The sequence below is a fragment of the Roseateles aquatilis genome (genome assembly GCF_002205645.1).
Lineage (GTDB): Bacteria > Pseudomonadota > Gammaproteobacteria > Burkholderiales > Burkholderiaceae_C > Roseateles > Roseateles aquatilis.
This window is the reverse complement of sequence record NZ_NIOF01000009.1, coordinates 1-225,714: the sequence shown is the minus strand read 5'-3', so window position 1 is coordinate 225,714 and position 225,714 is coordinate 1. Positions and strand designations below refer to the sequence as shown.

The window sequence follows — 225,714 nt, the reverse complement described above, 5'->3', positions numbered from 1 at the left end:
ACCCGCCAGGGTGCCGACCGCGGCAGCGCCGGTCAGCGCGTCTGGCGCCTGTTGAACTTCTGAACGACCGCGCCGCGCGCGCCGTCCGTCAGCCGGATCTCCATTTCTTCATGGCCGTTTTCACCGACGTCTCGCCCGAGCAGGCGCAAGCCTTGCTCGACCAGTTGAACCTGGGCGAACTGCAGTCGCTCCAGGGCATTTCCGCCGGCATCGAGAACACCAACTACTTCGTCACCACACCGCGCGGCGAGTACGTGCTGACGATCTTCGAGCGCCTGAGCTTCGAGCAACTGCCGTTCTACCTGGAGCTGATGCGCCACCTCGCCCGCCAGGGCGTGCCGGTGCCCGCGCCGCAGCCCGACGCGCAGGACCGCATCCTGCACCGCGTGGCGGGCAAGCCGGCGGCCGTGGTCGACAAGCTGCGCGGCGGCCATCAACTCGCGCCCGACCAGTTCCACTGCGAGCAGGTCGGCGCCGGCCTGGCCCGCATGCACCTGGCCGGTCAGGACTTCCCTCTGCATCAGGACAACCTGCGCGGCCTGGCCTGGTGGCGCGAGACGGTGCCCGTCGTCCTGCCGCACCTGGCGCCGGAGCAGGCCGCGCTGCTGAGCGCCGAGCTCGCCTTCCAGGAACAGCTGGCGCCCGGCGCGGCGCAGTTGCCGCGCGGCCCGATCCATGCCGACCTGTTCCGCGACAACGTCATGTTCGAGGGGCTGCCCGGCCGCGAGCGGCTGAGCGGCTTCTTCGACTTCTACTTCGCCGGTGTCGACAGCTTCCTGTTCGACCTCTGCGTCTGCCTGAACGACTGGTGCATCGACCTCGACAGCGGCCGCCTGGACGAGCAACGCGCCGCCGCGTTCGTGAAGGCCTATGAATCGATCCGTCCGATGACCGGCGCCGAGCACCGCCTGCTGCCCGGCCTGCTGCGCGCCGCCGCGCTGCGCTTCTGGATCTCGCGCCTGTGGGACTTCCATCTGCCGCGCGAGGCCAGCCTGCTCAAACCCCACGATCCCACCCATTTCGAGCGCGTCCTGCGCGAGCGCATCGCCAATCCGTGGCATGCGCTGGAGTCCTTGCCATGATCCTGCACCTGCAAACGGTCCCGCCGCGCAACGGCCTGCTCTGGGTCCGCCACGGGCTGAAGGTGCTGCGGCGCAAGCCGATCGCGCTGATCGGCCTGTTCGCGGTGTTCCTGCTGATCTCGTCGGTGCTGCAGTTGGTGCCGCTGCTGGGCCAGTTGGTGGTGCTGAGCGCGCTGCCGCTGGTGTCGCTGGCGTTCATGCTGGCCTCGCACCAGGTGCTGCAATCGCATACGCCGACGGCCGCGGTCTTCGCGCAGCCGCTGCAGTTGACCAAGGAGCGGCGCCGCGCGCAACTGCTGCTGGGGCTGCTGTACGCGGCATCGACGATCGCCGTGATGTTCATCGCCCACTGGCTGGACGGCGGCGCGCTGGTGCGCGCGGTGGAGCAGATCGCCAACGCCAGCAACAAGGGCGACACCAAGGCGATGGAGGCCACCATGGGCGATCCGTCGCTGACCTCCGGCCTGGCGCTGCGACTGGCGCTGACGGGCCTGATCTCCATCCCCTTCTGGCATGCGCCGGCGCTGATCCACTGGGGCGGCCAGGGCGTGCTGCAGGCGCTGTTCTCGAGCACGCTGGGCGTGTGGCGCAACAAGGGCGCGTTCGCGCTGTCTGGGCTGGCCTGGGTGGGACTGACCCTGGGCACGACGATGGTGCTGACGGTGGTCGGCCTGCTGCTGGGCCTGGCCGGTCTGCTGCCCTATCTGCTGGTGCCGCTGGGCATGATCCTGACGACGGCGTTCTACTGCTCGCTGTACTTCACGTTCATCGACTGCTTCATGTTCGGCGCCCCGCGCGACCTGCCGCTGCCGGTGTACCCGGCCGCGCCCGCCAACGAGCCGCCACGCGATCCACCGCAGGACCCGCCCGCGCCGTCGGCCGGCGCCTGATCGCCATGGCGTGGCCTCGCGCGGCGGCGGTCAGCCGCGGTCGCCATCGGCCCGCGCGAAGGCTGCGTCGGCGGTGAGCCCTGGGAACTCGATGCTGTTCGCACAAACGGAATCTTGACAAGTTCATAACGACTTTTTCACGACCTCGTCACCTGCCGTTCGCAGAATCCGCCCGCCTTTTCTTAGCGGAGCCTTCACGAATGAGCAAGCAGCACGACACCGTTGCCAGCCAGGTCAACGAGTATGACGAAGACGCAGTCGTCAACCCCTCCAGCAACGCGCACTTCGACGACATCCTGGCCGCGCGCCTGTCGCGCCGCGTGGCCCTGAAGGGCGGCATCAGCACCACCGCCGCCGCGCTGCTCGGCGGCTCGATCCTGAGCGCCTGCGGCGGCAACGACGATCCCGCGCCGGCCCCCGCGCCGGCCCCGGCTCCCGCGGCGCTGAAGATCGGCTTCAACGCCGTCGCCAAGAACAAGAACGACCTGGTCACCGTGCCGGACGGCTACAACGTCAGCATCCTGCACGCGCTGGGCGACCCGATGCATTACGGCGACGCCTCCTGGCAGGACGACGGTTCCGAGACCGCCGACTCCTACAACCGCCGCATCGGCGACGGCCATGACGGCATGTACTACTTCGGTCTGTCCGACGCCGGCGCCTTCCAGGTCGACCGCTCGGAGCGCGGCCTGCTGGCCGTCAACCACGAATACGTCGTCGCGCCCTACGCCATGCACCCGACCGGCCGCACCGCCGGCGCCGCGCGCGTGGCCAGCGAGGTGGACAAGGAGATTTACGCCCACGGCGTCAGCGTCGTCGAAGTCAAGAAGGACACGGCCGGCGTGTCGATGGTCCGCGGCTCGCGCTACAACCGTCGCGTGACCTCGGCCACCACGATGGACTTCACCGGCCCGGCGCGCGGCAATGCGCAACTGGCGACGCTGTTCAGCCCGACCGCCGTGCAGACCCGCGGCACCAACAACAACTGCGCCAACGGCTATACGCCGTGGGGCACCTACCTGACCTGCGAGGAGAACTTCCTCAACGTGATCAGCCGCGCCGCCGGCGACGATGCCGCCCGCAGCGCCAAGGAAGTCGCCAGCCTGGGCCGCTACGGCCTGCCGCAGAACCGCAAGAGCCCCTACCTCTGGGAAACCGCCGGCACCGCCGACCTGTACGCGCGCTGGAACTCGTCCGTCACCGGCGCCGCCGCGACGGCCGACTACCGCAACACGATCAACACCTTCGGCTGGGTGGTGGAGATCGACCCGTTCGCGCCCGATTCGACGCCCGCCAAGCGCACCGCGCTGGGCCGCTTCAACCATGAAGGCGCGTGGCCCGCGCCGGCCGTCGTCGGCAAGCCGATCGTCTTCTACATGGGCGACGACGCACGCAACGAGTACATCTTCAAGTTCGTCTCCAAGGCCAACTGGGATGCCGCCGATGTCGGCAAGGGCATGGCCGCCGGCGCCAAGTACCTGGACGAAGGCACGCTCTACGTGGCCCGCTTCAACGCCGACGGCAGCGGCGACTGGATGGAGCTGACCTACGGCAAGAACGGCCTGGACGCGACCAATGCGGCCTACCCGTTCGCCGACCAGGGCGACGTGCTCATCAACGCCCGCCTGGCCGGCGACAAGCTCGGCGCGACCAAGATGGACCGTCCCGAGTGGGGCGCGGTGCACCCGACCAGCGCCGAGGTCTACATGACCTTGACGAACAACAGCAACCGCGTGCCGGCCACCACCGCGTCGCTGATCGGCAGCCAGCTCAAGACTGACGCCGCGAACCCGCGCGCCTACGAAGACATCAAGGGCGGCACGACCTCGCAGAAGGGCAACCCCAACGGCCACATCATCCGCTGGCGCGAGAGCGCCACCGACGTGACCAAGCTGACCTGGGACATCTACCTGTTCGGCGCGCAGGCCGACGCGGCCTCCGACGTGAACCTGTCGGGACTGACGGACGTCAACGACTTCTCGAGCCCCGACGGCCTGTTCTTCGACAAGCGCGGCATGCTGTGGATCCAGACCGACGACGGCGCCTACACCGACGTCACCAACTGCATGATGCTGGCGGCGGTGCCGGGCAAGGTCGGCGACGGCGCGGTCGCAACGGCGGCCGGCGGCACGCAGACCCGCCCAGGCGCCAAGGCGTCGGCCGACACGGTGCGCCGCTTCCTGGTCGGACCGAAGGAATGCGAGATCACCGGCATCGCGCTGACCCCGGACAACAAGGCGCTGTTCTTCAACGTGCAGCACCCGGGCGAGGACACCAACCCGGACTTCGCGGCCAAGACCTTCGGCAGCTACTGGCCGGCCAACCAGGCCGACGCCAACGTCAAGAAGCGCCCGCGCTCGGCGACGGTGGTGATCACGCGCAAGGACGGCGGCGAGATCGGCGTCTGACGCTGTTCCGGCGCTGATGCGAAAGCCCGCCGCGAGGCGGGCTTTTTCGTTGCCGCCAGCCGCTGCCGGCTACCAGTCGAGTGTCAACCGATAGTCCACGTCGCCACGGCTGCAACTGCTCAGCGTCAGCCTGAGGTCCTGAGCATGATCACCCCAGTTGAGCCAGTCGACTCGCTGTTGGCCGTCGCTCACCACACGATTGGCCGGCACCGGCTCCAAGCCACCCGGCCGCGCGGGGCCGACGCCCTTGAGCATGACCAGAGGGGAGGACGCGACGGTGGCGGCGGCGCGTTGTCCGGGCCTGACGGTCACCGACATCGTCTGCTCCGCGCAGCCCGACAGCCTTCCGAGCGTGGTTCCAGGTGGCAGGCGAAGCAGCTTGCCCGCAAACGCTTGGAGAGGCGGCCCGTCCGGGGCGGCCAGGCGTCGGACCCTTTCGATCGACTCGTGTGCATCGAGGCGCCCCGCACCGCATTCCGGACAATCCGGCATCGGTGATGCGCCTTGACGCAACGCCTCACCGATCTGAGCCGGCGTGGCGTCAGGCGCCGCGTGCAGCATCAGCGCCGCGACACCCGACACCTGGGCCGCGGCGATCGAGGTGCCCATGACCGGCCGATACGCGGGATGTTCGCCGTTGAAGGCGATTGCGCGCGGCCGGTCCTGATAAGCGTCTTTGGTGCTGCCGCCCGGCGCCACCAGATCCAGCCAGGCGCCGCGATTGGACAGCGGCGATAGCTGACCGTCGCGGCCGACGGAACCGACCGCCAGGACCCCCGGGCAGTTCGCGGGCGCGAACCCGCGGACGTCTTCCCCCCCATTGCCCGCCGCGGCGACGATCACCGCGCCCCGCCTGCGGGCGGCTTCCACGGCAAGCGACTCTCCATACGAGCATTGCGAACGGCCGGCCATGGAGATGTTGACCACCCGCGCCGGCGTCGGTGTGTCCGGCACGCCCGGCAGCTTGCCGCCAGTGGCCCAGGTCATTCCATCGACGAGATCGGACACGCGGGCCGCGCAAGCCGAGGCCACGCGCACGGGCAGCACCCGAGCCGCGGGCGCGATACCAAGGGGATGCTTGGCCGCGATCAAACCCGCCATGGCCGTGCCATGCCATGGGAAGGGAGGTGCGGTCATCGCCGCGCAGGCAGGATCGGGATCCGGACCGCCGGGACCCGGGTCCGTCGGATCGTCGTCCGCCCCGTCGCGATCCCCGGCGGCTCGCGGATCCGCAACCAGGTCGCGCCCAGGCAGCCACCGCCCGCTCAAGCTGAAATTGTCACGACGCCCGCTGTCGAGCACCGCCACCACGACACCGGCACCGCTGGACTGATGCCACGCGAAGGGCGCGCGAATGCCGGGGGGCGTCAGGCCTAGCGGCCAGTCGATATCCGCGCTAGCCGCCAACCAGCGCAAGCTGTCGGGCTCGGCGTGCAACACCCCGGGCATGCCCCTCACCGTTTCAGCGAGCGCGAGCATGGTGGCCCAGGCCAGCGGCCTGTCGACCTGCAGCAGATACCCGCCAGTCCCCAGCTGACGCACCACCGCCACCGAGCGGGCGCCGAGGGCGCTCGCCGCTCGTTCAATCTCCATGCGCCTGACTTCAAGCGTGGTGGTGTCCAGCGGGGTTCTCGCCCCGCCTTGCAAATAAACGATCAACCCGCTGAGCGGCGGATGTTCGGGGGCAGCCGCGGCAGGATTGCTCCTGGCATGGGCGACGTCTTGGGGGCTCAATGCCTCGGCGTTGAACACCGATACGCATAACGCCAGGGGCAGAACATGGAGCAGTCGATGGGAGAAACGGGACATGAGCCATTCCGGAGCGCAAGGAAAGGCGTTCAGTGAGCCGCCCCTGCACGCCGAGCAGCGTGTTATCGCCCGATGCGACCGATGTCGAGAGCCGTCGACGCTTGCCGGGCGCTCTCGCTGCGGATCACTGACAGGATGCCGTCACCCACCGAACCTGGCACCTCGTCGGCCAACTCGGCGGCGAGTCGCTCCGCCGCCGTCGGCAGCTCCTCGCACAGGCGGCGTAGCTCCTGAATCAGACTGCGCGGTGCGATGCCGCATCGCTCCGCGAAGCTGGCCCATGCGAGCGGCGTCACCTCGTTCGGAACAAAGGCATCGCCAATGGCCATCGCGAGTCCTGGCGTCTTCCCGAAGCCTGGGCGTGACCCGCAGATCAGGTCATAGGCCGGCGCCACCCGCAAGCCGCCGTGATCGACGAAAAACGACAGGTTCTTCGCATGCGCGTCGCTGTTGCCGATCAGCAATTGAAAGATCGTCCAGCGCAGCAGCGCGCGACGATCGATCAGCGGCGCGGCGCTCTGCGTCAACAGACCGAAGATCCGCGGCATCGAGACACCGTCGCGCGATGGCGCGCGGCCGGCCACGTCCTCACCGGTGCGCTCGCGCTTGAGCGCGCCCGGCACGCCCAGCGCCTGGCACGCGTCGATCACATGCCGGCGTCGTACGCGGCCATCGTCGAGCCGCTGTCGATCGAAGCGCTCCACCAGCAGCACCGGTTCCGGCACGTGGTGCAGTTGCACCTTCGCGACGTCCAGGCCCACGCGCGCCGCCAGCCGCATGCAGAAGTACTCGTTGTACGGAAGGTCGCGCAGCGCGTCCGCCTCGGGCGCTGGCTTGATCAGGTGGGTCGACGCGATCTGCGGGCCATCGACGAGGTACCACTCGCCACGATCGACATACACGCCGATCTTGTCCTGACTTCCCGCCAACGCATGGCGCATCTGGCCGTCCCAGACGGCAAAGGGTTGAGCAGTGCGGTGGCGGATCCGCTCGGACAACTCCTCACGCGGGACACGTCGCGGCATGGAGCCCGTCGGCCGTCCATGACTGTCGCCCGGCAGCAGGCGCACCGCACCGGCCGCGTCGCGGCCCATGTGCGCCAACGCCCGGAAGGTGTCGTCCATCGGCACGCCGAGCGCGGCGAACGCGCGCCGACGCGCGTCGCCTTCGGGCAGCAGATTGTCGAAGTACCAGCGCACCGCCTCGCCGTCCAGCGGCGCCTGGCCCCCACCGCGCTCGGGCAATGGCAGCGACGGCGCCAGCGGATAGGCGGGCGCCTCGGCGATCCAGGATTCGAGGTATCGCATGGACAGGGCGCGTGACGGCCGACTGTCCTCGTGCCGCCGGAGCCATCCGGCCTCGCGATCGTCCAGCCAGACCTCCAGACCGCTCATCGGCTGTCGTCGAAGTCGGAGAACTGCGAGTCGCGGGCCGACCGGATCGCGCGCCGCACGACTTCACGGTCCCGCGCGGGCACGGCGAACAGGCTGACCCCGAGCGCCCGTGCCGCCTTCAGCACCGTGGACAGGCTGACGCCGCCCTGCCCCGTCTCGATGTTGATCAGCGTCTGGCGCGACATGCCCAGCGCCTCGGCCGCCTCGACCAGCGGCAGCCGCGAGGTGGTCCGCGCGGCGCGCACGGCGGCGCCCAGCGCCACCGCGTCTTCGATCATGGGATCGTCGGGCGGATCGATCGGTACAACTGTGCGCATGGAGATTCCAGAATCAAAAACGTCTTCATGAACCTCCCTCCCGGTCATCGTGATTCCTGTTTGCCAGAATCTTTGATGCCTGCGCAGTCTAGCGAGCCCGCCGGCCGCTCGCCACGGGCGCGGTGCGTTCCACGCTCAATCGATCGGCGTCAGCTTGGCCACGCTCAGCGCCAGCCACTTCGTACCGTGCCGGCCGAAGTTGACCTGCGCGCGCGCATCCGGCCCGCTGCCTTCGAGCGTCAACAGCACGCCCTCGCCGAACTTGTTGTGGAACACGCCCTTGCCGACACGCAGGCCGCCATGCTCGTCGCCGGTCTTCTGCGCCGCCGACTGCTTCATGGCCTTCGGCACCGGCGCCTGCGGGAAACCCGCCGGATCGACGCGCCCGGCGCCGACCATCGACTTCAGTCCCGAGCCTCGCTGCCAGGCCTGCTGGTAGTCCCGCGCGAACCCCGAGCCGAAGCCCTGGTTGCGCGGCGTCAGCCACTTCAGCGTCTCTTCCGGCAGTTCCTCCATGAAGCGGCTCTTGATGTTGTAGCGCGTCTGGCCGTGCAGCATGCGCGTCTGGCAGAAGCTGATGTACAGCCGCTGCCGCGCGCGCGTGATCGCCACGTACATCAGCCGGCGCTCCTCCTCCAGGCCGTCGGCGTCGGACAGCGAGTTCTCGTGCGGGAACAACCCCTCCTCCAGCCCGGTGATGAACACCGCATCGAACTCCAGCCCCTTGGCCGAGTGCACCGTCATCAGCTGGATCGCGTCCTGCCCGGCCTGCGCCTGGTTGTCGCCGGCCTCCAGCGAGGCATGCGTCAGGAACGCGGCCAGCGGCGACATGATCTCGCCCGTCTCCGCGTCCGGCGTCGCGGGCGCGGCGGACGCCACCGCCGCCGGCAGCCCGTCGGCGATCGCGCCGGGCGAGTGCTCGTCCACCGGCAGCGCCACCGCGTCCTTGCCGAAGCCCTCCTGCGTGACGAAGGCCTCGGCCGCGTTGACCAGTTCGCCCAGGTTTTCCAGCCGGTCCTCGCCTTCCCGTTCGGCGCGATAGAAGGTGGTCAGGCCCGAGGACTCGATGACGTGCTCGATGATCTCGCGCAGCGTCAGGCCGGCCGTGGCCTCGCGCATCGCGTCGATCATCGCGACGAAGCTGCCCAGGCTGGCGCCGCCGCGGCCGCCGACCGCGCCGGTGCTCTGGTAGAGCGCCCGTCCGCTCGCGCGCGCCGCGTCCTGCAACAGCTCGACGGTGCGGGCGCCGATGCCGCGCGCCGGGAAGTTGACGACGCGCAGGAAGCTGGTGTCGTCGTTGGGGTTCTCGATCAGGCGCAGGTAGGCCAGCGCGTGCTTCACCTCGGCGCGCTCGAAGAAGCGCAGCCCCCCGTAGACGCGGTACGGAATGCCGGCGTTGAACAGCGCCGATTCGATCACCCGCGACTGCGCGTTGCTGCGGTAGAGCACCGCGATCTCGCTGCGCGGCAGGCCCTGGCGGTGCAGCGCCTGCGCCTCCTCCAGCAGCCACTGCGCCTCGGCGAAGTCGCTGGCGGACTCGTTGACCCGCACCGGCTCGCCGGGGCCGGCCTCGGTGCGCAGGTTCTTGCCCAGGCGCCGGCTGTTGTTGCTGATCAGCGCGTTGGCCGCGTCCAGGATGTTGCCGAAGCTGCGGTAGTTCTGCTCCAGCTTGACGACCTGGCGCACGCGGTACTCGCGCTCGAAGTCGCTCATGTTGCCCACGCGCGCGCCGCGGAAGGCATAGATGCTCTGGTCGTCGTCGCCGACCGCGAACACGCCCTGGCCGTTGCCGGGTGGCGCGAACATCTTCAGCCAGGCGTATTGCAGCTTGTTCGTGTCCTGGAACTCGTCGACGAGCACGTACTGGAAGCGGCGCTGGTAATGGTCGCGCACCGCCGCGTTGTCGCGCATCAGCTCGTACGAGCGCAGCATCAGCTCGGCGAAGTCGACGACACCTTCGCGCGCGCACTGGTCTTCGTAGGCCTGGTAGATCTCGACCAGCTTGCGGGTCTGCTCGTCGCGCAGGTCGATGCCGCCGGGGCGCAGGCCGTCTTCCTTCGCGCCGGCGATGAACCACGACACCTGCTTGGGAACGAAGCGCTCCTCGTCCAGCTTCATCGCCTTGATGACGCGCTTGACGGCCGACACGGTGTCACCCGCATCCAGGATCTGGAACCCCTGCGGCAGCCCGGCCAGCTTCCAGTGCGCGCGCAGGAAGCGGTTGCACAGGCCGTGAAAGGTGCCGATCCACATGCCGCGCACGTTCACCGGCAGCATCGCGGACAGGCGCGTGACCATCTCCTTGGAGGCCTTGTTGGTGAAGGTCACCGCCATGACGCTGGCCGGCGTGGCCAGGCCCTGGCTCATCAGCCAGGCGATGCGGGTGGTCAGCACGCGGGTCTTGCCGGACCCGGCGCCGGCCAGGATCAGCGCCGGCTCCTGGCCGAGCGTCACGGCGGCGTATTGCTCGGGGTTCAGGTTGTCCAGCAGGCCACGCGACGCGCGCGGGCTGAACAGGTCGTCTTGCGGGGCGGAGCGATCGCCGAAATCCTGGGAATTCATCCAGCCATTCTAGAGAGGCTGGCATGATGCCGCCCTCATGAAGCCAGAAAAAGCTCGCGCCGTCTCGAACGGGAAGACGGCCCCCGCGCCCACGGACTGCCCGTGCGGCAGCGCCCGCCCCTATGGCGCCTGCTGCGGTGCCCTGCATCGCGCCTTCGACGAGAGCGGCGTGCTCGCCGCCCCGGACGCGCTGGCACTGATGCGGTCGAGGTACAGCGCCTACACGATGGACCTCATCCCCTACCTGCTCGCCTCCTGGCATCCGAGCACCCGTCCCGAATCCCTGGAGCGCGGCGACCCGGACCTGCGCTGGCTCGGCCTGGACGTGCGCCGGCACCTGCGCCAGGACGCCGATCACGAGACGGTGGAGTTCGTCGCCCGCAGCAAGGCCGGCGGCCGCGCGCAGCGCATGCACGAGACCAGCCGCTTCGTGCGCGAGCACGGCGTCTGGCTGTATGTGGACGGGGAGATAGGCTGAGCCGGCGGCCGAATGTCAGCCGATGGGGATAGGGGCGGTGACGGCGATGTCGGGGCCGGTTGGTGCGGTCAGACGAATTCCTGACGCACGCCGCGCGAGTTCAACCGGTTCAGCGCCCACGACAGCAGCAACGCGACCGCGCCGCTCGCGGGCACCAGCGCGAGCTGGGGCAGGTCCGCGTCGCTCACCCAATACCCCAGCAGCAGCACCGGCAACAGGCTGGCCAGCAGCCAGGCCGCGCCGCGCCGCGCCCATTCGAGCCGGCGCCAGAGCGCAAAACCGAGCACCATCGCCAGCACCGCCCACGCCACCGCCAGCAAGGCCGCCATCGGCACCAGCCGCTGGGCGACCAGCAAGGCGCCCAGACCCAGCGCCATCAGCAGCCATCCCAGGATCGAAACAAGGGAGGAACGATGACCGACGTGAAATTCCTGGGGCATGGCGAACTCCTGCTGATTGCCGTTGTCGAGCGCTCGCCGTGAAAAACCGCGGGGCGAGCGCCGTTCGATGACTGGTGACCTGAATGCTGGATGCCTGCTGCGATGATGAGCAGGCTAGATGACAGGATTTTGGCGAACAGCACTGTTCGCCGTCCCACCCCCGAAACGGGGAAATGCGGCGTGAATGCCGCGCAACGGTGCGTTTGCCGTCCCTTCCAACGATGACAAGTCCCTCGTCCGTGGCCGCCGGCCCCGCCAGCCCTTTCGCAAGTGACGCGCCGTCGGATGCGGCCACGCGTCCGTCGTGCGCGGCGCCGTCTCCCTCGCTACCCGAATCGTCGTCCGCGTCGCCCGCCGCGCCGTGCTCGGCCCCGTCGTCACGCGCGCTGCGATTGATCCACCTCGATGACGATCTGGCCGTCGTCGACAAGCCCGCGGGCCTGCTGGTCCATCGCACCGCGATCGACGCCCACGAGGAAGACGCCGCGCTGCAGCGCCTGCGCGATCAGCTCGGCCGCCCGGTGTGGCCGGCGCATCGGCTCGATCGCGGGACCTCGGGCGTGCTGGTCTTCGCGCTGAGCGCCGCGGTGGCCAGCCTGCTCGGCCACGCGCTGGCCGAGCGCCGCACCCACAAGCGCTACCTCGCGCTGGTGCGCGGCTGGCCGATGACGGAGGCGGGCGTCGTCGACCACCCGCTGGCGCGCGACCCCGAACTGCCGTCCGCGGGCCAGCCACGGCTGGAGGCCCAGACCGAGTGGGCCTGCCTGCGCCGCATCGAGCTGCCGGTGGTGACCGATCCGCGCTTCCCGACGACGCGGCTGTCGGCGCTGGCCTGCGAGCCGGTGCAGGGTCGACGCCATCAGATCCGGCGACACCTCAAGCACATCGCCCATCCGATCGTCGGCGACGCGAATCACGGCAAGGGTCCGCTGAACCGGACGCTCGCGGCCCATCTGGGTCTGCAGCGGCTGTGGCTGCACGCGCAGCAGCTGACGCTGACGCACCCCATCAGCGGCGTGACGCTGACGCTGGAAGCGTCGCCTGGTCCGGAGTGGCGACGCTTCCTCGGTCCAGTCGCCGATTGAGCGACGACCGAGCGTTCGACTGCACCTCGGACGAGCTCCCACCGAGAGGCGAGAGGCGGGAGGCGGGAGGCGGGAGGCGGGAGGCAATCATCCGATCAACCGGCCGGTCAACCGAACCGCAACGCGTAGATCGGCGGCAGGTGGCCCGAGACCAGTTGCCAGTGATCGCCGGCATCGTCGGTGGCCCACAGATTGCCGGTCGTGCTGCCCATCAGGAGCCGGCGCCCGTCGGCATGGGCGGCCAGGCCGTGGCGATACACGAGGTCGTAGCAATGCGACTGGGGCAGCCCCACCCGCAGCGTCTCGAAACTGCGTCCGCCGTCGCGTGTGCGGTTCACCACGAGCGCGCCATCGACCGGCAGCCGCTTCTCGTCCTTCACCCCCGGCACGAACCACGCCGTGCCCGGATCGCCGGCATGCGCCGCGACCGCGAAACCGAATCCGGACAGGGGCGGCTTGATTTCCGTCCAGTTCGCGCCGCCGTCGACCGAGCGCCAGACGCCGTTGTGGTGCTGGCACCAGAGCACGTCCGGATCGGCCTCGCTGGCGACGATGCGATGCGGGTCCTGCGTGTTTTCCTCGCCGGCCTGTTCCGGCGGCATGAAGTCGGCGCGCATGCCCCTGGCGCTGATGCGCCATGTCGCGCCGCCGTCCTCGCTGCGCCAGGCGCCGCCGCAGGACACGCCCAGCAGCAGCCGCCGCGGATCGCGCGGATCGACGTTGACGGAGTGGATGCCCGGCGCGTCGTAGCCGCCGCCGAACCAGCCCAGGCGCTCGGGGCGCTGCCACAGCGATTCGACCAGTTGCCAGGACTCGCCCTCGTCCTCGCTGACGAACAGCGCGCCGGGGATGGTGCCCGCCCACAAGCGGCCGTCGCCGCCGCGCTCCAGCGCCCAGACCTGCTGAAGTTTCCAGGCCGGCCCCTCCGCGCCGTCGGGCTGCGGCGGGAACCCGGGGGCGGGCAGCTCGCGCCAGGTGGCGCCGCCGTCGTCCGACGCCTGGACCTTGCAGCCGAAGTGGCCCAGGTTCAGCGCGGCGAACATCCGGCCGCCGCCCGCCGGCGCCGGCAGCAGCATGCTCACCGGATCGCCGACGAAACTGTGGCGGCCGATCGCCCAGCCGCCCTGCGCGGGATCGTGGCGAAGCTCGAAGAGGCCCTTGCGGGTGGCGGCCCAGGCGGCGGTGGTCATGGCGTCTCCTTGAAGGGGTGGCCTTGCTCGACGTTCGTCGGATCACGATTTCGACACGCGGCCGGCCCATCGTGTCCGCTCAATTGCCGTTCAGCCGACGCTCAACCGCCGCTCAACCGCCGGATAGCGCCTGCAGCACGTAAACCTTGGACTGCGCGCTCAGCGGGTCGGCCAGGCCCTGTCGGTCCTGCACGCGATGCCCGTCGATGAACACCGTGACGTGCGTGCGCAGATGGCCCTGATCGTCCAGGATGTAGCCGCGAAGCCGTGGGTTCCTGTCGAACGCGACCGTCAGCGCCTCGCCGAGCGTGCGGGCGTCGCAGTCGAGCTTGGGCGTGTCGACGAAACGGTGCAGTTGCGCGGTGAATTCGACGTGGGCCATGGAGCGGCATGCTGCACCCAAGGCCGCCGGCTGAAAAGAGGGTCGACAGCAAGGTCGGCGGGGCGCAGGCAGAATCGCCAGCCCTTCGCAGAGCCGAAGCCGATTCCCTTGCCGCGCCACCCATGACCAACGACACCCGCACGCCCTCGGCCGCCGATGATCCGCACGCCCATGCCCGCACCGGCATGGTCTACGCCGCGCTGGCCTACATCGCGTGGGGCCTGTTCCCGCTCTACTTCAAGCGGCTGGTGGGCGTCGACGCGCTGGAGGTGATCGCGCACCGGACCTTGTGGTCGCTGGTCTTCGTCGCGCTGGTGCTGGCGGGGCTGCGGCGCTGGGCCTGGCTGGGACCGGTGCTGCGGTCGCCCAAGCTGCTCGCCACCTGCGCGCTGTCGGCGCTGCTGCTGTCGACCAACTGGCTGATCTACGTCTGGGCCGTGCAGCACGGCCACATCGTCGAGGCCAGTCTGGGCTACTTCATCAATCCGCTGGTCAACGTGATGCTGGGGTTCCTGTTCCTGCGCGAGCGGCTGCGGCCGGTGCAGTGGCTGGCGATCGGGCTGGCCGCGGCGGGCGTGCTGTGGCTGACGGTCACCGCCGGACAGTTGCCGTGGATCGCGCTGATGCTGGCGCTGAGCTTCGGCTTCTACGGCCTGATGCGCAAGACCGCGCATCTGGGCGCGCTGGAAGGTCTGACACTGGAGACGCTGATCCTCTCCCCGATCGCCGCCGGCGCGTTGATCTGGTGGAGCGTCCACGGCACCAGCGCCTTCGCGCAGGGCGACGTGGGCCAGATCGGCTGGCTGCTGCTGGCCGGGCCGCTGACGGCGGTGCCACTGCTGCTGTTCGCGGCGGGCGCCCGTCGCATCACGCTGACGACGCTCGGGCTGGTGCAATACCTGTCCCCGACGCTGCAATTCCTGCTCGGCGTCTGGCTGTACGGCGAGCCGCTGGCGGGCGCGCGCTTGATCGGCTTCGTGCTGATCTGGTCGGCTCTGGCCGTCTACAGCCTGGAAGGCGTCTGGCGCAGCCGCGCCCGGAAGGGTTGATCACAAGCGGTTGACGCCGCGGGCGCGGCGTCAGTTCCGGTCCGAAAGCCTCCGAAGGAGGCCCCGGCGTCAGTTGCGGATCAGGTGGTCGAACGCGCTCAGCGCCGCCTTCGCGCCGTCGCCGGCCGCGATGATGATCTGCTTGTACGGCACCGTCGTCGCGTCGCCGGCCGCGAACACGCCCGGCACCGACGTCTGCCCCTTGGCGTCGACGATGATCTCGCCGTGCCTGGACAGCTCGACCACGCCGCGCAGCCACTCGGTGTTGGGCACCAGGCCGATCTGCACGAAAACGCCTTCGAGCTCGATGCGCCGGGCCTCGCCGGAGGCGCGGTCGGTGTAGTTCAGGCCGTTCAACTTGCCGGCGGCGCCGGTGAACTCGGTCGTCTGCGCCTGCGTCAGGATGGTCACGTTGGGCAGGCTCTGCAGCTTCTTCACCAGCACGGCATCGGCCCGCAACTGGTCGCCGAACTCCAGCAGCGTGACGTGCTGCACCAGGCCGGCCAGGTCGATCGCCGCCTCGACGCCGGAGTTGCCGCCACCGATCACCGCGACGCGCTTGCCCTTGAACAGCGGACCGTCGCAATGCGGGCAGTAGGCGACACCCTTGTTCTTGTACTCCTGCTCGCCCGGCACGTTGACATTGCGCCAGCGCGCGCCGGTCGACAGGATCACCGTCCGGCTCTTGAGCGTGCCGCCGTTGGCAAGCTGGATCTCGACCAAGCCGCCCGGGGTCGTGGCGGGGACGAGCTTGTCGGCGCGCTGCAGGTTCATGACGTCCACGCCGTAATCCTTGACGTGCGATTCCATCGCCATCGAGAACTTCGGGCCGTCGGTCGACAGCACGGAGATGTAGTTCTCGATCGCCAGCGTGTCGTTGACCTGGCCGCCGAAACGCTCGGCCGCCACGCCGGTGCGGATGCCCTTGCGGGCCGCGTACACCGCCGCCGCCGCGCCGGCCGGGCCGCCGCCGACCACGAGCACCTCGTAGGGCTCCTTGGCGGACAGCTTGGCGGCATCCTTGGACGCGGCGTTGGTGTCCAGCTTCGCGGCGATTTCCTCGACCGTCATGCGACCGGAGCCGAACTCCTGACCGTTCAGGTAGACCGTCGGCACGGCCATGATCTCGCGGGCATTGACCTCGTCCTGGAACAGCGCGCCGTCGACGATCACCGTCTTGACGCGCGGGTTCAGCACCGACATCAGCGACAGCGCCTGCACGACGTCCGGGCAGTTGTGGCAGGACAGGGACATGTAGACCTCGAAGGCGTAGTCGCCGTCCAGGCCCTTGATCTGGTCGATCGTCGACTGCTCCACCTTGGGCGGATGGCCGCCGGTCCACAACAGGGCCAGCACCAGCGAGGTGAACTCATGGCCCAGCGGGATGCCGGCGAAGCGCAGGCTCTGGTCCGAGCCCGTGCGCTTGAGGCTGAACGAGGGGCGGCGCGCATCGTCGCCGTCCAGGCTCAGCGTGATCTTGTCGGACATCGCGGCGATGTCCTGCAGCAGCTGCTTGAGCTCCGCGGAGCTTTCGGAGTCGCTCAATGAAGCCTCGATCTCGAACGGCAGCGTCACCCGCTCCAGGTAGGCCTTGAGCTGCGCCTTCAGGTTGTCGTCCAACATCGTTACTTCCTTTCAATTTCAAGCGACTTCGAAAACCGGCCTCCCTGGATCGCGTCGATCCCTCCGATCGGACTCGGGGCGGCCAGCATCCCGCCCGCGGGCCGAGAAGGCCCGCGAGCGCTGCATTGGCAGTGTGGGGGTGAGGGGCAGCCTCATCCGCGTCACCGGTCGAGGGGCCCGGGCCGTTGCCGGCCCGAGGCGCCCTCGCGCGCGGATCCTCAGATCTTGCCGACCAGGTCCAGCGACGGGGCGATGGTCTTCTGGCCTTCCTTCCACTTGGCCGGGCAGACTTGACCGGGGTGGCTGGCGACGTATTGAGCGGCCTTCAGCTTGCGCAGGGTTTCCTGCACGTCGCGGGCGATCGCGTTGTCGTGGATTTCCAGCGTCTTGATGACGCCGTCCGGGTTGATGACGAAGGTCCCGCGCAGCGCCAGGCCTTCTTCAGGGATGTGCACGCCGAAAGCGTTGGTCAGCGCGTGGGTCGGGTCGCCGACCAGCGGGAACTTGGCCTTGCCGACGGCCGGCGAGGTTTCGTGCCACACCTTGTGCGAGAAATGCGTGTCGGTGGTGACGATGTAGACCTCGGCTTCCAGCTTCTGGAACTCCGCGTAGTTGTCAGCCGCGTCTTCGACTTCGGTGGGGCAGTTGAAGGTGAAGGCCGCCGGCATGAAGATCAGGACGGACCACTTGCCCTTGAGCGACTCTTCCGTGACGTCGATGAACTTGCCGTTGTGGAACGCTTGCGTCTTGAAGGGTTGGACTTGGGTGTTGATCAGGGACATGCTCTGCTCTCGAAGTGAGGGTTGATGGGATGGGCTGAATGATAGGGGTCCACCCTATCGGCTGGGGTTGAATTCCCCAATGAAGCCTATTGCCTATCCCTATTGAGCATGACTATTAGATGACAATCATTTAATAGATGGAGTTCATGGAATTCGCGGCCGTGGGCGGCTTTGCCTGCCCTGCAGGGGCGGCCCTTCCCTTCTTTCCCCCTCCTCCCTCCATCACCGAGCACGATCAGGCCAACCGAGGCCCCTTTCCCTCCATGTCCCTCCTTTGACTGCCTCCCGGCAGTCAAATTCCCTCCTTGACTTACGGGAAAGGGGCCCCGGTCGGCCTGATCCGATCGTCCCAATCCGATAGACCTGATTCGATGGAGCGGGTGGATGCTCAGAGTTCCAGGGCCAGCAGTTCGTCGACCGTCTGCCGGCGGCGGATCTGGCGCTCGGTGGGGCCGTCGACCAGCACTTCCGCAATCAGCGGGCGGCTGTTGTAGTTGCTGGACATGGACGCGCCGTAGGCACCCGTGTCGTGGATGACGAGTAGATCGCCCACGCGCGCGCGCGGTAAGTCGCGCGTCAGCACGACACCACCATCCTCCTGCGTGAAGACGTCGCCCGACTCGCACAACGGGCCCGCGACCACCGTGGCCTGCGTCGGCCGCGTCTGGCCGTCGGCGGGAATCAGGCTCATCGCATGGAAGCTGCCGTACATCGCGGGACGCATCAGCTCGTTGAAGCCGGCGTCGACCAGCAGGAAATGCTGGCTGCCCTGCGTCTTCACCGCCCGGACCTCCGCCAGCAGCACGCCCGATTCGGCGACCAGGTAACGCCCCGGCTCCAGTTCGAGCGCCAGCGGGTGCCCGATGACGGCTTGCGCGTCCTGGCGCGCCGCATCCCACAGGCTGAAGTAGTGCGCCGTGTCGATGCCCGCGTCGCCGTCGCGATAAGGGATCGATAGACCGCCGCCCGCCGAGATCGCCTGCAGGTCCAGCCCCTGCGCCTTTACCACGCGCACCAGGTCCACCATCGCGCCGCAAACCTGCGCCAGGTGCCCGTAGTCGACGCCCGAGCCGATGTGCATGTGCAGCCCGATCAGCGTCAGCCCGCGGCGGGCGATCACGGCCAGCGCGTCCGGCAGTTGCGTGTGCCAGATGCCGTGCTTGCTGTGCTCGCCGCCGGTGTTGGTCTTGTTGCTGTGTCCATGGCCGAAACCCGGATTCAGGCGCAGCCACACCGGGTGACCGGGCGACGCCTCGCCCAGTTGCTCCAGCATGTCGATCGAACCCGCGTTCACCGGCACCCGGTGCTCGACGACGGTTTTCAGCGTCTCGCGATCCAGCAGGTCCGCGGTGAAGACGATGTCCGAATGCACCGCGTCCGCGTCGGTCCCCACCGTGTAGCCAGCCGCCAGCGCCCGCAGCACCTCGCCGCGCGACACCGAGTCGACCTTCACACCCTGCTCCCGCATCAACCGCAGGATGTGCGTGTTCGAGCACGCCTTCTGCGCGAAGCGGACCGTGTCGAAGCCACGCAAAGCGGCGATGCGCTCGCGGATGACGGCCGCGTCGTAAACCCACAGCGGGGTGCCGTACTGGGCGGCGAGGGCCTGCAGACGTTGTTCGCGGGCGGGGGTAAGCGCTTGAGGCATGGGCGGGAGCCGCTGGGGCTGTTTATCTGAAGTTGATGCAAGCATCGCTGCTCGCTGTCATTCAATCAAATGCTTTGTTTTGCCGACTGAATTCATTCTCGATATGCCGACTGCTATGCTGAACGCATGCCCGCCGCCGCGCCGTCCCTGCCTTCATCCGGCGCCTCGATGCCAGCCGCCGCGCCCATCACGCATCGCCACATCGAGGTGTTCCGTGCGGTGATGACCGCCGGCAGCGTGACCGGTGCGGCGCAACTGCTGTTCACGTCGCAGCCGACCGTCAGCCGGGAGTTGGCCCGCCTGGAATCGCTGCTCGGCTACACGCTGTTCGATCGCGCACCGGGTCGCCTGCGTCCGACGCACCGCGCGCTCGCGCTGTTCGACGAGGTCCAGCGCGCCTACCAGGGTCTCGACCAGGTGGTCGCCCGCGCTCAGGCGCTGGGCCGCGCCGAGGACGAAGGCCTGCGCGTGCTGACGCTGCCGGCGCTCGCGCATGCGCTGCTGCCGGCTGCCAGCGCCGACTGGCTGGGCGCCCATCCCCAGGCGCAGTTGACGCTGACACCGCAGGAGTCCCCGCTGCTGGAGGAATGGATGGCGGCGCAGCGTTTCGACATCGGCCTGAGCGAAGTCACCGGCGCGGTCCCCGGCACGCACAGCGAGACGCTGGCCGAGCTGGACGAGGTTTGCGTGCTTCCCGCCAGCCACCCGCTGCTGGCGCGGCAAGTGCTCGCGCCGCTCGACTTCGAGGGGGAGCGTTTCGTCAGCCTCTCCGCCGAGGACCCGTACCGCCGCCAGTTCGACGCGATCTTCGGGAATGCCGGCGTGCACCGCCGCCTGCAAGTGGAAACGCACAGCGCCATCGCCGTGTGCTCGCTGGTCGAGCAGGGCCTGGGCATCGCGCTGGTCAATCCGCTCACCGCGCGCGCCTGCGCCGGGCCGGGGCTGCACATCCGGCCGTTCTCGGTGTCGGTGCCCTTCCGCATCCAGGCGCTGCGCCCGCTGCACCGGCCCGCGCACGCGCTGACCGACGACTTCATCGCGGCGGTCAAGCGCGCGCTGGCCCCGGCCATCGCCGATCAGATCGGAAAGAAAAAACGGCGCTGACCGGGAGGACAGCGCCGCGTTTTGGCGATGCGATCGCGTTGCCCGGCCTTGGCGCCGAGCGGCGAGCGATCAGGTGTTGGCCACCGAGCGCAGCACCGGCGCGACCGGCGCAGCCGTCGTGAGGAAACGATCACGCACCGACCGCTCGATGCCGGCCGCGTCCAGCCCGCACTGGGCCATCAGCTTGCCGGGCTCGCCGTGCTCGATGTACTCGTCGGGCAGGCCCAGTTGCAGCACCGGCACCGTGAAGCCCTGCGCCTGCAGCGATTCGATGACCGCGCTGCCGGCGCCGCCCATCACGCAACCGTCCTCGACGGTCACCAGCGCGTCGTGCGTGCGGGCCAGTTCAGCCACCAGCTCCGCATCCAACGGCTTCACGAAGCGCATGTTGGCCACGCTCGCGTCGAGCGCCTCGGCCGCCTTCAGCGCCGGATACAGCAACGTGCCGAACGCCAGGATCGCGATGCGCGGCGCGCCGCGGCCGTTCGCCTGGCTCGCCGAGGAGCGCCGGCGGACCTCGCCCTTGCCCCACGGCAGCGCGACCATCGCCTTCTTGATCTCCGCCCCGACACCCGCGCCGCGCGGGTAGCGCACCGTCACCGGGCCGTCGTGCAGATGGCCGGTGTAGAGCGCCTGACGGCATTCGTTCTCGTCGGCCGGCGTCAACACGCTCATGTTGGGAATGCAGCGCGTGAAGGCGATGTCGTAGTTGCCGGCGTGCGTCGCGCCGTCGGCGCCGACCAGGCCCGCCCGGTCCAGCGCGAACAGCACCGGCAGGTTCTGCAGCGCCACGTCGTGGATCACCTGGTCATAGGCGCGCTGCAGGAAGGTCGAATAGATCGCCACCACCGGCTTCATGCCCTCGCAGGCCAGACCGCCGGCGAAGGTCACCGCGTGCTGCTCGGCGATGCCCACGTCGTAATAGCGGGTCGGGAAGCGCTTGTGGAACTCCACCATGCCGGAGCCCTCGCGCATCGCGGGCGTGATGGCGACGAGCTTGGCATCGGCCTCGGCCATGTCGCACAGCCAGTCCCCGAAGACCTGTGTGAAGGTCTTCTTCGCGGGCGCGGTCGACGGCTTGATGCCTTCGGCCGGATTGAACGGCGTGGGGCCGTGGTACTTCACCGGATCGGCCTCGGCCAGCTTGTAGCCCTGGCCCTTGCGGGTCACCAGATGCAGGAACTGCGGCCCCTTGCGGTCGCGCAGGTTCTCCAGCGTCGGGATCAGCGCGTCCAGGTCGTGGCCGTCGATCGGCCCGACGTAGTTGAAGCCGAACTCCTCGAAGATCGTCCCGGGCACGAACATGCCCTTGGTGTGCTCCTCGAAACGTCGCGCGAATTCATACAGCGGCGTGTTCTTCAGCACCGACTTGGCGCCCTCACGCGCGGCGGCGTAGAACTTGCCGCTCATCAGCCGCGTGAAGTACTTGTTCAGCGCGCCGACGGGCGGGCTGATCGACATGTCGTTGTCGTTCAGGATCACCAGCACGTCGCCAAGCAGGCCGCCGTGCGCGACACCGGCATTGTTCAGCGCCTCGAAGGCCATGCCGGCGGTCATCGCGCCGTCGCCGATGATCGCCACCGCGCGCCGGGACTCGCCCTTGAGCTTGGCGGCCATCGCCATGCCGTGCGCGGCGGAGATCGAGGTGCTGGAATGCGCCGTGCCGAAGGTGTCGTACTCGCTCTCGTCGCGGCGCGGGAAGCCGGAGATGCCGCCCTGCTGGCGCAGCGTCGGCATCGCGTCGCGGCGGCCGGTCAGGATCTTGTGCGGGTAGGTCTGGTGGCCCACGTCCCACACCAGCCGGTCCCGCGGGGTGTCGTAGACGTAGTGCAGCGCGATCGTCAGCTCCACCGTGCCCAGGTTGGACGACAGATGGCCGCCCGTCTTGGACACGCTGTTGAGCACGTGCGCGCGGACCTCGTCCGCCAGTTGCGGCAACTGGCTGCGCGACAGGCGGCGCAGATCCGCCGGGCTGTCGATGGCGTTCAGCAGCGTCTGGGAGGCCGGCGTGTTCTGATTTGTTTCGCTCATGACCTGACCCTGTGTTCAGTTGTCTCGCTCGACGACCTTGTCAGCCAACAGGCTGAGCCAGGCGGTATCGGCCAGCGCGCTGGCGGCCAGCGCCTGGTGCGCCTCGTCGCGCAGTCGCAGCGCATACGCGCGGGCGGGCTCCAGGCCCAGCACGCTGACGTAGGTCGGCTTGTTGTTGTCCTGGTCCTTGCCGGCCGTCTTGCCCAGCACGTCGGAGTCCTGCGTGACATCCAGGATGTCGTCGACGACCTGGAAGGCCAGGCCGATCGCCGCGCCATAACGGCTCAAGGCCGCCAGCGCAGCGGCCGGGATGTCGCCGCACGCGGCGCCCATCAGCACGCTGGCCTGCAGCAGAACGCCGGTCTTGCGGCGGTGCATGTCGCGCAGCGACGCCTCGTCCAGCGGCTTGCCGATGCTGGCCAGGTCGATCGCCTGACCGCCGGCCATGCCGTCATAGCCGCTGGCGCGCGCCAGCAGCTTGCACAGCTGCGCCTGCAGCACCGGCGCCACCCCCACGTCCGGCGTGAGCACGTCGAAGGCCAGCGCCTGCATCGCGTCGCCGGCCAGCATCGCCCGGGCTTCGCCGTACTGCACATGCAGCGTCGGCTTGCCGCGGCGCAACACGTCGTTGTCCATGCAGGGCATGTCGTCGTGCGCCAGCGAATAGGCGTGGATCAACTCCACCGCGCACGCCGCGCGCATCGCGGCCTCGCCCTGGCCGCCGGCCGCCTCTGCCGCGGCCAGCACCAGCAGCGGACGCAGCCGCTTGCCGGCGCCCAGCACCGCATAACGCATCGCCTCGCCGATCCCCGCGGGCGCGTTTTCGGGCACCCAGGTCTCCAAGGACCGCTCGACGTCCAGCAGGGATTGCTTCACCCACCGATCGAACACACCTTCATCCACCTATTCTTCTCCCCAAGCCTGTGCGCCGCCACCTTCGATGACCTGTACTTGTTGTTCTACGGCCTGAAGCCGCACACGGCAAAACTTGAGCAACACCGCCCCGCGCTGGTAACTCGCCAGTAACTGGTCAAGTGGCAACTGCCCGGCTTCCATCGACTGGACCAGGCGTTCCAACTCCTCCACCGCGAGCTCATAGCTGGCGGGCTCCGATTCCTGGACTGTCGATGGCACCGATTTGGCGCTGGCGGAAGGCTTGCTCATTTCAAAACGCGAAAAGGCCGATTGTAAGCACCGGGATTCCCCCGATCGCCTTCCGACTCTCGGGGGATGTGAATCGAACGCCACAGCGGTCAGCGTGTGTTACTTGGGCGACGCACACCCGCAACCGCCCGGAACCCATCTCGGAACGACCTCGTAACGGGCGGCCCGGGTACAATCACCGGTTCCCTCGCCCGCATCGATGCCCTAAAAGGCCCCGGCGGTCGTCGGTCGACATCCGCGGCACGCCCCCACCGGGCGCTCGGCACCATCGCGGCGGATGATGGCGACGGCTTCCGGCACGCGGCATTTGTTTCACGTTCAGTCCAACATGCCGGTCCGTCCAATCTGGGGGGCGGCCGGCGACGGTTGACATTGGTTTCTTGGAGACCCTCTTGGATCATGTCCGACCTGAGCATCCCTCTCAGCGCCCTTGAAAGCAGCACGGCCCCCAGCCACCTCCAGCTGCCCGTCACCTCCTACTTCGATGAGGACCTGTTCCGCCGGGAACAGGAACTGATCTTCCAGCACGGTCCCCGCTACCTCGGGCACGCGCTCGCCGTGCCGGAGGTCGGCGACTATTACGCGCTCCCGCAGGAAGGCGAGGGCCGTGCCATCGTGCGCGGCGCGCAGGGCCTGGAGCTGATCTCCAACGTCTGCCGCCACCGGCAGGCCGTGATGCTGCGCGGCCGCGGCAACACGAACAGCAACATCGTCTGCCCGCTGCACCGCTGGACCTACAGCCTGAAGGGCGAGCTCGTCGGCGCGCCGCACTTCAAGCAGGACCCCTGCCTGCACCTGAACCGCTACAAGATCCGGGAGTGGAACGGCCTGCTGTTCGAGGACAACGGCCGCGACATCGCGGGCGACCTGGCCCGGCTCGGCCCGCGCGGCGCGCTGGACTTCAGCGGTTACCAGCTCGACAAGGTCCATGTCCACGAGTGCGACTACAACTGGAAGACCTTCATCGAGGTCTACCTGGAGGACTACCACGTCGGCCCGTTCCATCCGGGCCTGGGCCAGTTCGTCACCTGCGACGACCTGGCGTGGGAGTTCGGCCGCGACTACTCGGTGCAGACGGTCGGCGTGAACAAGGCGCTGGCCAAGCCCGGCTCCGAGGTCTACGGCAAGTGGCACGAGCAGGTGCTGGGCTTCGCCGACGGCCAGGCGCCCGATCAGGGCGCGATCTGGCTGACCTACTACCCCAACATCATGGTGGAGTGGTATCCCAACGTGCTGGTGGTGTCGACGCTGTTCCCCAAGGGGCCGCAGAAGACAACCAACATCGTCGAGTTCTACTACCCGGAAGAAATCGTCGCCTTCGAGCGCGACTTCGTCGACGCCCAGCAGGCCGCCTACATGGAGACCTGCATCGAGGACGACGAGATCGCCCTGCGCATGGATGCCGGCCGCAAGGCGCTGATGGAGCGCGGTGACAACGAAGTCGGCCCGTACCAGACGCCGATGGAAGACGGCATGAAGCACTTCCACGAGTGGTATCGCGGGCTGATGAAACGCTGACACCCGCGCGTCATCGCCCGCCCAGTGCGCACAACGCCCCGCTCATGCGGGGCGTTCGTTTTTGGGGCTCCCCACGACAGGTGGATCGAGGGATAGGCGCGAGAATCCGCCGCATGTCTGCTCCCCTCCTGATGGTGCTGGCGACGCTGCTGTTCGCCACCATGGGCGTCTGCGTCAAGCTGGCCTCGGCCTACTACGGCGCCGGCGAGATCGTCATGTACCGCGGCCTGGTCGGCACGCTGTTCCTCTTCGCGATGGCGCGCACGCGGGGGCTGACGCTCAAGACCACCGTGCCGGCGATGCATTTCTGGCGCAGCCTGTCGGGCGTGATCGCGCTGTCGCTGTGGTTCTTCGCGATCAGCAAGCTGCCGCTGGCCACCGCGATGACGCTCAACTACATGTCCTCGGTCTGGATGGCGCTGTTCCTGATCGGCGGCGCGGTGCTGATGGGCGCCGCGCGGGTCGATCCGCGGCTGGTCGTGACGGTGCTGCTGGGGTTCCTGGGTGTCGGGCTGGTGCTGCAGCCGGCCATGCAGGACCAGCAGGTCTGGCACGCGCTGGCCGGACTGGCCTCCGGCATGCTGTCGGCGATGGCCTATCTGCAGGTCACGTCGCTGGGCCGCGTCGGCGAGCCCGAGTACCGCATCGTCTTCTACTTCTCGATGGGCGGCGTGGTCGCCGGCGCGGTGACGACGATCGCCTCGCACGGCGGCTGGCATGCCCACACCTGGACCGGCGCGGCGCTGCTGCTGGCGGTGGGCGTGCTGGCCACCGGCGCGCAGCTCATGATGACCCGCGCCTACGGCACCGGCAAGCCGCTGGTGAACGCGTCGCTGCAGTACCTGGGCATCGTGTTCTCGGCGTTGTATGGTGTGCTGATCTTCGGCGACCGGCTGGGCCTGGCCTCCTGGGGCGGCATCGTGCTGATCGTCGCCGCCGGCCTGGGGGCGACTCTGCTGCGCGCCCGCAGCACACCCAAGGATGCGCAGCACTCCGTCAGCGAATCATGAGCGGCAAGACATGAACGGCACGATCAACGGCACGACGACCCCTTCGACTTCCGCTGCCACGGCGCCGTCCGCGGCCACGCGCCATGACGGCCTGATCGCCGTCGAGGCCCTGCGGGCGCTGATCGCCTCGGGCGCCCCGCCGCTGATCGTCGACGCCCGCTTCGACCTCGCCGACCCCTCGGCGGGGGAGAAGGCCCATGCCGCGGGCCACCTCCCCGGCGCGTTCTACCTGCACCTGGACCGCGACCTGAGCGGTCCGAAGCAGGACGCCTTCGGCGCCTTCCGCGGCCGCCATCCACTGCCCGAGCGCGAGGCCTTCGCCGCCCGGCTGCGCGAGCTCGGCATGACCCCCGGCCGTCAGGTCGTCGCCTACGACGCGGCCGACGGCATGTATGCCGCGCGTGTCTGGTGGATGCTGCGCTGGCTGGGCCACGACGCGGTGGCGGTGCTGGACGGCGGCCTGACCGCCTGGCGGCAGGCCGGCGGCGAGCTTTCGACCGACACGCCGATCGCCGCGCCCGCCGCGGAATCGCCCGCGTTCCAGCCCGGCTCGCCGCTGGAGGAACCGATGAGCGCCCAGGATCTGTTCGCGCGGCTGGGGCAGGTCCGACTGATCGACGCCCGCGCGGGTGAGCGCTTCCGCGGCGACGTCGAGCCGCTCGACGCGCAGGCCGGCCACATTCCGGGCGCGGTCAACCGATTCTTCAAGACCAATCTGCGCGCCGACGGCCGTTTCAAGGCGCCCGCCGAGCTGCGCGACGAATTCCTGGCGCTGCTCTCCCCCCTGCCGGCCGGCCAGACCGTGCACCAATGCGGCTCGGGCGTGACCGCGTGCCACAACCTGCTGGCGATGCATCACGCCGGCCTGCCCGGCAGCCGTCTTTACGCGGGCTCCTGGAGCGAATGGAGCGCGAACCCGCGCCTGCCGCTGGCCAAGGGCTGACCGCAGCCCGGGAGAGCCCGGGAGAGCCCGGGTGGGCCCGGGGCGCCGCCCCGTATTGACATTGCGCATGGGGCGAGCACCATGGAGGCGTCAGACTGCGAAGGCAAGTCCTGACCCCGGCGCGGCGATTGCCTGTCGGGGCCCAGGTCCACCCCACGCCACTCGCCCGCTCGAAGGAGGCTCGCCATGTTCAAGCGCATCCTGATTCCCACCGACGGTTCCGACATCACCGCCAAGGCGATCGATACCGCCGTCAAGCTCGCCCGCTTCCACGGCGCCAAGCTGTTCGCCATCAGCGTCAAGGAGCCCTTCCCCTACAGCGCTGTCTCGGAGATGCAGCCGAGCCCGCCGCAGGAGTTCTTCGACGCCCAGGAGCGCATCGCTCAGGAGCGGCTCAGCCATGTGCTGGCGGCCGCGCGCGCCGAGGGCCTGGAGGTGGAGGCGCACAGCGTCGAGGCGCTGCACGCCTGGGAGGCGATCATCGAGCACGCCAGGCGCGTCGACGCCGACCTGCTCGTGATGGCGACCCACGGCCGTCGCGGCCTGCAGGCGCTGCTGCTGGGCAGCGAGACGCAAAAGGTGCTCACGCACTGCGCGTTCCCGGTGCTGGTGGTGCACGGCGAGCACGCGGCGACCTAGTCGCCCGGCGGCCCGGTCGCGCCCGGCGGGCATGGCGGCGCGCGAGGCGGCCGCCCGTCGTCAGTGCGAGTGCTTGCCGCCGACGACCATCAGCACGAAGACGATGCCCACGCCCAGCCACAGCAGCTGCAGCGCGGTGTCCTTCCACGGCAGCCGGCGTTGCAGCTGCGGGATCAGGTCGGCCACGGCGACGTAGACGAAGCTGCTCGACGCGGCCACCAGCAGGTAGGGAAACAGCTGCTGCCACGGCCCCACGAGGAAGTAGCCCACCAGCCCGCCCAGCACCGCCGCCATGCCTGACACGGCGTTGAAGAACAGCGCCTTGCGGCGCGAGAAGCCGGCGTTCAGCAGCACGATGTAGTCGCCGACCTCCTGCGGGATCTCGTGCGCCACGATCGCCATCGCGGTCACCCAACCCAGGTGGTGATCGGCCAGGAACGCGGCGGCGATGATGATGCCGTCGCAGAAGTTGTGGATCGAATCGCCGACCAGCACCGACAGGCCGCCGCGCCCCGCCTGCTCGCGATCGAAGTGGTGATGGTGGTGGTGCCCGTCCCCCTCGTGATGGTGGGTGTGGCGGTAGAGCTCGGCCTTCTCCAGCAGGAAGAAGAACATCAGCCCGCCCAGCAGCGCCAGGAACAGGTTGTGCGGATCGGCCCCGGACTCGAAGGCCTCGGGCAGCACGTGCAGCAGCGCGGTGGACAGCAGCACGCCGGCCGACAGGCTCACCAGGTGCTTGACGATGCGGCTCAGCAGGCCGACCGTCAGCATCGCGGCGATCGTCACCGAGGCAAGACCGCCGGCGAAGGTCACCAGCAGGATATAGAACAGGGTCATGGACAAAAAAGGCGCACCTGGTGGGGTGCGCCGGGATGGGTCTCGAAAAATTGTCTCAGAGTCGTCAAGCCCCCTGCCCGCGTCCGGTCGCCCTCATGCGGGCGAAGGGCGCGTGGGCGACGGCGGACGCCGGGCGGAACGTCAGACCCCGTGCTGCTTGAACCAGGCCTGGCAGCGCGCCCAGCCGTCCTTGGCGGCATCGGCGCGGAAGCTGGGGCGGTAGTCGGCATGGAAGGCGTGGCCGGCGTCCGCATAGACGACGAACTCGCTGGCCTTGGCGGCGGCGCTGCCCTGCTTGAGCGCCTCCTGCATCGCCGCCACGCTGGCGACCGGGATACCGCCGTCCTGCCCCCCATAGAGGCCCAGCACCGGGGCCTTCAACTGGCCGACGAGGTCGATCGGGTGCTTGGGCGTCATCGCGTTGGACTGGCCCTGCAGCCGGCCGTACCAGGCCACGCCGGCCTTGACCGCCTTGCTGTGCGCGGCGTAGAGCCAGGTGATGCGGCCACCCCAGCAAAAGCCGGTGATGCCCAGCCGGCCGGTGTCGCCGCCTTGCGCCTTGGCCCAGGCGACCGTGGCGTCCAGGTCGCGCAGCACCTGCTCGTCCGGCGTCTTGCTGATGATCTCGGCCTGCAGCTTGGCGATGTCGGTGTAGACCTTCGCGTCACCCTGCCGGGCAAACAGGTCCGGCGCGATCGCCAGGTACCCCAGCTTCGCGAAGCGGCGCGCCACGTCGGCGATGTGCTCGTGTACACCGAAGATCTCGCTGATGACGAGGATCACCGGCGCATGTTTCTTGCCCGCCGGCTGCGCGACGTAGGCCGGCACCTTGAAGTCGCCGACGTCGATGGCCACCGGGCCGGCATCCAGGCCCTGTGTGTCGGTAGTGACGATGGTCTGCGCGGTGACCGGCATCACCGCCGCCGCGAAGCCGCTGCCCACCGCGGTGCCGACGAAGGCCCGGCGGCTGAACGCGCGGCCGGGCGCCAGGCTGTCGATGTCGGCGCGGATCGCGTCGGTGGCGCCGGTGTCCGACGGCATGCCGTCGACATCGGTGGCGTGAGGGGCGCTGGCGAGGTCGGCTTTCGTCATCTGCTTCTCCTTGAACGATCGAGGTTCCGAGGCGTGGGCCGTCAAGCGGCGGTCGGGATGAGACGCTGTCCTGGCGGGCCGTGGGCCGACCGAACGGGCACGAACACGTTCGAGACGACAGGGGCGGGCTGGGGCGCGGGCCATTCTAGGGTCAGGTCCGTCGCAGCGCTTGGGCACGCCTCGGGGCGAGGTCGACAAACCACCCCAAGCTGTCGGCACGATGAAATCACTTCGTGCCCGAGGGACACGTCAAACACCCCGACAATCGCCCCCCATGAATCAAGCGCTCGTCCCCACCATCCTGGCCGCCATCGACATGGGCTCCAACAGCTTCCGGCTGGAGATCGCCCAGCTGCAGGATGGGCAGTACCGGCGTCAGGACTATCTGAAGGAAACCGTGCGCCTGGGCGCCGGCCTGGACGCGCAAAGCATGCTCACCGAAGAGGCGGCCCAGCGCGGTCTCGATTGCCTGCGCCGCTTCGCCGACCGGTTGGCCGACCTGCCCACGCGCCAGGTGCGCGCGGTGGCGACGCAGACGCTGCGTGAAGCACGCAACCGCAACGCGTTCCTGGCCCGGGCCGAAGAAGTGCTGCGCCATCCGATCGAAGTCATCTCCGGCCGCGAGGAAGCCCGCCTGATCTACGCCGGCGTCGCGCGCCTGCAGACCGCGGAAGACCCCCGGCTGGTGATCGATATCGGCGGCCGCTCGACCGAGACCATCCTGGGCCGCGGGCCGCAGCCGCTGCGGGCGGAGTCCTTCCAGATCGGCAGCGTCAGCCTGTCGATGCGCTTCTTCCCCGACGGCCGCTTCACCGCCGAGGCGTTCCGCGCCGCGCAAGTGGCCGCGGGCGCGGAGCTGGAGGACGCGATGACGCAGTTCGCCCGCTCGACGTCGCAGCCGCGCTGGCGTCAGGCGCTGGGGTCGTCGGGCACCGTCGGCGCGGTAGCGCAGATCCTGGCCGCCAACGGCATCAGCCCCGACGGCAGCATCACGCTCGACGGGCTGCGCTGGTGCATCGAGCAATGCCTGTCCGCGGGGCGGATGGACGCGCTCAAGCTCGCCGGCCTGAAGGAAGACCGCCGCGCGGTGGTCGGCGGCGGTCTGTGCATCCTGTACACGCTGCTCACGCATTTCGACATCGACCGGCTTTATCCCGCCCGCGGGGCATTGCGTCAGGGCGTGATCTTCGATCTCGCGGAACGGCTGGATCCCCAGTTGCTCGGCGGCTCGCGCGACATGCGCGAGCAGTCGGTGTCGGAGCTGCAGCGACGTTTCGCCGTCGATCGCGCGCAAGCCCAGCGGGTGCAGGAGGTCGCGCAGCGACTGCACACGCAGCTGTCGCCGAAGGCGGACGAGGAGCATTGCCGCGAACTCGGCTGGGCCGCCGCGCTGCACGAGATCGGCATGATGGTCTCCCATCACGATCACCATCGGCACAGCGCCTATCTGCTGTCCCACGTCGACGCGCCAGGGTTCTCGCAGAACCAGTTGCGTCGGCTGGGGGATCTCGCGCTCGGGCAGCGGGGGGGGCTGCGCAAGCTCGAGGAACAGCTTCAGGAAGAGTCCGTTGTCTGGCAGTTGCTGGCGCTTCGGCTGGCGGCAATCCAGTCCCATGCGCGAGGAAGCGTCGACGCGAGCGCGATGAGGCTGCGGCGCGAAGGGATGACCGTCACCATCGAGATGCGCAAGGGATGGGCAGAGAGCCATCCGCGGGCTCACTACCTGCTGCGGGAGGAGCTCGACGCGTGGGGCAAGCTGGGGCGGGTGCAGTTGGCGCTGGAGGCTTGAGCGGGTCCGGCTGGGCCTTCTCCGCGTGCGGGGACCGCGCGTGCCAGCTCGGCGCGCGTGGTGTTGGTATTCGGCGCCTTCTCCGCGTGGGGGGACCGAGCCCGACCGGCATGGCCGGGGCCGGCGCCGGGGCCCTCGCGAGGGGGCGCCCAACTCGGGCCGCTCACCTTCGGCTCGCTACCCTCAGACAGACGGCGCCCAGTCAGTTCTTGAAGCCCGCTCCGCGGGCCCTCGCTTCAACCCCGGCGCCGGCCCCGGCCATGCCCGTCCCGCGAAACACCGCAGGTCTTCAAGGTCTGCGTGGCTTCGGGGCCTCGGGCGCCAGGGCGTGAGGCCCTGGGGTCGAACGGGGGGGCGCTCGGCTTCAGGCATTGGGCGCACCGGGATCACTCGTCGTGGTACATCCGGGCGAGTGCCTGTTGGGCGCTGATGCTGGCGGGGTCGTCCTCGGATCCGATGCGCTGCGAGGTGCCGTCCGGGCCCAGTTGCCACGCATCGCGCGTGTCGTGCAGGTAGGGCACCAGGCCCTCGTCGACGACACGCTGGCGCAGCTTGGGGTCGGTGACCGGCCAGGCCACTTCGATGCGGCGCAGCATGTTGCGGCTCATCCAGTCGGCGCTCGACAGGTACAGCGCCTCTTGATCCTCGGCCTTGCCCCAGCGGAAGTAGAAGATCCGCGAGTGCTCCAGGAAACGGCCCACGACCGAGCGCACCAGGATGTTGTCCGAAACGCCCGGCAGGCCCGGCGGCAGCATGCAGGCGCCACGCACGATCAGGTCGATGCGCGCGCCGGCCTGCGCGGCCCGGATCAGGCCGGCGATCAGCTCCGCGTCGGTCAACGCGTTGATCTTCAGCACGACCCGCGCGGGCTCGCCACGCTGGGCCGATTCCTCGACCTGCGTCAGCAGCTCGCACATCGTCCGGTGCAGGTTGAACGGCGCGAGCAGCAGCTTCTTGGGCGCCTTGAACTTCGACAGCGACGCAAGCTGCCGGAAGATCAGGTCCATGTCCGCCGTCATTTCCGGGTCCGCCGTCAGGTAGCCCAGGTCGGTGTAGAAACGCGCGGTCTTCGGGTTGTAGTTGCCCGTGGAAAGGTGGCCGTAACGGCGCAGCTTGCCGCCCTCGCGACGCGTGATCAGCATCAGCTTGGCATGCGTCTTCAAGCCGACGATGCCGTACACCACCTGAGCGCCCACGGCCTCCAGCCGCTCCGCCCAGTTGATGTTGGCCTCTTCGTCGAAGCGCGCCTTCAGCTCCACCACCGCCAGCACTTCCTTGCCGCGCCGCGCCGCGTCGATCAGCAGGTCGGCCAGCACCGACTGGCTGCCGGTGCGGTAGATCGTCTGCTTGATCGCCAGCACGTCCGGGTCCTCGACCGCCTCGCGCAGCATCTGCACCACCGGGTCGAAGCTCTCGAACGGGTGATGCAGCATCACGTCACCCTTGTTCTTCAGCTTCTCCAGGATGGACTTGCCGCGTGGCAATCGACCCGAGGGCCAGCTCGGCTCGTAGGGCTGGAAGCGCAGTTCGTCGGCGTCGGTCTGGTCGATCAGCTCGTTCAGGCGCACCAGGTTGACCGGGCCGTTGACGCGATACAGCGCCGCCTCGGGCAGGTCGAATTGCTCCAGCAGGAAGCGGGAGAGCTCCTCCGGGCAGGTGTTGACCACCTCCAGCCGCACCGCTCGGCCGAAGTGACGCGTCGTCAGGCCCGAGCGCAGCGCGTGGCGCAGGTTGGCGATCTCTTCCTCGTCGACCTCCAGGTCGGAGTCGCGCGTGACGCGGAACTGCGAGAACGCCTCGACATGCCGGCCCGGGAACAGCTCGTCCAGGTGGGCGCGGATGACGCTGGTCAGCAGCACGAAGCTCTGCTTGCCGCCGCTGATCGCCGCCGGCACCTTGATCACGCGCGGCAGCACGCGCGGCACCTTGACGATCGCGATGCGGTTGTCCCGGCCCAGCGCGTCCTTGCCGGACAGGCGCGCGATGAAGTGCAGCGACTTGTTGGCGACCTGCGGGAACGGGTGGGCCGGGTCCAGGCCCACCGGCACCAGCAGCGGACGCACCTCGCGCTCGAAGAACTTGGCCACCCAGGCACGGATCTCGTCGGTGCGGTCGGCGTGGTTGAGGATCTGGATGTTGTGGTCGCGCAGCGCCGGCATGACCTGGTCGTTGAAGATCCCGTACTGCAGGTCGATCAGGTCGTGGGCGGCGCGGCCGACACGCTCGACGTCGCGCGGCGTGACCAGCCCGCTGCCGTCGCGCTGCACGTCCAGCATGTCGGCGAAACGCACCTCGAAGAACTCGTCGAGGTTGCTCGACACGATGCAGATGTAGCGCAGCCGCTCCAGCAACGGGACGTCGGTGCGCTGGGCCTGGGCCAGGACACGTCGGTTGAACTCGAGGATCGCGTTCTCGCGGTTGAGCAGCTGGACGTCGGGCAAGGTCATGAAATCATTCTATGAAGCTATCGTGACAGCGGGGTGACCCTCTTTCGGGCCAGCCCCGTCCCCTGCCGGACGACGGTGCGAGGAAACTCCGCGCGACACCTGCCAGTGGGGGGGGCGCACGCAAGCGTCGGAGATGTCTGAGGAAATGTCGGAGCGGACGGGCGGCGAGCGCGCGGCCGCCGGCGGCGCCTCAGGCCGGCGCGCGCATCGCCGCGGCCACCGCGTCGGCGGCGCTGCGCACGTCCGAGCGTTGGCGCTCGCCCCAGTCGATGATCTCGAGGTGGCCGTCGGCGTGCTCGACCAACGCCGTCAGGCTCTCGACCCAGTCACCGTCGTTGGCGTAGAGGATGCCGTCGATGTCCCGCAGCTCGGCATGGTGGATGTGGCCGCAGACGACCCCCTGCACGCCGCGCTTGCGGGCCTCGCGGGCCAGCGCCTCCTCGAAGTCGCTGACGTAGGAGACCGCGCGCTTGACCTTGAGCTTCAGGTACTTGCTCAGGCTCCAGTACGGCAGGCCGATGCGCGCCCGCAGCGAGTTGAGGTGGCGATTCAGCTTCAGCGTGAATTCATAGAGGCTGTCGCCGACGTAGGCCAGCCACTTGGCGCACTGGATCACGCCGTCGAAAAGGTCGCCGTGGGTGACCCAGAGCTTGCGGCCGTCGGCCGTCTCGTGGATCCACTCGTGCGCGATCTCGATGCCGCCGAAGCTGTGGTTGAGGTACTTGCGGGCGAATTCGTCGTGGTTGCCCGGCACGTAGATGACGCGGCAACCCTTGCGCGCCTTGCGCAGCAGCTTCTGCACGACGTCGTTGTGCGCCTGCGGCCAGTACCAGCTGCGTCGCAACTGCCAGCCGTCGACGATGTCGCCGACGAGGAACAGTTGCTCGCATTCCACCTCGCGGAGGAACTCCAGCAACGCCCTCGCCTGGCACCCTGGCGTGCCCAGGTGCAGATCGGAGATCCACACCGTGCGCACGCGCAGCGAGCCTCCCTCGTCCGCCTCGGCCCCAGGCGGTTCGTTGGACACTGCGGCGGCCATGAGCTTGTCGGTCAGCATGGCCCCACAGGTTGCCCGCGACCCGTGAAACCTTGATGACCGAGGGTTGCGGAGCATGCCGGACCCTGTCAGGGCCGCCCGCCGATAATCGCGCCCCATATGCATCTGATGATTCCCCACGCCGGTTCGCAGGACCCTCACTTCGAGGCCGCCCTGCGCGAGCTGGAACTGCCGGCCCTGAGCCGCCTGCTGGGGCTGCTCGCCCCGCTGCCGGACGACGTCGGCGGCCACGCGGGCGACGGCGACGACCAGGCCCCGCTGACCCCGCACGAGCTCTACCTGGCGCGCCGCCGCGGCATCGCCGACGACCGCCCCCCGATCGCCGCCTGGCAGGTACGCGACGCCGGTCAGGCGCCCGGCGACGCCGCCTGGGCGCTGCTGACCCCCGTGCACTTCGCGGTCGGCACCGACGGGGTGACGGCGATGGACCCGTCCACGCTCGACCTGACCGAGAGCGAGTCCCGCGCGTTCTTCGACGCGCTGACCGCCTCGCTCTTTCCTGCCGGCGAGGGCTGGCGCGGCGCCTGGCTGTCGACGGCCGCGTGGGCCGTCGCCCATGAATCGCTCGACGGCCTGGAAGCGGCCAGCATCGACCGCGTGCTCAACCGCGGCGTCGAGACCTGGATGCCGCAGGCGCGCCGCCTGCGCACGCTGCTCAACGAGATGCAGATGCTGCTGCACGATCACCCGCTCAATCAGGCGCGCGAGTCGCGCGGCCTGCGTCCGCTCAACGCGGTGTGGATCAGCGGCTGCGGTCGCGATCGCGGCACCGCGCTGCCCGCCGACCTGAACGTCGACGAGCGCTTGCGCGCGCCGATGCTGGCCGGCGACCTCTACGCCTGGAGCGAGGCGTGGAAGGCGCTCGACCACGGCCCCGTCGCGCAGGCGCTGCGCCTGGCGCAGGATGGCGCCCCGCTCGCGCTGACGCTCAGCGGCGAGCGCCTCGCCCGCACCTGGGAGCGGCGCGCGCCGGGCGGCTGGCAGCGGTTGAAGGAGCGCTTCGCGCCGACCCACGTGGCCGTCGCCACCGCGCTGGAGGCCCTGTGAGCGGCCCCCGCATCCTCGTCCGCGACGTGCCGCCCGACCAGGCCTTCGCGCTGGAGCAGGCCGGCTTCTCGCCATTGCTGTCGCGCCTGTTCGCCGCGCGCGGCGTGCTGACGCAGGACGAGCTCGACCCCGACCTGAAGCACCTGCTGCCGCCCGAGGGCGCAGCCGGTCTGCTGGGCATCGCCCGGGCCGCCGAACTGCTGGCCGACAGCATCACCGCCGGCGAGCGCATCTGCATCGTCGCCGACTACGACTGCGACGGCGCCACCGCCTGTGCCGTGATGCTGCGCGGCCTGAGCCAGCTCGGCGCGCGGCCCGGCAGCGTCCACTACGTCGTGCCCGACCGCGCGGTGCACGGCTACGGCCTGACACCGACCATCGTCGAACTCGCGCTCAAGCACGAGCCGCGGTTGCTGGTCACCGTGGACAACGGCATCGCCAGCCATGCGGGCGTCGCCTTCGCGCGCCAGCTCGGCCTGAAGGTGCTGGTCACCGACCACCACTTGCCGGCCGTCACCGCCGACGGCCAGCCCACCGTGCCCGAGGCCGACGCATTGGTGAATCCCAATCAGCCCGGTTGCCCCTTCCCGAGCAAGAGCCTGGCCGGCGTCGGCGTCGCGTTCTACGTGCTGACGGTGCTGCGCGGCGAGCTGCGCCGGCGCGGCGCCTTCGGCGACGGCCCGCCGCCGCGGCTGGACGGCCTGCTGGACCTGGTGGCGCTGGGCACCGTCGCGGACGTGGTGCGCCTGGACGCCAACAACCGCCGCCTGGTCGCGCAGGGCCTGCGCCGCATGCGCGCGGGCCGCATGCAGCCCGGCGTGCAGGCGCTGTTCACCGCCGCCGGCCGAGACGCGTCGCGGGCCAACAGCTTCGACCTGGGTTTCGCGCTCGGGCCGCGCATCAACGCCGCGGGCCGCCTCGACGACATGACGCTGGGCATCACCTGCCTCACGACCGAGGACACCGGGCAGGCGCTGGAGCTCGCGCGCGAGCTCGACCGCATCAACCGCGAGCGCCGCGAGATCGAGGCCGGCATGCAGGAGCAGGCGCTGGCGCTGCTCGACCGCCTGATGGCCGATCCGCGCCTGAACGGCGCACCGCCGCCCGCGCTGGCGTTGTTCGACGCCGATTTCCATGAGGGCGTCGTCGGCATCGTCGCCTCGCGCATCAAGGACCGGCTGCATCGCCCGGTCTTCGTCTTCGCCGAGGGCGCCGACGGTCAGCTCAAGGGCTCCGGCCGCTCGATCGCCGGCTTTCACTTGCGCGACGCGCTGGACCTGATCTCGAAGCGCCATCCGGACCTGCTGCGCAAGTTCGGCGGCCACGCGATGGCGGCGGGCTGCACGCTGGCGCCGGGCGGCGTCGACGCGTTCAGCGATGCCTTCGAGCGCGTCGCCCGCGAATGGCTGGACGACGCCGCGCTGACGCGAACGCTGCGCACCGATGGCCCGCTGCCGCCCGAGGCCTTCTGTGCCGAGACGGTGCGGGAGCTGGACGCGCAAGTCTGGGGCCAGGCCTTCGAGGCGCCGCTGTTCTGCGACCGCGTGCAGGTCGTCCATCAGCGGCTGGTCGGCGAGAAGCACTTGAAGCTGCGCCTGCGCCAGGGCGCGCTGCTGCGTGACGCGATCTGGTTCGGCCGCACCGAGCAGTTGCCGGAGCAGGTCACCCTGGCCTATCGCCTCACGCTGAACGAGTACCAGGGCCAACAGCGCGTGCAGATGGTGGTCGAGGCGATGGCGGACTGATCGGCCCTCGTCGGTTCCCCGGCGGGCGCGGCGCGCGCGCCGGGCGAGGCGGTCAAGTTGGGAGGTACGGCGATTGCCGCCGACTGAGCAACACGACTCATCGATGAAGGAACCAAGATGGCTGCATACAAGGACGACGGCAAGCTGTGGGTGCTGGTGGCGGACGAAGGCGTGGCCCGCCTGCTGCGCCTGCCCGAGGAAGGCGGCGACCTGGAGGACGTGACGACGCTGACCGATGCCGCCGCGCATGCCGACAAGGCCGACCTGCGCCGCGACGCGGAGGGGCGCCGCGGCAACAGCACCACCTCGTCGGCCGGCATGGACGAGTCCCACCAGGAGGCGATCAGCTTCTCCGCGCGCGTCGCCCGCACCCTGGACGACGGCTTCAACAACGGCGAGGTCACCGCGCTGCGCATCGTTGCGGCGCCGCGTTTCCTGGGCCTGCTGCGCAAGGCGATCAGCCCGCAGGTCGCGCGGCTGGTCATCGACGAGATCAACGTCGACGTCGTGCACGAGAGCCTGGGCGCGCTGACCACGCGCCTCTTCCCCGAGCGCGACTTCAGCAAGCAAAGACCCTGATCGCGCGGGCCGCGGCCGCCCTCGATTGCCGAAGACGCGTCATTTTTCACAGGCGGGCCATGCTGTAACTGTTTGTCAAATTGATGACATGGAGGCCGCCCAGAATGGGGACACCACTGCGACGTTCCGGACCGCGGTGGCCTGCTACCCCATGCCGACGACCCATCTGCAACCGCCCGATCCCTTGAGCATCGCCCTGTCCGCCATCATCCGCGACGGGTCGCTCGACATCCATTTCCAGCCGCTGGTCGAGGTCGAGCGCGCGCGCATCCTCGGGTACGAGGCCCTCACGCGCGGCCCGGCCGATACCCCGCTGCACTCGCCGCTGGTGCTGTTCGAGACGGCCGCGCGCCTGGGCCGACTGGTCGAGCTGGAGCGCATCGTCGTGCGCCGCGCGCTGCGCCGCTTCAAGGAGCTGAACCTGCCCGGTCAGCTGTTCCTCAACCTGACGGCGGACACGCTGCTGGCCACCAGCGATCGCGGCGCGCTCATCGCGCGCGAGTTCGCGCAGCTCGACCTGCCGGCGTCGCGCGTCGTCATCGAGCTCACCGAGACCCGCCCCATCCTGGAGCCGGAGCGTCTGCAGGACAGCATGCACAGCCTGCGGGAGCTGGGCTTCGTGGTCGCGCTGGACGATCTGGGCGAAGGCTTCGCCAGCCTCAAGCGCTGGATGGACATCCGCCCGGATTTCGTCAAGATCGACCGCCACTTCATCGACGGCATCGCGCAGGATCCCCTCAAGCAGCAGTTCGTGCGCTCGATCCTGGAGATGGCCGCGACGTCCGGCTGCACGGTCGTCGCCGAGGGCCTGGAGCAGCTGGCCGACCTCACCGTGCTGCGCCGCCTGGGCGTGCCGGTGTGCCAGGGCTACCTGCTCGCGCGGCCCAGCCCGACGCCGCGCGCCGCGCTGCGGGCCGAGGTCGACGCGCTGCTCGCCCCCGAGCACCGCCGCCGCAACGCCGACTGGATGCGCCTGCCGCCGGACGCCATCACCACGGCCGCGCAACTGGCCCGCCGCAGCCACACCGTCACGCCCAAGCTCAGCTGCCAGACCGTCGCCGACATGTTCCAGCGCGACGAGCAGCTGTTCTCGATGCCGGTGCTCGACGAGCACAACCGGCCGATCGGCATCCTGCGCTCGCTGCAGGTCCTCAAGCGCAGCGCCGAGCGCTACTTCATGGACATCCACGAGAAGCGCCCCTGCACCGCGCTGATGGACCCGCACCCGCTGATCTTCGACGCCGGCATCTCGCTGCGCGACATGAGCGAGGCCATCTCCAGCCTGGACGACCGGCTGATGGTCGACGGCTTCATCGTCACCCGCGACGGCGAATACTTCGGCACCGGCCGCAGCACCGACCTGCTCAAGGCCGTGTCCGACCTGCAGGTCCACAGCGCCCGCTATGCCAACCCGCTGACGCTGCTGCCGGGCAACGTGCCGACCGACCAGCACCTGGACGCGCTGCTGCACGAGGGCCGCGAGTTCGTCGTCGTCGCCTGGGACATCGACCACTTCAAGCCCTTCAACGACGTGTATGGCTACGCCGCCGGCGACGACATCATCAAGCTCTGCGCGCAGATCCTGCAGACCGCGGCCGATCCGGCGCTGGACTTCGTCGGCCACATCGGCGGCGACGACTTCGTGATGGTGCTCGGCTCGGCCGACTGGACCGCCCGCATCGCCCGCGTCTGCCGCGAGTTCGACCGGCAGATGCGCCCCTTCTTCTCCGCGGAACACCTGGCGCTGGGCGGCTACGTCACGCTGAACCGGCAGAACCAGGAGTCCTTCAACCCGCTGCCCACGCTCAGCGCCGGCGTGATCCAGGTGCTGCCGGGCGCGTTCGACAGCGTCCGCGCGCTGTCGGCCGCGCTGGCCGAGCCCAAGCACGTCGCCAAGTGCGGCACCGGGCCGAGCCGCTACTTCGTCGACCGCCGCCGCGGTCCGACCGGTGACACCGTCGCCGGCACGCTGACGAGCCCGACGGCCGACGACCTGCTGGACGGCGCCGCGATCGCCTCGGCGGCCTGAGGCGCCCAAGGGCGCGCGCCGACGCGCCCCCCGCCATCCCGGCCCCCGGCCCCCGGCTCGCGCCTGCGCCTCGCGCTCGCGGCCGGCGCCCGTCATCACTGCTGACAGGATGGATCACTGCGCTGCCGTCGCGGGCATGGCCGCGCTCCTAGAATCGACGGGTGAATACCGCCCTCTCGTCCGCCCCGCTGCCGGCCTTTCCCCGCGTCGTGCTGCATCCGCAGATCAACGCGGACCTGCACTGCCATTCCACGGTGTCCGACGGCACGCTCACGCCCGAGGCCGTGGCCGAACGGGCCAAGGCCAACGGCGTCGAGCTCTGGGCGCTGACGGATCATGACGAGGTCGGCGGCCAGCAACGCGCGCTGGAGGCCGCCCGGGCGATCGGGCTGGCCTACCTGACGGGGGTGGAGATCTCGGTGACCTTCGCCGGCAAGGTGGTGCACATCGTCGGGCTGGGCTTCGACCACCACGACCCGCGCATCGTCGCCGGCCTGCGGGCCACGCGCGGCGGACGCGGCGCGCGGGCGAAGGAGATGTCCGAGGGCCTGGCCAGGGTCGGCATCCCCGGCGCCTATGAAGGCGCGCTGCGCCACGCCGGCAATCCCGAGCTGATCTCGCGCACGCACTTCGCGCGTTTTCTGGTCGAGTCCGGCCATTGCAACGACGTGCCCGAGGTCTTCCGTCGCTTCCTCACCGAAGGCAAGCCCGGTTATGTGCCGCACCGCTGGGCGGCGCTGGGCGACGCGATCTCCTGGATCGTCGATGCCGGCGGCCTCGCCGTCATCGCCCACCCGGGCCGCTACGGCTTCACGCCGACCGAGGAATACGCGCTGATCACCGAGTTCATCGCCCATGGCGGCCGCGGCATCGAGGTGGTGACCGGCAGCCACACCGCGGCCGACATGATCCAGTACACCGACACCGCGCTCGAATTCGACCTGCTGGCCTCGCGCGGCTCGGACTTCCACAGCCCGGCGGAAAGCCGCATCGACATCGGCAAGCTCGAAGAGCACTTGTCCGGCCGGCTGAAACCGGTGTGGAATGCGCTGGAGCACCGCATCCACTGGCCGGCCTGACGCACCGCGGAGAACGCCTGCCGGGCCTTTCGTCCGCGCCGCCGCGCTTGCCCCGTCGATGCCGCCGTTCACGCCGCCGACCACCGCGCACACCGATTGCCCTGAGCGACCACCATGGCCCAGATCTTCGAAGTCCATCCCGACAATCCGCAGGCCCGATTCCTGCGCCAGGCGGCGCAGATCCTGAGCCAGGGCGGCATCGGCGCGATCCCCACCGACTCCAGCTACGCGCTGGTCTGCCAGCTCGACGACAAGGCCGCCGCCGAGGCGCTGCGCCGCATCCGCGGCGTCGACGAGAAGCACCACATGACGCTGCTGTGCCGCGACCTCAGTGAGCTCGGCGCCTATGCGCGCGTGGACAACAAGCAGTACCGGATGATCAAGACGGCCACGCCGGGGCCGTTCACCTTCATCCTGGAGGCGACGAAGGAGGTGCCGCGGCGCCTGTCGCACCCGTCGCGTCGCACCATCGGCCTGCGCGTGCCGGACCACCGCGTCACGCAGGACCTGCTGGCGATCGTCGGCCAGCCGCTGCTGGCCACCACGTTGATCCCGCCCGGCGAGCACGAGCCGATCAACGACCCCGAAAACATCGCCGCCCGCTACGACAAGCTGATCCAGCTGATCATCGACGCGGGCGCCTGCCCGATGAAGCCGACCACCGTCGTCGACCTCACGGCCGAGCCGCCCGTGCTGGTGCGCCGCGGTTGCGGCGATCCGGCGTGCCTGGGTCTGACGCTGGAGGAGTCCACGGACTGACGCGGCGACGCCCCGCGCCGCCGGCGCCGATCACCGCAGTTGCCGCGGCAACTGCGCCGCTGATCAACCGCAGGTGCGCCACGCCGTCTCGCGTGTATCTCGACAGATCCATCCGCGTGTCATCCGCGCGCACGCTGACATCCCGAGCAGGGAAACGACGAAACGCATGGAACGGACGATGTCGAGGGTCGGTCGAAGGATCCGCTCGCGGGTCGCGGGATGCGCGGCGAGCCATGAAAAAACGCCGGCGCTGCCGGCGTGCTTCGTGGTGCGCGACGCGGCGCGGCGATCAGACCGCGGCGGTGATCACGATCTCGATCTTCCACTCCGGCTTGGCCAGCTTGGCCTCGACGGTGGCGCGCGGCGGCGTGTGGCCGGCCGGTACCCAGGCGTCCCAGGCGGCGTTCATGCCGGCCAGGTCCGCCACGTCGGCGATGTAGAGCTGCGCGCGCAGGATCTTGGTCTTGTCGCTGCCGGCGCGGGCCAGCAGCTTGTCGATCATGGCCAGCACCTGTTCGGTCTGGCCCTTGACGTCGGCCGTGGCGTCGTCCGGCACCTGGCCGGCCAGGTAGACCACGCCGTTGTGCACGGCCATCTCGGACAGGCGGGGTCCGACGTCGAAGCGTTCGATCTTGCTCATTTGCTGTGATGTTTGGGTTTGTTGGATTGCGAGGTTCCGTGCGCGGTCTTGGGCGCGTGCTTGTGGGCGCCCTTGCCGTGCCTGCCGCCGGCTGCCGCGGTGGCGGCGGGCTTGGCGGCCGCGGCCTTCTGACCGAGCTTGCTCTCGGTGCCGGCCATCAGTTTGCGAATGTTGGGCGCGTGGCGCCAGATCAGCAGCAGGCTCATCAGCGCGATGGCCGGCAGCTCGGGGCCGACACCCCAGATCAGCATCTGCAGCAGCGGCGCCGCGACCGCGGCCGTCAGCGAGGCCAGCGACGAATAGCGGAACACGACCGCCATCGCGACCCACACGGCCAGCACCGCCAGCCCCAGCCAGGGGTTGATCGCGAGCAGCACGCCGGCCGCCGTCGCCACGCCCTTGCCGCCCTGGAAGCGGAAGAACACCGGCCACAGATGGCCGATGAACGCGGCCAGCCCGACCAGCGCGGCCACGCCCTCCTCCATGCCGTAAGGCGCGCCGTACTTCAGCACCAGCGCCACCGGCACGTAGCCCTTGAGCGCGTCGAAGACCAGGGTCAGGATCGCCGCGGCCTTGTTGCCGGATCGCAGCACGTTGGTCGCACCCGGGTTGCCGGAGCCGTAGCTGCGCGGATCGGACAGGCCCATCACGCGGCTGACGATGACCGCGAACGAGAGCGAGCCGATCAGATACCCGGCCAACAGGGCCAGGACGGAGAACAGGGTGTCTTGCATGGGGCGCTATTCTGCCCCGGTCTTCAGCGCGCACTCGACCGGGCGGGCCGCCAGCAGCTCCGTCAAAACCCGGGGTTCGATGCCGACCAGATACCCGCGCCGGCCGCCGTTGATGAGGATGCGCGGCAGCGCCAGCACCGTCGCCTCGACGAACACCGGCATGGCCTTGCGCGTCCCGAACGGCGAGGTGCCGCCGACCAGGTAGCCGCTGTGGCGCTGCGCCACATCGGGCTTGCAGGGCTCGACCTTCTTGCAGGGAATCTGCCGCGCCAGCTCCTTCAGGCTGACCGTGCAGTCGCCATGCATCAGCACGATCAGCGGCTGCGCCTTCTCGTCCTGCATCACCAAAGTCTTGACGACCTCGTGCTCGGGCACGCCCAGTTGCTTGGAAGACTCGCCGGTGCCACCGTGCTCGACGTAGTCGTAGACATGCTCGCCGAAGGCGACCTTGTGCAGGCGCAGGAACTGGGTGGCGAGGGTCTCGCTGACATGGGCGGTTTTCTTGCTCATGCGGCGGATTGTCGGCGTCCGGCACCACCGCGCGCTTGTACGAGCTTGCGCCGCCCCTGCTGACAGCGGGTGGCAGGCGGCGCCCGTACGCTGCCCTCCTTCCCCTCGCCGGCCCGCGCCCACCCCCGAACGCCATGACGACCGACACCGCCGCCGCTCCCGCCCTGAAAGACCTGATCGACACGGCCGCGCTGCGCGCGTTGGCCGACGTCTTCGCCGATGCCTCGCCCGGTTTCCAGCACAAGCGCTTCCTCGCCGTCGCGACGGACGGGCTGGACGCGCTGTCGATCATGCAGCGCGTGCACCGCATCGCGGAGGCGCTCGGGGCCGCGTTGCCCGGCGGCTTCGCCGACCAGCTCGACGCGGTCTGCGCCGCCGCGCCCCGCGCGTCGGGCGCCTTCATCAACATGGGGCTGTGCGACTTCGTCGCCACGCACGGGCTGCACGACGCCGACGCCTCGCTGAGGGCGCTCAAGCGCCTCACGCCTCACGGCACCGCGGAATTCGCGATCCGCCCCTTCCTGCGCCAGGACCTGCCCGGCACGCTCAAGACCATGGAGCGCTGGACCACCGACCGTAGCGAGCATGTGCGCCGCCTCGCCAGCGAGGGCTGCCGCACGCGGCTGCCCTGGTCCTTCCGGCTGGACGCGCTGGTCGCCGACCCGGCGCCGCTCGCGCCCATCCTGCGGGCGCTGCGCGCGGACGACAGCCTGTACGTGCGCCGCTCGGTGGCCAACAGCCTGAACGACGTCACCAAGGACCATCCGGACTGGGTCTTCGACCACATCGCCGATTGGGACCTGACGGACCCGCGCGGCGCCTGGATCGTCAAGCACGCGCTGCGCAACCGCATCAAGCAGGGCGACACGCGCGCGCTGAAGCTGATCGGCGCCAGCGACGGTGCCCGGGCCACGATCGCCCGGCTGTCCGTGCACCCGCCGCGCGTGGCCATCGGCGGGGAGATCGAGATCGCCTTCGACCTGCGCTCGACCGCCGACGCCGACCAGCGTCTGGTCGTCGACTATGTCGTCCATTACGTGAAGAAGAACGGCAGCGCCTCGCCCAAGGTCTTCAAGCTGAAGACGGTCGAGCTCGCCGCCGGCGACTCCGCGGCGATCCGCATCCGTCGCGCGCTGCGCAACTTCACGACCCGCACGCATTACGCCGGCACGCACCGGGTGGAAGTGCTCGTGAACGGCCAGCGACTGGCCGACGGCGCCTTCGAGCTTCTGGAGGCCTGACGCCGCCCGCGTCGGGCTCGGGCTCGGGCTCGGGCTCGAGTTCATCCCACCAGACCGTCAGTGGGTGGTTGCGTCATGATAATTATTGTTTTACAGTAATTTCTTACCACTCGACGGTAAGACGTAAAACGACGCTCACGCCATGGCGATCCACCCCGCTTCCCCGCTGCCGGACGGCCTGAAACGCATCCTCTGGATCTCGCGTTGCGTGCGTGCGCTGAGCCTCGTCGGCATGGCGACGGTGGCCCTCTTCTTCGCCCGGTTCTGGAGCGACGCCGACTGGATCCGCAAGTCGGTGGACAGCGACTGGTGCAACAGCTGCAAGACGCTGAGCCTGGACGCCGCCAGCCGCGCGCTGGCGGCGCTGGGCACCTCGCCCGCGCTGGTGCTGACGCTCGTCGCCTTCTGGCAGCTGTGGCGGCTCTTCGGCCACTTCCAGCGCGGCAACGTCTTCACGACGGCCGCGATCGCGCACCTGCGGCGCTTGAGCCAGGCCCTGATCGCGATGGCCGCGGTGATGCCGCTCAGCTCCACGCTGGCGATCCTGGCGCTCACCATGCGCAACCCGCCGGGCCAGCGCGTGCTGGTCTTCCAGATCGGCTCGCAGCATTACCTGCAGTTGCTGGTCGGCCTGGTGCTGCTGGCGATGGCGCTGGTGATGCAGGAAGCGCGGCGCATGGCGCAGGAGAACGCCGAGTTCGTCTGAACGGACCGGCGCAGGACGTCCCCACCATGCCCATCGTCGTCCGACTCGACGTCATGCTCGCGCAGCGCAAGATGCGCTCCAAGGAGCTGGCCGAGGCCATCGGCATCACCGAGGCCAATCTGTCGCTGCTCAAGTCCGGCAAGGTGCGCGGCGTGCGCTTCGACACGTTGTCCCGGATCTGCGCGGTGCTGCAGTGCCAGCCGGGCGACCTGCTGGCCCACGAGCCTGGCGACGAATCCCCTTCCGGAGATGGCGATGACCGTGCCTGACCCGATGCCCGCCTCCCGCCGTCGCATCCTGCCGATCGTGGCGGTGCTCGCGCTGCACGTGGTGCTGCTGGCGGTGCTGCAGCATGCGTGGCGCCGGCCGGACGCACGGCAGGCGCAGCACAGCTCGTCGGTGCGCATGATCACGATCGCGTTGCCGCCGCTGCCCCGGCAGGACCTGAAGCCGGCGCCGCGTCGGGAGAAGGCCGAGGCAAGACCTGCCCCCCGGCGCCCGGATGAACGGGAGGCGGCCCAGGCGCCGCGGGCGCCCATCGCCGTGCCGACAGAGACCGCTCCCCCCGAACCGCGCACCACCGTCGTGCTCACGTCGCCGGCGCCCCCCGCCTCCGCGGCGTCCGGGCCGAGCGCCCGCGACCTGATGTACGGCGCCGCGACGCAACGCGCGCTCAGACAGTCGACGCAAGGCCAGCCGCTGCTCTCGGAGCGCGCCGACCAGGCCAGCCAGGCGCCGGAGCGCGCGGAGGCATCGGCGCGGCTGGGACAGGAAATCATGAAGGGCGCCACCACCGACTGCCTCAAGGGCGAGTACGCCGGGGCCGGCATGGGGCTGCTCAGCGCGCCCTTCCTGCTGCTCGCCGAGGCGCGCGGCAAGTGTCGTCGCTGAGCCGTCAACCCGAAGGGCGGCCGCGCCGTTCTGCCCCGAGGCCGACCACGGCCTCACGATCCGCCAACCGGCCACCCGGCCACCAGGAAGAGACCTCGAAGTGATGCCATCGAAGCCAGCCGCCATCCCCTCGACGACGGCCTCGCCGCGCGCCGCGAGACCCGTGCCCATGCCTTTCCTGCTGCCGCTGCTGCTGAACGCGGCGTCCGGCGCCTTCGCGGCGACGGCCGTCGAGCCGCCACCCGCGCCGGTGGCGGCGAGCGCCCCGGCCGACGCGACGCTGCCCACGGTCAAGACCGACATGAAGCGCGGTACCTTCATGCCTTACAAGCAGCTCAACGAGCTGCTCACCAAGCTGCGTGTCCATGGCGAAGGCCTGTTCGTGCCGCACTTCGTGCTGACCGACGCCAAGGACCGCACGCGCCCCCCGGCCGGCGTGAAGCTCGCGCTGATGAGCGACGAGGAGTACATCCCCATCCCCGTCGACGACAAGGGCGCGTTCGACTTGCCGGTCTTCACCGCGCAGCAGGCCAAGGACATGGAGCTGGGCTCCAACCTGCCCAAGGACTCGACCGCGATCCGGCTCAGCATCGACCTGAGCACGTCGCCCGAGATGCTGGACATGGCCACCGTGCGCCGCGTCGTGACGCTCGGCCAGAAGCTGCGCGGCGAGCTGCTGCCCTGGTACGCGCGCTGGCTGTTCCCGCAGATCGACGGCGTGATCGCGTGCAGCGACCAGCCCCTGTGGGCGCTGGACTGGACCGAGGGCGGGCAGCGCCTGCGCCTGGCCCTGCCCGCGGACACGCAGCAGCGCGAGCCCTACATCGCCAAGGACAAGCCGTCGCGCGCCTGCACGGTGCTGACCGGCCAGGAGCAGTGGCCCGACTCGGCCCTGCTGCAGCCGCCCGCCGGCGGCAATACGAAGCTGTACGTGAAGCTGCGCATCAACCGCCCGAGCTGAGCGGCCCCGCGCGGCCCTCGCCGGACGACCGCGACGGCGACCACCACCGCGACGGCAGCGGCGGGTTCGGCTCCGGCGGCGCGGGCACGAGCCGCGGCGCGGTCGCCGCCCGCCCTCAGGTCGATCGACCCGCCGCGCGGTCGGCTTCCAATTGCCGCAGCACGCGGCGCTGCAGCTTGCCGGTGGTCGTCATCGGCAGGCTGTCGAGGAACTCGATCTCCTTCGGATACTCGTACGGCGCGAGCCGCTCCCGCACGAAGGCCTGCAACTCGCTCGTCAGCGCCGCCGACGGCTGCCGCCCCGGTGCCAGCACGACGAAGGCCTTGACCAGCGCGCCGCGCTCCGCATCGGGCTTGGGCACCACGGCCGCGTTGGCGACGGCCTCGTGCTTGACCAGGCAGTTCTCGATCTCCCCCGGCCCGATGCGGTAGCCGGCGACCTTGAACTGATCGTCGGAGCGGCCCTCGTACCAGAGGTAGCCGTCGGCGTCGGCGCGCGCGAGGTCGCCGGTGCGGCACCAGCTGTCCATCGGGTCGCCGGTGAACTTGGCCGCGGTCGCCGCCTCGTTGCGCCAGTAGCCGAGGAAGAAGATCGGATCGAGGTCCCCGTGCACGTCGCGCCGATGGACCGCCACCTCGCCGACCTGTCCGGGCGGACAGACGCGGCCCTCGTCATCGATGACCGCCACGCGATGGCCCGGGTAGGCCCGCCCCATGCTGCCCGGCCGCGCCGGCCACAGGCGCGCGCAGTTGCCGACGACGTAGTTGATCTCGGTCTGGCCGAACATCTCGTTGACGGTCACGCCGAGCTCGCGGCCCACCCAGTCGAAGACCGCGTCGCCGACGGCCTCCCCGGCGCTCATGATCGCCTGCAGGTGCAGCGCGTGGCGCTCGCGCGGATGCGGGCAGGCCTTCATCATGGCCTTGAGCGCGGTCGGGAACAGGAAGGTGTGGGTGACGCGGTACCGCGCCATCAGCTCCAGGGCCTTCTCCGGCGCGAAGCGGCCCTGGTAGCCGAGGATCGGCCGGCCGAAGCACAGCGACGGCAGCAGGCCGTCCATCAGGCCGCCGGTCCAGGCCCAGTCGGCGGGGGTCCAGAAAACCGCCTCGCTGCGCGCGGTGGGGTTGTTGGGATCGAAGCCGAACCAGTTCTGGCTGGCGATGAAACCGGTCAGGTTGCCCAGCAGCGCGCGCTGCGGGATCAGCGCGCCCTTGGGCGCACCGGTGGTGCCGCTGGTGTAGATCAACACCGCCGGATCGTCGGCCGCGTTGTCGCGGGCCGTGAAGCGCGCATCCTCGGCCTGCAGCGCGGCCATCCAGCCGGACTCGCCCTCGCCCGGCGCGGCCGCGCCGACGACCAGCACATGGCGCAGCGCCGGGCATTGCCCGCGCACGCCGCGCACGGCCTCGAGCGCGCCCGCCTCGACGATGGCGACGCTGGCCTCGCTGTCCTTCAGGCGGTACTCGAGCGCATCGGGCCCGAAGAGCATGGACAGCGGCATTGCCACCGCGCCCAACTGGTTCAGCGCGATGTGCGCCGCGGCGGTCTCGAAGCGCTGCGGCAGCACCAGCGCGACGCGATCGCCGGCCTGCACGCCGAGCCGCTTCAGCGCGTTGGACAGGCGGTTGGCCGCGCGCTGCAACTGGCCGAAGCTGTACTGGGCGCGGCAATCGCTGTCGCTGTCGAAGAGGATGGCGGGCGCCTCGGGCGTCTCGCGGGCCCAGCGGCCGCAGCAGAGCTCGGCGATGCTGAGCCGCTCCGGCACCTGCCAGCGAAAGGCGCCGTGGATCAACGCGTAGGGATCGAGACCGCCACCGGCCGCGCCGGCGGCCGCGTTGGCGGCGGCCGCTTCGGGGGGAAGCGTGGTGCCGGCGGTCGTGCCGGCGTCCGTGGCCGTCGTGCCGGTCATGAGCGTCTCTCCATCCTGGACTGGAACAAGAGCGTGGATGCTAGCGAGGCGCCCCGTGCCGGTCGTCATGGAAACCCCGTAGCCATCGAAGGGTGCGCCGGGGCTGGCGGACGCACCGTCACGGGGCGAGGTCTACACTGACCCGCATGAAGATCCTGCACAACCCCCTCTGCTCCAAGTCCCGCGAGGCGCTCGCGTTGCTGGAGTCGCGCGGCCCGAAGCCCCGGATCATCGAATACCTCGTGCATCCGCTGTCGCTGCGCGACCTGCAGGCGCTGCGCCGCCGGCTCGGCCAGCCGGTGCGCGCGATGTTGCGCGACAACGAGGATCTCTATCGCGAGCTGAACCTCGCCGACCCGACGCTGACCGACACGCAGTTGCTGCAGGCGATCGCCGACCATCCGAAGCTGCTCCAGCGCCCGATCGTCATCGACGGCGAGCGCGCGCTGATCGCCCGGCCGCCGGAGCTGTTGAACGACTGGCCGCGCTGACCGGTCGCCCGACGGCCGCGAGCGGTCAACGCCGCCGGCCGCGGATCGGCGTCCGTCGCCACGCCGCCCGCACGGTGCCGATCGGCCCGTCGCAGGCGATGACGCCGCCGATCACGCCTTGAATCGGGCCAGTGCGTCGCCGGCCAATCGGCACAGCCGCCAGTCGGGCATGACGGTCGCGCCCATCTTCTCGTAGAAGCGGATGGCGTTCTCGTTCCAGTCCAGCACGCACCACTCGAAACGCCCGTAGCCCCGGTCGATCGCGACCTGCGCCAGATGCGTCAGCATCCGCTTGCCCAGGCCGCCGCCGCGATGCGCGGGCTGCACGTACAGGTCCTCCAGGTACAGGCCCGGCTTGGCCAGGAAGGTCGAGAAGTTGACGAAGGTCAGCGCGAAGGCGACGACCGCGCCGCTGGCGTGCTCTGCCACCAGCGCCTCGGCGACGGGGCGCTCGCCGAAGAGATGCGGCAGGAGCTTCTCCGGGGTGACCTCCAGCAGATGGGTCAGGCTCTCGAATTCGGCCAGCTCGGTGATCAGTCCGACGATGGCGGGGACGTCGTCGGCGCGCGCGGGGCGGAGGGTGTAGTCGGAGGAGGAAACGGCGGCAGCGTCGGTCATGGAAAGGGTCTCGGGCTCGTCGAGGAATGCGGATCGCGTCGGCTCGGGCGCATGGATACCGCGCCCGGCGACGCGCCATTGTCTCCATGGCGAAAGCGCGCCCGCCGGCATCGCTCTACAGTGCCGCTCCATGAGCACCGCACCGAGCCACGCCTACGACGTCCGCCGCCCGCATCGCAGCGAGTTCCTGACCCTGCGCGGCCTGCGCCACCACCTGCTGCGCTGGGGTCCGCCGCCCGACGGGCAACGCCCGCTGCTGGTGATGGTGCATGGCTGGATGGACGTCGGCGCGTCGTTCCAGTTCATGGTCGACGCCTTCCGCGAGGACCGCAGCGTGGTCGCGATCGACTGGCGCGGCTTCGGGCTCACCGACAGCAACGGCGGCGACTCGTACTGGTTCCCGGACTACCTCGGCGACCTCGACGCGCTGCTGGACATCGTCAGCCCCGACGCGCCGGTCGATCTGCTCGGCCACAGCATGGGCGGCAACATCGTGATGACCTATGCCGGCGTGCGGCCCGGGCGGCTGCGCAAGCTGGTCAACCTGGAAGGCTTCGGCCTGCCGGAGACCACGCCCGACATGGCGCCCGCGCGCCTCGCCGACTGGCTCGACGAGCTGAAGACATCGCCCAGCCTGAAGACCTACGACAGTGTCGAGGGTGTCGCCCGACGGCTGATGAAGACCAATCCGCGCCTGACCGAGGACAAGGCCGACTGGCTGGCGCCGCACTGGTCCCGCCAGGGCGAGGACGGCCGCTGGCATATCCTCGGCGACCCCGCCCACAAGCGGACCAACCCGGTGCTGTACCGTCGCGCGGAGGCGCTGGCCTGCTGGTCGCGCATCGAGGCGCCGACGCTGTGGGTCGAGGGCAGCGAGACCCAGCTCTCGCAGTGGTGGGGCGACCGTTATCCGCGCGAGGACTTCGAGACGCGGATCGGCGTCGTCAAGGACCTGCGACGCGTGACGCTGCAACAGGCCGCGCACATGATGCATCACGACCAGCCCGAGGCGCTGGCGCGCGAGGTGCAGGAGTTTCTCGGCTGATCAGCCCTTGATCGCGGGATCGCGCGACTCGTCGTCGGCCCCATCGTTCGACGGATCCGCGGACACCACCACCGCCGCCTGATACGCCGCGACGAACTCCGGCGGCATGCGCTTGGGCCGGCCGTCGGCGATGGCGATGCAGACCAGGTCCCAGCGACCGCGCATCAGCGTCTGGCCGTCGCCGGCACGCCGCAGCTGGAAACGCCGCTCCATCGCCAGCCTGCCGTCGCCGGCCGTCAGCCAGGTGCCGAGCACCAGCGGCTCGCCCTCGAAGGACGGCAGCAGGTAGTCGTAGCCGCCATGACGGATCGCCATCGCGCGATCGAGCCGGCGATAGTCCTCCAGGGTCAGCCCCAGCGCCTCCGAGTGCGCCCACGCCACCTGCTCGCACCACCGCACGTAGACCGCGTTGTTGGTGTGATTGAGGCCGTCGATGTCCTGCGGCTGCGGACGGACGTCCATGCGGTGCGGCGATGGGTAGTCCCAGCCGGCGCGCAGCGGATCGCCGCCGGCGTCGTCGTCGGTCTGATTCATCGCTTCATGCGTCGCCTGGTTCATCGCCTCGTTCATCGCCTCGTTCATCGCATCGCCCACCGCTTCGCTCATCGAGCGGCCCGCCGCCTCACCCATCCCCTCGCCCATCGCCGCGTTCCATGCAAGCCGGCGCGGGATTTCCGACCTCGGCGGTCGGGGTGCGTCAGCTTAGCGCCGGGAGGCAGGCAGAATGCCGCCCTTCTCCGCGACCGTCCTTCGTGACCGATCTCCGCGCGCTTCCTCCGCGATCTTCTCTCGCGGCCGTCGTTCGCGATCGTCCGTCGGCCGCGCGACCCTCGCCCTTCCGCATTCCTCCCGCTGCGCCGTCCCTGTTGCCCGTCGTCATGAACATCATCGTCACCGAAGAACTCAAGGCCTACATCGATCCCCTCACCGAGGACGAGTACGCCGCCCTCGAACGCAGCATCCTCGCCGAGGGCTGCCGCGACGCGCTGGTGCTGTGGGGCGACATCCTGGTCGACGGCCACAACCGCCACGGCATCTGCACCAAGCACGGGCTGCCGTTCCAGACGGTGCAGAACACGCGCTTCAAGTCGATGGAGGACGTTCACCTGTGGATGATCGACCAGCATCTGGGCCGCCGCAGCGTGTCCGACTTCCAGCGCGGCGTGCTGGCGCTGCGCAAGAAGGAAATCATGGAGGCGCGCCGGCTCGCAGTGCTGGACGATCCGACGCCGGACGCGACCGCCGCCGCCGCGGCCGCCGCTGAATCACTGGCCGCCGCCGAGGCCGGCGTGCCCGCCGCGCCGCCGCTCAAGAGCCGCGAGGCCATCGCCCGCGCCGCGCGCATCAGCAGCGCCACCGTCGGGCAGATCGAAAAAATCCAGAAGGCCGCCGCGCCGGAACTGGTCGCCGCGGTGCGCTCGGGCGAGGTCTCCATCAGCGCCGCCGCCGTCATCGCCGATCTGCCCGCCGAGGAACAGGCCGCCGCCGCCGCCGGGGGCAAGAAGGAACTGCGTCAGGCCGCCAAGCGGGTGCGCGAATCCAAGGTCGGCAAGAAGGCCGCCGGCGACGCGATCGCCGAAGCGGCAGTGCAGGTGCTGGGCGTGCCCGTCAACGACGAGGGCGAGCTGGAGGCCGATCCGGCCGTGGCGCTGCTGCGGGCGCAGGTGTCGGCGCTGCAGGACGAGAACGTCCGGCTGCGGGCCGAGGTCACCGAGCTGCAGGCGCAGTTGGCGGCGGCCAAGCCTGTGGCTTGAAGGGGATTGAGGAGACTCCAGGAGATCGGAGCCCCCGGCGTTCCCGACCTCCTCGATCCAATGAGACGTGCGGCAGAAATCCAATGCGCGCGCGTCTCAGAAGCCGGTGATCGGGTCGGTGCGGTGGGGGCTCGATGGCGAAGCTTCCTGGTCCTGCGGTGGATCGCCGGCTTCGATCGCCTCGGCCTCGCGTCGGTTCATGACCCGCGCGTAGACGACGACGATGGCCACGTACACGATCAACGCCCCCTGCGAGCCGACCCAGAAGCTGAACGGCCAGCCGAAGAAGTCGAAGCTCAGCGCGCGAGCGAAATAGGCCACCCCGAAAGTCACCAGCGCCCACACCGTCAACAAGGCCAAGGTCAGCCGCCAGGTGCCGCGCCAGAAGCGCCGACGCCCGTCCACGCGGCGCTCCGAGGGGTCTTCCGGGTAGCCCGCTTGGGGGACAGGTTGAACGTGTTTGCGGACCATCCCTTCATCTTAGGGAGCCCAGCCGCGGCAGCATGAGAAAATACCCGGCTCAGGGCCCCCTTCCAGGGGCCTTTCTCCTGGCCCGTTCTCCCGGCCCGGCCTCGATCCCACGGATCGGCCGCGGGATACCGGTCCCAATGAACGCTTCGAAAGCACCATGGACATCGAGCAAATCAATGCGATCGGCACCCAGCTGACCGATCTGCAAGCGCGTACCGACGCGCTAAGGGGGTACCTTTGACTACGACCGCAAAGCGCTGCGGTTGAATGAGGTCAATGCCGCGTTGGAGAACCCCAACGTCTGGAACGAGCCCAAACGCGCCCAGGAACTGGGCAAGGAAAAGCGCACGCTGGAACAGGTCGTCGAGACGATCAACCACCTGACCGGCAACCTCGCGGACAACCTCGAACTCTTCGAGATGTCCAAGGACGACAACGACATCACCGGCCTGCAGACCATCCAGGCCGACGCGGCCAAGCTGGCCGAAAGCGTCGAGACGCTCGAGTTCCGCCGGATGTTCAACAACCCGGCCGATCCGATGAACTGCTTCATCGACATCCAGGCCGGCGCCGGCGGCACCGAGGCCTGCGACTGGGCCGGCATGCTGCTGCGCCAGTACCTGAAGTACTGCGAGCGCAAGGGCTTCAAGGCCGACGTCGAGGAACAGACCGACGACGAAGTGGCCGGCATCAAGAGCGCCACCATCAAGGTCGAGGGCGAGTACGCCTTCGGCCTGCTGCGCACCGAGTCCGGCGTGCACCGCCTGGTGCGCAAGAGCCCGTTCGACTCCTCCGGCGGCCGCCACACCAGCTTCGCGTCGCTGTTCGTCTACCCCGAGATCGACGACTCGATCGAGATCGACATCAACCCCGCGGACGTGCGCACCGACACCTACCGCGCCAGCGGCGCGGGCGGCCAGCACATCAACAAGACCGACTCCGCGGTGCGGCTGACCCACATCCCGACCGGCATCGTCGTCCAGTGCCAGGACAGCCGCAGCCAGCACAGCAACCGCGACGTCGCCTGGCGCCGCCTGCGCTCGCGGCTGTACGACCATGAGATGAAGAAGCGCATGGCCGAGCAGCAGAAGCTCGAGGACAGCAAGACCGACGTGGGCTGGGGCCACCAGATCCGCTCGTACGTGCTGGACCAGAGCCGCATCAAGGACCTGCGCACCAACGTCGAGATCTCCAACACGCAGAAGGTGCTGGACGGAGATCTGGACGCATTCATCACCGCCTCGCTCAAGCAAGGCGTCTAAGAACGACTCCGAGACAAATGCCCCGGCGCAGCATCCACCGCCCGGGGCTTTCACATTCCTACGAGGAAGCCCGCCATGCGTGAAGGCACCGCCACCCTGATCCGCCGCGAAGACTACGTCGCGCCGGTCTTCTGGATCCGCACCGTCGACCTGTGCTTCGACCTGGAGCCGGCCAAGACCCTGGTCACCAGCAAGATGCGCCTGGAGCGCAACGCCGGCGTGCCGCACGGCCCGCTGCGCCTGCATGGCGAGGAACTCAACCTGCTGCGCGTGCTGATCGACGGCGAGAGCGTCTCCTTCCGCCAGGAAGGCCACGAGCTGATCATCGACAACGTGCCGGACGCGGACTTCAACCTGGAGATCCGCAACACCTGCGCGCCGGAGAAGAACACCGCGCTGTCGGGCCTGTACACCTCGGGCGGCGGCTTCTTCACGCAGTGCGAGGCCGAGGGCTTCCGCCGCATCACCTACTTCCTGGACCGCCCGGACGTGATGGCCGTGTACACGGTGACGCTGCGCGCCGACAAGGCCAGGTACCCGATGCTGCTCTCCAACGGCAACCTGCTGGAGACCGCCACGCTGGACAACGGCCGCCACCTGGCCAAATGGCACGACCCCTTCCCCAAGCCCAGCTACCTCTTCGCGCTGGTGGCCGCCGACCTGGTCGCGCGCGAGCAGCGCATCCGCACCCGCGCCGGCAAGGACCACCTGCTGCAGGTCTACGTCCGCCGGGGCGACCTGGAGAAGACCGAGCACGCGATGAACTCGCTGATCGCGTCGGTGGTGTGGGACGAGGCGCGCTTCAAGCTGCCGCTGGACCTGGAACGCTTCATGGTCGTCGGCGTGTCCGACTTCAACATGGGCGCGATGGAGAACAAGGGCCTGAACATCTTCAACACCGCGGCGCTGCTGGCCTCCCCGGCCATCTCGACCGACGCGGACTTCCATCGCATCGAGTCGATCGTCGCGCACGAGTACTTCCACAACTGGACCGGCAACCGCGTTACCTGCCGCGACTGGTTCCAGCTGTCGCTCAAGGAGGGCCTGACGGTCTTCCGCGACCAGGAGTTCAGCCAGGACATGGCCGCCACGCCGAGCGCGCGCGCGGTCTGCCGCATCCAGGACGTGCGCGCGCTGCGCGCCATGCAGTTCCCGGAGGACGCCGGCTCGATGGCGCACGCCGTGCGCCCGGACCAGTACGTCGAGATCAACAACTTCTACACCGCCACCGTCTACAACAAGGGCGCCGAAGTCGTCCGCATGTACCAGACGCTGGTGGGCCGCGAGGGCTTCGCCAAGGGCATGTCGCTGTACTTCGAGCGCCATGACGGCCAGGCCGTGACCTGCGACGACTTCGCGCAGGCGATCGCCGACGCCAACCCGGGCTCGCCGCTGTCGACGCGCCTGGACACCTTCCGCCGCTGGTACTCGCAGGCCGGCACGCCGCGCCTGCAGGCGCGCGGCGCCTACGACGCCGACGCCCGGACCTACACGCTGACGCTGAGCCAGGCCAACCCGGCCACGCCGGGCCAGGACGGCAAGCAGCCGCAGGTGATCCCGGTGGCGCTGGGCCTGCTGTCGCGCGAGGGCCGGCCCCTGCCGCTGACGCTGCAAGGCGAGGATGGCGGCACCGTCGCCACCGAGCGCGTGTTGGTGCTGGACCAGGCCGAGCAGTCCTTCGTCTTCGTCGACGTGGCCGGCGAGCCCGTGCCGTCGCTGCTGCGCGGCTTCTCCGCGCCGGTGGTGCTGGACGACGGCCTGGGCGATGCCGAGCTGCTGGTGCTGCTCAAGCACGACAGCGACGCGTTCAACCGCTGGGAAGCCAGCCAGCGCCTGGCGCTGGCGCGCATCCTGGGCGCCGTGCGCTCGGGCGAGCCGCTGACGCTGGACGCCGCCTACCTGGACGCGATGCGCGCCGTGCTGCGCCATGCGGACCTGGATCCGGCCTTCAAGGCGCTGGCGCTGCAACTGCCCGACGAGGCCTACATCGCCGAGCAACTGACCGAGGTCGATCCGCAGGCGGTGCACGCGGCCGTCGCGGCGGCGCAAGAGCAGCTCGCCACGGCGCTGCAGGCCGATTGGGCCTGGGCCTTCGAGACGCATCAGGTCAGCGCGGGTTACTCGCCCGATCCGGTGCAGAGCGGCAAGCGCGCGCTGGTGAACCTGTCGCTGGCGATGCTGGTGCTGAACGCCACGCGCGGCGGTGACGGCGTCTGGCCGGGCCGCGCGTACCAGCGCATCAAGGACGCGACCAACATGACGGACCGGCTGGGCGCGCTGTCCGCGCTGGTCAACGCGCATGCCGAGCTGGCCGACAGCGCGCTGGCGCGTTTCCACGCCCAGTTCAAGGGCGAGGCGCTGGTCATCGACAAGTGGTTCGCGATGCAGGGCCGCGCCGCCGAGCAGGACGGCAAGACCTTCGCCCGCGTGAAGCAGCTGATGAAGCACGCCGACTTCACGCTGAAGAATCCCAACCGCGCGCGCAGCCTGATCTTCTCGCTGTGCATGTTCAACCCGGCGGCATTCCACCGGGCGGACGCGGCCGGTTATGTCTTCTGGGCCGAGCAGGTGCTGGCGCTGGACGCGATCAATCCGCAGGTGGCGGGCCGCCTGGCGCGCGTGATGGACCGCTGGACCGCGCTGGCCGAGCCGTACCGCGGCGCCGCGCGCGAAGCGATCGTGCGCGTGGCCGCCAAGCCGGACCTGTCCAACGACGTGCGCGAGATCGTCGAGCGCGCGCTCGCGCTGGACCCGCGGCCGGCCGCCGCGGCGCCGGCCGAGGCCGTCCAGGGCTGACGACCAGTTTTTCAACCATCCGGAGTCGTTTCATGAGTCAACGCGTCAGCCTGACCCAATACCTCGTCGAGCAGCAGCGACTGCACGGCCACATCCCGCAGCAGCTGCGTCTGCTGATCGAGGTGGTGGCCCGGGCCTGCAAGCGCATCGCCATCAGCGTCAACAAGGGCGCGCTGGGCGACGTGCTGGGCACGGCCGGATCCGAGAACGTGCAGGGCGAGGTCCAGAAGAAGCTGGACATCATCGCCAACGAGGTGCTGATCGAAGCCAACGAGTGGGGCGGCCACCTGGCCGCGATGGCGTCGGAGGAAATGGAGAGCATCCACCTGGTGCCCAACCGTTTCCCGCAGGGCGAGTACCTGCTGATGTTCGATCCGCTGGACGGCTCCAGCAACATCGACGTCAACGTGTCGATCGGCACCATCTTCTCGGTGCTGAAGAAGCTCGACGGCAGCAAGGGCGTGAGCGAGGACGACTTCCTGCAGCCCGGCTCGGCGCAGGCCGCGGCGGGTTACTGCGTCTACGGACCGCAGACGACGCTGGTGCTGACGGTGGGCGACGGCGTGGCGATGTTCACGCTGGACCGCGAGCAAGGCTCGTGGGTGCTGACGGCCGACGACGTGAAGATCCCGACGGACACGAAGGAGTTCGCGATCAACATGTCCAACAAGCGCCATTGGGACGAGCCGGTGACGCGCTATATCGACGAATGCCTGGCCGGCGTGGAGGGTCCGCGCGGCAAGGACTTCAACATGCGCTGGATCGCGTCGATGGTGGCGGACGTGCATCGCATCCTGACGCGCGGCGGCATCTTCATGTACCCGTGGGACAAGCGCGAGCCCAACAAGGCCGGCAAGCTGCGCCTGATGTACGAGGCCAACCCGATGGCCTTCCTCGTCGAGCAGGCCGGCGGCGCCGCCACCAACGCCCGCCAACGCATCCTCGACCTGCAGCCGACCAAGCTGCATGAGCGCGTGTCGGTGGTGCTCGGCTCGAAGAACGAGGTCGAGCGCGTGACGCGATACCACGTGGAGTCCGACGCCGCGAAGTGACCGCGATCCGGCGCGGGCCGGGTCAGTAAAGAAGGCCGCTCGATGAGCGGCCTTCTGCGTTTTGGCCGGCCTCCGGAGTCGATGTCGCGTTCAGAAGAACGTCCTGACCCCGCCCAGCACGCGGTACTCGTCGTCGACGCGGTAGAGCAGCGGCCACTTGTCGAAGGTCGTGCATGGATGACCGACACCGAAGCCGATCAGATCGCCGACCCGCAGCGGCAGCACACCGCTGGAAGCGTCGACATACGCATGTTGATCGTTGAGCTTCACGACCTGCCAGTCGGTCGGCGCGGGCTGCGGCACATCGTGCTCGCCGCGGCGGTACCACCACAGCGGTTGCGGCAGGCAGGCGTCATATCCGAGGTCGCGCTTGCCGGCCGTGCAGATCGCGCGGCCTGGCTCGGGCACCGATTGAACGTGCGCCCAGACTTCGATCGCATTGCGCAGGCCAGGGCCGGCGCCCCACATCGCACCAGCGCGTTGCCGCATGCGCGCCTGCATGCGCTCGTACTGCAGGCTGTCGTGGGAGAGATAGCAGCCGCTGCGCAGCACCACGCGCAAGGCGCACCCGGTGCCCGCCGATTCGACCGCCGCCAGCGTGCGCGCCGCCATGTCGAAGAAAGCCGAGCCGCCGGCGCTGAGCAGCACCTCGCCGGGGGCGAACCAGTCCTCTTCGCAACCCGCGCGCGTGAGCGAGGCCACGGTCTCGATCATCGACAGCGCGCCGAGCTCCACGCGCGCCGTGTCGTCGCCGCTGTACACGCCCTCGAAGGCCTCGACACCGCGCAGCGCGATCGCCGGCCCGGCGTCGCGGATCAGGCGCCCCAGCGCCAGCCCATCCGCCAGGCTGCGCGCACCGGTCCGGCCACCCGGCGTGCCGACTTCGAGCAGCACCTGCAGCGGCCTCGTCAGTCCATGCGCAGCCACGGCCTCGCGCAACAGATCCAGGCCCGCGGCGGAGTCGACCAGCAGGTAGAAATCGAAATCCGCATCGGCCTCCAGCTCCCGGAACACCAGCTCGATGTCGGCCCGCCCCACCAGTTGATTGGCCAGCAGCACGCGCGGCACACCGAAGCGTCGATAGCTGCGCACATGCGCCGCGGTCGCCGCCGTCATCCCCCAGGCGCCTTCGTCGAGCTGGCGCTGGAACAACTGCGGCGCCATCGTCGTCTTGCCATGCGGGCACAGGCTCACGCCGGCGCGGTTCACGAAGTCGCGCATCCACGCGGCGTTGTGGATGATGGCAGCGTCCTTCAGCACCGCGGCCGGCAGCGGCAGGTCGCCGTCCAGCAGGGACAGGCCCAGCGTGCCGAGGTCGCGCAGCGGCAAGCCCTCGGCTGAAACGGGCAGTCCTTTCAGCGTGCTGGGCAAGGGCGCGGACTCGAGATCGTCCAGCTTCAGTCGCACGGGCGTGGTCGACGTCGCGCGGGTGGCGTCATGGGCGGATGCAGTCATGCCGGGCAATATAGCCCTCGACCGATCGGCTGATCAGCCAGCTGGCAAGACGCTTGTCAGTGCCACGGCAGCCCGGATGCAAGACCTGCTCCGGAGCGACCGGGAGGTAGCCGACCAAAACCTGGCGGCATCCCGCGAACCCTCGCGACCAAAGAAAAAGCCGCTTGGAGATCCAAGCGGCTTTTCAGGATTGGTGCCGGTGAAGAGAGTCGAACTCCCGACCTTCGCATTACGAATGCGCTGCTCTACCAACTGAGCTACACCGGCGCTGTCGCGAACAACAGAGCCGCACAGTATAGGCCAACTTTCAGAGGTCGACAAGTTTCGGGCTCGCCGAATTTCGCTGGATTCACTCCTCGCCCAGATTGGCCTGCACGCGCTTGAGCAGCGCCATCAGCTGCTGCTGCTCCGCCGCGTTCAATCCCGTCACCGCGTGCGCCGACAGTTGCCGCGCCTGCCGCTTCAACTCGCGTTGCACCGCCTCGCCCGCGGCGCTCAGGCGCAGCCGCACCTGGCGGCGATCGGCCGCGTCGGTCTCGGCGTCGAGCAGCCCCTTGTCCCGCAACCCCTTGATCAGGCGCGCGAGCTGCGCCTTGTCCCGCCCGCTGTGCTGCGCCAGGTCGCTTTGCGTGCCGTCGGGATGGCGCTCGAAGAAACCGAGCACCTTGCCCTCCATGTGCGTGATGTCCTGCGGACCGTCGCGCAGGAAACGGTACTGCCGGGCGCGGTACTGATGCATGACCGTGTGGATCAGCTCCAGCACGTCGTCGTCCTTGCCCCTGCGACCGGTAGTGTTAGTTGACATTGTCAATCGATATTCGGAAGATGGATGACATTGTCAACGAACCAGAATCCAACGGCAATGAAGCCTGAATCGAATCCCCTCCCCTCCGCCCTCGCGCCCTCTGTCGCGCCCTCCGGCGCATCCGGTGGGCAACAGGCCGCGCCAGCCGGCGGCAGCCGCGTGCAGCGGGTCCGCCATGAGCTCAAGCGTCGCGAGCTGACCGTGCTCGGCGTCGACGACGTCACGCCCAACTTCCGCCGCGTGACACTGGGCGGCGAGTCGCTCGCCGACTTTGTCAGCGCGTCCTTCGACGATCACGTGAAGCTGATCTTCGACGCCAGCGGCGATGCGCCGGTGATGCGCGACTACACCCCGCGCCGCCATGACGCCGCCGCGCGCGAGCTGGTGATCGAGTTCGCGCAGCACGGCGACGGCCCGGCCGCCGCGTGGGCCGCGCAAGCGGTGCCCGGCCAGTCGTTGACCGTGGGCGGACCGCGTGGGTCCTTCATCGTCCCGGTCGACTACGACTGGCATCTGCTGGCCGGCGACGAAACCGCCCTGCCCGCCGTCGCCCGCCGCCTCGAGGAACTGCCGCCCGGCACGCGCGTGATCGCGCTGCTCAACGTGCCCGAGAGCGACCGCCGCCACTTCCAGACGACGGCCGACGTGGACCTGCGCTGGGTCGACGGGGACGAGGCGCTGCTGGCCGCCGCCCGCGCGCTGACGTTGCCGGATGGCGAGGGCTACGCGTGGTGCGCCGGCGAAGCCGCCGCGATGACCGCGCTGCGCCGGGTGCTCGTCGAGGAGAAGGGCCACGACCGCCACGCGATCCGCGCCTCCGCCTATTGGAAGCGCGGCGCCAGCCATCATCACGAGCACCTGGAGTGAGGCGACGCCGCGCGGCACGCGACCGTCGCGATCGCCCGGCCCATGCGGCGCGGCGCGGCGCAGCGCCGCGCGCCCAGGAGCCGCGGCCGCGCGGCCCGCCGCCGCGGTCATCTCATCATGGCAAACTGCGCCCCGCCCGGAACGGAGGCGGGCCCCCGTGATCGCTGCTGTCCTGCATGACCCGCGCTGGCGCGCCGCCTGGCGCCTGCTGTTCCTGGCGCTCGTGACCGTCATCAGTTGGCTGGCCTTCAGCCCGCACCCGCCGCCCGAGGCCGACCTGGGCTGGGACAAGGCCAATCACTTCGCCGCGTTCGCGAGCCTGGCCGTGGTGGGCATGCAATGCCTGCGGGCGGGCGCGCGGCGCCGCTGGATCGTGCTGGCCTGGCTGCTGGCCTTCGGCATCCTGATCGAGCTGGTGCAATCCCAGATCCCCGGCCGCGATGCCGAGCTGCAGGATGTGATCGCCGACATGATCGGCGCCGCGATCGGCCTCGCGGCGCACGCGCTGCTCATGCGCCTCGTGGAAGACCGCTCGCCTCCGGCTCGCTGAACTCGCGCCGCGACATCGCGATCGCCACCGCCTGCGCGCGGTTGTTGGCGCCGAGCTTGCGCAGGATCTTGCGTACGTGGTTCTTCACCGTGAACATGCTGATGCCCAGCTGGATCGCGATGCCCTCATTGCTCAGCCCGGCGCGCAACCCTTCGACGATCTGCTGCTCGCGCGGCGTCACCAGCATGCCGACGCGACGCGGCAAGGCCTGCCCCCGCGGCTGCAGCCGCGAGCGGCGCCATGCCGCATGCAAGGCCGGCGTGAGCAGCTCGAAGCGCTGCAGGTGCTCGTCGTCCCAGCCGTCGCCGGCCAGCAGGAACAACCCCTGCGGCCGCTCGCCGTCCCCGGCCACGCCGTGCAGCACCAGGCTGCGCAGGCCGGCTTCCAGCAGCGGCTGGAACAGCGCGGACGGTTCCTCCCGCGCCACGTCGATGCGCAACGCGCGGCGCCCCTCGCCCCAGCGGCGGATCAGGTGCAGCCACAGGCCGTGCTCCGGCGATTCGAGCTGGGCCTGCAGCCCATCCCCGATCGGCTTGAGGTGAAACAGCTGCGCGGTCAAGCGCGGCGACGGCGGCACGTCGGAGGCGCAGACCAGCAGGCGGTGCGGCAGCAGCGGCTGCAGGCGGCTCTGGCTCCAGACGAAGAACTGAGCCGGGGTCGCGGGCTGGCCGGCGCTCCACAGCGCCTCCAGCAGGCGCTCGCCCAGTTGCCGGTCCTGCAGCCAGGGCAAGGGTAGCCCGTCGGTGGTATCGACGACGCGGTCCGGACGATCGGTGGGGTGCGCGCGGTCGGCACGGTCCACACGGTCCGTGAATCCGGCCGGCATCGGCGAGTGGGGCTGCGTCATGGACATGTATCGATACGTGAGCCGAGGCCATCGCAGACTGCCGCCCCGCGATGACGCAGCGATGAATGATTCGCGAAGAGTTGGAGGCCGTGGCGCGCGCGGGTACCCGCCTTGCCCCTGCTGACATCGGGTGGCAGCTTGACCGGCCTTCCGGCCCGTGGCGAGAGGCGCGGACCGGGCAAGGGCCGGCCAAATCAGCTACCGTTGACGAGCGGTCCGCCCCCTCGGGCCGCAGGAGTTGCTTGCATGTCGGATCACGATCTGCCGCTCGCCCGGCGCGATCTCGCGCGCCGCTACGAGGCGGTCCGGCGTCACACGCTGACGCTGGCCGAGGGCCTGTCCATCGAGGATCAGGCCGCCCAGTCGATGCCGGACGCCAGTCCCGCCAAATGGCATCAGGCCCACACCAGCTGGTTCTTCGAGGCGCTGCTGCTGCGCCCTTTTCTCGACGGCTACCGGCCGATCGACGAGTCGTACCACGTCCTCTTCAACTCGTATTACGAGGGCCTCGGCCCGCGCCATCCGCGCCCCCAGCGCGGCCTGCTGACGCGGCCGTCGCTCGAGGAGGTGCGGGCCTACCGGCGCCACGTCGACGAGCACATGGCCCGGTTGATCGCGGGTACCGACGAGGCGCGCTGGGCCGCGATCGCGCCGACGCTGGAACTCGGGCTGAACCACGAGCAGCAGCACCAGGAACTGCTGCTGACCGACGCGCTGCACCTGCTGTCCTGTCACCCGTGGCGGCCGGCGCTGTCGGCGGACGCGCCCGCGCGCTGGCCAACGGGGCGGGTGAGCGAGTGGATCTCGCATGACGGCGGGCTGGTCGAGATCGGCCACGACGCCGCCGCCCCGGGCGCGGGTTTCGCCTTCGACAACGAGGGGCCGCGTCACCGCGTCTGGCTGGAGCCGTTCCAGATCGCCAGCCGGCTCGTCACCTGCGGCGAGTTCCTGCGCTTCATCGAGGCCGGTGGTTATCGCGAGCCGCGCTGGTGGCTGTCCGACGGCTGGGCCACGGTCCAGGCGCAGGGATGGAAGGCGCCGCTCTACTGGATCGAGCACGAGCGCGCGGACGATCCGGCGCGGACCGGCGACGGCGGCTGGTCGATCTTCGGCCCGCATGGCATGCGGCCGCTGGATGCGGCGGCGCCGGTGATGCAACTCAGCTTCTACGAGGCCGCCGCCTATGCCGAGTGGGCCGGCGCCCGCCTGCCCAGCGAGCCGGAATGGGAAGCCGCCGCGGCGTTGCCCGGCATGGCGCAGTTGCACGATCAAGCCTGGCAGTGGACGCGCTCGGCCTATCACCCGTATCCGGGCTTCCGACCGCTGGACGGCGCCGCCTCCGAATACAACGGCAAGTTCATGGTCGGCCAGCTGGTGCTGCGCGGCGGCAGCCTGGCGACACCGCCCGGCCACACGCGACCGACCTACCGCAACTTCTTCCCGCCGGCCGCGCGCTGGCAGTTCACCGGGCTGCGACTCGCCCGCGATGCGCGCCCGCGCGCGGAGACCCCCGCATGAGTTCCTTCGCCGAAGACCTGCACGCCGCGCTGGCGGGCCCGGACCGTTCCATCTCCCCCAAGTATTTCTACGACACGCAGGGCTCCGCGCTCTTCGAGCAGATCTGCGAATTGCCCGAGTACTACCCCACCCGCACCGAGCTCGCGCTGCTGCGGCGCCATGCCGGCGACTTCGCCGAGCGCATGGGCCACGGCGCGCAGTTGATCGAATACGGCGCCGGCGCGCTGGTGAAGGTGCGCCTGTTGCTGGAACGCGCCCGGCACCTGCACAGCTTCGTGCCGGTGGACATCTCCGGCCCGCACCTGCTGGCCGCCTGCGAGGCGCTGCAGCGGGAGCAACCGGCGCTGCGCATCCTGCCGGTGGTGGCCGACTTCACCCGCATGCATGTGCTGCCCGATCCGCCTGCGGACGGGCGGCGGATCGGCTTTTTTCCCGGCTCCAGCATCGGCAATTTCGAGCCCGACGAGGCGCTGCAGTTCCTGCGGCTGCTGCGGGAAGAGCTGGACGGCGGCGCGCTGCTCATCGGCGTCGACCTGATCAAGGACCCGGCGCTGCTGCACGCGGCCTACAACGACGCGCAGGGTGTGACGGCGCGCTTCAACCAGAACCTGCTGCGCCACGCGCAGCGCGCGCTGGGGCTGGAATGCGATCCCGACGCCTTCGACCATTACGCGTTCTACGACCCGCGCCGGCACCGCATCGAGATGCATCTGTTGCCGCGCGGACCGCAGATGCTGCAGCTGCAAGGCCGGCAGTACCTGCTGTCGCCGGGCGACAGCCTGCATACCGAGAACTCGCACAAGTACAGCGTCGAGAGCTTTCAGGCGCTGGCCCGCGAGGCGGGCTTCCGACCCGCGGCGCATTGGACCGACGCGCGCGACTGGTTCAGCCTCCATTGGCTGGAGGCGTGAGATCGGGGACGGAGGGGGTGGGCGGCCGGCGGCGCCGTGAAGGCGAGGGAAGCGGAGGAGGCGGGAAGCGGCGAGGAAAGGCGGGAGGGCCGGGAGGCCCGGAAGGCCCGGCCTCAGGCGTCGTAGCCGTAGACGTCCGCCAGCTTGCTCAGCAACTCGGGCTCGGCCTCGGGCGAGAAGAAGTACGGGAACAGCGTGCGCGAGCGGCCATCCTCGTTCAGCGTGCCGCCGTGCTTGCGCACCTGCGTCGAGCCGTACGCCAGCGACAGGCTCATCAGCACCGCCGGCGCACCGACGCTGCGGTGCAGGCGCTGCTCGCCGTGCGGCTGGAAGTCCAGCATGCGGCGATAGAAGGCCTTGTGGCGGGGATTGACCTCGATCACCAGGAACTCGGCGCCCCAGTGATTCACCGCGTGCAGGTAGGCCAGGTGGAACAGGCTGGCCAGCACCAGCTTGGACGGACCGTCCGGATCGGCCGCCAGCCGGGTGAATTCGCACAGCTGCCAGCCCTGGCGGCGCATGTCGGCCATCTCTTCCGGGAAGCTCTGGTCGGCCGCCAGGTTGCCGCCGTCGCGGCGCAAACCCAGCGTCGACACCAGCCGGCCTTCCCAGTAGGCGCCCAGCGTGACGTCGGCGGAGCGGCTCAGCTTGTAACCCCGTGACGCATAACGACGCTCCAGCAAGGCGCTGCTGCCGCTTTCCATCAACGCGCGGATCTCGATGCGGCCGAACTCCGTGTCGCGGCAAACGAGCTCCACCGAGTCAGAGCGAACAAACGGAATATCCGACGGGATCGACTGGAGCGCCTGCAAGGGGCTTGCATGCGGTTCCAGCTCGATGCCAGACAGATGTGATTCGTCGCTCATTCCCAACTCCAGACTGCTTGGTTATGGGGGGCGAGTCTATGCCCCACCTAAAGTAATTACTCCGGGTCGCTACGATAGTTAACAAATGCGACCTCGACCTTACGGGTCTGTACCGGGTAGCGACGCCGGTCAATCCCCCGGAGGCCGGAAACCCCGCATTTGAGGGAACTCCGTTACATAGCCCCCACCCACCGGGAATGCCGCGCCAAGCCGCGCTCTGATTCGAGAACATCGAATCTCGAGGAATCCCGCGCGGCGATTTCCGACATGCTGGTTGTTGCAGATGTAACTACTTGTCCGAAGTTCAAATACCGAAATGAGGGGACAGCTGCGTCCCGCGTTTTTACGGAAATCCGTACAAGAAATAGGGATATTTGACGTCGAACCGCCCACGACGGCGTCAGGCGCACGGTTGGGCGGCCATCGCATCGAGGCGGGCACGCGCCTGGACGATCAAGGTGGCGACGCGACCGTCGGCCTGGGCGGCGATGGCCTCCAGGTCGAACAATCCGGCCAGTTCTTCGGCGGACAGCGCCGTGGGCGGCAGGTCGCCGACGTCGATCGCGGCATGCAGCAATTGCTCCAGCGTGCCCTGCCCGTGGCGGACGCGGTAGATCAGGTCACGCACGAACGCGCCGGTGCGCTGCCGTCCCAGACGCGGCAGCAGCAGCAACTCCAGATGCTCGCTGGCCACCAGCCCCTGGCGACCCAGGACGTGATCGCGCATCCGATCGACACGGATCACCGGCTCAGCAAGCGCACGGGTGAGCGCCTGCACCGCGCTGTGGGCGCCCCCCATCAGGCCGCTCCATTCAGCCAGTTCCGCCTGCTGCTGGCCCAGGCCGCGCTCATGCTCCTGCGCCATGCAGGCGAGCAGGCCGGCGACGCGTTGCGGCGCTCGCTGCACGGCCGATAGCGCCTGCAGCGCCGCGACCGGATTCTTCTTGTGCGGCATCGAGGTGCAGGAGCCGAAGCCCTCGCCGGGCGGCTCGTTGAGCTCGTCGATCTCCGCCTGCGCCATCAGCGCGAAGTCCTGCGCCAGCTTGCCCAGATTGCCGCAGAGCAGCCCCACCTCCATGCCCAGCCGCAGCCAGCGGTCCCGCTGGGTGTGCCAGCACATGTCCGGCAGCGGCAGGCCCAGTTCGCCGGCCACCGCCGCGAGCAACTCGTCCGCCCGCCCGCCGATCGCGTCCAGGGTGCCCACGGCGCCGCCCAGTTGCAGCAGCAGCGAGGCCCGGCCCTGCTCGCGCAGCCGCTCGGCGCTACGCAGCAGCGGCATCAGCCAGTTCATCAGCTTGAAGCGCAGGCTGATCACCTGCGCGGGCTGCATCATCGTGCGGCCCAGCATCGGCACGGCGACGTGCCTCTCGGCCAGATCGAGCAACTGGCCGCACAGCCGCTGGAGGTCGTCGTCGATCAGGCGCAGGGCCTCGCGGGTGCGCAGCACCATCGCCGTGTCGACCAGATCCTGCGCCGAGGCGCCTCGGTGCACGTAGACCGCCGCGGCCGGATCGAACAGCGCCACCGTCTCGCGCAGCCGCTGCACCACCGGCAGCGCCAGGTTGCCGGCTCGCGGCGCGGCGGCGATCAGCGCCTGCACGTCGTAGAGCTCGGCCCGGCACAGGCTCGCGATCGCCTGCGCGGCGGGCGCGGGGATCAAGCCGACCTTGGCCGCAGCCCGCGCCAGCGCAGCTTCCATGTCCATCATCGACTGCACCACCGCGGCAGGGGAGAACACCGTCTCCATCGCGGCAGAAGACAAAAAAGCCTCGAACAGCATCCAACATCCTTGTGAGGGGAGTGGATGCTATCGAGGCTTTTCCGTACGCCGTACTCAAGCAAACCCGCTTGGGGTTTGTCTGGGACGGCTGTCGCCCCGGCATGGGCCGGGATGTCGCATGCCGGACTGCGGTCCGGCCGGGCCGTCAGGCGGCCGGCGGCACGTACAGCTGGGCCAGGCGGCTCATGTGGCGCAGCGACAGGCGGTGCATGGTGATCAGCTCCAGCAGGCCGTTGCGGTGCAGTTCCAGGACCTTCTCATCCGGCAGTTCGGCCAGGGCCTTCTCGTTGACGGTCATGAAGCCGTCCACGTCCAGCTTCTCGCCGCTGGGCAGTTGCGCCTCGAAGCGCATGTCCTGCAGCAGGTTCAGGTCCTGCAGCACTTCGCAGGCCTGGCGCGTGCGCTCGGCCTCGCGCTCGAAGTCCTCGCAGAATTGCTTGGCGTTGAGCAGCAGGTCGCTGGCTTCGCCGTCTTCCTTGAACAGGGGCTCGCCCTCGGTCTCGGAGAACGCGCCGGAGCCGGTGTCCAGGCACAGCGCCATTTCGTCGCCGCTGTCGCTCAGGCGCGCCATGGCGAAGGGATAACGGCGCACATACGCCGGCAGGTAGCGGGCGGTCCACAAGTCGTCCTTGATGAACACGTTGCTGCCCTGCTTCAGGCCGAACACGGCCAGCGGCGCGATCGGCGGGCGCTGGCCTTCCGGGGCCTGGCCCACGCGCACGAACACCACCGGGTATTCGAGGCTCGCGTCGGCGAATTCGGCCACGGCGATGAACAGCGAGTTCAGGCCGCGCAGGCGATCCAGGGACGACACGCCGCCTTTCATGCGGGTGTTCTTGTGCTGCACCCGGTCCACCGGCACCAGGTTGTCATACATCGGGGGGTTGCTCATACAGTCACTCCATCGTCGGCCAGTCTCGAGACCAGCACCTTGTCCACACGCTTGCCGTCGAGGTCAACCACCTCGAATCTCCACGCGTCCCACTCCACCACGTCGGCCGTGCGCGGCAAACGCCCCAGCAGCAGCATCACCATGCCGGCCAGGGTGTTGTAGCGCCCACGATCCTCCTCGGGCAGTTCCTTCAATTCCAGGCGGTCCTTCAGCTCGGTGACCGGGATCAGGCCGTCCATCAGCCAGCTGCCGTCCTCGCGTTGCACCGCCCAGGCATCCTCGCCATCGGACGAGTTGAACTCGCCCGCGATGGCCTCCAGCACGTCGCGCATCGCGACGACGCCCTGCACTTCGCCGTACTCGTCGACGACGAACACCAGCGGCGTCTCCGCCCGCCGCATGTGGGCCAGCAGCTCCATGCCGGACAGCGTCTCGGGCACGAACACCGGCGCTTCCAGACCGGTCGACAGGTCCAGCGGCTCCCCGGCCAGCGCGCGCGCGAGCAGGTTCTGGGCGCTCACCACGCCGACCACGTCGTGCAGGCCGCCGCGGCAGACCGGGTAACGGCTATAGCCGTGCGCGCGCAGGATCTGCAGCACCTGATCGGGACGGTCGGTGGCGTCGAGCCAGGCGATTTCCGCGCGCGGAATCATCATCGAGCCGATCTGGCGCTCGTCCAGCCGGAACACGTTGCGCACCATCTGGTGCTCGTGTTCCTCGATCACGCCGGCATCGCGACCTTCGTCGAGGCTGGCGGCGATCTCTTCTTCCGTCACCGCGCGGTTCGCGCGGCCGCCCATGCCGAGCAGCTTCAGCGTGAACTCGGTGCAGAAGCTCAGCAGCTTGACGAAGGGCCGCGTCACCAGCGACATGATCTCCATCGGCGGCGCGACCAGGCGGGCGACGTTCTCGGGGTACATCTGGCCCAGGCGCTTGGGCACCAGCTCGCCGAAGATGATGGTCACGAAGGTCAGCACCATGACGACCAGGCCGATGGCGGTGATCTCCGCGGCGCGTTCGGTCATCGGCGTGTGGGCGCGCAGCAGTTCCGCGACCGGACCGGAGAACGCGGCCTCGCCGACGATGCCGTTGAGCACGCCGATGGAGGTGATGCCGATCTGCACGGTGGAGAGGAACTTCGTGGGGTTCTCGTGCAGGTCCATCGCGGCCTGCGCGCCGCCCTCGCCGCTCTCCACCATGACTTGCAAGCGTGCCTTGCGGGAGGCCGTGAGGGCCATCTCCGACATGGCGAACAATCCGTTGAGCAGTATCAGGAAGAGAACTAGGGCGGTATCCATTGACAGCGCGGACCCGGTGGTAACCCGTAGTCGCGCCCAAAACACAAGGTCGGCAAGGTTAGCAGAGCCTGTGTGACGTCGACACCGCAAAATCCCCCTATGCATTACCTCATCGGCGATCTCCAGGGCTGCTGCGACGCGCTCGCCCGGCTGCTGGAAAAGATCGATTTCTCCCCCTCCCGCGACCGTCTCTATCTGCTGGGCGACCTCGTCAACCGAGGGCCCGACTCCCTCACCACGCTGCGCCGCCTGCAATCGCTGGGCGACGCGGCGCAATGCCTGCTCGGCAACCACGACCTGCACCTGCTGGCCACCGCCGCGGGGGTGCGTGCCCCGCACAAGGGGGACACCCTGGACGCGATCCTGAACGCGTCGGACCGGGAGCCGCTGCTGGAGTGGCTGCGACGGCAGCGGCTGGCGATGCGGTCGCAGGGCTGGCTGATGGTGCACGCCGGCGTGGTGCCGCAATGGGACGCCGACCAGACGCTGGCGCTGGCGGACGAGGTCCACGCGCTGCTGGCCGGGCCGGACCTGGCGGACTTCCTGCCGCAGATGTACGGCAACGAGCCAGACCGCTGGCAGGACGATCTGAGCGGCGTGCCGCGGCTGCGTTTCATCATCAACGTGCTGACCCGGATCCGCTTCTGCAATGCCAAGGGCAAGCTGGACTTCAAGACGAAGGAAGGCCTGGGCACGGCGCCGCCCGGATTCATGCCGTGGTTCGACGTGCCGGGCCGCCGCACGGCGGGGCACCCGACGGCGTTCGGTCACTGGTCGACGCTGGGGCTGGTCCAGCGCCCCGATCTACTGGCGCTGGACACGGGCTGCGTCTGGGGGGGCGAACTCACGGCGGCCCGCGTCGCGGACGGGCAGGTGCAGGAGATCATCCAGGTCGGCTGCGTGCAGGCGAAGAAGCCCGGCGAGGATTGAGACGCCCAGCCGGCGCTTACAATGCGCCCCTTCTCTTCCGGGAGACGTGGCCGAGTGGTTTAAGGCAGCGGTCTTGAAAACCGCCGAGGGTTCGCGCCCTCCGTGAGTTCGAATCTCACCGTCTCCGCCAGCGATGCGCTCCCCGACTCACTTCCCCCTCCCCGCCCCGCTCGCCCTGATCGGCGGCAACGAGGACCGTCTCGATCGACGGGAAGTCCTGCGGGCATTGGTCGCCGAGCTGCACGTCGGCGGTGCCTCGCCACCGGACATCGCGGTCCTCAGCACCGCCAGCGGCGAGCCTGAACTCCTCTGGTCCTACTACGAACCCGCCTTCCGTGAACTGGGCGCGCGGCCGCATTGGCTGGACGTGCGCGACCGCGAGGCCGCCGCCGACCCGGCCACGCTCGATCGCGTGCGCGGCGCGCGCCTGCTGTTCATGACGGGCGGCGATCAGGAACGCCTCGTCGAGGTCGTCGGCGGCACGCCGCTCCACGCGCTGATCCGCGAGCGCCATGCCGGTGGCGAGCTGCTCATCGCCGGCACCAGCGCGGGCGCATCGGCGCTGGGAACGCACATGCCGGTCGGCGACCTGGATGATCAATTCGCCGGGCCGGACGACGCCTATCCGCTGCATCCGGGGCTCGATCTGCTGCCGAGGCTGGTGATCGATCAGCACTTCGCCCAACGCAAGCGCCATGCGCGGCTGCTGCATCTGGTGACGCTGGACCCGCGCCGCATCGGCGTGGGCATCGACGAGGACACCATGCTGCTCCTTCGACCCGGAGAAGGGCTCCGCGTGGTCGGCGCTGGCGCGGTCACGGTGATCGACGGCACGCGGATGTCCGATCGGCGGGGGCCCGCGTCCGCGGCCGGCGATGTCGTGGCGCTGGAGAACGTCGGCTTCTATTTGCTGCCCGCCGGCACGTCACTCGACCTGGACAACGCGCGCTCGCCCGTGGCGCCGCATTTGCGCCGGGTGCTGGAGACGCTGGTGTCGCCCCCCACGCTGGGCAACGCCTGACCCCCTTTCCTTCTTCTCGGAACAATCGTCCTGGTGGCAGTCGCGCCGGTGCCGGAACGTCTGGTCAAGGGCCGCGCCGCCGGGCTGCAGATGCTGGAGCCGCCGTTCCCCATCGACGGCTTCGAGCTCGCGATGGTCTGGCACGAGCGCAATCACGGTCACGCGGCACAGCGATGGCTGCGCGAGCAGGTCTCACGGGTCGTGGCGTGAGGTCGATCTCGCCCGTGTTCATGAGCCCTTTACGACTCCTGAACGACTTCTTGACTTGAATCTGTCGGCAACCTGTCCGACGTCTCGAGCACCCGCGGTTTTGCGGGAAACGCGTATGACATCGGGGCGGCGCGCCGGAACCATGGCGGCATGTCAGTTCCCCCTCCCCTGGTGTGCAAATGATCAACCGCTCTCTTGCGCGAGGCTTCTTCCTCGCCGCGGTCGCCCTGTTCTTCGGACTCGGCGCGCTGCGTTACCCCATCGGCCGCATGGACCATGCCGGCGCTGGCATGTTCCCGCTGATGATCAGCGTCCTGCTGGGCATCGTGGCGCTCGCCACCATCGTGCGGGGCATCGTCGCCGGCGGCCCGCCGATGACCTTCACCATCAAGAACATCGGCCTGATCATCGCCGCGCTGTGCGCCTTCTCGCTGGTGTCCCGCTTCGTCAACATGTCGGTCGGCATCGTGGTGATGGTCTTCATCTCGACGGCCGCGGGCAGCTCGTACTCCTGGAAGCGCAACCTGGCGATCTCCGCCGGACTGCTGGCGATCGCCTTCGCCTTCCAGAAGTTCCTCGGTCTCAACCTGCCGCTGCTCTGACATGGAAATCCTCCACAACCTCGCGTTCGGGTTCGAGCACGCGCTGACCTGGCAGAACCTGATGTTCTGCGCCATCGGCTGCGTCGTCGGCACCCTCGTCGGCCTGCTGCCGGGCCTGGGCCCGCTGGCCACGATCAGCGTGCTGCTGCCGCTGACCTACTCCATCCCCGTCAACGGCGCGCTGATCATGCTCGCCGGCATCTACTACGGCGCGCAGTACGGCGACAGCGTCAGCGCCATCACGATGAAGATCCCGCATGCCAGCTCCATCGTGGCCTGCATCGACGGGTACCAGATGACGCTCAAGGGGAAGACGGGGCTGGCGCTGTTCACCGCCGGCATCTCGAGCTTCATCGGCGGCACCGTCGCCATCGTCGTGCTGTCCTGCCTGGCGCCGACGCTGGGTGAGGTGGCCTTCCTGTTCGGGCCGGCCGACTACTGCGCGCTGATGCTGCTGGGCTTCCTGTGCGTGAGCTTCGTGACCACGGGCAGCCTGCTCAACGGCCTGGCGATGTGCCTGATCGGCGTGCTCTTCGGCCAGATCGGCACCGACGTCAACAGCGGCCTGGAGCGCTACACCTTCGACATGCCCTTCCTGGCGGAAGGCGTCGGCCTGGTGAGCATCGCGCTGGGTTGCTTCGGCATCGCCGAGATCTCCAAGAACCTGGACGCGAAGAACGAGCGCACGCCCTTCAACGGCAAGATCCACCTGATGCCGACCTGGCCCGAGTTCAAGCGCATCATCCCGAGCGCGCTGCGCGGCAGCGTGGTGGGCTCGGTCCTGGGCATCCTGCCCGGCGGCGGCCCGACGATCGCACAGTTCGCGGCCTACGCGCTGGACAAGAAGGTCAGCAAGTACCGCGACGAGATCGGCGACGGCGCCATCGAGGGCGTGGCCGGCCAGGCCGCGGCCGACGAGGCGGCCGCCCGCACCAGCTTCATCCCGCTGATGAGCATCGGCATCCCGGAGAACCCGGTGATGGCGCTGATGATGGCGGCCTTCATCATCAAGGGCATCCAGCCGGGTCCCAACATGATCGGCGGCCACCCGGACATCTTCTGGGGCCTGGTCGCGAGCATGTGGATCGGCAACGTGTTCCTGGTGGTGCTGAATGTGCCGCTGGTGCGCTACTGGCTGTCGGTCTTCAAGATCCCGTACAACGTGCTGTTCCCGTCGATCCTGTTCTTCTGCTGCATCGGCACCTACAGCGTCAACAACAACCTCGACGACATCTTCGTCACCGCGGTGTTCGGCCTGGCGGGCTACATCTTCATGCGCCTGGACATGGACCCCGCGCCGCTGATGCTGGGCTTCATCCTGGGCCCGATGCTGGAAGAGAACTTCCGGCGCGCGATGCTGATCAGCCGCGGCCACTTCGATGTCTTCGTGACCCGTCCGATCAGCGCGACGCTGCTGGGCGTGATGGCGCTGTTCATCGGCTGGCAGTTGATCGCATTCATCCTGAACGCCAGGAAGAACCCAGGCAAAGGCAAAGGCAAGGACGGCGGGGTGACGCCGCAGGCGGCCTGAGGTCCCCCCTCGATCAGGCGCCTTCGCGCCGCCGTCCGCGCCCGCGGGCGGCGGCGCTTTTTCATTCGACGCACGAGCGAGGCGCCTCGCCTGCGCCCCGGCCGGATCACGCGCGCGCGACGCGGCGGTCCGCCGCGTCGCGATAGGCCACGAGCTCCACGGTCCCCATGCCCAACCCCGCCACGGCCGGCTCGGCGCGATTGCCGGCGTACTGCCGCGGCGCGCGCTCGCCGCGGTGGGCTTCATCCAGCGTCTGCAACGTCGCGCCCCGCGCGTGCAGCGGGTCGGTCCAGAAGCCGTAGGTCAACACGGTGAGTCCGCCGACGATGCCCTCGGTCGTCCAGTCCGCCGCCTGGAACGCCCGCGCATCGCCGACGCTCGGACGCCATGCGCGGGTCAGCGTGTTCTCCGCGAGCAGCGAGTCATAGAGCTGATTGAAGCCCGCGACGAAGGCACCGCGCGCGGCCATCGTGTCCCAGTGCCTCATGGTCGTCATCGCCTGCGTCGCGCTGCCGGTGCCCACGCGCGTCCGTGGCTGCGTGCCCAGGCCGTGGCGGCAGGCGTGATGCAGCATCAGCAGGGACCACAGGTCCACCGCCTCGCCGGCCCAGTTGGCCACACCGCGCGCCACGACGCCCTGGGTCAGCACCGCCCCCGCGGCAAGGTCGACATCCGGCGCGACGGCGAAGGCCCGACTCACCGCCAGTTGATTGATCGCGTAGCCCAGGCTGGTGAGCGCCAGCGAGCCTCGCGTCGGCCCGCTGTCGGGCTGCGTGGCCATCGGCCATCTCGCCTGCACGGCGTCGCGCATCAGCGGGTAGAGCACGACCTCGGCGAATCGGGTGCCGGCGTTCAACAACGTGCCGCTGGCCAGCCCCAGCGCGCCTGCCGCGGTCGGTAGCGCCATCAGCACGACGCGCGTGGCGCGCGAGTACCCGGTCGCCTCGCCGCGCCGCTCGTCACGCACCAGCAGCACGGCCTGCCCGACCGCGGGCACGGCCAGGCAGGCGCAGGACATCACCGTTCGTGCCGTCTCCGACAGGCCTTCGCTCATGGCGAGGTCCAGCGCGCGTCCGATGCCCTGGCGCGCCATCGTCGGCAACGCGACCGAGCCGACACTGCGCACCGCGCAGTGCGCGAGGTTCAGGACCGTCCGTCCGACCGGCCGCGCGTCCAGCCACTGCGAGGCGCCGCCGAACGCGGACACCAGCGTGGTGATCAGCGCACGCAGGCGCCCGCAAGGTCGGTCGCGATCAGGATCTCCGTCCAGTGCGTCGGTCGCGCGTTGGCGCAGGTCTGCCGGCAAGCCCTCTGGATCACCGTCGACGATGAACCGGTCCGCCTGCGCGGCCGGCGAGCCCGGCGCCGCCAGCAGATCGAGTCCCCGCGTCAGGTGCCGCGCGCAGGCACCGGTCTGCTCGCGCGCGTCCACGCTCAGCGCGTCCGCGATTTCGTCGATGAGCGCGGCATCCGATGGCGGCGAAGGCGTCGCGGGTGCTGTCGATGTCGCGCCATCCGCGCACGCGCCGAATCCGCTGGTCGAAGGCGGATCGACGACACCCTTCGACGACGGACCATCGTCGATCAGCGGATCGGCGACGAAATGGCTGGAGAACGGCGTGGCGAGCGGATGCATCGCCGCTCAGTCCGGCATGCCGAAGCAGGGTTCTTCCCCCCTCCGGGCGTAGGCACCGGACAAGCATCCGCCGCGGCGAACGATGCCGATGCGGGCCCGCGACGCGACGCGACGTGACGCGAGGGCGAGGGCGACGGCGTGCACACGTGCCCGCGTCGCCACCGCTCACGCAGACCGCGGACCACGGTCATGCGGTCATGCGGTCATGCGGTCATGCGGTCATGCGGTCATGCGGTCATGCGGTCACGAGCATGCCCTTGCGCTCGATGAACGCCACCACCTCGTCCAGGCCGCTGAGCGTCTTGAGGTTGGTCATCACGAAGGGCCGCGTCGGGCGCATGCGTTTCGTGTCCGCTTCCATCACGTCGAGGTTGGCGCCGACGTGCGGCGCGAGGTCGGTCTTGTTGATGACGAACAGGTCGCTCTTCGTGATGCCGGGCCCGCCCTTGCGCGGGATCTTCTCGCCGGCGGCGACGTCGATGACGTAGAGGGTCAGGTCGCTCAGCTCCGGGCTGAAGGTCGCGGCGAGGTTGTCGCCGCCGGACTCGATGAACACGACGTCGGCGTCGGGGAACTGCGCCAGCATGCGATCGATCGCCTCCAGGTTGATCGACGCGTCCTCGCGGATGGCGGTGTGTGGGCAGCCGCCGGTCTCCACGCCCATGATGCGTTCCGCCGGCAGCGCGCCGCTGACCGTCAGCAGGCGCTGGTCTTCCTTCGTGTAGATGTCGTTGGTGATCGCGACCAGGTCCCACTTGCCGCGCATCGCCTTGCAGAGCATCTCCAGCAAGGTCGTCTTGCCCGAGCCCACCGGACCACCGATGCCCACGCGCAGCGGCGGCAGCGTCTTGGTCCGGCCGGGAATGTGGTGCAGCGCGGTGCCGGCCGCGGACGAGGGGGCGGTGGGGGTGCTCATGATCGGAACAGTCGGGAGTACTGGGTTTCGTGGCGCGCCGCGAGGATGGACAGCATCGGCGCGAAGAGCTGGCGCCGCGCGGGCGGCGTGGCGATGGCCTCGGCCACCGCGCGGGGAATCTCCGCCGCCAGGCGCTGCAGCACGCGCTGGCCGGCGGTCTGGCCCAGCGGCACCGCCTTGAGCGCGGCCTGCACCTGGTTCTCGGCCCAGCCGAAGGCCTGCGTCTGCAGGGCTTGCTCGACGCTCACCGCGATCGTCGCGAGCGCAAGCGACAGCACGAAGGCGTGCGGCGCCGGCCCGTCGCAGCAACGGGCGAGGAACGCGAGCTGCCCTGGCGTCGCCATCGGCTGACCACGCAACCAGGCCAGCAGCGATTGGCCCATCTGCTCGCTCTGCAATCGGGCCTCGGCGCCGTCGCGGCTCATGCGCAGCCAGGCGACGAGCTCGATCAGCGCCGCCTCGTCGCCCGACCGCCAGGCCGCGATGCCCTGCGCGATCGCGGCCAGATCGCCGCGCGCCAGCAGGCGCAGCTGCTGGCTCAGCCACTCGCCCGCGGACGCATCGTCGCGCACCAGACCGTGCTCGACCGCCGACTCCAGCCCCTCCGAGTAGGAGAACGCCCCGATCGGCAACGCCGGCGACGCCAGCCAGACCAGCCGCAACAGCGGCGGGACCGGATCAGCGGCCGTGCTGGTGATCGTGGGCGTGGCCGTCGCCGTGCGCGTGATCGTGTCCGTGTTCATGTCCGTGGTCGTGTCCGCAGCCCGGGCCGTGCACATGCGGCGCGGCCGTGGCCTGGATGGCGATGGTCTTGCGGCCCGTGGGCGAGCGGCCATGCTCGCGTCCATGCGCGTGCGTCTCGGCATGCCCATGCCCATGCCCATGGCCGTGGCCGTGGCCGTCACCATGTCCGTGGTCCCCGCCGTTCGGATGCGCGTGGCCGCCCGCCGCATACGCGCCGCCCTCGGGCTCGAAGCCCTCCTGGACGTCGCTCACGATCAGGTGCATCGCGCGCAGCATGTCGGCCAGGACATGGTCCGGCTCGATCTTCAGATGGTCTGGCTTGAGCTCGATCTGCACGTGCCGATTGCCCAGGTGATACGCGGCGCGCAGCAGGTCGAAGGGCGTGCCGTGCGCCGTGCAGGGGGTGATGCGCAGCAGCGGCTGCGGCGCCGCGACGACGCGCACCAGCGAGCCGTCCTCCGCCACCAGCACGTCGCCGCCGCGTACCGCGGTGCCGCGCGCGAGGAAGACGCCGAGCTCGCGGCCCAGGCTGTCGGTGGCCTGGAAACGGCTCTTCTGGCGCGTGTCCCAATCGAGCGTGACGGTGCACGCGCGCTTGAGCAGCACCGGGGCCAGGCCGGCGCCCTGGGCCAGCAGTTTGGAAACTTGGATCATTCAGAACAGGAAGTAGCGCTGCGCCATCGGAAGCACGACGGCGGGCTCGCAGTGCAGCAACAGGCCATCGGCGCGCACCGCATAGGTCTGGGGATCGACCTCCATCCGCGGGGCGTAGGCATTGTGGATCATGTCCTTCTTGCCCACGCCGCGTATGCCCTTCACCGCGACCGTGGTCTTGGCCAGGCCGTAGCGCCGCGCGACGCCCGCCGCCTGCGCCGACTGCGACACGAAGCTCAGCGACGCGCGCGCCAGCGACCCGCCGAAGCTGCCGAACATCGGCCGGTAATGCACCGGCTGCGGCGTCGGGATGGACGCGTTCGGATCGCCCATCGCGGCCATCGCGATCACGCCGCCCTTCAGGATCAGGGACGGCTTGACGCCGAAGAACGCGGGTTTCCAGATCACCAGGTCGGCCCACTTGCCGACCTCGATGCTGCCCACCTCATGGCTGATGCCGTGCGCGATGGCCGGATTGATCGCCAGCTTGGCGACGTAGCGCTTCACGCGGGCATTGTCGTGACGCTCGCCGTCGCCGGGCAGCGGGCCGCGCTGCTGCTTCATCTTGTGCGCTGTCTGCCAGCAGCGGATCACGACCTCGCCGACGCGGCCCATCGCCTGCGAGTCGGAGCTGAACATGCTGATCGCGCCCAGGTCGTGCAGGATGTCCTCGGCCGCGATGGTCTCCTTGCGAATGCGGCTCTCGGCGAAGGCCAGGTCCTCCGCGATGGCCGGGTCCAGGTGGTGGCACACCATCAGCATGTCGACGTGCTCGTCCAGCGTGTTGATCGTGTACGGACGCGTCGGGTTGGTGGAGCTGGGCAGCACGTTGGCCTCGCCCACCACCTTCAGGATGTCGGGGGCATGGCCGCCGCCGGCGCCCTCGGTGTGGAAGGTGTGGATGGTGCGACCCTCGAAGGCGGCGACGGTGTCCTCGACGAATCCGCTCTCGTTGAGCGTGTCGGTGTGGATCGCGACCTGCGTGTCGGTCGCCTCGGCCACGTCCAGGCAGTTGCGGATCGCGGCCGGCGTGGTGCCCCAGTCCTCGTGCAGCTTGAGGCCGATCGCGCCGGCCTCGATCTGCTCGGTCAGGCCCTCGGGCCGGCTGGCGTTGCCCTTGCCGAGGAAGCCCAGGTTCATCGGGAACGCATCGGCCGCCTGCAACATGCGCTCGATGTGCCAAGGGCCTGGCGTGCAGGTCGTGGCGAAGGTGCCGGTGGCGGGGCCGGTGCCGCCGCCCAGCATCGTCGTCACGCCGCTGGCCAGCGCCTCCTCGATCTGCTGCGGGCAGATGAAGTGGATGTGCGAGTCGACCGCGCCGGCGGTGACGATCTTGCCCTCGCAGGCGATGACCTCGGTGCCGGGGCCGATGACGATGTCCACGCCCGGCTGCGTGTCCGGATTGCCGGCCTTGCCGATGGCGACGATGCGGTGGTCCTTCAAGCCGATGTCGGCCTTGACGATGCCCCAGTGGTCCAGGATCAGCGCGTTGGTCAGCACCGTGTCGACGGCGCCCTGCGCGCGGGTGAGCTGCGATTGCGCCATGCCGTCGCGGATGGTCTTGCCGCCGCCGAACTTCACTTCCTCGCCGTAGCCGCCGGCGCGCAGCGTCAGGTCGTCCTCGACCTCGATCACCAGCGCGGTGTCGGCCAGGCGCAGGCGGTCGCCGACGGTGGGGCCGAACATCTCGGCGTAGGCGCGTTTGCCGATGCGTGCCATCACAAAGCTCCCTGGATCAGGCCGCGGAATCCCCAGATCTCCCGGGTGCCGGCGAAGTCGACCAGCTCGACGGTGCGTTGCTGGCCGGGCTCGAAGCGCACGGCGGTGCCGGACGCGATGTTGAGCCGCATGCCGCGCGCGGCCTCGCGATCGAATTGCAGCGCCGCGTTGGTCTCGGCGAAGTGGTAGTGCGAACCCACCTGGATGGGCCGGTCCGCCCCGTTGGTCACCGTCACCACCAGCGTGCGGCGGCCGGGGTTGAGGGCCAGCTCGCCGGCGTCGGTCAGCAGCTCGCCGGGGATCATGCGATCACCATGCGGCCGAGCAGGCCCAGACCCAGCAGCGCGATCGCACCGCCGGCCGCGCGCGACCACGCCGGCGCCAGCGCGCGCAGCCTCAGCCCGACGCCCAGCCCCAGCGCATGCAGCAGCGCCGTCGCCACGACCATGCCCAGCAAGGCCGGCACGCCCTGAAGTTCCGAGCCATGGGCCAGCCCATGAAACACCGCGAAGGCGCCGACCAGCAGCGCCGATGCCGCGGCGCCGAGATGCCAGCGCGCCGCGGCGACCAGGCCCAGCACCAGCACCGACGCGGCCACCATCGGCTCCACGCCCGGCAAGGACAGGCCCGCGGCGCCGAGCAACGCGCCGATCAGCAGCAGTCCGGCGAAGGCGAACGGCGCGGCGAGCATGCGCCGGCCGGTCTGCGTGAGCGCGCTCCACAGCCCGACGGCGAGCATCGCGGCGAGATGGTCGAGACCGGTGAACGGATGCGTGAAGCCGGCGGCAAGGCCGTGTTCATGGACGCCGCCGTCGCCGGCGTGGGCCAGCGCCAGGGCCGGCAACAGCAGGGCGAGCGCGGCGGCGGGCATCGCGAGGAGGGAACGCGGGTGGGTCATCTCGGGTCCTCGGAGATCAAGGGGATCGGAGGGATCAAGGCCATGGAGGCCATCGGGGGAAGACGGTCAGGGGATCGGCTGATGGACGGTGACGAGCTTGGTGCCGTCGGGGAAGGTGGCTTCGACCTGGATGTCGGGGATCAGCTCGGGCACGCCGTCCATGACGTCGTCGCGGGTGAGGAGCTCGCGGCCCGCCTTCATCATTTGCGCGACGGTCCTGCCCTCGCGCGCGCCCTCCATCACGGCGGCGGAAATGAAGGCCACGGCCTCGGGATAGTTGAGCTTCAGGCCCTTGGCCTTGCGGCGCTCGGCGAGCAGCGCGGCGGTGAAGATCAGGAGCTTGTCTTTTTCTCTTGGCGTGAGTTCCATGGCCTGCACCGAAGGTGTCTGTGTGTGCCCACGTAGCAAGCCCCATGCCGAAGAAGAAGAAGAAGAAGAACGCAAACAGCGAGCGGTGGGGATCAGGGGACCGGGGGGCCGTTTGCGCAAGTATTAGGAGGAATTCGACGGCCGGTCAGGCCGGCGAAGGGGGACATGGAGCAAACGGCCCCCCGGTCTCCTGATCGCGCTCGATCGCGGCCGGCACGGAACCTGCATTTCCACGAAGGCCCGAAGCCCCCGATGGACACGCCCCTCCCCACCCAGGACGCCCCGCAGCACATCATCAAGCTGCGGCGGGACTACAACGCCTGGGTCGCGCGGGAAACGCTGGAGGACTACGCGCTGCGCTACACGCCGCATCGCTTCCGCCGCTGGTCGACCTGGCGGGTGGCCAACACCGCCTTCGGGGCCGCGTCGTTCCTGATCCTGGAGGCCGTGGGCGCCACGCTGCTGCTGCACTACGGCTGGACCAACGCCGCGCTGGCGATCCTGGCGACGGGGCTGATCATCTTCCTGGCGGGCCTGCCGATCAGCGTCTACGCGGCGCGGCACGGCGTCGACATGGACCTGCTGACGCGTGGCGCCGGCTTCGGCTACATCGGCTCGACGCTGACCTCGCTGATCTACGCCAGCTTCACCTTCATCTTCTTCGCCCTGGAAGCGGCCGTGATGGCCTACGCGCTGGAGCTGGCGCTGGACATCCCACCGCACTGGGGCTACCTGATCTGCGCCCTGGTGGTGATCCCGCTGGTGACACACGGTATCTCGGCGATCAGCCGGCTGCAGCTGTGGACGCAGCCGCTGTGGCTGGCGCTGCTGGTGCTGCCCTTCGCCTGGGTGGGATGGCGCCATCCTGGTGCGTTCGACGGCATCACGACCCAAGTTGGGTCGCAGTCCGGGACGGCCGCCTTCGACATGCACGCCTTCGGTGCGGCGCTGACCGTGGGCGTGGCGCTGATCACGCAGATGGGCGAGCAGGCCGATTACCTGCGCTTCATGCCGCGCCAGACCGCGGCCAACCGTCGCCGCTGGTGGGCGGCCGTGCTGCTGGGCGGGCCCGGTTGGGTGGTGCTGGGCGTGCTCAAGATGCTGGGCGGCGCGCTGCTCGCCTACCTGGCCGTGAGCCACGCCGTGCCGCCGGAGCGCGCCGTCGATCCCAACCAGATGTACCTGGCCGCCTACGAGTACGTCTTCCCGCAGTACGGCTGGGCGGTCGCCGTCACCGCGCTGTTCGTCGTCGTCTCGCAGCTCAAGATCAACGTCACCAACGCCTATGCCGGCTCGCTGGCGTGGAGCAACTTCTTCTCGCGCCTGACCCACAGCCATCCGGGCCGGGTCGTGTGGGTCGTCTTCAACACGCTGATCGCCTTCATGCTGATGGCGATGAACGTGTTCGAGGCTCTCGGCCACGTGCTGGGCCTGTACGCCAACGTCGCCATCGCCTGGATCATGGCCGTCGTCGCGGACCTGGTGATCAACAAGCCGCTGGGGCTGTCCCCGCCGGGCATCGAGTTCAAGCGCGCCCATCTCTACGACGTCAACCCGGTGGGCGTGGGCGCGATGGCGCTGGCGTCGCTGCTGTCGGTGGCGGCCCACCTGGGCGTGATGGGCTCGCTGGCGCAGGCATGGTCCGCCGCGATCGCGATGGTCACGGCGCTGGCCGCCGCGCCGCTGATCGCCTGGGCGACGAAGGGGCGCTACTACCTCGCGCGCCCGGCGCTGGAGATCGCCGCCGCCGAGACCCGCGCCGCGCGCCGCTGCGTGATCTGCGAGCGCGACTACGAAGCGCCCGACATGGCTCACTGCCCGGCCTATCGCGGCTCGATCTGCTCCTTGTGCTGCACGCTGGACGCGCGCTGCGGCGATCTGTGCAAGCCGCACGCCAGCCTCTCCGCGCAGTGGTCCGCGCTGCTGCGCCGCCTGCTGCCACGCGCGACCTGGCCCTACCTCGACACGGGCCTGGGCCACTACCTGCTGCTGATGGGCGTCATCACGCCGCTGCTGGCGACGCTCTTCGGCCTGCTCTACCACCAGCAGCTGCAACAGCTCCCCCTGGTGGACGCGGCGGCGCAGCGGGCACTGGAGGACAGCCTGCGCGCCGGCCTGCTGAAGGCCTTCTTCGCGCTGCTGCTGGTCGCCGGCACGGTCGCGTGGTGGCTGGTGCTGGCGCATCAAAGTCGCGAGGTCGCGCAGGAGGAGTCGAAACGGCAGACGCAGGCGCTGCGACGCGAGATCGACTCCCACCGCCGCACCGACGAGGCGCTCCAGGGCGCGCGCCTGCAGGCCGAGCGCGCGCAAGCCGCCGCCGAGGCGGCCAACCAGGCCAAGAGCCGCTACATCAGCACCATCAGCCACGAGCTGCGCACGCCACTCAACAGCATCCTCGGCTACGCGCAGTTGATGGCCGCGGATGCTTCGCTGCCACCGCAGCGCCGCCAGGCGGTGCAGGTGATCAAGCGCGGCGGCGAGCATCTGATGCAGCTGATCGACGGCACGCTGGACATCGCGCGCATCGAGGCCGGCCGCCTCAGCCTGGAACCCGCCCCGGTGCGATTCGCCGAATTGCTGCGGGAGCTGGCCGACATGTTCGAGCCGCAAGCCGCGGCCAAGGGCCTCGACTTCTCCTTCGAGCCGCTGGGCATGCTGCCCGAATGGGTGCGCGCCGACGAGCAGCGGCTGCGACAGATCCTCATCAACCTGCTGGGCAACGCCATCAAGTTCACCGCCGACGGCGCCGTCACGCTGCGCGTGCGCCATGGCCGCGAGATGGCGACGCTGGAGATCCAGGACACCGGTCCCGGCATGGACGAGGCCGAGCTGGCGCGCATCTTCGAGCCCTTCGCGCGCGGCGCCAGCGGCGCCGGCGGCGCGCCCGGCGCCGGGCTGGGCCTGACGATCGCCAAGATGCTCACCGAGCTGATGGGCGGCGAGATGTCGGCGACCAGCACGCCAGGCGAGGGCTCGACCTTCCGGGTGCGACTGTTCCTGCCGGAGTTGCACGGTCGCATTCCCGACTCACCCCGCGCGCGGGCCGCTGCGAAGGAGCGACTGGGACTGGACGGCGCGTCGCCGCGAGTGCTCGTCGTCGACAACGAGTCCGACGACCGGCAACTGCTGATCGAGCTGCTGGCGCCGCTGGGCTTCACCGTGCGCGAGGCGTCGAGCGGCCACGACGCGCTGGACCTCGTCGCCGCCGGCTGGGTGCCGGACGTGGTGCTGATGGACCTGGCCATGCCGGGCATCGACGGTTGGGAAACGATACGGCGGCTGCGGCGGATGCTGGAGGATCTCAGCCTCGACGCACCCGCCGTCGCGGTGGTCTCGGCCAACGCGTTCGAGCGCGGCCAGGACAACGACGTCGGCATCGCGGCCCGGGACTTCATCCTCAAGCCGGTGCGGCACGAGCTGCTGCTGGACTGGCTCACCGAGCGGCTGTCGCTGCGATGGCGCGTGGCGCCCGCGGCGCCGATGTCGCCGGCGGCGTCCACGTCGTCCATGCCCTCCGAGTCCCCCGGGGCGGGCACCGGCAAGACCCCGCCCCCCGACGCCGCGCCGATCGCGCAACCGCCGCCCGCGTTGCTCGCCGGCCTGCGGGAGGCGCTGGAGCTGGGCTACTACCGGGGCGTGCTGCGGCAGCTCGACGACATCGAAGCCGCCGACGCCGGCTGGCGCCCCTTCTGCGAATCCCAGCGCGCGCTGGCCCGCCAGTTCCAGTTCGAAGCGATGCTGCGCGCGCTGGCACGCGTCCAGAACCCTGCCTGAGCCCGACCGAGATGAGCCCTCCCCTGCCCTCCGCCGTCGCCGCGCTGCTCGATCAGCAGGAGGGCGACCGTGTCCTGTTGGTCGACGACGTCCCGGACAACCTGTCGCTGCTGCATGACGCGCTCGACGAGCACGGCTACACGGTGCTCGCGGCCACCAGCGGCGAGGCGGCGCTGGCGCGCGCGGCGCAGGGCCAGCCCGACATCGTGCTGCTGGACGCGATGATGCCGGGCATGGACGGCTTCGAGGTGGCGCGACGGCTGAAGGCCAATCCGGCGACAGCCCACATCCCGATCGTCTTCATGACCGGCCTGACGGAGACCGAGCACCTGGTGGCGGCGCTGCAGGCCGGCGGCGTCGACTACGTCACCAAGCCGCTCGATCCGCGCGCGGTGCTGGCGCGCATGCAGGTCCACCTGCAGGGTGCGCGGCAGGCGCGCCAGACCCGGCAGGCGCTGGACGCCTTCGGCTACGCCAGCATCGCGGTGCGCGCGTCGTCGGGTCGCCTGCTCTGGCAGACGCCGCTGGCCAGGGAGCTCCTGCAGCTCTACTTCGGCACGGTGGCACCCCAGACCCCCGCGCCGGTGCTCGCGTGGTTGCGGCGCTGCCTGGCGGAGATGGACGACGGCACGCCGCCCCAGGAGCCGCAGCGGCTCAGCGCCGAGCTGGGCGCGCGGCGGCTGAGCTTCCGTCTGCATCACTGCATCGGCGGCGACGACACGCCCGGTCCGAACGGCTCATCGGCCGCCGCCAGCGGCGACTGGCTGATCGTGATGCGCGAGGTCTCGGACGCGGCGGTGATCCGCTCGCTGGGGCTGGCGTTCAGCCTGACGGCGCGCGAGGCCGAGGTGCTGTACTGGGTCGTCAAGGGCAAGATCAACCGCGACATCGGAGACATCCTCGGCGCCAGCCCGGCGACGGTGAAGAAGCACCTGGAGCGCATCCACGCCAAGCTCGGCGTGGAGACGCGGACCGCGGCCGCCTCGATGGCGCTGACGCGGGTGAGAGAGATGCATCCGCAGTGGGAGGTGTGAGCGTCGGATCGAGCGGCGCGCACATTTCTCCGCCCGCATCTGCTGGGGATCAACGATCTCCACGATGCCGCAGTTCTTCAGCTTTCGACTTTTCCTCATTCGCCGTTTTCCTTTGAGCGCTGCACAAGGCGGGGGAGATGGCCCCATCAAGGAAATCAGAACGCAGAACGGAACAGCAGATGAGTGAACCTCGCGAGCACCGATGCCGGCCGCATTCCCGGATGGCGACATGGTCTTCATCATGCAACTCATAATGTTCCATGAAACAAAACAGCCAGCTCTCCGACGTCCTCCACGTGCTGCTGCACATGGCCGAGGGCGAAGGCCCTTCCACCTCGGAAGCGCTCGCCGCGGCGATGCGGACCAACCCCGTGGTGCTGCGGCGCCTGATGGCGGGCCTGCGGGCCGCCGGCTTCGTCTCGTCGGCCAAGGGTCACGGCGGCGGGTGGGTGCTGTCGTGCCCGCTCGAACGCATCACCCTGCGGGACATCCATGAGGCGTTGGGCGCCCCCGCGATCGTGTCGCTCGGCTTCCGCGAGGACCGCCCCGAGTGCCTCGTCGCGCAGGCCGTCAACGAGTCGCTCGGCGCCGCCGTGCAGGAGGCCGAGGCGGCGTTGCTGAAGCGGCTGGGCTCGGTGACGCTGGCGGCGCTGTCCCAGGACTTCCACCGCCGCATGGTGCGCCACCGGGCAAACGGTGGCCATGGACACCATCGTCTCGAGGAGCATCTGCATGAGGATTGATTTCGCCGTCATCGGCGGCAGCTTCGCCGGCTTGTCCGCCGCGCTGCAACTGGCGCGAGCGCGTCGCGACGTCCTCGTCGTCGATGCCGGCTTGCGACGCAACCGCTTCGTCGACGAAGCGGGCGGGACCTCGCACGGTTTTCTGACCCAGGACGACCGCGCACCCGCCGCGATCGCCGCCGAGGGTCGCCAGCAACTGCTGCGTTATCCAGGCGTGCGGTGGCGGGAGGGCCTGGCCGAGGACGCGCGTGTCACGCCCGACGGCCGCTTCGAGTTCCGCGTCGGCGACCTCGTCGTCAGCGCCGGTCGACTGATCCTCGCCACCGGCGTCCGCGACGAGCTCCCCCCGGTGCCGGGTCTTGCCGAGCGCTGGGGCCGGAGCGTCTTCCATTGCCCGTACTGCCATGGCTTTGAAATGAACGCGGGTCGGATCGGCATCATCGCCGCCTCGCCGATGGCGCAGCATCACGGGATCATGCTGCCGGACTGGGGCACGACCACGCTGTTCCTCGGCGGCGTCTACACGCCGAGCGAGGAGGAACGGGCCGCCCTCGCCCAACGCGGCACGGTGATCGAGACCACGCCGGTCGAGCGCATCGACGGCATCGCCGATGTCGTGCTGAGGGACGGTCGCGTGCTGACGATGGACGGGCTCTTCACGCAGCCCCGCACGCACATGAGCAGCCCGATCGCGCAACAGCTCGGCTGCGCGATGGAGGACGGACCGATGGGACCGTTCATCCGCGTCCATGCGTTCCAGGAAACTAGTGTGCCCAATGTCTTCGCATGCGGCGACGCGGCACGCGCGGCCGGCAGCGTCACCCTGGCGGCGGGCGATGGGGCGTTGGCGGGGTTCGGGGCGCATCGGTCGACGATGGTGTGATGCGCAAGCCCTCGGCGGCACGTCAGAAAGACAGAAGCCCAGTCATTGACTGGGCTTCTGCAGGCCTCAAGGGCGGGAAAAACACAAAGGCCTCGGTGGGCAACGGAACGCATTCTGCATGCGGAGGCGCATCAGATCAAGCTGCTGGTTTAAGTAGTCGTTGCACGTCAACAAGGGTGGCGAACTGAGACTCTCCAGGGATCAACAACCCACCTGCATTGATCGCCTTGACTGCAGCCCTCTGCACACGTTCCACGATCGAACGGCTGAGTAGAAACTGCACGGGTCCATTGAAATCGCGAGGCAGGCGCAATCGCCTCGAACTCACCGGTTGCACGATGTCCGCCTTCGCCCATCGGACGCAACGCGTGAAATGGCTGAGTTCGCATATGGCGTCCTCCACGATTTCAACGTGAATGCCGCTGCTCGACTTGGCTACGTCCTGAGTTCGCGATAGCGGAACCACGATGCACGACTGTCGGTTGAGGCGCCCGTTCAGCACGACAACGAGCCTGTTCTTGATCATCTCAGGCGGAATCCGGACATTGAAATCCGTATGGCCCTGATCATCAGGCTGGATCGTGAACTGACCGAAATTGCATTCGAGGACTTGCCCGACCTTTGGCGTAAAACTAATTGCCATGACACCACTCTTTCGACCCGAAGGTCGAGCAGTGTTCCAAAGGTTCTGGCCGAATGACAGCGCCACTGAATAGCCCGCGATGCAGCCGTAAATCAGTTGACTTCGCGTCGAAGCCTACAGCCGACCATTCGGATCCACGGTCATCAAGCCCGATGCCCAGTCTTGATCAAGGCAACCGCACCCGATCCCCTTCCCTCGCCTCGACCATCTGCTCCTGCCCACGCCCGAGGGTGAAGTACACCCGCAGCGTCTTCGTCTCGCCATACGCCGGATCGCGATCCGCCAGGTCGTTGTCGACCCGCACGTCGAGGCGTCCACCGCGGCTGATGTTGCGCAGGCGCTGGGTCACGTCGACGTAGCGCGTGCCGCTGCCGTAGGTGGCGCGGACGATGTTCAGGCGGTTGTCCGCGCCCGGGCCGTAGCCGCCCGGGTTGTAGCCGCCCGGATTGCTGTTGCCCGGCCGGCCGTCCCAGCCGCCGTTCCAGCCGCCCTGGCCCCAGTCGCCACGGCCCCAGCCGGTGAACTGGCTGCCGTCGATCCAGGCGCCCTCGCGATAGTCGAAGGTGCGCATCTGGCCGTCGCGGCCGCGGGTGAAGATGCGCAGCACCTTCGTGCGACCCGGCGCCGGGTCGTCGCGGAACAGGTCGTTGGTGATGCGCACGCGCGCATCGCGGCGGGCCAGCTCGCGCAGGCGGCCGGTGACGTCGATGTGCGCGTCGGGCAGGCCGTAGCGGGCACCGAGGATCTGATAGGCGCCGTCGTCACCACCGGGGCGGGAGCCGTCCCAGCCACCATTCCACCCGCCCTGGCCCCAGTCGCCGCGACGCCAGCCGGTGAAGTTGTCGCCGTCGATCACGTTGCCCTCGCGGTACTCGAAGGTCCGCGTCTCGCCGCCGCGGTTGCGGGCGTAGATGCGCAGCGTCTTGGTCCGGCCGTAGTCGGGGTCGTTGCCGAACAGCTCGTTGGTGACGCGCACGCGGACATCGCGGCGGGCCATGTCGCGCAACTGATCGGTCACGTCCATGTTGCGCTGCGCCGTGCCGTAGCGCGCCTGCAGGATCTGCCAGTCGCCCTCGTCGCGCGCCCACGCCGAGGTGCCGGCCAGCAGCGCGGCCATCGCGGCGAGGGCCAGCAGCAACCGGCGCGCCAGCCGCATGAAGGGATCCGCCCACGGGGACGGCGTCGAAAGGGAAATCGCTGAAGTCATCAAGGACATGACACCTCCTGGTTCGTCGATGTTGTTCGGGTTCTGTCGGTCGTGCCCGGCCGGTCACGTGCCGCCGAAGGAGCAGGACCGGAAGGGATATTGCCTCAACGACGAGGCGCCCACGCCGGTGCACGGGATCTTCGTCGAGGTGTTACAGCAGGTCACCGGTACCTCGCCGCGGCCTGCTCGATCATCGCGATGATCGCCTCCCGCAGCGCCGCCGGTTCCAGCACCTCCACCTCCGGCGCCAGCGGCATCAACTGCCGCGCGGCCTGCGCGGTGGCCTCGGCGGGGATGCGCAGGCGCGCGCGGCCGTCCGCCCGGCGGGCCGGCCTGGCCGCCGCCACCGCGTCGGCCACCGCGCGACCCAGATCCGACAGCGCCGCGAGCCCTTGCGGCGTGGCCAGCACCACCACTTCCTGCACGCGCAGCGATCGCTCGAAGCGCGCCTGCGATTCCCGCCAGTAGGTCGCCAGATCGAAACCGGCCGGCCGTTCGACCAATCTCTCGGTCAGGCTCGCGGCGAGGATCTTCGAGACCCGCAGCGTGCTGGCCTTGCCTCTCAGCAAGCCGACCAGATACCAGACGCCGGCCTTGATCACCAACCCCAACGGCGCCACCACATGCATCGACCTGGCGCGCCAGCTCTCGTACTCCAGCACCAGCACCCGCCCCTGCCAAACGCCTTGCGCGACCGTGCCGAGCGCCGGCACCGCGTCCGCGTCTCGATACCAATCCACCGGATCCAGATGCAGCCGCGCGCTGACCTGCTGCGCCTGCGCGCGCAGATCGGCCGGCAAGGCCGCGAGCAGCTTCAGTTGGGACTGCCGCACCTGAGGCCCCAGGCCGAGCTGCTCGGCCGGACCGCTCAGGCCGCCCAGCAGCACCGCCTGAGACTCCTCCGGCGTCAGCCCGGTCAGCGTCGTCTTCCAGCCGGCGAGCAGCGAGAACCCGCCGTTGCGCCCCCGCTCCGCATAGACCGGCACGCCGGCCGCGGACAGGTCCTCGACATCGCGATGGACGGTGCGCACCGACACCTCCAGCGCTTGCGCCAGCGCCGTCGCGCTCATCGTCCCGCGGGACTGCAACAGCATCTGCAGGGTCAGGAGCCGGCTGGCGCGCATCGATACTTCTCACCCTTTCCGCGCGCTCTCGCGCTCTCTCGGGAATACATGACAGTGGATGGCAGATATTGTGGCGCAGAGTGCTCACCAGTCCCGACGCCGTCGAGACATCCCGCTTCAGGAGCCCTTCATGACCACGACCTCTCCCGACTCGATCCGCGCCGTCGACATGCGCCCCGGCCACGAATTCGACTTCCTGCGCGGCCAGTGGGTCATCCGCCACCGCCGCCTCAAGCTCCGCCTGCAGGACTGCACCACGTGGGAAGACTTCGGAGGCACGCTGCAGGCCTGGTCGCTGCTGGGCGGACTCGGCAACGTCGACGACAACTGGCTGGCGCAGCCCTCCGGCGCCTATCGCGCCGTCACCATGCGCACCTTCGACCCCGTCACCGGCCAGTGGGCGATCTGGTGGCTGGACGGCCGCGCGCCGGGCCAGCTCGACACGCCGGTGCGGGGCAGCTTCGTCGACGGCGTCGGTGAATTCTTCGCCGACGATCAACTCGACGGCCGCGCTATCCGCGTGCGCTTCCGCTGGAGCGACATCAGCGCCACCGGCGCCCGCTGGGAGCAGGCGTTCTCGCCCGACGCCGGCGCCACCTGGGAAATCAACTGGGTCATGGACATGCGGCGCACCGACGAACCCGCCGCCTGATCCGCGCGGCCGGATGGCCATACGCCATCCGCCGTATATGCCGGGTCGGACCCGCTCCCTAGCATCGGTCTCCATCAACCACCCCGCCGGCCGCGATGCCGCTGGTTTCCTGGAGCTGAGCCATGTCCGACCGCACCTCGTCCCCCCGCCGCCGCACGCTCAAGACCCTGGCCGTCGCCAGCGCGCTGGCCGGCCTGAACCTCGCCGCGCTGCCCGCCTTCGCCGCCGACACGATCAAGGTGGGCGTGCTGCACAGCCTGTCCGGCACGATGGCGATCTCCGAGACCGTGCTCAAGGACACCGTCCTGATGGCCATCGACGAGATCAACGCCAAGGGCGGCGTGCTGGGCAAGAAGCTGGAGCCGGTGGTCGTGGACCCGGCCTCCAACTGGCCGCTCTTCGCCGAGAAGACCCGCCAGTTGCTCACGCAGGACAAGGTCGCGGTGATCTTCGGCTGCTGGACCTCCGTGTCGCGCAAGTCGGTGTTGCCCGTGGTCGAGGAGCTCAACGGCCTGCTCTTCTACCCGGTCCAGTACGAGGGCGAGGAGCTCAGCAAGAACGTCTTCTACACCGGCGCCGCGCCCAACCAGCAGGCCATCCCGGCGGTCGACTACCTGATGTCCAAGGACGGCGGCGGCGCCAAGCGCTGGGTGCTGCTGGGCACGGACTACGTCTACCCGCGCACCACCAACAAGATCCTGCGCGCCTACCTCAAGAGCAAGGGCGTCAAGGACAGCGACATCGACGAGAAGTACACCCCCTTCGGCCACAGCGATTACCAGACCATCGTGGCCGACATCAAGAAGTTCTCGGCCGGCGGCAAGACGGCGGTGGTCTCGACCATCAACGGCGACTCCAACGTGCCCTTCTACAAGGAGCTGGGCAACGCCGGCCTGAAGGCCAAGGACGTGCCGGTGGTGGCGTTCTCCGTGGGCGAGGAAGAACTGCGCGGCGTCGACACCAAGCCGCTGGTGGGCCACCTGGCGGCGTGGAATTACTTCATGTCCCTCAAGAACCCGACCAACGAGGCCTTCATCAAGAAGTGGACCGCCTACGCCAAGGCCAAGAACCTGCCGGGCCACAAGGACAAGCCGCTGACCAACGATCCGATGGAGGCCACCTACATCGGCATCAACATGTGGAAGCAGGCCGTCGAGAAGGCCAAGTCCACCGACGTCGACAAAGTCATCGCCGCCATGGCCGGCCAGACCTTCAGCGCACCGTCCGGTATCACGTCCAAGATGGACGAGAAGAACCATCACCTGCACAAGTCCGTGTTCATCGGCGAGATCCGCGCCGACGGCCAGTTCAACGTGGTGTGGAAGACGCCCGCCCCGGTGAAGGCCAAGCCCTGGAGCCCCTACATCGCGGGCAACGAAGGCAAGCCCGACGAACCGGTGAAGAAGTGATGCGCGCCCTGCCCGCGGTCCTGGCGCTCGCGGCGCTGCTCGGCCTCGCGCCGGCGGTCCGGGCCTTGACGCAGCCGCAAGCGCTGGCCGTGGCGCAGGGCGACACCGACGAGCGGATCGCCGCGCTCGGCCGGCTCGTCGCGTCCCCCGACGCGCGCACCGCGCCGCTGCTGCAGGCGCTGGCGGACGAACGTCTCAAGCTCGGCGCCGACCGGCGCGTGCTGATCGCCACCGACGCCGGCCTCGTCGACGCGGCCACCGGCGCGCCGGTCACGCTGGCGCCGGAGGCGGCGTCGGCGCTGTCGGACGTGATGCTCAACAACCGACTGCGCGGCGAGCTCGACGGCGCGCTCGCGAGCTTGAAGCTCTCCAGCGACGACAGGAAGGAACGCCTGGCCGCCGCGAAGGCCTTGCTGGACGCAGGCGGCGACGACGCCCGCGTCGCCTTGCTGGAATCGGCGATCGCCAGGGAGAAGGATGCCGTCGTCCTCGACGCCTTGAAGCTGGCCCGCGCCGCCGCGCTGGCCGCCAGCCCCGACACGACGAAACGCCTCGCGGCCGCCAGGCTGCTGGGCGAGTCGCGCAGCCCCGAAACACGCCTGCTGCTCAACCAACGCCTGGCCGACGAGCAGGACGCCGACGTGAAGCGCGCGCTGCAGCGCTCCTTGCGCGAGGTCGAGGACACACTGGCCTGGGGCGAGCGCCTGGGCGCGCTGTTCACCGGCATCAGCCTGGCGAGCATCCTGCTGCTGGTGGCGCTGGGCCTGGCGATCACCTACGGCCTGATGGGCGTCATCAACATGGCGCACGGCGAGTTGATGATGATCGGCGCCTACGCGACTTACCTGGTGCAGGTCGCCTTCCGCCAATGGCTGCCGGGCGGCTTCGACGCCTACCTGGTGGTGGCCATGCCGGCGTCGTTCCTGGCCTCGGCGCTGGTGGGGGCCGCGCTGGAGCGCACCGTGATCCGGTGGCTGTACGGGCGCCCGCTGGAAACGCTGCTCGCCACCTGGGGCCTGAGCCTGGTGCTGATGCAGGCGGTGCGCTCCCTCTTCGGCGCGCAGAACGTGGCGGTCGAAAGTCCCGCCTGGATGGGCGGATCGCTGGCGTTGCTGCCCGGCCTGGCGCTGCCCACGAACCGGCTGGTCATCATCGTGTTCTCGCTGGCGGTGCTGGGCGGCATGGCGCTGCTCATCGCCCGCACGCGGCTGGGCCTGTTCGTGCGCGCCGTCACGCAGAACCGTCCGATCGCGTCCTGCATGGGCGTGCCCACCGCCCGCGTCGACACCTACGCCTTCGCGCTCGGCTCCGGCCTGGCGGGCCTGGCCGGCTGCGCGCTGAGCCAGGTCGGCAACGTCGGGCCCGACCTGGGCCAGAGCTACATCGTCGACGCCTTCATGGTCGTGGTGCTGGGCGGCGTGGGCCAGCTCGCCGGCACGGTGCTGGCGGCGCTGGGCCTGGGGCTGGCCAACAAGGCGCTGGAAGGCGTCGTGGGCGCGGTGCTCGCGAAGATCGCCGTGCTGCTCTTCATCATCGTCTTCATCCAGAAACGTCCCCAAGGCCTCTTCGCGGTCAAGGGCCGCGCCCAGGAGTCCTGACATGCACTCCGCCAACGACGTCGCCCCGGGCGCGCCCGCCATGACCGTCCCCTCGCCCGCCAGCCCGCATCCCGTGTCGGCGTCCATGTCACCGTCATCGCCGTCATCGCCGTCACCGGCCCCTCCCCCCCCATCACCGTCCGCGGCGCCCGCGCCATTGGCGCTGGCGCTGCCGGGACGCCCCGCCCTGCTGGGCCGCGCCGGCTGGCTGGCGATCCTGGCGGCGTTGCTGGCGGCCTGCATCGTCGTGCCGGCGCTCAACCTGCTGGTGCCGCCCTCGCATCCGCTGCACCTGGACGGGTACTGGGTCGGCCTGCTGGGCAAGTTCTGCTGCTACGCGATGTGCGCGCTGGCGATGGACCTGATCTGGGGCTTCGCGGGCATCCTGTCGCTGGGCCACGGCCTGTACTTCGCGCTGGGCGGCTACGCGATGGGCATGTACCTGATGCGCCAGATCGGCGGCGACGGCCAGTACCGCAGCGCCTTGCCCGACTTCATGGTCTTCCTCGACTGGAAGGAGCTGCCCTGGCACTGGGCGCTCAGCGACAGCTTCGCCGCGACGCTGCTGCTGGTGCTGCTGGTGCCCGGCGGCATCGCCTTCGTCTTCGGCTTCTTCGCCTTCCGATCGCGCATCAAGGGCGTGTACTTCTCGATCATCACGCAGGCGATGACCTACGCCGCGATGCTGCTGTTCTTCCGCAACGAGACCGGCTTCGGCGGCAACAACGGCTTCACCGACTTCAAGCGCATCCTGGGCGTCTCCATCACCACGCCGGGCATGCGCATGGTGCTGTTCGTGCTGAGCGCGCTGGCGCTGGTGAGCTGCTACCTCGGGTTGCGCTGGCTGACGCGCGCCAAGTTCGGCCGCGTGCTGAGCGCGGTCCGCGACGCGGAGTCGCGGCTGATGTTCTGCGGCTACTCGCCGCTGCCTTACAAGCTGACGGCCTGGGTGCTGTCGGCGCTGATCTGCGGCCTGGCCGGCGCCTTGTACGTGCCGCAGGTCGGCATCATCAATCCCGGCGAAATGAGCGTGGCCAACTCCATCGAGATCGCCGTGTGGACCGCCGTGGGCGGACGCGGCACCCTGGCGGGCCCGATCGTCGGCGCCTTCGCGGTCAACGGCGCGAAGAGCTGGCTAACGCAGGTGGCGCCGGAGTACTGGCTGTACCTGCTGGGCGCGCTGTTCGTCGCGGTCACGCTGTTCATGCCGGACGGCATCGCGGGCCTGCTCAAGCGCAAGTTCGGCGCGAAGGCCGGCAACCCCGGTGGTGACGGCGAGGCCAAGGCATGAGCCCCGACCTGCTCGAACAAGGCGGCGAGCGCCTGCGCTCCGCCAGCGGCCCCGGCTACGGCCGCGTCGTGCGTCCGGGCCAGCTGGACCTGACGCACGGCCGCATCCTGTACCTGGAGGACGTGCACGTCAGCTTCGACGGCTTCCGCGCCATCAACGGCCTGTCCATCGACATCGCGCCCGGCGAGCTGCGCTGCATCATTGGCCCGAACGGCGCCGGCAAGACCACGATGATGGACATCATCACGGGCAAGACCCGGCCCCAGCGCGGCACCGTCTTCTTCGGCGGCACCATCGACCTGCTGCGGCATGGCGAGGCGGAGATCGCCCAGCTCGGCATCGGTCGCAAGTTCCAGCGGCCGACGGTCTTCGAGGCGCTCAGCGTCCATGAGAACCTGGAGCTGGCGCTGCAGGGCTCGCGCGCGCTGCGGGCGTCGCTGTGGGGCCGCCTGAGCGGCGCGCAGCGTGACCGGCTGGCCGAGGTGCTGACGCTGATCCGCCTGCAGGACCGGATGACGCGCAGCGCGGGGCTGCTGAGCCACGGGCAGAAGCAATGGCTGGAGATCGGCATGCTGCTGGTGCAGGACCCGAAGCTGCTGCTGCTGGACGAGCCCGTGGCCGGCATGACCGATCAGGAGACCGAGCGCACGGCGGAACTGATCCTGACGCTCAAGGGCAGGCACAGCATCGTCGTCGTCGAGCACGACATGGGCTTCGTCGACCGCATCGCCGAGAAGGTGACCGTGCTGGCGGAAGGCGCGGTGCTGGCCGAGGGCACGCTGGCGCAGGTGCAGGCGGACGAACGCGTGATCGAGGTGTACCTTGGACGTTGAACTGCAAGACCGGACCTCGACGGTCCCCGCGCTCGCGCCGCTGCTCGACGCGCGCGGCCTGCACCAGTACTACGGCGGCTCGCACATCCTGCGCGACGTGTCGGTCACCGCCACGCCGGGCCGCGTCACCGTGCTGCTGGGCCGCAACGGCGTCGGCAAGACCAGCCTGCTGAAGAGCCTGATGGGGCTGGTGCCGGTGCGCGGCGGCAGCGTGCATCTGGACGGCAGGGACATCACCCGCGCCACACCCTACCAGCGCGCCCGCGCCGGCATCGGCTACGTGCCGCAGGGGCGGGAGATCTTCGCGCGGCTGAGCGTCGAGGACAACCTGCGCATGGGCCTCGCCAGCAAGCCCGGCGGCACGCCCGTGCCGGAGCACCTGTACACGCTCTTCCCGGTGCTGAAGCAGATGCTGCGCCGACGCGGCGGCGACCTGTCGGGCGGCCAGCAGCAGCAGCTCGCGATCGCGCGGGCGCTGGCGGCGGCGCCGCGTCTGCTGATCCTGGACGAACCCACCGAAGGCATCCAGCCCAGCATCATCAAGGACATCGGCCGCGTCATCCGCCGCCTGGCCGACGAGGGCATCGCCGGCCACCCGGTCGCGATCCTGCTGTGCGAGCAGTACTACGACTTCGCCGCGGAACTGGCCGACGAATTCATGGTGCTGGAGCGCGGCAGCGTCATCGCGCGCGGCGACAACGCCGACATGCGGACGCCGGCGATCCGCGGCCTGGTCGCGATCTGACGGCACGCGTCAGACATCGCCGCCGCATGACGTGGCGGCCATGCCATGCACGGGCCCGGCGGATCAGGTCGGGTCGGGCCATGCCGGGCGCGCCCCCCCGTCATGCCCTCATCGCGCCGGCGCGCTGGCCGGCTGAGGCGCCACCGGCACCGGGGTGCTGACCTCGACGCTGGCCTTGCCGCGCACCGACTGGAAGGCGGAGCGTTCCGCCAACGCCAGCAGCTTCTCTTCCAGCAGCTCGTTGCCGATCTCCACGCCCTGGCCGTTGTACCGGGTCGCGTCGAACTGCGTCTTGCGCGCGGTGACGGCCAGCGTCTTCGCATCGAGCGTGACGCGCTCGAAGTACATGTACGGGGCGATGTAGGTGGTCGCCCGGACGACCGTGCCGTCATGCGGGTTGACGACCTTCTCGCCGCTGGTGCCCTCCGGAGCGCCGGCCCAATCGCCGCTCATCTCGTCGAGCGCGTCGCTGCCGCGCGCCAGGCCCTGCACGTACAGGCCGATGCCCTGCAGCTTGCCGACCATGCCGGGACGCTCGAACGGGCTGTAGCGCGGCAGGATCACCTCGACGCGGTCCCAGCGCGCGCGGTCCGGCGAGGCGCGCAGCACCTCGATCACCGCGCCCAGCAGTTCCTCGTCGCGCTCGCGGCCCTTGACCTGCTCCAGCGCGTCGGCCAGCGCCTTCGACGGCGACCACCGCAGCAGCACGCGTTCCGCCAGCGGTTCTTCCTGCTCGATGCCGCGATCCAGGCCGCGCAGCACGGCGACGTTCAACGCGTCGTCCGGCACGGCGACGAGGGTCCGCCGGTGGGGATCGATGTTGCTGCCGACGGTCCGCCGCTGGCTCACGAAGGTGAAGCGGTCGCCGACGGCGGCCATCAACGCGATGACCCTCGGCGTCCCGGCGGCGGCCGCGACCGCCGCCGCGCTGGACGCGGCGGTGGAGGGGGCGACCAAGGAGGCAGGCGATATGGCAGGTGAAGTGGCAGCCGATGTGGCAGCCGATGCGGCAGCCATCGCCGTGACGGCCGGCGCCGATGCGATCTTCCCGGTATCGGTCGCGGCCGCGGCCGCGGCCGCGGCGCCCATCGACATCAGTCCCGCCAGCACGAGCGCGGCGGCAATGCCTGTCCTCATCGCGCGGTACCGCTGGCGGCCGGCATCGCCTGGACCGGCACTGGCGTCGTGACATCGACCGTGCCGCCCTTGCCGCGGATGGCCTGGTAGGCGGAGCGCTCGACCAGATAGTTCAGTTTCTCGGCCATCTGCGCCGGGGTCAGGTGTTGCGAGACGTCGCGCTCGTCGGACATCGGATCGTTGTACTTGGTCGCGTCGAACTGCTGCTTGCGCGCCAGCACATGGAGCGTGCGCGCGTCCAGCGTCACGCGCTCGAAGAAGATGAACGGCGCCACGAAGGTGCTCTTGCGCACCACCTCGCCTGTGGTCGGATTGACGACGCGTTGCGTGCCGTTGTCGTCCCCGGGACCCATGCTGTCGTCGATCAGGTCGATGTTGCGCGCCAGCGGCTGCGTGTAGATGCCGATGCCCTGCAGCTTGGTGCCCATGCCATTGGCCTCGTAGCGGCGGTACTTGGGCACGATGATCTCGATGCGGTCCCAGCGCTGGCGATCCGCGACCGGGCGCAGGTGCTCGATGATCGCGTCCAGCAGCATCGTGTCGCGCTCGTTGCCGCGGGCCTCCTCCAGGCGCTGCATCAGCTCGTCGTTCGCCGTCCAGCGCAGCAGCACCTGCTCGGCCTCGGGCGATTCCTGCGAGACGCCCAGCGCCAGGCCGCGCAGCGCGGCGTCGTTGAGCGCCTGGCCCGCCACCTTCAAGGTGCGGCGCGTGTACGGCTCCAGCAGCGTGCCCACCGAGGGCTTCTGGCGCACCACCGTGATGCGGTCGCCGACGGCGGCCATCAGCGCGATCACCGGCGGACGCTCGCCCGGTGTCGTGGCGGACGCGCCGGTCGAGGTGGCGGCGGCCGCGGTGGCGGCCAGCGCCCCGCTCATCGTGATCGAGGCCAGGCCTCCCAATGCCAGCACGGCGGCGGCGACAACACGCATGCGATTCACTCCCTGAACGGGCCGCGCGTCGGATTCGAAGGGAAGAGGAAAAGGGTCGCGCGGCGTGGCGCGAATTATGGTGTGCCGAGGCGCATGACCGACCCACCCCTCGGGGGGATGGCTTCAGTCATGGTCCATCGGAGGCAGGCGCTCAGTCCGCCTGGATCTTCGCCGCCGTGATCACCTTGCCCCAGCGCAGGAACTCGGCGGCACTGTGGGCCTCGAGCTGCTGCGGGGTCATGTAGTCGGCGACGGCGCCGAGCTCCGACGCTTTCTTCTTGAATTCCGGCGTGGCCATGATCTTGGCGATCTCGGCCGTCAGCCGATCCACCACCGCCTGCGGCGTCTTCACCGGCGCGAAGACGGCGAACCACGAGCCCGCGTCCAGATCCGGCAGCCCCGCCTGCGCGGCCGTCGGCACGTTGGGCAGCGACGGCAGGCGCTCCTTGCCGGTCACCGCGACCGCGCGCAGCTTGCCCGACGCGATGAAGGGCATGAACGGCGGCGGCGTGCCGAAGGTCAGGTCGACCTGACCGCCCAGCAGATCCTGCAGCGCCGGGCCGGTGCCCTTGTAGGGCACGTGGATCATCTCGATGCCGGCCTGCTGCTCCAGCATCACGCCGGTGACGTGCTGCAGCGAGCCGTTGCCCGAGGACGCGAAGGACAGCTTGCCCGGATGCTTCTTGGCATAGGCGATCAGCTCGGCGGTCGTCTTCACCGGCAGGCCCTCGCGCACCACGATCAACTGCGGCGCGGTCAGCACGTTGGCCACGGGGCGCAGGTCCTTCAGGTCCCACGCCGCCTTCTGGATGTGCGGCGTGATCACGTGATAGCCGGAGTACTGCATCAGGATCGTGTAGCCGTCCGGCTCCGCCCGCTTGACCGCCACCGCGGCCAGCGCGCCGCTGGCGCCGGAGCGGTTGTCCACCACCACGGTCTGCCCCAGCGCCTTGCCCAGCGGCTCGGCCAGCAGGCGCGCGGCGATGTCGGTCGTGCCGCCGGGCGCGGCCCCGACGATCATCGTGATGGGCTTGTTCGGATACGCCTGCGCGTGGGCGGCGATCGTCGTGCCGAGGCCGACGACCGCGACGGCAACGGTCGCGGCGGCTTGCGCGGTGCGCGCCAGAAGTCGGCGGCGGGTCTGATGCATGGCTTGTCTCCAGGATGAGCCGCTCGGGGCGGCGTTGTTGTGTCTGTCGGGGAAGCAGGAAGCGGAAAGCAGGAACGGGGAACGAAACCGGGGGTCGATGTCGATGTCGATGTCGATGTCGATGTCGAGATCGGGGTCGGCGAATCAGGCGTTCCGGGCCAGCGCGCGATCGCGGATCGCGTCGAAGTCGCGCGGCCTCGGATGCAGGTCGAGGCGACGGCCGGCGCTGACGATCTGGCTCGGCACCGGATGGCCGATCAGGCCGGGCAGGCGCTTCGCGGCGGCGATCAACCGCGCCAGGTCCACGCCGGTGTCCAGGCCCATGCACTGCAGCGCGTGCACGATCTCCTCGGTGCAGACATTGCCGGTCGCGCCGGGCGCATAGGGACAGCCTCCCAGCCCGCCGAGCGAGGCGTCGAATCGGTCCGCGCCCGCGTCGAGCGCCGCGATCACGTTGGCCAGGCCCATGCCGCGCGTGTTGTGGAAGTGCAGCGTGAGTTCCGCGTCGGGCCAGCGCTCGCGGAAGGCGCGCACCAGGGCCACGACCTGCGTCGGATAGGCCATGCCGGTCGTGTCGCACAGCGTCACGCCACGCGCGCCGAGTTCCTCCAGGAACCGCTCGCACCAACCCAGCACCGTCGCCACTGGAACGTCGCCCTCCATCGGGCAGCCGAACGAGCAGGACAGCGACACGTTCAGCGGCACTCCGGCGCCCCGTGCAACTCCGCCCTCGCCCTCGCCGGCGTCATCGGCATCGCCGACGCCGTCGGCCTGGCGCGCCATCGCCGCCACCTCGGCCAGCCCGGCGAAGGACTGCGCGCGCGTCATCCGCAGGTTGGCCAGGTTGTGGGTCTCGCTGGCGGACATGACGAGGTTCAATTCGTCGGCCCGGGCCTCGATGGCACGCTCGGCGCCGCGCACGTTGGGCACCAGCACCGTGTAGATCACGCCGGGCTGGCGGCGTATGCCCAGCATCACCTCGGACGCGTCGGCCAGCACCGGGATCGCCTGGGGGGAGACGAAGGCCGTCACCTCGATCTTGGCGAGCCCGGCCTCGGACAGCGCGTCGACCAGCGCGATCTTGTCGGCGGTGGGCACGAAGACGGTCTCGGCCTGCAGGCCGTCGCGGGTGCCGACGTCCTGCATGAAGACACGGCGGCCGGCGCCGGTCCACACGTCCGAGGGGACGCGCGATGCGTGGGGGGTAGGAGAAGTCATCGCGGCTCCGCTCAGGAAACGATCTTGCGGGCGCGCAGCGCGGCGACGGCGTCCGCGTCCAGGCCCAGTTCACGCAACACCTCGTCGGTGTCGTCGCCCAGCCGCGGCGCGCTGCGGCGCACCGCGCCCGGCGTGCCCAGCAGCTTGGGCACGATGCCCGGCACCTGCAGCGCATGCCCGTCGCGCGTCTCCTGCCGCAGGATCATGTCGCGGGCGCGGAAGTGCGGGTCCTCGACGATGTCCTTGGCGGTGTAGACCCGACCGGCCGGCACGCTGGCCTCGGCCAAGCGCGCCAGCGCCTCGTCGACGGAACGCGTGGCGGTCCAGGCGCCGACGGCGGCGTCGATCTCCTCGACACGCGCGACGCGGCCCGCGTTGTTGCCCAGCGCCTCGTCGGCGCCGAGATCGTCACGGCCGATCACCTGCATCAGCCGCTTGAAGATCGAATCGCCGTTGCCGGCCACCAGCACCACGCCGTCGGTGCACCGATAGGCGTTGGACGGCGCGATGCCCGGCAGCGCCGAGCCCGCCGGGCCGCGCACCGCCCCGAAGGCGCTGTACTCGGGGATCAGGCTCTCCATCACGTTGAGCACCGCCTCGCTGAGCGCCACGTCGATGACCTGGCCGCGACCGCCGTTGACCTTGCGGTGATACAGCGCGGTCAACACGCCGATCGTGCCGTGCAACGCCGCCAGCGTGTCGCCGATGGAGATGCCGCATCGCACCGGCACGCGGTCCGCCTCGCCGGTCAGGTGACGCAACCCGCCCATCGCCTCGCCGATGACGCCGAAACCGGGCAGGTCGCGGTACGGGCCGGTCTGGCCGTAGCCGCTGATGCGCAGCATGATCAGGCCGGGGTTCGCGGCGGCGAGCTCCTCATACGACATGCCCCAGCCTTCGAGCGTGCCGGGGCGGAAGTTTTCGATCAGCACGTCCGCTTCGCCGATCAGACGTCGGGCGATGTCCTGGCCCTCGTGCTGACGCAGGTCCAGCGCGATCGAGCGCTTGTTGCGGGACTGCACCTGCCACCACACCGACGTGCCGTCCTGCAGCATGCGCCAGTTGCGCAGCGGGTCACCGCTGCCGGGGGCCTCGATCTTGATCACGTCGGCGCCGAAATCGCCGAGCGTCTTGCCCGCGAAGGGGCCCGCGATCAACTGGCCCATCTCCACGACGCGCAGCCCCTGCAGGGCTTGCAGTCCTTCCATGATCCGTGTCTCCTGTCTTCCCGCGCCTCGCGATGAACGCGAGCACGGTGAGTGCGATGGAGCGGATTCTGAAAAGATCGGACGAGAAGCGGAATGCCCGAGGCGCGGCGCCAGCTTTCACGGATCGCGAAAGCGACTCAGGGTTGCCACCGACACTCCCATGCCGAGACCCCACGGCCACGCCAATCAGTCAGAACGGCGCAGTCCCTCGACGACGTCAGCGATGCAGGAGGCCTCGGAATCCTAGGGGGGCGGCGCCAACCAGTCAGAACGAGGCAGTCCCTCGACGAAGTCAGCCATGCGGGAGGCCTCGGAATCCGGGGGGCCGGCGGCGATTTTGGGACGTATGAGCCGACGGCACCCCGGATTTCGAGGCCGGGCGAGGGGCACCCGGGGCAGCGCACGAGCAAGGCCCTAGCGAGGCGATGCCACCTCCTGCATCACCTGCGCCACCACCGCCAGCGCTACCATCTCCGGCTGCTTGCCGGGAATCCCCGGCACTCCGATCGGGCAAGTCACATGGGCCAGTTCGTCCGCGGAGAAACCGCGCGCCTCCAGCCGATGGCGAAACGTCGCCCACTTGCTCTTGCTGCCGATGAGCCCGATGTACGGCAGATCGCGGGCCTCCCTTTGCCGCTTCAGGCAAGCGGCCAGGACATCCAGATCCTCGGCGTGGCTGAAGCTCATGATGAGCACATGCGAGCCGGGCGCCAGCGTCATCACCGCGCCCTGCACGGGCTCCGACTGCTCGGCGCGGACGTTGTCCGGCAGCGGCTCGGGGAACATGCCATCGCGGCTGTCGATCCAGTGCACCCGCGCCGGCAGCCTGCCCAGCAGGTCCACGATCGCGCGGCCCACATGGCCGCCGCCGAACAGCGCGACGCGCCGCCAGTCCCGCTGATCCCCGAGCCGATCGGCGAGCCCGGCGATCGCCGTCGCGTCCAGCCAGTCGAAGCTCAACCACACCACCCCGCCGCAGCATTGGCCCAGCGACGGGCCCAGCGCGAAGCGCTGGCGCGGATCGAGGACGCGACCGGCCGCCAACGCCGCGCGGGCGCGCGCCATCGCGTCGAACTCCAGTTGCCCGCCGCCGATCGTGCCCACCGCATCCGACGCCGTGACCGCCATCCAGGCGCCCACCTCACGCGGCCCGCTGCCCTGCACCTCGTCCACGCGCACCAGCACCGCCGGCTCTCGGGCCAGTCGCAGGGCGAGGGTCTGCCAGGGGCGCATGACGTGGGGGCTGCTATCGGCCGGCCGAGCGCGCGCTCAGCTGCCGCGGTAGGTGGCGTAGGACCACGGGCTCGCCAGCAGCGGCACGTGGTAGTGCGCGGCGGGATCGGCGATGCCGAAGTCGATCGGCACCTCGTCCAGGAAGGCGGGCTCGGGCAACGACACCCGACGGTGGCGGAAGTAGTCCGCCACCTCGAAGACCAGCCGGTAGCGGCCCACCAGCAGCATCGCGCCTTCGAGCAGCGGCGCGTCGGCGCGCCCGTCGGCGTTGAGCGTCAGCATCTGCAGCAGGCGCGGCTCGCCGGCCTCCAGGCGATACAGCCGCACCGCCATGCCGCCGGCCGGGCTGCCGTGCATCGTGTCCAGGACGTGGGTCGTGAGCTTGCCCATCGGGTGACCGGCGCGGACCGCGCCGCGGTGGATTGAAAGGGCAAAGTGTATACACTCGCGAACACAAAGGAAGGTCCGCATGGCTCGCGGCGGCTGTGGCCAGTCATGCAGACCGTCCCAAGAACCTCTTGCCTCCATCTTTCCGGAAACCCGATGAACGCCCGCGACCACGTCCGCGAGTCCGATGTCCGTGACGATGCCCGCGGCGATGCCGGGGCGTCGGTCACCGAGCGCATCACCGCCGCCATCACGCAGGCGATCGTCGAGCGGCGTCTGATGCCCGGCACCAAGCTCGTCGAGCAGCAACTGGCGGACATCTTCGAGTGCTCGCGCACGCTGGTGCGCCAGGCGCTGAACCAGCTCAGCCGCGATCGCCTGGTGCGCCTGGAGCCCGCCCGCGGCGCCTTCGTCGCGCAGCCCAGCGTGGAGGAAGCGCGGCAGGTCTTCGAAGTGCGCAAGATGCTGGAGGCGGCGATGCTCGCCGACCTCTGCCAGCACATCACCACCGCGCAGATCCGGCAGTTGCGCGCCCACCTGAAGCAGGAGCGCGAGGCGGTCTCCCGCACCGACGTCACCGGCCGCACGCGCCTGCTGGCCGACTTCCACGTCGTGCTGGCCCGCATGCAGGGCAACGAGGTGCTGGCGCAACTGCTGACCGACCTGCTGTCCCGCAGCTCGTTGATCGCGCTGATGTACCAGAGTTCCCATTCGGCCGCCGAATCGCAGGCCGAGCATGAAGCGATCGTCGACGCGCTCGAAGCCCGCGACAAGCGGGCCGTGCTGAAGCTGCTCGACGCGCACCTGGGCAACGTCGAGGCCAACCTCCGTCTCAACCCGCGCGTGCAGGACCTCAAGTCCATGCTGCGGACCTGACCTTCATCACCGTCCCATGAAGCCTGTCGTCTCCCCCGGCTACCCCCGCGACCTGATCGGCTACGGCGAGCACCCGCCGCACGCCCAGTGGCCCGGCCAGGCGCGCATCGCCGTGCAATTCGTCCTCAACTACGAAGAGGGCGGCGAGAACTCGGTGCTGCACGGCGACGCGGGCAGCGAGCAGTTCCTGTCGGAGATGTTCAACCCCGCCTCGTATCCGGCGCGCCATCTGAGCATGGAGGGCATCTACGAATACGGCTCCCGCGCCGGCGTGTGGCGCCTGCTGCGGGAATTCGAGAAACGCGCGCTGCCGCTGACCGTCTTCGGCGTCTCGATGGCGCTGGAGCGGCATCCGGAGTTGACCCGCGCCTTCGTCGAGCTCAACCACGAGATCGCCTGCCACGGCTGGCGCTGGATCCACTACCAGGGCATGGACGAGGCCACCGAGCGCCAGCACATGGACATCGGCATGGACATCATTCAGCGCATGACCGGGGAGCGGCCGTCGGGTTGGTACACCGGCCGCGACAGCCCCCACACGCGCCGCCTGGTCGCCGACTTCGGCGGCTTCGAATACGACAGCGACTACTACGGCGACGACCTGCCCTTCTGGATGAACGTCCGCAAGACCGACGGCGCGTTGGCGCCGCACCTGGTCGTGCCCTACACGCTGGACTGCAACGACATGCGCTTCGCGCTGCCGCAGGGCTTCAGCCATGGCGACGAGTTCTTCGAGTACCTGCGGGACAGCTTCGACGTGCTCTACGCCGAGGGCGCCGAATCGCCCCGGATGATGAGCATCGGCATGCACTGCCGGCTGCTGGGCCGTCCGGGCCGCATGCGCGCGCTGCAGCGCTTCCTGGACCACGTCGAGAAACACGACCGCGTCTGGGTCGCCCGCCGCGTCGACATCGCCCGCCACTGGCGGGCCACGCATCCGTTCGATGCGGACCAGGCCTTCGTCTGGGGCTGACCACCATGACCGCATCCCTCCTCACCCTCGACGCCCTGAACGCCGCCGACGAAACCGACTTCGTCGCGCTGCTCGAAGGCATCTACGAACACTCGCCCTGGATCGCCCGGCGGGCCTTCGCGGCAAGACCCGCGGGCGGCTTCGCCAGCCTGCCGGCGCTCAAGCTGGCCCTGGCCACCGCCGTGCGCGATGCCACGACCGGCGAGCAGCTCGGCCTGATCCGCGCGCACCCGGAGCTCGCCGGCAAGGCGATGGTCAGCCGGTCGCTGACGGCCGAATCCACCCACGAGCAGAACAAGGCCGGCCTCACCGACTGCACGCCGGAGGAGTTCTCCCGCCTGCAGCAACTGAACGCCGAGTACAACGCCCGCTTCGGCTGGCCCTTCATCCTGGCGGTGCGCGGCCCCCGCGGCGACGGCCTGAGCCGCCAGCAGATCATCGACACCTTCGCGCGGCGTCTGAACGCCCATCCGGACATCGAGCGCGCCGAGTGCCTGCGCAGCATCCACCGCATCGCCGAGATCCGCCTGAACGACAAGTTCTGCGTCACGCCGACGCTGGGCAACCAGGTGTGGGACTGGGCGGAATCGCTGGCGCGTTTCTCCGATCCGGGCTTCGCCGAGCAAGGGCAACTGACCGTCACCTACCTCACCGAGGCGCACCGCGCCGCCGCGGACCAGCTCGCGGCGTGGATGCGTGAGGCCGGCTTCGACGAGATCGGCATCGACGCGGTGGGCAACGTCGTCGGCGTCTATCACGGCGAGGGTCGCGAGGCCGATCGCTCGACGGATCGCGAGGCGCCGCGGCTGCTCACCGGCAGTCACTACGACACGGTCCGCAACGGCGGCAAGTACGACGGCCGCCTCGGCATCCTGGTGCCGCTGATCTGCGTGCGGGAGCTGCATCAGCAAGGTCGGCGCCTCAAGCATGGCATCGAGGTGATCGGTTTCGCCGAAGAGGAAGGCCAGCGCTACAAGGCCACCTTCCTCGGCTCCAGCGCGTTGGTGGGGCGCTTCGACGCGGCCTGGCTGGACCAGGCCGACGCCGACGGCGTCGTGATGCGCGACCTGATGGCGCAGGCGGGGCTGGCCGCGACGCTGGACGCCATCCGCGGCCTGGCGCGCGATCCCGCACGCTACCTGGGATTCGTCGAGGTCCACATCGAGCAGGGACCGGTGCTCAACGAGCTCGACCTGCCGCTGGGCGTGGTGACCTCGATCAACGGCAGCATCCGCTACCTCGGCGAGGTCCGCGGCCTGGCCTCCCATGCTGGCACGACGCCGATGGGCCGGCGCCGCGACGCCGCCGCGGCGGTCGCCGAGCTGATCCTGTACGTCGAGGAGCGCGCCAGCGCGGTACCCGAGGTCGTCGGCACCGTCGGCCAGTTGCAGGTGCCGGCCGGCTCGATCAACGTCATCCCGGGCCGCTGCCGCTTCAGCCTCGACCTGCGCGCCACCACCGACGCGGCGCGCGACGCGCTCGATGCCGACGTGCGGCAACGGCTGGCCGTGATCTGCGAACGCCGCGGCCTGAGCTTCACACTCGAACGCACCGAGACCGCCGCCGCCGCGCCCAGCGACCCGGCGTGGCAACAGCGCTGGGAGGCCGCCGTGACCTCGCTGGGCCTGCCCGTGCACCGGTTGCCCTCCGGCGCCGGCCACGACGCGATGAAGCTGCACCAGGCCATGCCCCAGGCGATGCTGTTCCAGCGCGGCCTGAACCTGGGCATCAGCCACAACCCGCTGGAGTCGATCAGCAACGACGACACCGAGCTCTGCGTGTGGGCCTTCCAGGCGCTGCTGAACGCGCTTTGACCGCGCGTTCGTCCTCGCTTCCGACCTTGCTTCCGACCGCACCCTGCTCGCGACGTGACCGCTTTCTGATCGCGCGCCGACCATCCTCCGACCCGGACCTTCCATGACCGCTTCCGCTTCTTCCCCGCCCACCGGCGCGTCGGCCTCCGACGTGTCCTCGACCGCGCCGGCGGCCCGTCACGCCGCGCTGGACGCCTGGATCGACGCCCACTTCGACGAGCAGGTGCGTTATCTGCAGGCGCTGGTGCGCGTGCCGACGGACACGCCGCCCGGCAACAACGCGCCGCATGCCGAGCGCACGGCCGAGCTGCTGGCCGCGATGGGCCTGACCGCCGAGCAGCACCCGGTGCCACCCGCCGAGGTGCGCGGGTACGGCCTGGAGTCGCTGACCAACCTGATCGTCCGCCGCCGCTTCGCCGAGGGCGGACCGGTGATCGCGCTGAACGCGCATGGCGACGTCGTCCCGCCCGGCGACGGCTGGACGCACGACCCGTACGGTGGCGAAGTCGTCGACGGCCGCCTGTACGGGCGCGCCTCGGCCGTCAGCAAGAGCGACTTCTCGACCTACACCTTCGCGCTGCGCGCGCTGGAAGCGCTGGGCGCGCCGCTGAAGGGTGGCGTCGAGCTGCACTTCACCTACGACGAGGAATTCGGGGGCGAGCTCGGCCCCGGCTGGCTGCTGAGGCAAGGGCTGACCAAGCCCGACTACCTGCTCGCCGCGGGCTTCAGTTATCAGGTCGTGACGGCGCACAACGGCTGCCTGCAGATGGAGGTCACCGTGCACGGCAAGATGGCGCACGCCGCGATTCCGGACACCGGCGTCGACGCGCTGCACGGCGCGGTCACCATCCTGAACGCGCTGTACGCGCGCAACATCGAGTACCGCAAGGTGACGTCGAAGGTCGAAGGCATCAAGCATCCCTACCTGAACGTCGGCCGCATCGAGGGCGGCACCAACACCAACGTCGTGCCGGGCAAGGTCACCCTGAAGCTGGACCGGCGCATGATCCCGGAAGAAGATCCCGTCGTCGTCGAGGCCGAGATCCGCGCGGTCATCGCCGACGCGGCGGCCTCGTTCCCCGGCATCACGGTGGACATCAAGCGCCTGCTGCTGGCACGGTCCCTGCAGCCGCTGCCGACCAACGGGCCGCTGGTGGACGCCTTGCAGCGTCACGGCGAGGCGGTCTTCGGCGAGCCGATCCCGACCTCCGGCACGCCGCTGTACACCGACGTGCGCCTGTACGGCGAGCATGGCATTCCCGCCGCCATCTACGGCGCGGGGCCGCGCACCGTGCTGGAGTCCCACGCCAAGCGCGCCGACGAGCGCGTCGAGCTCCAGGACCTGCGACGGGCGACGAAGGTCGTCGCGCGGACGCTGTTCGATCTTCTGAGCGCCGATTGAACGCCGGCTGAACGCCGGCTGAGCGTGGATCGAGCCGGGCGCGACGTCGCCTTGCCCGACCACCATCGGCGCTACCGGCGTCGGCCGACGACGGGCGCGAGTCGCCGCGCCGCCGCGACGGCGCGCCTAGAATCCGCGCCGTGCCGCGCCTGAAGTCCCCCACCGCCCTTGCCCGCTGGATGGTCGCCCTGACCTTCTGGCTGGCGGCGCTGCTGCCCGCGGCGTCGATGGCGGCGCAGGCATTGGGCGGCGAGCTGGCGCCCTGGACGCAGATCTGCCGGTCCAGCGTCGTGGGCCCGCGCGCCGCCGAGTTGAGCGACAGCCTCGCCAACAGCGGCAACACGGACCAGGACCACGCGCTCTTCCAGCACTGCGCGTTCTGCCACCTGCATCAGGACGCGATGCCGCTGCCGCCGGTGCCCGCCGTGGCGCCACTGCGCCCGGAGCTGCGTTTCGGGCTTCCCGAACGCTTCTACAGCGCGCCTGTCACGGCTCACGCGTGGCGCATCGCGCTCGCCCGCGCGCCGCCTCCGAAGGTCTGAAGCCCCGTCCGCTTCCTGCCCGGCCTCGACCTGCCCGGTCCGGCCCGGCTCATTGACCTGTCTCCGGGGCCCGGTCGCCTTCGCGCGACGCGCCCCGGATCGTCGGAGTTTCCTTTCATGCACAGCTTTCCCCGTGCGCGCCTGAGCGCGCTGACGGTCATGGCGTCGCTCGTCGCCGCCGCCCACGCGGCCGACAAGGCCGGCACGACCGATACCGCCGGATCGACCTCGACCCCGGCCTCCACAGCCAGCTCCAGCTCCGGCACCGGCACCGGCATCAACACGCCGCCCGAGCCCCTTTCCACCGCGACCCAGACCACGTCCTCGACACCGGCCCGCACGCTGGGCATCGTCCGCGTCGACGGCACGTCGCCGACCTCGCTGCCCAGCCGCATTCCCACGACGATGGAGGGCCTGACCGGCGACGCCATCGCGCGCGACATCAACGCCACCGACGCCGAGGACGCGCTGAAGTACCTGCCCAGCCTGCTGGTGCGCAAGCGCTACATCGGCGACTACAACCACGCGGTGCTGTCGACGCGTGCCTCGGGCACCGGCAACAGCGCCCGCTCGCTGGTCTACGCAGACGGCATCCTGCTGTCCAACCTGCTGGGCAACGGCGCCACCTTCGCGCCCCGCTGGGGGTTGGTCTCGCCGGAGGAGATCAGCCGCGTCGACGTGATGTACGGGCCGTTCTCCGCCGCCTACTCGGGCAACGCGGTCGGCGCCGTCGTCGACTACCAGACGCGCATGCCGACGCGTTTCGAGGCCCATGCGCGGGTCGGCTTCAGCCATCAGCCCAACGCGCTCTACGGCCGCGATCGCAGCCACGACGCGACGCAGGCCAGCGCCTCGGTCGGCAGTGCCGACGGGGCCTTCTCATGGTGGCTGCACGCCGGCCGCACCGACAGCGAGGGCCAGCCGCAGACCTTCGCGACGCGGCTGCTCGGCGCCGGCATGCCCGTGGTCGGCGGCACCGTCGGCGGCGTGCCGGCGATCCCCGTGACCGGCGCGGTCCAGGCCCTCAATCGCGCCAACCAGGATTGGTTGATCCTCGGCAGCGGCACGCAGTACGACACGGTGCAGGACCAGGCCAAGGTGAAGCTCGCCTACGACTTCGACCCAGGCTTGCGGGCCATGTATGTCTTCGGACTCTGGAGCAATCGATCCGACGGTCGCTCGCAGAGCTTCCTGACGGATGCCGGCGGCGCCAGCGTCGACCACCGATCCGGTGGCGGTGTCAGCCAGCCGGTCATCATCGGCGGCAAGGGCTACACGCTGGCCGCCGCCGACTTCCCGCAGACGCGCGACGAGCTGGAGCACCGCATGCACGCCGTCTCGCTGAAGCAGCGCCTGCGCGACGGCCTCGGCTGGGAGCTGTCGGGCAGCGTCTACGACTACGTCGCCGACCGCTCGCGCGCCTATGCGCCGACGACGGGCCGGACGCAGGCCGGACGCCTCACCGATCAAGGCGGCACCGGCTGGACGACCGTCGCGGCCAAGGCGACCTGGGCCCCGGCCGACAGCACCCATGCGGTCGACGCCGGCGTATCGCAGGAGCGGTATCAGCTGCGCACCCGCGTCTACGGCCTCGACGACTGGCGCGGCGGCGCCGCGGGCATGCAGACGTCGCGCTTCGACGGCGACACGCGGATCCAGGCCCTGTTCGCGCAGGACGCCTGGGCCTTCGCGCCGGACTGGACGGCGGTGCTCGGCCTGCGGGGCGAGCGCTGGTCAGCCTTCGACGGCCTGACCCAGTCAGGGGCCAACACCCTGTCCCACCCGCGGCGCGCGGAGACCGCCTGGTCCCCCAAGGCGGCCCTGTCGTACGGCCTGAGCGATCACTGGGTGCTCAAGGCCAGCACCGGACGCGCGGTGCGTTTCCCGACGGTCAGCGAGCTGTTCCAGGGCGGATTCAACGCGGCCGGTCAGGCCATCAACAACAACCCCGACCTGAAGGCCGAGCGCAGCTGGACGAGCGAGCTCAGCGCCGAATGGACCGGCGCCGGGCGCGACAGCCTGCGGGTCACGGTGTTCCATGAGGACAGCCGGGATGCGCTGTATTCGCAGCTCAACGTCGCGACCAACGCCAACACCGTGCAGAACATCGATCACATCCGCACGCGCGGCATCGAGCTCAGCGGCACGGCGACGGTGCGCCCGCGCCTGACGCTGACGGGCAGCGTGACCTTCGCCGATTCGGTCATCCTGGCCAACACCGGGTATGCGACCGTGCCCGGCGACACCCTCGGCAAGTGGCAGCCGCGCGTGCCGCGCTGGCGCGCCTCGCTGCTGGCGCAATGGCAGGCGACCGAGGACGTGAGCCTGACGCTTGGCGCGCGCTACAGCGGGCGCCAGTACAGCACGCTGGACAACAGCGACCCGAACGGCTTCGCCTACATGGGCGCCAGCAAGTACTTCACCGTCGACGCGCGCGCGCAATGGAAGATCGACCGTCGCTGGACCCTCGCCGCCGGCATCGACAACCTCAACAACTACCAGTACTGGAACTTCCATCCGTATCCGCAACGGACGTTCCATGCGGAGTTGCGCTGGGACTACTAGAAAGGTCTCGGTGCGGCTCCCCGCGGCCGCGATGGCTGCCGAGGTCGCGGCCGAGGTTGAGGTTGAGGTTGAGGCTGAGGCTGAGGCTGAGGCTGAGGCTGAGGCTGAGGCTGAGGCTGAGGCTGAGGCTGAGGCTGAGGTCGAGGTCGAGGTCGAGGTCGAGGTCGAGGTCGAGGCCGAGGCCGAGGTCGGGGCCGAGGTTGGGGCCGGGGCAGCGGGGAGGCGTGAGGGGCCCGCCGTGCGTCTTGCGGTAACCATGCGTAAGCGGCGCCGCGCGGACGCGACATTCGGCGGCGCGCCACCCATCGGTGGGGAGCACACCGACACGCATCTGCGCTATGGTCGCGGCCGTTTCTGGCACATCGGCGAAGGAGATCGGCATGGCGCACTCGGGCACCCACGCATTCATCGGCAAGCACCTCGCGCTGCGCGGCGCGGCGCTCATCGCCTGCGCCGCGCTCGCCGCGGGTCTGGCCGGCTGCGGCAAGCAGGGCGCGACGCTCGGCGACGGCAGCTCGGAGATCACCGGCTCCGCCGGTCCCGCGGGCGCCAGCAAGGCCAACCGCGAACTGATGAAGTGCGACGCGCCGGTGGCGACGCTGGCGCTCGTCGAGAACCCCAACGGCTACGCGGTGACCGGCGCCAACGGCCTGCCCAACACGCCGCTGCCGCTGGTGCGCCTGCTGGCGCAGCAAAGCGGCTGCTTCCGCGTCGTCGACCGCAATTCCGGGCTGAAGGCGACGATCAAGGAGCAGGAGCTGAAGGATGCCGGCGTGCTGCGCAAGGAAGGCAGCACGGTGCACAAGGGCAAGGGTTACGAGGCCCAGTACACGCTGGTGCCCAGCCTGACCTTCAGCGAGCAGGACGCCGGCCGCCAGGTCGGCGGCATCCTGGGCATGATCCCGGTGCTCAACAAGTTCGTCGGCGCGGCCGAGCAGATCAAGCTCAAGGAAGCGCAGGTCGCGCTGCTGCTCACCGACAACGAGACCACCGAGCAGGTCGCCGCCGCCACCGGCTCGGTGCGCGTCACCGACCTGGGCATGGGCGGGCTGGTGCTGGGCAAGCTCGGCGGCGCGGCGGGCGCCGGCTGGTCCAACAGCAACGAGGGCAAGGTCATCGCCGCCGCGTTCCTCGACGCGCACAACCAGTTGGTCGTGCAGGCGCGGATGCTCGCGGCGAAGGAACTGCCGGAGCCGGTGCCGATGAAGAAGGCCGGAGACACCGGCGCCAAGAAGGGCGCCGGCGCCTGATCAGCCGCGTTCCAGCCGCAGGTGGCCGAAGGCGGCCGGCACATGGAAGTTGGCCACCGCGCTGTTCGTCGGACTCCACGCCGAGAACTGCCGCGACGCCTGCTCCCCCTCGATGCGGAACAGATTGATCCGCCACCCATCGAGCGCCTGCGCCTGACGCGCCATCGGCACCACCAGCTCCGCCGTCCACATCCGATGGGTCGCGTCGATCGCCGTGCGCGCCTTGCTTTCTCCGACGAAGCGCTTGCGGCCCTGCCCTCGCACCTCCAGGTCCATGACCAGGCCGTTCGGCGACACCTCGACCTCGCGATAACGGTCGGTGCCCGCATCCTGCGGCGCCTGCAGGAAGACTTCCACCACGTCGCGCTCCCACAGCGGCCAGATCGCCGTCGAGGACACCTCGCGCTCGTAGGTCGTGATCGCGTTGTAGCGACTGTTGAAGCGCAGGAACAACGCGCCGTCGCCATGCATCAGCTGCACGCGGGTCGATTGCGTCCCGGCCAGCGGCTGGCCGCGCCAGTCATGCGCGAAGAAGCTGGACGGCGCGTCCTCCCAGGCCGAGGCCAGCGGGAAACCGTCGCGTCCCAGCAGCCGCGGCGGCAGGCGTGTCGCGCGGGCCAGCGGCAGGCCCGACGCGCTCTCCAGCACCGCTTCGATCAACAGGTGCTCCTTGAAGCGCACCGGCAGCGTCGGCCGGGCCGCGTCGACGCGGCCCAGGTCCACACCATTGACGTAGTCGCGGATGCGCCAGACGCCGGGCGTCAGGCCGCGCAGCGTGACCGGGCCGTCCCAGCTCGGCGCGTAGAACGCGTAATGCAGGACGCCGTTCTTCTCGACGACGTGCGTCTCCGGCTTGTCGAAGGCGATGTCGTAGAGCTCGCCGCGGTAGCTGCCGTCGGACAGGACCTTCGCGTTGTGCGCGGAGATCCAGCGCCGCCAGTGACGCTCGCGCTCCGGCGTGAGCAGGAAGGAGTCCTTGGGCTTGGGATCCTCGGGCCAGGTGAACTTGGTCGAGACCACCGCCCCGACCCCGACGCTGGACGCGAAGTCCTGCCCGCCGGTCGAGAGCTCCACGTGGTCGCCGGCATAGGCCGACCAGCGCCCCATCTGCGCCTTCAGCGCCTTGCCCTTGTGCCGCACCTGCCAGCTCGACAGCGGGTCCGACGACGGCGCCTGGTCGATCCACGGCATGTTGTGGAACGCGTAGCTGGTGCCGCACGGGCAGACCTCGACCACCGCTTCCGGATTGACCGCGTGGGCGGACTCGAACATCGTCCGGTAGAAGTCGACCATGTGCTCGACGGAGTCCTCCGGCCGGCCGTGCTTGTGCTTCGGGTTGAAGCACGGCGCGACGCCGTTCAGGTGCTGGCCGTCGATCTTCAGGCCGTCGAAACCCCAGTCGCCGATGATCTTGCGGAACACCGCCGCGATGCGCTGCTGGGTCTCCGGAGCCGCCGGGCACAGGTAGAAGCAGTTCCACCACGACACCAGTTGCGGCGCGCCGTCCCGGTCCAGCAGCAACAGGTCGGCGTGCTGGTGCAGCTCGTCGCTGCCGGGGGCGACCGCCAGCGGCGCGATCCACAACCGCGCCTTCATGCCGCGCGCGTGGATGTCGGCCACCAGCGCCTTCATGTCCTCCTCGCCGCGCGGGAATTTCTTCAGATCGATGTTGAACCAGTCGCCGGTCTGGCGCTGCCAGCCGTCGTCCAGCACCGCCCACTTCAGGCCCAGCTCCTGCGCCTTGGGCAGCGTGTCGCGCACGCGCTGCAGCGAGAAGTCGCGCTCGTAGCCCCAGGCGCACCAGATCGAATCGTGCGCGCTGCGCGGCGGCTCCGGCGCCGCCAGGCCCTGCGCGCCCATCAGGCGGCGGTAGCGGTCCAGCGGCACGAAGCAGTCGCCGTCGTGCACCGCGATGAAGGCCAGCGGCAGCGCCAGCGTCGCGCCGGCGGCGAGCACCGTGGGCTCGTCGCCGCGCATCGCGACCTCGACCTCATCGCCGACCGCCTTGACCGGCAACGAGACCAGCCGCGGCACCTTGTCCAGATGGCCCACCGCCACGCCCAGGTCGCGGCGCCAGACATCCACCAGCGGCGTGCCGCCGCCGTAGTCGGAGGCGTTCATGCCCAGGAAGTTGCGCTGCTCGAAACCGCGCTTGACCGGCTGCATCCAGTCGCGACGGTCCTGGTGCGTCGCGCCCGAGTAGGTCCACCACCCGCCCGCGTGCCGCGGCGCGGCCAGCAGGCGGTGCGCGCCCACGGTCCAGCCTTGCACTTCCACCGGGCGGTCGGAGCGGTTCAGATAGGCCACCTCCAGCAGCGCCACGCCAGGATGCTCGTCGAGCAAGGTAGCGGTGATCGTCTGCTCGATGCCGACGCCGTCGGCGGCGCGGCCCGTCAGCATCAGCCGCTGGCCCGCGCCGAACGGCGTGGCGCCGCTGCTGGGCATCGCGCCGGACAGCGTGAAGCGCACGGGCTTGCCGGCGACGATCAGTTGCTCGCCGGCATCGAAGCCGGTCAGCGTCAGCGGACGCGCTCCGCCCAGCCGCACGAGCCGGCTGCGCATCTGGCCGTCGAACTGCAGCGACAGCCGCTCATCCTGTAATCGCACATGGCCGCGGCCGACGTCCGCGGCGCGGGCCGACGCAGCCGCGCCGGCCGTCACCGCCAGCGCCAGGCGCGGCGTCATCGTCGCGACCGGGGCGGCGCCCAGCCACTGGAGGAACGCACGGCGCGCGGTCATCGCTGCGCCCTCCAGCCGCCGGGGAAGGCCCGCTCGGCGTTCAGGTGATAGAGCTTGTCCACGACCTCGCGCGGCAGCGCGAGCCCGCGCACCGGCCGGTCCAGGTCGGACACCTTGAAGCGCTCCGCGGTGTTGAAGTAACGCCAGTGCATGCGCCACACGGGCTCGACTTCCCGGAGCAGCGCCGCGCCGGACTGGTCGGGCGCCTGCGCGATGTCGGTGCCGTACAGCAGCCGGTCCTGGTACTTGATCAGGAAGCGGCGCACCTTCTCGCGGTCGTGCTGGCTCTGCGCCTGCAACTGGCCGATGCGCGCGGCCACGTCCACGACGGCCGTCGGAAAGCGGTCCAGGAAGGCGGCCAGCTCATCCACGTCGCGCTCCAGCGAGGCCATGTGCATGCCCACGAAACGCATGCCCGGATGCGCCGCCACCATGCGGTCGCGCGCAGCCATCTGGTCCTCCCAGCTGGGCATCTCCGGATGCAGGGCCATGTGGTACTGCGGGTGATGGGCGAAGTACTCGCGGTCGTTGTTGACCGACATCTTCTCCAGCGGCAGCCAGCAGTTGTGCGGCTCGCCTTGATGGCCCAGCACCGCGATGCCCTGCCGCGTGAAGTAGTCGAACAGCGGCTTGAAGCGCGCGTCGTCGATCATCACCAGCTTGCCGTCGGCGCCGCGCAGGCTCATGCCGATGTTCTTCCACACCTTCACGCCGACGGCGCCCTGCGCCAGGCCGGCGTCCACGCGCGCCTGCGTCGCCGCGAGCCAGCCGGGCTGGTCCGAGGTGTCGCTGGAGAAGCTGACCGCCCAGGCGATGTCGTCCGGATGCGCCTGCTTGAGCGCCAGCGCGACGCGCTGCTGGTCGTCCAGCGGCGGGAAGTCCGGGTAGTCGACGTTGATCGTCAGCAGCTTGAAGTTGAGCCGCTTGGCCGCCTCGACGAAGGCCGGATCGGGGTTGTGCAGGTGCACGTGCGCATCGATCTTGGGCACGCGCGCGAAGTCGGCCATCGCGTAGGGTTTGGCCGAGTTGGCGGACTTCGGGGCGGCCTTGCCGGCGGAAGCGTCGGCCGCCTGGGCCGGCGTCGCCGCGCAGGCGGCGGCGAGGACGGTCGCCAGCACGGCGGCGCGGGGGAGGAGGTTCATCATCGTGGGCTTGCGGGTCTGAGACAGGCTCTGAGACGGATGAGGGACTCGGCGCGAGGGGCCGAGCATGGCACGCGAGAAACCCGGGCCGGGCGGAGCGCGTCCGCCGCGGCGCCGGGTGGCGCGAAGGTCAGAACTTCAGGCTGGCGCCGATGGTGATCGCGCGGCCCCAGCGGTTGTAGCCCTGCGGCAGCGTGATCTGGCCGTTGCCCAGCGTGTACTCCTGCTTGGCGTCGGTCAGGTTGCGGCCTTCGATGCTGATCTTCAGCCACTGGTTGACCTCGTACGAGGCCTGCGCGGTCAGCCAGGTGATGGCCTTGGCGCGCTCGTGGAAACCGGGGCCCAGCACGTTGATCGCGGAGACGAACTCGTCCGTGTGGTCGGCCGTCGTGCTCAGGCTCCACGGGCCCTTCTCATACAGCACGCCGATCGAGGACGTCGCCGGCGCGATGCCGGCCAGCGGCCCCTCCACGCCCGCCACCACGCTCTTGGAGTTGTTGCGCGTGTGCTGCGCCCGCACGCCGAAGCCGTTGTCCCACAGGTGCTGGAAGCCGATCTCCATGCCGCGCACCCGCGCCGTGTCGCCGTTGATCGGCTTCATCACGTTGAACAGATGGCCGGGCACGCCGATGTCCACGCCGGTCTGCCAGCTGGTGGTGATCTGGTTCTTGATGTTCTTCTGGAACACCGCGAAGGTCAGCGCCGAGTTGCGCGCGTAGTACCACTCCAGCGACGCGTCGTACTGCTTGGCGCTGTAGGGCTTGAGCTCCGCGTTGCCGCCGTAGACCTGCGTGAAGTCGCCCCAGGCGACGCTCGCGGTGGTGCTGGTCGGGGCCAGTTGCTCCACCGACGGACGCGCCATCGTCTTGGCCGCGCCCAGGCGCAGCTGCAGCTTGTCGTCGAAGTGCCAGACGAAGTTGGCCGACGGCAGGCCGTAGGTGTAGCTGGCGTCCTGGCCGATCTCGGTCGGCGCGGCGTAGACGGCGGTGTAGTTGAAGGGGCCGTTCTCGGTCAGGCTCTGGATCTTGGCGTCCCAGGCCTTGGACGAGGTCTTGGTCTTCACGAGGCGCACGCCCACGTCCGCGTTCCACTTGTCGCCGGACAGGTCGGCCTGGATGAAGGCGGAGGTGGTCTTCTCCCGCACGCGGTAGCTCTGCAGCGGGTTCCAGACCGGGCCGGCCTTGCTGAAGTCGTAGACGCCGCCGTCGGGACGCGGCTTGCCGTTGTAGGCCTGCAGCGCCGCCAGGTAATTGGGCACGTCGAAGCCCAGGAAGCTGCGCGGGAAATTGCCGCTGACGCCGTTCATGAAGTTGGGCAGGCTCAGGTGCTGGTCCAGCACGTTGCCGCCCAGCGTGGCGACGTTGATCGCGTTGGTGCCGGAGTAGTAGTTCTCGCCGCCGTTGATGGCGTTGTCCACCAGATCGCGGTTCTTGTCGCGCCGCGTGTTGCTGATGCCGAAGCGGATCGTGTCGACGTTGAAGCGGTCGACGGTCCACGCGCCATTCAGCGTGAGGCCGCGGATCTTGTCGTCGATGTTGTCGCCGGACAGGCCGAGGTAGTGGGTGTTGAAGTCGCTGGGGCCGAACTTGCCCGAGGCCAGCCCGCTCACCAGGTCCCGGCCGTCGTTGAAGGTGGTTTCGATGTCCGGCACCGCGGACCCGGTCAGCTGCACCGTGGTCACGTTGGGCTGGTTCATGCGCAGGACCGTGTAGGTGTCCTGGCCGCCGGAGTGGCGCTTGGAGGTGGACTGGTAGATGTCGCCGTCGAACTTCAGCGTGCTGGTGGCCTTCCACTCGACGTTGGCGCCGTAGACGGCGCTGTCGACGACGCGGTGCTCGGTGACGTTCAGCAGCTCGGGATTCAGCTGGTTGTCCGGGTTGGCGCTGTTCATCGTGAAGCTGGTGACGACGCCGTTCTGGACCTGCATGTTGGACCAGCGGCCCGGCGCGAACAGCGTGTAGAACGACTGCTGGTAGCCGACCTGCGGCGAGTTCAACCGCGTCTTGATGCCGTCGACGGTGACCTTCACGTCGTCGCTGGGCCGCCACTCGACCTTGCCCGACAGCGCCGTGCGCTTCTTCTGTTCCATGATCGAGCCGACGCGGAACTGGCCCGGTCCGATCAGGCCTTCCTCGTTGGGATCGAGCACGCCGTTGCCGTTCGGGTCGATGTTGCCGCCCCAGGCATTGCCGGTCCAGTTGGCGGCGGGGTCGGAGATCGGATTGCGCGTCCAGCCGCCGTCGTTGCCGGCGGTGTCGGTGCGGACCTTGCGGTCGGCGTAGACCACGCCCAGCAGCACGCCCAGCTCCTTGCCGAAGGTGTTGCTGTAGGTGGCCGAGACCTTGCCGCCGTTGAGCCTGGACATGAAGTTGCGGTCACCCTCGACGCGCATGATCCCGTGCTGGCCCGGCTGGTCGAACGGGCTGGCCGAGCGCAGGTTGATCAGGCCGCCGATGGCGCCTTCCATGACCGAGGCCTGCGCCGACTTCACGACGTCCGCGCCGTTGATGATGTCCGACGGCAGCACGTCGAAGGCGAAGTCGCGGCCCGCGCCGTCGGTGGCCAGGATGCGGTTGTTGAAGGTCGTGAGCGTGTATTCCGGTCCCAGCCCGCGCACGCTGACCTTCTGGCCCTCGCCGCCCGCCGTGCGGGAGATCGACACGCCGGTGATGTGGCTCAGCGAATCGGCGACGTTGTCATCGGGAAAGCGACCGAGTTCGGTCGCGCTGATGCTGTCCTGCACGCCGGCGGCATTGCGCTTCAGGTTCAGCGAGCGCTGCAGGCTGGCGCGGGTACCGGTGATCTCGACCCGTTCCAGCGTCTGGTCGGCGGTGGCGTCCTTGGCGGCGGGTTGGGTCGGGGGCGCCGAAGCGGCCGCGGCCGGCGGCTGAACCTGCGCCTGGACCTGGCCCACGGCCAGGCAGCTCAGCGCCGCCAGCGTCGCGGCGGCCGACACCGGTCGCCGCGCGAATCTGGCTTGCAGGAGGGAATGCAGGGGAGCTCGCATCACATGGTTCCTTGTTGTCTTGGTCCGTCGCTTCCCGGGCTGTCGGGAGCGGCGGAGGGATTCCGCTGAAGGCGCGCCGGGTCTCTCTCTCAGGCTGGCGCGGAGCGCCGGTCCCTGGACCTCTGACCGGCTTGCCGCAAGTCTACGCATCCTTTCGATTGATTTCGTATATCGTTTTTACCGACGTTCTTTCTTTCGATATGCCTATCGCCGAAAGCATTCGGATACCAAAGCGACGCACTCGGCCTGGAGCAGCTCGCTCAATCGTTCGGGTTTTCCCTCGAAACACCTGCTCCGGCGGGCTCTCACGGAAACTTCCGTTGTGTTTCCGATTTTCCTGCCTTATTCTTTCGTACGAAAGTTATCAAAACCCGAAAGCCCTCGATGCAACGACATTGGCTGACCTACGCCCTCATCACCACCCTGTTCTGGGGCGCGTGGGGCGCGTTGACCGGACTCTCCGCCGAGCGCGGCTTCCCCGACACGCTCGTGTACGTCGTGTGGGCGCTGACGATGATTCCGCCGGCCTTGATCGTGCTGGCGCGTGCCGGCTGGCGGCTGCAGCGCGACCGGCGCGCGGTCGCGCAGGGGCTGACGGTGGGCCTGCTCGGCGCGGGCGGGCAGATGCTGCTGTTCCGCGCGGTCGAGTCCGGGCCCGCTTACCTGATCTTCCCCATCGTGTCGCTGTCGCCGGCGGTGACGATCGCGCTGTCCTTCGGCCTGCTGGGCGAGCGTACCGGGCGGCTGGGCGTCGCTGGCATCGTGCTGGCGCTGTGCGCACTGCCGCTGTTCGACTTCCAGTTCGGGCAGCAGGGCCAGGCGCTGGGGCTGTGGTTCGGGCTGGCGCTGATCGTGATGGCGTCCTGGGGCCTGCAGGCTTACTTCCTGAAGACCGCCAACGCGGCCGCCAGCGCCGAGAGCATCTTCTTCTACATGACCGTCAGCGCCTTGCTGTGCATCCCGGCGGCGCTGTGGATGACGGACTTCTCCCGCCCGATCCCCTGGGGGTGGGACGGCCCCGGCCTGGCCGCGGTGATCCAGGTGCTGAACGCGATCGGCGCGCTGACGCTGGTGCATGCCTTCCGCCACGGCAAGGCGCTGGTGGTGTCGCCGCTGGTCAACGCCGGCGCGCCGCTGCTGACCGCGCTGCTGTCGATGGCGTTGAGCGGTGCCTCGCCCAGCGGCGCCAAGCTGGTCGGCGTGGCGCTGGCGTTGCTGGCCGCGCTGCTGCTGGCGCTGCAACCCGAAGGCGGCGGCCCGGTCAAGGCCGCCGCGACCGATCCGAACCTCGACCCCGCCCGGGATGGCAAGGCCTGACCCCGCCGGCCCTCCCCCACCACGCATGGACTGATTCCGCCGCCCCGCGCGCCCTATTCATCGCAGCCGCCGTCCCGGCCGCTGCCCTCCGACCGGAAGGAACCCGCTTGAAACTCATGCTCGACATCGTGCGCCGCCACAAGCAGGCCGCGCCGCTCAACGATCACTCGCCGGCCGTCGGCATCCCGTCGGTGTGCTCGGCGCACCCGGTCGTCATCGCCGCGACGCTGCGCGAATGCGCGGCGCTGGGCCGCCCCGCGCTGATCGAGGCCACCTCCAACCAGGTCAACCAGGACGGCGGCTACACCGGCATGACGCCGGTGGACTTCCGCCGCTTCGTGCTGGCGCTGGCCGCGGCCGAAGGCGTCGACCCGGGCCTGCTGATCCTGGGCGGCGACCACCTCGGCCCCAACGCCTGGCGCAAGCTGCCCGCGGCACAGGCGATGGCCAAGGCCGAGGTGATGGTGGCGCGGTACGTCGCCGCCGGCTTTCGCAAGATCCACCTGGATTGCTCGATGTCCTGCGCCGACGATCCGGTGCCGCTGCCCGAGCCCGAGATCGCCGCCCGCGCGGTCCGCCTGTGCTTGGCCGCCGAGCACGCCTGGCGCGACACGCCCGACCGCGGCGAGCCGCCGGTCTACGTCATCGGCACCGAGGTGCCGGTGCCGGGCGGCGCACACGAGGACCTGGACGACCTCGCCGTCACCTCGCCGCAGGCGGCCGGCGCGACGCTGGCGCTGCACCGCGAGGCCTTCGCCGGCGCGGGGCTCGACGCCGCCTTCGAGCGCGTGATCGCGATGGTCGTGCAGCCGGGCGTGGAGTTCGACCACCACAAGGTCATCGATTACCGCCCCGAGAAGGCGCGCGCGTTGAGCGCCTTCATCGAGACGCAGCCGGGCCTGGTCTTCGAGGCTCACTCCACCGATTACCAGACCCCGCAGCGCCTGGCGCAACTGGCCCGCGATCACTTCGCGATCCTCAAGGTCGGTCCCGGCGCGACCTTCGCGCTGCGCGAGACGCTGTGGGGCCTCGCCGCGATCGAGCGCGAATGGCTGGGCCGCCAGGCCGGCGGCGACGACCTGATCGAGACGGTGCTCGGCGTGATGCGCGCCGAGCCGGGCCACTGGCAGCCCTACTACCAGGACCCGGCGCGGCTGACGGTCGACCTGGCCTACAGCCTGAGCGACCGCATCCGCTACTACTGGACGCATCCGGCGGTGCAACGCGCCTGCGCCGGCCTGCTGGACCGGCTGGAACATTCGCCACCACCGCTGACGCTGCTGAGCCAGTTCCTGCCGCGCCAGTACGACGCGGTCCGCGACGGCCGGCTGCGCAATCGCCCGGCCGAGCTGCTGCGCTACGGCACCGCGCAGTCGCTGCGCCCCTACCTGCACGCCTGCGCCGCCTGAACCGGGCCACCCGCGCGCGTCCCTTCCCACCGACACAACAAGACGATGACCCTGCTCAACCTCGATCCCGCCGACCTCGACCGCCGCGGCGCGCCGCACACCGCGCACGAGATCGCCCAGCAACCCGCCGTCTGGCAGGCGGTGCACGCGCTCGTCCAGGCGCGACGCCCGGCGCTGGACGCCTTCCTGCAGCCGCTGCTGGCACGGCCGGACCTGCGCATCGTGCTGACCGGCGCGGGCAGCTCCGCCTTCATCGGGCAATGCCTGACCCCCGCACTGCTGCAGCAACTCGGCGCGCGGCCGGGCATCCGCGTCGAGGCGGTGGCCACGACGGACATCGTCTCCAACCCCGCGCAATGCCTGCAGCCCGGCGTGCCGACGCTGCTGGTGTCCTTCGCCCGCTCGGGCAACAGCCCGGAGAGCCTGGCCGCCGTCGAGCTGGCGGACGCGATCGTCCAGGACTGCCATCACCTGGCGGTGACCTGCGCCGCCGAGGGCACGCTGGCGCGCCGCCTGGGCGAGCGCGAGCGCGCCCACGTGCTGCTGCTGCCCGACGAGACGCACGACCGCGCCTTCGCGATGACGTCCAGCTTCACCGGCATGCTGCTGGCCGCGGCCTGGGCCTTCGGCCTGGCGCTGCCGCCGGTGGCGGCGCTGGGCGCCGCGACGCGCCACCTGCTGGCGTCCGAGGCCGGGCGCCTGACCGCGCTCAGCGAGCAGCCGTTCGAGCGCGTCGTCGTGCTCGGCAGCAACGGCCTGCAGGGACTGGCGCGCGAGGCGGCGCTGAAGATCCTGGAGCTGACCGACGGCCGGCTGGTCGCGCTGGCCGATTCGCCGCTGGGCTTCCGGCATGGTCCGAAGACGGTGCTGAACGATCGCACGCTGGTGCTGATCCTGCTCTCCAATGACCGCTACACGCGCCGCTACGACCTGGACCTGCTGCGCGAGCTGCGCCGCCAGGGCCGCGGCCGCATCGTCGCGCTGAGCGCCGCCGCGCTCGACGGCGAGGAGGCGCTGGCCCAGGACGACGTGCTGCTGGACCTGCCCGCCGACGCGCCGGACCTGGGGCTGGCGCCGGTGGCGCTGGTTTTCGGCCAGTGCCTGGCGCTGCTGGCGTCGCTCAAGCTCGGCATCACGCCGGACAATCCGAGCGCGTCCGGCACCGTGACCCGCGTGGTCAGCGGCGTCATCATCCATCCGCTCGAACAGCCCTCGGCCTGAAGCCCCGGATCACCCCATGAGCTCTGGCAACCACGCCGTGTACCTCGGCATCGACGGCGGCGGCACGAAGACGTCCTTCCTGCTGCTGGACGGCGACGGCGCGCTGCTCGCGCGCCATGTCTCGACGACCAGCTACTACCTGGAGATCGGCTTCGACGCGCTGCGCGCGCTGCTGCGCGACGGCGTGGCCGAGGCGCTGCGACAGGCGGGGCTGACGCCGCCTGCCGTCACCTCCGCCTTCGCCGGACTGCCAGCGCACGGCGAGGACAGCAGCCTGCTGCCCGCGTTCGACGCGTTGCTGGCGGACGTGCTGCCGCGCGGCCGGGTCGGCAACGACATGATCTGCAGCTGGGCGGGCTCGCTCGGCGGCCAGGACGGCATCAGCCTGGTGGCGGGCACCGGCTCCATCGCCTACGGCGAGTGGCAAGGGCGCGGCGCGCGCAGCGGCGGCTGGGGCGAGGTCTTCGGCGACGAGGGCTCCGCCTACTGGCTGGCGCGCGAAGGGCTGGCGCTGTTCTCCCGCATGGCCGACGGCCGCGCGGAACCGGGACCGCTGCTCGGCCGCATGCGCCAGCACTTCGGCGTGACGCACGACCTCGATGTCTGCGCGGCGATCAACGGCACCGCGGCGCGCAGCCGGCTGGCGCAACTGGCGCGGCTGGTCTCGACCGCCGCTGCCGATGGGGACACGCAAGCCGCGGCGCTGCTGACGCGAGCCGGCGACGAGCTGGCCGCGCTGGCGCTGGGCGTGGCGCGACAGCTCGCGCTGCCGCGGGACGCGCGGGTCGAGGTCTCCTACACCGGCGGTGTCTTCGAGGCCGGCGAGTCCGTCACCGACGCGTTGCGCGCCGCGCTGGCCCGCGTGCTGCCGGGCGCGGCGCTGACCGCGCCGCGCTTCGGACCGGAGCTGGGCGCCGCGATGTACGCGGCGCGCCTGGTGGGCGCGCGGCTGAAGCCGGCGGCGGCATTCGCCTGAGGCCCGGAGCAGCCGTCGCGGTGATCGACCGCGACGGCTCGCGATCGACCGCTTCCGAACGCTGCCGCCTCGATATCATTCGAAAGTTCACGTCTTCCGGACCGTCATGTCATCCTCGAGCACTCCGACCGCCGACAGGCAAGAAGCTTCGCTGCTCATCGACGAGCGGCGCCGGCTGATCCGCGAGCAGGTGCAGACACAGGGCCGCGTCACGGTCGAGGAACTGGCGGAGCGCTTCGGCATCTCCGTGGTCACGATCCGCAGCGATCTCAACGCGCTCGCTTCCACCGGCGCGCTGCTGCGCACGCACGGCGGCGCGCTCGCGCATCGCGACACGGAAGAAGTACCGATCAGCGTCAAGCAGAAGCTGCGCCACGAGCAGAAGGTCCGCATCGCCACCGAAGCGGCCCGGCTGATCCGCGACGGCGAGACCATCCTGCTCGACTCCGGCTCGACGACCGAAGAGATCGCCAAGCAGATCCGCGGCCTGCGGCTGCAGTCGCTCAACGTCATCACCAACGCGCTCAACATCGCGGTGCTGCTGGCGACGGTGCCGGGCGTCAACATCATCATGCCGGGCGGGTTGCTGCGGCAGAACTCGTACTCGTTGTCGGGACCGCAGGCGGTGACCGCGTTGCAGAGCCTGTACGCGGACCGGCTCTTCCTGGGCGTCGACAGCCTCGATCCCGAGATCGGGTTGATGACGCCCCATCTGCTCGAAGCCCAGCTGAACGCGCAGATGATGAAGATCGCGCGCCAGATCGTGGCGGTGGCGGATGCGTCCAAGCTGATGAAGCGCAACCTGTCGGTGATCGCGCCCGTCGAGCAACTGGACATCCTGATCACCGACAACGAGGCGGATGCCGCGATCGTCGGGGAGCTGCGGCGGCGTGGCGTCGATGTGATCCTGGCTTGAGGGCCTTTGGGGACCGCATCGCCCGTCGGCGGAAGTCGGGGGCCCGGGGCTCATCAGTCCCAAAATCGCCCCGGGGTCCCCGGCTTTCGCCGCCTCCAGACCGTACGAGCCAAGCTCAGCGCTTGAACGCGGCGCAAGGATCCTCGCGTGTCGGCGCGGGCGCGCGTTCGACGCGGTCGTAGCCTCCGTTCGGCGCGCTACTCGTCGGCTCCAGATACCCGATGGCATCGATGTCCGACGCGGGCACGCCCGCCGCCTGCAGGTACACGGGCACGGCCACATCCCGTCGCACGTGGCCGTTGCCGGCGATCAGCACCACCCGCTTCGCGCCGGCCTTCTTGGCATCGAGCATGGCCTGTGCCATGGCCGCGTCGCGCGCGCGCTGGGCCTGCACCATGCCGGGCAGCATCGCCTCGGGCATCGCGCCGCAGTGGCCATCCTGGATGTCCTTGCGCAGCGTGTCCTGCTGCGCGCCGCTCCATGCCGTGCGGTCGCGCAAGGCGAGCAGGTCGGCCGGCCAGGCCGCGTCGCCCTCGCGGACGATCTTGCGGACCTGATCGCGATCGATGTTGCCGCCGCGGGCCTCGGCGCCGGTCTGCAGGACGGCGTCGAACAGGGGTTGATGCAGCGGCCAACGCCACGCCTTGCGATCGAACTGGGCGGCGTCGATGACGGCGGCCGTGTCGCCGGGATGCTCGCGCCGGGCCTGCGCCACGGCACCGTCCTGCGTGCGCGAGAACTGCTCGAAGACGATCACCGTGCGCGGCTCCTGCGCGATCAATCGGCGCAGTTGCTCGGCGCGGGCGCGGTGATGGTCGGGGTTGTCGTGGAGCTCGCCCAGCAGCACGAATTCGGGCTCCGGCTTCGCGGTCGATGCCGCGGAGGCGGCGGACGGCAAGGCTCCGGAAGCACTGGTGTTGGCGCTCGGAGTCGCGCTGGAAGAAGTGCCGGAAGAAGCAGTCGTCGACGAGGCGCAGGCGGCGAGCAGCGCGGTCAGCGCCAGCGCGACGCCGCGGGAGGCAGTGTTCATGGTGTCGGTCCTGAGGTCAGGGAAACGGAACAGGCCTGGCGAACGATGGCTGGGTCGATCGGGCATTGTCGTCGCCTCGGGCGGCCAGCCGCGCGGTGGCCGTCCACAAAAAAAGAAGAGCCCCGCGGGACTCTTCTTTCCTCATGACCGCGAAAGCGCGGTGCTCAAGTGGCGCTCAGCGGATCGTCGCCACCGACCGCATCGCCTTCACCGCACTTTCGCCCATCGCCGCGCCGAAGCGCTTGGCGATGCGCTCGGCGACGTTGTCGCGCGGGGTGTAGTCGACGACGTCCTCGGCCTTGACGATCTCGCGCGCGACGTAGTCCAGGTTGCCCGTGCCGTCGGCCAGGCCCATCTGCACGGCCTGCTCGCCGTTCCAGAACAGACCCGAGAACGTCTCCGGCGTTTCCTTCAGGCGCGCGCCGCGGCCCTCGCGCACGACGCGGATGAATTGCTGGTGGATCTGGTCCAGCATCGCCTGCGCATAGGCTTGCTGCCGCGGGCTGACAGGCGAGAACGGGTCGAGCATGCCCTTGTTCTCACCCGCCGTCATGAGCCGGCGCTCGACGCCGACCTTCTTCATCAGCTCGGTGAAGCCGAAGCCGTCCATCAGCACGCCGATCGAGCCGACCACCGAGGCCTTGTCGACGTAGATCTCGTCGGCGCCGGCGGCGATGTAATAGGCGCCCGACGCGCAGATCTCTTCGACCACGACGTAGAGCTTCTTGTTGTGCAGCGCCTTCAGCCGCTTGATCTCGTCGTTGACGATGCCCGACTGCACCGGGCTGCCGCCCGGCGAGTTGATGCGCAGCACCACCGCCGCCGAGTTGGGGTCCTCGAAGGCGGACTTCAGCGCGGAGACGATGAGCTCGGCGCTCGCCTCGGTATCGGACGCGATCTCGCCGCGCACCTCGACCAGCGCCGTGTGCGGACCCACCGCCGCGCCCGCATGGTGCTTGGGCGAGAACACGGCCCAGAGCAGCAGCAGGAACAGCGTCACCCAGATCAAGCGGAAGAAGGTTTTCCAGCGCCGGTCGCTGCGCCGGTCGCGCAGGTAGTCGTGGGCGAATTGCTCCAGCACGTGCTCGTAGCGGGGCGGGGTCGCCGATGCCGCGGGCACGCCAGAAGCGGCGGACGCCGCGCGCGGCGCGGCCGGGTCGGGCGACGCCACCTGCTTGAGCATGTCCTCGGGACGCGGCGTCGCGTCGGGGATGGGAGGCGGCAGATCGGAGTTGTTGTCGTTGCTCATTCAGTCCTCGAAGACGGGACGCGTGTCGCGGGAAGGATACCAAGTGACCTGTCCGTCGCGCTCTCTCACGTCGAGCTTGGTCAGGCCCATCCGGCCGCACATGCCGGTCACACAGCGGCCGTCCAGCGGGTGGTACACGGCGCCATGGATGCTGCAGATGATGTATCGCTTGTCGCCGTCCAGGAACTCGCCCTCCTGCCAGTCCATCTCGGTCGGCACATGCGCGCATCGATTCAGGTAGCCGACCACCTGGTCGTCGAAGCGCAGCGCGAAGGCCGTCGCCGGCTGGCGGAAGTGCATCACGTCGAAGGTATGGGCGCGGCCACGCTCCTCCAGGTCGGAGGAGGCGCACAGCGGCACCGGCGGCAGGTCGATCTCAGGGGTCATGGGCGGGGGCGGCGGGCGGAGGTCGAAAGGTTCAGGCGTGGGTCGCCAGCCACTCGCGCAGCGTCGGCACGTCGTGGGCGACCAGCAGTGGCGCGAAGTCGCGCAGCGATTCGTGCTCGTGCGCGCCGTAGGTGACGGCCACCGCCGGGCAGCCGGCATTGCGCGCGAGCTGCAGGTCGTGGGTCGTGTCGCCGATCATCAGCGTGCGCTCGGGCTCGGCGCCGAACTCGCGCATCAGCTCCAGCAGCATGCGCGGATCGGGCTTGCCGGCGGTCTCGTCGGCGGTGCGGGTGCCGTCGAAGAGCGTCGTCATGTCGACCGCCCTCAGCGCCTCGTCCAGGCCGCGGCGGCTCTTGCCGGTCGCCACGGCCAGCCAGTGGTGGCGCGCCTTCAGCTCGCGCAGCAGCTCCGGCACGCCGTCGAACAGCGTGACCTCGTGCGCCGACGCGAAGTAGTGATGGCGGTAGCGCTGCCCCAGCGCCGGATAACGCGACGGGTCCAGGCCCGGCAGCGCATGGGCCAGCGCGTCGATCAGGCCCATGCCGATGACGTAGCTGGCGCGCTCGCGCGAGGGCGGCTCCAGGCCGAGGTCGGCCGCGGCCGCCTGCATGCAGCGCACGATCAGCGCGGTGGAGTCGTAGAGGGTGCCGTCCCAGTCGAAGACGATCAGATCGAAGCGTTGAGGCATGACGGGCGTTCGAATGCGGTTCAGGGGCGGTTCTTCAGGGCCGTTCAGCGCGCCGGACGGCGCAGGGCGGCCAGCAGTGTCTCGCACTCGGGCGGCAGAGGCGCGTCCAGGGTGATGGTCTCGCCGGTGGCCGGGTGCGCGACGCGCAGCTGGCGCGCATGCAGGAACATCCGGTCGAAGCGCAGCGACCCGCGCGCCAGCGCGCGGTTGGCCTCGAAGTCGCCGTACTTCGGGTCGCCGACGATCGCATGGCCCTCGTGGGCCAGGTGGACGCGGATCTGATGCGTGCGGCCGGTCTTGATCGTGACGTCCAGCAGGCTGTAGCCGGGCAGCGCCTCCACCACCCGGACCAGGCTGATCGAGCGCTTGGCCTGCTCCGCCTGCGGATCGTGCGAGCTGGTCACCGCCCGCACCCAGCGTTCGCCGTCGCCGCCGACGAACTTCAGCAGCGGCACGTCGATGACCTTCTTGTTGGCGGCCCAGGCGCCGGGCACCAGCGCGGCGTAGGTCTTGCCCGTCTCGCGATCGCGCAACTGGTCCTGCAGATGCGTCAGCGCGCTGCGCTTCTTGGCGATCATCAGCAGGCCGGAGGTTTCCTTGTCCAGGCGATGGACCAGTTCGAGGAACTTCGCCTGCGGACGCGCGCGCCGCAGCTGTTCGATGACACCGAAGCTGACGCCGGAGCCGCCGTGCACCGCCACGCCGGCAGGCTTGTTGACGACGATCAGGTGCTCGTCCTCGAAGACGACGGGGAACTCGCGCGCCGGCACGGCCTGCGTGTCGGCCTTCTCCGCCAGTCGGACCGGCGGGACGCGCACGATGTCGCCCGCTTGCAGCCGCGAGTCGGCGCTGCAGCGGCCTTTGTTGATGCGCACCTCGCCGGACCGGATGATCCGGTAGACCAGCGTCTTGGGCGCGCCCTTGAGCTCGCGGATCAGGAAGTTGTCCAGCCGCTGACCGGCCGAGCCGTCGTCGACGGTGAGCTGGCGGACTTGAGGCGCCGCCGGCGTATCGGCCGCGGACGCCGGGGTCACCGGGGCCGGTGCCAGCGTCGCCACGGGTGCGGCCTCGGCCCGCGCCCGGGCGGGCGCCGGGTGTGCCGGCCGAGACGCCGAAGCCGGCTTCGCGCGGGAGGCGGGCGCGGACGCCGCCCCCTTCTTTTGAGAGGGGGCCGGAGCCCTCGTGGCACTGCGGGCAGTCCCTGGGGCGGCCTTGCGGGCTTTAGCCCCTATAATGCTGCTTGCCACGTTTTCGTTGTAAGTATTTGATTTTTCTCATTTTACTCGGACGACTGAGTTCGAGCGCGACAAGGACGTGGCGGTGGGTAGCCCTTGTGATTAGGCTACCCTTCACATTTGGTGATGCAACGTCATGTCGTTGACGTCGGGCCCGCTTCCCGAAGCGAGCGGGCAGGCGCGACGGCGAGATGGCAGAGCAATGTCGTCAGAACCATGTCCACGCGGCCGATGGAATCGAGGATTCCGGCAAGCGGCGGGGGCAGCACAACAAGGTTTCACGACGTCAGAGAGGGGACGCAAGTCCGCGCGCTGACGTCAGCACCCAGGCTCCGATTCCGGATGTTCTCTTCAGTCCCCCTCACCCCCCGCCGCCTGCGAGCGCGTCCCGGATTCGTCCGGACGCCAGGCTCCGGCCGTGGCCGGGTCGCGCCCGAGAAGGCGCGCATGTGGACAGGAACATCCGGCCGAGGACCTGCGGCGCACGCGCCAACGCTGCCGCGCTGACCGGATCCCAGATCCGGTCGATGCCAGTCCAGGGCGATTCCTTTCCCGGTTCTCTCGCGTTTCTCGTGCATCGGTCGAATCGCCCGCCGGCTTACCCCCGGCGGCGGTTCTGATGGTTGCACGCCGTGGCACAGCCGCCGGCGTGGAGGAGAACTGATGAAACGCATGCTGATCAATGCGACGCAGCAAGAAGAGCGTCGCCTGGCGATCGTCGATGGCCAGAAACTGCTGGACTTCGAGACCGAGATCGAGGGCCGCGAACAGCGCAAGGGCAACATCTACAAGGCGGTCGTGACGCGCGTCGAGCCGTCGCTGGAAGCCTGCTTCGTGGATTACGGCGAGGACCGCCACGGCTTCCTGCCGTTCAAGGAAATCTCCCGCCAGTACTTCCGCGAGGGCGCCGACGTCCGCTCGGCCAAGATCCAGGACGCGATCCGGGAAGGCCAGGAGCTGCTGGTCCAGGTCGAGAAGGAAGAGCGCGGCAACAAGGGCGCCGCCCTGACGACCTTCGTGTCGCTGGCCGGCCGCTACCTGGTGCTGATGCCCAACAACCCGCGCGGCGGTGGCGTGTCGCGCCGCATCGAGGGCGAGGACCGCGAGGAGTTGAAGGAAGCGCTGGATCAGCTCGAGTACCCGAAGGGCATGTCGCTGATCGCGCGCACCGCGGGCATCGGCCGTTCCGCCGCCGAGCTGCAGTGGGACCTGAACTACATGCTCAAGCTGTGGACCGCCATCGACGAGGCGAGCTCCGGCGGCAAGGGCGCGTTCCTGATCTATCAGGAGTCGTCGCTGGTGATCCGCGCGATCCGCGACTACTTCACCGCCGACATCGGCGAGATCCTGATCGACACGGACGACATCTTCGAGCAGGCGCATCAGTTCATGAGCCATGTGATGCCGGAGACGGCGCACAAGGTCAAGCGCTACCGGGATGACGCGCCGCTGTTCAGCCGCTTCCAGATCGAACACCAGATCGAGACGGCCTTCAGCCGCACGGTCAACCTGCCCTCCGGCGGCGCGATCGTGATCGACCACACCGAGGCGCTGGTTTCGGTGGACGTGAACTCGGCGCGCGCCACCCGCGGCGGCGACATCGAGGAAACCGCCACGCGGACCAACCTGGAAGCGGCCGACGAGATCGCCCGCCAGATGCGTCTGCGCGACCTGGGCGGCCTGATCGTCGTGGACTTCATCGACATGGAGGAGTCCAAGAACCGCCGCGAGGTCGAGCAACGCCTGCGCGACGCGCTGCGCCAGGACCGCGCCCGCGTGCAGTTCAGCTCGATCAGCAAGTTCGGCCTGCTGGAGCTGAGCCGCCAACGCCTGCGCCCGGCGCTGAGCGAGGGCAGCCACATCACCTGCCCGCGCTGCAACGGCACCGGCCACATCCGCGACACCGAATCGTCGGCGCTGCAGATCCTGCGCATGGTCCAGGAAGAGTCCATGAAGGACAACACCGCGGCCGTGCACGTGCAGGTCCCGGTGGAAGTCACCAGCTTCCTGCTCAACGAGAAGCGCACCGAGATCACCAAGATCGAGCTGAAGCAGCGCGTGACCGTGCTGCTGGTGCCCAACCGTCACCTCGACACGCCGAACTACAAGCTCGAGCGCCTGCGCCACGACGATCCCCGCCTGGAGAACCTGCAGGCGAGCTACACGATGATCGAGGAGCAGCAGGAAGAGGAAAGCATCACCCGCCGCGGCGCCGAGAAGAAGAACAAGCAGGAGCCGGTCATCAAGGGCATCCTGCCCGAGCAGCCCGCGCCGATGCCGACCCCGGCCGCGCCCAAGGCCGTCGAGCCCGTGGCCGCCGCGCCCGTGGCTTCGGCGCCGGCCGCGCCGGTGGCCGCCGGCGGTGGATTCTTCGGCTGGATCAAGACGCTGTTTGGCGGCGCCCCGGCACCCGCGCCGGCGCCGGAAGTCAAGGCCGAGCCCGCCAAGAAGGAACGTGGCGAGCGCACCGAGCGTGGCGAACGTGACCGCAACGGTCGCGGCGACCGCAATCGCCGTGGCGAACGCTCCGAACGTGGCGAGCGCGGCGATCGTCCGGAGCAGAAGTCCCGCGACGGCAAGCCCCGCACCGAAGGCAAGCCGGAAGGCCGCGGCGATCGTCCGGAGCGCGGCGAGCGTCCCGAGCGTGGTGAACGCACCGAGCGCACCGAACGTGGCGAGCGCGGTGATCGTGGCCGCCGCAACGAGCCCCGCGCCGACAAGCCGGAACAGGCCGTCGACGGCGCGCCGCGCCAGGAACGTGGCGATCGCGCGGAGCGTCCTGAGCGGGCCGAGCGTGGTGAACGCGGTGAAGGCCGTCGCCGCCGCGAGGAACGCGCGCCGCGCGATGGCGCCCAAGCCGAGGCGACGCAGGAGCAACTGCTGCCGTTGGCCGGCACCGAAGCCGCCAACACCGAAGCGCCGAACGCATTCGCCGACACGCAGCCCGATGGCCTGGCGTTGAACGCGGAAGCCGGCGATGAGCGTGGCGGCCGTCGCCGTCGCCGTCGTGGCAACCGCGGCGAGCGTGGCGCCGAAGGCAGCGAAGGCAGCGAGCAGGTCGAAGGCGCGCTGGTCGAGGGTCAAACCCCGGCCGGTGCCGAGGCTTCGTTCGCCGAAGGCGCGGGATCGGCCGAAGCGCCGGTCGTGTCCGGCGAGGCACCTGCTGGCGAAGCCGGCGAGGAAGGCCGCGACGGCCGCCGTCGCCGGGGTCGCGACCGCTATCGTCGCGACCGCCGCGAAGGTGAAGGCGAAGCCGCGCAAAGCGACGGCACCGCTGCCGCCGCGATCGACGGCCTGGTGCTGGATGCCGGCGCCGCGCCGCGTCAGCTGGAGTTGGGCGCCGAGCCCGTGACCGAGACGCCGGTGGCCGTGGCCGCTCCGGCGCCAGTGGCAGCGCCGGCTCCCGTCGCCGCGCCGGTGGCGGCTGCCGTCGCCGCCGCGCCGTCGGCGCCGCGCTTCGAGCTGCCGCTGACCGACCTGAACGCCGTCGCCGAAGGCGCCGGTCTGGTCTGGGTCAACAGCGACGCCGACAAGATCGCCGCCGTCCGTGCCGCGATCGCCGCCGAGCCGGCCCCCGCGCCGCTGGGCCGCGAGCCCGCCCCGGTGGTGGTGGTCGACGAGGGCCCGCTGGTGCTGGTCGAGACCCGCAAGGATCTCAGCCAGTTCAAGCTGCCCTTCGAGGCTTAAACGGATCCTGGCCCGCCCGATGGCAGGCTGATCCGGCCCCACCGCGAAAGGCGCCCATCAGGCGCCAATCGCCCACAGCCGCCGTGGCAACCGCCCGGCGGCTTTCCTTATTCCAATCACGGACGGAGACAACGTCTTGACCACCGCCACGACCGCTGCAGCGCCGAAGATGCCGCCGCAGATTCCCTTCATCATCGCCAACGAAGGCTGCGAGCGTTTCAGCTTCTACGGGATGCGCAACATCCTGACCGTGTTCCTGATGACCAGCCTGCTGCTGGCGATCCCGGAGCCGCTGCGCAAGGGCGAGGCCAAGGAGGTGTTCCACACCTTCGTGATCGGCGTCTATTTCTTCCCGCTGCTGGGCGGCTGGCTGTCGGACCGCTTCTTCGGCAAGTACCGCACCATCCTGTGGCTGAGCCTGGTCTATTGCGCCGGCCACGCGTGCCTGGCGATCTTCGAGAACAACCTGCGCGGCTTCTACTTCGGCCTGTTCCTGATCGCGCTGGGCTCGGGCGGCATCAAGCCGCTGGTGAGCTCGTTCGTCGGCGACCAGTTCGACAAGAGCAACCGCTCGCTGGCGCAGAAGGTCTTCGACGGCTTCTACTGGATCATCAACTTCGGCTCGTTCTTCGCGTCGCTGCTGATGCCGATCTTCCTGGAGCGCTTCGGCGCCAGCGTCGCCTTCGGCATCCCGGGCGTGCTGATGTTCATCGCCACCGCGATCTTCTGGAGCGGCCGCCGCAAGTACACGCACCTGCCGCCGGCCGCGTCCAAACAGGATCCGCACAGCTTCCTGAAGGTGGTGCGCACGGCGCTGACCGCGCAGGCCGCCGGCCAGGGCCGCCCCGGCCTGATGGTCGCGCTGCTGGGCGTGTTGCTGGCCATCGGCGCGTTCGCGCTGACGCCCCAGCTCGGCTTCGTGATCGCGTTCTGCTCGGCACTGGTGTTCGTGCTGGGCTTCGGCGGCGCCGGCGCCTGGATGCAGCTGGAGCGCGCGCGCTCCGTCCATCCGGACGAGGCCGTCGAAGGCGTGCGCACGGTGCTGCGTTTGCTGGTGCTGTTCGCGCTGGTCACGCCGTTCTGGTCTCTGTTCGACCAGAAGGCTTCGACCTGGGTGTTGCAGGCCGACCAGATGGTCAAGCCGGACTGGTTCAAGTCCTCGATGATGCAGGCGCTCAACCCGGCGCTGGTGATGCTCCTGATCCCGTTCAACAACCTGGTGCTGTACCCAATGCTGGAGCGCATGGGCCTGAAGCTGACGGCGCTGCGCCGCATGGGTGCAGGCATCGCGTTCGCGGGCCTGGCGTGGATCGTCGTCGGCGGCGTGCAGTTGTGGATCGACGGTGGCCATCAGGTGTCCATCGTCTGGCAGGTGCTGCCCTACGCGCTGCTGACGCTGGGCGAGGTGCTGGTGTCGGCGACCGGCCTGGAGTTCGCCTACAGCCAGGCGCCGCTGGCCATGAAGGGCGTCATCACCAGCTTCTGGAACCTGTCGGTGACCATCGGCAACCTGTGGGTGCTGCTGGCCAATTCGAGCGTCAAGGGCGAAGCGGCCACCGCCTACATCCAGTCGACGGGCACCAGCGTGACGGCCTTCCAGATGTTCTTCTTCGCCGGCTTCGCGCTACTGGCGGCGCTGCTCTTCGCGCTGTACGCGCGGGGGTACCGGATGCAGGACAACTACCGCGGGTGAATCCCCCGTCGGAGGGCCCGGCGCTCGCCCCCGGAAGGGGGTCGACATGCCTATGATCTCGGCCATCGTCACCGGCGCGCGAGCTTCGCGCCTGCCGCCGGACCTCAAGCACACGATCCCCCGGAGGACTCCCGAATGAGCCGTTTCACTTCGCCGAATCTGCTGAGCCCCATGCTCGCCGTCTCCGTGCTGACCCGCGTCGCGCCGGCGCTTCGCCCGCGGCTGGCGGGCCTGTCGCTGGCCGCGCTGGGCGCCCTGCCGGCGGCCGGTTTCGCCGCGGCGAACCTCGACACCGTCACGCTCAACCTGACGCCGCTGCCGTCCATGAGCCAGGAGCAGCAGCTCAAGATGGACATGCGCATGTCCATGAAGCTGACGCCGCCGCCCAACGCCACCGAGGAGGTGCGCGCCAAGGCGGAGCAGGCGCAGGCAACGATGCCGCTGACGCTGCAGAGCGTCATGCGCCAGCGTCTGACGACCGGCCCGAAACGCGCGGACGGCAGCTACTCGCTGCAGGCCGACATGGAGTCGCTGAAGCAGGAGATGCGCAACGCGCAAGGGCAGGTGCAGGCGCTGCCCAAGCAGCCGCCGATGAAGTTCACCGCCACGATCAGGAACGACCAGTTCGAGGCGATCCACCTGGACATGCCCGCCGTCAACGGCCAGCAGCCGCAGATGCGGCAGGACGCGATGGAGAAGGTCTTCAACCAGGTCTTCGACTGGGTCCGCAAGTTCAACGGTACGACGCTGAAGGTTGGTGAATCGGTCGAGTTCCCGCTGGAGCTGGCGTTGCCGATGGCACCGTCCAACTCGGCCGGCAAGGTGATGGGCCGCTACACGCTGACGCAACTCAAGCAGGGCGTGGCATCGTTCGACGTCGACATCCGCATGGACATGAACCTGGCGGTGCCGGTCAAGGCCGACGCGGCCTCGGCGGCCTCGGCGCCCGCGTCCGACGGCGCGGTGACGCCGCCCGCCGCCCCGCCGCAGGCGCAGGCCACGATGAAGGGCACGGGCCAGGGCACGATGGACATCCGCCTGGCCGACCGCCTGCAACTGCGCAGCAAGGTCACGATGAACATGGGCATGGACATGGCCGGCCCCGATGGATCGGCGATCCGCATGGACATGCAGATGGACATGGAAGGCGCCGGCAAGACGCTGCCCATGAAGAAGGCGGCCACCCCGGCCAAGCCCACCGCGAAGCCGGCGACGAAGGGCTGACGGCGGCTCGCTGTTCGCTGCTCGCCGCAGTTCGCGACACCGCTTCATGAAAGGACCGCCCTCGGGCGGTCCTTTGCTTTCGACCCGTCAAGCCAGGAACGTGATGAACGCCATCAGAGCCGCCAACAGCCCGAAGGTGCTGAGGATGGTGCTGACCGTCCAGCGCAAATGGGCATCGAGCTTGCTTATCAGGCTGGCCTTGACCGCCTCAAGATCCGCCGGCGTGACGAAGTTCTTTCTCGACGCCTCGATGCGCTCCTGGATGTCGTCGCGGACCGCTTCCGCGGCTTGGCGCGCGCGGTCATCGGAAACACCCACTGCCGTCAAGGCCAGGAACATCTTCATCTGCATGGCGACCTCGCTTTCATTGCCAGGAGAACGTGCTGGCAATGAATCTACGCCTCGGCGGTCCGCCGCGATACTGACTTGTTCTCGGAGACTTTCGCCCGATGCCACGCGAATGAGTAGGCCGAGTCCCTCGCGTTCAGGCATTGATTTGTCTCCCGACAATCACCCCCTTGGAGCCGCTGACGCGTAGCCGGCTCCACTCGCCGCAAGGGTTCGAACGCCGGTCGCGGCGATTCAGTCGCGCTGACCTCGCGCCAGCAATGCGCCGACGCCGTAGAGACCGGCCGCGACGACACCCGCGGCCAGCAGGTCGAGCCCCCATGGCAGATCGTCCGCCGCGAGCCACGCGCCCGATACGGCCGCCGTCACGATGAACAGCGCCACGGCCCGCCAGCGATCGGCGCGCGCCACTGGCGGATCGAACGGCGCCTGGGCCAGCCGATCGCCGTCGGGCTCATGGGCCGCGGGCGCGCCCGGCGGCGACCACCCCGGCGCCTTGAACAGCACGCGCAGCTTGTCGACGGTGCGTGGCGTGGCCCGCATGCGCCGGAACAGCTCGGCGTAGAACTGCCCGACAGCCCAGATCGGATTCCAGCTCCGCAGCGGCGTGACGGTGCCGTAGACGCAGGGCTCGGACTCCTCCTCGAAGGAGCCGAACATGCGGTCCCAGATCACCAGCACCGCGCCGTAATTCTTGTCGAGGTAGCGCGGATTCACCGCGTGGTGGACGCGGTGGTTGGACGGCGTCGAGAAGATGCGGTCCAGCCAGCCCAACCGGCCGATGTGCTCGGTGTGGATCCAGAACTGGTACAGCAGCACGAACAGCCCGGCCACCGCGTAATGCTCGAGCGGAATGCCCAGCAGCGCCATCGGCAGGAAGAACGGCCAGCCCATCACCGCATAGAAGCTCTCCTGCCGCAGCGCGGTGCTGAGGTTGAAATGCTCGCTCTGATGATGGACGGTGTGGGCGGCCCAGAACAGCGCGCTTTCGTGGCTGACGCGATGCAGCCAGTAATCGCAGAAGTCGTAGATCACGATCGCCGCCACCCAGCCCCAGGGGGCGCTCCAGGCGGACTCGGGGATCAGTCCGATGCGCGGTTGGACCAGCGCGTAGATGCCGTTCTGGAACAGCGGCGTGATGGCAGCCACGGCCAGGCTCAGCAAGCCCTGGCTCAGGCTGCTGATCGTGTCGGCCAGGCTGTAGTTGTCGCGCTTCTTGAAACGTCCCCACAGCCATTCGAAAGCCATGCTGAGCGCGAAGACGGGCAAGGCGATGAGGAGGGCGCGGTGCATGGGGAATGCCTGCTCGGAGCGCGTCAGAAACGACGCCAGACGCTGAGGGTGATGCTCTGCTGCGTCGCGGATTTCGTCAGCGGCGAATGGGCGGCGTCGCCGATCAGGCGGGCAGTGAGCCACTGGCCGCTCACCGACCAGCGCTCGTTGAACTTGTGCTCGCCGCTGACGCCGATGCTCCAGTCCATCCACCCCGCCCGGGGCCGCCACACCGGCAGGCCGCTGGCGCGCGACTCGCCCGGGCCGATGCCATAGCTGCTGCCCAGGTGGGCCGCGTTGGCGGCGGTCGCGGCCACGCTGATGCCGATGACATCGTCGCCGATGGGAATTCCGGAGGTGGCGCCGATCTCCAGCTGCGCGCCGTCGTGATGACGCCCGCTGCCCCAGGACACGCCCGACTGCAGCAGCAGGTAGGGCAGCGCCTGCACGTTGGCGAAGGCCTCCGTCGTCACCCGCGAACCGAGCCGGTCGACGCCGTTCGGCGTCAGCCGCTTCGGCCGGCCGAACTGTGGCCAGAGCCGTGCACCGATCTGCCAGTCCTTGGCCGTCTGCGGGCTCGCCAGCAGCGGCACGACGTTCCAGCCGACGCCCAGGTCGGTCGACACGAAGGCGCCATTGGGGGAGAGGTACTCGAAGGCCGGCAGCAGGCCGTTGCTCTGCTCGCGGCCACCGGGCGCGGACGGCCAGTTGCGGGCGGTCAGCCCGCCCGACCAGCTGGCGGTGGCGGGGGGCGCATCCATCAGCAACAGGCTGCCCGCGGCGCGGCTGTCGTCGGCGCACATGACGCACGACGCCATGTAGAGCACCACGGCCGTGGACAGCGTGCCCAGTACGGTGCGTGTGAAAGGGAGCAAGGCGGAGGGACCCATGAGGAACAGGAAAGGCCGGCGGATTCTAGGGATGAGGCCGATGGAAAGCCTGTCGGGAGGCTTACCGAGGCTGGGCGGCGCGGTCCTGCGCGGTGCCGCCGTGAAGATGTCGTGATGCTCGCGCGCCGCGATGGAGACGGCACGTCTGACGCCTCACGCCGCCTCGCCCCGCACTTCATCCGACCGCCCGCTCCCCGCGACCCGCAGCAACGCCACGAACGCGATCGCACTCGTGGCCAGCAGATAGACGGCCGGCGCCATCGGCGATGCCGTCGCTTTGCCCAGCCAGGCAACGACGTATTGGGTCGAGCCGCCGAACAGGGCGACGCCCATGGCATAGACCAGCGAGATCGACACCGCCCGGTTGCCCGCCCCGAACGCCGCAGGAAGCAGCGAGAACATCGCCCCGCCATTGAGCGCGTTCGTCGCGGCCAGCACCGCGGCGGTCACGATCAGCTTGCCGGTCGTCGGCTCGTCCACGAGCCACAGGAACAGCGGCACGGCCGCGACACCGCAGGCCAGCCGCGACCCGAGCAGCACGGCCCGGCGATGACCGCGGTCGCTCAGCCATCCGCCCAGCAGGCCGAACACGAGCGTCAACAGGCCCACCTGGATGGCGGCGGTCATCGCGCTCAGCGTACTCAGCTTCAGTTGCACGCTGGCGAATGTCGGCAGGTAGCTGCAGATGTAATTCGCCACCGTGCCGCCCAACACCACGAGCGTCAACGAGACCACGACCCCGGCGCGCACCGGCGCGCCGCGTCCGCGAGCACTGTCGCCGGCCGCGGGCATGGACTCGCTCATCCTGCTTCTGAGCATCAGGACCAGCGGCGCCGCCAGCGCACCGATCAGGAAGGGAATGCGCCATCCGAAGCGCTGCATGTCGGCGTCCGACAGCCACGCCGCGACGAGCGCGCCGACCACGCCCGCCAGCGCCACCGCCGCGCCTTGGCTGGCGAAGAGGCTCGCGCAGTACAGGCCGCGTCGATGAACGGGGGCGGCTTCCCACAAATAGGCACTGGCCGGCCCCACCTCGCCGCCGAAACACAGGCCCTGCACCAGCCGCAGCAGCACCAGCAGCACCGGCGCCGCCACGCCGATCTGCGCGTGGGTGGGCAGCACGGCGATGGCCACGGTGGCCACGCCGATGATCGCCATGCTCAGCAGCATCGCGGGCCGCCGCCCCGCCCGGTCAGCGTAGCGACCGAACCAGAGTCCCCCCACCGGCCGGGCGACGAAGCCGACGGCGAAGACGGCCAGGGCGCCCAGCAGGCTGGCCGTGGGGTCCGCGCTGGGAAAGAAGGCGCGGCCGATGAAGGGCGCGAAGAACGCGTAGGCCACGAAGTCATAGAACTCCAGGGCACTGCCCGCCAGCACGGCGAGCACCACGGGTCCGCGCACGGTCATCGCCCCACCTCCCCTTCGATGGCGAGCCATCGCATGGTCATCACAGCAGACCGCGCGCGATGGCGAGATCCGGCGAGTCCTCGTCCCTCAACAGCGTCAGCAACGGATCCAGCAGCGCGCCCGCCTGACGTCGATCGCCGTCGGCCAGCCGCTCCCGCGCCAGCGCGGTCGCCGCGCGCAGTTGACCGGGGACGGAACCTTGCGTCCGCGCCAGGCCCAGCGATTGCTCGATGACCGCGATCGCCTCGTCCCTGCGGCCCATCGTGGACAAGGTCCGGCCGCGGGCCAGCAGCGCCTCGGGGAGCCGCAGGAAATCGCCGCCGGTCCGGATGCGGGCTTCCAGCCTGTCGCAAGTCCCGAGGCTGGCGTCGTGCAACGACATGTCGCACAGGCCGCGGGCCAGCGTCGTGAGGAAGACGCTGGTCACCATCTCGTAGCGACAGGCGCCGAGCAACTCGATGTTCTTGCGGATCAGCTCCACGCCTGCCGCGGGATTGCCCGCGGCGATGAGGATCTGCCCGCGCGTGGCCCCCGCCAGATGCAGGTAGGGCAGAAAGGAATGGCGCCTGGCCATGACCTCCACCGTCTCGACGATGCGGGTCAGCGCGACGGCGTCGCCCTTGAGCACCGCCACCGAGCCGGCCCACACCAGCGCGATGCAGTAGGTGGCGGCATGACCGGTGCGCCGCGCACGTTCCATGGTGTCGTCGGCCACGCTCATCGCCTCGATGAAGCGTCCCCGGTACCAGAGGCTGCGCGCCTTGCCGCAGAGCGAGCGGATCTGATGGTCGAAACCCAGCCGCGAGGTCGTGTCCGTGGACCGGCCGCTGAAATGGGAAAACGCCAGGTCCCAGTGCCGCTCGGCCTCCCCGATCTCGCCGACCAGGTGCAGGGCCACGCCCAGCAGCGAATCCACGATGGCGCTCAGCTCGGGGTCGTCGACTTTCGCCAGCAGCGCCTGGGCGCGTCGGGCCGTGTTCAGCGCCGCGGTGAACTGACCGTCCCGATGCAGGAGCAGCGCATACCCGTTGAGCAGATGCAGATGCGCGCGGACGTCGCCCAGGCGCTCCGCGATATCGATGGCGCGGCGAAACGCCTGGAAGGCGCTCGTGCCGTCGCCGCCGGTGAAGACCAGCGACTGCCCCAGCGCCCCTTGCAGCTGCATCTCCAGCGCCGTCTCGCGAAGCTCCGCGGGAAGTCCGTCCAGCGCGAGCCGGGACCACCGCGAGCACTCGGCCAGGCGGGATAGCCCCAACAACAACGGGCAGAAGGCGGCCGCCAGGTCCAGCGCCTGCCGCGCCCGGTCGGGGCTGGCCAGCAGATGCTCGAGCGCCGCCCGGACGTTGGGCACGTCGAGCGCGGCGCGCTCCAGCCCTTCCGCCTGCTTCAGCGCGGGCGCCAGATCGGCGACCCAGCTCGCGAAGTGGCGCGCGAATCGCTCCATCAGATCCGGCGCGTCGCCGACATCGGCGAGCTTCTTGCGGCCATACGCCCGCGTCGTGTCCAGCATCACGTAGCGCAGCACCGCGCCGCCCGCGTCGACGCTGATCAACGACTTCGACACCAGGCCCGCCATGGTCTCGGTCGCCGTCGCTTCGTCGAGATCGAAGCAGCAGATGGCGAACGCCGACTCCAGCGAGAAGCTCGTGGCGAAGACGGACAGGCGGCACAGCAGCGATCGCTCGTCCTCGGTGAGCAGATTGAAGCTCCAGTCGAGCGTCGCATGCAGCGTCTGCTGGCGCGGCACCGCCGTGCGCCGACCGTGCCAACGCAGCTTGAGGCCCTTGTCCAGGTGGGACGAGATCGCCTGCAGGCCCAGCGCCTCGACACGCCCGGCCGCCAGCTCGATCGCCAGCGCGATGCCGTCGAGCTCACGGCAGAGCTGCGACAGCAGCGGCGCGTCGGCGTCGCTCAACTGGAAGCCGGAGCCGCCCGAGGCCGCGCGGTCGACGAAGAGCTTCACCGCGGGAAAGGCCAGCGCCGACGCGGCCGTGTCGCCCTCCCCTTCGGCCGGGAACGCCAGCGGCTGAAGGCGGTTCACGTGTTCACCCTCGGCGCGCAGCGGCTCCCGGCTGGTGGTCAGGATGTGTGCCGAGGGGCAGTGCGCGAAGAGCTGCTCGGCCAGCCGCGCGGCCTCGTCGACGACGTGCTCGCAGCAATCCAGCAGCAGCAGGAATTTCCTCTGCGACAGGTGGTGGACGATGGCCGGCAACTCGACGTCGCCGCTGTTGAGCCCGATCGCCGCGGCCACCGCCGCGCGCACCAGCGCACCGTCGCCCAGCTCCGACAGGTCGACGAAGTAGACGTCGGGGAAGAAGTGCCGCGTCGCCTGCATGCAGTGGATGGCGACGCTGGACTTGCCGATGCCGCCGGCACCGACGACCGAGACGAAGCGGTGCTCGACCAGCAGCGTCGCGAGCACGGCGATGTCCTCGTCCCGTCCCACCAGCGCCGAGGCCGATGCGGGCAGCGCCTTCGGCGGCGTCGGTGCGGGGCCCGCGGCGGTCCTGCCGGTGGAGGAGGTCGTCGGCTCCGCGCGATGCACCGCGGCGACGAAGCTGTAGCCCTTGCTGGCCGTGTTGACGACGAAGCGGCGACCGTCGACGCCGTCGCCCAGCGCCTTGCGCACGGCATACATGTGGAAGCGCAGGCTGCCCTCGTCGACGACGAGATCGCCCCACACCTCCTGCATCAGCTCGCGCTTGCCGACCACCTCGCCGGCCCGGGCGACCAACGCGATCAGCAGGTCCAGCGCCCGCCCTCCGAGGCGCACCGGCAACCCGTCGCGCAGCAGCAACCGTTCGGCCGGCACCAGGGTGAAGGGTTCGAACGTGGCCTTCCAGACGGGCGTAGCGGGTGTGGGCACGAGACCGATCCACGGCGGGAATTGTCCGAAGATTCTAGAGCCGAACTTGCACCCGAACCTCCGGTGGCGCATCGTCGGTGAGCACCAGCAGGATCAGCAAGCGGACGATCTTGGAGCCGCCGATCTTGACGTGCAGGTCCACCAGCACCGAGTCCGACAGCCCGCCCGTGGCGAAATCCCCGCGCATGCGCGCGCTCAGGATCACGTGGTCATGGTGCTTGCGGATGGACGAGATCGAGACCTGCAGGTGCTGGTCGGAGATCTCCTCCTCCAGCCAGGCGCGGATGCGGTCCAGGCCCCAGAAGTTGCGGAGCTGGTCATTGACATGCGCGTCCTGCGAGAACATGCCGAGCAGCTCGTCGTAGGCCGCTCGATGCAGATGGCCGAGCAGCCGGGAGAGCACGTTCGCCTCGTCGTCGGAGACCTCGGGGCACAGCGTCTGGAGTTGGTGGGGGGTCATGTCGGTCGGGCGCGGCACTGGGAGGCTCGGCACAGGGGGATGCGTCATGGGGAAGCGCGAAACCGCTTGTCGAGATCCTGGGCCGGGCCCGCGCGGCGGACAAGTTAGTCCTTGTTAGAGCGCGCCGCCGGCGCTTCCCGGCCTGCCCTACCTCCACGGAGATAGCTTGTCGGAGGGGCGAAGTTTCCAGGGGCGCTGACGAAGATTGATTCGAGCCTGAGCCATGTCGGCGCGGGCCGAAACGACGTCATCCCTGGAGACCACCATGACTCTGAACACCTCGCCCACGACCACCTGGCGCGCCGCGATCGCCTCGCTGTGCATCGCGTCGACGACGCTGGGCATCCTGTCCATGAGCCCGTCCGCCGAGGCCGCCACCCGCGTCAACAATGTCGTGCTGGTGCACGGCGGCTTCGTCGACGGCTCGGGCTGGGAGGCGGTCCACAAGCTGCTGACCGCCAAGGGCTACAACGTCAGCGTCGTGCAGAACCCCACCACCTCGCTGGCCGTCGACACCGCGGTCACGAAGGCGGTGCTGGACGCGCAGGACGGGCCGGTCATCCTGGTCGGCCACTCGTATGGCGGCGCGGTCATCACCGAGGCCGGCAACGACGCGAAGGTCGCGGCCCTGGTCTACATCGCCGCGTTCGCGCCCGACAACGGCGAGTCGGTCAAGACCCTGACTTCCAACCCGGTGCCCGGCGCGCCGGTGCCCCCGATCCTGCCGCCGGTCAACGGCTTCCTGATGCTGGACAAGGCCAAGTTCGCCGCCTCGTTCGCGGCCGACGTCCCGCCGGAGCGCGCCAGGTTCCTGGCGAACGCGCAGGTGCCGTGGGGCGTCGATGCCTACATGGGGCAGGTCTCCACCGCGGCATGGCACACCAAGCCGAGCTGGTACCTGGTGGCGACCAACGACCGGATGATCCCGCCGCCGGCCCAGCGCCAGATGTCCCAGCGCGCCGGCGCCAAGGTCGTCGAGGCCGCCGGCAGCCATGCCGTGTACGAGTCCAACCCCCAGGCGGTGGCGGACATCATCGAGAAGGCGTCGCAGCTGAAGAAGTAAACGCGCCGGATCCAGCCGACGCCCGCGGCGCCCTCGCGCCGCGGGCGTCGGCGTTTCCGGGTCGACGGCGCGCGCTCGCAAGGCCGTCGGTCGCCAGGCGCGTCACCCGCATGAAGCCGTCGCGCGTGGCATCGCCAGCGTCGCCAGGCGGTTCATCACGACCCCCAACAACGTCTAACTGGACCCCCGTCGATGGCGCGGCGACGATGCGCGCAGATCAAAAGCGGCGACGCCGCCCAAGGAGAGGGTCATGACTCTGGAGATTCCATCGCGCGTGACCGTGCTGGTCCGGCACGACGAGCCCTTGCTGGCCAAGGGCATCGTCGCGGCGCTCCGGGCTCATGCGGACTTCGGGCTGATCGAGGATGCCGGGTGGGTCGACCTGGCCGCGATCGACGTGCTGGTGACGGACTGGAGGACCGGGCTGCGGCTCGCCTCGGGGGGCGGCGCGGGGAGCTGCGCGCCATCTCCGCGGACGCGGGTGCTCATCGTCGCTTCCCAGGCGCGGGAACACGCCGTCGACGCGGTGCTCCGGCAGGGCGTGCTGGGACTGGTGCTCGCGTCCTGCCCCGTGCAGGAGCTGGTGGAGGCGGTCAGCGCCCTGGCCGACGGCCGGCCCTATGTCTGCGCCGACGTCGCCCGACGCATGGCCGCGCACTGCGCCGGCGAGCCGCTCACCGCGCGAGAGGACGACGTGCTGCGACTGCTGGCGCGCGGCCTGTGCAACAAGACCATCGCGCGCGAGCTGGGCATCGCCGTGGGCACCGTCAAGAGCCACGTCAAGGCCATCCTGTCCAAGCTGGACGCGAGCTCCCGCACCGAGGCGGCCAGCATCGCGGCGGAGAAAGGCCTGGTCGACGTGCCCGAGTTCCGCAGCCGCCGCGCCTCGTGGATGCCGCCCGCGAGCGAAGGCTTCCTGCCCACGCGCGGCGCCGTCCACGCCATGGCCGCGTGATCGTCGGCCCGGCGCGGCCGCGCCGTCAGGGCAGACGCGCCAGCGCCTCCAGATAACGGGGCGCCAGCATCAGCTCGTCCCAGGTGAGCGGTGCCGATTGCGGCACCAGCGCCGCGCGGCGGGCCTCGCCGTCGGTCGCGGGGGTCCATTGGCCGTGCGCCTGCGCCCTGGTCAGGCCGTCGAGCAATTCGTCGATCGCGCGGCCGCCCTCCTCCAGGCTCTGGTTGCACAGCAGCACCAGGTCGCACCCGGCATCGAGCGCGGCCAGCGCCGCCTCGGTGTAGCCCACCTCGCGACCCTCGATCACGCGCGCGCCGGCCATGCTGAGGTCGTCGCTGAACACCGCGCCGGCGAAGCCCAGGCGATCGCGCAGGATGTCCTGCAGCCAACGGCGGCTGAAGCCCGCCGGACGCCCGTCCACCTTGCGGTAGATCACATGCGCCGGCATCACCGCCGACAGGCTCAGGCTGAGCCACTCGAACGGCCGCACATCCTCGGCCAGGATGGCCTTCAGCGAGCGCGTGTCCACCGGCACGCCCACATGCGAGTCGGTCGCCACGCCGCCATGACCGGGGAAGTGCTTGCCGCAGCTGCCCATGCCCGCCAGGGCCAGGCCCTGCATCAGGCTCTGCGCCAGCAGGCTGACCACGCGAGGATCGCGGTGGAAGCTGCGCGAGCCGATCACGGCGCTGAGCGATTGGCGCTGCTCGTCCTGATGGTCCAGGTCCAGCACCGGCGTGAAGGCGAAGTCGACACCGCAGGCGCGCAGCTCCAGCGCCAGCACCAGGCCGGTGGCCGTGGCGGCCTGCACGGCGCGCATCGCGTCGTCCATCCACAACTCGCCGAGCGTGCGCATCGCCGGCAACGCGGTGAAGCCGTCGGTGCGGAAGCGTTGCACGCGTCCGCCTTCCTGGTCGACGGCGATCAGCAGGTCGGGACGGATGGCCTTGGCCTCGGCGCATAGCGCGGTCAGCTGGGCGCGGCTCTCGAAGTGACGGGCGAACAGGATCATCCCGCCGGTCAGCGGATGCGCCAGCCGGCGCCGGTCGTCGGCGTTCAGCGCGGGGCCCGCGATATCGAGGATCACCGGGGCGTGCAGGGAGTCGGTCATGAACTGTGTCTCTCTCGTGGTCGTTGTGGGCCGCGCGGGATCGGCGGTCCGTCGGTGGGTCGGTCGCCATGCGCGGCCTCGGGCCGCCCGCGGGCCGGCGCCATGCGCGGGTCTATGGGCGCGTTTCGACGACGACGAACGCCGTCGCGTAGTCGGTCTCGTCGCTGACGGTGACGTGGGCCTTCAGCCCCTTGGCGTCGAACCAGGCGGCGAGGCCGTCGTGCAGGCGGATCTCCGGCTTGCCGCTGGGCGCCTTGACGATCTCGCAGGCGCGCCAGGTCATGGGCATGCGCATGCCCATGCCGATCGCCTTCGAAAACGCCTCCTTGGCCGAGAAGCGCGTGGCCAGGTAGGCGATGCCGCGGGCGGGCACCTTCGCCAGGCGCTCGCGGAACACCTCGATCTCGTGCGGGCCCAGCACCTTCTCGGCGAAGCGCTCGCCGCGGCGCTCGAAGGTCTCGCGGATGCGGCGGATGTCGCAGATGTCGGTGCCGATGCCGTAGATCATCGCCGGCCCCTCAGGCGTAGGCGCGCTGGATGCAGCGCTGGTAATCGCGCACGGTCTCGGCGTAGCCGAGCTCCAGCGCGTCCGCGATCAGCGCGTGGCCGATCGACACCTCGGCCACGCCCGGCACTTCGCGCAGGAATCGCGTCAGGTTGTCCCGGTTCAGGTCGTGGCCGGCGTTGATCGCCAGCCCCTGCGCCAGCGCGGCACGCGCGGCGGCGGTGAAGCCGGCCAGCACCTCGGCCTCGCGCGGCGTGCCGAAGGCGCTCGCCCAGGTCTCGGTGTAGAGCTCGATGCGCTCGGCGCCCAGCGCGGCGACGTGCGCCATCGCCTCCGGCAGCGGGTCCATGAACAGGCTCACCCGCACGCCCAGCCCCTTGCATTCGGCGATCGACGGGCGCAGCCGCGCGGCGTCGGCGGGCAGGTTCCAGCCGTGATCGGAGGTGAATTGATCCTCGCCGTCCGGCACGAAGGTGGCCTGGTGCGGGCGGACCTCGCGGATGAACTCGAGCAGGTTCTGCGTCGGGTTGCCTTCGATGTTGTATTCCGCCTGCGGCCAGGCCTTCAGCAGCGCGGCCAGGTCGCGCACGTCGTCGGCGCGGACGTGGCGCGCGTCGGGCCGTGGATGCACGGTGATGCCTTGCGCGCCGGCCTCCAGGCACAGCTGCGCGGCGCGCGTCACGCTGGGGATGCCCAGGTGCCGCGTGTTGCGCAGCAGCGCGACCTTGTTGACGTTGACGGACAGCGCGCAACGCGCGTCGTGGCGGCCGGATTCGGGGGCGATGAGCGGGTTCATGTGAGCAGCTTCTGGACGTCGAGCAGCACCTGCCGCGTCCGTAGAGGGCGATGGCCCAGATGATAGTGAAGCAGCGCCCTGAGCAGCGGCTTGAGCGCGGGGCCGGCGGATTCGCAGGCCTGCCGCAGCGCGGGCAGGCTGCCGTGCATCAGCGCGGCCTGCAACTGGATCAGCGCCTGGCCGGTCAGTTGCGGCGCGTCATGCGTCGGGACGGTCACGCCGCTTTCGGGCGTGATCATGTAGAGGCGCTCCGGATCGATCGGCGCCTGCGTCGTCGCCAGCACGCTCAGATCGGGCAGCAAGCCGCAGGTCGCGAGCAGGCGCAGCTCGAAGGCGCGCAGCGCGCCCTGCGCGTCCTCGCCGGATTGCAGCAGCGGCAGCAACGTGGCGTAGGCATCGAACAGCTCGGGCTGCGAGTCCTGCCGCGGCAGGAATTTCAGCAGCAGCTCGTTGACGTAGTAGCCGCTGAACAGCGCCGCGCCGCTGGGCAGCGTCTGCCCGCCGACCCATTCCGCGCCGCGCAGCGACTGGACCTCGGCCGCGCCGTCCTCGTTCATCTTCGACGGCTTGGACAGCGTCACCTGCAGCCGAAGGAACGGCAGCAACACCGATCGCAATTGGGAGTAAGGCCGCTTCGCGCCCTTGGCGACCACCGCCAGCCGGCCCTGCTCGCGGCTGAACAGGTCCAGCACGAGGCTGGTCTCGCTCCAGTCGTAGTGGTGCAGGACAAAAGCCGCCTGCGTGGCGGGCGGCTTCGGGGCGCGGGTGGCCACTCGGACGACCTGGGGCGACGGGGGTGGCTTACTCGTAGCCGTAGGAGCGCAGATGCTCCTCGGAGTCCGCCCAGCCCGAGCGGACCTTGACCCACAGCTCCAGGAACACGCGCACGTCCATCAGCGTCTCCAGCTCCTGGCGCGCCTCGGAGCCGATGCGCTTGAGGCGCTCGCCGCCCTGGCCGATGATCATGCCCTTCTGCGCCTCGCGCTCGACCACGATGGTGGCGGCGATGCGGCGCAGCTGGCCCTCTTCCTCCCAGCGGTCGATGACCACGGTGGCGCTGTAGGGCAGCTCGTCGCCGGTCAGGCGGAAGAGCTTCTCGCGGATCATCTCGCTGGCGAGGAACTTCTCGCTGCGGTCGGTCAGCGCGTCTTCCTCGTAGAACCACTCCTGCGCGGGCAGGTAGGGCTTGAGGATCTGGAACAGGCGCTGCACGTCGGCGTCCTTCTTGGCGGAGAGCGGCACGAACTCGGTGAAGTTGCGGCGCTCCTGCATGCTCTTGAGCCAGGGCATCAGCTCGGCGCGGCGATTCACCGCGTCCAGCTTGTTGGCGATCAGCACGACCGGCTTGTCTTGCGGCAGCAGCGACAGCACCTTGGCGTCGTCCAGCCCGAACTTGCCGGCCTCGACCACGAACAGGACGATGTCCACGTCGGCCAGCGTGCCCTGCACCGTGCGGTTCAGGTTGCGGTTCAGCGCGGAGCTGTGGCGCATCTGGAAGCCGGGGGTGTCGACGAAGACGAACTGCGACTCCTCGACGGTGCGCACGCCGGTGATGCGATGACGGGTCGTCTGCGCCTTGCGCGACGTGATCGAGACCTTCTGGCCGACCAGCGCGTTCAGCAGCGTCGACTTGCCCACGTTCGGGCGGCCCACGATCGCGATCAGGCCGCAGCGGGTGTTGCCTTCGAAGGGCAACGCGCCGATGCCGCCGCGGACCTCGACCGCGCCGTCATCGCCGTCATCGCCGCCCTCGACGTCCTCACTGTCATCGCGGTCCCCCTCCGGGTCCGGATGCTGGCCGGAGAGGTCTTGCGGGTCGTGGGAGACGGGGTCGTGCTGCGCGTTCAGATCGTGTTCCTTGGGGGAAAGGGTGGGGTCGGGGGAAGAATGAGGATCGCCGGCGGCCGCATCGCTCGATGCCGGGCCGCCGCGGGGGGATGAAGTCATGGGGCGCCTCCGCTTCAGTCGCGCAGACCGGTGCCGGGCTTGTCGCCGGCGAGCAGCTCGTCCAGCACCTGCCGGGCCGCTTCCTGCTCGGCGATGCGGCGCGAGCGGCCCTCGCCGTTGCGAGCCAGGGTGAGCGCGGGCACCTGGCACTCGACGGTGAAGGTCTGCGCGTGGGCCTGGCCGCGCGTCTCGACGATGCGGTACGAGGGCACGGGCAGCTTGCGCGCCTGCAGCCATTCCTGCAGCGCCGTCTTGGAATCCTTGGCCCACTGGTCGATGCCGCTGACGCCGATGGTCTCGCCGAGCAAGCGGCGCACGACCTCGCGCGCGGCTTCATAGCCGCCATCCAGGAAGGCGGCACCGATCACGGCTTCCAGCGCATCGGCCAGGATCGACGGCCGCTGCGCGCCGCCGCCGCGGGCCTCGCCCTCGCTCATGCGCAGCGCCTCGGGCATCTGCAGTTGCAGCGCCAGGCGGTGCAGGCTGTCCTCGCGCACCAGGTGCGCGCGGATGCGGGTCAGGTCCCCTTCGTCCGAGCCGGCGAAACGCTCGAACAGCAGCGCCGACACGGTCAGGTTCAGCACCGCGTCGCCCAGGAATTCCAGCCGCTCGTTGTGCGTCTGGCCAAAGCTGCGATGCGTCAGCGCGCGTTGCAGCAGCCCGGCCTGCGTGAAGCGGTAGCCGAGGCGTTGCTGGAGGGCGTCGAGCGCTTGGGGAGTCATGCGTGAGAACCGAAAAATGGCGGCGCGGTCAGTGTGACTCGCCTTTGTACTTGATCACCAGGAACACCGGGCCGAACAAGGGCACTTCCTTGTCGTATGCGAAGCTGATCTTCACCTTGTCCTCGCTCTTGGTGATGATCAGATCCTTGGGCTCGATGCTGACGATCGAGTACTCGATCTGCCGCGTGCGATCGAACGCGTCGCGCGCCGCGGGCACGGTCGGCGGACTGTCCTTGGCGATCTTGTCGATGGCGCGCTGGATGGTGTAGTACTCCATCACCGTCGGCACCACGCGCAGCGCGATGACCGAGCCGCCACCGATGATCACCGCCCAGAACAGCAGGCCCAGCAGGCTGATGCCTCGTTGATTCATGCGTGCCCTCATTGCCGTCATGGCGCGTTGCTCCTTGTGGCGGTCGATCGTGGCGCGGCAGCGGCTTATTTGATGCCGCCGACGCGCTTCAGGTTGCCGAAGTTCATCCAGACCAGGACCGCGCGGCCCACGATGTTCTCATCCGGCACGAATCCCCAGAAGCGCGAATCCTGCGAGTTGTCGCGGTTGTCGCCCATCATGAAGTAATGGCCGGCCGGCACCTTGCAGGTCACGCCTTCCAGCGTGTACTTGCAGTTCTCGTTGTACGGAAAGTCATACAGCTTCACGATCGGATTGGGCGGCACCGGGTAGACCAGGATCTGGTGCTCGGTCGCGCCCAGCTTTTCGGTGAAGCGCGGACGGTAACGCATCGAGCCGGGATCCTCGTCGAAGAACTCGCCTTCGGATTTGGTCTCGATCTGCTTGCCGTTGATGTACAACTTCTGGTTCAGGTAGGCGACCTCGTCGCCGGGCAGGCCGACGGCGCGCTTGATGTAGTCGACACTGGGGTTCTGCGGATAGCGGAACACGACCACGTCGCCGCGCTGCACGTCGTTGTTGGCGATGATCTTTTTGTTGATCACCGGCAGGCGGATGCCGTAGTGGAACTTGTTGACCAGGATCAGGTCGCCGATCAGCAGCGTCGGGACCATGGAGCCCGACGGGATCTTGAACGGCTCGAACATGAACGAGCGCAGCAGGAAGACGATCAGGATCACCGGGAACAGGCCGGCTGTCCAGTCCAGCCACCAGGGCTGGCGCAGGATCTCCTGGCGCGCGCCCTCGACGTCGCCATCGACGCGCTGGATGCCCTGCGCGGCCAGCGCGGCGCGGCGCTGGGTGTCGGAGGTGCTCAGATGCTGCGCCGCGCGCTCCCGCGCGGGCTGGAAGTGAAAGCGTTCGGCCAGCCAGTAGGCGAGCGTCACTGTCGTCAGGATCAGCAGCAGGAGAGAGAAGTTGCCGTTCCAGTAGCCCTGGTACCAGCCGCCCAGGTAGGCGATCAGGGCGGCATACAGCAGCCCGGTCAGTGCGCTCATGGCTTTCATTCTTCGACTTGTAGGATGGCCAGGAAGGCTTCTTGCGGCACCTCCACCGAACCGATTTGTTTCATGCGTTTCTTGCCGGCCTTCTGCTTCTCGAGCAGCTTGCGCTTGCGGCTGATGTCACCGCCATAGCATTTTGCCAGCACGTTCTTGCGCAACGCCTTGATGTTCTCCCGCGAGATGATGTTGGCGCCGATCGCGGCCTGGATGGCCACGTCGTACATCTGGCGCGGGATGATCTCGCGCATCTTCGCCGCCACCTGGCGGCCACGGTACTGGGACTGCGCGCGGTGCACGATCAGCGACAGCGCGTCGATGCGGTCGCCGTTGATCAGCATGTCGACCTTGACGACGTCCGACGCGCGGTATTCCTTGAACTCGTAGTCCATCGACGCATAGCCGCGCGAGACCGACTTCAGCTTGTCGAAGAAGTCCAGCACGATCTCCGCCAGCGGGATCTCGTAGGTCAGCATGACCTGGCGGCCGTGATACGCCATGTTGAGCTGCACGCCGCGCTTCTGGTTGGCCAGCGTCATCACCGCGCCGACGTACTCCTGCGGCATGTACAGGTGGACCGTGACGATGGGCTCGCGGATCTCGGCGATCTTGCTTTGCTCCGGCATCTTGGAGGGGTTCTCGACCTCGATCACCTCGCCGTCGCCGAGCTGAACCTCGTAGATCACGCTGGGGGCGGTGGTGATCAGATCCTGGTCGAACTCGCGCTCCAGGCGTTCCTGCACGATCTCCATGTGCAGCAGGCCCAGGAAGCCGCAGCGGAAGCCGAAGCCCAGCGCCTGCGACACCTCGGGTTCGAACCTCAGCGAGGCGTCGTTCAGCTTGAGCTTCTCCAGCGCGTCGCGGAGCTGGTCGTACTCGCTGGCCTCGGTCGGATACAGGCCGGCGAAGACCTGCGGCTGGATTTCCTTGAAGCCCGGCAGCGCCTCGGCGGCGGGGCCGAGGTTATTCGGCAGCTTCTTTTCCAGCGTGACCGTGTCGCCGACCTTCGCCGCCGCCAGTTCCTTGATGCCGGCGATGATGAAGCCGACCTCGCCTGCGTTCAGTTGGTCGCGGTTCTCGGACTTGGGCGTGAACACGCCCAGGTGCTCGGCCGGATAGACGGCGTTGGTCGCCATCATGCGGATGCGCTCGTTCTTGCGCAGCGTGCCGTCGACGACACGCACCAGCATCACCACGCCGACGTAGTTGTCGAACCAGGAGTCGATGATCATCGCGCGCAGCGGCGCGTCGACCAGGCCCTTGGGCGGCGGCATGCGGGCGATGACGGCCTCGATGATGTCCTCCACGCCCATGCCGGTCTTGGCCGAGCAAGGAATCGCGTCGGTGGCGTCGATGCCGATGACTTCCTCGATCTCTTCCTTGGCGCCGTCCGGATTGGCCTGCGGCAGGTCCATCTTGTTCAGAACCGGGACGACTTCCACGCCGAGCTCCAGCGCGGTGTAGCAGTTGGCGACGGTCTGCGCCTCCACGCCCTGGCTGGCGTCGACCACCAGCAGTGCGCCCTCGCAGGCGGACAGCGAGCGGCTGACCTCGTACGAGAAGTCGACGTGCCCCGGGGTGTCGATCAGGTTGAGGTTGTAGACCTGGCCGTCGCGGGCCTTGTATTGCAGCGCGGCGGTCTGCGCCTTGATGGTGATGCCGCGCTCGCGCTCGATGTCCATCGAGTCCAGCACCTGCGCCTCCATCTCACGGTCCGACAGGCCTCCGCAACGCTGGATGATCCGGTCGGCCAAGGTGCTCTTGCCGTGATCGATGTGGGCAATGATGGAGAAGTTGCGGATGTGATTCATGGACTCAGTCGGGGACCGCGAGCGCATCGTCACGACAGCCGAGCTCGCGCGATTCACGCGGAGTCATGCTGTGGACGGCCGGTCGAGGCGGTGATGCAGGGCCCTTCTCAGAGCCTGAACTGGACATAAAAAAAAGGCACGTCGAATCGGTGACGCGCCTTCCAACAAAACGTATGGCAACTGCTTGTTGGGCTTTCATTGTAGCCAAAAGGCTTGCCCTGGAAACCGCATGGATGCGAGCTTCGCGGGCGTTGCCCTTCGCCAACAGCAATTTTGTGCACAGGTTATCCACAAAAAGCTGAGGACATCCTGTGGATCAATGAGCCCTGTTGCAGACGCCTTCCGATTCACCGTCGGAACAGCGACAAAGGCCGCCGAACGCGCCGCGATTGTAGCGGAGCGGGGCACCAATCCCCGCCCTTGGTCACAACCGTTAGCAAGCACCAACCGACGCCAAAACGCGAAACCAATCACCAGAAATCAGGTCAGCATCCCGCATTACGGAAAGCCCCATGCCGGCGCTAGGTTGAGGCGGCCGGGCAGGCAGTCCGACCCCCTTCCTTGATCAGCCCTTGCCTGGCTTCAGCACGACGTAGGTCGCGACCTCGCCGCGACGCACCAGCATCTGCAGCGACTTGCCCTTCTCGACCTTCGCCAGCGCGGCCTGGAACTGCTTGATCGTTTTCACCTCGGCATTGTTGGCGGAGAGGATCACATCACCGGCCTTGAGCCCCGCGCGCCCGGCCGGGCCGTCGGCGGTGTCGATCTTCAGGCCACCGTCGACCTTCATTTCCTTGCGCTGCGCGTCGCTCAGCTCGCTGACGGTCAGGCCCCAGGCCTGCGCGCCGGTGGCGGCGGGCGTGTCGGCTTCGGGTGTCGTCGGCACGCGGTCGTCGGGCAGCGCCTCGAGCGTCGCGGTGAGGTCCTTGTAGGCGCCGCGGCGGAACACCTGCAACTGCACCTTGCTGCCGGGCTTGGTGGCCGCGGCCAGGCGACGCAGGTCGACCGCCTTCTCCACCGTCTTGCCGTCGAACTTGGTGATCACGTCGCCGAGCTGCACGCCGGCCTTCTCGCCAGGGCCCGCGGGCGTGATGCGGCTGATCAGCGCGCCTTGCGGCTTGCCCAGGCCGATGGCCTCGGCGACTTCCTTGCTGACGTCGTCCGGATAGACGCCCAGCATGCCGCGCGTCACGCGACCGCTGGCGCGCAGCTCGTCGGCCACGCGCATCGCCTCGTCGATCGGGATCGCGAACGAGATGCCCATGAAGCCGCCCGACTGGCTGTAGATCTGCGAGTTGATGCCCACCACCTCGCCGCGCAGGTTCAGCAGCGGACCGCCCGAGTTGCCCGGATTGATCGCCACGTCGGTCTGGATCAGCGGCAGCAGGTCGCCGGTGTCGCGCGCCTTGGCGCTGACGATGCCGGCGGTGACGGTGTTGTCGAAACCGAACGGCGAGCCGATCGCCATCACCCACTCGCCCACCTTCAGCTTGGTGACGTCGCCCATGCGCAGCAGCGGCAGGCCCTTGGCGTCGATCTTGAGGACCGCCACGTCGGTGCGGCGATCCAGGCCAACGACCTTGGCCTTGAACTCGCGCTTGTCGGTCAGCGTGACCATGACCTCGTCGGCCTCGTCGACCACATGCGCGTTCGTCATCACATAGCCGTCGGCGCCGATCACGAAGCCCGAACCCAGGCCGCGACGCTGTGGGGAATCGTCATCGTCGTCATCGTCCGGCGCGGGATTCGGCGTCGGATTGCCTCGGCGCTGCGGCGGCACCGGGATGCCGAAGCGGCGCAGCAGTTCGCGCATCTGCTCGTCGACCTGAGCGCCGGCGACGCGCACCTTCTCCGAAGTCCGGATATTGACGACCGCCGGGCCGGCCTGCTCCACCAGCACGCTGAAGTCGGGCAGCGCCACGAGCGGCGGCGGCGCGACCGGCGCGCTGGCGCCGCTCTGCGCGACGGCCATCAGCGGCCCGGCCAGCACGGCGGCGCCGCCAAGAACCAGGACGAAGCGTCGATAGGCGCGATGACGATTGGAGTTGGGCATGAACACTCGCAGAAGGCGACGCAGAAAAACAAGGCTCACATCATGCACGGATTTCCATGTCCTGCATGTCGTCAGCCCGGCGTGAGGAACAGGTGGAGACGCAGCGGCGTCCATGCCGCGCCGATCCCGCGCCGCGACACGGCGAGCCAACGCAGCACGCGACCGTTGGCGCGCCCCTCGTCAGCGCGCCGCAAGCGCAGCAGCATCCATTGCTCGGTGTCGATGAACACCTCTGGCACGACCGGTCGCGCCTCATTGGCAAGCGGCTCGCCCGGGCGCTCCCACCACCACTGGGCACCATCCCAGCGCAGCACCTCGGCGGCCCGCGCGCGCACCGGCGTCAGCGCCCCGAGCGCCGCCCCGCCCAACACCGGCAGCAGCGCCCATCCGCCCCCGAGGACCTCCGCCGGCACGCCGATATGCGGCAGCACCGCCGCGCCCACCGCGGCGATGCCGGCGCCGACGACGGCCCGCTGCAGCCGCTCCCAGCCCGTGTCGTGCGCGCATGAAAAACGCCGGGCAGAGACCCGGCGTCGAGACGTGGTGATCGGCGTCATGTGCGGCCGCCCGTGTCGAACAGGGAGCAGCCCGCGCGCCGTCGCGGATCAGATCCGCTTGAAGATCAGCGTGCCGTTCGTGCCGCCGAAACCGAAGTTGTTCTTCGCGGCGTACTCGATCGGCATCTTCCGCGCCTCGTTGGCGCAGTAGTCCAGGTCGCACAGCGGGTCCTGGTTGAAGATGTTGATCGTTGGCGGGGCGACCTGATCGCGAATCGCCAGGACGGTGAAGACGGACTCGATGCCGCCCGCGCCGCCCAGCAGGTGTCCGGTCATCGACTTGGTCGACGACACGACCAGGCCGTTCTTGGCGTGGTCGCCGAAGGACGCCTTGATCGCGTTGGACTCGTTGACGTCGCCCAGCGGCGTGGACGTGCCGTGGGCATTCATGTACTGGATCTGGTCGGCATTCAGACCGGCGTTGCGCAGCGCGTTGCGCATCGAACGGGTCGGACCTTCCACATCGGGCGCGGTCATGTGGTACGCGTCGGCGCTCATGCCGAAGCCGACCAGCTCCGCGTAGATCTTGGCGCCGCGTTGCTTGGCGTGTTCGTACTCCTCGAGCACCAGCACGCCGGCCCCCTCGCCCAGCACGAAACCGTCGCGATCCTTGTCCCAGGGGCGGGACGCGGTCTTGGGGTCGTCGTTGCGGGTGGAGAGCGCGCGGGCCGCGGCGAAGCCGCCCACGCCCAGCGGCGACACCGTCGACTCGGAGCCGCCGGCGATCATGACGTCGGCGTCGCCCGCCTCGATCATGCGACCGGCGGTGCCGATGCTGTGCAGGCCGGTGGTGCAGGCCGTCACGATCGCCAGGTTCGGCCCCTTGAAGCCGCACTTGATCGACACGTGACCCGAGATCATGTTGATGATCGAGGCCGGCACGAAGAACGGCGAGATGCGGCGGGGGCCGCGAGCCTCGAGTTCCGCATGCGTCTCTTCGATCATCGGCAGGCCGCCGATGCCCGAGCCGACGAGCACGCCGATGCGTTCGGCCAGTTCCGGGCTCAGCGCGTCGCCGGTCGGCAGGCCCGCGTCGCGGACCGCCTGCAGCGAGGCGGCCAGCCCGTAATGGATGAACGTGTCCATGTGGCGGGCTTCCTTCGCGGCGATGTACTCATCGACCTTGAAGTCCTTGACCTCGCCAGCGAAGTGGCAGGACAGGTTGCTGGCATCGAAACGGGAGATGGTGTCGATGCCGGATTGACCAGCCACGATGTTGGCCCAGCCCTGCTCGACCGTGTTGCCCACGGGAGAGATCAGGCCAAGACCGGTGACGACGACGCGACGACGGCTCATGCTTTTGAAGGGAGGTTACTGCCGGACCTGCGGCGGATCCGCCGTGGACCGCGACGAGCGGCGCTGCATCTCAGCGGCCCGACGCGGTCGACGGCGAACGGAAGCGAAAGGAGGAGGAGAAAAGGCCGCGAGGCCCCTTCTTACGCCTTCTGGTGCTTGACCGCGTAGTCGATCGCCAACTGGACGGTGGTGATCTTCTCGGCTTCCTCGTCCGGGATCTCGATGCCGAACTCGTCTTCGAGGGCCATCACCAGTTCCACGGTGTCCAGAGAATCGGCGCCCAGATCGGCCACGAAGGCCTTTTCGTTGGTCACATCGGCTTCGGGCACGCCGAGTTGCTCGGCGATGATTTTCTTGACACGTGCTTCGATATCGCTCATGACTCCTCCAGGAGGGGTGGTTTGCTAGAACAACCCGGGATTCTAAGGCCTTAGAGTGGCGCCCCTAGTCGGACCTCCCGAGGCGCGCCATCCGCAGGGGAGTCGACGCGCGCTCGCACTCTATCAGCCCCACACCGGCCGGGTGAATCCGGTGGGTGGTCCGCCCGAGGGCGGGGTCCACCTCAATTCATGTACATGCCGCCGTTGACGTGCAGCTCGACGCCGGTGACGTAGCTCGCTTCCGGCGAGGCCAGGAAAGCCACCGCATGCGCGATCTCCGCCGGATCGCCGAGGCGGCCCGCCGGGATCTGCGCCAGCAGCGCCGCCTTCTGGGCCTCCGGCAGCCCGTCGGTCATGTCGGTGGCGATGAAGCCGGGCGCCACGCAGTTGACGGTGACCGAGCGGCTGCCCAACTCACGGGCCAGCGCGCGCGTCATGCCCGCGACACCGGCCTTGGCGGCGGCGTAGTTGGCCTGGCCGGCATTGCCGGACGCGCCCACCACCGAAGTGATGTTGATGATGCGGCCGTAACGCTGCTTCATCATCGGACGCATCACCGCGCGGCTGGCGCGGAAGACGGCTTTCAGGTTGGTGTCCAGCACGGCGTCCCAGTCCTCGTCCTTCATGCGCATCGAGAGCATGTCCTTCGTGATGCCGGCGTTGTTCACCAGCACCTGGATGCCGCCGTCCTGCTTGAGGATGGCATCGACCAGCGCCTCGACGGCCGCGCCGTCGTTGACGTTCAGCATCGCGCCGCGACCGCCGTGCGGCTGCAGCGCCTCGGTGATGGCCTGGGCGCCGGACTCGCTGGTCGCGGTGCCGATCACGGTGAAACCCTTCTGGGCCAGCGTCAGCGCGATCGCGCGGCCGATGCCGCGGCTGGCGCCGGTCACCAGCGCCACTTGCTTGTTGTCACTCATGGGGATTCCTTGGCTCGGGGTTCTTGGGTGCCGACGATCAGGCCTGCAGCAGCGCGCGGGCCTCGGCCAGCGAGGCGGGGTCGAGCACCGTCGTGCTGACGAGCTCGCCGTCGATGCGCTTGGCCATGCCCGCCAGGACCTTGCCCGGGCCGCATTCGATGATCGTCGTCAGTCCGCGGGCCTTCAACGCCTGCACCACCTCGACCCAGCGCACCGGACCGAAGGCCTGGCGGTACAGCGCGTCGCGCAGCGCCTGCGCGTCGTCGGTCACGGCGACATCGATGTTGTTGATCACCGGGAATTTCGCCGGCTGGAACTGCACTGCGGCGAGCTTCTCGCGCAGGCGATCGGCAGCGGGCTTCATCAGGCTGGAATGGAACGGCGCCGACACCGGCAGCGGCAGCGCGCGCTTGGCGCCGGCGGCCTTCAGCGCCTCGTTGGCCTTTTCGACACCCGCCTTGCTGCCGGCAATCACCGTCTGCTTCGAATCGTTGAAGTTGACCGCCTCGACAACCTCGCCGGAGTCGGCGGCCACCTGGGCGCAGACCTCGCGGACCACGGCCGCGTCCAGACCCAGGATGGCCGACATCGCGCCGGTGCCGACCGGCACCGCTTCCTGCATCGCCTGGGCGCGGAAGCGCACCAGCGGCAGCGCGTCGGCCAGGCTCAGCGCGCCCGCGGCGACCAGCGCGGTGTACTCGCCCAGCGAGTGGCCGGCGGCGGCGGCGGGCACCAGGCCGGTTTCCGCGATCCAGGCGCGGTAGCAGGCGATCCCCGCGGTCAGCATGACCGGCTGCGTGTTGGTCGTCAGGTCCAGTTGTTCCTTGGGACCGTTCTTGATCAGCGCGCCGATGTCCTCGCCCAGCGCATCGGCGGCTTCGGCCAGCGTGCGGACGACCTCGGGATGATCGCCCCAGGCTTCCAGCATGCCGACCGACTGCGAGCCCTGCCCGGGGAAGACGAATGCGAAGTTCTTGCTCATGGCTGTCTATATAAAGAGAAAGGGTGACGCGCGGGTGTCATCCATCGCCGCCGACCTGCGTCCGACAGCGCATGCCCCCCCGGCGCCGACCGCCGGATCAGAAGTCCAGCAGCACCGCGCCCCAGGTGAAACCACCGCCGACGCCTTCCAGCATCACCGTGTCGCCGGCCTTGATCTTGCCGCCGCGCACCGCGGCATCCAGCGCCAGCGGGATCGACGCGGCCGACGTGTTGCCGTGTTCGTCGACGGTGACGATCAGCTTGTCCAGCGGCATCTTCAGCTTCTTGGCCGTGCCCTGCATGATGCGGATGTTGGCTTGGTGCGGGATCAGCCAGTCGATGTCGGACTCGCTGCGACCGGCCTTCTCGAGCACCGAGCGCGCGACTTTCTCCAGCACGCCCACGGCCAGCTTGAACACGGCCTGGCCGTCCATCTTCAGCAGCGGGTGACCGAGCACCTCGCCGCCGGACACGGTGCCCGGCGTGCAGAGGATGTCGACATGGCGGCCATCGGCGTGCAGTTCGCTCGCCAGGATGCCGGGGGTCTCGCTCGCGCCGAGCACCACCGCGCCGGCGCCGTCACCGAACAGCACGCAGGTGGTGCGATCCTTGAAGTCGAGGATGCGGGAGAACACTTCCGAGCCGACCACCAGCGCCTTGGTCGCGGCGCCGCTCTTGATCATCGCGTCGGCGACGGTCAGCGCGTAGACGAAACCGGAGCACACGGCCTGCACGTCGAACGCGGCGCAACCGTGGATGCCGAGCTTGCGCTGCAGCAGGCAGGCGGTCGAGGGGAAGATCATGTCCGGCGTGGACGTGGCGACGATGATCAGGTCGATCTCGTCCGGGCGGACGCCGGCGGCCTCGAGCGCGGCGAGCGACGCGGGCAACGCCATGTCGCTGGCAGTGACGTCCGGAGCGGCGAAGTGACGGGCGTGAATGCCAGTCCTCTCGACGATCCAATCATGCGAGGTCTCGATGCCGTCGCGCGCCAGGCGTTCAGCGAGGTCCGAGTTGGTGACGCGATTGGCGGGAAGGTGACTGCCCGTGCCGAGGATGCGGGCGTAGCGAGGGAAAGCAGTGGTCATGCAGCGTGGACAGCGGTGGCCGTCTTGTCTCCAGCATCGCCGCCCTCCTCATTGGCAGACGCCGGAAGCGCCTGCAGCGTCGCGACGATGCGGTCGTGGACCCGGTCTAGGAGCCGGTTGCGGGCCGCATCATACCCCCGGTTCAAGGCCTGCTCGAAAGCGAAGGCGTCCGCCGAGCCATGGCTCTTGAACACCAGTCCGCGCAGGCCCAGCAGCGCCGCGCCGTTGAAGCGGCGATGGTCGACGCGGTTCTTGAAACGCTGCAGCACGGGCATCGCCAACACCGCCACGACCTTGGTCCACCAGGTCCGGGTGAACTCGGTCCGGATGAAGCTGGAGATCATGCTCGCCAGCCCTTCCGCCGTCTTCAGCGCGACATTGCCGACAAATCCATCGCAAACGACGATATCGGTCGTGCCCTTGAAGATGTCGTTGCCCTCCACGTTGCCATGGAAGTTGAGCTGATCGTGCGCCGCGGCCGCGCGCAGCAGTTCGCCGGCGCGCTTGATGGTGTCGTTGCCCTTGATCATTTCCTCGCCGATGTTCAGCAGGCCGACCGACGGGTTGTCCTTGCCGTCCACGGCCGAGACCAGCGCGCTGCCCATCACCGCGAACTGCAGCAGGTGCTCCGGTCCGCAGTCGACGTTGGCGCCCAGATCCAGCACCGTCGTGAAGCCGCCGGTCTGGTTGGGCATGACGGTGGCGATGGCGGGGCGGTCGATGCCTTCCAGCGTCTTCAACAGGTACTTGGCGACGGCCATCAGCGCGCCCGTGTTGCCGGCGGAGACACACGCCTGCGCCAAAGCGGGCGACCCATCCTTGCCGGCCTTCAATTGCGACAGGGCCACCCGCATCGACGAGTCCTTCTTGCGGCGCAGCGCGACTTCGATGGGATCGTCCATGCTGACGACCTCGCTGGCCGGGACGATGCGGACGCGGGGCCAGCGGGCAGCCTCGGCGAGCGCCTCGGGCTGGCCGACAAGCACCAGCTCCGCTTCGGGATGCGCGGCCAGGAAGGCCTTGCAGGCCGGAAGGGTCACGGACGGACCGTGGTCGCCACCCATGCAGTCCACCGCCAAACGGAGGGGCTCGGCGGATGGCGAAGAGCTGGAGGCGGGCATAGCGGACATCAAGAACTGAGGAGAAGCGCCGATCGACAGGCGACTGTAGCGGCAGTGCGGGAAGCGTGCGCGACAGCCGGGCTCTGCGACAAGCCGCTCACGTTACGCGAGGCCCGGGGGCCGGACAAGCGTGACCACCCGATGGCCCGGATGAGCCGCGGTGGCCGCCTGAACGCACGAAAGCCCGGCAACGCTGCGCGCTGACGGGCTTTGCTGATTCGACGGGGACCAGGCCATGACACCCGTGGGCATCATGAGCGCCGGCTTGATCGGATCGATCAGGCGGCGTCGGCCTTGGTCTTCAGCACCTTGCGGCCGCGATAGAAGCCGTTGGGGCTGATGTGGTGACGCATATGCACTTCACCGGTGGTCGGCTCGATCGCGGTACCCGGGGTGACCAGGGCATTGTGCGAGCGGTGCATGCCACGCTTGGAAGGCGACTTCTTGTTTTGCTGAACGGCCATGTTGATTCTCCTAAAGGCTTCGGCTGGCTTCGGTGGTTTCGAGGCTTGCTCGGGCTCTCGAGAGAACTCGAGCTTTTGCCGCGGCTCCACTGAAGGATGCTCCGCTACCGACGCCTCGGCCCCGGCACGGCGTTCTGATGAACGCAGACAACGTGAACCGGGAAAGCCCGAGACTATAGCACAGCCCCCTCAAGCTTTGCCAGCCGAACCCTTCTTCAACGCCGCGAGCGCGGCGAACGGGTTGGGACGCTCCTCTTCCAGCGCCGCTTCTTCCTCTTCGACATTGGCATGCGGCAGCGGCTCCGGGCACGCCTCGTGGCGCGGCACGACCGGCAGCTCCAGCAGCAACTCGTCCTCGACCAGCTCGCGCAGGTTCACGTGGCGAGCCAGCGCGAGCACATCGTCGTCGCTGTCCATGTCCAGCTCCGCCGCCTTGTCCTCGTCCCGGACGAAGCGGAACCAGCGCGAGACCGCCAGATCCTCGCGCACCGGCTTCAGGCATCGCTGGCAGGTCAGCGCGACCTGCGCGGCGGCGGTCAGCTCCAGCCAGATCTGCGCGTCGCCGCCGCGCGGGGTGCGGAGCTCGCCGCGGGCGGACCAGGTCACGGGCGGCCATTGAGCGGGGTCGGACTCGGGCGCGGCCGATTCGGCCAGCCGGGGGAGGCTCGGGACAGGCCACTCGCCTGCCAGCGAGGCGCCGGCGCGGGCGAAGGCCTCCATCTCGAGCTTCAGGGGATCGAACGAACGCGGTTTCATGGGGCGCAAGTGTACGAGGCCGATCGGCCGACGCCCGCCAAAGGCCTGGCGGCGACACCATTCCGGCAGGTGGCCGCGATGGGAGAATCCGCCCCCATGACCGCCCTTCCCCGCCCGCTGATCCTGGGCTCCACCTCCCGCTACCGGCGCGAACTGCTGGAACGGCTGCGCCTGCCGTTCGAGACCGCCGCCCCCGATGTCGATGAAACCCCGCGCCCCGGCGAAACGCCAGAGACCCTCGCCAGCCGACTGGCCCTGGCCAAGGCCCGCGCGGTCGCGGCGCGTTTTCCCCGCGCACTGGTGATCGGCTCCGACCAGGTCGCCGACCTCGACGGCCAGCCGTTGGGCAAGCCCGGCACGCATGACCGCGCCGTCGAGCAGTTGCGCGCGATGCGTGGCCGCACGGTCGTGTTCCACACGGCGCTGGCCGTCGTCTGCGCCGAAACCGGCTTCGAGGCCGAGGACCTCGCGCCGGTGCGCGTGCGTTTCCGCGACCTCGACGATGCCGACATCGAGCGCTACCTCCGCGCCGAGCAGCCCTACGACTGCGCCGGCAGCGCCAAGGCCGAGGGCCTGGGCATCGCGCTGCTGGACGCGATCGAGTCCGACGACCCGACCGCGCTGATCGGCCTGCCGCTGATCCGCACCGTCGCGCTGCTGCGCCGCGGCGGGGTCGACGTCCTGAATCGCCTGCCTGGAATCGCCCGATGAGCCGCGGCCGCCTCTACCTCGTTCCCAACACGTTGGATTTCGGCATGGACGGCCAGGAAGTCGACCTGCGTGAGATCCTGCCGGACGCCGTCATCGCCCGCGCGGCCTCGATCACCCATTGGGCCGCCGAGAACGCCAAGACGACGCGCGCCTTCCTGAAGCGCGCCGGCGCGATCCACCCGCTGGCCAAGGCGCTGCAGGAACAGGACATCCAGGAACTGCCGCGCCCACCCAAGGGCCGGGCGCCCGCCGCGAATGCCGCGGCCACCGCCGCCACCGAGGCACAAGCCTGGGCGAAGCTGCTGCAGCCGGCGCTCGACGGCCACGACATCGGGCTGATCTCCGAGGCCGGCATGCCGGCGGTCGCCGATCCCGGCGCGCAGCTGGTGGCGGCGGCCCATGCGGCAGGCATCGAGGTCGTGCCGCTGGTCGGACCGAGCTCGCTGCTGATGGCGGTCGCCGCCAGCGGCCTCAATGGCCAGAGCTTCGCCTTCGTCGGCTACCTGCCGGTCGACGCGGGCGCGCGCCAGACCCGGCTGAAGGACCTGGAAGCCTGGTCCGCTCGCGAGCAGCAGACGCAACTGATGATCGAGACGCCCTATCGCAACGGCGCGCTGCTGCAGGCGCTGCTGACGCAGTTGAAGCCGACCACGCTGCTGTCGGTCAGTTGCGGCCTGAGCCTGGCCGACGCGTGGACGCATTCGGCGACCGTCGCGCAATGGCGCAAGGCGCCCAAGGCCTTGCCGGACAAAATTCCGGCAGTGTTCGCCCTGCTCGGCTCGCGCTGACCGCCAGACGCAACCAAGGCCGGACACCTCGCGGTGGTCCGGCCTTGTTTGTTCTGGCTCGATGTGGTGCCCGCCGCGCGCGGCAGAGGGCGCCTCCCGGCATCAGGTCTCGCTGTCCGCCGTCACCGGCGGCCGCTTGGCGCCGAACAGCGCCGCGACCTTCTTCTTCGGCTTGATGTTGCTGGTCATGCCACGCGCCGTGTTGGCGGCACCGGCCGTCTTGTCCCAGGACGGCACCTCGGCGCCGTCCGACGCCTCATAGGGCTTGTCGAACAGCGGGTCATAGGCCTGGCGCTGCGGCGCACGCACGGGCGGCTGCGCGCCGTAACCCTCGTCGCGGCGGTCTTCGCGCTCACGGCGGAAGTCGCGGCGCTCACCGCGTCCTTCGCTGTCACCGGCGCCGGCGCGCTCAGGGCGCGGGCCTCGGTCGCTCCGCTCACCGCGGTCGCCACCATCGAAACGGCGACGCGCATCTTCCAGCTCGATCGGCTCCAGATCCAGCTTGCGCTTGATGAGCTTTTCGATCTCGCCGACCAGTCGCGCGTCGGCCTTCGTCACCAGCGTGAACGCCAGGCCCGAGGCGCCGGCGCGGCCGGTGCGGCCGATGCGGTGCACGTAGTCTTCCGCGTTGAACGGCACGTCGAAGTTGAACACCGCCGGCAGGTCCGCGATGTCCAGGCCACGGGCGGCGACGTCGGTAGCCACCAGCAAGTCGACCTCGCCGCGCTTGAAGGCCTCGAGCGACTTCAGCCGCTCGTCCTGCGACTTGTCACCGTGCAGCGCGGCGGTCTTCAGGCCGTCGCGCTCGAAAGTGCGCGCCAGACGCGCGGCGCCGAGCTTCGAGTTCACGAACACGATCGCCTGCTTGATCTCGCGCTGGCGCAGCAACTGCTTGACTGCGGCGCGCTTGTCGTCGTCGTCGACGCTGAAGAAGCGCTGCTCGACGGTCGACGCGGTCGCGTTCGGGCGGGCGACCTCGACCAGCTCGGGCTCCTGCAGGTAGCTCTGCGCGAGCCGCTTGATTTCGGGCGAGAACGTCGCCGAGAACAGCAGCGTCTGCCGTGCCTTGGGCAGGTAGCTGAGGATGCGCTGCAAGTCGGGCAGGAAGCCGATGTCCAGCATCCGGTCGGCCTCGTCGAGCACGACGTACTCGACATGATTCAGCACCGCGTTCTTCGCCTCGATGTGGTCGAGCAGACGACCCGGGGTGGCGATCAGCACCTCGACGCCCGCCTTGAGCTGCAGCGTCTGGGGCTTCATGTCGATACCGCCGAACACGCAGGCCACCCGCAGCTGGGTGTGCTTGGCGTAGGCCTTGACGTTGTTGGCGACCTGGTCGGCCAGCTCGCGGGTCGGAGCCAGCACCAGCGCGCGCACCGGGTGGCGGGCGGGCGACATGGAGGCGTTCTCGTGCTTGAGCATGCGCTGCAGCAGCGGAATCGAGAACGCGGCGGTCTTGCCGGTGCCGGTCTGGGCGGCGCCCATCACGTCGCGGCCAGCGAGGACGATCGGGATCGCCTTGGCCTGGATGGGCGTCATCGTCGCGTAGCCCTGGTCGTCGACGGCGCGCAGCAGCTTGGGGTCAAGCGGCAGCGTGTCGAAACGAGGGCTTGGCGTCGGAGTGGTATCGGTCATGGGCGCGGATTATCCTCCAACGCCCGGAAATGCCTCGGGAAACCACCGAGACCGCGACGGATCGCGTCGAGATCCACCGAAATGCATGGCGTCGGAAGCCAACGAACAGGGCCGCTGGAGAGCGGCCTCGCGGGCGGGATCACTGGGTCGTGCGATCGGGCAACTTGCGTTGGTCACCGCGAAAGACCAGCCACTTGGGCGTCCGGAAACGGACGATGCGCCAGTACAACGCCACGTAGGCGATGCCGAACAACACCATGCAAGCCGCGATCATCGGCGTCGAGTCCCAGAACAGCAGCGCCGGCGCGAGCGACGAGATGCACAGCGTCCAGAGGTAAGGCGCGGTCATCGAGTTGCGGCGCGTCATCATCCGCGCGTCGCGGGCGCCCAGCGCCCAGCGCATCAGGCGGCGATAGATCAGCGAATGCAGGTGGATGCCGTCCGGATCGCCGGGGGACGTGTTGCGCAGGAAGCGACGGCGGTAGATGGAGAACAGCGTCTCGAACACCGGATAGATGCACACCATCAGCGCGAACAGCGGAGAGACCTGCGGATGGCGATGGATCAGCAGGATGGCGACCTCGGCCAGGTAGAAGCCCATGAAGTACGCGCCGCCGTCACCCAGGAAGATCAGGCCGGCGGGGTAGTTCCAGACGAAGAAGCCCAGGATCGCGCCCACGCCCGCGAGCGCCCAGAGCGCGAGCTCGGTGTCGCCGACCTGGTAGGAGACATAGGCCAGGGTCAGCAGCATCAAGCTGACGCACATCGAGGACAGGCCATTGAAGCCGTCGATGATGTTGACCGAGTTGGCCACCCCCGCCACGACGAAGATCGTGATCACCGCGGCGCCGGCCACCGTGCCGACGATGAAATCCAGCCCCGGGATGTCGGTGCGCGTGATCATCGCGCCGAGCAGCCAGCAGGCCATCCCGGCCGAGATCGCGGTCGCGAGCAGGCGCTTGCCGGGCGAGACCTTCTTGGTGAAGTCTTCGATCAGGCCGGCGGCGAAAGCCGGCAGGCCGCAAACCAGGAGCAGCGCGCCGGTCTTGGCCTGCGGATGCCCGAGGAAGTAAGCCAGCGCCACCATGCCGACGAGGCCGGCAAAGATGCCGACACCGCCAATGCGTGGCACGGGCCGCGCATGGAACTTCTGCGGCCCGGACAAGTCATGGTCCGCGGACAGATGACCATGGACCGTCGACGAGTGCACCACGTAAAGGGTGATCACCGCTGCCAGTGCGAACGGGATTAACAAATACAACATAAGGGCGGCAGTGTAACGAGGCGACTCCCGAAGACGGCGGCTTTGGCACAACACCGCTGCACATAGAATGCGGCGCTTGCTGCTCGGACGGGTCTCCGTCGCGAGCCGCGCGTCCAGCCCTAGACGAGATCACGCATGGAACTTCGCGCCCAACGCGCCCTTTCGCCGGCCGCTTCGACAAAGTCTCAAGAACCGCATCGCTTCGCGCGACATGCGCTGACGCTGCTGGCCGCGTGCTTGATGGCCTCGCCGGCATTCGCGCAGTCGACGACGGGGAATCAGACCTCCGCCGAAAACAACGACGTCTCTGGACCGGTTCGTCTGCAAAGCCGAAGCGCGCAGGAAGCACCCAACGCGGCGCAAGCGTCCCAGGCCGAGCAACGTGCAAAAGCTGCCAAGTACGTGCCTGGCGAATTCGAGATCTACGTCAACAAGCTGCTGGGTCTCGACCTCACCGATCCGGTGACGCTGGAATCGCTGAAGCGCGCGGAATCGGCCCGAGACGAGATCGGCACGGTGACGCAAGTCGGCGCGGTCGGCAAGACCGCCTCGGTCTCCGCGGACAACATCGTGCGTCGGCTGGGCGCGGACCTGATGCTGGACGATCGCCAGGCGCGCGGCGCCGAGGCCGACGGCCCCCGCCTCGCTCCGGCGGATTACCTCATCGGTGTCGGTGACGAGATTCAGGTCACCGCCTGGGGTTCCGTCGATGCCGACCTGCGCCTGACCGTCGACCGCAGCGGCCGTGTGACGATCCCGCGCGTCGGCCCGGTGCTGGTGGCGGGCGTGCGCTACGGTGATCTGAACGATGTCGTGCGCAATCGCATCGGCCAGGTCTTCAAGAACTTCCAGGTCAGCACCTCGCTGGGCAAGCTGCGCACGATCCGCATCTACGTGACAGGCTTCACCGCGAAGCCGGGCGCGTACACGGTCAGCAGCCTGGCGACGATCGTGAACGGCCTGATCCGCGCCGGCGGCCCGTCGGCCGCTGGCAGCTTCCGCCAGATCGAGCTGCGCCGCAACGGCCGTGTCGTGGCCACGTTCGACGCGTATGACCTGCTGCTCAAGGGCGACAAGTCGAGCGACCGCGCGCTGCAGGCCGAGGACGTGATCCACGTCGGCCCCATCGGCCCGCAGGTGGCGATGCTCGGCAGCGTGAACAAGCAGTCGATCGTCGAGCTCAAGCCCGGCGAGACCGTGGACGACGTGCTGGCGATGGCGGGCGGCTTCAGCGCCGTGGCGGATCGCTCGCGGATGTCGATCGAGCGCCTCAGCGATCGGAACGATCGTCGCGTGGTCGAACTGCAACTCCCCGCACAGATCAAGACGATCGCCAGCAATGGTGACGTCGTGCGCGTGTTCAGCAGCGTCAATGCGGCGCTGCCGCAGCACAAGCAGTACAAGCGGGTGCTGGTGGAGGGCGAAGTCGCGCGCCCCGGCGAGTACGTGATGCCGCCGACGAGCACCCTGGCGGACGCGATCCAGGCCGCGGGCGGCCTGACGCCGCAGGCATTCGTCTTCGGCACGGATTTCTCGCGCGAGAGCGTGAGACTGGCGCAGCAGGAGAACTACGACCGGGCGCTGCGTGATCTGGAAACGGAGTTCACGAAGAACAGCGCGACCGCGCGTGCAGCGACAGCGGACGAAGCGGCGGCGCTGGCGCAGCGAGCCTCGGGCACCGAGCGCCTGGTGCAGCGGCTGCGCGCGGTACGCCCGACGGGTCGCGTCGTGCTGCAGTTGGAGTCGGATGCGAAGCAGCTGCCGAGCCTGACCGTCGAGGACCGCGATCATCTGATGATTCCGGCGCGTCCGACGACGGTCGGCGTGTTCGGCAGCGTGTTCAACGCGGGCAGCTTCCTGTTGAAGGATGGCAGCTCGGTGGATGACATCGTCAAGCTCGCTGGCGGCCCGACCCGCGGTGCGGATGCGGCGAGCGTCTTCGTGATTCGGGCGAACGGCACGGTGATCAGCGCGCGGCAGTCCAGCAGCGGGTGGCTGGGTTGGGGATCCAACATGGCGGGCCTGCAGGCGCTGCCGGGCGACACGGTCTTCGTGCCGGAAGAGATGAACAAGACGACGTTCATTCAAGAGGCGAAGGACTGGACGCAGATCCTGTACCAGTTCGGTCTGGGCGCGGCGGCGTTGAAGACGATCAAGAACTGACGCCCGGAGAGCCCATCTTGAACAGTCCCATGACGATGCACAACAACGATCAGGTGCACGAGCTACTGTCGCTGCTCGGCCGGTCCTGGCGCACGCTCGCCTCGGCCACCGTGCTGACGGGCGCCCTCGCACTTGGCGTCACCTACCTGATTCAGCCCACGTTCACCGCGAAGGCCAGCTTCCTGCCGCCGCAGCAACAGCAGAGCAGCTCGGCCGCCGCCCTCGCCTCGCTAGGCGCGCTGGCGTCACTGGCGGGCAGTGGCGCCGTCAAGAGCCCCACCGACCAGTTCATCTCGCTCATGCAGAGCGTCACGGTGAGCGACCGCATCATCGACCAGTTCCACCTCATGGACGTCTATGAGGCCAAGCTGCGCTCCGTGGCGCGCCAGCGGCTGGACGACAACGTCCGGATGCAACCCGGAAAAAAGGACGGGCTCATCTACATCGAGGTCGACGACCACGATCCGAAACGTGCCGCCGACATGGCCAACCGCTACATCAACGAACTGCAGCGCATGACCAGCGGTCTGGCGCTGTCCGAAGCTGCCCAGCGTCGGGTGTTCTTTGAAACCCAGCTCAAGCAGACGCGGGACCGGCTCACGCTGGCCCAGCAAGCCCTCCAGGTCAGCGGGTTCAGCGCTGGCGACCTGAAGTCCGAGCCGCGGGCTGCCGCCGAGTCTTATGCCCGGCTCAAGGCCGAGCAAACGGCGGCCGAAGTCCGCCTGCGGACCCTGCAGTCGACGCTGTCTGACAACTCCTCGGAGGTGCAGCGGGCACGCGCCACCCTGGCCGCGCTCGAAGTCCAGATCGGCAAGGCGGAGGCCGCCGGAGCCGCCGGCGCGCGCCAGCAGGACGGCTACGTCTCCAGGTACCGCGACTACAAGTACGAGGAAGCGCTCTTCGACATCTTCGCGCGCCAGTTCGAGTTGGCGAAAAGCGATGAAAGCCGTGAGGGCAGCCTGATCCAGATCATCGATCCCGCGCTCGTCCCCGACCATAAATCCAAGCCGCGCCGCGCCATGACGGCCCTCGGCGGCGCCTTTGCGGGGCTCTTCGCGGCCATGCTCTACGTCGTCGTGGCCTCGCGTCGCAAGCCTGCGCGCGCCGCCGCCTGAGCGCCCCGTCCTGCCAGGACGTTTCCCAACCCTTCACCTGCTTACTCCATGGAAGACCAACTGCGCACCGCTTTCGCCGACGCCCTCGGCACGACGCCGGACCAGATCACTGACGCGACAACCTACTCGGAGTTCCCGAACTGGGACTCGGTCGCGCACATGGCGCTGATCGCCGCGATCGAAGAGTCGTTCGACATCATGATCGACGCGGAAGACGTCATCGACATGAGCAGCTTCGCCAAGGCGAAGCAGATCGTGGCCAAGTACCTCTGACACCGCCAATGCAGGAACGCGTCGCCTTCGTCACCGGAGCTTCTCGCGGCATCGGCGCCGCCTGCGCCAGCGCGCTGGCGCAGGACGGCTACCGCCTGGTGCTGCATGCCAGCAAGCGGGAATCGCTCGACGCCCTGTTGGCGTCGCTCCCGCCCGAAACCAGCGCCAACGCGATGGTCGTCGCCTATGACATGGGCGACACCGCCAGCATCGGCAAGGCGTTCCAGGACGTGTTCAAGCAATGCCGTCGACTGGACGTGCTGGTCAACAACGCGGGCCTGATGGAGCCGGCCAAGCTGGGAATGATCTCGCACCAGGCGCTGGCGCGCACGCTGGACGTCAACCTCGCGGCGGCCATCCTGCACCTGCAGGGCGCGGCGAAGTTGATGAGCCGGAACGGTTGCGGCTCCATCGTCAACATGTCGTCGATCGTCGGCCGCTTCGGTTTCGAGGGTCAGGTGCCCTACACCGCCGCCAAGGCCGGCTTGATCGGCGCCACGCTCGCCGCGGCGAAGGAACTGGCGGCGCAACACATCCGCGTCAACGCGGTCGCGCCCGGCTACATCGATACCGACCTCAACCGCCAACATCACGAGGACGTCCACCGACAGAACCTCGCGCGGGTCCGGATGGGTCGCATGGGGACCGCCACAGAAGTCGCGGACCTCGTTCGTTTCCTGGCCTCCGATCGCTCGGCCTACATCACCGGCCAGGTGATCGGCGTCGACGGCGGGATGAGCCTATGAGCTACTGGACGCTGACGGCCCATGCCCCCGGCGACCTGGTGCTCGTCGACACCGACGGCACCCCGATCGATCGGGAGGCGTTGCTCGCGCGCGTGGGTGCGCATGAAGACCGGCTGGCGCGCTTCGGAAGCCGCAGCTTTGGCTTCTTGTCATGTGCCAATCGGGTCGAGGACATTGCCCTGATGCTGGCCTGTCTGCGGCTCGGCCATGTGCCGCTGCTGCTGGCCGCCGACATGCCCGCGGACCAGTTCAAGGCGCTCGTGGCGCACTATGGCCCCGACTGGATCGCCGGTCGCGACGGCCAGACCGGGCCGGTACCTTCGTCCGCGCGCACGGCTGCCCGCGTGACGCTGCATCCGGCACTGGGCCTGCTGCTCAGCACGTCCGGCAGTACCGGCAGCCCGCGGCTGGTGCGTCTTTCGCGGGAAGCGCTGCAGGCGAACGCGGCGTCGATCGCCGACTATCTGGCGCTGTCCCGCGACGAACGCGCGATCACCTCGTTGCCGATGAATTACTCGTACGGCTTGTCGGTGATCAACAGCCATCTGGCAGCCGGTGGGTCGCTGGTCCTCAACAACGACAGCGTCATCAGCCGTGAGTTCCTGCAACGCCTGCAGGACCATCGCGCGACCTCGCTGGCGGGCGTGCCTTACGTTTATCAGATGCTGGCCCGAACCGGCTTCTTCAAGCAGCCGGCCCCGTCGCTGCGCACGCTCACGCAGGCCGGCGGCAAGCTGGACGACCGGATGACCCGGCTGGTGGCCGAGGCGGCCGAGGCGGCCGGTCTGCGCTTCTTCGTGATGTACGGCCAGACCGAGGCTTGCGCGCGCATCAGCTACGTGCCGCCGGAGCGCTTGGGCACCAAGATCGGCTCGATCGGCATCGCGATTCCTGGCGGCGCGCTCAGCGTCGCGCCAGACAGCGGCGAGCTCGTCTATGAAGGTCCCAACGTGATGCTGGGTTACGCGGAACATCCCGCCGACCTCGCATTGGGCGATGAACTCGGCGGCCGGCTGGCCACGGGCGACCTCGGCCGCGTCGACGAGGACGGCTTCTTCTACATCACCGGCCGCCTGAAACGCTTCATCAAGGTCAGCGGCAACCGCATCGGCCTGGATGAGGTCGAGCAGGCCTTGCACATGCACCTGCAGGGCCCGGTCTCCGTCGGCGGCAAGGATGACGGCCTGGTCGTCTGGATCGAATCCGGCGACGCCGCGCAGATCGATAGCGCGCGCACCTACCTCCGCGACCAGTTCATGATCCACCACTCGATGGTCAAGCTGAGGCTCGTGGACCATCTGCCCCTCCTGCCAACCGGCAAGAAGGACTACAGCCCGTTGCTGAGCAGTCAATGACCCTTTCCGACACGCTCGCGCCCGGCCCGGCCCAGGGCCCGGCGCTTCCTCTGGACATCTCCCGCCCCTACGACTACCCCGAGGCGGTGAAGGGGCCCGCCCTGCTGGCCGCGATGAACGAACTCACCCGCTGGCATCGCGAGCGCGGCGCGCCGTATGCCGCGATGGTCGAGCGGCTCTTTCCCGCCGGGGACGCGGTCGCGCTGGACCAGGTGCCCTACCTGCCGGTGCGCCTGTTCAAGACCGCCGAACTGCGCAGCGTGCCGGAGCAGGACGTCATCAAGACGCTGACCTCGAGCGGCACGACCGGGCAGGCCGTCTCGCGCATCTACCTGGATCGAGAAACCTCGATCCGTCAGACCCGGGTGCTCAGCGCCATCATGGCGTCGTTCCTGGGCAAGAAGCGCTGGCCGATGGTGATCGTCGACTCCAGCGGCCTGCTCAGCGACCGCAAGCGCTTCAACGCCCGCGCCGCCGGCATCCTCGGTTTTTCGACCTACGGCCGCGACCACTTTCATTGCCTCGATGACGCGCTGTCGCTTGACGTCGCGGGCCTGCAAGCCTGGTTGGAACGTCACGCCGACACGCCGGTGCTGCTATTCGGTTTCACCTTCGTCATCTGGCAGGGTCTCTACCACAGCGCGCTGCGCCAGGGCGTGCGCCTGCGCTTCCCGAAAGGCAGCCTGCTGATCCATGGCGGCGGCTGGAAGCGGCTGCTGGACCAACAGGTGAACAACGACGAGTTCAAGGCCCGCCTGCATGAGCAGTTCGGCATCGATCACGTGCACAACTACTACGGCATGGTGGAGCAGGTCGGCTCGATCTTCATGGAGTGCGAGCACGGCCATCTGCACAGCCCCGCCTACGCCGACGTGATCATCCGCGACCCCCACACACTGCAACCGGTGCCGGACGGGATACCCGGCGTCATCCAGGTGCTCAGCGCGATCCCGCTGAGCTACCCCGGCCATTCACTGCTGACGGAGGACGTCGGCACCCGGCATGGCCGCGACGACTGCCCCTGCGGCCGGCAGGGCACCTATTTCTCGGTCCGCGGTCGTCTGCCGCAGGTCGAAATGCGCGGCTGCAGCGATACGCGGGTGATGGCATGAGCATCCGTTACATCCTCGGCGCCCAGGACGGCGCCCCCATCGCGCAAGTGCTGTCGTCGCTGCGGTCGCAGCCGGCCTGGCGCCCCTTCGACGAACGGGCCGTGGCTTTCGTGCGCCGCTTCTCGCAGAAGCTGCTGACCTCGGCGGGCATCCGGCAGCATCCGGAGCTCGCGGCGCTGGGTCACTGGTTCCGCGGCGCCAACCTGCAGACGCTCGCGGGCCAGTACGAGCTCGAGACGCCGCAGTTGCTCAAGCTCGGCCGCGGCCTGGCCTTCCACCTGGCGCCGAGCAACGTGGACTCGGTGTTCATGTACTCGTGGCTGCTGTCGCTGCTCGCGGGCAACGTGAACCTGGTGCGGGTCTCGCAGAAGGCGAGCGCCCCGCTCGACTTCCTGGTCGGCGCGCTGGCGCAGACGCTGGCCGAGGATGTCGGCGCACCGGTGCGCGAGCGCATCGTGCTGCTCACCTATCCTCACGACGAGCAGTTGACCCGCGGCATTTCCGAGGCCTGCCTGATTCGCGTGGTGTGGGGAGGCGACGCGACGGTGCGCGCGCTGCGCGCGATCCCGCTTCGACCGACGGCCATCGAGATCTGCTTCCCCGACCGCTTCTCGGCCTGCGCGATCCGGGCCTCGGCGGTGCTGGAAGCCGACGACGCCGCGCTGGCGCAGTTGGCGACGGCCTTCTACAACGACGCCTTCTGGTTCGCGCAGCAGGCTTGCTCATCGCCGAGATTGGTGGCCTGGGTCGGCGACGACGCCACCATCGACGCGGCCGCCGTGCGCTTCTGGGCGGCCCTGGACACCGAACTGGCTCGGCGGCAGCCGGAGAACTCCGAGGCCATGAACATGGCCCGCGTCGCGGCCAGCTTCGAGTACGCCGCCGCCCGCCTGGCCCGCCCCGCTGAACCTGGTGAGTTCCGTGGCGCGCATCCGATGCGCCTGCGCATGGAGACCCCGCTGGACGAGACCGCCAAGACCCTCCATTGCGGCAACGGCCTGTTCCTGGAGACGCGGCTGCCGCGCCTCGCGGCCCTCGCGCCGCAGCTCTCGGACAAGGAGCAGACGCTCGCGGTGCACGGCTTCCCCCGCGAGGAGCTCGTCGAGCTGGCCCTGGCGTTGCCGCCGCGCGCCGTCGACCGCTTCGCCAAGTTCGGCGAGGCCCTGTCGTTCGCGCCCGTCTGGGACGGCCAGGACCTCATCACCACCTTCAGCCGCAACGTGCTGCTGCCGACCGGCTGACCGATCCGCCGGCTCTCCGAAGACCCGCCTCATGCCCTGCTTCACCGTCGACTCCGCCGAACTCGAGTACCGCCGTACCCCCTGGGACGAGCGCGTCTTCGGACATCCCTGCGCGGAGATCACGCGCCTGGACGCGGCCGGCGCGGACGACGCCACGGTGGCCTCGCTGCTCGCCCGGTTCGACGACTGGGCCGTCCAGGAGGGAGTGCGCTTCGCCTATGGTCGCTTCACGCCCAGCGCTCAGGAGAAACGCACGCTGCACCAGGCGGGCTTCTATTTCGCCGAGGCGAGCTACCGCATTCGCCACACCCGCATCCAGTCCACCGAGGCGTTCGACCGCCTGATCCGTCCGGGGCCCGTGCTGGAGCCCGCGCGCGAGGAGGACTATCCCGCGCTGCAGGACATCCTCGCGGCGGACTTCCAGCACGGCCGCATCCACGAGGACCCCTGGGTGTCGAGCGAGGACGCGGCCCGGCGCTACCGGCTCTGGCTGCTCGACCTCGCGGCCCAGAAGCACGAGATCCTGACCTATCGTCTCAAGGGCGAGGTGATCGGCCTGCACGTGCAGCGCGCCACGGACACGGTGGCCGACCTGGTGCTGACCGGTGTCAAGCGCAGCCACGCACTGCTGGGCGTGCCCCTGTGGGCGGAGGCGCTCCGGCTGAACCGCCTGCGCGGCATCCGCGAGGCCCACACGCTGATCTCGGCCGCCAACGTGCCGATCCTCAATCTCTACCGCCGCTTCGAGTTCCAGTTCGAAGCGCTTCTCCTTGGCTTCCACAAGCGCTACTGACATGACGACGATCCCCTTCAACAAACCCTATCTCCATGGGCGCGAGCTGGTGTACATCGCGCAGGCGGTGGCATCCGGCAAGATCTCCGGCGACGGGCTGTTCACGAAGAAGTGCCATTCCTTCTTCGAGGAGCGCTACGGCTTCGCCAAGGCGCTGATGACCACCTCGTGCACCGATGCGCTGGAGATGTGCGCGCTGCTGCTGGACATCAAGGAAGGCGACGAAGTCATCGTCCCCTCGTTCACCTTCGTCTCCAGCGCCAACGCCTTCGTGTTGCGTGGCGCGAAGCTGGTCTTCGCCGACAGTGAGGCTGACAACCCCAACATCGATGCCGGGCAGTTGGAGGCGCTGATCACGCCGCGCACCCGCGCCATCGTGGTGGTGCATTACGCCGGTGTCGCATGCGACATGGACCGCATCGACGAGATCGCGCGCCGCCACGGCGTGACCGTGATCGAGGACGCCGCCCAGGCGATCGACGCGTTCTACAAGGGCCGGCCGCTGGGCGGCATCGGCGCGCTGTCGGCCTTCTCGTTCCACGAGACGAAGAACGTCATCGCCGGTGAAGGCGGCTTGCTGGCCATCAACGACGCGCGTTACACCGGCCGCGCGGAGATCATCCGGGAGAAGGGCACCAACCGCAGCTCGTTCTTCCGCGGCGAAGTCGACAAGTACGGCTGGGTGGACGTCGGATCGTCCTTCCTGCCGTCCGACATCATCTCGGCCTACCTGTTCGCCCAGCTGGAGAACCTGGACACCATCCAGGCGCGGCGCAAGGCCATCTGGCAACGCTACTGGGACCAGCTTGCGCCGATGCTGCCGGAGTACGGCATCACGCTGCCGACGATCCCGGATTACGCGACCAACAACGCCCACATGTTCTACCTGGTGTGCCGCGACCTGCCGCAGCGCACCGCGCTGATCGCCGCGCTGAAGGCGCAGGGCATCCATGCGGTGTTCCACTACCTGTCGCTGCACGACAGCCCCTACTTCCAGCAGAAGCATGATGGTCGCCCGCTGCCGAACAGCGATCGTTTCTCCAACTGCCTGCTGCGACTGCCGATGTTCTATGAGCTGAGCGACTCGGATGTCGACCGCATCTGCGAAACCATCGGGGCCCATCTGTCCGCGTCCTGACCCCCGGTGCGGTCCAGTCGAGGTGCTGGCCGCGATGCGTTCGAGTCTCCGTCACCCCGCCCGCCCAGCAGCAAGACCTCGGCGGCCCAGATCCGCCCTGAGCAGCAGCCTCCCAAGGCGCCACCGCGCGCGAGTTCTATGTCACTCCTGAAAGCCAGCGCTGTCTCCGCGATAGGTGCCGGCATCAAACTGCTGTTCGGCCTGCTGCTGATCAAGATCGTCGCCACCTTGCTCGGCCCCAGCGGCCTCGGCTTGATGGGACAGTTCATGTCCCTGACGACGATCCTGGTACTGCTGGCCGGCGGAGGCATCGCCACGGGCGTCGTCAAGTACGTGGCGGAGTACAAGGAGGCGCCCGCGCGCCTGCATGAGTTCCTGTCCGCCGCGCGCGGCTACTCGTTGATCGCCTCCTTGATCCTGTTGGCCATCGGTATCGCCGCGGCCCGGCCTCTGTCCTTGTGGATATTCAAGGAACCCGGATACGCCTTCATCGTCTATCTCTTGAGCGTCGCGCAACTGGGCATCGCCATCAACAGCTTCGCCCTGGCGGTCGTGGGCGGCTACAAGGACGTTGTCTCTTCCAACATCGTCAACACCACCGGCACATTGCTGGGCTTGCTGGCGCTGGCGCCGCTGATCTATCTATGGGGCAATACCGGCATGCTGATCGGTCTGGCGGTGCTGCCGGCCCTGCCCGCGCTGATTTCCCTGTGGATCGTCAGAAGGAAGTATCCGGAAGTCCTGCGCCGCAGCTTCAAGATCAACAAGACGGACGCTCGACACCTGTTCCGCTTCTCGTTGATGCTGGCGGCTTCGGCGACCACGATGCCTGTCGCCCAGATGCTCCTGCGTAGCCACCTGGCTGATCAGGCCGGCTGGACGCAGGTGGGCTATTGGCAGGCGACGATTCGACTCTCGGATGCCTACCTGCTGTTCGTGAACATGGTGTTGGCCGGGTACTACATGCCCAAGCTCTCTGAGCTGGGGCCGGGTCGGCAACAACTGCGCTACATGGTGGAGGCCATGAAGCGGCTGCTCCCCCTGGTTGCCGCCTGCATCGCAGCCATCTGGCTGCTCGGGTCGCCGCTGATCTCGCTGCTTTTCTCCGAGAAATTCCTGCCGGCTCGTGAGCTGTTGACCTATCAACTGATCGGTGACTTCTTCAAGATCGGCAGCTTCATCATGGGTTACGTGGTGGTCGCCAATGCCTGGCTGCGCTGGAGCATCCTGGGCGATATCGTCCAGGCCAGCCTGTTCTTCACCCTGGCATGGGTCCTGACGTCCCATTACCAGGCGCTCGGCGCGTCCATCGGCTACGCGGTCTGCTACATCGTCTACTTCACTGTGCTCTGCGCCCTGTTCTATCGCGCGTGGCGACGCCAGACCCATGAATAAGCGCATCCTGTTCATCAATCTGTACTTCGAGATGGGCGGCGTGGAGACACTCCTGCTCAGGCTCATCCGCGAGCTCAAGGCCAAGGGATTCGACGCCACGGTTCTGCTGTTGAGAAAAGCATACGATCCGGTGCTCCTCGCTCAGTTGCAGGAGCACGCCACGGTCGTCTTCCTGTCGGATATCGCCACGCCGATTCCGTCGCGGATGCGCAGTCGGCTGGGCGCAGAGTTCGACTACATCTTTGCGACGATCAATTACGCGCTGATCCTGGCGGCTCTGTTGCAGCAGTTCGTCTACAGGAAGGCGCATGTGCTCGCGGGGGTCTATCAGACCGAGCTTTTCTGCCCGCCGGTCATGGCGGGATTTCGTCATCACCAGGCCATTCGCCAGATCTTCCGGGACGGCGTGCCCGACCAGAACAAGGTGTTCGGCAACGACGCGGCCAAGGCCCATCACGAACGTTTGCTCGGCCGCTCCTTTTCGCAGGCGCCTGTCGTTCCGCTGATGATCGACATCGACAAGTACTTCCCCCCTAGCCGGGAGGCCGTGGATCGTCACAAGATCGTCTCCATCGGGCGGCTGTGCGACTTCAAGACCTACAACTTCACCATGCTGGAGGTCGTGAAGACGCTGCGGGCGCAGGGTCATCCGGTGACGTACCACATCTACGGCGATGGCCCGGACGAGGCTGCCCTGCGCGCGGCGATCTCGGAGCAGGGGCTCTCCGAGGCCGTCATTCTTCATGGCTCACTCGACTACGCCCGATTCAAGGAAGCAGTCAGCGATGCGCTGGTGTTCGTCGGCTCCGGCACCGCGGTCATGGAAGCCGCCGCCTGCGGAGTGCCCAGCATCGCGGCGATCGAATACGCCACGGCGGCGGAAACCTATGGCTTTCTCCATGAGATCCCCGGGACCAGCTTCTTCGAACCCCAACTGCCCTACCCGAAGAAGCCAATCGGGGATCTGATCGCCCAGCTCCTGGCCGCCAAGCCCGAGCAGTACAAGTACGTCGAGGAAGCGTCGATCAAGCGCATCCAGCCGTTCTCGCCCAAGAACGTCGTGGACGTCACCGCCAAGGCGCTGTTGCAATCCAGCGGCCGCCGGGTGAATGGGCTGCGATACGCCCTGCCCATGCTGGTCTGGCGTTTCCTGAGCAAGAAGTTTGGCGTGTAAGCAGCCGGAGGACCGCGTGTCAACTTCCGAAGCAATGAAGATTCCAGTGCCGCGCGTCCCCCCCAATGGCGCCGCGATCTTCCTCTGGTTCTGCGCCTTTGCCGCCCTCACGGGCGTGGGTTATGCCCTGGCCGCCATTGGAGAGACCGCCCTGGCCATCCGCCTGGTCTCGGCGTGTTATCTCGGCGGCTTCCTGCATTTGTACGGGCGGCGGAAGCAGAACTTCGGCTTCTTTCTGGTGATGGCCATCAGCTACGGACTTCTCTTCGGCATTCCGTGCGTCGCCTGGGTCCTGAGCAATCCGCTCAACGATGCCCCTCAGATCGACTTCCTGCTCGGGCTGTTGAGCATCGGCAATCTGTTGACGGTACTCAGCCACTGCGAGGGCGCCGACAAGCAGAAGGACGATCAGCCATTCACCTTCGAGCCGAACAAGGCTTTCAACTTCGTCTTCGCAGCCGTCGCTCTGGCACAGGCGTACAAACTTCGCGCGTACTTCGGCGTCCTGAGTTCAAGCGAGTACGGGCACCTGGCCATCTGGATCGACGGCGAGGCGCTGCTCAGCGCAGTCCCCACCTGGATTCGCGTCCTCAGCGGCGGCAGCCTGCTGACCGGCATCATCGGGATCGCGCTCTTCCGGAACCGGCCGCTCATGCAGATCGCGTGCCTGATCCTGATCATTTCCGACATCGTCATCGGCATTCGAAACAAAGGCTTTTTCGGCGTACTTGCCGCGATATACATCCTCTCGCTCTTCGAGCGTGACAAAGCCGCCACGGTGTTTCAGAAGATATCGTCGCCCCTCATGCTCGCGGCGGCCTTCCTGGCGCTCTCCATGGTGTCCTTCCTCCGGGAGGGCTTCGAGATTCCGCTGTCCGAGTATCTGCTGATCGTGCTCGATTCCCTGGCCTCCATCGTCAACGGCCTGCTGGCGGTGGCGTCGCAACCGCAATGCCTGAAGAACCTGGACGGCTCGCTGGTGTTCACGCAATTCTGGACGCTGATCGGCGTCGGCAGCGGGGCGCAACTGTCCGGCGAATTCAACTACTGCCTCACCGGCAATCCGAATCCGCTGACCAGCGTCAGTTCATCGCTCATCTTCGAAGTGCTGCTGATGAGCGGCCCGTTCTGGCCGCTGGCCGCCAGCCTCTATCTGATCGTGCTGTACGGCGTGCTTCGATTCCTCGAACGGCGCAAGACCATCGTCAGCCTGGCCCTGCTGTGCGCCCTGGCTCCCGCGTTCCTCTATACCCTGCGCGCGGAACTGCTGCAGCCGCTGGTATTCATCCTGAAAAGCCTGCCTTATCTCCTGCTGATCGGCCTGCTGGTGAAGCGGGCCTCCCAGGGAGATCCGGCGACCTCGTCGCCGCAGAACTGAAGCCACTCCGCCGAAGCCCACACGACTGAACTCTGGAATCCGATGCGAATTCTGATATTCAACTTCTTCTCCGGCGTCATGGAGAGAGGGATCCCCATCTATTGCAAGAACCTGCGTCAGGCGCTTGAAATGGATGGCCACCATGTCGTTGAACTGTGCTGCCCGGTGTGGGCGCGGCGTCTTCCGAAGGGAGCGCAGAACGTCCTGTTCATGCTGTACGAGCAGTTCCTGATGCCCGTGCTGGCCCTCTTTCATTCGCGCGCCGTATACCCCTACAACACCGCGTCCGTCCTGGGCAGCCTGCATCCGGGATCGCTGCTGATCGTTCACGATTTCATTCCCAATCGAAAAGGGGACAAATCGAAGGTCGCGCGTTACGTCCGCTTCACCCAATGCGTGCATGCGGCGCTCGGTCGCGACGTCGCCTGCGTCTCGACGGCCACCTACCGCGTGGCGCAGAAGCTCAAGGCGTTCTCCAAGTCACGACGAATGGTGCTGCCCAACGGCTTTTGGACCTTCCGTGCCGCCATCAAGGGCCTGAGCTTCCCTCAAGGCGACCAGGTCCTGCTCTGCACCGGCGTGGGCCAGAACAAGGACCTGCGCGGCGCTCTGGATCTATACGCGTCGTTCCTGGCCAACCGGCGCATCCCCGTGGCGCTGCTGGGTTTGGCCGGTGATACGGCCATCACGCAACGCTGGCTCGCGGAGCACCCGGACATCGATCCGACGTTGATCCGCGTCCTGCCTCGGCTGACCGACCGCGAGGTCGTGGAGGCCTACATGCGCTCCCGTTGGGTATGGGTGCATTCGCGCAACGAGGGCTACGGGCGCTCGATCGCGGAGGCCAAATGCTGCGCCAAGTACACGATCGCCACCAATATCCCGCCTTTCCGCGACCAAAAGGACCACACGGTCCAGCTGTACGGCGACAGCCAGAGTTTTGCGCAGGCCGTCCATGTCATCGAGGGCATCGACAGATCAGCGCTACCGCCCCAGGAACCGGCCGAAGACAAGTTGCTGGCAAGGAATCTCCGTCAATGGTTGAAGGCAGGCCTCTGAATGCTGCGCCCCCGTCTGCTCATTCTCACGCCTCGTTATCCCTATCCGGTCATCGGTGGAGACAGGCTGCGCATCTTCTTCATCTGCAAGGTGTTGTCCGCGCATTTCCGTCTCACCCTGCTCAGCCTGTGCGAGAGCGAAGCCGAGATGACCTCGGCGCTGCCGATGGACGGTGTTTTCGATCGCATCGAGCGCGTCTACCTGCCCAAGTGGCGCTCACGTCTGAACACGCTGCTGGCGCTGCCCACACGAACCCCGCTGCAGAACGCCTACTACCGGTCCGCCGAGTTCCGCGGGCGCATCAAGTCATTGGCGCCGGAGCATGACGGCGTGTTGGCGCACTTGATCCGCACGGGGGACGCGATTCGCGATCTACCGCAGCCCAAGTTTCTCGAGATGACCGATGCCATCTCGTTGAACTACGCCCGCGTCGGCCGTGAGCGGCGCGCTTCGCTGGACCTGCGCTCGCAGGTCTATCGCATCGAAAGCGAGCGCCTGGAGGCCTACGAACGGGCCGTCGTCGATGACTTCGACCACTCGTTCCTGGTCTCCGCGATCGACCGCGAATTCCTGTTCGGCAACGATGCCGGTCGCCTGGCCCGGGTCACAGTGGTTTCCAACGGCGTCGATCTGTCGAGCCTGCCCTACGACTTCTCGCCCGTCACAGGCGATCTGGTGTTCATCGGCAACATGACCACCTTGCAGAATCTCGACGCCGTGCAGTACATGGCGCGCGAGATTCTGCCCCTGATCCGGCGCGACAGGCCGGAGGTACGCCTGCGCGTGATCGGTCGCATCGGCCCGAATGAACGCACGCAACTGGAGCACATCGACGGGGTCGTCGTCACCGGCCAGGTGGACAGCGTGGCGGTCGCGGCACACGGCGGCGCCATCGGCGTCTGTCCGATGCGCCTTGGCGCAGGAGTGCAGAACAAGGTGCTCGAATACATGGCCCTGGGACTTCCCACCGTGTCCACCTCGATCGGCCTGGAAGGATTCCACGCAAGAGACGGCGTCGAGCTCGCCGTCGCGGACGACCCTTCCTCATTTGCCGCACGCGTGCTCCGGCTGCTCGACGATCGAGCCGCGGCGAGCCGGATGGCCCAGGCGGCGCGCGCCCACGTGGAATCCCATCACAGCTGGGAAGCCATGCTGCAACCGATGGTGGATGTCATCGCGAGGCGCTTGGGAATGCCTCAAGCACACCCCTTGAGCGCACCTTGAACGCGTACTGAGCGCTCCGAACCTCCGCCGTCGTCCTCGTCAACCGGCGCCGCGGGTCGTTCGACAGGGCGCGCGCCCCGGCCATCGGCTGAGCGCGCCGTCTTCAGCGAGGCTTCAGGACGAACAGCGGCACGCGGTCCGTCGCGAATGCCTCGCGGTTGAACCTCTCGCTGAACGGCGGCGCGTGATCGCCGACGACGACGAGGAACGGCGTCGCAGCGGACGCAGCCAGCAGCGATTCCAACCGGGCCAACAGATCGCCCAGCTGACGCGTCAACTGGCAGGCTTCGAGCGGCGTCGACGAGGCGGAACATGCCTTCAGAAGATCGACGGGCAGCGGCGGCAACCGCTTGAGATCCAGCGGCAGGTGCGTGTCCAGCGTGAGGGCGTACACGAATCGGCGCGGCTCCTGCGCTTGCTTCACGGCCTGTGCCAGCACGTCGACATCGCAGACGCCCGGGAAGGCCGGATTGCAGTTCATGGACTTCGGCGCGTCCCCCTCCAACCAGTTCCAGGGACGCAGTCCGACTCGCGGCCACCAGGTCGATCGATCGAACATGCGCAAGCCGAAGCCATGGATGCCAATGCTGCTCATCCCCTGCGCCGCCTGTTGACGCGGCAGGCAACCCGCGGCGAGCTCATCATCCAGGCGCGAATAGTGAACATGCAGTCCGCACAAGGTGCGGAGCTCGCCGAAGGTCGTCGAGCCGCTGAACGCCTCTTCCGAAAACTGCATCTCCCATCGAGCCGCCAGCCTCGACGTCATCAACCGGCCCTGGAGCCAGCCACGCAGCGCCGGATCGCGCGGCAGTCCCATCGATTCGACCAGGACCAGCAGGGAGGTCCGTCCGGGGTGCTCGGCCTGCCAGGTCTGCAAGGCCCGGTATGTGACCGGGTTCGTGATCCGGGCACCCGGCCCGGCAGCCTGCAGGCTCTGACGCTCCGAGGCCCAGACATTCCAGGCTGGACTGCCCGCGAAGTTCAAGCTGACGGCGCGCTTGTCCTTGTCCAGGCCGAACAGGTGAAAGGACCCGTTGGCAATGTCACACCCCGCCGCGAGCACCGCGAGCGCCAGCAGCGGCAGCGCGAGCTGGCGCGATCGCCGTGTCAGCCTCAGAACCAGCCACAGGCACACCAGGGCGCCTGCGAGGGCCCCCAGAAGAGACCTGGAGAACAGGGCCGGCAGGTTCAGCATGTCGGCGAAGCGCGCCGCATCGACGAAGTCGACCGTCGACATGAAGTGATAGTTCTTGGCGGCCGAGCGCGCGCCGTCCGCGGCCCAGGCCAACACCAGCACGATCGCGCCGCCCAGGGACGAGACGCAGGCGATGGCGGCGCCGAGCAGCAGATCGAGGTTGAACAGCGGGCGCTCCTCGGCGCGCGGTGCCTGGAAGATCCAGGCGCTCAACCACGACGGCGCGTGCAGCGCCAGAACGATCACGATGAAGCGAGCCGCCAGCGCGGCCCTGGAGGCTGCTCGATTGACATGCTGCGCGGCAGGCGATCGAGCAGTCCGGAAGATAAAACTCATGAAGAACCGACCTTGAAGGAGTGCGCGCACTGGAGAGAGGACAGCGTGTAGACGCCGTCGACACGACGCATCGCCTCGGCCCAGGCGGTGCAATCGTGAACAGGATGGGCCAGCACCACCGCGCCGGCGGGTCTCACCGAGAGGGCGGGCAGCCGATCGAGCGGAACCGCGAGGGCTGCGACACCGAGCCGACCGGCCTGCAGGGCGACATGATCGACGCTCCGGCGGACGCGATACGTGGTCAGGACCGGGCCGGGCAGATCCGCTTTGGATTGCCATCGGTTGAACAACGAGAAGTCCTGGGGTTGGTAGAGCTGGAACACGACACGTCGCGCATCGGCGGTTCCCTTGATGCGGTTCACGACGTATTCCCCGGCCGCCTCGAAGTCGCTCTTGAGGTCGAGCAGGATCCATGCATCGCCTGGCACGGTGGTCAGCAGTGTCTCGAAGGTGCAGCCGTCCTTCACGAGATCACCTTGAGGGCCTGGATCGTGTTGGCAGCGCAGTTCGCCATCCTCCATCACCAGATCGACCTCCAGGACACGCAGGCCCGCTCGGTAGGCCCGACGTGCCGCCCCCAGCGTGTTGGCGGTGGGCAGGTCGGACTCCCCCAGCGCATGCGCGATGCGCACCGGCGCGCCAGCGGCCGCCAGCCAGGCGTAGTCCTGGTTCGGCCGCAAGGGCTCCACGCCTGACCAATCCTCGGAGCCGCGCACGCGCGCCCAGGTGTCCGTCCCGCGCTCGCCAAGCACGGCCGAATCGACCCGGTGCAGCCATTGCCGCCCGCAGCTCGTCGCCAGAAACCCCACCGTGGCGAGCAGGGCCACGCCCACGAAACCGATGACGGCGCGGCCTCGCGCGCCCTGCCTGCCCACAGGTGTTCGATCGCGATTCAAGGCGCCGTTCCCGTCGGCGTGCCGTCCCCGGCGAGCGGGCGCTCCGGTTGCCCATATTCGAGCACCCAGCGTTTGAGCGCCGTCACGACCGACTCCCGCGTGTCAGGCAAGTGATCTTGAAGCGTGGTCAACCACTGCGAAAGTTCGCCGTCGACGTTGGCCTGCGCCAGCCTCGCGATACGCACCCGCGCAATCCGCGTCTGCACCGTCTTGTCGGAGTCGGCAATCAGTTCCTCGTAGAGTTTTTCACCGGGCCGCAGTCCGGTGAACCGGATGCCGATCTCCTCCTCCGCGCGCCCCGCCATCCGAATCATCGTCTTCGCCAGCTCCACGATCCTCACCGGATCGCCCATGTCCAGCACCAGCACCTGCCCGCTCTCGCCGATCGCGCCCGCTTGCAGCACGAGCCGCGCCGCCTCGGGAATCGTCATGAAATAGCGAATGATGTCCGGATGCGTCACCGTCACCGGCCCGCCCTTGGCGATCTGCTCCTTGAACTTCGGAATCACGCTCCCGCTTGATCCGAGCACATTGCCGAAGCGGACGGCCATGAACTTGGTGACATGCCCCTGCCCCGCCATATGACTGATGACCAGTTCTGCGGCCCGCTTCGTCGCCCCCATCACATTCGTCGGATTCACCGCCTTGTCCGTCGAGATCAGCACGAAGCGCTCGACGTCGTTCTCAGCGGCGGCAAGACAGGCCTGATACGTCCCCAACGTGTTGTTCCGGAGCGCCGCCCACGCGTTCTCCTCCTCCATCAACGGCACATGCTTGTAAGCCGCCGCATGGAACACGATCTGCGGCCGGTACTTCCCGAACACGAACCGCAGATGCTCCAGATCCTTCACATCCCCGATCAGCCTCACCAGCGGAATATGCGGAAACGCCTCGCTCAGCTCCTGCTCGATCCGGTACAGCGCGAACTCGCTCAGCTCATACAGCACGATGCGTGACGGCCCGTACCGCGCCACCTGCCGGCACAGCTCCGACCCGATCGACCCGCCGGCCCCGGTGATCAGCACCACCTTCCCGCCGATGCACTCGCTGATGCCGCCCTCGTCGAGTTCGACCGGCTCGCGCCCCAGCAGGTCCTCCGGCTCGATGTCCCGCACCTGATTCACCGCCCGGCCCGCCAGCAACTCCTGGCTGCTCGGCACCGTCAGCACTGCCAGCCCGGTCTTCCCGGCCAGGTCCAGCGCGCGACGCCGCTCCACCGTCGTCGCCGCGGGCATCGCCACGATCACATGCGTGATCCCATGCATGTCCGCCTGCCGCGTCGCATCCTCCAGCGTGCCGATCACCGGCACCCCGGCCACCCGCGCGCCGCGCTTCTCCGGCGCGTCGTCCAGGTACCCAACCACCACCCAGCCCTGCTGGTGCTGGATCCCGGCCACCAGCAGCCGCCCGGCGTCGCCCGCGCCCATCACCAGCGCGCGGCGCTGCTCCAGCGCGCTGCCGCTGATGCGGCTGCGCATGTGCTCGTAGAGCATCCGATAGGCCATGCGCATCATCGCCAGCGCCATCAGCGTGAAGACCGGATGCAGCGCCAGCACCGCGCGCGGTACCGCCGTCAGTTGTGCCATCAGCACCGCCACCGCCGCGATCAGGCCCGACACGATGCACACCGCCGCCAGCCGCTTCACCTCGCCGAAGCCGCTGAAGCGCCACATCCCCTTGGGCACGCGGAACAGCTTCAGCACCGCCGCATAGGCCACCACCACGGCCAGCATCACCCAATGGTCGTACGCGGGCCGCGCGCTGAACCAGCGCTCGAAGCCCAGTCGGAACAGGTAGGTCGCCTGCCACGCCAGCGCCACGGCCACCATGTCCAGCGCCAATGCCAGCGCCTCGCGGTACGGGCGAATGCGCGTCAGGAAGGCATCCAGGGACAACCAGTTCATCGCGTTCTTCTCTTTCATCGGTCGGGCCCCGCTCATGCCTTCAACGCGCCCAGCGTCGCCAGGATCAGGCGCACATCCCCGGCCAGGCTGGCGTTGCGCACATAGTCCGCCGCCAGCCGCAGCTTCATCGGCATGACGACTTCCACATACTCGCGCTCCGGATCCTCCGCCCGCGCCAGCAGCTCGCTCTCGTCACGGAAGCTCAACGATGCCGGATCGGTGATGCCCGGCCGCACCGACAGCACCACCTCGCGCAGCTCCGCCGGATACATCGCCACGTAGCGCGGCACTTCGGGCCGCGGTCCCACCAGGCTCATCGCGCCGCGCAGTACATCCCACAGCTGCGGCAGCTCGTCGATCTTCGTCGCCCGCAGCCATTGCCCGCTGCGGGTGATCCGCGCGTCCGCGCCGACGGTGATCTGCGGACCCAGCGCCGGCGCGTCCACCCGCATCGTCCGGAACTTGTGGATGCGGAAGGGCTTGCCGAAGCGCCCCACCCGCTCCTGCCGGAACATCACCGGCCCCGCCGAGTCCAGCTTGATCCACGCCGCCACGACCAGCAGCAGCGGGCTCAGCAGCAGCAGGCCCAGGCCCGCGCAGACGATGTCGAACAGACGCTTGGCCATGGGCCGTCCCGCCCCTTACGCGAAACCCAGCGCGGCGCGCACCGCGGCGACGACGCGCTCGACCTGCGCGTCCGTCATCGCCGTGTACAGCGGGATCGTCACCGTGCGCTCGTAGGCCTTCTGCGACTGCGGGAACATCTCCGCCGTCAGGCCGTAGCGCTCCTTCCAGTACGGGTGCTGGTGCAGCGGCACGTAATGCACGCTGCAGCCGATGCCGGACTCGAACAGGCGCTCGATGAATTCGTCGCGCGTCACCTCGGCGTCGTCGGACAGGCGCAGCACGAAGAGGTGCCAGCTGTGGACGTCGCCCTCCGGCGCCTGCGGCGGCAGGATCAGCGGGAGGTCGGACAGCGCCTCCAGGTAGCGCTGCGCGATGGCCTCGCGGCGCTGCTGGAACGCGGGCAGCCGCTTGAGCTGGTGCAGGCCCATCGCGGCGGCGATGTCGGTCAGGTTGTACTTGAAGCCGGGCGCGACGATCTCGTAGTACCAGCTCGGCACCTTCGCCGTGAAGCGGTCGAACGCATCGCGGTTGATGCCGTGCAGGCGCATCACGCGGGCGCGCTTGGCCAGTTCCGCGTCGCGCGTCACCAGCATGCCGCCCTCGCCCGTCGTCATCGTCTTGTTGGCGTAGAAGCTGAACACCGTGGCATTGCTGCCCATGGTGCCGATCAGCTCCTTCTCCAGCGTCGTGGGCAGCGCGTGCGCCGCGTCCTCGACGACCTTCAGCCCGTGCCGGCGTGCGATGTCCAGCACCGCCAGCATGTCCACCGCCAGGCCGGCGTAGTGCACCGGGATGATCGCCTTCGTCCGCGGCGTGATGGCGGCCTCGATCTGGTCGATGGCGATGTTCATCGTCTTCGGGTCGATGTCCACCAGCACCACGTCCGCGCCCATGTAGCGCACCACCTCGGCGGTCGCCGTGAACGTGTGGGTCGTGGTGATGACCTCGTCGCCGGGGCCGATGCCCAAGGCTTCCAGCGCCAGGTGCAGGCCGGCGGTCGCGGAGTTGACCGCGATGCATTCGATCTGCGGCTCGCCCAGGAAGTCGGCGAAGGCCTGCTCGAAGCGCTTGGCCTTGGGGCCGGTCGTGATCCAGCCGCTGCGCAGCGTATCGACGACCTCGGCGATTTCCTCCTCGCCGAGCTCGGGCAGCGCGAAGGGCAGGAAGGGGAGCTTGGGCTCGCTGGAGTGGCTCATGATGGTTTGGTGATCAGCGCCAGCACGTGGCTGCGCAGGAAGGGAAGCGTGTTGAGGACGCGGTAGGCGCCGGGGTGGATGCGGCACACGGCGCGCGCGATCGGAGGGGCCAGCGTGACGCGGCGCACCGTCGCCCGCCCCTGCGGAAACAGCGCGCGCACGCGCCGCAGCGGCACGCCCCGGACGTCGGGATTGCGCGGATTGTCGACGATGAAGTCGTACCAGATCACCGCCCCGCCCGGCTTCAGCCAGCGCCACATCGCACCCGCCAGGCGGCGCTGCAGGTCGTCGTCCAGGATCGAGGAGAACACCGTCGACTGCAGCACCAGGTCCTGGCTGCCGGGCTCGACGTCCGCCTGCGACGCATCGCCGGCCAGCAGCCGCAGCGGCGCGGGCAGCACGGCGCGGGCCGCCTCGAGGCGCTCGGGCAGCAGCTCGACGCCGGTCAGGTGCTGCGGCAGCAGGCCCAGCCGCAGCATGTCCATCAGGTTGCCGCCAGCGCCGCAACCGACCTCGGTCATGCGCCACTGCGCCACGGGGCCCATGGCCACGTCGTTCTCGGCCGCATGCGACGCCAGCAGCCGCAGCATCGCGGCCTGGCGCTCGTGCAGCATCTGCCACACCTCCGGGCGCAGCAGGCTGTAGCGCTCCAGCCCCGCGAGACGCTCGTCGCGGCGGGCATAACGCTGGATGATGGCCTGGAGTTCTCGGTCCTGGGTCATGTCGTCGTCGGCGGAGCCGGGGTGAGGACTGCGTTGATCGGGACTGCTGGGAAGAACGTGGAAAGCGTGGAAGCGCGGAAAGGCCGGTCGACGCTCAAGACACCGCGTCGATGAAGCGCTTGGCCAGCACCGGGTAGGTGTGATGCGCCAGCACGAACTCGCGCCCGCGACGGCCCATCGCCGCGCGCTCGTCGGCCGGCACGGCGGCGAGCTTCAGCAGCCCGTCCGCCACCGCCTTCGCGTCCTGCGGCGGCACCGTCAGCCCGGCGCCGGCCTCGGCCACCGGGTCGTTGCCCGCCTCCACGGAATGCAGCACCGGCCGCTGCGCCATCATGTAATCCATCAGCTTGTTGGGCGCGATGCCGAAACGATAGATCGGCGTGCGCTGCCAGCCGATGTACGCGATGTCGAACCCCTTCAGCAGCGACGGGATCTGCGCCTTGGGGATCGCGGGGAACATCGCGACGTTGGTCAGGCCCTCGTCGCGCACGCGCGCCTGGAGCTTGTCCCGCAGGTGGCCGCCGCCGACCAGCACGAAGCTCAGCGGCTTGTCCTTCAGTTGCCGGGCGGCGTCCAGCAACACGTCGAGCGCGTTGGGCTCGCCCATCGACCCGGCGTAACCGACGACGGTCCGCCCGGCCGCGCGCTGCGTGGCGAGGTGCGCCTGGATCGCCGCGTCCAGGGGCTCGCCGTGCTCGGACCACTCGTCCAGCGTGATGCCGTTGGGGACGATGTGCAGCTTGCTCAGGTCCAGCCCGTGCGCGGCCATGTGCTGGTGCACCTTCGGCAGCATCGACACGACGACGTCGGCATCGCGGTAGGCGTCGTTCTCGGCCTTCTGGCACAGCAGCGCGAAGGGATGCCACCTGGACATGCCGGAGAGCTCGATCGGGGACAGCGGCCACAGGTCGTGGACCTCGTAGACGAGCTTGGCCTTGGCCAGCCGGGCGATGCGCCGCGCCACCCACACATCCATCGGGTAGGTGCTGGACGCGATCACCACATCGGGCTCGAACTCGCGCGCCAGGATGTCCGCGTCCTTCCACACCTGCCGGCAGAAGGAGAGGATGTTTTTCATGCGGCCCATGCCGTTGCCGTCGTAGGTCGGCGTTTCGTAGAAGTGATAGTTGACGCCGTTGAACTGCGCGATGCCGGGGTCCGGCTGCGTGCTGCGCACGTGCGAGTACGACGCCGCCAGGATCAGCGCCGAGTGCCCCGCCCGCACCCACTCGCGGGCCAGGTAGAAGGGACGGAATTCCATGCCGTGCTTCGGGGAGCCGGCGTAGTGGTTGATCAACAGCAGCTTCATGAGGTCTCAAGCGCGCGCCAGGCGCGCGACAAATTTCGTGACGGCGGGGGCGAACATCGCGTGTTCCGCGACCCACGCGCGATTGGCGGCGCCCAGGCGGTCGGCGTCGACGGACTGGCCCGCCACGTCGCTCTGGCCGACCAGCATCTGCAGCCGGTCCGGCAACGCGCCGAGGTCGTCGCCGTCCTTCAGGATCAGGCCGTGGCGGCCGAGCAGCGTCTCGGGCTGCACCAGCTCCAGGCTGCCGGCGGTGCCCAGCACCTCGTGATTGGCGGGCAGGTCGGAAAGAATGGGCAGGCACTCGTGCGCCATCGCCTCCAGCACCGAGACCGACACCGAATCGCTCTGCGGCAGGCTCAGGAACCAGCGCGCCGGCGCGTACCTGCGGCCTTGCGACGTCGCGTCGAGGCGGCCGACGAATTCGACGCGCTCGGCCAGGCCGAGCGACTTCACCTGCTCCTGCAGCGCGCCGCGCAGCGAGCCGTCGTTGGCCACGACCAGCCGCGCCTCGGGCTGCCTCGCGGCGACGGCGGCGAAGACCTCGATCACGCGATGCGGGCGGTAGATGGGCTCCAGGCCGCGGTTGGCGTAGAACAGCCACGGCTGCTTGCGCACGTTCTGCCTGGGCATCGCTTCGAGCCCGAAGGGGAAGGTCATGACCTCGGCGGCGCCGAGCTCGCGCATGCGGGCGCTCATGTGCTCCGAGTCCGAGGTCGTGACCGCGCACGCCTTCAGCACCTGCGTCGTCAGCCAGCGGTAGGCCCAGCCCTGGTTGGGCGCGACGAGGATGTCGCTGCCCCACGCGGAGCCGGCGATGCGCGCGCGCAGCTTCCAGCCGCGGCGAGCGGCCCACGCCAGCGTGCCGTGCGAGGTCAAGTAGTGCGCATGCAGCCAGTCGGCATCGACCTTCTTCAGCCACGCGCCGAGCTTGGGCAGTTGCGTCAGCACGGCGATGTTGCCGCCGGCATGCGCAGGATCCGTGTTCATCGCCAGCCGGCGATCCTCGGGGATCAGGAAGTGGAACTCGGGCGCGAAGTCGCGCGTGGACGCCGCCCACAGCTCGACGCCGCGCTGCTCGGACAGCGCGCGGGCCCATTTGAGGAGGTGCGGGCTCTCGCCGTCTCCGATCAGTACCAGTCTCATGCCAGCCTCATGCCAGGGCTCCGTGGGCGGCCGGCCGCGGTGCCGCGCCCCGCACCAGCCATCCCAGATAGATCGCGAAATAGATCGGCAGCAACACCGAGATGGCGCCCAACGCCCACGTCAGCGAGCCGCCCGAGCTCAGCACCAGCGCCACCGGCAGCACGTACAGCACGTTGCCGATCAGGCTGAAGAGCAGCGCGCCGCGCTGACGGCCCGTCACCATGGGCGTGACCGTCAGCGGCGCCGCGATGAAATGCGCCGCCACGTAGGGCGCGAGCCAGCGGCCGTATTCGCCGGCACGGGCCCAGTCGGCGCCCAGCAGCCAGCCGAAGAGCATCGGGCCGACAGCGATCAGCACCGCCATGCCAGGCAGCGCCACCATCGCCAGCAGGCGGATGCCGCGCAACAGGCGCGGTCGCAGGTCGACGCCGCGCTGCCAGTCGCGCGCCAGCTCGCCCAGCAGCGCCTCCGACAACGCCCCGCCGACGAGCGTGGCCGGAGCCTTCACCAGCCGCACCATCAGCGCGTAGTAGCCGGCCGTCGCAGCGTCGGACCAGGCGGCGATGAGGGCAAGCACCAGGGTCTCCTGCGCCGCGTTGACGAAGGCATGCGGGCTGTTGAGCAGCGGGAACTGCCTGTGGCGCCAGGCCAGCCGGCGCAGATGACGCCAGTGCCAGGACTTGCCCGCGCCATCCAGTCGCGTCGCGCGGCGCCAGCGGCTGCCGCGCAGCAGCAGCCACAGCGGCGCGAGCAACGCGGCCAGGCTCTGCGACAGGATCAGCGCGGCGACGCTGGCCAGGCCGCCCAGCGCCGCCGCGGCCTGCGCCGCGGCCATCACGCCCTGCTGCAGCACGCGCGCCTGCGCGATCACGGCGAACTGACCCTGGCGGTTGTTCCAAAGACTGAGCGCCTGCTGCATGCCCGCCAGCGCGACGACCGGCGCCAGCATCAGCAGCCAGGGATCGAGCGCATCCAGCGAGACCCACCGCCCGCCGAGCCTGGCGTGATGCGCCATCAGCAGGTGCCACGCGCCGGCGCCGACCGCCGTCAGCAGGCCCATGGCCAGCGCGATCCACAGCGCCAGCTGCAACAGCAGTGCCGCCTCGCCGTCGCGCCGCGGGATGACGATGGCGAACTCGTAGCGGGCGTTGGCGATCGTCGCCAGGTTGGCCGACAGCGCGATGAACAGCGCCCAATGGCCCAGCGCCTCCGCGCCATACCAGCGCGTCAGCAGCGGCGCGACCAGCATCGGAATGGCCTGCGTCAGCATCGATGCGCTGGCGAGTTGGGCGAAGCGGCGGCGCACGGTCATGGCGAGGATGCCCTCGCGGCGCCGGATCCGGCATGCCGAGCGCCTGCTTCGCGGACGCCGAAGACGCCGGAGTCATCCAGTCCGCCATGCCGCTCGGCGATCGCGCGCACGGCGGCTCGTTGCGACGGCGACAGCCGCGCGTGCTGGCCCAGCGGCAGGTTGAGCACCGTCCGCGCGGCGCGCTCGCCGTTCGGGCAATCCCCCTCGGCATAGCAGAAACGACGGCTGCCACGCGGATGCACGACGTCGTCGAACCAGGTGCCGCCCACGATGCCGACGACTTCCAGGTCACGGATCGCGGCGTCTCGCGTGGCGGTATCGGGCAGCAAGAGCGGATATCGCAGCAGCACCGGTCCGACGGACGGCATGTTCGATGGCGATGCCGATGCCGATGCCGATGCCGATGCCGCCGAGGGTCGCCGCCATCCCGGAAGGTTGGTCAGCAGCGCGTCGTAGTCCGCCGCCTGGCTGCGACGCAGCGCGTGGATCGCCTCGAAGCGGCGCGCCTGCACCAGGCCCAGCGCGGCGCTGAGCGGATGCAGGCCGGCGAGGTAGTCGGGCTGGCTGTCGCCGTTGATCTCGCTGTCCGGCGTCTTGGCGACGAGGCCCAACATCCGCGACGGCATCCGCAGCGCGGCCGTCAGCGTCTGCAGCGCGGCGCGCGGCAGGCTCATCGTCAGGCGATGCCAGCACAACGTCAGCAACTGCCGCAGCACCACGCCCCTGGACGGCGCGTGCAGCCCGGGCAAGCGCTGGGCAAAGCGCTCGCGCAGTGCGGCGTCGTGGATCACCAGCGCGCCACCGGTGCCCGTGGTCAGCGGCTTGGAGAACTCGAAGCTGAAGAACGCCGCATGTCCCAGCGTCCCCGCGCGGCGACCCGCGCGATCCGTGCCGCCCCAGGCGTGCGCGGCGTCCTCGACGAAGACCACGTGCGGATGACGTGCCATCAGCGCATCCAGGCCCTCGGTGACGAAACCGAAGTTGTGCGGCACGACGACCAGCCGCGTCGCCGGGGTGATCGCGGCGGACAAGGCTTCGGCGGTCGGATTGAAATCGTCGGGCGGGATGTCGACGTAGCGGACCTCCAGTCCCAGGTGCATGAACACATTGGGCACCACGACGCAGGTATAGCCGGGCAGCAACACCTCGGCGCCGCGCGGCAGGTCCAGCGACGCGGTGAACGCATGCAGCGCCGCGCGACCGGCGCCGAACAGTCGGACTTCGTCCGCGTCGACGCCCAGACTGCGCGCGAAGGCGGCCCGGAAGTCCCCGCCGCTGGCGCTGCCGCGCTGGAGCCAATGCCACAGCGCCGCCGGCAGGTCACGCCAGCGCAGCGCGCCGGCGACGTGACCCTTCACGGGCTGGCCGATGGCGCCGGGGCACCATCGATCCGGTGGAGCGGCTTCGCCGGCACGCCGCCGTACACCCAGCCTGACGCCAGGCGACCCCGCACCAGCGCATGGGCCGCGACGACGACGCCGTCCTCGATCACGCTGCCGGGCAGCACCGTCACGCGTGCGCCGATGAACGCGTTGCTGCCGATGCGGACATCGGCGCGTTCATAAGCCTCGCGGAACAACCCCTGCGCGACGACCGCGTTGGATTCGCAGAACAGCATCAGGCCGGGGCCGATGGCGACGTCGTCGCCGATCGTCAGCCGCTGGCCGGCGACCAGCAGGTAGCCGCCCGGCGCGATGTGGCTGCGCGCGCCGATGGTGAACCCCCCGGCGCCGGTGGCAAGGAGCTGCACGTCGCGATAGAGGATGGCGCCCTCGCCCAACGCGCTGCCTGCGCCGGAACGCACGCGCGCGCCAGGATGGATCCGCGCCCCGGCGCCGACGCGCAGGCCCAGCCATGCGGCGACCCGCGCGCGCACCCGCGCGCGCACCGCATCCAGCGTGTAGCCCCAGAGCGCCATCGGCCGCGTGCTCCTCCGCTCAGGCCAGCGCGGCGCGGAGCGCGGCGACGACCTGGTCCTGCTGGGCTTCGCTCAGATCCGCGCTCATCGGCAGGCTCATCACGCGCCGCGCGGCGGCCTCGGAATGGGGCAGCGGCGTCGCGGCGCGGCAGCGCTGCTCGTAGGCGGGCTGGCGGTGCAACGGCCGCGGGTAGTGAATGGCGGTCGGGATGCCGGCCGCCTTCAACGCCTCGACGACCGCCTCGCGACGGTCGACCTGCACGGTGAACTGCGCCCACACGCAGTCACGGTCCTCGCGCACCGCCAGGCGCTGCAGCGGCAGCGCGGCCAGTTGCTGCTGGTAGCGATCGCCGATGGCCAGGCGCCGCGCGATCTCCCAGTCGAAGCGTTCCAGCTTGCCCAGCACCACCGCGCACTGCAGCGTGTCCATGCGACCGCCGACGCCCACGCGGGTGTGCGTGTAGCGCTGGCTCTGGCCGTGGACGCGGATCTCGCGCGCGGCTTGCGCCAGCGCGTCGTCGTCGGTGAACAGCGCCCCGCCGTCGCCGTAGCAGCCCAGCGGCTTGCTCGGGAAGAAGCTGGTCGCGCCCCAGGTGCCGAGGCCGCAGGACTTCCTGCCCTGGTACGACGCGCCGAAGCTCTGCGCCGCGTCCTCGATGACCGGGATGCCGCCGTGCCGGGCCGCGATCGCGTTGATCGCGTCCATGTCGCAGACCTGGCCGTAGAGGCTGACCGGCATGATCGCCTTCGTGCGCGGCGTGATGGCGGCTTCGATCAGCGAGGGGTCGAGGTTGCAGGTGTCCGGCTCGATGTCGACGAACACCGGCACGCCGCCCAGCAGCACGATCACTTCCGCCGTCGCGGCGAAGGTGAAGGCCGTAGTGATCACCTCGTCGCCCGGTTGCAGGTCCAGCGCCATCAGGGCGATCAGCAGCGCCTCGGTGCCGCTGGCGACGGTGATGCAGTGCCTCGTTCCCGTGTAGGCGGCCAGCGCTTCTTCGAGCTCCTTGACCTCCGGGCCCATGATGTACTGGCCGTGGTCGAGCACGCGCTGCATCCGCGCGTCGATGCTGGGCTTGAGCGCGGCGTACTGGGCCTTGAGGTCGATGAAGGGAAGGCTCATGCCTGGGGCTCCGGCTGGACCAGGCGCAGCGCCTGGCCGTTCAATTCGTAGAGGTCGCCGCTCTGCGGGCAGGTGGCGCGGCCGTGGCCCTGGACGGGCAGGGCGAGCTTCTCACCATGCCGGCTCATCCACCCGATCTGGCGCGCGGGCACGCCCACCATCAGCGCGTAAGGCTTCACGTCGCCCTTGACGACCGCACCGGCGCCGACGAAGGCGTATTCCCCGATCGTCGCGCCGCAGACCACGGTGCAGTTGGCGCCCAGCGTCGCGCCGCGCCGGACCAGCGTGCGACGGTACTCGCTCTTGCGGGACACCGCCGAGCGCGGGTTGTAGACGTTGGTGAAGACCATCGACGGGCCGCAGAAGACGTCGTCCTCCAGCGTCACCGCGTCGTAGACCGAGACGTTGTTCTGGATCTTCACGTTGCGGCCGATCGTCACGTCGTTGCCGACATACACGCCCTGCCCCAGCGATCCGTCCGGGCCGATGCGCGCGCCCGCGCACACGTGGCTGAAGTGCCAGACCTTGGTGTTGTCGCCGATCCGCGCCCCGTCGTCGACGATGGCGCTGTCGTGTTTCCAGTAGGCCGCCATGATCAGAAGACCAGCGGCAGGCCGACGCGCTGGCCGTCGCGCGCGCTGCGGTAGCAGGCCACCAGCAGCTCCAGCGAGCGCAGGCCCTCGTAGCCGTCGACCTGCGCCTGCGCCTCGCCGCGCAGCGTCTGCAGCACGTTGTCGTAGTACGCGGCGTGGCCGAAGCCGTAGACGCTGGTGGTCTCGTAGCTGGCGTTCTTCACCAGCTCGTCGTCCGGATGCGGCGTGTCGAAGGCCCAGTGCTCGATCTTGTTGACCGCCGTGCCGCCGATCTTCACGGTGCCCTTCTCGCCCAGGATGGTGATCGAGCCTTCCAGGTTCTGCGGGTAGGTCAGCATCGTCACGTTGATGCTGGCCAGGCCGCCGTGGCGCAGGCGCAGGCTCATCACGCCGGTGTCCTCGGCCTCGATGTCGCGGTCCAGCGTGGCGGTATAGGCGTGCACGTTGTCCACCGGGCCGACCAGCCAGTCCAGCAGGTCGACGTAGTGGCTGGCCTGGTTCATGAAGGCGCCGCCGTCCATGTCCCAGCGGCCGCGCCAGCGGGCGGCGTCGTAATAGCTCTGCGGGCGGGTCCAGAACACGTTGACCGTGCTCATGAAGATGCGGCCGAAGCGGCCCTGGTCCAGCGCCTTCTTGACCAGTTGCACGGTGGCGTTCAGGCGGTTCTGCTTGACGACGAACAGCTTGACGCCCGCGTCGCGACAGGCGCGGACCATCGCCTGGCCTTCCTCGAACTTGGTCGCCATCGGCTTCTCGCTGAGCACGTGGCGGCCGGCGCGGGCGACGGTGATCGCCTGCTGCGCGTGCAGGCCGCTGGGCGTGGCCAGCACCACCAGGTCGGCATCGGAGCCGGCCAGCAGCGCGTCCAGCGAGTCGAACCCGGCCACGCCGGTCTGCGCCACCGCGGCCTGCAGCGCCTCGGGGCGCGTGTCGCAGACGGCGACCAGCTCCGCGCGGTCCTTGTGGCGGGCCAGGGCCTCGACGTGGTTCTTGGCGATGCGGCCGCAGCCGACGAGCGCGACGCGCAGGGGACGGTCCAGGATGGGGAACTGAGGCATGGGGGCGCGTGGTCCGCTTGATGCCCGCGCGCGGGCGGGCGAAGCGACCGATTTTACGAGCGCAAATGCCCGATGCCGACGGCGACGTTCACGCGACGGAGGCGGGCGCGGCGTCAACGCCTAAAATCCGGCCCAGCTTTAACGAGTCCACGATGAGCCAGCCCCAAGCCCCCCAGACCGATGCCCGTCCCGCCCACGAAGGCGCGACACCCGCGCAAGACGAAAACAAGCTGATCGCCGAACGCCGCGAGAAACTCGCCGCGATCCGCGAGAAAGCCCAGGCCAAGGGGGTCGCGGCCTTCCCCAACGACTTCAAGCCCCAGCACCGCGCCCAGCCGCTGCAGGCCCAGTACGGCGAGACCGCCAACGAAGACCTGGAGCCGCAAGCCGTCGCCGTGACGGTGGCGGGCCGGATGATGCTCAAGCGCATCATGGGCAAGGCCAGCTTCGCGACGCTGCAGGACGCCACCGGCGCGATCCAGCTGTTCCTGTCCAGGGACGCGCTGGGCGAGGAGGTCTACAACGACTTCAAGCACTTCGACCTGGGCGACATCCTGGGCGCCGAGGGCATGCTGTTCCGCACCCGGACCGGCGAGCTGTCGATCAAGGTGACCACGCTGCGCCTGCTGACCAAGAGCCTGCGGCCGCTGCCGGACAAGTTCCACGGCATGACCGACCAGGAGCAGAAGTACCGTCAGCGCTACGTCGACCTGATCACCGACGGCGACGCGCGCACGCGTTTCGTGGCGCGCTCCAAGGCGGTGTCGTCGATCCGCTCGTACATGGTCGAGCACGGCTTCCTGGAAGTCGAGACGCCGATGCTGCACCCGATCCCGGGCGGCGCGAACGCCAAGCCGTTCATCACCCATCACAACGCGCTCGACCAGGAGATGTACCTGCGCATCGCGCCGGAGCTCTACCTGAAGCGCCTGGTGGTGGGCGGTTTCGAGCGCGTGTTCGAGATCAACCGCAACTTCCGCAACGAGGGGATCAGCGTCCGGCACAACCCCGAGTTCACGATGATGGAGTTCTACGCGGCCTACTGGACGCATCACGAGGTGATGAGCTTCACCGAGGAAGTGATCCGCCACGCCGCCCGCGCCGCCACCGGCAGCGCGCTGGTCTCCTACGCCGGCAAGCCGGTCGACCTGGAAAAGCCGTTCACGCGCCTGTCGGTGCGTGAGTCGCTGATCGTGCACGCCGGCCTGACCGGCGCCGAGGCCGACGACGCCGCGGTGCTGCGCGACAAGCTCAAGCACCTGGGCGAGGAAGCGCCCAAGCACTGGGGCCTGTCGGAGCTGCAGTTCGGGATGTTCGAGGCGGTCGTCGAGGAGAAGCTCTGGGAGCCGACCTTCATCGTCGACTACCCGGTCGAGGTGTCGCCGCTGGCGCGCGCGTCGGACGCGAACCCGTCCATCACCGAGCGCTTCGAGCTCTTCATCACCGGCCGCGAGTACGCCAACGGCTTCTCCGAGCTGAACGACGCGGAAGACCAGGCGGCGCGCTTCCAGGCGCAGGTCGCCAACAAGGACGCCGGCGACGAGGAGGCGATGTTCTTCGACGCCGACTTCATCCGCGCGCTCGAGTACGGCATGCCGCCGACCGGCGGCTGCGGCATCGGCATCGACCGCCTCATGATGCTGATCACCGACAGCCCGTCGATCCGCGACATCATCCTGTTCCCGGCGCTGCGTCGAGAAGGCTGAGACCCCGTCGGCGCCCATCAAGGGGCTGGCAACGGCTGCGGTTGGGGCCGGAGTGAGGCTGGAGGCTCCTGGAAGGAGCCCCGTGCCTCGCGGAGAGCCCGCGCTCGACCCCACATGGGCCGGGCCTCGGCAGGCGGCGTGGACTTGAGAAGGCCGCCGCCGCCCCAACGAGAAAAGGACACCCGAGGGTGTCCTTTTCCGCTTGTGTTCCTCCCCCGGGGCCGGCCGGCGCATCCGGCTGTGTCGCGGGGGCCGTCCCTGGCGGGGGCCAGGGGACCGTGCCGTTTACTTGGCGGCGTTGACGGCGTCGGTCGCGCCACCCTTCTTGGCGACGGCAGCCTTTTCGGCGGCCTTCCTGGCGGCGATCTGGGCCGAGGTCGGGGCGGTCAGGCCGTTGTTCAGGGCGCCGACGCCGGCTTGCTCGGCGCTCAGGGTGGCGACTTCGCCGGAGTCGCGCGCGGCTTGCAGCTCGGCGATCACTTCGGCGCGGGTCTTCTCGACGGGCTCGGCGGCGAACGCGGCACCGGTGGTGACCAGGGCGGCGGCGATCAGGGCAATCTTGTTCAGCGTGTTCATGGCGGTTTCCTTGACGGTTCGTTGCACCGGACTCCGCACTCCGCGTCGTCCATGGACCGAACTGTAGGGAGGAGCGCCTAGGGGAAACACTAGGCAAACTGGAAAGAACCGTTCACCGATCGTCAACAATCACCAGCTGCGCGATAACCGTACAGGTGTATGGGTCAATGATGATGACGGATCGATCTTTCCCATCTGCGCTGCTCCAAGCCGTGTCGATACAACAGGTGTTCAACTGAGCTTGCCCATAATCCCAAGCTCGGGCGCACCCCGCTCTCGCAATGCGACTCGAAGGAAGAAGTCATGACCACTGTTGAATTCAAGCTGGACTTGCCCGACCGCTTTGCCCGCGAAGTCATGGCGGCCGGTTTGCTGACCCCCAAGGCTCTCCGGGCCTTGCTGAAAGACGCCATGGAACGGCGGGCCGCGCAAGTGCTGCTGGGCGGAGCCGCGCACGGCAGGGCTGCGCGGGCGAAGCCCCTGTCGATGAAGGACATCCAAGCCGAGGTTCAGGCAGTCCGCAGCGAACGCCGGTCGAAGGGTCACGCCGAGAAATGACGGTCCGGGCACGTTGGGTCGTCGACACCAACGTGCTGGTGTCGGCATTCCTCTGGGGAGGAACGCCATCACGTGTCATCGAAGCCGTGAGCGAACGCGAAGTTCAACTCTTCACCAGCAGGATCCTGATCGACGAACTGGCCGCGACCCTGTCGAAGAAGAAACTCGCCAAGTACGTCCTCGCGACCGGCCTATCGGCCGAGGAGATCGTGGGCCACTACCGCAGGATCGCGACCATGATCACGGCTCGTCGCCTGGCCCATTCGGCTTGTCGCGATGTCGATGACGACGATGTACTGGCTTGCGCGCTTGCAGCTCACGCTGAGTTGATCGTGTCGGGTGACGATGATCTCCTGTCGATGAAGAGCTTCAACGACATTCCCATCGTGACAGTCGCTCAAGCCCTGCTGTCCCTTTCGGGACGCCTCTGAAGCCGGGGACAGCCCACAAGCGCTGGCTTCACTTGTGCTTGAACACCGGCGCCCGCTTCGCCAGGAACGCATCCATCCCTTCACGCTGATCGTCGCTGCCGAACAGCGCATGGAAGTAGCGCCGCTCGATCGCGACACCGTCGGTCAGCGGCCCCTGGAAGGCCAGGTTCACCAGTTCCTTGATCAGCATCGTCGACGGCCCGCTGAAGCCGTTGATGGTCTCGGCCGCGGTGAGCGCCTCGCTCATCAGCTGATCGGCCGGCACGACGCGCGAGACCAGCCCCGCCCGCTCCGCCTCGGCCGCGTCCATCATGCGGGCGGTCAGCAGCAGGTCCATCGCCTTGCTCTTGCTGACGGCCCGCGGCAGGCGCTGCGTGCCGCCGGCGCCGGGGATGATGCCCAGCTTGATTTCCGGCTGCCCGAAGCGCGCCGTGTCCGCCGCGATCACGAAGTCGCACATCATCGCCAGCTCGCAACCGCCGCCCAGCGCGAAGCCGGCCACGGCGCCGATCACCGGCTTGCGGACCTGCAGGATGGTTTCCCAGTTCTTGGAGATCAACCCGCTCTTGAACGCCGACATGAAGGTGTGCGGCGCCATCGTCGGGATGTCCGCGCCCGCGGCGAAGGCGCGCTCGCTGCCGGTCAGCACGATGCAGCCGATGCCGTCGTCGGCGTCGAAGGCCAGCAGCGCGCGGCCCAGTTCGTGCATCAGCGGATCGCTGAGCGCGTTCAGTTGCTTGGGCCGGTTCAGGCGGATCAGGCCGGTCTTGCGGTCGCCGGTGCCGACGACTTCCACCAGGATGTTCTCGAACGGCATCGTGGTCAGGGCTTGGGTCATGGGAGTCTCCTTCTGCTTCGATGACGGCCGCTGGCGCTCATGGCCCCGGCGGCGGGATGGCGGCAACTATAGGGGCGCCGATGCCGGCCGCGCCGCGCCCGGGGCCGGACCCGAGCCGGCCGTCGCGGGCGCCATCGCCTGCAGCGGCGCCTGCTTGAGCACCAGGTCGATGTGCGTCCTCGGGTCCTTGGGCCGGTTCTGCCAGAGGCGCACCCGCACCGGCATGTACTGCAGCGACGGCGCCAGCCAGAACTCGGCCTGCATGTCACCGCGCGTGTCGTCCATGTCCGAGTCGACGTGCCACGCCGGGATCGCGCCCATCGGCGTGATCACGTCCTCCAGCCCGCGCACCTTGTAGCGCCACAGGTGCACGTTGCGCGGCAGCGCCAGCGGCTGCTGGATCAGCAGGTCGCCCTGCGCCGCCTGCCGGCCGGTCAGGAACATCCAGGTCAATTGCACGAACTGGCTGGCCGCGTCCTGCGTGCCGTCGGGTGTGGGCTCGCGACGGCCGTTGGCCATCCGCACGCCGCCCCGGTCGAACAGCAGCGTCGACTGGCGGTTGCCGCCCGCCAGTCCGCCGGTCACTTCATCGAAGCGTCGCGGCACCAGGCCCGCCGCGGTGATCTCGCCGTCGCTGCTCAGGCGACGCGTCATGAACGGCGCGAAGGACGGCCCGACCCACGCCTCCAGGTGCACCTGGTAATGCGAGCCGTCCCGCAACCACTGCACGCGCGCGTCGCCGTAGACCGGGCCGCGGTAGTCGCCGGTCAGCTTGTAGTCGAGCTCGGTCGACAGCGGCCATTCGAGGCCCGGCGACCATTCCCCCATCGCATCGGACGCCGCCAGCGGCGGCGGCGCGACCAGCGCCTGCAACTCGGGTGGCGGCTCGCTCGCGGCCACGTCGGGGCGCAGCGGCGCGATGACGCCGTCCACCGATGGCGGCAGCCGTGGATCGAATCGTTTGGGCGTCCCCGGCGTGCCGGTGTCGCCCGCGGCGGGCGACGGCGGCGGCGCCTGCTTCAGCTCGCGGACGAAGGCCGCCTGCAGCCGATCGGGCTCCGGCGTCCGCGGCATCCAGCTGTCGTGCAGGTCGCGCGCGCCGCTGAGCAGCCCCAGATGGACAGCGATCACCGCCAGCGTCAGCGCCGCCAGCGCGAGCGCGCCGCGCCCGCGTCCGGCGTGGCCGCTCAGCCCCCCAGCCATGCGCGGCGCAGGCTTTGCGCGCGCGCCGGGGCCTTGTCCAGCGGGCCCAGGCAGACCGGCCTGGCGGCGCTGTCCTGCGTCGGCAGCGCCATCGACAGCGTCAGCATGCGCTGGTCACGCGTGACCAGCAGCGACAGCCGCTGCGGATCGACCGGATTCAGCATCAACGGCAGGTCTTCGAACTTGCGCACGCGCCAGCCGTTGCAGGCGACGATCTCGTCCCCGGCGCTCAGCCCGGCCGCCAGCCCGGCGCCTTCCAGCAGCACCTGCTTGACGGTGACCACACCGTCCGCCTCGGTGACGCGCACGCCCAGCCGCTGCGCCAGCGTCGGCTTGTCATGGCCCCAGCGCAGGCCCATGCGCTCCAGCAACTGCGGCAGCGGCAGGTCCTCGGTGCCATGCACCCAGGTCGACAGCGTCTGCGCCAGGGCCTCGCCCCCCAGGTCGGCGAGCTTGGCGAGGATGCGTTCCTCGCTGACCGGTCCGCCGCCGGTGTCCTTCCACAACCCGCGCATCAGCTCATCGAGCGAGCTGGCGCGCTCCGCGCCGCGCAGCGACAGGTCCAGCGCCAGCGCCACCATCGCGCCCTTGGCGTAGTAGCTGACCACGGCGTTGGGCGTGTTCTCGTCCTGCCGGTAGTACTTGGTCCAGGCTTCCAGGCTGGAGCGCGCCACGCTCTGGTGCTTGCGCCCCGGCGCGCTCAGCACCTGGGTGAAGGTCTGCGCGATCAGCTTCAGGTAGCGGCTCTCGTCGATCAGCCCGGCGCGGACCAGGAACAGGTCGTCGTAATACGAGGTGAAGCCCTCGAAGAACCACAACAGATCGGTGTAGTTCTCCTGCTCGTAGTCGTAGCGCGCAAAGACATCGGGCCGCAGCCGCTTGACGTTCCAGGTGTGGAAATACTCGTGGCTGATCAGCCCCAGCAGCTTCACGTAGCCGTCGCCGACGTCCGTCTGGCCCAGCCGCGGCAGGTCGCGCCGCGCGGCGATCAAGGCCGTGCTGGCGCGGTGCTCCAGTCCGCCGTAGCCGTCGTCCACGCAGTTGAGCATGAAGACATAGCGGCCCATCGGCGGCTTGCCCTTGTTGCAATGCCAGAACGCGATCTGCGCCTCGCAGATGCGCTGCGTGTCGCGCAGCAGCCGCTCGCCGTCGAAGACCGGCAGCGCCCCGGCGACGACGAACTCATGCGTCACGCCCCCGGCGACGAACTCGCCGCGCCAGAACGGGCCCAGCTCGAAGGGATGGTCGACCAGCTCGTCGTAGTCGGCCGACTCGTACACCTCGCCGCCGCCTTCGACCGGCGCCATGCCGGTGGCGACCTGCCAGCCGGCCGGCAGCCCGGTGAGCTCGACGCGATGCGGCAGGTGCTCCTTGCCATGCGCGCGCAAGCACAGGCCGGTGCCGTTGAAAAAGCCGCGCTGCGCGTCCAGGAAGGCCGCCCGCACCGACGTGTCGAAGGCATAGACCGTGCAGGTGACCACCAGCGCGGCGCGGCCGACGCAATCGGCCTCCCAGCGGTTCTTGGCGGTCTGGTGGATCTCGACCTCGCGCGGGCCCTGCCTCGCGCTCACCGCGCCGAGGTGGCGCGAGAACTCGCGCACCAGGTAACTACCGGGAATCCACACCGGCAGGCTCAGCACCTGGCGTTCCTCCGGCGCCGGCACGGTCAGCGTCACCTCGAAGCGGTGGGCGTGGGCGTCCGCGATGGCGATGCGATAGTGGATCGACGGGTTGGGTGTCATGTCGTGCAGGCTACCAAGCCTTGACCCGGCCGCGGCCGACGGCTGGGCGGTTTTCGTTCAGCGCTCGACGTTCAGGTGCCTTGCGCGGCGATGAAGCAACTCAGCGCCGCCACCGCGCTCAGGCGGAAACGCAGCGTCAGCCAGGACGACGCGCCCAGCGCCGGGTAGGTCCTGCGGTCCACCACGTAGCAGACGATCAGCAGCACGCCTTCGATGACCAGTCCGGCGTAGGCCGGCATCGTCGACGCGATCCAGGCCAGCAGCGCCGGCACCACGCCCCAGACGAAGGGCGCCGGCGACGGCACGGTCTGGCGGAAGCCCAGCCCCCAATGGATCGCGCCCAGGAAGGAGATCACCATCGCCGCGTAACGCGACAGGCCGTCGGTGACGTAGGGGTGGGCGTCCTCGCGCACCAGCCACACCAGCGCGGCGCCGACGACGAACGGGATCAGCCCCGCGTAACCCAGCCGCAGCGCGATCGGGTTGGCGGACGAGGCCCCGGCGGCGGCCGGTGCGATGGAGGCGGCGCGGTCGGTCATCTCAGGATTTCTTTTCGAGCGCCTGCAGGCGCTGTTCGAGCTGCTCGGCGCTGATCGCGCCCGGTGCGCGGCTGCCGTCCTCGAAGATCACGGCCGGCGTGCCGTTGACGCGGATCTTCTGGCTCAGCGCCAGGTTGCGGTCGATCGCGCTGGCGTCGCACTTGGCATCCGGCTTGGGCAGCGCGGCGCCGTCCAGCATCCAGTTGCGCCAGGCCGTCGTGCTGTCCTTGGCGCACCACGCGGCGCGGGACTTGTCGGGCGAATCGCCGCCCAGGATGGGGATGACGAAGGTGTAGACGGTGACGTCCTTGGCGTCCTGCAACGAGCGCTCGAAGCGCTTGCAGTAGCCGCAATTCGGGTCGGCGAACACGGCGATGCGGCGCTTGCCGTCACCCTTCTTCCAGACGATCGCGTCCTTGAGCGGCAGCGACGAGAAGTCCACCGCCGTGATCTTGTTGACGCGGTCCTGCGTCAGGTTGCGGCGGTTCTTGAGGTCGAGGATCTCGCCCTCGACCAGGTACTGGCCGGCGGCGTCGGTGTAGCGGATCTCGCTGCCGATGCGCACCTCCCACAGGCCCTGGATGGGGCTGGGGCGGACCTCGTCGATCTTGATCTCCTTGGGCAGGACGGTCGCGAGGTTCTTGCGGATCGTGTCCTCGTTGGCCTGCGCGGTACAACCGAACAGGCCGAGCGCGGCCATGGCCGTCGCGAGGATCAAGGACTTGCGGGACTTCATCGTCAGTTTCATTCGGAGTGCCATCGTTCGTTCAATGCCCGAGCGCGCGGGCGGTGAGCCATTTCTTGAGCGGGCCGGCGCGGTCGACCAGCCGCAGCCCCTCGTTGCGGATCCGCGCGATCGCCGGCACCTGGCTGGCGAAGCCGCGCAGCAGGCCGTCGGTCAGTTCACCCATGGCCCAGGTCGGTGCGACGCGGGCGCGGGCATAACGGCGCAGCAGCTTGTCGTCGCCCAGGCCGCGCCAGGATTCGCGCGAGGTGATCACGTCGACCAGCGCCTGGACATCGGCCAGGCCCAGGTTCAGGCCCTGGCCGGCCAGCGGATGGACCAGGTGCGCGGCATCGCCGAGCAGCACCCAGCCGGGACCGCAAAGGCGGTCCGCGCGGCACAGTTGCAGCGGCCAGGCCTGGCGCTCGCCGGCAAGCTTCAGCGTGCCGGCGGCGCCGCCGGTCGCCGCCAGCAGGGCCGATTCGAATTCGGTCGGGCCGGCGGCCAGCATGCGCTGGGCCTGCTCGCGCGGCAGCGACCACACGAGACCGTAGCTGCGGCCGGGCTCGGGACGATCGAAGGGCAGCAGCGCCAGCACGTCCGGCGAGCGGAACCACTGCCACGCCTGCCCCTGATGCGGGCGGCTGGCGGTCAACCGGGTGGCGACGCCGAGATGGCCATAGTCGTGGCGTTCGTAGTCGACGCCGAGCTCGGCGGCGGCGACGGTGTCTCGCCCCTCGCACAGCGCCTGCAGCGTGGCGGGCACCGGCTCGGTGACGCGGTGCACATGCGGCGCGAAGCGCAGCGCGGCATCCAGCTGGTCTTCGAGTGCGGCGGCATCCACGATGTGGGCCAGTTCACCGGCGCCCTGCTCCCAGGCGCTGAAATGCAGCTCGGCGCCGGCGCGGTCGCCGTGGATGCGCATGTCGTGCACGGGGGTGCGGGCGTCCTCGGCCAATCCTTCCCAGACGCGCAGCCGGGTCAGCAGGGCGACCGACTGGGCATTGAGCGCATAGGCCCGCACGTCGGCGTCGGGCTTCCGGGCGCCGGGGCGGGCCAGCAGCGCCACGCGAAAGCCGCGGGCGCCCAGCGCGAGCGCCAGGCTGCGACCCACGCAGCCGCTGCCGCGGACCAGGACGTCGAACTTTTCCATGGCGGGGATTGTAGGCAGGGGCTCGGTGGGCGCCCGGGCAGCCGACTAAAATGCCGGTTTCGCGCCCGCGGGCGTCGTCGCCGGCCCACAAGCGTGCGCGGCGGCGCGTCCTGCGCCGCCAGATTCCCGAAAGCTCCCGAAAGCGTCCACCATGAGCCTCAAATGCGGCATCGTGGGCCTGCCCAATGTCGGCAAGTCCACCCTCTTCAACGCCCTGACCAAGGCCGGCATCGCCGCCGAGAACTATCCCTTCTGCACGATCGAGCCCAACGTCGGCATCGTCGAGCTGCCCGATCCGCGCCTGGCCGCGCTGGCCGAGGTGGTGAAGCCGGATCGCATCGTGCCGGCGATCGTCGAGTTCGTGGACATCGCCGGCCTGGTGGCGGGCGCCTCCAAGGGGGAGGGCCTGGGCAACCAGTTCCTGTCGCACATCCGCGAGACCGACGCGATCGTGAACGTGGTGCGCTGCTTCGAGGATCCGAACGTGATCCACGTCAACGGCAAGGTCGACCCGATCTCCGACATCGAGGTCATCCAGACCGAGCTGTGCCTGGCCGACCTGGGCACCGTCGAGAAGAGCCTGCACCGCTACAACAAGGTGGCGCGCGCCGGTGACAAGGAAGCGATCGCGCTGGTGAAGGTGCTGGAGAAGTGCCAGGCCGCGCTGGACCAGGCCAGGCCGGTGCGCACCATCGACTTCAGCAAGGAAGAGCTGGTCATCCTGAAGCCGCTGTGCCTGATCACCGCCAAGCCGGCGATGTTCGTCGGCAACGTGGCCGAGGACGGCTTCGAGAACAACCCCTTCCTGGACCGCCTGAAGGAATACGCCGCGGCCCAGAACGGCCCGGTGGTCGCGATCTGCGCCAAGACCGAGGCCGAGCTGTCCGAGATGAGCGACGAGGACCGGTCGATGTTCCTGGCCGAGATGGGCCAGGACGAGCCGGGCCTGAACCGCCTGATCCGCGCCGCCTTCAAGCTGCTGGGCCTGCAGACCTACTTCACCGCGGGCGTGAAGGAAGTGCGCGCCTGGACCATCCACATCGGCGACACCGCGCCGCAGGCGGCCGGCGTGATCCACACCGACTTCGAGCGCGGCTTCATCCGCGCGCAGACCATCGCCTTCGACGACTTCATCCAGTTCAAGGGCGAGCAAGGCTCCAAGGACGCGGGCAAGATGCGCGCGGAAGGCAAGGAGTACGTCGTCAAGGACGGCGACGTGTTGAACTTCCTGTTCTCCCCGACCTGAGCGCCGATTGACATCCCCAGGGCTCGCGGCCGTTGACAGGGCCGGAAGCCCGGGGCCGCTGCCGCGGGACGCGGCGGCGGGAGTTCAGTGCCGGTGATCGACCCGACGCCCCGATGTCGACGCCCGAAGAGGCCTCGGGCATGCTCGCGCCCATGACGACGATGTTCGATCGCTTGCTTCCGACCGAGGTCGTGGTCGTGGAAGCGGAGTCCGGGAGCCTGTGGGAGACCGGCTTGCTGCCTGAGGAGGTTCCCTTCGTGAAGGGCGCCGTGGCCAAACGCGTCAGGGAATTCACCGCGGGGCGCAATTGCGCGCGCGAGGCGATGCGGCGCCTGGGCCTGTCCCCCGGCCCCATCGGCGTCGGTCCGCACCGGGAGCCGTTGTTCCCCGCCGGGCTGATGGGCAGCATCACTCACACCGCCGACTACTGCGCGGCCGCGGTGACCAGCCGTCACGATTGGATCGGCATCGGCATTGATGCCGAAGCCAATGCCTCGCTGTCTCCCGACGTGGCCAGGTCCATATGCGGCCCCAACGAGTTGAAGCAACTGCAGGACCACCTGTGTCCTCTCCATTGCCCGCCCGAGGTCGTGGCCTTCGGCTTGAAGGAAGCCTTCTTCAAGGCCGTTTTTCCGTCGTGCCGGCGGTATCTGGACTTCGCCGACGCGCGGGTCGAACCCGCATCGGACGGTGCGCTCCGGATCATTCCGGTCGAGGCGTCATTGGGCGACCTGTTGCGGCCCCTGGAAGTGTCCGTGAGCTTCGCGTTCGACACTCGACGCGTCTACAGCGCAGTGCTCATTGCGCGACGTAATTGATTCATCCAATTAACACGGCATTCCTCTTTGTCAATGCGACATTTCCAAGGATTGCTAATTCATTGAGCGCATAAGACGATCCTCTCCACCAATGAATCATCGCAGCCGCGCAGACGGTCGGTGTCATTGCAAGGGAGGATTCCAATGCTCATCGAAATCAATCGGCCATTGCGGCCGACATTCCGCGTTCAGTCGATTCCACGCCCCGCCGCCATTGCCGGCCGGGCCGTTCCGTTCATTGAAATGCGCGGAACCGAATGAACGCCGCGACGTCCCAATCGGAACTGGAACGCGCCGCCGTTCCGCTCACGCCCGACGCCATCCTGCGGCGCCTGAGCGGCTGCGCGCCCTGCCTCCGCGGCCGATATGCCGCCACGCTGGCCGAGGTCTCCCCCCGCCTGGCCTGGGCGGGCCCGCAGCGGCTGGCCGCCACTTCATCAGTTTATGCCGATCCATTGCTCAGGCAGGAGAAGCTGGCTGAATACGTGTGGACAGAGTATTGGGGCGGCGTCTTCATTGAAGACTTCCTGCGCGACTATCGCGGCGAATACGCAAAGCTGCTGACTCGACACGCACTCGATGAAGTGGGGCACGGCAATGCATTCGCCCAATACGCCGGCCGCCCCGCGCCGAGCCCCGCCGGAGCGCCCGAGGGATTGCTGGCGCGAGACGCCTATGCCGCCTACCAGCAATGGGCCAATGGCGATCTGGTGGCCTTTCTCTCCATCCTGCACGTCCTCGAATTGCGCACGGCCGTCATCCTGACGCATTGGTTCTGCCTGCTGGAGACCTACCCCGGCCCGGACCGGGACGCCATCCATTCACTGCTTGCACGAATCTCCCGGGACGAGGTCTTCCATCTGACCTACACGCTGCAAGCCCTGGACGCCTTGCTGGTGGACGACGCGGCCAGTCGCACGCTGACCGAGGCTTTCATGCTGTCGGAGGCGGACGTCCCCACGATCCTGGACGCGGCACGGCGACGCCGCGAAGGCGCGCACGCCTGACGGCACGACGGGGAGCTTCATGCTGACAACTCCTGGATGGGCTGCCAGCTCGCCGCTGAATGCGGGCTGGTGGAACGACACGCGGCGCGGCCTGGATGAGCGCGGCTTTTGCAACGGACTCGGGGAGTTCTCCGTGGAGCCGCTGCAGGTGGATGCAGCGCTGTATGAACACACCTGTCGCGACCTGCCCCGGCTGCTCACGCTGGCGCGTCGCTGGGCCCACGCCACCGGCGACTCGCTGCGATGGGCGCGCCCGGACCAGCGGGACCTCGTGGCCGCCTATCTAGATGGCCCGCGGCGTCCGGTCGTGGCACGACCGGACGGTATCTTCGTCGACGGGCAATTGAAGCTCCTCGAGCTCAACATCGATTCCGGCGTCGGCGGGTGTTTCGAAGTCGACTACGTGCAGGAACGCTTTCGCCTCCTGCTGCCCGACGATCGATTGCACGCCCCGCCTGTCATTCCGGTGCTTTGCGAACTGCTGCGCTCGCTGCGACAGCAATGCGATGAGCGTGTCTTCAACCTGGCGCTCATCACCTATCCGCATTTCCGCCCTTATCACGCGGCGCTGGTGCATCGACTGGCCGAGACGCTCGACCGCGAGGTGCCCGGTTGCCGTGCCCGCGTCGTGCTGGCCGACGATTTGCGGGCCGGACCGCAATGGATGACGGACGGCGAGCGGGACTATCAGTTCATCTGGCGCTTCGGCGCGCTCACCCATCCCCCGCAAGCCATGGCCCCGGTCATCGCTGCCCTGGCCGCCGCGCGGCACACCCGCACCTGCGTCATGTCGGACCCGGCGGACCTCGGCGTCGACGGCAAGTTGATCCTGGCGTCGCTGAGCGAGGCCGTCGACCCGGGCGACACGCGGGCGCACACGCCCGCCCTGTCCCAGGACGAACGCGCGCTGATCGCCGCCTACGTGCCGTGGACACGTTTTGTCGGGCCCCGCGAAGTGAGCTTTCGAGGGCGCGGCCACGAGCTGCAGGCACTGCTCGAAGCGGAGCGCGGGCTGTTCGTCCTCAAGCGCTCGCACTCGAAGTCCACGGAGCATGTGCACCTGGGCGCCGAATGCAGCCAGGCCGACTGGAGCGGTCTCCTGGGTCGCGCCTTCGAGGAGCGCGGCCAATGGATCGCGCAGGAGAACCTGCGCTCGCCGCAACTGCCTTTCGCCTATGTCGACGCACAGGGCGCGGTGGCCTCGACCCCAGGAAGCTTCACCTACAACCCCTTCGTTTTCGGAGAGCGCTGCGCCGCGCCGCTGATCCGCATCGAACGCAATCCGATGCAGCGCAAGGTGGCCATGGCCGTCAGTTCGGCGATGGCCATCACCGGCACGCTGGTCAAGGCGCCCCCGCCATCCATTTCCTGAAGCCAACCCGCCATGACCAACGCCATTCAACGCAACGCGGACTTGCTGGAGCAGTTCAGCCCAGGCATCACGGACCATGCCGAGCACACCTATCGGGCCATGTTCCCGGATCTGGTGGACCACACGGTCGACAGCATTTACGGGTTCGCTTACCGCCGGACCGCGATCGACCTGAAGTCGCGCCATCTGATGACGCTCGCCATCCTGTGCACGCTGGGCGGCTGCGAAGGGCAACTGGACTTCCAGTTGAAGGCGGCCTTGCAATTGGGCCTGTCCCCCGATGAGATCCGGGAGGTGTTCATCCAGGTGGCGGTGCTGGCCGGCAATGCCCGGGCGACCAACGCGGCCCGCCAGTTCCAGACCTTGCTGGAGCAGCGCGCCGGCCTGCCGTCGAGCGCGCCCCGGCACGCCGCCGTTCAGAACCGACAGGCGTCCTCGGCATGAGCGATCGCGCGACGACAGCTCCCGCCACGGGACAGGTGCAAGGGCGCGAAACCTGCGCGAACGGCGCCGACGCCATTCAACAGGTGGTGGCCGCCACCTGGGCGGAGCTGCTGGGGCTGGCCCACGTGGACGCAGACGACCGCCTGTCGATGATCGGCGGCACGTCGATCACCGCCATCCACGCGGCGCTGGCCATCGGCGATCGCCTGGGCACGACGCTGCGCTTGCCGATCGCCGCGCCGGATGCGCGCGTCGCGGACTACGCGAGGCAGATCCGGAAGGCCCTCGACGCCCATGTCCGCCCCTCCGCGGCGCCGCCTCCAAGCGGCGACAACGCCGGCGACAGCCTCGCGTCCTGCAGCCAGGAGCTGGTCTGGTTTCTCGACCAGTTGGACGATGCCTGGCTGGCCTATCGTTTTCACGCCCGGCTGAGCATGCGGGGCGCGCTGAGCCTGCCCTGTCTGCGCGAGGCCATGGACCAGCTCGTGGAACGCCACGAGATCCTGCGCACCTCGTTCACCCTCGTGGACGGCCGCCTGCACCGGCACGAGTTGCCCGCCCGGCCCGCGGCGTTGTCCTTCCTCGACCTCGGCATGCTCGACGAGGAACATCGGCAGGAAGCCCTGCGCGAAGGCATCGACCAGGTGTTGGCGAGCCGCTTCGACCTCGCACGGCCGCCCCTGTTCCGCTGGGACCTCTTTCGCCTTGCCGACGACGAGCATCTGTTGCTCATCACTGAGCACCACATCATCCATGACGGGCATTCCTTCCGCGTGCTGCTGCAGGACCTGCAGGCCTGCTACAACGCGTTGGTCCGCGGCCGTGCGCTCCAGCTCCCGGCCATCGAGGCGCGCTTCGGCGACTTCTGCCGGGAGGAACGCGACTGGCTGCGATCGCAGCATTGCGAACAGCAGGTCCAGGCCTGGCGGACCCACGTCGAGCCGTTCCTGACCCTGCCCCCGCCCTTCGCCCACCGCCAGCCGGCGGGACCGCGCAGCCACCGAGGGGCCCAGGAGCGCCGGGCGCTGGGTGCGGCGCGCTGCCAGCGCCTGCTCCAGGCGGCGGCCAGCCTGAATTCCACGCCCTTCACGCTGGCGCTGGCCGTGTTCGGCCTGGTGTGCGTGCGCCACGGCGCCCAGGACCGTCTGATCATCGGCACCTCGGTCGCGAACCGGCCGTCGCTGCGCTACCAGTCGACGCTGGGCATGTTCGTCAACCCGGTCATGATTCCCTTCGATGCCGATGGGGACGAAGGTTTCGACGCGCTGGTGCGGCGCACCGGCGAGCGGGTGCAGTTCGCCCTCGCCCATGGCGGCGTGCCGATGACCGAGCTGATCCAGCGCCTGCAGACCCCGCATCGCACCCGCGGCGCATCGCCGTTCCGCGTCGCCTTCTCCTTTCACGATGCGCTGCCGCTGCGGTCCGATTTCGAGGGCCTGGCGGTCGATGTCGAGGAGGGGCTGCCCAACGGTTCGGCGAAGTTCGACATCAACGTGATCGTCGTGGTCCGCGGCGAGGATCGGGACACGCCGATGCACCTGGTGGTCGAGTACCGCAGCGACATGTTCAGCGCTGGCGACGCCGCCCGGATCGTCGATGACTACCTGGCCTTGCTCGACACGGCGACCGGGTCGTGCCGCCAGCGCGTTCACGCGTTGCTGGATACCGCATGGCCGACCGGACCGGCCGACGAGGTCGACAGTCGGAGCCCCCGTGCGTCGGGCGACTTTGTCTCGCCGCAGGACATGTTCGATTGGCATGTGCGGCAGCATCCCCAGCGGCGCGCGGTGGTGTCCTCCGAAGGCGCGTTGAGTTATGCGGAACTGGATGCCCGCGTCGAGCGCATCGCCGGCGCCCTGCAGCAGCGCGGCATCGGGCCGGGCCATCTCGTGCCGGTGTGCCTGGCGCGCGGCCCCGATCTCGTTGCCGCCATGCTGGCGGTGCTGCGCGTAGGCGCGGCCTTCGTCCCGCTCGACCCGGCGCTGCCGCCCGCGCGCGTGGCCCACATCCTCGCGGAGACCGACGCGACGCTGGTGCTGACGCAGTCCGCGCTTATCGCGGCCTGGGCCACCCACCGCGCGCAGGCCCTGCCTGTCGACGCGATCCTCGACCAGCCGGCCATCCGGTTGCTCCAGCGGCCGGTCTCCACCCCTGACTCGCCCGTCTACTGCATCTACACCTCCGGATCCTCCGGCACGCCCAAGGGCGTGCTGGTCGGCGCCGGCGCCGTCGTCAACCTGATGGACGACTGGCTCGCGCGCTTTCCGTCCCGTCCTCGCGAGTGCTTCTCCTGGTGGACGTCCTGCAGCTTCGACGTCTCCATCTTCGAGTGGCTGCTCCCGCTGTGCAGCGGCGCGTGCGTCGCGCTGCCGGACGAGGATGCCCGCCTGGATCCCCGCGCGTTCCTGCAATGGGCGACCCGGCAGGGCGTCTCCACCGCCTATCTGCCACCTCATATCGCCCGGCTGCTGCCGACGCTCGTCGCGCAGGGCATCGTGCCGCCCTCGCGCCTGTTGCTGGGCGTGGAGCCGCTGGACGAGAAGCGCCTGCACGACGCCCTGGCGCCCTTGGACGTCACCGTGGTCAACGGCTACGGCCCCACCGAGGCCACCGTCTACGCCACGCTTCACACGCAGCCGCTGGCGCCGCTGCAACGGCCCATCCCCATCGGCCGGCCGATCGCCAACACCGCCATCCACCTGCTCGACGAGCAACTGCGGCCCGTCCCCCCGGGCGTGCCGGGCACGCTCCATATCGCCGGCGCGGGCCTCGCCCTGGGTTATCTGAAGCAGCCAGAGCTGACCGCCAGGAAGTTCATCCCCTGCCCCTTCGGCCCGCCCGGCGCCCTCATGTACGACACCGGGGACCGCGCCCGATGGCTCGATGACGGCAGCCTCGCCTTCATCGGCCGGCTGGATGCCCAAGTCAAGGTCCGCGGCTTCCGCATCGAGTTGGGCGAGATCGAACAGGCGCTGCTGCGCACCGGACACGTGCGCGAAGCCGCCGTGCTGGCGGAGCCGGACGCGACGGGCAGCTCGACGCTGCATGCCTGCGTCGTCCCCTCGGACGCGGCGGACTGCCGTGCCGAGACGATGCGCAAGTCCCTCGCCGACTGGTTGCCGGATTACATGCTGCCCGCCACTTTCGTGGTGCTCGACCGGCTGCCGCTGACGCCGTCCGGAAAGCTCGACCGCCGAGCCCTGTCGGTGGAACGGGACGGACAGGCCCAGCGGGCCCGCCTGGAGCGCCAAGACCGCGCCAAGGACCTCGGGACGGATGACGAGGTGCCGCGCACGGACGATGAGCGGGCCATGGCCGCGCTTTGGCAAGATCTGCTGGGCGTCGGGACGGTCGGCCGCAACGACGACTTCTTCAGCCTGGGCGGCCATTCGCTGCTGGCGGCTCGTCTGGTGGCCACGCTGTCCAGCCGCCCGGACCTGGGGATGTCGCTCACCCTCAGGCAAGTGCTCGCCACGCCGATCCTGAGCCAGTTGGCGCTGGCGGCGGGGGGAGGCAGTGCCGCGGAGTGGCAGGCGGTCCCCGTCCGCAGCGGCGGCGCGCAGCCCCCTCTGTTCTGCATTCACGGGTCGGACGGCGATGTGGCCTACGCCGTCAATCTGGCGGCCGGCCTGCCCGCCGACATGCCGGTGTACGGGCTCTGCGTCCGTTCGCCGGACGAAGGCTCGGCACCGGAGCTGTCGATCACGCAATGGGCGGATCGGCACGTGCGGCTGATTCGCGATGTGCAGCCCCAGGGGCCCTATCGGCTGTGCGGATGGTCGGCCGGAGGCACCATCGCGCACGAAGCGGCGCGCCTCCTGGCGCGCGAGGGTGAGCAGGTGGAAGCCCTGTTCCTCATCGACACGCGTGCCCAGTACGAGTGGCCTTCGGGCAGCGAGCCGCCGGTGCCACCGCACCTGGACGCGCGGCAGTCGCGCACGCATCGACGCATCGTCAAAGGGCTGGCCGCGCATGCCCCCACCGCGCTGGACCTCGTGCCCCATCTGTTCGTGGCCACGCGCGAAACGCGCCACTGCGCGGCGCTGGGATGGGAGACGCTCTACGGTGCCGCCCTGCGCGTTCGCCGGTACGACGCCGGGCATTACGACATCGTGTCGCGCGCCCATGCCGTCCGCCTGGGACAGGAGATCGGGGAGATCCTGTCCACACGGCGCCGGGCCGTTCCAGCCACCGCCATTCAAGGGCACTCATGATCCTCGACCGCCATCGTCCGCTGATCCGCCCGGTGTCCTTCGTGCTGGCGCAGGGCTTGAGCGGCCTGGGCGCGGCGGCCACCAGCTTCGCCATCGATGTCTGGGTATTCCAGCAGACCGGCTCCTACACGATCTTTGCCACGCTGGCGCTCATGGCCGCGCTGCCGGCGCTGCTGCTGTCGCCGTTCTCCGGCGCCTTGGTGGACCGGCTGCCCAAGCGCAGGGTGCTGGTGAGCTGCGACGCGGCCTCGCTGCTGGTCGTCGCCGCGGCGCTGCTGGCCGTGGCCCTGGACAGCTTCTCCGTGACGGGCGCGGCGGCGGTGATGGTGCTGTTGTCCTCGATCCAGACCGTGCGCTGGCCCGCGCTCACCTCGACCGTCACGTTGATCACGCCGGGCCCGCACCTGGCCCGGATCAGCGGGCTGGAAGAAGCGGTGCAAGCCACCTCCACCGTCGCCGCCCCGATCGTGGGCGCCGCGCTTTTCCACCTGGCGGGCTTGTCCCCGATCCTGCTGCTCAACGTGGTGTCGTTCGTGTGCAGCATCGCCATCGTGCTGTCGATCCAGCTGCCCGCGCCGCCCGCGTCGGCGGGCCAGACCTCCGTGCTGCGCGCGGTGTTCGGGGATCCGGCCTTCGGGATGCGCTGGATCTGGGCCCGCAAGCACCTGCTGCGCCTGCTGGTGTTCATCGCCGTGCTCAACCTGGGCTGCGCCACCTTCGTCACCGTCAATGCTCCGCTGGTCCTGTCGTTCGCCGACGCCGGGACCTTGGGGCTGGTCATGGCCACCGGCAGCGGTGGGTTGGTGCTGGGCGGCGTGCTGATGACCGCCACCGGCGGCATCAAGCCGTTCGAGCGAGGCGTGCTGCTGGGCGCCAGCGGCATCGCCTGCGGCGTGCTTGTCTTCGGACTGGCCCAGACGCTGCCCTGGTTTGCGCTGGGCACGTTCCTGTTCGGCTTCATGCATCCGGTCGTCAACGCGGCCGCGCAGGTGCTGTGGCGGACCGAGACGCCGGTCGAGATCCAGGGGCGCGTCTTCGCCATCCGCCGCATGATCTCGTGGGGACTCAACCCGTTCGCCATCGCGATGTCCATCCCGCTGTCCACCTGGGTGTTCGGCGGCCTGCTGGACGCCCTGAACAGCCATCTGCCGCGGATCGGCGCATGGTGGGGCACCGGCCAGGCCGGACGGCTGGGGCTGATGCTCAGCACGATGGGGCTGGGCATGCTGCTGGTGATCGCGACGGCCACCAGGACAGGGTTCCTGGCACGCGCGGGCTCGAGCCCGGTCGGCGCTCCGACGCCGCCGCATCCCGCGCGCGGCCCGGGACCGACGACGCCCTAGCTCCGGGCATCCGCCAGGCGGCCGGCCCGCCGCGTCGTCCCGCCAATCGGCGTGGGATCGGCGTTGGATTCCCGGGACAGCGGTCCTGGAGCGGGGCAACTCTCGCTATCGACGCCCTGGCGCCGGCGTTAGTCTGGGCGGCATGACCGAAGCGCCCTCCCTCGAGACGCCTGCCCGCCCACGGGACGCGACGCAGCCGCGACTCGCGCTGCTCAATGCGGTGATCGCCCTGGCCTATGCCGTTCTCGGCGTGCTGGCGCTGAAGCTGGTGCTGCCGCCCGACTACGTCTCCCCCATCTATCCCGCCGCCGGCCTGGCCGTCGCCGCGGTCGTGCGCTGGGGCCGGCGCGTGCTGCCGGGCATCGTCCTCGGCGGCGTGCTGGTGAGCCTGGCGATCTCGCACGATCGGGGGCACTTCAGCTGGATCCAGCCCGTGTTGGTCGGTCTCGGCGGCGCGGCGCAGGCGGGGCTGGGCGCGTGGCTGGCGCGACGCTGGACCGGCGAGCATCCGCCGCTGACCGCACCCGGCGAGCTGATGCGTTTCCTGATCGCGGTCGCGGGGATCGCATGCCTGATCAGCCCGACCTTCGGTGTCGCGGCGCTCTGGATGTCGGACGTGATCACGCCGGCGCAGATCGGCGCGCACTGGCTGGCCTGGTGGATCGGCGACGCGATCGGTGTGCTGATCGGCGCGCCGGTCGCCCTGACGCTGTTCGGCTTGCCGCGCACGCATTGGGCGTCACGGCGGCTGAGCGTCGCGTTGCCGCTCGTCGTGGCTTGCGGGTTGCTGTTCGGCGCGAGCTGGTACGTCGCGCAGAACGAGGAAAGCCGGCGCCGCCACGCCTTCGACCTGGAGGCCCTCAACGCGCTCGACGCGCTGGCCGACTCGCTGACGGCGCCCTTGGCCGCGCTGGAGGCCAACCACAGCCTGCTGCTGGTGGCGCCCGGCATCGGCCGGGTCGACTTCGAGCGCGCCCATGAGGAACGCGCCCGGGCCGGCGGCGGGGTCTACGCGGTCGGCTGGGCCGCCCTGGTGCCCCCGGATCAGGTCGAGGCCTTCGAGCGCGCGGCACGCGCCGACGGCTACGTCGACTTCCACGTCCATGAACGCCAACGCCCTGGCGACGCGCCCGATGCCGCGGCCGACGCGCTGCCGGTGCGCCTCATCGCGCCCTTCCCGCGCAACCGCGCCGCGGTGGGCGTCAACATCCGCAGCATTCCCCAGGCACGCGCGGCGCAGGACCGCGCCATCGCGACCGGGCAGCCGGCGGCCAGCGAGACCTTCGTGCTGTCCCAGGATGTCGGTGTCAACGTCCTGGGCGTGGTGGTCTACCGGGCGATCTACGCGGAGGGCGCGTCTTCGTCCGCCGCGCCGCGCGATGTCGACGGCACGCGGCGGCGCCCGCTGGGCCTGGCCTTCGCGACCCTGCGGCCGGAAACGCTGCTGCGCGACGCGCTGCCGGACCGCCCTCGCCATCTGGACTACTGCCTGCTCGATGCCACGCCTGGTACCGCGCATCGGCTGCTGGCGGGGGACCCGCGCTGCCTGAACCTGCCCGCGACGCTGCCCCGGCGGGAGCGCGACATGGACTTCGCCGGGCGCTCCTGGCAACTGGTCGTCTACGGTCCTGGGGGACTGCCGGCGCTGGACGGCAACTCGACCTTGCCGTTCGCGCTGTCCGGCCTGGCCGGCACCGCCCTGCTGGGCCTGCTGCTGCTGATCGTGACCGGCAGCACCGCGCGCGTCGCCCGGCTCGTCGACGAGGCCATCCATCGCCTGCGCGAAAGCGAGGAGCGCTTCCGCAGCATCATCGAGCACGCGCCGGTGGGGATCGTCTTCACCGACATCAACGCCCGGCCCCAGGAGCTCAACCCCTACTTCTGCCAGTTGCTGGGCATGGACGCGGAACTGCTCAAGCGCCGTTCCATCATGGCCATCACCCATCGCGACGACCGAGCCGAGGACAGCCGGCTGGGCATGGCGCTGATCCGGGGCGAGCTCGACCGCTACAGCCGCGTCAAGCGCTACATCGGCGCCGAGGGGCGCGTCATCACCGTCCGCTGCACGGTGAGCCTGCTGCGCGACGCGCAAGGCCAGCCGTACCGGCTGCTGGGCATCGTCGAGGACATCGGCGAGGAACTGCGGCTGACGGCGCTGGAGCGCGCGCACGAGGCGGAGCTCGCCGCCAACCGCGCCAAGAACGAGTTCCTCTCCCGCATGAGCCACGAGCTGCGCACGCCGCTGAACGCGATGCTCGGCTTCGCCCAGTTGCTGGAGGTGGACCACGAATCCGCCCTCAACCCGCGCCAGCGCGGCTGGCTGACGCAGATCCAGCAGTCCGGCTGGCACCTGCTGCAGATGATCGACGACACGCTGGACCTGTCCCGGCTGGACGCCAGCCAGTTGCGCGTGCAGATCGACGACCTGGACCTGGTGCCGATCGCGACGGACAGCCTGGCGATGGTCGAGTCCCAGCGCCAGCGCCGCCGGGTGACGGTCGACATCGACCTGCCACCGGGCACCCACGCCCTGCGCGCCGACGCCACGCGGCTCAAGCAGGTCCTGACCAACCTGCTCAGCAACGCGATCAAGTACAACCACGAGGGTGGGCAGGTCTGGCTGCGGGCCCGGCGCGTCGGCGACACGGCGATCGAGCTGAGCGTCTCCGACACCGGCCCCGGCCTGACCGAGGCGCAGCGGGCGCAGCTCTTCCAGCCCTTCAACCGCCTCGGCCGGGAGGTCGGCGGGATCGAGGGCACCGGCATCGGGCTGGTGATCACGCAGCGGCTGCTGGGCTTGATGGGCAGCCGGCTGGAGGTGTCCAGCAGCGCCGGGAACGGGGCGACCTTCAGCTTCGAGCTGCCGATTTCCCAATCCCGTCAATGACTTAAGTGAACCCTAAGAAGCCGCTGACAGACTTGGAAAGGCAGGTAGCCCTTCCAGGGTCAGCCTGTTTTCAGGACGGTTAGCACTCGACTGGCTTGAGTGCTAATATTCCCGAACACCAGCCCGGAAGACCGGGCCGGTACAGGAGAAACACCCTCATGTCCGACAGTCTTGCGTTGAAGGTCCGCAATCCCTGGTCCCTGGTGCCGTCACTGGGGAACCTGGATGCCTACATCACCGCGGTCAATCGCCTGCCGCTGCTGACCGCGGAGGAAGAGCAGGATTACGCCCGCCGCCTGCAGTCCAAAGGCGACGTCGATGCCGCCGGGCGGCTGGTGATGTCACACTTGCGCCTGGTCGTGTCGATCTCGCGCCAGTACCTGGGTTACGGGCTGCCGCAGGGCGACCTGATCCAGGAAGGCAATGTCGGCCTGATGAAGGCCGTCAAGCGCTTCGATCCGGACCAGAACGTCCGCCTCGTGTCCTATGCCATGCACTGGATCAAGGCCGAGATCCACGAGTACATCCTCAAGAACTGGCGCATGGTCAAGGTCGCCACGACCAAGGCGCAGCGCAAGCTGTTCTTCAACCTGCGCTCGATGAAGCACGCGCTGAAAGAGCATTCGGACCATCAGCAGCGCTCGTCGCTGACCGAGAGCGAGATCGCCCACGTGGCGGAGAAGCTCAACGTCAAGCGCGAGGAAGTGCTGGAGATGGAGACGCGACTGTCCGGCGGCGACGTCGCGCTGGAGCCGCAGACCGACGACGACGGGGAGAGTTACGCGCCCATCGCCTACCTGGCGGACGACTCGCAGGAGCCGACCCGCGTGCTGGAGGCGCGCTCGCGCGATCACCTGGCCAGCGACGGCCTGAAGCAGGCGCTCGACGTGCTGGACCCGCGCAGCCGTCGCATCGTCGAGGAGCGCTGGCTGAAGGTCAACGACGACAGCTCCGGTGGCATGACGCTGCACGAGCTGGCCGCCGAGTACGGCGTCTCCGCCGAGCGCATTCGTCAGATCGAAGTCGCCGCCATGAAGAAGATGCGCAAGGCGATGACTGCCAACGTGGCGGTCGCGGCCTGAGCCTCCCCGCTCCAACGACAAGGCCCCGCACCGCGGGGCCTTTTCATTTCCGACAACGGTCACCCACGTCCACGTCCACGGCCACGGCCACGGCCACGGCCACGT

General features: G+C 69.2%; 202 protein-coding genes and 2 tRNA genes (1 of these 204 only partly in view). 97 read left to right on the top strand and 107 right to left on the bottom strand.

Annotated features, from left to right (window positions below; translation table 11 throughout):
• The 4 genes from CDN99_RS18870 to CDN99_RS18855 all read left to right on the top strand — a co-directional run.
• Positions 1-63 carry the 3' end of a hypothetical protein gene (locus CDN99_RS18870; RefSeq protein ID WP_088386427.1) on the top strand. 333 nt of this gene lie to the left of the window's left edge, so the window shows 63 of its 396 coding nt (coding positions 334-396); the start codon falls outside the window, past its left edge; it ends in the stop codon at positions 61-63.
• Between the two features lie 47 nt (positions 64-110).
• On the top strand, positions 111-1,082 hold the full coding sequence (locus CDN99_RS18865; protein ID WP_088386426.1) for a homoserine kinase: 972 nt from the start codon (positions 111-113) through the stop codon (positions 1,080-1,082).
• Entirely contained in the window at positions 1,079-1,972 is an 894-nt protein-coding gene (locus CDN99_RS18860) for a BPSS1780 family membrane protein (RefSeq protein ID WP_088386425.1), read from the top strand. Before CDN99_RS18865 ends, CDN99_RS18860 begins: the two co-directional genes overlap by 4 nt.
• 200 nt (positions 1,973-2,172) lie before the next feature.
• Complete coding sequence (locus CDN99_RS18855) at positions 2,173-4,380, top strand: PhoX family protein (RefSeq protein ID WP_088386424.1); 2,208 nt, start codon at positions 2,173-2,175, stop codon at positions 4,378-4,380.
• A gap of 69 nt (positions 4,381-4,449) precedes the next feature.
• On the opposite strand, the gene CDN99_RS18850 is transcribed toward CDN99_RS18855, so the two are convergent.
• The 4 genes from CDN99_RS18850 to CDN99_RS18835 all read right to left on the bottom strand — a co-directional run bounded on the left by CDN99_RS18850 (position 4,450) and on the right by CDN99_RS18835 (position 10,462).
• Positions 4,450-6,189, bottom strand: a complete 1,740-nt coding sequence (locus CDN99_RS18850) for a S8 family serine peptidase (protein WP_088386423.1) — start codon at positions 6,187-6,189, stop codon at positions 4,450-4,452.
• Positions 6,190-6,251: 62 nt separating this feature from the next.
• Entirely contained in the window at positions 6,252-7,583 is a 1,332-nt protein-coding gene (locus tag CDN99_RS18845) for a HipA domain-containing protein (protein ID WP_088386422.1), read from the bottom strand.
• Positions 7,580-7,900 carry a helix-turn-helix domain-containing protein gene (locus CDN99_RS18840; protein WP_158218887.1) on the bottom strand — a complete coding sequence of 107 codons (321 nt, stop codon included), beginning with the start codon at positions 7,898-7,900 and terminating at the stop codon, positions 7,580-7,582. The genes CDN99_RS18845 and CDN99_RS18840 overlap by 4 nt, the downstream gene beginning before the upstream one ends.
• 135 nt (positions 7,901-8,035) lie before the next feature.
• Positions 8,036-10,462 (bottom strand): UvrD-helicase domain-containing protein, encoded by a 2,427-nt coding sequence (locus CDN99_RS18835; protein ID WP_088386420.1) that lies wholly within the window; start codon positions 10,460-10,462, stop codon positions 8,036-8,038.
• Between the two features lie 37 nt (positions 10,463-10,499).
• On the opposite strand from CDN99_RS18835, the gene CDN99_RS18830 reads away from it, so the two are divergent.
• Positions 10,500-10,940 carry a YchJ family protein gene (locus tag CDN99_RS18830; RefSeq protein WP_088386419.1) on the top strand — a complete coding sequence of 147 codons (441 nt, stop codon included), beginning with the start codon at positions 10,500-10,502 and terminating at the stop codon, positions 10,938-10,940.
• 68 nt (positions 10,941-11,008) lie between these two features.
• Here the strand turns inward: CDN99_RS18830 and CDN99_RS18825 are convergent, their stop codons facing one another.
• Complete coding sequence (locus CDN99_RS18825) at positions 11,009-11,380, bottom strand: hypothetical protein (protein WP_088386418.1); 372 nt, start codon at positions 11,378-11,380, stop codon at positions 11,009-11,011.
• A gap of 392 nt (positions 11,381-11,772) precedes the next feature.
• Between CDN99_RS18825 and CDN99_RS18820 the strand changes: the two genes are divergently transcribed.
• A complete protein-coding gene (locus tag CDN99_RS18820) occupies positions 11,773-12,465 on the top strand; it encodes a pseudouridine synthase (RefSeq protein ID WP_238139593.1) in 693 nt (230 codons plus the stop codon).
• Positions 12,466-12,572: 107 nt separating this feature from the next.
• Here the strand turns inward: CDN99_RS18820 and CDN99_RS18815 are convergent, their stop codons facing one another.
• Positions 12,573-13,655 carry a WD40/YVTN/BNR-like repeat-containing protein gene (locus CDN99_RS18815; RefSeq protein ID WP_088386416.1) on the bottom strand — a complete coding sequence of 361 codons (1,083 nt, stop codon included), beginning with the start codon at positions 13,653-13,655 and terminating at the stop codon, positions 12,573-12,575.
• 112 nt (positions 13,656-13,767) lie between these two features.
• Positions 13,768-14,037 carry a MoaD/ThiS family protein gene (locus CDN99_RS18810; RefSeq protein WP_088386415.1) on the bottom strand — a complete coding sequence of 90 codons (270 nt, stop codon included), beginning with the start codon at positions 14,035-14,037 and terminating at the stop codon, positions 13,768-13,770.
• 122 nt (positions 14,038-14,159) lie between these two features.
• On the opposite strand from CDN99_RS18810, the gene rarD reads away from it, so the two are divergent.
• A complete protein-coding gene (gene rarD / locus CDN99_RS18805) occupies positions 14,160-15,086 on the top strand; it encodes an EamA family transporter RarD (RefSeq protein WP_088386414.1) in 927 nt (308 codons plus the stop codon).
• Positions 15,087-15,155: 69 nt separating this feature from the next.
• Here the strand turns inward: rarD and ahpF are convergent, their stop codons facing one another.
• The 3 genes from ahpF to lysA all read right to left on the bottom strand — a co-directional run bounded on the left by ahpF (position 15,156) and on the right by lysA (position 19,139).
• On the bottom strand, positions 15,156-16,709 hold the full coding sequence (ahpF, locus tag CDN99_RS18800) for an alkyl hydroperoxide reductase subunit F (protein WP_088386413.1): 1,554 nt from the start codon (positions 16,707-16,709) through the stop codon (positions 15,156-15,158).
• Positions 16,710-16,927: 218 nt separating this feature from the next.
• Complete coding sequence (gene ahpC / locus CDN99_RS18795; protein ID WP_088386412.1) at positions 16,928-17,491, bottom strand: alkyl hydroperoxide reductase subunit C; 564 nt, start codon at positions 17,489-17,491, stop codon at positions 16,928-16,930.
• Between the two features lie 388 nt (positions 17,492-17,879).
• A complete protein-coding gene (lysA, locus tag CDN99_RS18790) occupies positions 17,880-19,139 on the bottom strand; it encodes a diaminopimelate decarboxylase (RefSeq protein WP_088386411.1) in 1,260 nt (419 codons plus the stop codon).
• Between the two features lie 126 nt (positions 19,140-19,265).
• On the opposite strand from lysA, the gene CDN99_RS18785 reads away from it, so the two are divergent.
• Positions 19,266-20,243 (top strand): LysR family transcriptional regulator, encoded by a 978-nt coding sequence (locus CDN99_RS18785; protein ID WP_088386410.1) that lies wholly within the window; start codon positions 19,266-19,268, stop codon positions 20,241-20,243.
• Between the two features lie 69 nt (positions 20,244-20,312).
• Here the strand turns inward: CDN99_RS18785 and dxs are convergent, their stop codons facing one another.
• The 3 genes from dxs to xseB are packed head-to-tail and all read right to left on the bottom strand — an operon-like array spanning position 20,313 to position 23,438.
• Positions 20,313-22,274, bottom strand: a complete 1,962-nt coding sequence (gene dxs, locus CDN99_RS18780) for a 1-deoxy-D-xylulose-5-phosphate synthase (protein WP_088386409.1) — start codon at positions 22,272-22,274, stop codon at positions 20,313-20,315.
• A gap of 15 nt (positions 22,275-22,289) precedes the next feature.
• Positions 22,290-23,150 carry a polyprenyl synthetase family protein gene (locus CDN99_RS18775; RefSeq protein ID WP_238139592.1) on the bottom strand — a complete coding sequence of 287 codons (861 nt, stop codon included), beginning with the start codon at positions 23,148-23,150 and terminating at the stop codon, positions 22,290-22,292.
• Between the two features lie 27 nt (positions 23,151-23,177).
• A complete protein-coding gene (gene xseB / locus CDN99_RS18770) occupies positions 23,178-23,438 on the bottom strand; it encodes an exodeoxyribonuclease VII small subunit (RefSeq protein ID WP_088386408.1) in 261 nt (86 codons plus the stop codon).
• Between the two features lie 399 nt (positions 23,439-23,837).
• Here xseB and CDN99_RS18765 point away from each other — a divergent pair, with 399 nt between their 5' ends.
• From CDN99_RS18765 to CDN99_RS18750, 4 genes are all read left to right on the top strand, one after another.
• The gene (locus tag CDN99_RS18765) at positions 23,838-24,956 is read left to right on the top strand and encodes an aromatic ring-hydroxylating oxygenase subunit alpha (protein ID WP_088386407.1); all 1,119 of its coding nucleotides are present in this window, start codon (positions 23,838-23,840) and stop codon (positions 24,954-24,956) included.
• A gap of 113 nt (positions 24,957-25,069) precedes the next feature.
• Entirely contained in the window at positions 25,070-25,966 is an 897-nt protein-coding gene (locus tag CDN99_RS18760) for a DMT family transporter (RefSeq protein ID WP_169727053.1), read from the top strand.
• 10 nt (positions 25,967-25,976) lie between these two features.
• Complete coding sequence (locus CDN99_RS18755; RefSeq protein ID WP_088386405.1) at positions 25,977-26,909, top strand: sulfurtransferase; 933 nt, start codon at positions 25,977-25,979, stop codon at positions 26,907-26,909.
• Positions 26,910-27,095: 186 nt separating this feature from the next.
• Entirely contained in the window at positions 27,096-27,548 is a 453-nt protein-coding gene (locus tag CDN99_RS18750) for a universal stress protein (protein ID WP_088386404.1), read from the top strand.
• A 60-nt stretch (positions 27,549-27,608) separates the two neighbouring features.
• On the opposite strand, the gene CDN99_RS18745 is transcribed toward CDN99_RS18750, so the two are convergent.
• Together CDN99_RS18745 and CDN99_RS18740 are read right to left on the bottom strand one after the other, a co-directional pair.
• On the bottom strand, positions 27,609-28,385 hold the full coding sequence (locus CDN99_RS18745; protein WP_088386403.1) for a ZIP family metal transporter: 777 nt from the start codon (positions 28,383-28,385) through the stop codon (positions 27,609-27,611).
• Between the two features lie 141 nt (positions 28,386-28,526).
• Positions 28,527-29,426 carry a dienelactone hydrolase family protein gene (locus CDN99_RS18740; RefSeq protein WP_088386452.1) on the bottom strand — a complete coding sequence of 300 codons (900 nt, stop codon included), beginning with the start codon at positions 29,424-29,426 and terminating at the stop codon, positions 28,527-28,529.
• Between the two features lie 325 nt (positions 29,427-29,751).
• Between CDN99_RS18740 and CDN99_RS18735 the strand changes: the two genes are divergently transcribed.
• Positions 29,752-31,266, top strand: coding sequence for a Ppx/GppA phosphatase family protein (locus CDN99_RS18735; protein ID WP_088386402.1), 1,515 nt, complete (start codon positions 29,752-29,754; stop codon positions 31,264-31,266).
• Between the two features lie 386 nt (positions 31,267-31,652).
• On the opposite strand, the gene ppk1 is transcribed toward CDN99_RS18735, so the two are convergent.
• On the bottom strand, positions 31,653-33,713 hold the full coding sequence (gene ppk1, locus CDN99_RS18730; RefSeq protein ID WP_088386401.1) for a polyphosphate kinase 1: 2,061 nt from the start codon (positions 33,711-33,713) through the stop codon (positions 31,653-31,655).
• A 190-nt stretch (positions 33,714-33,903) separates the two neighbouring features.
• Complete coding sequence (locus tag CDN99_RS18725; protein ID WP_238139598.1) at positions 33,904-34,752, bottom strand: UDP-2,3-diacylglucosamine diphosphatase; 849 nt, start codon at positions 34,750-34,752, stop codon at positions 33,904-33,906.
• Positions 34,753-34,878: 126 nt separating this feature from the next.
• Here CDN99_RS18725 and CDN99_RS18720 point away from each other — a divergent pair, with 126 nt between their 5' ends.
• The 6 genes from CDN99_RS18720 to CDN99_RS18695 all read left to right on the top strand — a co-directional run bounded on the left by CDN99_RS18720 (position 34,879) and on the right by CDN99_RS18695 (position 42,008).
• Positions 34,879-35,817: a hypothetical protein gene (locus CDN99_RS18720; RefSeq protein ID WP_141100864.1), complete on the top strand. Its 939-nt coding sequence runs from the start codon at positions 34,879-34,881 to the stop codon at positions 35,815-35,817.
• Positions 35,814-37,562: a single-stranded-DNA-specific exonuclease RecJ gene (recJ, locus tag CDN99_RS18715; protein ID WP_088386398.1), complete on the top strand. Its 1,749-nt coding sequence runs from the start codon at positions 35,814-35,816 to the stop codon at positions 37,560-37,562. The genes CDN99_RS18720 and recJ overlap by 4 nt, the downstream gene beginning before the upstream one ends.
• A 117-nt stretch (positions 37,563-37,679) precedes the next feature.
• On the top strand, positions 37,680-38,141 hold the full coding sequence (locus CDN99_RS18710; protein WP_088386397.1) for a host attachment protein: 462 nt from the start codon (positions 37,680-37,682) through the stop codon (positions 38,139-38,141).
• A gap of 151 nt (positions 38,142-38,292) precedes the next feature.
• Positions 38,293-40,170 carry a bifunctional diguanylate cyclase/phosphodiesterase gene (locus CDN99_RS18705; RefSeq protein WP_158218886.1) on the top strand — a complete coding sequence of 626 codons (1,878 nt, stop codon included), beginning with the start codon at positions 38,293-38,295 and terminating at the stop codon, positions 40,168-40,170.
• Positions 40,171-40,382: 212 nt separating this feature from the next.
• Positions 40,383-41,249, top strand: coding sequence for a 3',5'-nucleoside bisphosphate phosphatase (locus CDN99_RS18700; protein ID WP_088386451.1), 867 nt, complete (start codon positions 40,383-40,385; stop codon positions 41,247-41,249).
• A gap of 114 nt (positions 41,250-41,363) precedes the next feature.
• Positions 41,364-42,008, top strand: a complete 645-nt coding sequence (locus tag CDN99_RS18695) for an L-threonylcarbamoyladenylate synthase (protein WP_088386395.1) — start codon at positions 41,364-41,366, stop codon at positions 42,006-42,008.
• A 289-nt stretch (positions 42,009-42,297) separates the two neighbouring features.
• Here the strand turns inward: CDN99_RS18695 and CDN99_RS18690 are convergent, their stop codons facing one another.
• The 3 genes from CDN99_RS18690 to CDN99_RS18680 are packed head-to-tail and all read right to left on the bottom strand — an operon-like array spanning position 42,298 to position 43,892.
• Positions 42,298-42,648, bottom strand: a complete 351-nt coding sequence (locus CDN99_RS18690) for a RidA family protein (RefSeq protein ID WP_088386394.1) — start codon at positions 42,646-42,648, stop codon at positions 42,298-42,300.
• Positions 42,645-43,382, bottom strand: coding sequence for a glycerol-3-phosphate 1-O-acyltransferase PlsY (plsY, locus tag CDN99_RS18685; protein ID WP_169727052.1), 738 nt, complete (start codon positions 43,380-43,382; stop codon positions 42,645-42,647). Before plsY ends, CDN99_RS18690 begins: the two co-directional genes overlap by 4 nt.
• 6 nt (positions 43,383-43,388) lie before the next feature.
• Positions 43,389-43,892 (bottom strand): aminoacyl-tRNA deacylase, encoded by a 504-nt coding sequence (locus CDN99_RS18680; RefSeq protein WP_088386393.1) that lies wholly within the window; start codon positions 43,890-43,892, stop codon positions 43,389-43,391.
• 134 nt (positions 43,893-44,026) lie between these two features.
• Between CDN99_RS18680 and CDN99_RS18675 the strand changes: the two genes are divergently transcribed.
• From CDN99_RS18675 to CDN99_RS18655, 5 genes are all read left to right on the top strand, one after another.
• Positions 44,027-45,133, top strand: coding sequence for a DNA alkylation repair protein (locus CDN99_RS18675; RefSeq protein ID WP_088386392.1), 1,107 nt, complete (start codon positions 44,027-44,029; stop codon positions 45,131-45,133).
• Between the two features lie 142 nt (positions 45,134-45,275).
• Positions 45,276-45,839 (top strand): DUF2975 domain-containing protein, encoded by a 564-nt coding sequence (locus CDN99_RS18670; protein WP_088386391.1) that lies wholly within the window; start codon positions 45,276-45,278, stop codon positions 45,837-45,839.
• Positions 45,840-45,865: 26 nt separating this feature from the next.
• Complete coding sequence (locus CDN99_RS18665) at positions 45,866-46,108, top strand: helix-turn-helix domain-containing protein (protein ID WP_088386390.1); 243 nt, start codon at positions 45,866-45,868, stop codon at positions 46,106-46,108.
• Positions 46,095-46,730, top strand: coding sequence for a hypothetical protein (locus CDN99_RS18660; protein ID WP_141100863.1), 636 nt, complete (start codon positions 46,095-46,097; stop codon positions 46,728-46,730). The genes CDN99_RS18665 and CDN99_RS18660 overlap by 14 nt, the downstream gene beginning before the upstream one ends.
• A gap of 169 nt (positions 46,731-46,899) precedes the next feature.
• Complete coding sequence (locus CDN99_RS18655; RefSeq protein WP_088386388.1) at positions 46,900-47,691, top strand: hypothetical protein; 792 nt, start codon at positions 46,900-46,902, stop codon at positions 47,689-47,691.
• A 115-nt stretch (positions 47,692-47,806) separates the two neighbouring features.
• Here CDN99_RS18655 and CDN99_RS18650 read toward each other — a convergent pair whose 3' ends face one another.
• Positions 47,807-49,600 (bottom strand): acetate--CoA ligase, encoded by a 1,794-nt coding sequence (locus tag CDN99_RS18650; RefSeq protein WP_088386387.1) that lies wholly within the window; start codon positions 49,598-49,600, stop codon positions 47,807-47,809.
• A gap of 146 nt (positions 49,601-49,746) precedes the next feature.
• On the opposite strand from CDN99_RS18650, the gene arsC reads away from it, so the two are divergent.
• Positions 49,747-50,091: an arsenate reductase (glutaredoxin) gene (gene arsC / locus CDN99_RS18645; RefSeq protein WP_193531730.1), complete on the top strand. Its 345-nt coding sequence runs from the start codon at positions 49,747-49,749 to the stop codon at positions 50,089-50,091.
• Between the two features lie 111 nt (positions 50,092-50,202).
• On the opposite strand, the gene CDN99_RS18640 is transcribed toward arsC, so the two are convergent.
• Complete coding sequence (locus tag CDN99_RS18640; RefSeq protein ID WP_088386386.1) at positions 50,203-50,709, bottom strand: GNAT family N-acetyltransferase; 507 nt, start codon at positions 50,707-50,709, stop codon at positions 50,203-50,205.
• Positions 50,710-50,839: 130 nt separating this feature from the next.
• Here CDN99_RS18640 and CDN99_RS18635 point away from each other — a divergent pair, with 130 nt between their 5' ends.
• Positions 50,840-51,754, top strand: a complete 915-nt coding sequence (locus CDN99_RS18635; RefSeq protein WP_088386385.1) for an alpha/beta fold hydrolase — start codon at positions 50,840-50,842, stop codon at positions 51,752-51,754.
• Here CDN99_RS18635 and CDN99_RS18630 read toward each other — a convergent pair whose 3' ends face one another.
• On the bottom strand, positions 51,755-52,396 hold the full coding sequence (locus CDN99_RS18630) for an acyl-CoA thioesterase (RefSeq protein WP_238139591.1): 642 nt from the start codon (positions 52,394-52,396) through the stop codon (positions 51,755-51,757).
• A gap of 236 nt (positions 52,397-52,632) precedes the next feature.
• On the opposite strand from CDN99_RS18630, the gene CDN99_RS18625 reads away from it, so the two are divergent.
• A complete protein-coding gene (locus tag CDN99_RS18625) occupies positions 52,633-53,508 on the top strand; it encodes a ParB N-terminal domain-containing protein (protein ID WP_088386384.1) in 876 nt (291 codons plus the stop codon).
• Positions 53,509-53,604: 96 nt separating this feature from the next.
• Here CDN99_RS18625 and CDN99_RS18620 read toward each other — a convergent pair whose 3' ends face one another.
• Entirely contained in the window at positions 53,605-53,979 is a 375-nt protein-coding gene (locus tag CDN99_RS18620) for a DUF4212 domain-containing protein (protein WP_088386383.1), read from the bottom strand.
• A 157-nt stretch (positions 53,980-54,136) separates the two neighbouring features.
• Between CDN99_RS18620 and prfB the strand changes: the two genes are divergently transcribed.
• The 3 genes from prfB to CDN99_RS18605 all read left to right on the top strand — a co-directional run bounded on the left by prfB (position 54,137) and on the right by CDN99_RS18605 (position 59,089).
• Positions 54,137-55,241 (top strand): peptide chain release factor 2 gene (gene prfB / locus CDN99_RS18615; protein ID WP_141100862.1). Its coding sequence is split into 2 segments (ribosomal slippage): positions 54,137-54,217 and positions 54,219-55,241, totalling 1,104 coding nucleotides; the frame shifts between segments, so codons are not numbered across the junction.
• A 75-nt stretch (positions 55,242-55,316) separates the two neighbouring features.
• On the top strand, positions 55,317-58,037 hold the full coding sequence (pepN, locus tag CDN99_RS18610) for an aminopeptidase N (RefSeq protein ID WP_088386382.1): 2,721 nt from the start codon (positions 55,317-55,319) through the stop codon (positions 58,035-58,037).
• 32 nt (positions 58,038-58,069) lie between these two features.
• Positions 58,070-59,089 carry a class 1 fructose-bisphosphatase gene (locus CDN99_RS18605; protein ID WP_088386381.1) on the top strand — a complete coding sequence of 340 codons (1,020 nt, stop codon included), beginning with the start codon at positions 58,070-58,072 and terminating at the stop codon, positions 59,087-59,089.
• A gap of 90 nt (positions 59,090-59,179) precedes the next feature.
• On the opposite strand, the gene CDN99_RS18600 is transcribed toward CDN99_RS18605, so the two are convergent.
• From CDN99_RS18600 to CDN99_RS18590, 3 genes are all read right to left on the bottom strand, one after another.
• Complete coding sequence (locus CDN99_RS18600; RefSeq protein ID WP_088386380.1) at positions 59,180-60,544, bottom strand: alanine racemase; 1,365 nt, start codon at positions 60,542-60,544, stop codon at positions 59,180-59,182.
• A gap of 191 nt (positions 60,545-60,735) precedes the next feature.
• Positions 60,736-60,811: transfer RNA gene (locus CDN99_RS18595), tRNA-Thr, on the bottom strand.
• An 82-nt stretch (positions 60,812-60,893) separates the two neighbouring features.
• A complete protein-coding gene (locus tag CDN99_RS18590; protein ID WP_088386379.1) occupies positions 60,894-61,349 on the bottom strand; it encodes a MarR family winged helix-turn-helix transcriptional regulator in 456 nt (151 codons plus the stop codon).
• Between the two features lie 57 nt (positions 61,350-61,406).
• Between CDN99_RS18590 and CDN99_RS18585 the strand changes: the two genes are divergently transcribed.
• Positions 61,407-62,216: a siderophore-interacting protein gene (locus tag CDN99_RS18585; protein WP_088386378.1), complete on the top strand. Its 810-nt coding sequence runs from the start codon at positions 61,407-61,409 to the stop codon at positions 62,214-62,216.
• Between the two features lie 157 nt (positions 62,217-62,373).
• The gene (locus CDN99_RS18580) at positions 62,374-62,766 is read left to right on the top strand and encodes a VanZ family protein (protein WP_238139590.1); all 393 of its coding nucleotides are present in this window, start codon (positions 62,374-62,376) and stop codon (positions 62,764-62,766) included.
• Here the strand turns inward: CDN99_RS18580 and CDN99_RS18575 are convergent.
• The gene (locus CDN99_RS18575) at positions 62,726-63,613 is read right to left on the bottom strand and encodes a helix-turn-helix transcriptional regulator (RefSeq protein ID WP_141100861.1); all 888 of its coding nucleotides are present in this window, start codon (positions 63,611-63,613) and stop codon (positions 62,726-62,728) included. The two genes, CDN99_RS18580 and CDN99_RS18575, sit on opposite strands and share 41 nt — an antisense overlap.
• Positions 63,614-63,859: 246 nt before the next feature.
• On the opposite strand from CDN99_RS18575, the gene egtB reads away from it, so the two are divergent.
• Together egtB and egtD are read left to right on the top strand one after the other, a co-directional pair.
• Positions 63,860-65,131, top strand: coding sequence for an ergothioneine biosynthesis protein EgtB (gene egtB / locus CDN99_RS18570; protein ID WP_088386376.1), 1,272 nt, complete (start codon positions 63,860-63,862; stop codon positions 65,129-65,131).
• Positions 65,128-66,042 (top strand): L-histidine N(alpha)-methyltransferase, encoded by a 915-nt coding sequence (gene egtD / locus CDN99_RS18565; RefSeq protein WP_088386375.1) that lies wholly within the window; start codon positions 65,128-65,130, stop codon positions 66,040-66,042. Before egtB ends, egtD begins: the two co-directional genes overlap by 4 nt.
• A gap of 113 nt (positions 66,043-66,155) precedes the next feature.
• On the opposite strand, the gene CDN99_RS18560 is transcribed toward egtD, so the two are convergent.
• The 4 genes from CDN99_RS18560 to CDN99_RS18545 form a co-directional block, all read right to left on the bottom strand.
• A complete protein-coding gene (locus CDN99_RS18560) occupies positions 66,156-66,908 on the bottom strand; it encodes an N-acyl amino acid synthase FeeM domain-containing protein (RefSeq protein ID WP_088386374.1) in 753 nt (250 codons plus the stop codon).
• Between the two features lie 400 nt (positions 66,909-67,308).
• The gene (locus tag CDN99_RS18555; protein WP_088386373.1) at positions 67,309-68,688 is read right to left on the bottom strand and encodes a lyase family protein; all 1,380 of its coding nucleotides are present in this window, start codon (positions 68,686-68,688) and stop codon (positions 67,309-67,311) included.
• A 145-nt stretch (positions 68,689-68,833) separates the two neighbouring features.
• The gene (locus tag CDN99_RS18550; RefSeq protein ID WP_088386372.1) at positions 68,834-69,580 is read right to left on the bottom strand and encodes a SapC family protein; all 747 of its coding nucleotides are present in this window, start codon (positions 69,578-69,580) and stop codon (positions 68,834-68,836) included.
• Complete coding sequence (locus CDN99_RS18545) at positions 69,577-70,878, bottom strand: hemolysin family protein (protein ID WP_088386371.1); 1,302 nt, start codon at positions 70,876-70,878, stop codon at positions 69,577-69,579. The genes CDN99_RS18550 and CDN99_RS18545 overlap by 4 nt, the downstream gene beginning before the upstream one ends.
• 99 nt (positions 70,879-70,977) lie before the next feature.
• Here CDN99_RS18545 and CDN99_RS18540 point away from each other — a divergent pair, with 99 nt between their 5' ends.
• The 6 genes from CDN99_RS18540 to CDN99_RS18520 all read left to right on the top strand — a co-directional run bounded on the left by CDN99_RS18540 (position 70,978) and on the right by CDN99_RS18520 (position 75,172).
• Positions 70,978-71,808, top strand: coding sequence for a symmetrical bis(5'-nucleosyl)-tetraphosphatase (locus CDN99_RS18540; protein ID WP_088386370.1), 831 nt, complete (start codon positions 70,978-70,980; stop codon positions 71,806-71,808).
• A 40-nt stretch (positions 71,809-71,848) separates the two neighbouring features.
• Positions 71,849-71,938 (top strand) — tRNA-Ser (locus CDN99_RS18535).
• A 3-nt stretch (positions 71,939-71,941) separates the two neighbouring features.
• Positions 71,942-72,829, top strand: coding sequence for a cyanophycinase (locus CDN99_RS18530; protein WP_088386369.1), 888 nt, complete (start codon positions 71,942-71,944; stop codon positions 72,827-72,829).
• Positions 72,830-72,862: 33 nt separating this feature from the next.
• Positions 72,863-73,039, top strand: coding sequence for a type 2 periplasmic-binding domain-containing protein (locus CDN99_RS28715; protein WP_158218885.1), 177 nt, complete (start codon positions 72,863-72,865; stop codon positions 73,037-73,039).
• A gap of 179 nt (positions 73,040-73,218) precedes the next feature.
• A complete protein-coding gene (locus CDN99_RS18525; protein WP_088386368.1) occupies positions 73,219-73,641 on the top strand; it encodes a tripartite tricarboxylate transporter TctB family protein in 423 nt (140 codons plus the stop codon).
• Between the two features lies 1 nt (position 73,642).
• Entirely contained in the window at positions 73,643-75,172 is a 1,530-nt protein-coding gene (locus CDN99_RS18520; protein ID WP_088386367.1) for a tripartite tricarboxylate transporter permease, read from the top strand.
• A gap of 106 nt (positions 75,173-75,278) precedes the next feature.
• On the opposite strand, the gene CDN99_RS18515 is transcribed toward CDN99_RS18520, so the two are convergent.
• The 8 genes from CDN99_RS18515 to CDN99_RS18475 form a co-directional block, all read right to left on the bottom strand.
• Positions 75,279-76,808 (bottom strand): hypothetical protein, encoded by a 1,530-nt coding sequence (locus tag CDN99_RS18515; protein ID WP_088386366.1) that lies wholly within the window; start codon positions 76,806-76,808, stop codon positions 75,279-75,281.
• A 235-nt stretch (positions 76,809-77,043) separates the two neighbouring features.
• Entirely contained in the window at positions 77,044-77,724 is a 681-nt protein-coding gene (gene ureG / locus CDN99_RS18505; RefSeq protein ID WP_088386365.1) for an urease accessory protein UreG, read from the bottom strand.
• Positions 77,721-78,467 (bottom strand): urease accessory protein UreF, encoded by a 747-nt coding sequence (locus tag CDN99_RS18500; protein WP_088386364.1) that lies wholly within the window; start codon positions 78,465-78,467, stop codon positions 77,721-77,723. Before CDN99_RS18500 ends, ureG begins: the two co-directional genes overlap by 4 nt.
• Positions 78,403-79,122: an urease accessory protein UreE gene (ureE, locus tag CDN99_RS18495; protein ID WP_088386363.1), complete on the bottom strand. Its 720-nt coding sequence runs from the start codon at positions 79,120-79,122 to the stop codon at positions 78,403-78,405. Before ureE ends, CDN99_RS18500 begins: the two co-directional genes overlap by 65 nt.
• Positions 79,123-80,841 carry an urease subunit alpha gene (ureC, locus tag CDN99_RS18490; RefSeq protein ID WP_088386362.1) on the bottom strand — a complete coding sequence of 573 codons (1,719 nt, stop codon included), beginning with the start codon at positions 80,839-80,841 and terminating at the stop codon, positions 79,123-79,125.
• Positions 80,841-81,146 (bottom strand): urease subunit beta, encoded by a 306-nt coding sequence (locus CDN99_RS18485; protein ID WP_088386361.1) that lies wholly within the window; start codon positions 81,144-81,146, stop codon positions 80,841-80,843. Before CDN99_RS18485 ends, ureC begins: the two co-directional genes overlap by 1 nt.
• Positions 81,143-81,739 carry a HupE/UreJ family protein gene (locus tag CDN99_RS18480; RefSeq protein WP_088386360.1) on the bottom strand — a complete coding sequence of 199 codons (597 nt, stop codon included), beginning with the start codon at positions 81,737-81,739 and terminating at the stop codon, positions 81,143-81,145. The genes CDN99_RS18485 and CDN99_RS18480 overlap by 4 nt, the downstream gene beginning before the upstream one ends.
• Positions 81,740-81,805: 66 nt before the next feature.
• Positions 81,806-82,108 carry an urease subunit gamma gene (locus CDN99_RS18475; protein WP_088386359.1) on the bottom strand — a complete coding sequence of 101 codons (303 nt, stop codon included), beginning with the start codon at positions 82,106-82,108 and terminating at the stop codon, positions 81,806-81,808.
• Positions 82,109-82,360: 252 nt separating this feature from the next.
• Between CDN99_RS18475 and CDN99_RS18470 the strand changes: the two genes are divergently transcribed.
• From CDN99_RS18470 to CDN99_RS18455, 5 genes are all read left to right on the top strand, one after another.
• On the top strand, positions 82,361-85,882 hold the full coding sequence (locus CDN99_RS18470; protein WP_088386358.1) for a hybrid sensor histidine kinase/response regulator: 3,522 nt from the start codon (positions 82,361-82,363) through the stop codon (positions 85,880-85,882).
• Positions 85,883-85,893: 11 nt separating this feature from the next.
• Complete coding sequence (locus tag CDN99_RS18465) at positions 85,894-86,916, top strand: response regulator (RefSeq protein ID WP_088386357.1); 1,023 nt, start codon at positions 85,894-85,896, stop codon at positions 86,914-86,916.
• A gap of 64 nt (positions 86,917-86,980) precedes the next feature.
• The gene (locus tag CDN99_RS29525) at positions 86,981-87,103 is read left to right on the top strand and encodes a hypothetical protein (protein WP_259374721.1); all 123 of its coding nucleotides are present in this window, start codon (positions 86,981-86,983) and stop codon (positions 87,101-87,103) included.
• Positions 87,104-87,176: 73 nt separating this feature from the next.
• Positions 87,177-87,659, top strand: a complete 483-nt coding sequence (locus CDN99_RS18460) for an Rrf2 family transcriptional regulator (RefSeq protein ID WP_088386356.1) — start codon at positions 87,177-87,179, stop codon at positions 87,657-87,659.
• The gene (locus tag CDN99_RS18455; RefSeq protein ID WP_088386355.1) at positions 87,649-88,542 is read left to right on the top strand and encodes an NAD(P)/FAD-dependent oxidoreductase; all 894 of its coding nucleotides are present in this window, start codon (positions 87,649-87,651) and stop codon (positions 88,540-88,542) included. The genes CDN99_RS18460 and CDN99_RS18455 overlap by 11 nt, the downstream gene beginning before the upstream one ends.
• Positions 88,543-88,678: 136 nt before the next feature.
• Here the strand turns inward: CDN99_RS18455 and CDN99_RS18450 are convergent, their stop codons facing one another.
• The 3 genes from CDN99_RS18450 to CDN99_RS18440 form a co-directional block, all read right to left on the bottom strand.
• Entirely contained in the window at positions 88,679-89,185 is a 507-nt protein-coding gene (locus CDN99_RS18450) for a type II toxin-antitoxin system PemK/MazF family toxin (RefSeq protein ID WP_088386354.1), read from the bottom strand.
• A gap of 166 nt (positions 89,186-89,351) precedes the next feature.
• Positions 89,352-90,401, bottom strand: coding sequence for a DnaJ-like protein C-terminal domain-containing protein (locus CDN99_RS18445; protein WP_141100860.1), 1,050 nt, complete (start codon positions 90,399-90,401; stop codon positions 89,352-89,354).
• A 152-nt stretch (positions 90,402-90,553) separates the two neighbouring features.
• Positions 90,554-91,516: a helix-turn-helix transcriptional regulator gene (locus tag CDN99_RS18440; protein ID WP_088386352.1), complete on the bottom strand. Its 963-nt coding sequence runs from the start codon at positions 91,514-91,516 to the stop codon at positions 90,554-90,556.
• Between the two features lie 130 nt (positions 91,517-91,646).
• Here CDN99_RS18440 and CDN99_RS18435 point away from each other — a divergent pair, with 130 nt between their 5' ends.
• From CDN99_RS18435 to urtE, 6 genes are all read left to right on the top strand, one after another.
• Positions 91,647-92,168 (top strand): DUF1579 domain-containing protein, encoded by a 522-nt coding sequence (locus CDN99_RS18435; protein WP_088386351.1) that lies wholly within the window; start codon positions 91,647-91,649, stop codon positions 92,166-92,168.
• Positions 92,169-92,290: 122 nt separating this feature from the next.
• On the top strand, positions 92,291-93,577 hold the full coding sequence (urtA, locus tag CDN99_RS18430; RefSeq protein WP_088386350.1) for an urea ABC transporter substrate-binding protein: 1,287 nt from the start codon (positions 92,291-92,293) through the stop codon (positions 93,575-93,577).
• Positions 93,577-95,175, top strand: coding sequence for an urea ABC transporter permease subunit UrtB (gene urtB / locus CDN99_RS18425; protein WP_088386349.1), 1,599 nt, complete (start codon positions 93,577-93,579; stop codon positions 95,173-95,175). The genes urtA and urtB overlap by 1 nt, the downstream gene beginning before the upstream one ends.
• Positions 95,176-95,260: 85 nt before the next feature.
• Complete coding sequence (gene urtC / locus CDN99_RS18420) at positions 95,261-96,466, top strand: urea ABC transporter permease subunit UrtC (RefSeq protein WP_088386446.1); 1,206 nt, start codon at positions 95,261-95,263, stop codon at positions 96,464-96,466.
• The gene (gene urtD, locus CDN99_RS18415; protein ID WP_088386348.1) at positions 96,463-97,299 is read left to right on the top strand and encodes an urea ABC transporter ATP-binding protein UrtD; all 837 of its coding nucleotides are present in this window, start codon (positions 96,463-96,465) and stop codon (positions 97,297-97,299) included. The genes urtC and urtD overlap by 4 nt, the downstream gene beginning before the upstream one ends.
• A 40-nt stretch (positions 97,300-97,339) precedes the next feature.
• Positions 97,340-98,044: an urea ABC transporter ATP-binding subunit UrtE gene (urtE, locus tag CDN99_RS18410; protein WP_088386445.1), complete on the top strand. Its 705-nt coding sequence runs from the start codon at positions 97,340-97,342 to the stop codon at positions 98,042-98,044.
• Between the two features lie 108 nt (positions 98,045-98,152).
• Here urtE and CDN99_RS18405 read toward each other — a convergent pair whose 3' ends face one another.
• Positions 98,153-98,923 (bottom strand): hypothetical protein, encoded by a 771-nt coding sequence (locus tag CDN99_RS18405; RefSeq protein ID WP_088386347.1) that lies wholly within the window; start codon positions 98,921-98,923, stop codon positions 98,153-98,155.
• A gap of 7 nt (positions 98,924-98,930) precedes the next feature.
• On the opposite strand from CDN99_RS18405, the gene CDN99_RS18400 reads away from it, so the two are divergent.
• Positions 98,931-99,233 (top strand): hypothetical protein, encoded by a 303-nt coding sequence (locus CDN99_RS18400; protein ID WP_141100859.1) that lies wholly within the window; start codon positions 98,931-98,933, stop codon positions 99,231-99,233.
• Here CDN99_RS18400 and CDN99_RS18395 read toward each other — a convergent pair.
• From CDN99_RS18395 to uraH, 6 genes are all read right to left on the bottom strand, one after another.
• On the bottom strand, positions 99,178-100,110 hold the full coding sequence (locus tag CDN99_RS18395; protein ID WP_088386345.1) for a hypothetical protein: 933 nt from the start codon (positions 100,108-100,110) through the stop codon (positions 99,178-99,180). The two genes, CDN99_RS18400 and CDN99_RS18395, sit on opposite strands and share 56 nt — an antisense overlap.
• 151 nt (positions 100,111-100,261) lie before the next feature.
• A complete protein-coding gene (locus CDN99_RS18390) occupies positions 100,262-101,260 on the bottom strand; it encodes a Bug family tripartite tricarboxylate transporter substrate binding protein (protein WP_088386344.1) in 999 nt (332 codons plus the stop codon).
• Positions 101,261-101,404: 144 nt separating this feature from the next.
• Positions 101,405-102,478, bottom strand: a complete 1,074-nt coding sequence (locus CDN99_RS18385) for a hydroxymethylglutaryl-CoA lyase (protein ID WP_088386343.1) — start codon at positions 102,476-102,478, stop codon at positions 101,405-101,407.
• Positions 102,479-102,489: 11 nt separating this feature from the next.
• A complete protein-coding gene (locus tag CDN99_RS18380; protein ID WP_088386342.1) occupies positions 102,490-103,686 on the bottom strand; it encodes a CaiB/BaiF CoA transferase family protein in 1,197 nt (398 codons plus the stop codon).
• A gap of 414 nt (positions 103,687-104,100) precedes the next feature.
• Positions 104,101-104,919 carry a xanthine dehydrogenase accessory protein XdhC gene (xdhC, locus tag CDN99_RS18375; RefSeq protein ID WP_088386341.1) on the bottom strand — a complete coding sequence of 273 codons (819 nt, stop codon included), beginning with the start codon at positions 104,917-104,919 and terminating at the stop codon, positions 104,101-104,103.
• Positions 104,920-104,955: 36 nt separating this feature from the next.
• The gene (gene uraH, locus CDN99_RS18370; RefSeq protein WP_088386340.1) at positions 104,956-105,309 is read right to left on the bottom strand and encodes a hydroxyisourate hydrolase; all 354 of its coding nucleotides are present in this window, start codon (positions 105,307-105,309) and stop codon (positions 104,956-104,958) included.
• A gap of 153 nt (positions 105,310-105,462) precedes the next feature.
• On the opposite strand from uraH, the gene CDN99_RS18365 reads away from it, so the two are divergent.
• The 6 genes from CDN99_RS18365 to CDN99_RS18340 all read left to right on the top strand — a co-directional run bounded on the left by CDN99_RS18365 (position 105,463) and on the right by CDN99_RS18340 (position 113,478).
• The gene (locus tag CDN99_RS18365; RefSeq protein WP_088386339.1) at positions 105,463-106,182 is read left to right on the top strand and encodes a GntR family transcriptional regulator; all 720 of its coding nucleotides are present in this window, start codon (positions 105,463-105,465) and stop codon (positions 106,180-106,182) included.
• Positions 106,183-106,198: 16 nt separating this feature from the next.
• On the top strand, positions 106,199-107,155 hold the full coding sequence (gene puuE, locus CDN99_RS18360; RefSeq protein ID WP_088386338.1) for an allantoinase PuuE: 957 nt from the start codon (positions 106,199-106,201) through the stop codon (positions 107,153-107,155).
• A 5-nt stretch (positions 107,156-107,160) separates the two neighbouring features.
• Entirely contained in the window at positions 107,161-108,969 is a 1,809-nt protein-coding gene (gene uraD, locus CDN99_RS18355) for a 2-oxo-4-hydroxy-4-carboxy-5-ureidoimidazoline decarboxylase (RefSeq protein WP_088386337.1), read from the top strand.
• Positions 108,970-109,072: 103 nt separating this feature from the next.
• Positions 109,073-110,371 (top strand): M20 family metallopeptidase, encoded by a 1,299-nt coding sequence (locus tag CDN99_RS18350; RefSeq protein ID WP_088386336.1) that lies wholly within the window; start codon positions 109,073-109,075, stop codon positions 110,369-110,371.
• A gap of 140 nt (positions 110,372-110,511) precedes the next feature.
• Positions 110,512-110,913 (top strand): DUF2946 domain-containing protein, encoded by a 402-nt coding sequence (locus CDN99_RS18345; protein ID WP_141100858.1) that lies wholly within the window; start codon positions 110,512-110,514, stop codon positions 110,911-110,913.
• Positions 110,914-111,030: 117 nt separating this feature from the next.
• Entirely contained in the window at positions 111,031-113,478 is a 2,448-nt protein-coding gene (locus tag CDN99_RS18340; RefSeq protein ID WP_238139589.1) for a TonB-dependent receptor, read from the top strand.
• Here CDN99_RS18340 and CDN99_RS28710 read toward each other — a convergent pair.
• Positions 113,402-113,860 carry a hypothetical protein gene (locus tag CDN99_RS28710; protein ID WP_158218884.1) on the bottom strand — a complete coding sequence of 153 codons (459 nt, stop codon included), beginning with the start codon at positions 113,858-113,860 and terminating at the stop codon, positions 113,402-113,404. The genes CDN99_RS18340 and CDN99_RS28710 overlap by 77 nt on opposite strands.
• Between CDN99_RS28710 and CDN99_RS18335 the strand changes: the two genes are divergently transcribed.
• On the top strand, positions 113,859-114,728 hold the full coding sequence (locus CDN99_RS18335) for a CsgG/HfaB family protein (RefSeq protein WP_088386334.1): 870 nt from the start codon (positions 113,859-113,861) through the stop codon (positions 114,726-114,728). The genes CDN99_RS28710 and CDN99_RS18335 overlap by 2 nt on opposite strands.
• On the opposite strand, the gene CDN99_RS18330 is transcribed toward CDN99_RS18335, so the two are convergent.
• The 3 genes from CDN99_RS18330 to CDN99_RS18320 all read right to left on the bottom strand — a co-directional run bounded on the left by CDN99_RS18330 (position 114,729) and on the right by CDN99_RS18320 (position 121,616).
• Complete coding sequence (locus tag CDN99_RS18330; RefSeq protein ID WP_088386333.1) at positions 114,729-117,467, bottom strand: alpha-galactosidase; 2,739 nt, start codon at positions 117,465-117,467, stop codon at positions 114,729-114,731.
• Positions 117,464-118,609 (bottom strand): amidohydrolase family protein, encoded by a 1,146-nt coding sequence (locus CDN99_RS18325; protein WP_088386332.1) that lies wholly within the window; start codon positions 118,607-118,609, stop codon positions 117,464-117,466. Before CDN99_RS18325 ends, CDN99_RS18330 begins: the two co-directional genes overlap by 4 nt.
• 130 nt (positions 118,610-118,739) lie before the next feature.
• Positions 118,740-121,616: a TonB-dependent receptor gene (locus CDN99_RS18320; protein WP_088386331.1), complete on the bottom strand. Its 2,877-nt coding sequence runs from the start codon at positions 121,614-121,616 to the stop codon at positions 118,740-118,742.
• Between the two features lie 384 nt (positions 121,617-122,000).
• Between CDN99_RS18320 and CDN99_RS18315 the strand changes: the two genes are divergently transcribed.
• From CDN99_RS18315 to CDN99_RS18295, 5 genes are all read left to right on the top strand, one after another.
• Positions 122,001-122,933: a DMT family transporter gene (locus CDN99_RS18315; RefSeq protein ID WP_088386330.1), complete on the top strand. Its 933-nt coding sequence runs from the start codon at positions 122,001-122,003 to the stop codon at positions 122,931-122,933.
• Positions 122,934-123,049: 116 nt separating this feature from the next.
• Positions 123,050-124,342 (top strand): D-tagatose-bisphosphate aldolase, class II, non-catalytic subunit, encoded by a 1,293-nt coding sequence (locus CDN99_RS18310; RefSeq protein ID WP_193531732.1) that lies wholly within the window; start codon positions 123,050-123,052, stop codon positions 124,340-124,342.
• A gap of 45 nt (positions 124,343-124,387) precedes the next feature.
• Complete coding sequence (locus CDN99_RS18305; RefSeq protein ID WP_088386328.1) at positions 124,388-125,563, top strand: SIS domain-containing protein; 1,176 nt, start codon at positions 124,388-124,390, stop codon at positions 125,561-125,563.
• A gap of 16 nt (positions 125,564-125,579) precedes the next feature.
• Positions 125,580-126,539 carry an N-acetylglucosamine kinase gene (locus tag CDN99_RS18300; protein ID WP_088386327.1) on the top strand — a complete coding sequence of 320 codons (960 nt, stop codon included), beginning with the start codon at positions 125,580-125,582 and terminating at the stop codon, positions 126,537-126,539.
• A gap of 106 nt (positions 126,540-126,645) precedes the next feature.
• The gene (locus CDN99_RS18295; RefSeq protein ID WP_088386326.1) at positions 126,646-127,455 is read left to right on the top strand and encodes a DeoR/GlpR family DNA-binding transcription regulator; all 810 of its coding nucleotides are present in this window, start codon (positions 126,646-126,648) and stop codon (positions 127,453-127,455) included.
• A 115-nt stretch (positions 127,456-127,570) separates the two neighbouring features.
• On the opposite strand, the gene CDN99_RS18290 is transcribed toward CDN99_RS18295, so the two are convergent.
• The 5 genes from CDN99_RS18290 to CDN99_RS18270 form a co-directional block, all read right to left on the bottom strand.
• On the bottom strand, positions 127,571-128,485 hold the full coding sequence (locus CDN99_RS18290; RefSeq protein WP_158218883.1) for a ChaN family lipoprotein: 915 nt from the start codon (positions 128,483-128,485) through the stop codon (positions 127,571-127,573).
• Between the two features lie 175 nt (positions 128,486-128,660).
• Complete coding sequence (locus CDN99_RS18285) at positions 128,661-129,734, bottom strand: S49 family peptidase (RefSeq protein ID WP_238139588.1); 1,074 nt, start codon at positions 129,732-129,734, stop codon at positions 128,661-128,663.
• Positions 129,735-130,121, bottom strand: coding sequence for a Rieske (2Fe-2S) protein (locus CDN99_RS18280; protein ID WP_088386324.1), 387 nt, complete (start codon positions 130,119-130,121; stop codon positions 129,735-129,737).
• Positions 130,122-130,152: 31 nt separating this feature from the next.
• Positions 130,153-130,809, bottom strand: coding sequence for an HAD family hydrolase (locus CDN99_RS18275; RefSeq protein ID WP_088386323.1), 657 nt, complete (start codon positions 130,807-130,809; stop codon positions 130,153-130,155).
• A 44-nt stretch (positions 130,810-130,853) separates the two neighbouring features.
• A complete protein-coding gene (locus CDN99_RS18270; RefSeq protein WP_088386442.1) occupies positions 130,854-131,858 on the bottom strand; it encodes an RluA family pseudouridine synthase in 1,005 nt (334 codons plus the stop codon).
• Positions 131,859-132,707: 849 nt separating this feature from the next.
• On the opposite strand from CDN99_RS18270, the gene CDN99_RS18265 reads away from it, so the two are divergent.
• The 3 genes from CDN99_RS18265 to CDN99_RS18255 all read left to right on the top strand — a co-directional run bounded on the left by CDN99_RS18265 (position 132,708) and on the right by CDN99_RS18255 (position 138,648).
• Positions 132,708-135,731 carry an Rne/Rng family ribonuclease gene (locus CDN99_RS18265; protein WP_088386322.1) on the top strand — a complete coding sequence of 1,008 codons (3,024 nt, stop codon included), beginning with the start codon at positions 132,708-132,710 and terminating at the stop codon, positions 135,729-135,731.
• 169 nt (positions 135,732-135,900) lie between these two features.
• Entirely contained in the window at positions 135,901-137,424 is a 1,524-nt protein-coding gene (locus CDN99_RS18260) for a POT-type proton-dependent oligopeptide transporter (RefSeq protein WP_088386441.1), read from the top strand.
• 135 nt (positions 137,425-137,559) lie between these two features.
• Entirely contained in the window at positions 137,560-138,648 is a 1,089-nt protein-coding gene (locus tag CDN99_RS18255; protein ID WP_088386321.1) for a hypothetical protein, read from the top strand.
• Between the two features lie 87 nt (positions 138,649-138,735).
• Here the strand turns inward: CDN99_RS18255 and CDN99_RS18250 are convergent, their stop codons facing one another.
• The 6 genes from CDN99_RS18250 to CDN99_RS18225 all read right to left on the bottom strand — a co-directional run bounded on the left by CDN99_RS18250 (position 138,736) and on the right by CDN99_RS18225 (position 145,891).
• Complete coding sequence (locus CDN99_RS18250) at positions 138,736-138,999, bottom strand: hypothetical protein (RefSeq protein WP_088386320.1); 264 nt, start codon at positions 138,997-138,999, stop codon at positions 138,736-138,738.
• Between the two features lie 231 nt (positions 139,000-139,230).
• Entirely contained in the window at positions 139,231-140,289 is a 1,059-nt protein-coding gene (locus CDN99_RS18245) for a sterol desaturase family protein (RefSeq protein ID WP_088386319.1), read from the bottom strand.
• A 23-nt stretch (positions 140,290-140,312) separates the two neighbouring features.
• Positions 140,313-141,143, bottom strand: coding sequence for a MipA/OmpV family protein (locus CDN99_RS18240; protein WP_158218882.1), 831 nt, complete (start codon positions 141,141-141,143; stop codon positions 140,313-140,315).
• Between the two features lie 168 nt (positions 141,144-141,311).
• Positions 141,312-142,565 carry an MFS transporter gene (locus CDN99_RS18235; protein ID WP_158218881.1) on the bottom strand — a complete coding sequence of 418 codons (1,254 nt, stop codon included), beginning with the start codon at positions 142,563-142,565 and terminating at the stop codon, positions 141,312-141,314.
• Positions 142,566-142,605: 40 nt separating this feature from the next.
• A complete protein-coding gene (locus CDN99_RS18230; RefSeq protein WP_158218880.1) occupies positions 142,606-145,431 on the bottom strand; it encodes an ATP-binding protein in 2,826 nt (941 codons plus the stop codon).
• A gap of 34 nt (positions 145,432-145,465) precedes the next feature.
• Positions 145,466-145,891 (bottom strand): hypothetical protein, encoded by a 426-nt coding sequence (locus tag CDN99_RS18225; RefSeq protein ID WP_141100856.1) that lies wholly within the window; start codon positions 145,889-145,891, stop codon positions 145,466-145,468.
• A gap of 265 nt (positions 145,892-146,156) precedes the next feature.
• Here CDN99_RS18225 and CDN99_RS18220 point away from each other — a divergent pair, with 265 nt between their 5' ends.
• Positions 146,157-146,954 carry an alpha/beta hydrolase gene (locus CDN99_RS18220; RefSeq protein ID WP_238139587.1) on the top strand — a complete coding sequence of 266 codons (798 nt, stop codon included), beginning with the start codon at positions 146,157-146,159 and terminating at the stop codon, positions 146,952-146,954.
• A gap of 250 nt (positions 146,955-147,204) precedes the next feature.
• Positions 147,205-147,909, top strand: a complete 705-nt coding sequence (locus tag CDN99_RS18215) for a response regulator transcription factor (RefSeq protein WP_088386314.1) — start codon at positions 147,205-147,207, stop codon at positions 147,907-147,909.
• A gap of 25 nt (positions 147,910-147,934) precedes the next feature.
• Here the strand turns inward: CDN99_RS18215 and nagZ are convergent, their stop codons facing one another.
• From nagZ to CDN99_RS18120, 19 genes are all read right to left on the bottom strand, one after another.
• Positions 147,935-149,020, bottom strand: a complete 1,086-nt coding sequence (gene nagZ, locus CDN99_RS18210) for a beta-N-acetylhexosaminidase (protein WP_088386313.1) — start codon at positions 149,018-149,020, stop codon at positions 147,935-147,937.
• A gap of 112 nt (positions 149,021-149,132) precedes the next feature.
• Positions 149,133-149,528, bottom strand: a complete 396-nt coding sequence (gene acpS / locus CDN99_RS18205) for a holo-ACP synthase (RefSeq protein WP_088386312.1) — start codon at positions 149,526-149,528, stop codon at positions 149,133-149,135.
• A 10-nt stretch (positions 149,529-149,538) separates the two neighbouring features.
• Entirely contained in the window at positions 149,539-150,321 is a 783-nt protein-coding gene (locus tag CDN99_RS18200; protein WP_088386311.1) for a pyridoxine 5'-phosphate synthase, read from the bottom strand.
• Positions 150,318-151,094: a DNA repair protein RecO gene (gene recO / locus CDN99_RS18195; protein ID WP_088386310.1), complete on the bottom strand. Its 777-nt coding sequence runs from the start codon at positions 151,092-151,094 to the stop codon at positions 150,318-150,320. Before recO ends, CDN99_RS18200 begins: the two co-directional genes overlap by 4 nt.
• A 28-nt stretch (positions 151,095-151,122) precedes the next feature.
• Positions 151,123-152,268, bottom strand: a complete 1,146-nt coding sequence (gene era / locus CDN99_RS18190; protein ID WP_088386309.1) for a GTPase Era — start codon at positions 152,266-152,268, stop codon at positions 151,123-151,125.
• 14 nt (positions 152,269-152,282) lie between these two features.
• Entirely contained in the window at positions 152,283-152,990 is a 708-nt protein-coding gene (rnc, locus tag CDN99_RS18185; RefSeq protein ID WP_088386308.1) for a ribonuclease III, read from the bottom strand.
• A 28-nt stretch (positions 152,991-153,018) separates the two neighbouring features.
• A complete protein-coding gene (locus CDN99_RS18180) occupies positions 153,019-153,363 on the bottom strand; it encodes a DUF4845 domain-containing protein (RefSeq protein WP_238139586.1) in 345 nt (114 codons plus the stop codon).
• Between the two features lie 65 nt (positions 153,364-153,428).
• Positions 153,429-154,409 carry a signal peptidase I gene (gene lepB / locus CDN99_RS18175; RefSeq protein ID WP_088386306.1) on the bottom strand — a complete coding sequence of 327 codons (981 nt, stop codon included), beginning with the start codon at positions 154,407-154,409 and terminating at the stop codon, positions 153,429-153,431.
• A complete protein-coding gene (gene lepA, locus CDN99_RS18170; protein ID WP_088386305.1) occupies positions 154,406-156,214 on the bottom strand; it encodes a translation elongation factor 4 in 1,809 nt (602 codons plus the stop codon). Before lepA ends, lepB begins: the two co-directional genes overlap by 4 nt.
• Before the next feature lie 565 nt (positions 156,215-156,779).
• Positions 156,780-158,267 (bottom strand): DegQ family serine endoprotease, encoded by a 1,488-nt coding sequence (locus CDN99_RS18165; RefSeq protein WP_088386439.1) that lies wholly within the window; start codon positions 158,265-158,267, stop codon positions 156,780-156,782.
• Positions 158,268-158,338: 71 nt separating this feature from the next.
• Positions 158,339-158,824: a hypothetical protein gene (locus CDN99_RS18160; protein ID WP_088386304.1), complete on the bottom strand. Its 486-nt coding sequence runs from the start codon at positions 158,822-158,824 to the stop codon at positions 158,339-158,341.
• Between the two features lie 48 nt (positions 158,825-158,872).
• Positions 158,873-160,120, bottom strand: a complete 1,248-nt coding sequence (fabF, locus tag CDN99_RS18155) for a beta-ketoacyl-ACP synthase II (protein ID WP_088386303.1) — start codon at positions 160,118-160,120, stop codon at positions 158,873-158,875.
• A 140-nt stretch (positions 160,121-160,260) separates the two neighbouring features.
• Positions 160,261-160,500 (bottom strand): acyl carrier protein, encoded by a 240-nt coding sequence (gene acpP / locus CDN99_RS18150; protein WP_058936430.1) that lies wholly within the window; start codon positions 160,498-160,500, stop codon positions 160,261-160,263.
• A gap of 182 nt (positions 160,501-160,682) precedes the next feature.
• Positions 160,683-161,420 (bottom strand): 3-oxoacyl-ACP reductase FabG, encoded by a 738-nt coding sequence (fabG, locus tag CDN99_RS18145; RefSeq protein ID WP_088386302.1) that lies wholly within the window; start codon positions 161,418-161,420, stop codon positions 160,683-160,685.
• 37 nt (positions 161,421-161,457) lie between these two features.
• Positions 161,458-162,402 carry an ACP S-malonyltransferase gene (gene fabD / locus CDN99_RS18140; RefSeq protein ID WP_088386301.1) on the bottom strand — a complete coding sequence of 315 codons (945 nt, stop codon included), beginning with the start codon at positions 162,400-162,402 and terminating at the stop codon, positions 161,458-161,460.
• Between the two features lie 97 nt (positions 162,403-162,499).
• Positions 162,500-163,489: a beta-ketoacyl-ACP synthase III gene (locus CDN99_RS18135; protein WP_088386300.1), complete on the bottom strand. Its 990-nt coding sequence runs from the start codon at positions 163,487-163,489 to the stop codon at positions 162,500-162,502.
• Complete coding sequence (gene plsX, locus CDN99_RS18130; protein ID WP_088386299.1) at positions 163,486-164,610, bottom strand: phosphate acyltransferase PlsX; 1,125 nt, start codon at positions 164,608-164,610, stop codon at positions 163,486-163,488. The genes CDN99_RS18135 and plsX overlap by 4 nt, the downstream gene beginning before the upstream one ends.
• Before the next feature lie 278 nt (positions 164,611-164,888).
• The gene (gene rpmF / locus CDN99_RS18125; RefSeq protein WP_088386298.1) at positions 164,889-165,074 is read right to left on the bottom strand and encodes a 50S ribosomal protein L32; all 186 of its coding nucleotides are present in this window, start codon (positions 165,072-165,074) and stop codon (positions 164,889-164,891) included.
• A gap of 189 nt (positions 165,075-165,263) precedes the next feature.
• Positions 165,264-165,830 (bottom strand): YceD family protein, encoded by a 567-nt coding sequence (locus CDN99_RS18120; protein WP_088386297.1) that lies wholly within the window; start codon positions 165,828-165,830, stop codon positions 165,264-165,266.
• A 96-nt stretch (positions 165,831-165,926) separates the two neighbouring features.
• On the opposite strand from CDN99_RS18120, the gene CDN99_RS18115 reads away from it, so the two are divergent.
• Both CDN99_RS18115 and CDN99_RS18110 read left to right on the top strand, forming a co-directional pair.
• On the top strand, positions 165,927-166,541 hold the full coding sequence (locus tag CDN99_RS18115; protein WP_375134453.1) for a Maf family nucleotide pyrophosphatase: 615 nt from the start codon (positions 165,927-165,929) through the stop codon (positions 166,539-166,541).
• Positions 166,538-167,329, top strand: coding sequence for an SAM-dependent methyltransferase (locus tag CDN99_RS18110; RefSeq protein ID WP_088386296.1), 792 nt, complete (start codon positions 166,538-166,540; stop codon positions 167,327-167,329). Before CDN99_RS18115 ends, CDN99_RS18110 begins: the two co-directional genes overlap by 4 nt.
• Before the next feature lie 102 nt (positions 167,330-167,431).
• Here the strand turns inward: CDN99_RS18110 and CDN99_RS18105 are convergent, their stop codons facing one another.
• Positions 167,432-168,964 (bottom strand): DEAD/DEAH box helicase, encoded by a 1,533-nt coding sequence (locus CDN99_RS18105; protein ID WP_088386295.1) that lies wholly within the window; start codon positions 168,962-168,964, stop codon positions 167,432-167,434.
• A 139-nt stretch (positions 168,965-169,103) separates the two neighbouring features.
• Positions 169,104-170,228, bottom strand: a complete 1,125-nt coding sequence (locus CDN99_RS18100) for an MraY family glycosyltransferase (RefSeq protein ID WP_088386294.1) — start codon at positions 170,226-170,228, stop codon at positions 169,104-169,106.
• A 135-nt stretch (positions 170,229-170,363) separates the two neighbouring features.
• Between CDN99_RS18100 and CDN99_RS18095 the strand changes: the two genes are divergently transcribed.
• The 14 genes from CDN99_RS18095 to CDN99_RS18030 all read left to right on the top strand — a co-directional run bounded on the left by CDN99_RS18095 (position 170,364) and on the right by CDN99_RS18030 (position 186,394).
• Positions 170,364-172,391 (top strand): SLBB domain-containing protein, encoded by a 2,028-nt coding sequence (locus tag CDN99_RS18095; protein WP_238139585.1) that lies wholly within the window; start codon positions 170,364-170,366, stop codon positions 172,389-172,391.
• A gap of 17 nt (positions 172,392-172,408) precedes the next feature.
• Positions 172,409-173,506, top strand: coding sequence for a Wzz/FepE/Etk N-terminal domain-containing protein (locus CDN99_RS18090; protein WP_238139584.1), 1,098 nt, complete (start codon positions 172,409-172,411; stop codon positions 173,504-173,506).
• A 48-nt stretch (positions 173,507-173,554) separates the two neighbouring features.
• On the top strand, positions 173,555-173,779 hold the full coding sequence (locus CDN99_RS18085) for an acyl carrier protein (protein ID WP_088386292.1): 225 nt from the start codon (positions 173,555-173,557) through the stop codon (positions 173,777-173,779).
• Between the two features lie 8 nt (positions 173,780-173,787).
• Positions 173,788-174,525 carry an SDR family NAD(P)-dependent oxidoreductase gene (locus CDN99_RS18080; protein ID WP_088386291.1) on the top strand — a complete coding sequence of 246 codons (738 nt, stop codon included), beginning with the start codon at positions 173,788-173,790 and terminating at the stop codon, positions 174,523-174,525.
• Complete coding sequence (locus tag CDN99_RS18075) at positions 174,522-175,880, top strand: AMP-binding protein (RefSeq protein WP_088386290.1); 1,359 nt, start codon at positions 174,522-174,524, stop codon at positions 175,878-175,880. The genes CDN99_RS18080 and CDN99_RS18075 overlap by 4 nt, the downstream gene beginning before the upstream one ends.
• Positions 175,877-176,992, top strand: coding sequence for a LuxE/PaaK family acyltransferase (locus CDN99_RS18070; protein WP_088386289.1), 1,116 nt, complete (start codon positions 175,877-175,879; stop codon positions 176,990-176,992). The genes CDN99_RS18075 and CDN99_RS18070 overlap by 4 nt, the downstream gene beginning before the upstream one ends.
• A complete protein-coding gene (locus tag CDN99_RS18065; RefSeq protein WP_088386288.1) occupies positions 176,989-178,233 on the top strand; it encodes an acyl-CoA reductase in 1,245 nt (414 codons plus the stop codon). The genes CDN99_RS18070 and CDN99_RS18065 overlap by 4 nt, the downstream gene beginning before the upstream one ends.
• A 31-nt stretch (positions 178,234-178,264) precedes the next feature.
• Positions 178,265-179,026: a hypothetical protein gene (locus CDN99_RS18060; protein ID WP_088386287.1), complete on the top strand. Its 762-nt coding sequence runs from the start codon at positions 178,265-178,267 to the stop codon at positions 179,024-179,026.
• A gap of 1 nt (position 179,027) precedes the next feature.
• Positions 179,028-180,164: a dTDP-4-amino-4,6-dideoxygalactose transaminase gene (gene rffA / locus CDN99_RS18055; RefSeq protein WP_088386286.1), complete on the top strand. Its 1,137-nt coding sequence runs from the start codon at positions 179,028-179,030 to the stop codon at positions 180,162-180,164.
• Positions 180,165-180,302: 138 nt separating this feature from the next.
• Positions 180,303-181,559, top strand: a complete 1,257-nt coding sequence (locus tag CDN99_RS18050) for an O-antigen translocase (RefSeq protein ID WP_088386285.1) — start codon at positions 180,303-180,305, stop codon at positions 181,557-181,559.
• Complete coding sequence (locus CDN99_RS18045) at positions 181,552-182,733, top strand: glycosyltransferase (RefSeq protein ID WP_088386284.1); 1,182 nt, start codon at positions 181,552-181,554, stop codon at positions 182,731-182,733. Before CDN99_RS18050 ends, CDN99_RS18045 begins: the two co-directional genes overlap by 8 nt.
• Positions 182,734-182,749: 16 nt before the next feature.
• A complete protein-coding gene (locus CDN99_RS18040; RefSeq protein ID WP_141100855.1) occupies positions 182,750-184,111 on the top strand; it encodes a hypothetical protein in 1,362 nt (453 codons plus the stop codon).
• 42 nt (positions 184,112-184,153) lie between these two features.
• Complete coding sequence (locus tag CDN99_RS18035; protein ID WP_141100854.1) at positions 184,154-185,170, top strand: glycosyltransferase; 1,017 nt, start codon at positions 184,154-184,156, stop codon at positions 185,168-185,170.
• Positions 185,171-186,394 carry a glycosyltransferase gene (locus CDN99_RS18030; protein WP_088386281.1) on the top strand — a complete coding sequence of 408 codons (1,224 nt, stop codon included), beginning with the start codon at positions 185,171-185,173 and terminating at the stop codon, positions 186,392-186,394. It begins immediately after the preceding gene.
• A gap of 103 nt (positions 186,395-186,497) precedes the next feature.
• Here CDN99_RS18030 and CDN99_RS18025 read toward each other — a convergent pair whose 3' ends face one another.
• The 14 genes from CDN99_RS18025 to CDN99_RS17960 form a co-directional block, all read right to left on the bottom strand.
• Positions 186,498-188,018, bottom strand: a complete 1,521-nt coding sequence (locus CDN99_RS18025; RefSeq protein ID WP_158218879.1) for an alkaline phosphatase family protein — start codon at positions 188,016-188,018, stop codon at positions 186,498-186,500.
• Positions 187,922-188,821: a PI-PLC domain-containing protein gene (locus CDN99_RS18020; protein ID WP_141100852.1), complete on the bottom strand. Its 900-nt coding sequence runs from the start codon at positions 188,819-188,821 to the stop codon at positions 187,922-187,924. The genes CDN99_RS18025 and CDN99_RS18020 overlap by 97 nt, the downstream gene beginning before the upstream one ends.
• Complete coding sequence (locus CDN99_RS18015) at positions 188,818-190,725, bottom strand: polysaccharide biosynthesis protein (protein ID WP_088386436.1); 1,908 nt, start codon at positions 190,723-190,725, stop codon at positions 188,818-188,820. The genes CDN99_RS18020 and CDN99_RS18015 overlap by 4 nt, the downstream gene beginning before the upstream one ends.
• A 32-nt stretch (positions 190,726-190,757) precedes the next feature.
• Positions 190,758-191,351 carry a sugar transferase gene (locus CDN99_RS18010; protein WP_088386278.1) on the bottom strand — a complete coding sequence of 198 codons (594 nt, stop codon included), beginning with the start codon at positions 191,349-191,351 and terminating at the stop codon, positions 190,758-190,760.
• 15 nt (positions 191,352-191,366) lie between these two features.
• Positions 191,367-192,548, bottom strand: a complete 1,182-nt coding sequence (locus CDN99_RS18005; protein WP_088386277.1) for a DegT/DnrJ/EryC1/StrS family aminotransferase — start codon at positions 192,546-192,548, stop codon at positions 191,367-191,369.
• A complete protein-coding gene (locus CDN99_RS18000) occupies positions 192,545-193,270 on the bottom strand; it encodes a class I SAM-dependent methyltransferase (protein WP_088386276.1) in 726 nt (241 codons plus the stop codon). The genes CDN99_RS18005 and CDN99_RS18000 overlap by 4 nt, the downstream gene beginning before the upstream one ends.
• 94 nt (positions 193,271-193,364) lie before the next feature.
• On the bottom strand, positions 193,365-194,579 hold the full coding sequence (locus tag CDN99_RS17995; protein ID WP_088386275.1) for a glycosyltransferase family 4 protein: 1,215 nt from the start codon (positions 194,577-194,579) through the stop codon (positions 193,365-193,367).
• A 6-nt stretch (positions 194,580-194,585) separates the two neighbouring features.
• Complete coding sequence (locus CDN99_RS17990; RefSeq protein WP_088386274.1) at positions 194,586-195,722, bottom strand: glycosyltransferase; 1,137 nt, start codon at positions 195,720-195,722, stop codon at positions 194,586-194,588.
• 7 nt (positions 195,723-195,729) lie between these two features.
• Positions 195,730-197,034, bottom strand: a complete 1,305-nt coding sequence (locus tag CDN99_RS17985; RefSeq protein ID WP_088386273.1) for a lipopolysaccharide biosynthesis protein — start codon at positions 197,032-197,034, stop codon at positions 195,730-195,732.
• Positions 197,031-198,392: a DegT/DnrJ/EryC1/StrS family aminotransferase gene (locus tag CDN99_RS17980; protein ID WP_158218878.1), complete on the bottom strand. Its 1,362-nt coding sequence runs from the start codon at positions 198,390-198,392 to the stop codon at positions 197,031-197,033. Before CDN99_RS17980 ends, CDN99_RS17985 begins: the two co-directional genes overlap by 4 nt.
• A complete protein-coding gene (locus tag CDN99_RS17975; RefSeq protein WP_088386271.1) occupies positions 198,389-198,952 on the bottom strand; it encodes an acyltransferase in 564 nt (187 codons plus the stop codon). The genes CDN99_RS17980 and CDN99_RS17975 overlap by 4 nt, the downstream gene beginning before the upstream one ends.
• A 19-nt stretch (positions 198,953-198,971) precedes the next feature.
• Complete coding sequence (locus CDN99_RS17970; RefSeq protein ID WP_088386270.1) at positions 198,972-200,075, bottom strand: DegT/DnrJ/EryC1/StrS family aminotransferase; 1,104 nt, start codon at positions 200,073-200,075, stop codon at positions 198,972-198,974.
• Positions 200,072-200,668 carry an acyltransferase gene (locus tag CDN99_RS17965; protein ID WP_088386269.1) on the bottom strand — a complete coding sequence of 199 codons (597 nt, stop codon included), beginning with the start codon at positions 200,666-200,668 and terminating at the stop codon, positions 200,072-200,074. The genes CDN99_RS17970 and CDN99_RS17965 overlap by 4 nt, the downstream gene beginning before the upstream one ends.
• Before the next feature lie 2 nt (positions 200,669-200,670).
• Positions 200,671-201,726: a Gfo/Idh/MocA family protein gene (locus CDN99_RS17960; protein WP_088386268.1), complete on the bottom strand. Its 1,056-nt coding sequence runs from the start codon at positions 201,724-201,726 to the stop codon at positions 200,671-200,673.
• A 152-nt stretch (positions 201,727-201,878) separates the two neighbouring features.
• Between CDN99_RS17960 and lysS the strand changes: the two genes are divergently transcribed.
• Positions 201,879-203,432: a lysine--tRNA ligase gene (lysS, locus tag CDN99_RS17955; protein ID WP_088386267.1), complete on the top strand. Its 1,554-nt coding sequence runs from the start codon at positions 201,879-201,881 to the stop codon at positions 203,430-203,432.
• Positions 203,433-203,717: 285 nt separating this feature from the next.
• Here lysS and CDN99_RS17950 read toward each other — a convergent pair whose 3' ends face one another.
• Positions 203,718-204,008: a DUF4148 domain-containing protein gene (locus CDN99_RS17950; RefSeq protein WP_088386266.1), complete on the bottom strand. Its 291-nt coding sequence runs from the start codon at positions 204,006-204,008 to the stop codon at positions 203,718-203,720.
• A 303-nt stretch (positions 204,009-204,311) separates the two neighbouring features.
• Here CDN99_RS17950 and CDN99_RS17945 point away from each other — a divergent pair, with 303 nt between their 5' ends.
• Complete coding sequence (locus tag CDN99_RS17945) at positions 204,312-204,566, top strand: hypothetical protein (protein WP_088386265.1); 255 nt, start codon at positions 204,312-204,314, stop codon at positions 204,564-204,566.
• Positions 204,563-204,997 carry a putative toxin-antitoxin system toxin component, PIN family gene (locus CDN99_RS17940; protein WP_088386264.1) on the top strand — a complete coding sequence of 145 codons (435 nt, stop codon included), beginning with the start codon at positions 204,563-204,565 and terminating at the stop codon, positions 204,995-204,997. Before CDN99_RS17945 ends, CDN99_RS17940 begins: the two co-directional genes overlap by 4 nt.
• A 28-nt stretch (positions 204,998-205,025) precedes the next feature.
• Here CDN99_RS17940 and CDN99_RS17935 read toward each other — a convergent pair whose 3' ends face one another.
• The 6 genes from CDN99_RS17935 to CDN99_RS17910 form a co-directional block, all read right to left on the bottom strand.
• A complete protein-coding gene (locus tag CDN99_RS17935; RefSeq protein ID WP_088386435.1) occupies positions 205,026-205,814 on the bottom strand; it encodes an enoyl-CoA hydratase in 789 nt (262 codons plus the stop codon).
• Between the two features lie 87 nt (positions 205,815-205,901).
• Positions 205,902-207,038, bottom strand: coding sequence for a DUF3108 domain-containing protein (locus CDN99_RS29360; protein WP_088386263.1), 1,137 nt, complete (start codon positions 207,036-207,038; stop codon positions 205,902-205,904).
• The gene (locus tag CDN99_RS17925) at positions 207,023-208,780 is read right to left on the bottom strand and encodes a M61 family metallopeptidase (RefSeq protein WP_088386262.1); all 1,758 of its coding nucleotides are present in this window, start codon (positions 208,778-208,780) and stop codon (positions 207,023-207,025) included. Before CDN99_RS17925 ends, CDN99_RS29360 begins: the two co-directional genes overlap by 16 nt.
• Positions 208,781-208,851: 71 nt before the next feature.
• The gene (locus CDN99_RS17920; protein ID WP_088386261.1) at positions 208,852-209,319 is read right to left on the bottom strand and encodes a DUF3429 domain-containing protein; all 468 of its coding nucleotides are present in this window, start codon (positions 209,317-209,319) and stop codon (positions 208,852-208,854) included.
• A 1-nt stretch (position 209,320) separates the two neighbouring features.
• Positions 209,321-210,067 (bottom strand): DsbC family protein, encoded by a 747-nt coding sequence (locus tag CDN99_RS17915; protein WP_088386260.1) that lies wholly within the window; start codon positions 210,065-210,067, stop codon positions 209,321-209,323.
• A 19-nt stretch (positions 210,068-210,086) separates the two neighbouring features.
• Entirely contained in the window at positions 210,087-211,196 is a 1,110-nt protein-coding gene (locus CDN99_RS17910; protein ID WP_088386259.1) for an FAD-dependent monooxygenase, read from the bottom strand.
• Between the two features lie 151 nt (positions 211,197-211,347).
• Here CDN99_RS17910 and ychF point away from each other — a divergent pair, with 151 nt between their 5' ends.
• The 9 genes from ychF to rpoH all read left to right on the top strand — a co-directional run bounded on the left by ychF (position 211,348) and on the right by rpoH (position 225,609).
• Positions 211,348-212,442 carry a redox-regulated ATPase YchF gene (gene ychF, locus CDN99_RS17905; RefSeq protein ID WP_088386258.1) on the top strand — a complete coding sequence of 365 codons (1,095 nt, stop codon included), beginning with the start codon at positions 211,348-211,350 and terminating at the stop codon, positions 212,440-212,442.
• A gap of 113 nt (positions 212,443-212,555) precedes the next feature.
• On the top strand, positions 212,556-213,260 hold the full coding sequence (locus CDN99_RS17900; RefSeq protein ID WP_088386257.1) for a 4'-phosphopantetheinyl transferase family protein: 705 nt from the start codon (positions 212,556-212,558) through the stop codon (positions 213,258-213,260).
• A gap of 257 nt (positions 213,261-213,517) precedes the next feature.
• Entirely contained in the window at positions 213,518-214,267 is a 750-nt protein-coding gene (locus CDN99_RS17895; RefSeq protein ID WP_088386256.1) for a hypothetical protein, read from the top strand.
• A 19-nt stretch (positions 214,268-214,286) separates the two neighbouring features.
• On the top strand, positions 214,287-215,639 hold the full coding sequence (locus CDN99_RS17890) for a hypothetical protein (protein ID WP_088386255.1): 1,353 nt from the start codon (positions 214,287-214,289) through the stop codon (positions 215,637-215,639).
• Between the two features lie 12 nt (positions 215,640-215,651).
• Positions 215,652-216,083, top strand: a complete 432-nt coding sequence (locus tag CDN99_RS17885; RefSeq protein ID WP_088386254.1) for a carboxymuconolactone decarboxylase family protein — start codon at positions 215,652-215,654, stop codon at positions 216,081-216,083.
• Positions 216,080-220,297: a non-ribosomal peptide synthetase gene (locus CDN99_RS17880; protein ID WP_088386253.1), complete on the top strand. Its 4,218-nt coding sequence runs from the start codon at positions 216,080-216,082 to the stop codon at positions 220,295-220,297. Before CDN99_RS17885 ends, CDN99_RS17880 begins: the two co-directional genes overlap by 4 nt.
• Complete coding sequence (locus tag CDN99_RS17875; protein WP_158218877.1) at positions 220,294-221,640, top strand: MFS transporter; 1,347 nt, start codon at positions 220,294-220,296, stop codon at positions 221,638-221,640. Before CDN99_RS17880 ends, CDN99_RS17875 begins: the two co-directional genes overlap by 4 nt.
• A gap of 142 nt (positions 221,641-221,782) precedes the next feature.
• Complete coding sequence (locus tag CDN99_RS17870) at positions 221,783-224,527, top strand: CHASE domain-containing protein (protein ID WP_088386251.1); 2,745 nt, start codon at positions 221,783-221,785, stop codon at positions 224,525-224,527.
• Between the two features lie 158 nt (positions 224,528-224,685).
• A complete protein-coding gene (gene rpoH, locus CDN99_RS17865; protein WP_088386250.1) occupies positions 224,686-225,609 on the top strand; it encodes an RNA polymerase sigma factor RpoH in 924 nt (307 codons plus the stop codon).
• Positions 225,610-225,714 lie beyond the last annotated feature (105 nt).

What these genes read in the sequence shown, in the direction of transcription:
- CDN99_RS18065 (WP_088386288.1), top strand. Translation starts at nt 176,989, where the DNA reads ATGAGCATCCGTTACATCCTCGGCGCCCAGGACGGCGCCCCCATCGCG.
- CDN99_RS18765 (WP_088386407.1), top strand. Translation starts at nt 23,838, where the DNA reads ATGTCCGACCTGAGCATCCCTCTCAGCGCCCTTGAAAGCAGCACGGCC.
- CDN99_RS29525 (WP_259374721.1), top strand. Translation starts at nt 86,981, where the DNA reads ATGCCGCAGTTCTTCAGCTTTCGACTTTTCCTCATTCGCCGTTTTCCT.
- CDN99_RS18235 (WP_158218881.1), bottom strand. Translation starts at nt 142,565, where the DNA reads ATGACCGTGCGCGGACCCGTGGTGCTCGCCGTGCTGGCGGGCAGTGCC.
- CDN99_RS17915 (WP_088386260.1), bottom strand. Translation starts at nt 210,067, where the DNA reads ATGAAACTGACGATGAAGTCCCGCAAGTCCTTGATCCTCGCGACGGCC.
- CDN99_RS18115 (WP_375134453.1), top strand. Translation starts at nt 165,927, where the DNA reads ATGACCGCCCTTCCCCGCCCGCTGATCCTGGGCTCCACCTCCCGCTAC.
- CDN99_RS18555 (WP_088386373.1), bottom strand. Translation starts at nt 68,688, where the DNA reads ATGCTGTTCGAGGCTTTTTTGTCTTCTGCCGCGATGGAGACGGTGTTC.
- CDN99_RS17870 (WP_088386251.1), top strand. Translation starts at nt 221,783, where the DNA reads ATGACCGAAGCGCCCTCCCTCGAGACGCCTGCCCGCCCACGGGACGCG.
- fabD (WP_088386301.1), bottom strand. Translation starts at nt 162,402, where the DNA reads ATGAGCAAGAACTTCGCATTCGTCTTCCCCGGGCAGGGCTCGCAGTCG.
- CDN99_RS17950 (WP_088386266.1), bottom strand. Translation starts at nt 204,008, where the DNA reads ATGAACACGCTGAACAAGATTGCCCTGATCGCCGCCGCCCTGGTCACC.
- CDN99_RS18265 (WP_088386322.1), top strand. Translation starts at nt 132,708, where the DNA reads ATGAAACGCATGCTGATCAATGCGACGCAGCAAGAAGAGCGTCGCCTG.
- CDN99_RS18550 (WP_088386372.1), bottom strand. Translation starts at nt 69,580, where the DNA reads ATGAGCAACCCCCCGATGTATGACAACCTGGTGCCGGTGGACCGGGTG.
- CDN99_RS18160 (WP_088386304.1), bottom strand. Translation starts at nt 158,824, where the DNA reads ATGACGCCGATCACCACGTCTCGACGCCGGGTCTCTGCCCGGCGTTTT.
- fabF (WP_088386303.1), bottom strand. Translation starts at nt 160,120, where the DNA reads ATGAGCCGTCGTCGCGTCGTCGTCACCGGTCTTGGCCTGATCTCTCCC.
- CDN99_RS18540 (WP_088386370.1), top strand. Translation starts at nt 70,978, where the DNA reads ATGCATTACCTCATCGGCGATCTCCAGGGCTGCTGCGACGCGCTCGCC.
- CDN99_RS18120 (WP_088386297.1), bottom strand. Translation starts at nt 165,830, where the DNA reads ATGAAACCGCGTTCGTTCGATCCCCTGAAGCTCGAGATGGAGGCCTTC.
- CDN99_RS18825 (WP_088386418.1), bottom strand. Translation starts at nt 11,380, where the DNA reads ATGCCCCAGGAATTTCACGTCGGTCATCGTTCCTCCCTTGTTTCGATC.
- CDN99_RS18710 (WP_088386397.1), top strand. Translation starts at nt 37,680, where the DNA reads ATGGCTGCATACAAGGACGACGGCAAGCTGTGGGTGCTGGTGGCGGAC.
- CDN99_RS18275 (WP_088386323.1), bottom strand. Translation starts at nt 130,809, where the DNA reads ATGCCTCAACGCTTCGATCTGATCGTCTTCGACTGGGACGGCACCCTC.
- CDN99_RS18560 (WP_088386374.1), bottom strand. Translation starts at nt 66,908, where the DNA reads ATGAGCGACGAATCACATCTGTCTGGCATCGAGCTGGAACCGCATGCA.
- ychF (WP_088386258.1), top strand. Translation starts at nt 211,348, where the DNA reads ATGAGCCTCAAATGCGGCATCGTGGGCCTGCCCAATGTCGGCAAGTCC.
- CDN99_RS17920 (WP_088386261.1), bottom strand. Translation starts at nt 209,319, where the DNA reads ATGACCGACCGCGCCGCCTCCATCGCACCGGCCGCCGCCGGGGCCTCG.
- CDN99_RS18010 (WP_088386278.1), bottom strand. Translation starts at nt 191,351, where the DNA reads ATGGCCAAGCGTCTGTTCGACATCGTCTGCGCGGGCCTGGGCCTGCTG.
- egtD (WP_088386375.1), top strand. Translation starts at nt 65,128, where the DNA reads ATGAGTTCCTTCGCCGAAGACCTGCACGCCGCGCTGGCGGGCCCGGAC.
- CDN99_RS18525 (WP_088386368.1), top strand. Translation starts at nt 73,219, where the DNA reads ATGATCAACCGCTCTCTTGCGCGAGGCTTCTTCCTCGCCGCGGTCGCC.
- CDN99_RS18485 (WP_088386361.1), bottom strand. Translation starts at nt 81,146, where the DNA reads ATGATCCCCGGCGAGCTGCTGACCGACGCCGGCGAGCTGGCCCTCAAC.
- CDN99_RS18830 (WP_088386419.1), top strand. Translation starts at nt 10,500, where the DNA reads ATGAAGCCAGAAAAAGCTCGCGCCGTCTCGAACGGGAAGACGGCCCCC.
- CDN99_RS18725 (WP_238139598.1), bottom strand. Translation starts at nt 34,752, where the DNA reads ATGGCCGCCGCAGTGTCCAACGAACCGCCTGGGGCCGAGGCGGACGAG.
- CDN99_RS18035 (WP_141100854.1), top strand. Translation starts at nt 184,154, where the DNA reads ATGCGAATTCTGATATTCAACTTCTTCTCCGGCGTCATGGAGAGAGGG.
- CDN99_RS18750 (WP_088386404.1), top strand. Translation starts at nt 27,096, where the DNA reads ATGTTCAAGCGCATCCTGATTCCCACCGACGGTTCCGACATCACCGCC.
- CDN99_RS29360 (WP_088386263.1), bottom strand. Translation starts at nt 207,038, where the DNA reads ATGGCTGGGGGGCTGAGCGGCCACGCCGGACGCGGGCGCGGCGCGCTC.
- CDN99_RS18575 (WP_141100861.1), bottom strand. Translation starts at nt 63,613, where the DNA reads ATGACGCAGCCCCACTCGCCGATGCCGGCCGGATTCACGGACCGTGTG.
- CDN99_RS18290 (WP_158218883.1), bottom strand. Translation starts at nt 128,485, where the DNA reads ATGAACACTGCCTCCCGCGGCGTCGCGCTGGCGCTGACCGCGCTGCTC.
- CDN99_RS18015 (WP_088386436.1), bottom strand. Translation starts at nt 190,725, where the DNA reads ATGAACTGGTTGTCCCTGGATGCCTTCCTGACGCGCATTCGCCCGTAC.
- CDN99_RS17895 (WP_088386256.1), top strand. Translation starts at nt 213,518, where the DNA reads ATGAACGCCGCGACGTCCCAATCGGAACTGGAACGCGCCGCCGTTCCG.
- CDN99_RS18060 (WP_088386287.1), top strand. Translation starts at nt 178,265, where the DNA reads ATGCCCTGCTTCACCGTCGACTCCGCCGAACTCGAGTACCGCCGTACC.
- CDN99_RS18840 (WP_158218887.1), bottom strand. Translation starts at nt 7,900, where the DNA reads ATGCGCACAGTTGTACCGATCGATCCGCCCGACGATCCCATGATCGAA.
- CDN99_RS18405 (WP_088386347.1), bottom strand. Translation starts at nt 98,923, where the DNA reads ATGGCCGCCGTCGGCGACCGCTTCACCTTCGTGAGCCAGCGGCGGACC.
- CDN99_RS18110 (WP_088386296.1), top strand. Translation starts at nt 166,538, where the DNA reads ATGAGCCGCGGCCGCCTCTACCTCGTTCCCAACACGTTGGATTTCGGC.
- CDN99_RS18760 (WP_169727053.1), top strand. Translation starts at nt 25,070, where the DNA reads ATGTCTGCTCCCCTCCTGATGGTGCTGGCGACGCTGCTGTTCGCCACC.
- urtB (WP_088386349.1), top strand. Translation starts at nt 93,577, where the DNA reads ATGCGCGCCCTGCCCGCGGTCCTGGCGCTCGCGGCGCTGCTCGGCCTC.
- CDN99_RS18045 (WP_088386284.1), top strand. Translation starts at nt 181,552, where the DNA reads ATGAATAAGCGCATCCTGTTCATCAATCTGTACTTCGAGATGGGCGGC.
- CDN99_RS18515 (WP_088386366.1), bottom strand. Translation starts at nt 76,808, where the DNA reads ATGCATCCGCTCGCCACGCCGTTCTCCAGCCATTTCGTCGCCGATCCG.
- CDN99_RS18670 (WP_088386391.1), top strand. Translation starts at nt 45,276, where the DNA reads ATGGCGATCCACCCCGCTTCCCCGCTGCCGGACGGCCTGAAACGCATC.
- CDN99_RS18480 (WP_088386360.1), bottom strand. Translation starts at nt 81,739, where the DNA reads ATGACCCACCCGCGTTCCCTCCTCGCGATGCCCGCCGCCGCGCTCGCC.
- lysS (WP_088386267.1), top strand. Translation starts at nt 201,879, where the DNA reads ATGAGCCAGCCCCAAGCCCCCCAGACCGATGCCCGTCCCGCCCACGAA.
- CDN99_RS18335 (WP_088386334.1), top strand. Translation starts at nt 113,859, where the DNA reads ATGGCGCACTCGGGCACCCACGCATTCATCGGCAAGCACCTCGCGCTG.
- CDN99_RS18460 (WP_088386356.1), top strand. Translation starts at nt 87,177, where the DNA reads ATGAAACAAAACAGCCAGCTCTCCGACGTCCTCCACGTGCTGCTGCAC.
- plsY (WP_169727052.1), bottom strand. Translation starts at nt 43,382, where the DNA reads ATGCAAGACACCCTGTTCTCCGTCCTGGCCCTGTTGGCCGGGTATCTG.
- CDN99_RS18105 (WP_088386295.1), bottom strand. Translation starts at nt 168,964, where the DNA reads ATGACCGATACCACTCCGACGCCAAGCCCTCGTTTCGACACGCTGCCG.
- CDN99_RS18530 (WP_088386369.1), top strand. Translation starts at nt 71,942, where the DNA reads ATGCGCTCCCCGACTCACTTCCCCCTCCCCGCCCCGCTCGCCCTGATC.
- lysA (WP_088386411.1), bottom strand. Translation starts at nt 19,139, where the DNA reads ATGCCTCAAGCGCTTACCCCCGCCCGCGAACAACGTCTGCAGGCCCTC.
- acpS (WP_088386312.1), bottom strand. Translation starts at nt 149,528, where the DNA reads ATGATCTACGGCATCGGCACCGACATCTGCGACATCCGCCGCATCCGC.
- CDN99_RS18100 (WP_088386294.1), bottom strand. Translation starts at nt 170,228, where the DNA reads ATGTTGTATTTGTTAATCCCGTTCGCACTGGCAGCGGTGATCACCCTT.
- CDN99_RS18740 (WP_088386452.1), bottom strand. Translation starts at nt 29,426, where the DNA reads ATGCCGTCGGACACCGGCGCCACCGACGCGATCCGCGCCGACATCGAC.
- CDN99_RS18320 (WP_088386331.1), bottom strand. Translation starts at nt 121,616, where the DNA reads ATGCGAGCTCCCCTGCATTCCCTCCTGCAAGCCAGATTCGCGCGGCGA.
- CDN99_RS17945 (WP_088386265.1), top strand. Translation starts at nt 204,312, where the DNA reads ATGACCACTGTTGAATTCAAGCTGGACTTGCCCGACCGCTTTGCCCGC.
- CDN99_RS18200 (WP_088386311.1), bottom strand. Translation starts at nt 150,321, where the DNA reads ATGAACCCGCTCATCGCCCCCGAATCCGGCCGCCACGACGCGCGTTGC.
- CDN99_RS18390 (WP_088386344.1), bottom strand. Translation starts at nt 101,260, where the DNA reads ATGCATCAGACCCGCCGCCGACTTCTGGCGCGCACCGCGCAAGCCGCC.
- ureC (WP_088386362.1), bottom strand. Translation starts at nt 80,841, where the DNA reads ATGGCACGCATCGGCAAACGCGCCTACGCCGAGATGTTCGGCCCCACC.
- CDN99_RS17885 (WP_088386254.1), top strand. Translation starts at nt 215,652, where the DNA reads ATGACCAACGCCATTCAACGCAACGCGGACTTGCTGGAGCAGTTCAGC.
- ahpF (WP_088386413.1), bottom strand. Translation starts at nt 16,709, where the DNA reads ATGTTGGACGACAACCTGAAGGCGCAGCTCAAGGCCTACCTGGAGCGG.
- CDN99_RS18605 (WP_088386381.1), top strand. Translation starts at nt 58,070, where the DNA reads ATGAGTCAACGCGTCAGCCTGACCCAATACCTCGTCGAGCAGCAGCGA.
- CDN99_RS18625 (WP_088386384.1), top strand. Translation starts at nt 52,633, where the DNA reads ATGAACATCATCGTCACCGAAGAACTCAAGGCCTACATCGATCCCCTC.
- CDN99_RS17995 (WP_088386275.1), bottom strand. Translation starts at nt 194,579, where the DNA reads ATGAAGCTGCTGTTGATCAACCACTACGCCGGCTCCCCGAAGCACGGC.
- CDN99_RS18075 (WP_088386290.1), top strand. Translation starts at nt 174,522, where the DNA reads ATGAGCTACTGGACGCTGACGGCCCATGCCCCCGGCGACCTGGTGCTC.
- CDN99_RS18085 (WP_088386292.1), top strand. Translation starts at nt 173,555, where the DNA reads ATGGAAGACCAACTGCGCACCGCTTTCGCCGACGCCCTCGGCACGACG.
- lepA (WP_088386305.1), bottom strand. Translation starts at nt 156,214, where the DNA reads ATGAATCACATCCGCAACTTCTCCATCATTGCCCACATCGATCACGGC.
- CDN99_RS18860 (WP_088386425.1), top strand. Translation starts at nt 1,079, where the DNA reads ATGATCCTGCACCTGCAAACGGTCCCGCCGCGCAACGGCCTGCTCTGG.
- CDN99_RS18250 (WP_088386320.1), bottom strand. Translation starts at nt 138,999, where the DNA reads ATGCAGATGAAGATGTTCCTGGCCTTGACGGCAGTGGGTGTTTCCGAT.
- CDN99_RS18545 (WP_088386371.1), bottom strand. Translation starts at nt 70,878, where the DNA reads ATGGATACCGCCCTAGTTCTCTTCCTGATACTGCTCAACGGATTGTTC.
- CDN99_RS18300 (WP_088386327.1), top strand. Translation starts at nt 125,580, where the DNA reads ATGAGCTCTGGCAACCACGCCGTGTACCTCGGCATCGACGGCGGCGGC.
- CDN99_RS18470 (WP_088386358.1), top strand. Translation starts at nt 82,361, where the DNA reads ATGGACACGCCCCTCCCCACCCAGGACGCCCCGCAGCACATCATCAAG.
- CDN99_RS17880 (WP_088386253.1), top strand. Translation starts at nt 216,080, where the DNA reads ATGAGCGATCGCGCGACGACAGCTCCCGCCACGGGACAGGTGCAAGGG.
- CDN99_RS18855 (WP_088386424.1), top strand. Translation starts at nt 2,173, where the DNA reads ATGAGCAAGCAGCACGACACCGTTGCCAGCCAGGTCAACGAGTATGAC.
- CDN99_RS18650 (WP_088386387.1), bottom strand. Translation starts at nt 49,600, where the DNA reads ATGACCGGCACGACGGCCACGGACGCCGGCACGACCGCCGGCACCACG.
- ureG (WP_088386365.1), bottom strand. Translation starts at nt 77,724, where the DNA reads ATGAGCACCCCCACCGCCCCCTCGTCCGCGGCCGGCACCGCGCTGCAC.
- acpP (WP_058936430.1), bottom strand. Translation starts at nt 160,500, where the DNA reads ATGAGCGATATCGAAGCACGTGTCAAGAAAATCATCGCCGAGCAACTC.
- CDN99_RS18310 (WP_193531732.1), top strand. Translation starts at nt 123,050, where the DNA reads ATGCTCGACATCGTGCGCCGCCACAAGCAGGCCGCGCCGCTCAACGAT.
- CDN99_RS17970 (WP_088386270.1), bottom strand. Translation starts at nt 200,075, where the DNA reads ATGAGCCTTCCCTTCATCGACCTCAAGGCCCAGTACGCCGCGCTCAAG.
- CDN99_RS18350 (WP_088386336.1), top strand. Translation starts at nt 109,073, where the DNA reads ATGACCGCTTCCGCTTCTTCCCCGCCCACCGGCGCGTCGGCCTCCGAC.
- puuE (WP_088386338.1), top strand. Translation starts at nt 106,199, where the DNA reads ATGAAGCCTGTCGTCTCCCCCGGCTACCCCCGCGACCTGATCGGCTAC.
- CDN99_RS18450 (WP_088386354.1), bottom strand. Translation starts at nt 89,185, where the DNA reads ATGGCAATTAGTTTTACGCCAAAGGTCGGGCAAGTCCTCGAATGCAAT.
- CDN99_RS17965 (WP_088386269.1), bottom strand. Translation starts at nt 200,668, where the DNA reads ATGGCGGCCTACTGGAAACACGACAGCGCCATCGTCGACGACGGGGCG.
- CDN99_RS18050 (WP_088386285.1), top strand. Translation starts at nt 180,303, where the DNA reads ATGTCACTCCTGAAAGCCAGCGCTGTCTCCGCGATAGGTGCCGGCATC.
- CDN99_RS18680 (WP_088386393.1), bottom strand. Translation starts at nt 43,892, where the DNA reads ATGAGCAAGAAAACCGCCCATGTCAGCGAGACCCTCGCCACCCAGTTC.
- arsC (WP_193531730.1), top strand. Translation starts at nt 49,747, where the DNA reads ATGAAGATCCTGCACAACCCCCTCTGCTCCAAGTCCCGCGAGGCGCTC.
- urtD (WP_088386348.1), top strand. Translation starts at nt 96,463, where the DNA reads ATGAGCCCCGACCTGCTCGAACAAGGCGGCGAGCGCCTGCGCTCCGCC.
- CDN99_RS18690 (WP_088386394.1), bottom strand. Translation starts at nt 42,648, where the DNA reads ATGAGCAAGATCGAACGCTTCGACGTCGGACCCCGCCTGTCCGAGATG.
- CDN99_RS18165 (WP_088386439.1), bottom strand. Translation starts at nt 158,267, where the DNA reads ATGCCCAACTCCAATCGTCATCGCGCCTATCGACGCTTCGTCCTGGTT.
- CDN99_RS18305 (WP_088386328.1), top strand. Translation starts at nt 124,388, where the DNA reads ATGACCCTGCTCAACCTCGATCCCGCCGACCTCGACCGCCGCGGCGCG.
- CDN99_RS18630 (WP_238139591.1), bottom strand. Translation starts at nt 52,396, where the DNA reads ATGGGCGAGGGGATGGGTGAGGCGGCGGGCCGCTCGATGAGCGAAGCG.
- CDN99_RS18675 (WP_088386392.1), top strand. Translation starts at nt 44,027, where the DNA reads ATGACGACCGACACCGCCGCCGCTCCCGCCCTGAAAGACCTGATCGAC.
- urtC (WP_088386446.1), top strand. Translation starts at nt 95,261, where the DNA reads ATGTCACCGTCATCGCCGTCATCGCCGTCACCGGCCCCTCCCCCCCCA.
- uraH (WP_088386340.1), bottom strand. Translation starts at nt 105,309, where the DNA reads ATGGGCAAGCTCACGACCCACGTCCTGGACACGATGCACGGCAGCCCG.
- CDN99_RS18070 (WP_088386289.1), top strand. Translation starts at nt 175,877, where the DNA reads ATGACCCTTTCCGACACGCTCGCGCCCGGCCCGGCCCAGGGCCCGGCG.
- xdhC (WP_088386341.1), bottom strand. Translation starts at nt 104,919, where the DNA reads ATGCGCCCCTGGCAGACCCTCGCCCTGCGACTGGCCCGAGAGCCGGCG.
- CDN99_RS17925 (WP_088386262.1), bottom strand. Translation starts at nt 208,780, where the DNA reads ATGACACCCAACCCGTCGATCCACTATCGCATCGCCATCGCGGACGCC.
- CDN99_RS18810 (WP_088386415.1), bottom strand. Translation starts at nt 14,037, where the DNA reads ATGGCCCACGTCGAATTCACCGCGCAACTGCACCGTTTCGTCGACACG.
- CDN99_RS18400 (WP_141100859.1), top strand. Translation starts at nt 98,931, where the DNA reads ATGACCCTCGGCGTCCCGGCGGCGGCCGCGACCGCCGCCGCGCTGGAC.
- CDN99_RS17975 (WP_088386271.1), bottom strand. Translation starts at nt 198,952, where the DNA reads ATGGCGCTCTGGGGCTACACGCTGGATGCGGTGCGCGCGCGGGTGCGC.
- CDN99_RS17900 (WP_088386257.1), top strand. Translation starts at nt 212,556, where the DNA reads ATGTCGACGCCCGAAGAGGCCTCGGGCATGCTCGCGCCCATGACGACG.
- CDN99_RS18285 (WP_238139588.1), bottom strand. Translation starts at nt 129,734, where the DNA reads ATGAGCAACGACAACAACTCCGATCTGCCGCCTCCCATCCCCGACGCG.
- egtB (WP_088386376.1), top strand. Translation starts at nt 63,860, where the DNA reads ATGTCGGATCACGATCTGCCGCTCGCCCGGCGCGATCTCGCGCGCCGC.
- CDN99_RS18220 (WP_238139587.1), top strand. Translation starts at nt 146,157, where the DNA reads ATGACTCTGAACACCTCGCCCACGACCACCTGGCGCGCCGCGATCGCC.
- CDN99_RS18260 (WP_088386441.1), top strand. Translation starts at nt 135,901, where the DNA reads ATGCCGCCGCAGATTCCCTTCATCATCGCCAACGAAGGCTGCGAGCGT.
- CDN99_RS18340 (WP_238139589.1), top strand. Translation starts at nt 111,031, where the DNA reads ATGCACAGCTTTCCCCGTGCGCGCCTGAGCGCGCTGACGGTCATGGCG.
- CDN99_RS18655 (WP_088386388.1), top strand. Translation starts at nt 46,900, where the DNA reads ATGCCTTTCCTGCTGCCGCTGCTGCTGAACGCGGCGTCCGGCGCCTTC.
- CDN99_RS18445 (WP_141100860.1), bottom strand. Translation starts at nt 90,401, where the DNA reads ATGTCCTTGATGACTTCAGCGATTTCCCTTTCGACGCCGTCCCCGTGG.
- CDN99_RS18640 (WP_088386386.1), bottom strand. Translation starts at nt 50,709, where the DNA reads ATGACCGACGCTGCCGCCGTTTCCTCCTCCGACTACACCCTCCGCCCC.
- CDN99_RS17960 (WP_088386268.1), bottom strand. Translation starts at nt 201,726, where the DNA reads ATGCCTCAGTTCCCCATCCTGGACCGTCCCCTGCGCGTCGCGCTCGTC.
- CDN99_RS18005 (WP_088386277.1), bottom strand. Translation starts at nt 192,548, where the DNA reads ATGAGCCACTCCAGCGAGCCCAAGCTCCCCTTCCTGCCCTTCGCGCTG.
- xseB (WP_088386408.1), bottom strand. Translation starts at nt 23,438, where the DNA reads ATGAGCAAGCCTTCCGCCAGCGCCAAATCGGTGCCATCGACAGTCCAG.
- era (WP_088386309.1), bottom strand. Translation starts at nt 152,268, where the DNA reads ATGACTTCATCCCCCCGCGGCGGCCCGGCATCGAGCGATGCGGCCGCC.
- CDN99_RS18000 (WP_088386276.1), bottom strand. Translation starts at nt 193,270, where the DNA reads ATGACCCAGGACCGAGAACTCCAGGCCATCATCCAGCGTTATGCCCGC.
- ureE (WP_088386363.1), bottom strand. Translation starts at nt 79,122, where the DNA reads ATGATCCAAGTTTCCAAACTGCTGGCCCAGGGCGCCGGCCTGGCCCCG.
- CDN99_RS18440 (WP_088386352.1), bottom strand. Translation starts at nt 91,516, where the DNA reads ATGCGCGCCAGCCGGCTCCTGACCCTGCAGATGCTGTTGCAGTCCCGC.
- rnc (WP_088386308.1), bottom strand. Translation starts at nt 152,990, where the DNA reads ATGACTCCCCAAGCGCTCGACGCCCTCCAGCAACGCCTCGGCTACCGC.
- CDN99_RS18315 (WP_088386330.1), top strand. Translation starts at nt 122,001, where the DNA reads ATGCAACGACATTGGCTGACCTACGCCCTCATCACCACCCTGTTCTGG.
- CDN99_RS17890 (WP_088386255.1), top strand. Translation starts at nt 214,287, where the DNA reads ATGCTGACAACTCCTGGATGGGCTGCCAGCTCGCCGCTGAATGCGGGC.
- CDN99_RS18520 (WP_088386367.1), top strand. Translation starts at nt 73,643, where the DNA reads ATGGAAATCCTCCACAACCTCGCGTTCGGGTTCGAGCACGCGCTGACC.
- uraD (WP_088386337.1), top strand. Translation starts at nt 107,161, where the DNA reads ATGACCGCATCCCTCCTCACCCTCGACGCCCTGAACGCCGCCGACGAA.
- CDN99_RS18245 (WP_088386319.1), bottom strand. Translation starts at nt 140,289, where the DNA reads ATGCACCGCGCCCTCCTCATCGCCTTGCCCGTCTTCGCGCTCAGCATG.
- CDN99_RS18455 (WP_088386355.1), top strand. Translation starts at nt 87,649, where the DNA reads ATGAGGATTGATTTCGCCGTCATCGGCGGCAGCTTCGCCGGCTTGTCC.
- CDN99_RS18215 (WP_088386314.1), top strand. Translation starts at nt 147,205, where the DNA reads ATGACTCTGGAGATTCCATCGCGCGTGACCGTGCTGGTCCGGCACGAC.
- rffA (WP_088386286.1), top strand. Translation starts at nt 179,028, where the DNA reads ATGACGACGATCCCCTTCAACAAACCCTATCTCCATGGGCGCGAGCTG.
- CDN99_RS18815 (WP_088386416.1), bottom strand. Translation starts at nt 13,655, where the DNA reads ATGACCACCGCCGCCTGGGCCGCCACCCGCAAGGGCCTCTTCGAGCTT.
- CDN99_RS18665 (WP_088386390.1), top strand. Translation starts at nt 45,866, where the DNA reads ATGCCCATCGTCGTCCGACTCGACGTCATGCTCGCGCAGCGCAAGATG.
- CDN99_RS18435 (WP_088386351.1), top strand. Translation starts at nt 91,647, where the DNA reads ATGACCACGACCTCTCCCGACTCGATCCGCGCCGTCGACATGCGCCCC.
- nagZ (WP_088386313.1), bottom strand. Translation starts at nt 149,020, where the DNA reads ATGACCGACTCCCTGCACGCCCCGGTGATCCTCGATATCGCGGGCCCC.
- fabG (WP_088386302.1), bottom strand. Translation starts at nt 161,420, where the DNA reads ATGAGTGACAACAAGCAAGTGGCGCTGGTGACCGGCGCCAGCCGCGGC.
- CDN99_RS18620 (WP_088386383.1), bottom strand. Translation starts at nt 53,979, where the DNA reads ATGGTCCGCAAACACGTTCAACCTGTCCCCCAAGCGGGCTACCCGGAA.
- urtA (WP_088386350.1), top strand. Translation starts at nt 92,291, where the DNA reads ATGTCCGACCGCACCTCGTCCCCCCGCCGCCGCACGCTCAAGACCCTG.
- CDN99_RS18865 (WP_088386426.1), top strand. Translation starts at nt 111, where the DNA reads ATGGCCGTTTTCACCGACGTCTCGCCCGAGCAGGCGCAAGCCTTGCTC.
- CDN99_RS18395 (WP_088386345.1), bottom strand. Translation starts at nt 100,110, where the DNA reads ATGCGTGTTGTCGCCGCCGCCGTGCTGGCATTGGGAGGCCTGGCCTCG.
- CDN99_RS18225 (WP_141100856.1), bottom strand. Translation starts at nt 145,891, where the DNA reads ATGACCCCCCACCAACTCCAGACGCTGTGCCCCGAGGTCTCCGACGAC.
- CDN99_RS17935 (WP_088386435.1), bottom strand. Translation starts at nt 205,814, where the DNA reads ATGCCGTTCGAGAACATCCTGGTGGAAGTCGTCGGCACCGGCGACCGC.
- ahpC (WP_088386412.1), bottom strand. Translation starts at nt 17,491, where the DNA reads ATGTCCCTGATCAACACCCAAGTCCAACCCTTCAAGACGCAAGCGTTC.
- CDN99_RS18500 (WP_088386364.1), bottom strand. Translation starts at nt 78,467, where the DNA reads ATGAACACGGACACGATCACGCGCACGGCGACGGCCACGCCCACGATC.
- CDN99_RS18255 (WP_088386321.1), top strand. Translation starts at nt 137,560, where the DNA reads ATGAGCCGTTTCACTTCGCCGAATCTGCTGAGCCCCATGCTCGCCGTC.
- rpoH (WP_088386250.1), top strand. Translation starts at nt 224,686, where the DNA reads ATGTCCGACAGTCTTGCGTTGAAGGTCCGCAATCCCTGGTCCCTGGTG.
- CDN99_RS18365 (WP_088386339.1), top strand. Translation starts at nt 105,463, where the DNA reads ATGAACGCCCGCGACCACGTCCGCGAGTCCGATGTCCGTGACGATGCC.
- CDN99_RS18845 (WP_088386422.1), bottom strand. Translation starts at nt 7,583, where the DNA reads ATGAGCGGTCTGGAGGTCTGGCTGGACGATCGCGAGGCCGGATGGCTC.
- CDN99_RS18325 (WP_088386332.1), bottom strand. Translation starts at nt 118,609, where the DNA reads ATGAACCTCCTCCCCCGCGCCGCCGTGCTGGCGACCGTCCTCGCCGCC.
- CDN99_RS17985 (WP_088386273.1), bottom strand. Translation starts at nt 197,034, where the DNA reads ATGACCGTGCGCCGCCGCTTCGCCCAACTCGCCAGCGCATCGATGCTG.
- CDN99_RS17875 (WP_158218877.1), top strand. Translation starts at nt 220,294, where the DNA reads ATGATCCTCGACCGCCATCGTCCGCTGATCCGCCCGGTGTCCTTCGTG.
- CDN99_RS18635 (WP_088386385.1), top strand. Translation starts at nt 50,840, where the DNA reads ATGAGCACCGCACCGAGCCACGCCTACGACGTCCGCCGCCCGCATCGC.
- CDN99_RS18695 (WP_088386395.1), top strand. Translation starts at nt 41,364, where the DNA reads ATGGCCCAGATCTTCGAAGTCCATCCCGACAATCCGCAGGCCCGATTC.
- CDN99_RS18330 (WP_088386333.1), bottom strand. Translation starts at nt 117,467, where the DNA reads ATGACCGCGCGCCGTGCGTTCCTCCAGTGGCTGGGCGCCGCCCCGGTC.
- CDN99_RS18850 (WP_088386423.1), bottom strand. Translation starts at nt 6,189, where the DNA reads ATGTCCCGTTTCTCCCATCGACTGCTCCATGTTCTGCCCCTGGCGTTA.
- CDN99_RS18380 (WP_088386342.1), bottom strand. Translation starts at nt 103,686, where the DNA reads ATGGAAGGACTGCAAGCCCTGCAGGGGCTGCGCGTCGTGGAGATGGGC.
- CDN99_RS18385 (WP_088386343.1), bottom strand. Translation starts at nt 102,478, where the DNA reads ATGACTTCTCCTACCCCCCACGCATCGCGCGTCCCCTCGGACGTGTGG.
- CDN99_RS17990 (WP_088386274.1), bottom strand. Translation starts at nt 195,722, where the DNA reads ATGAGACTGGTACTGATCGGAGACGGCGAGAGCCCGCACCTCCTCAAA.
- CDN99_RS18135 (WP_088386300.1), bottom strand. Translation starts at nt 163,489, where the DNA reads ATGACCACTGCTTTCCCTCGCTACGCCCGCATCCTCGGCACGGGCAGT.
- CDN99_RS18095 (WP_238139585.1), top strand. Translation starts at nt 170,364, where the DNA reads ATGGAACTTCGCGCCCAACGCGCCCTTTCGCCGGCCGCTTCGACAAAG.
- CDN99_RS18785 (WP_088386410.1), top strand. Translation starts at nt 19,266, where the DNA reads ATGCCCGCCGCCGCGCCGTCCCTGCCTTCATCCGGCGCCTCGATGCCA.
- CDN99_RS18835 (WP_088386420.1), bottom strand. Translation starts at nt 10,462, where the DNA reads ATGAATTCCCAGGATTTCGGCGATCGCTCCGCCCCGCAAGACGACCTG.
- CDN99_RS18720 (WP_141100864.1), top strand. Translation starts at nt 34,879, where the DNA reads ATGATTCCCCACGCCGGTTCGCAGGACCCTCACTTCGAGGCCGCCCTG.
- CDN99_RS18465 (WP_088386357.1), top strand. Translation starts at nt 85,894, where the DNA reads ATGAGCCCTCCCCTGCCCTCCGCCGTCGCCGCGCTGCTCGATCAGCAG.
- dxs (WP_088386409.1), bottom strand. Translation starts at nt 22,274, where the DNA reads ATGAGCGAAACAAATCAGAACACGCCGGCCTCCCAGACGCTGCTGAAC.
- rarD (WP_088386414.1), top strand. Translation starts at nt 14,160, where the DNA reads ATGACCAACGACACCCGCACGCCCTCGGCCGCCGATGATCCGCACGCC.
- lepB (WP_088386306.1), bottom strand. Translation starts at nt 154,409, where the DNA reads ATGAAAGCCATGAGCGCACTGACCGGGCTGCTGTATGCCGCCCTGATC.
- rpmF (WP_088386298.1), bottom strand. Translation starts at nt 165,074, where the DNA reads ATGGCCGTTCAGCAAAACAAGAAGTCGCCTTCCAAGCGTGGCATGCAC.
- CDN99_RS18030 (WP_088386281.1), top strand. Translation starts at nt 185,171, where the DNA reads ATGCTGCGCCCCCGTCTGCTCATTCTCACGCCTCGTTATCCCTATCCG.
- CDN99_RS18745 (WP_088386403.1), bottom strand. Translation starts at nt 28,385, where the DNA reads ATGACCCTGTTCTATATCCTGCTGGTGACCTTCGCCGGCGGTCTTGCC.
- CDN99_RS18080 (WP_088386291.1), top strand. Translation starts at nt 173,788, where the DNA reads ATGCAGGAACGCGTCGCCTTCGTCACCGGAGCTTCTCGCGGCATCGGC.
- CDN99_RS18280 (WP_088386324.1), bottom strand. Translation starts at nt 130,121, where the DNA reads ATGACCCCTGAGATCGACCTGCCGCCGGTGCCGCTGTGCGCCTCCTCC.
- CDN99_RS18755 (WP_088386405.1), top strand. Translation starts at nt 25,977, where the DNA reads ATGAACGGCACGATCAACGGCACGACGACCCCTTCGACTTCCGCTGCC.
- CDN99_RS18600 (WP_088386380.1), bottom strand. Translation starts at nt 60,544, where the DNA reads ATGACTGCATCCGCCCATGACGCCACCCGCGCGACGTCGACCACGCCC.
- plsX (WP_088386299.1), bottom strand. Translation starts at nt 164,610, where the DNA reads ATGCCCGCCTCCAGCTCTTCGCCATCCGCCGAGCCCCTCCGTTTGGCG.
- CDN99_RS18660 (WP_141100863.1), top strand. Translation starts at nt 46,095, where the DNA reads ATGACCGTGCCTGACCCGATGCCCGCCTCCCGCCGTCGCATCCTGCCG.
- CDN99_RS18590 (WP_088386379.1), bottom strand. Translation starts at nt 61,349, where the DNA reads ATGTCAACTAACACTACCGGTCGCAGGGGCAAGGACGACGACGTGCTG.
- ppk1 (WP_088386401.1), bottom strand. Translation starts at nt 33,713, where the DNA reads ATGACCTTGCCCGACGTCCAGCTGCTCAACCGCGAGAACGCGATCCTC.
- CDN99_RS17940 (WP_088386264.1), top strand. Translation starts at nt 204,563, where the DNA reads ATGACGGTCCGGGCACGTTGGGTCGTCGACACCAACGTGCTGGTGTCG.
- CDN99_RS18180 (WP_238139586.1), bottom strand. Translation starts at nt 153,363, where the DNA reads ATGAATCAACGAGGCATCAGCCTGCTGGGCCTGCTGTTCTGGGCGGTG.
- CDN99_RS18705 (WP_158218886.1), top strand. Translation starts at nt 38,293, where the DNA reads ATGCCGACGACCCATCTGCAACCGCCCGATCCCTTGAGCATCGCCCTG.
- CDN99_RS18295 (WP_088386326.1), top strand. Translation starts at nt 126,646, where the DNA reads ATGTCATCCTCGAGCACTCCGACCGCCGACAGGCAAGAAGCTTCGCTG.
- CDN99_RS28710 (WP_158218884.1), bottom strand. Translation starts at nt 113,860, where the DNA reads ATGCCGATCTCCTTCGCCGATGTGCCAGAAACGGCCGCGACCATAGCG.
- CDN99_RS18735 (WP_088386402.1), top strand. Translation starts at nt 29,752, where the DNA reads ATGAATCAAGCGCTCGTCCCCACCATCCTGGCCGCCATCGACATGGGC.
- CDN99_RS17910 (WP_088386259.1), bottom strand. Translation starts at nt 211,196, where the DNA reads ATGGAAAAGTTCGACGTCCTGGTCCGCGGCAGCGGCTGCGTGGGTCGC.
- CDN99_RS18585 (WP_088386378.1), top strand. Translation starts at nt 61,407, where the DNA reads ATGAAGCCTGAATCGAATCCCCTCCCCTCCGCCCTCGCGCCCTCTGTC.
- pepN (WP_088386382.1), top strand. Translation starts at nt 55,317, where the DNA reads ATGCGTGAAGGCACCGCCACCCTGATCCGCCGCGAAGACTACGTCGCG.
- CDN99_RS18475 (WP_088386359.1), bottom strand. Translation starts at nt 82,108, where the DNA reads ATGGAACTCACGCCAAGAGAAAAAGACAAGCTCCTGATCTTCACCGCC.